Raw genomic sequence first — 203,945 nt, 5'->3', positions numbered from 1 at the left:
CACGAGGGCCTCCTGGCGGTCGGGCGTAGATGTCGCAATCCACACCGAACCCAGAAGGCCCTCACCCGTTCAAGCACCCAGCATGCGTGTCACCAACGTCCCGGAACAGCACAGCTAGGGCCTGTCGTTTGGATCACGCCGCAGACGCGGGGCCTGCCCCGGCTCCCGGGCGTCCCGTGGAACGGCGTCCTCACCGTCGCCCGGCCGCGGGCGTCACCGCTGCCGCGCCGGGCCCGCCGGGACGACGCGACGCCTGCCCGCAACGCTCACGCGTGCCGTTCACGTGCCGAGGACCGTGGTGCGCGGGCGGGTCACCGTGGCCATCATGCCGACGGTGAGCACGCAGCGGTCGCCGTCCCAGGTCTGTCCGGAGACGAACACGTCGTCGGAGATCAGGCGATCGATCCTGGCCTCGTGACGCAGTACGGCGCCCGGATACACATGCCCGGCGAAGCGGCAGTCGCGCACCGACGCCGCCATGCGCACGCCGTCGTCGGAGGCGTCGCTCAGCCACAGGAGCGCAGCCGCCTGCCCGAACGACTCCAGCATGAGCGAGTGGGGATACGTGTACCGCGAGCCCGGCAGCCCGGGGCTCATCGACTGGTAGCAGGGCTCCGATCCGGTGACCGCCTTGCTGACCACGATCCGGTGGCCCGGCTCGATGGCGTCCACCCGGTCGACCAGCACGATGGGGTGCGCGACCGGCAGGATGTCCAGCATGCCCGCGTAGTCCGGGATTCCGGCGTGGCCGCCGGCCGACGGCGGGCGACCGGTCACGCCGAGGTCGTGGGACCGGCGCTCGGTGCCGACCACGGCCTTCACCACGGACACCGTGGTGCCGTCGCGGCGGCTGCCCTGGGCCCGGACCGTCCAGCGGTCCGGCCCTTCCGGCACGCCCTCGACGTCCATGCACAGTTCGTCGCCGTGCAGCACCGGGGCCAGCCAGCGGCCGCTGACGATCTTCAGTACGTTCACCGGTTCGGCCCGGCCGACCACCGCGTTCATCGACTGGCGAAGGGCCTCCAGGAAAAACGTGGCGGGCAGCAGGGTGAGCCCCGGGAAGTGCCCGTTCATGTACGGGTCGCGCGAGTCGACCTCCTTGTACGCGCGGAACCTGACCGTCGGGACCATGGCCGACGTCTCGATCCGGTCCACCGCCCGAAGCGGCGCGGCGAAACGAGTGGTCCAGGGGTCCCCGACCCGGTCGGTCACACCGGTGTTCATTGAGTTCCCCCCTGGTTGCGCCCCTCGTCGTCCTCGATTCCCGACCGGCCGGCCTCCGCTGCCGCCAGCGCGCGTGCCAGCACCTGCCCGACGACGTCGAGCGATCGGGGGCGGGTCATGCCCGCGTGGTCCGTGGCGACCGGGTACTCGTGGATCTCGCCGTCCACGTGGGGACGCCACGCGGCCGGATCGAGCCGATCGCCCTCGGTGGCGACGAACAGGTGGACGTCTCCGCGGTAGCGGCGCGGCGTGTGCACCGCGGCCATGCGGCTGTTGTTGGTCATGACTCCGCTCAGCCGGCCGAGCTGCGCGGCGTCCAGGTCGCCGAACATGCCGCCGCGCTCGGCGAGAAGGGCGGCGACCGTGTCGGCGCCGAGCCGCCGGCCGGCCAGGTCCGTCAGGTCGTAGCCGCCGCTCTCGAGCATGGCGCGGAACAACCCGTCGTGGGCGTCCTCCTCGTCGAAGGCGGGTTCCGGGCCCGTGCGCGGCACGGTGTCCAGGACGGCGAGCAGTTCGACGGTTTCGCCGGCCTCCTGCAGCCGGGCGGCCATCTCGTGCACCACGATCCCGCCGAAGGAGTAGCCGACCAGGCGGTACGGCCCGTTGGGCTGCACCTTTCGCATCCGCTCGATGTGCTCGGCGGCGGCCTCGGCCACCGAGCGGGGCAGCGGGGAGCCGTCCATCCCCCGTGACTGGAGCCCGTACACCGGGACGTCGCCGTCGAGGTGACGGAGCAGCCCGGTGAACGACCAGGCGAATCCGCTCGCCGGGTGGGCGCAGAACACGGGCGTTCCGGTGCCGTGTTCCCGCAGGGCGACGAGGACGTCGAAGCTGTTGCCGCCGCCGCTGCCGCCGACTCTTCTGGCCAGTTCGGCCACGGTCGGCGCCTCGAAGAGGGTGCGGATGCCGAGCCGGACGCCCAGCACCTCACGGATCCGGCCGATCAGCCGGGTGGCCAGCAGTGAGTGTCCGCCCAGGTCGAAGAAGCCGTCCTCGACGGACACCCCGGACCTGCCGAGCACCTCGCCGAACAGCTCGCACACGACGCGTTCGACGTCGTCACGGGGTGCGGTGCCGCCCTGTCGCCGGTCCGCGGGGGCGGGCAGCGCGGCCCGGTCCACCTTGCGGTTCGGGGTCAGCGGCAGCTCGTCCAGGACGACGAACGCCGACGGCACCTGGTAGTCGGGCAGGACCGCGGCCAGCGCGTCGCGCAGACCGGCCGTCTCCAGGGTCGCGCCGCGCTCCGGCACCACGTAGGCCACCAGCCGCTGGTCCCCGGGCCGGTCGGTGCGCACCACGGCCACCGCCTGCCGTACGCCCGGCCGCCGGGTCAGCACTGCCTCGATCTCGCCCGGCTCGATGCGGAACCCGCGCACCTTGACCTGCTCGTCGGCCCTCCCGGCGAACAGCAGGTTCCCGTCCGCGGTCCAGCGCACGAGGTCGCCCGTGCGGTACATGCGCGCGCCGGGCGGGCCGAACGGGTCGGCCACGAACCGGCGGGCTGTCAGCTCCGGCCGGTACAGATAGCCGCGCGCCAGGGCGGCACCGGAGACGTACAGTTCACCCGCGACGCCCACGTCCACGGGGCGCAGCCGCTGGTCGAGGACGTAGACGGCGGTGTTGGCCATCGGCCGTCCGATCGGCACCGGGCCGTCGGGCAGCGGGTCCCCGGGTTCGATCCGGTGGTCGGCGCAGTTCACGGTGAGTTCGGTGGGCCCGTAGCAGTTGACCACGGTCGCGTCGGGATGCGCGGCGCGCCAGGCGTGCACCGCCTCACCGGTCAAGGCCTCGCCGCCGAGCAGCAGTTCGGTACGCGGACTGAACTCGTCGGGCAGTTCGGCCAGCATCGGCAGGTGGCTCGGCGTGACCTTGGTCAGCGCGCACGGCCGGTCCCGCAGGGCCGCGACGGTGTCCGGGTCTTCGTCGAGCGCGGCCAGGTGCACGGTGCCGCCCACGGTGAGCGGTACGAACATGCCGGTGACGGTGAGGTCGAAGGAGGCCGTGGTGGTGACGAGCACCGTCTCGCGCATCCCCTCGTAGCGCGCGCCCGCGAAGGCGAGGTAGTCGGACAGCGACCGGTGTTCGACGACCACGCCCTTGGGGCGGCCCGTGGAGCCGGAGGTGTAGATGACGTACGCGGGGTCGTGCGGGTGCGGTGCGGACAGCGGGACGGCGTCCGCCGCCGGTGCCCGCACCGCCCCGGTGCCGGCGTCCACGACCAGGGTCGGCACGTCCTCGCCGGACAGGCCACCGGCGGACTCCGGGGTGGTCAGCAGCAGTGCCGCCCGGGCGTCGTCCGTGACGTACCGGATCCGCTCGCGCGGGTGGCCGGGATCGAGTGGCACGTAGGCGCCGCGGGCCTTGAGGACGGCGAGCAGCGCGACCATCTGGCCGGGCGACCTCGGCATGGCCACCGCCACCACCCGCTCCGGTCCGACGCCCCTGGCCACGAGCACATGGGCCAGCCGGTCGGTGGCGCCGTCCAGCTCGGCGTACGTCATCGAGGCGAGGCCGTGCCGGACGGCGATCGCGTCCGGGGTGCGGCGCGCCTGGGCGGTGAGCAGCTCGGGCAGCGTGGCGGTGGCGGCCTCGGTGGCGGTGTCGTTCCACTCCACGAGCAGGCGCCGCCGGGTCGTGTCGTCGAGCAGCTCGACGCTGCCGACCGGTTGGTGCGGAGCCTCGGCGACCTGGGCGAGGAGCCGGCCGAGCGCCTCCGCGAACCGGTGCACGGTGTCCCGGTCGAACAGGTCGGTCCGGTAGCGGACGCCGCAGGTCAGGCCGTCCGGCTCTCCGTCCGGCCCGGTTCGTTCGGTCAGTTGGACGGCCAGGTCGAACTTGGCCCCGCCGCCGTCGCTCACCGCCACCTCGGTGACCTCCACGCCGGACGCCGTGAACGCCGTGGGCGGGTCGTTCTGGAAGGAGAGCATGACCTGGAACAGGGGGTGCCGGGAGAGGGTGCGGGCCGGGTTGAGGACTTCCACCAGCCGTTCGAAGGGCACGTCCTGGTGCGCGTACGCTTCCAGGTCGGTCTGCCGCACCCGGTCCAGCAGTTCGGCGAACGTCGGGTCGCCGGAGGTGTCGGTGCGCAGGACGAGGGTGTTGACGAAGAAGCCCACGAGGTCGTCCAGTGCTTCGTCCACGCGACCGGCGATCGGGGTGCCGATCGGGATGTCCGTGCCCGCGCCGACTCGGCTGAGCAGCGCGGCGAGTGCGGCGTGCGCGACCATGAACATGCTGGCGCGGTGCTGTGAGGCGAGCTCGGTGAGCCGCCGGTGCACCTCGGCGGGTACCTCGAGGCCGACGGTGTCGCCGCGGTGGTCGGCGACAGCGGGGCGGGGCCGGTCGGCGGGCAGCTCCAGCCCTTCCGGCAGATCGGCCAACGCGTCCTTCCAATAGGCCAGTTGTGTGGCGATCGCCGAGTCCGGGGTGTCCTCGTCGCCGAGCCACCGGCGCTGCCACAGCGCGTAGTCGGCGTACTGCACCGGCAGCGGTTCCCACGCCGGGGCATCGTCCTGACAGCGCGCGGTGTAGGCCTCGGACAGATCGCGCACGAGGGGGACGGTCGACGCGCCGTCCCCGGCGATGTGGTGCAGCACCAGCATCAGCACGTGCTCCTGATCGCCGAGCCGGAACAACCGTGCGCGCACAGGTGGTTCGGTCTCCAGGTGGAACGGCCGGCCGAACACCGCGGCGAGCTCGGCGGGCAGCTCGGCCTCGGTAGTGGTCACCGGCTCGTCCCACACCTTCACGTCCGGGAGCGGCAGCACCACCTGGTGCGGCTCGCCCTCGACCGCCGGGTAGACGGTGCGCAGCACCTCGTGCCGCTCGACGACATCGTCGAGGGCGGCCCGGAGGGCCGCCGTGTCCAGCGGACCGGAGAACCGCAGCGCGGCGGGGATACGGTACGGGGACGCCTCGGGGTCCATGGCGTTCAGGAACCACAGCCGCCGCTGCCCGAACGACGCGGGCACCGATTCGCCGCGCGGCATGCGGCGCAGTGCCGGCCGACCGCGCTCGGCGCCGTCGAGCACCGCGGCGAACTCGGCCACGGTGGGGGCCTCGAAGACCGCGCGGACGGGCACCTCGACGTCGAGTACGGTCCGCATCCTGCTGACCAGGCGGGTGGCGAGCAGGGAGTGCCCTCCCATCGCGAAGAAGTTGTCGTCGATGCCCAGTTGCCCCGGCTCAAGCCCCAGAACCTCGGCGAAGAGTCCGCACAGGGCCTCCTCCCGCGCGGTCCGGGGCCCGCGGCCGTCGGGCGACGAGAGCACGGGCGCGGGGAGCGCGGCCTGGTCCACCTTGCCGTTCAGCGTCAGGGGCAGGGCGTCGAGCGGGACGAACGCGCTGGGCACCATGTAGTCGGGCAGCGCGGCCGACACGCCGGTCCGCAGTTCCTGCTCGCCCGGCCCGGCGTTCGCGGCAGGCACGTAGTAGGCGACGAGCCGCTTCTCCCGCGGAGTGTCCTCGCGCACCACGACGACGCTCTGGCCCACGCCGGGCTGCGCGGCCAGTGCCGTCTCGATCTCACCGATCTCGATGCGGAATCCTCGGATCTTGACCTGCTTGTCCGCCCGGCCCAGGAATTCCAGCACCCCGGCGGTGTTCCACCGCACCAGGTCACCGGTGCGGTACATCCGGACGCCCGGAACGCCGAACGGATCGGCCACGAACGCCTGTGCGGTCAGCTCCGGACGGCCCACATAGCCCCGGGCGATCCCCGCACCGGAGACGTACAGTTCCCCCACCACACCGCGCGGCACCAGCCGCAGCCGGTCGTCGAGGACGTAGACGCGCCGGTTGTCCATCGGCCGTCCGATCGGCACCGTGTCGGGCACGTCGTCCACGGAACGCATGGGGTACGCCGTGGGCCCCACGGTCGTCTCGGTCGGCCCGTATCCGTTCACCAGCAGCAGTTCCGGGTTGCCCGCGAGGACCTGCCGAGCCGCGGCGGGGGGCATCGCCTCGCCGCCCACGCTCAGCTGCCGCACTCCCGCCAGGCTCTCCGGAGACGTCTCCGCGACCAGCCGGAAGACGGCGGCGGGCAGCGCCAGCGCGGTCACGCCGTGGTCACGGATCGTGCGGGTCAGTTGTGTGATGTCCAGTTCACCCGGTGGTGCGATCACCAGTTCCCGTCCGAACAGCAGGGACACCCACAGCTCGTGGACCGACGGGTCGAACGAGTGCGCCACGTGCTGGAGGACACGCTCGTGGCTGCGCCCCGTCCACAGGCCGTCGGAGACATACCCCAGCACGCTCCGGTGCGACACCCCCACCCCCTTGGGCTCACCCGTGGACCCGGACGTGAACATCACGTACGCCAACTGGTCCGGGTGCACCACCACCCCCGGATCGGAGTCGTCGTCCGCAAGCGGGTCCGAGCCGACCACGACCGTCGCCGCGTGCTCTGGCGCGCACCCGTCGGCGTCGGTCAGCAGGACGGCCGCGTCACTGGCGGAGACCATCCTGGCCAACCGGTCCGACGGGCTGCGCGGGTCGAGGGGCACATAGGCCGCACCGGCCTTCAGCACCGAGAGGACGGACACCAGCAGCTCGACGGAGCGGCGCTGCACGATCGCGATCCGGTCCTCGGGCCGCACACCCAGCGCCAGCAGGTGCCGCGCGAGCCGGTTGGCCCGGCGGTCCAGCTCCCCGTACGTCACCTTCGTCTCGCCGGACACCAGCGCCACCGCGTCCGGAGCCGCCGCCACCTGCTCCGCGAACCGCGCCGGAATCGACACCTCGGGCACCTCGCGTCCGGGTCCCCGCCCGACGGCCAGCAGCGCCGCCTGTTCGGCGCCGTCGAGCAGCGGGGCGGCGCCGATCGGCTGTCCGGGGGCGTCGGCGAACCGGGCGAGCAGCCTGCCGAACGCGTCGACCAGCATCCGTGCCGTGTGCTCGTCGAACAGGTCGGTGCGGAAGTGTGCCCTGCCCACCATGCCACCGGGTTCGCCGGCCGGCCGGAATCGCTCGACCAGTTCCACCGAAAGGTCGAACTGCTCCTCGCCCGCTCCGAACGTCACGGGCTCGACGGTGAGACCGTCCATCTCGACCGTTCCCCACGGGCTGTTCTGGAAGGAGAGCATGACCTGGAACAGGGGGTGCCGGGAGAGGGTGCGGGCCGGGTTGAGGACTTCCACCAGCCGTTCGAAGGGCACGTCCTGGTGCGCGTACGCTTCCAGGTCGGTCTGCCGCACCCGGTCCAGCAGTTCGGAGAACGTCGGGTCGCCGGAGGTGTCGGTGCGCAGGACGAGGGTGTTGACGAAGAAGCCCACGAGGTCGTCCAGTGCTTCGTCCACGCGACCGGCGATCGGGGTGCCGATCGGGATGTCCGTGCCCGCGCCGACTCGGCTGAGCAGCGCGGCGAGTGCGGCGTGCGCGACCATGAACATGCTGGCGCGGTGCTGTGAGGCGAGCTCGGTGAGCCGCCGGTGCACCTCGGCCGGTACCTCGAGGCCGACGGTGTCGCCGCGGTGGTCGGCGACAGCGGGACGGGGCCGGTCGGCGGGCAGCTCCAGCCCTTCCGGCAGACCTGCCAACGCGTCCTTCCAATAGGCCAGTTGTGTGGCGATCGCCGAGTCCGGGGTGTCCTCGTCGCCGAGCCACCGGCGCTGCCACAGCGCGTAGTCGGCGTACTGCACCGGCAGCGGCTCCCACCCCGGTGACTCCGCCCGGCAGCGAGCGGAATAGGCGTGAGCCAGGTCCCGCACGAGCGGGGCGACCGAGGCGCCGTCGCCGGCGATGTGATGCAGCACCAGCATCAGCACGTGCTCCCGCTGGCCGAGCCGGAACAGCGTCGCGCGCAGGGGGAGTTCGGTCTCCAGGTGGAACGGCCGGGCGAACTCGGCGGCGAGCCGGGAGGGCAGGTCGTGCGCTGTCGTCGTCAACGGCGTCCGCCACAGCCGCACATGGGAGACGGGCAGCACGGACTGATGGGGCTCACCGTCGACGGCGGGATACACCGTACGCAGGACCTCGTGCCGTTCCGCCACATCCGTGAGAGCGGCCTTCAGGGCGGCGGCGTCCAGCGTGCCGGTGAGGCGCAGCACCGCGGGGATCCGGTAGGGAGCGGAGTCCGGGTCCATGGCGTTGAGGAACCACAGCCGCCGCTGCCCGAAGGACGTCGGAAGGAGGTCGCCGCGCGGCATCGGCCGCAGCGCCGGCCGGCCTGCACCGGCGTCGTCCAGCACGGCCGCGAGTTGAGCCACCGTCGGAGCCTCGAACACCGCGCGGACCGAGAGTTCCACGTCCAGCACCGACCGCACCCTGCTGACCAGCCGTGTCGCCAGCAGTGAGTGCCCGCCCAGGTCGAAGAAGCCGTCGTCAAGCCCCACCTGGTCCCGCGCTGTTCCCAGCACTTCGGCGAAGAGCCCGCACAGTGCGTCCTCCCGCGGGTTCCGGGGACGCCGGCCGCCGGCCGAGGAGAGGACGGGGGCGGGCAGCGCGGACCGGTCCAGCTTTCCGTTCGTCGTCAACGGCAGCTCGTCGAGCGGGACGAAGGCACTGGGCACCATGTAGTCGGGCAGCACGTCGGAGACCGAGGCGCGCAGCGCTTGGGCGTCCGGCTGTCCGCCGGAGCGCACGCCGACGGACGGGACGTAGTAGGCGACGATCCGCTTGTCGCCCGGCATGTCCTCGCGGATCACCACCGCGACCTGGCCCACGCCGGGCAGCGCGGCCACCGCCGCCTCGATCTCACCCGGCTCGATGCGGAACCCGCGGACCTTGACCTGCTCGTCCGCCCGGCCGCGGAAGCCGAGGTTTCCCGCGGCGTTCCAGCGCGCCAGGTCCCCGGTGCGGTACATCCGTGCACCAGGCAGGAAGGGATCCGCCACGAACCGCGCCGCGGTGAGGTCCGGCCGCCTCAGATAGCCGCGGGCCAGGCCGGCGCCGGACACGTACAGCTCCCCCGTCGCCCCTCGGGGCACCGGCCGCAGCCACGGGTCGAGCACGTACACGCGTCGGTTGTCCATCGGCCGTCCGATCGGTACCTGCGCCGGGACCTCGTCGGCGGAACGCATCGTGTACGCCGTGGGCATCACGGTGGTCTCCGTGGGCCCGTATCCGTTGTGCAGCGCCAGCGACGGGTTGGCCGTGAGGACCTGTCGGGCAGCGGACGCCGGCAGCGCCTCACCGCCGACGAGCAGTTCCCGCACTCCCGCGAAACACTCGGGGCGCTCCTCCGCGACCAGCCGGAAGACCGCGGTCGGCACCATCAACGCGGTGACCCCGTTCTCCTGGATCGTCCGGGCCAGCTCCGCGACGTCCGGTTCACCGGGCGGCGCGATCACCAGCACGCGCCCGAACAGCAAGGAGACCCACAGCTCGTAGACCGCCGGATCGAAGGACTGCGCCACGTGCTGGAGCATCCGCTCGTGGTTCGCTCCCTCCCACAGACCATCGGAGGCGAGGTTCAGGACGGCCCGGTGCGGCACCCCGACGCCCTTGGGCTCCCCGGTCGACCCGGACGTGAACATGACGTAGGCGAGCTGGTCCGGACGGATGTCCACACCGGGATCGGTGTCCGGGCCGGGCAGCGGCTCCGGGCCCAGCACCACCGGCGCCGCGTGCCGGCGTTCGTACCCCTCGATGTCGGTGAGCACGACGGCGGCGCCGCAGGTGGCGAGCATCCTGGCCTGCCGGTCCGCCGGGCTGCGCGGGTCCAGCGGAACATAGGCCGCGCCCGCCTTCAGCACCGCCAGGACGGACACCACCAGGTCCACCGAGCGGCGCTGCACGATCGCCACGCGGTCCTCGCGGGCCACGCCCATCGCCAGCAGCCGGTGGGCGAGACGGTTCGCCCGGCGGTCCAGCTCCCGGTACGTCACCTCGTGGCCGTCCGAGACCAGGGCCACCGCGTCCGGGGCGGCGGCCACCTGTTCGGCGAAGCGCGCCGGAATCGACGTCCCGGGCACCGCCCGCTCGCGCCCCCGGCCGTCCGCGAGCACGGCGGAGCGTTCGGAGCCGGGCATGAGGTCGGCCGTGACGAGCACCGTGTCGGGATCACGGGTGAGCCGGTCGGCAAGGGTCCGCAGGTGCTCGGCGACGGAGGTCACCTCGGCACGGGGCAGCAACTCGTCGCGGAAGTGCAGCCGCACCTCCAGCTCCTCGCCGGGGTGTGCGACGACGGTGAGCGGGTAGTGCCCCGTCTCCTCGCTGCTCGCCCCGGTCAGCCGCAGACCGGTGCCGGGCAGGTCCATGGTGTCCGGGTCCAGCGGGTAGTTCTCGAACACCACCAGGGTGTCGAAGAGTTCGCCGGTGCCCGCCGCCCGCTGGATGTCGGTCATGGCGACGTGGTGGTGGCCGAGCAGGCCGGCCTGCTCCGCCTGGAGCCGGGTGAGCAGGTCGCGGAACGAGCGGGCCCCGGCCGTCCTGACCCGTACGGTGACCGTGTTGATCAGCAGGCCGACCATCGACTCCACGCCGGGCAGCTCCGGCGGGCGGCCGGAGACCGTGGCGCCGAACACCACGTCGTCACGGCCGGTCCGGGCGGTGAGTACCAGGGCCCACAGTGCCTGGAGGACGGTGTTGACGGTGACACCGCACGCCTGGGCGAGGCCGGCGAGTCCGGTCAGCCGTACGGTGAGGCAATCCGGTCGGCGCACCTCCGACGAGGCCGAGCGGGCCTGATCGGCGAGCAGGGTCGGCTGGTCGAGGCCCGCCAGAGCGCGGCGCCAGGCGTCGGTCGCGGCGGCGCGGTCCTGCCGGGCGAGCCAGGCGAGGTAGTCGCGGTACGAGGCGGCCGGCGCCACCGCCGAGGGGTCGGCGCCGGCGGCGTAGCAGTCGAACAGCGCGCGCAGCAGCAGCGGCACCGACCAGCCGTCGAGCAGGATGTGGTGGTTGGTCAGGACCAGTTGGTGGCGCCGGTCCGGGTGCACGAGCAGCGTGAACCGCACGAGCGGCGGCTCGTCGAGCACGAAGCCGGCGCGGCGCTCGGAGACGAGGACCTGTCGGGCCTCGGCCCGCGCGGCGTCGCCGTCCAGGTCGGACAGGTCGACGACGCGGAAGGGCAGGTCGGTGCCGCCGGGCACGAACTGGACCGGGGCGCGCAGCCCGCGGTCGGTGAAGCCGGAGCGCAGGTTGGGGTGGCGGTCCAGGACGTGCCGCGCCGAGGCACGCAGTCGCTCGACGTCGAGCGGGCCGGTGAGGTCGAGGACGATCTGCGGGGTGTAGGGGTCGGCGCCGCGTCCGTGGTAGGCGGCGTGGAAGAAGAACGACTCGGCGAGCGGCGACAGCGGCAGCAGGTCGTCCAGGCCGGGCACGGCGGCCACCAGGGTGTCCACCTCGGACTGGTCGAGCGCGACGAGCGGGAAGTCGCTCGGTGTGTGTCCGCTTGCGGCGCCGGCCGCGTCCCGCAGCGCCTCCAGCGCCTGCCGCCACAGCCCGGTGAGCTCCAGGACGTCCCGTTCGGCGAACAGGTCGGCCGGCCAGCTCACGGTCGCGGACAGTTCCGGACCGTCGGCGTTCTCGACGCTGATCGCGTTGATCTCCAGTGCGTGCCGGACGGGGGCGTCCGCTCCCGCGCCACCGCCGAGTCCGGCCTGTTCCGGGGCGAGTGCCCAGTCCTCCGCTCCGGTGGAGGCGGTCACCCGGCCGAGGTAGTTGAACGCCAGTTGGGGCGTCGCCAGGCCGGTGAACTCCGGGGCGGTCTCCGGGTTGAGGTGGCGCAGCAGGCCGTAGCCGAGACCGGCGGGCAGCGTCCTGAGGTGCTGCTTGACCCGGCGTACGGCGGCGGCTGCCTGGCCGGCGGCCCTGTCCGCGGCGCCGGTGGCGTCGTACACCGCGTCGACGTCGACGCCGGACAGGTCGAGCCGGGCGGGGTGCAGGGTGGTGAACCAGCCGACCGTGCGGGAGACGTCGAGTTCCTCGACCTGATCCCGGCCGTGGCCCTCCACGTCGACCAGCAGGGCGGGGGAGTCGTCGCCGCGCCCCGACCGCCAGCGCGTGACCGCCAGGGCCAGACCGGCGAGGAGCATCTCATGGGTGCCGGCCCGGAACGCGGCGGGCACCCGGGTCAGCAGGTCGCCGGTCAGCGGTACGGGCAGGGTGAGGCGTACCCGGCGGACCCCCGCCGCGGTGTCGGTGGCGGGATCGACCGGCCGGGCGCCGAGCGGAGCCTCGGGTTCGGCGAGCAGTGCCAGCCAGTCGTCCAGCCGGGACAGCACGGCCGGGTCGTGCGCGGCGTCCGCGACGGCCTGCGCCCAGCGTCGGTACGGGACCGGCCGCGGTGCCCCGGCGTCGGCGGGCGCGGGACCGGCGGCGAGGTCGGCGCCGAGGATGCGCCAGGACACCCCGTCCACCACGAGATGGTGCAGGACGAGCAGCAGCCGGCCCTGCCGGTCGGGGCCGGTGTCGAACCACACCGCGCGCACCATCACGCCGGACTCCGGGGCGAGTTCGCCGTGTGCGCGGTCGTGTTCGGCCCGCAGTGCCGCGAGGAGTTCGTCGGGGGTGTGTCCGGTGCTGTCCACACGGCGCAGGCACGTGGCGGCGGTCACGCTGCCGGGTTCGTCGATCACCGCGCGCCAGGTGCGGCGGCGGACCAGCCTCATACGGAGCGCGTCGTGCCGGTCCAGCACGGCCTGGAGGGTGGCACGCAGGCCGGACTCGGTCAGCCCGGCGGGGGTGGTGAGCAGCATGGACTGCGCGAAGTCGGCGACCGGGCGGTCGTGTTCGCGCAGCCAGTGCATGATCGGGGTGAGCCGCACAGGGCCCGTGGCGTCCGCCGGGGGCTCGTCGGTGCGGTCGGCCGCGTCCTGCCCTGCGGGCACGGCGGCGGCCGCGAGAGCGGCGACGGTGCGGTGCTCGAACACGTCCTTCGGGGTGAGTTCCAGGCCGGCCGCGCGGGCGCGGGTGACCAGCTGGATCGACATGATGCTGTCGCCACCGAGGTCGAAGAAGCTGTCGTGCACTCCCACGTCGGCCACCTTGAGCACCGCGGAGAACAGCTCGCACAGGGCGGCCTCGGTGTCGGTGCGGGGTGCCGTGCGGGTGCCGTGCGCGGCGAACTCGGGGGCCGGCAGCGCCTTGCGGTCCACCTTCATGCCGTTGGCGATCACGGGAAGCGCGTCGAGCACCATGACGGCGGCCGGCACCATGTACTCGGGCAGGATCGAGGCCGCGTGCGCGCGCAGCGCGTCGCCGTCCGCGCCGCCGGGCCCGGCGGGGACGACGTAGCCCACCAGGCGCCGGGTGCCCGGGGTGTCCTCGCGCACGACGACCACACACTGCCGCACCGAGGGGTGGGAGCAGAGCGCGGTCTCCACCTCGCCGGGTTCGATGCGGAAGCCGCGGATCTTGACCTGGTCGTCGGCCCGGCCGAGGAACTCCAGTTCGCCCCCGGCGTTCCACCGCACCCGGTCACCGGTCCGGTACATCCGCGTGCCCGGTGCCCCGAACGGGTCCGCCACGAATCGCTGCGCGGTCAGGTCCGGGTGGCCGAGGTAGCCCCGGGCGAGCCCGTCGCCGGCGAGGTACAGCTCGCCGGGTACGCCCGGCGGCACCGGGTTCAGGGCCGTGTCGAGCACGAAGGCCCGGGTGTTCCACAGCGGGGTGCCTATCGGCGGGGCACCGCCCGGGCGCAGCGGGTGGCTGAACGTGGCGCCGACCGTGTACTCGGTCGGGCCGTAGCCGTTGAGCATCCGGCGTCCGGGAGCGAACCGGGTGACGAGTTCGGCCGGGCACACGTCGCCGCCCACCGCGAGGGTGCGCAGGTCGGGCAGTTCCACGTCGTCCGGCAGTGTGGCCGCCGCGGCGGGCGGGATCAGCGCGTGCGTCACCCGGTTCGCGGTGAGCACGTCGGCGAGCGTGGAGCCGATCAGCGGCCCGTCCGAGGACACCACGAGCGCGGCACCGGCCCCGAACGCCAGGCACAGTTCCAGTACCGAGACGTCGAAGCTGGGCGACGAACACTGCAGGACCCGGCTGTCCGCCGTCGTCCGGAACCGGTCCCGCAGGAACGCGGTGAAGCCGGCGAGGCCGCGGTGGGTGACGGCGACGCCCTTGGGGACGCCGGTGGATCCGGAGGTGTAGATGACGTAGGCGGCGTTGTCCGGCGACAGCGGGGCGTCCCGGTCGGCGTCGGTGACGTCACCGCTGCCTGCGTCGCCGCCGGTCGCCGTGGCCGCTTCGGCGTCCACCTCGCCCGTGAGCAGTACCGGACAGGCCGGTTCGGGCAGCGCGTCGGCCGTCGCCGCGGACGCCACCACGAGCAGTGGCCGGGCGTCGCCCAGGACGTGCGCGACGCGGTCGGCGGGGAAGGCGGGGTCGAGGGGTAAGAAGGCGGCGCCCGCCTTGCTGATCGCCAGTTGGGTGACGGTGAGGTCCACCGACCGCGGCAACAGCACCGCGACGAGCCGCTCCGGTCCGGCGCCGCGTGCGATCAGTAGCCTGGCCATGCGGTTCGCCCGCGCGTTGAGCTCGGCGTAGCTCAGGCGCTGCTCGTCGGCGAGGAGCGCGGGCGCGTCGGGGGCGGCGGCGGCGGTGTCCTCGAAGATCCGCGCGAGCGTCCGTACGGGGACGTCGCGTGCGGTGTCGTTCCACTCGGCCAGGAGGCGGTGCCGCTCGGCCGGTTCGAGTACGTCGATCGCGCCGACCGGGCGGCCGGGGTCGGCGACGGCGGCCGCGAGCACCCGGACCAGCAGGCCGGCGATCCGGGCCGCGGTGTCCGGGTCGTACAGGTCGGTGCTGTACTCGAGGTGGCCCGTCAGTCCGGCGGGGGCACCGTCCGCGGTGCGCCGCTCCCGTACCTCGAAGACGAGGTCGACCTTGGTGTACTCCCGTTCGGCGGGCAGCGGCCGCACCTCAGCACCGGGCAGTTCCAGGCACGGGTCGTCGTGCTGGAGTACCAGCATCACCTGGAACAGCGGGTTGCGGGAGGCCGAGCGCTCAGGCCGCAGCCGCTCCACGAGCCGCTCGAACGGCAGGTCCTGGTGGGCGTAGGCGGCGAGGTCGGTCTCCCGCACCCGGCCGAGCAGTTCGGTGAACGCCGGATCGCCCGAGGTGTCGGTGCGCAGCACCACCGTGTTGACGAAACAGCCGACCAGGTCGTCGAGGGCCTGGTCGCTCCGGCCGGCGACGACACTGCCGATCGGCAGGTCCGTTCCGCCGCCCAGTCTGGTCAGCACCGTGGCGAGCGCGGCCTGCACGACCATGAACAGGGTGGCGCCCTGGTTCCGGGCCAGTTCGGCGAGCCCGCGGTGGACGTCCGCCCCGACCTCGATGCCGGCCGTCGCGCCGCGGTGGGTCGGCCGGGCGGGGCGGGGGCGGTCGGTGGGCAGCGTGATCTCCTCGGGCAGCCCGTCGAGTGCGCCGCGCCAGTGGGCGAGCTGCCGGGCGGCGAGGCTCTCCGGGTCCTCCTCGTCGCCGAGGACGGCGTGCTGCCAGTGGCAGTAGTCGCCGTAGCCGACCGGCAGGGGCGTCCACCGGGGACATCGGCCCGACAGCCGGGCGGTGTAGGCCTGCGAGAGGTCACGGGTGAAGGGCCGCAGCGACTGGCCGTCGCCGGCGATGTGGTGCAGGAGCAGCAGCAGGACGTGTTCGTCGCCGACGGCGAACAGGACCGCGCGCAGCGGCGGTTCGGCGGCCAGGTCGAAGGCGTGACGTCCGGCGGCCCGCAGCGCGGCGGGCAGTTCGTCCTCCGCGACGGGTACGACGGTCAGCTCGGGGCGTGCGGTGTCCGCGGGCAGCACCACCTGGTGCGGGGTCCCGGTGTCGTGGTCCCGGAACAGGGTGCGCAGAGGTTCGTGCCTGGACACCACGTCGTGCAGCGCCGCCCGGAGCGCGGTGTGGTCCAGGCGGCCGGTGATCCGCAGGACCAGCCCCATGTTGTAGGTGGGTGACGGGCCCTCCAGGCGGTGCAGCACCCACTGCTGGTGCTGCCCGGCCGACAGCGGGGCCGGGGTGTCGCCGGCTGCCGGGAGGAGTGGCGGGCGCCTGCTCGCCGAACCGGTGCGTTCCAGCAGACGCAGCGGGGTCGGCGCCTCGAACACGTCCCGCACGGTGAGTTCGGCGCCGAGCACCGAACGGACCCGGGTGACGAGGCGGCCGGCCAGCAGGGAGTGCCCGCCGAGCGCGAAGAAGTCGTCGTCCATCGTGACGGTGTCCGCCCCGAGCACCTCGGCGAACAGGCCGCACAGCAGTTCCTCGGCCGCGGTGAGGGCGGCACGGCCCGCGCGGCCGGCGCCGTAGTCCGGGGCGGGCAGTGCCCGCCGGTCGAGCTTGCCGTTGGCCGTGGTCGGCAGCCGGTCCAGCACGACGAACGCGGCGGGGACCATGTGCGCGGGCAGCGCCGCGGCGACGAGGTTCCGCAGCTCGTCGGGGTCCGGGATGGCGCCGGGGGCCGGCACCAGGTAGGCGACGAGCCGGTGATCGCCGGGCTCGGCCGGGTTGTCGTCGCGGGCGACCACCACGGCCTGGTCCACGCCGGGCGGGGCGGCCAGGGCGGCCTCGATCTCCCCCGGTTCGACGCGGAATCCGCGGATCTTCACCTGGTGGTCGACCCGGCCGAGGAATTCCAGCTCGCCGTCGGCGGTCCAGCGGGCGAGGTCGCCGGTGCGGTACATGCGGGTGCCGGGCGGACCCCACGGGTCGGCCACGAACCGTTCGGCGCTGAGGCCGGGCCGCCCGAGGTAGCCGTCGGCCAGCTGGACGCCCGCGAGGTAGAGCTCTCCCGCGACGCCGGCCGGCGCGGGCCGCAGCGCGGCGTCCAGCACGAGGACCCGGGTGTTCCACACCGGACGTCCGATCGGGACGCCGTTGTGCGGTTCGCCGTGGCCGCAGTGGTGGGCCGTCACGTCGACGGCCGCCTCGGTCGGGCCGTACAGGTTGTGCAGTTCGGCCGGAGCGTGCGGACCGGCGCCCAGGGTGGTCAGGAACCGTTGCGCGGTCCGCCCGCTGAGGGCCTCCCCGCTGCAGATCACCCGGCGCAGGCCGGCGCAGTCGGCCGGGTCCGCCGCCGTGAGGAAGACCTCCAGCATCGACGGCACGAAATGCACGGTGCTGATCCGTTCCGCGCCGATCAGCCTGCCCAGCGCGGCGGGATCGCTGTGCGCCCCGGGTGCGGCGACGACCAGGGTGGCGCCGGAGATCAGCGGCAGGAAGAACTCCCACACCGACACGTCGAAACTGGCGGGGGTCTTCTGCAGGACGCGGTCGGTGTGGTCGATCGCGTACGCCTCACGCATCCACAGCAGGCGGTTCACGATCGCGCGCTGGGACACGGCGGCGCCCTTGGGCCGTCCGGTCGAGCCGGACGTGTAGATCACGTACGCGGTGTCGAGTCCGGACAGTGCGGCGCCCCGGTCGGCGTCGGTCGGGTCGTGGTCCGGCAGCCCGGCGGGACGGGCCGCGGTATCGGCCGGCAGCCGCGGGGTGCCCGGGGTCGCGGGGAGGACGGCGGCGAGTGCGGCGGTGGTCAGCAGCAGCGCCGGGCGAGCGTCGGCGATCATGAACGCGATCCGGTCCGCCGGAAGCTCCGGGTCGACCGGAACATAGGCCGCACCGGCCTTCTGCACCGCGTAGAGCGCGGTGACCAGCTCGAACGACCGCGGGATCGCGACCGCGACCCTGTCACCGCGGCGGATGCCCCTGGCCAGCAGCAGGTGCGCCAGCCGGTTCACACGCTCGTTGAACTCGGCGTAGCCGAGGGTCACGCCGTCGAACACGACCGCGGGCGCGTCCGGGGTCGCGCGCACCTGCCGCTCGAACAGCGCGGGCAGCGTGGTCGCCGGCACCTCGTGCGCGGTGTCGTTCACCTCGTGCAGCAGATGCCGCCGCTCGGCCGGGGTCGTGGTGTCGACCGAGGCGAGCGGAAGGTCGGGCGCCGCGCCGGCGAGGACGTCGACGACGGCGTCCAGCCGTGCGCGCAGGGCGGCGAACTCCCGCTCGGTGAACACCTCGGCGTGGACGTCGTAGACGAGGTCCAGGCCGCCGTCGTCGGGGCGGCGGTCGAGGCCGAGGGACAGGTCGTCGGTGGGCACGGTGGAGGCGTTGCGGCTGATGCCGGGGTGTCCGGCGAAGTCCAGCACGGTTCTGCCGAGCGCCAGGTTGATCTGCGGGCCGTACAGCCGGCGGGTACCGCCGAGCAGGCCGAGTTCGTGGCGCAGGTCCTCCTGGCGGTAGCGCTGGTGCCGGACCGTGGCGCGCAGGTCGGCCGCCACCGTGCGGAGCAGGTCGCCGACGGTCGCCGCCGCCCGCAGGTCGAGACACAGGGGCAGCACGTTGGAGATCATGCCGGGAACCCTGTCGCAGGCGCCGCCCCGGGCGGCCACGGGCAGCCCCAGTACGACCTCCCGGTCACCGCGCCGCCGGTCCAGGCAGAGCGCGAGCGCCGCGACCACCAGCACCGGCCACGCCACCCCGAGTTCGGTCGCCGCGGCGCGCACCGCGTCGACCCGCTGCGGCGACCAGGAGACGACGGCGCGGCGCTGCCCGAGCGGCACGTGGGGGATGCCGGTGCCGAGGCTCACCGGGTCGGGGGCGTCGGCCAGGCGCGTCGTCCAGAACGCGCGGTCCCGCTCGTACCGGGCGGAGGCGCGGTACTCGGCCTCGGCGTCGGCCAGCGTGCGCAGCGGCGGGAAGCCGGCCTCGGGCACGGGCCGCCCTTCGGTCAGCGCGGTGTAGATCTCGGCGCAGCGTTGTTGCACGAGGAACTCACCGACGCCGTCCATCAGCAGGTGGTGGTACTGCTGGAACCACACGTACTCGGTGTCGGCCAGTTTCAGCAGCGCGAAGTCACAGGCCGAGGGCCGGGTGATGTCCAGGGGGAGGTCGAGCCGCTGCCGCTGCCACTCCTCGGCGGCGGCCGCCGGGTCCTCGGCGGCCGAGAGGTCCACGAACGTGAACGGCGGTTCGGCCGGCGTTCCCTCCACGACGAACACGGGCTCGCCACCGCCGTCCGTGTCGGCCACCCGGCCTCGCAGCACTTCCGCGTCGGCCACGGTGCGGGCGAGGGCCCGGCGGAACCGTTCGACGTCCACCGGCCCCGCGATGCCGGTCCGTTCGGCGACCCGGTAGCGGGGGTTCGTCGGGTCGATGAGCTGCGCGAACCACAGGCCCCGCTGTCCAGCGGTCAGTGGCACGTCGAAGGCCGAGGTGGCGTCCGGCATGAGGTCTCCAGGATCGGCGGACACCGCCGGTGGTCGTGTCCACCGGCGGGTGGGAGTGTCGGTCGGCTCGTCAGCGACCGGATGACGGCGTGAGCACCAGGCCCGCGGTCGCGTCACGCTCGTCGTCGCCCGCGGTCGCGTAGACCGCACCGGTCGCACCGGTGGCGAAGGCGCCGACGGCGGCGACACACTGCAGCACGCCCAGCGCGCCGGAGCACGGTCCCCAGGCCGTGGTGAGGTCGTGGCGCGGCACTCCGGGCAACACCCCTTCGGGCACCGTGCCGCGCGGCACGTGCCAGGCCACCGGGTCCGCGGCGGCCATGGCGGAGAGTTCGGCGACGCAGGCCGCCAGGCCCGCGCCGCGCGCGTGCCCACCGACGCGGGCGCGCACCCGGGCGCCCCGCGCGGTCGCCGCGGCCTCGTTCTCCACGACGAGCGCGACGGCGCCGTCCAGCGGCGCGGCTCCGTCCAGCAGGGTGCGGGCCGGCTCGGTGTCCGGTTCGACGCCGAGTACCAACGCCCTTGTCAGACGGCCGGTTTCGAGCATCGTGGCGGCCCAGCGCACGGCGTCGAGGCCGGAGGTGGAGCCATTGCAGATCATGAGGTTCGGGCCGCGCAGGCCGTGCTTGATCGCGACCGACGACGCGACGACGTTGCAGGACACCTTCGGCAGGTCCATGGGGCTCAGCGCGTCGGTGGTCCCGGTGCGCAGCGTGTCGACCACGCGCACCACGGTGTCCAGGTTGCCGGTGTTGGAACTGACCACCACTCCCACGGTGTCCGCCGGCACGGTGAGCCCGGCGTCCGAGAGCAGGCCGGCGTCCCTCAGCGCGGCGTCCGCGGCGCAGTAGGCGAGCTGGGTCGCCCGGTCCTTGTAGCGCAGTCCCCGGTACCGGCCCCCGCGGCCGAGGAGCCGGGCGGTGTCGACCGGCTCCGCATGGTCCTGCCGGCCGGCGAGCACCGCCTCGGGGCGGTCCGCGCCCGGCAGGGTCACCCCGGTTCCGGTGACGACGACTCCGGGGTAGGCATGGCTTCTCATCGGGTCGATGCCTCCAGTACGGCCACGGTGTTCATGCCGCCGAAGCCCAGCGCGTTGACCTGTGCGACGGCGACCGGTCCGCGGGCGGCGGCGCCGGTGACGATGCGGAACCCGGCTGCCTCGGCCACGGGTTCGGTCAGGCCGACGACGGGCGGGACCATGCCGTGCGTCATCGACTGCACGGCGCTGACCAGGCTCATCACTCCGGAGGCACCGCCCGTGTGACCCGTCATCGACTTGATCGCGGTCATCAGCGGCGCGCCGGCGTCGGCGCCGAACACCGCCTGCGTCGCGGTGGCCTCCACCTCGTCGTTGAGCAGCGTGCCGGTGCCGTGCAGCATGACCAGGTCGACGTCCGCGGGCGTGACACCGGCCGAGCGGTGCGCGGCGCGCATGGCCTCGGCGAAGCCGTCCGGGTGGGGTGCGGTGTCGTGGTGGGCGTCGCAGCCCACCTCGACGGCGCGTACCCGGCACAGCGGTTCGGCAGCGTCCCGGCTGAGCACGACGGCCGCGGCGCCCTCGCCCATCATCACGCCGGCCCGGTTGCGGTCGAAGGGCTGCAGCCGGTCGGGGGCGACGGGGTGCACCCGCTCCATGACACCGGACATGCTCTCGTTGAGAACGTCCACGCCGGCGACGATCACGGAGTCCGCCTGGTCGGTGGCCAGCATGTCGGCGGCCAGCGCGAGGGCGTAGACGGAGGCAGCGCAGGCGTTGGCGACGGTGTGGGTGTCGGTGGCTCCGAAACGGTCGCGCAGCGCGGTGCCGAAGTGCAGGTCGTCGGCGGACAGGGCGCCGAGGCTGCCCTTGTCGCGCCAGTGCAGTTCGGCCGAGCGCAACTCGCGCAGTCCGCTGCCGACGAGGACCGGCACGTCGCGCAGGTCCGTGCCGAGCCCGGCCCGGGTCGCGGCCTGCTCGATCACGTCGGCGACGAAAGCGGTCGCCCGCCCTGGCACGTCACGCCCGTCGGGGTGGTCGTGGATCTGGTAGGCGTACCGTCCCCGGTAGGGCGTCCGGTCGATCCCGTGCAGCTCACGCAGCCCGCTGCGGCCGGCGCACAGGCCGGCGAACATCTCGTCCGGATCCCCGCCGACCGCCGAGACCGCGCCCAGTCCGGATACCACCCAGTTCATGCCACCCCTTGCCCGGTCCCGTCGAGTGCCGACGCCAGCCATCCTCGAACGCCCCCGCGGCGGGAACAACGCACCTGCACCAAGTTGCACGCGCTGCGGCCCGCGCCCGAAAGCCTCGCGGCCGTGCGACCGGAACACGCCGCCCGCCTGCCCGCATGCCTGCCGAAGGGCTCCGCGCCTCCGCCGCGCGGCGGAGAAGGCCGGGCCGGCAGGATGAGGCGACGGTGACGCCGCCGGTGTCAGCATGGCCACATGTTCCCGATGAAGGCCCTGCCGGGCGTGCCGCGCCGGACCGTCCTCGCGGCCCATGCCGTGCCTCTGGTCACGCTGCCGTCGGCACTGTGGCGACTCGCGCTGGCGGCCGGTCTCCCGGTGTCCGAGATCTCCCTGCGCCACACCTGGGAGGTGCTGTACGTGGTCTGCCTCGCCGTGGTCTCGGAGGCGCTCGCGCTGCTGACACTGGGCCTGGTGAGGCCGTGGGGCGAGATCGTGCCGCGCTGGATGCCGCTGCTTGGAGGGCGCCGGGTCGCTCCGCTCGCGGCGACCGTCCCGGCCGTGCTGGGCGGGGTCGTGCTGTCCGTCCTGCTCTCCTGGGCGTTCTACTCCCACTCCGCGAACGTCGGGCCGGAAGGCACCGGCACACCGGCCCAGTACGCGCTCCTGCTGGTCTGCTACGTACCGCTGCTGGCCTGGCCGCCCCTGCTGATCGCGGTGGCCGTCGCGTACTACCGGCGCCGGACGGCCGTCCCGTCCCCCACCGGCGATGCCCGCGGCAACGGGACGGCGGCCTCCCGGGCGATCCGGGCATAGTCGGAAGTCCCCGGCGCGGCCGTGGCGTTGCCCGGTGGCTGGGGGAGGGTCCGCACCGCGGGGCCGGCGCGGGGCAGGCGGCCACGGAGGAACGCGACGGTCTCCCGCACGGCGGCCTCCCCTTCCGCGCTCATGTGCCGGACACCCCCAGCCGGCCCGCGCGGCCTTCCGACGGCACGACGCGCGAGGGGCCCCGGGCAACACCCGGGGCCCCTCGCCAGGAGGTTCAGCACGTCGCGCGCCCTCCCCGTCCCGCAGCCGAGCCCACCGGCAGCGGAACAGCCGATGTCGCACGGTGAACGGTCGGCGAAAACCCGTGGTACGGGGTTTTGTCACACGGTGGCCGCCCCTTAGCGTCCCCGGCATGTCTGACGTTTCCCGCCGTAAGGTTCTCGGCACTCTCGCCGGTGGGGCCGCGCTCTCCTTCCTGCCTCCGTCGCTGCACGAGGCGATGGCCGCGCCGATGCCGCGCGGCGGCCTGCGCGCCATCGAGCACGTGATCGTCCTGATGCAGGAGAACCGCTCCTTCGACCACTACTTCGGCACCCTGAGGGGTGTGCGCGGCTTCGGCGACCGTACGCCGCTGCGTCTGCCCTCGGGGGCCGGCGTCTTCGCGCAGCCGCGGTCCGGAGGCGGCGCGGTCCTGCCGTTCTCCGCCCGCCGGGCGGCGGTCGACGCGGGCCGCCCGGAGAGCGACATCCAGTACCTGGGCGCGCTCGCGCACGGCTTCTCCGACGCCAACCAGGCCCGGGCGAACGGCTGGTGGAACGACTGGGTGGCCGCCAAGACCCAGAGCACCATGGCCTTCTACGACCGGCGCGACATCCCGCTCCAGTACGAACTGGCCGACCGTTTCACGATCTGCGACTCCTACTTCTGCTCGGTCTACGGCTCGACCAACCCCAACCGCAACTACCTGTGGACCGGCACCACCGGCCACGAACCGGACGGTGGCGGGCGGGCCGTCACCAACGCCGCGTACGACCACGACCACGCCGGCTACACCTGGACGACGTACCCGGAACGACTGGAGGCCGCCGGGATCTCCTGGCAGATCTACCAGGAGTGGGACAACTTCACCGACAACGCGGTGGAGTACTTCAGGCCCTGGAAGGAGATCGGCCGGAAGATCCTCTCCAAGCTCGGCGGCCGGTACTCGACCACCGAGCAGTTCTACGACAGCCTGCTGCGCAAGGACCCGGAGCAGCGCAAGGCGGAGCTGGCCGAGTTCCAGAAGGGCGTCGACGCGCTGACGGAGGCCGAACGCCGGCTGTTCCTGCGCGGCGCCCACCGCTCCGAGCCGGACACGCTCGTGAGGCGGATCCGGTCCGACATCGCCCGGGGAACCCTGCCGAGGGTCAGCTGGGTCGTCCCGACGGCGGCGCTGTCCGAGCACCCCAGCACCTCCACTCCCGTCGGCAGCGCCCACCTGGTCTACGACCTCCTCGACGCCATCGCGAGCGACCCGGAGACCTGGTCGAAAACGGTGCTGTTCATCAACTTCGACGAGAACGACGGCTACTTCGACCACGTCCCGGCCCCCGTCGCGCCACGGCCGGCCTCCGGCAACGACGACGACTGGTTCGACGGCCGCCCGGTCGGCCCCGGCCCGCGCGTACCGATGACGATCGTGTCGCCCTGGACGGTGGGCGGCTTCGTCAGCTCCCAGGCGTTCGACCACACCTCGGTCATCCGGTTCCTGGAGAGGTGGACCGGCGTCCGCGAGCCCAACATCAGCGCCTGGCGCCGCAGCGTGTTCGGGGACCTCACCTCCGCCTTCGACTTCCACCGCGCCCACCGGCAGCCCGAGATCGAGCAGCCCGGCCCGGTCCCGGCCCCGGTCGGCCGCTGGAACCCCGTACCGCCGAAGGACCAGTCGCTCCCCGGGCAGGAGCCCGGCACCCGGCGCACCCGGCCCTCCCCCTACCGGCTGTCCCTGCGCCCCGACGTCACCCGCGCCGGCGTCCGCCTCCGGCTCGGCAACGACGGACCCACCGGCGCCTGGTTCACCGCATACCCCGGCGACGGCACCGCCCCGCACACCTGGACGGTCCCCGCCCGCGGAAGGGCCGACCACACCGTCGCTCACGGCGACGACGGCTACGACCTCCAGGTGCACGGACCCGGCTGGTCCGTGTGGGAGCTGCGCGGCACCGGCGTGGGCGCCGAGGCGTACCTCGCCGGGCACCCGGCCACCGGCCAGGTGCGGATCGTGTGCTCCAATCCGTCCTCCGGCACCCGCAGGCTCCTCGTCGGCGAGTCGGTCCACTCCCGCGGGCGCGGCGACCGCGTGCACACCGTCACCCTCAGGCCCGGGGCGTCCCACACGGTGCGGCTGCGCCCCGCGGACCACGGCTGGTACGACATCGTGGTCGTCGACCGCGACGACCCGGCCTTCCTGCGCCGCATGACCGGCCGCCTGTCCCACGAGGGACCCGGCGTCACCGACCCGGCGACCGCCACACCCCCCGCGCTGTCCGCCGCCATCGGCCTGCCCGAGCCCCTGCCCTCCCGGAACACTCCGTTCACCCGGGGCAACCCGACCGATGTCGTCGTCACCCTGCGCAACCACAGCCGCGACCGGCTCGACGGCCTCGCCGCCGCCCTGATCGCCCCGTCCGGCTGGACGGTCCGACAGACCGGCACGCCCCCCAGGACCCTCGCGGCCGGGGCCTCGGCCGACGTGCGCTTCACCGTCACCCCCTCACGCGACGCCACCGCCGGCCGGCTGGCCGTCTCCGCGCACGCCCAGGGGAACGGACTGCTCCGGCTCGCCGACGCGCGCCTGTACACCGAGGTCGCCCACGCCGTGACCGTCACGCTCACCGGCCCGGCGAGCTCACCCGGCACCGACGGCACCGTGCTCTCCCCGGGCAGACCCGCCACCGTCGAAGCCACCGTCACCAACGCGGGCGGCACGCCCCTCACCGGCCTGACCGCCACGCCGGTCCTCCCCGACGGCTGGCGGGCCACGGTCCGCGGCACCGCGCCGACGTCGGTCCCGGCACGCTCCCACGCGACCCTGGCATGGGACGTCGTCGCGCCCGTCACCGCGGCGCGCGTCTCCGCCGCCCTCGAGGTGACCGTCACGGCGAAGCAGGGCGGCGACGGCACGGAGGTGTCCGCGTCCCTTCCCGTGCGGACCGGCCCCGTCATGACCGGCCACCTCCTCGCGGAGGACTTCGAGTCCGCCGCCCCCGCGCTCGCTCCGGCCGCCGACCTCAACCGTCCCGGCCTGCTCGGCTGGAGCGGAACCGCCCCCGAGGGCTGGACGGTGACCAACGCGCCCGGCATGCCCGCGGGCACGCGGGAACTGCAGGGCTGGACGTTCATGTCCAAACAGTTCTGGTTCCCCGCCGGGCAGAACCGCCCCCACTTCACCCGGGCCCTCGGCGTCGTCGCCGTCGCCGACCCCGACGACTGGGACGACACGGGCGGCCCGTCGGCCCGCGGCCGGTTCGACTCGACACTGACCAGCCCGGCGGTGGACATCCCGCCCGGCACCTCCACCCTGCACCTGGGCTTCGACTCCCACTACCGGCAGGAGAGCCCCCAGGAGGCCGAGGTCACCGTCGCGTTCGACTCCGGCGACACGGTGCGGCTGCTCCACTACAGCGGCGCGGGCTCCGGCAACACCAACGAGGGACGGGACCAGGAGAACCGCCTCGTCCGGCTCTCCTGCCCCGTCCCGGCCGGAGCCGGCTCGGCGAAGGTGGCCTTCCGGCTCTTCAACGCGGGCAACAACTGGTACTGGGCGATCGACAACGTCCGTCTGGGCACCGCCCCGATCACGGACGCCTGACCCCGCCCCGCCGGGAACGCGCGCCGGGCCGCGAAGGGCGGCCCGGCGCGCACCGCCGTCCGGCGGCGTCTCAGCCGGTGCGCCGGCTCACGCCACGGCCGTCCCCTCGAGCTCGATCATCTGGCCGGGGACCGCCAGCCGCGTCACCCCGAGCATCGTGGTGGCCGGCGCCACCCCGGCGGCGCCCAACCGCGACGCCAGCACGCCGTAGTGCGGGAACAGCAGATCGACGTCGGTGGTGTAGACGTTGAGCCGGACGAGATGCGCGAGGGACATGCCGGCCTCCCCGAGCACGGCCTCCAGGTTGTCGAGGCTCAGCGCCAGCTGGGCGGCCATGTCCCCCTCGTGCAGCGGCTCTCCGTCACCGCTCATCGCGGTCTGCCCTGAGCAGTACAGGGTCCGGGTGTGCCCGGAGACCACCTCACCCTGGTTGAACCCCATCCCCACCGACCAGGTCACCGGGTTCACTGCCGTTCGTTCCACTGCCACATCAGCTCCATCGGATTCATCGGGAGTAGAAAACGTCCCCGTCGGCGCGGTAGCCGCCCCCGCGGACGTCGGTGCTCATGAGCCTGCCGACAAAGCACGACACCCTCGGTCATGTATTCGCTAGGGTTCCTCGTATGCGCGCCGATCGGCTGGTCTCGCTGGTGCTGCTGCTGCGTCAGCGCGGTCGGACGACCGCGAGCACGCTGGCCCGTGAGCTGGAGGTGTCCACCCGTACCGTGCTGCGCGACATCGAGGCGCTGTCCGCGGCCGGCGTCCCGGTCTATGCCGAACGCGGGCGGCACGGCGGGTTCGCGCTGTTGCCCGGTTTCCGGACCGAGCTCACCGGACTGAACCACGACGAGGCCCTCGCCCTGCTGACCGCCGGATCGGGCCGCGGGGAGCGGGTGTTCGGCCTGGGCCCGGCGCTCGCCTCGGCCATGCGCAAGGTGGTGGACGCCCTGCCGGAGAACCACCGGGCCACCGCGAGCGACGCGGCCCGGCGTTTCCTCGTCGAGCCGGAGACCGACCTGCTCCCACGCCGGCCGGCCACTGAGGAGGTGCCCGGCACGACCATGACCGTGATCCGGCGCGCGGTGCTCGCCGGCCACCGGCTGCGCATCCACTACGCGGCCACGGACCAGGCACCCCAGTGGCGCACGGTGGACCCGATCGGCCTGGTCACCGTGCGCGACCGGGGCTACCTGCTGGCCACGCGATCCGGCGCGGACCGCACCTACCGGCTGTCGAGGGTGCTGGCCGCCGAGGAACTCCCCGAACCGGCCCGGCGACCCCACCGGGTGGATCTGGACCGGGCCTGGCGGGAGCGCTGCGCGCGTTTCCTGTCCGGCGGCCACATCGCCGTGCTGGTCCGGGTGAACCCGCAGCGGCGGGAGGACCTGCTGAGCACCGCGGTAGCCGTCCGCGCCGCGGAACCCGGCACGGACGGCTGGCTGCGGCTGGAAGCGACGTACCAGGATGTACGACATGCCGAGTGGGCGCTGTGGCAGCTCGGCACGGACGCCGAGGCCCTGGCCCCGGAGCCGTTGCGCGTCTCCCTGCGCGACCGAGCCGCCGCGATGGCCGCCCAGTACGGCCGCGCGCCCTGTTCCGACGGGCCGGCCGAGCCGCGCTGACCGGCTCGGGACGTATCCGGACCCGGCGCGCTTCGTCCGCAACTACCCCATGAGGCAGGGTGTTTCCCCGCTTGCCCGGGGTATCCGGTCGCCGGATCGCTCTTGCGTGGATGAGCGAGCGGACTCGTAGAGGAGATGGGGTTTCATATGCGTCGCAGGGGGACGAAGGCCGGCACGATCACGATCGCCGCGGTCATGGGGAGCCTGGTCCTGACCGGATGCGGTGGCGACGGTGAGCCGAAGGGCAAGGGCGACGCGTCGCCGGCCGCGAGCACCGGTGAGGGGAGCGGCCAGGAACAGGGCACGACGGCGGTACGAGCCGCCTACGACAAGACGGCCGAAGCGGAGTCGGCACGCATGACGGTCAGCATGAAGATGGCCGCGGAGGGAAAATCCGTCACCTCCGACGGTGAGGGCGTCCTCGATCTGGCCGAGGGCGACAGCGTCATGACCATCGAAGCGGAGGGCGAGCGCCTGGAGCAGCGGGTGGTCGACGAGATCCTGTACCAGAAGGCTCCGGGCCAGAAGGCTCCCGGTGGCAAGCCCTGGATCAAGATCGACCTGCGGAAGGTCGCCGAGCAGCAGGGTGTGAACAACCAGCAGATCGGTGACCCGGCCCGGACCGCGGCCTATGCCAAGGCGATCACCGACAAGGACGTCACCGAGGTCGGCACCGAGAAGATCGACGGGGTGAACACCACCCACTACCGGGTCTCGGTGGATGTCGCCCGGCTGCCGGGCGGCGATCAGATGCGCGAACAGCTCGGTCCGACGCTGCCGATGCAGGTCTGGCTCGACGACGAGGGCCGGCTCCGCCGCCAGCAGATCGACATGACCGTCAAGGCCCCGGCATCCGCCTCCGCGAAGCCCGACAGCGGCGCGGCCCCCCAGCAGCTCGAGATGACCACGGTCATGCAGTTCTCGGACTTCGGTACCGAGGTCGACGCCGAGGCCCCGCGGGCCGAGCAGGTGGCCGACATGACCGACAAGGTCCTCCGGAGCGGTCGCCGGCAGAGCTGACCAGGAGGGACGGGCAGGCCGAGGCCGACTGCCCCGTGCGGTCGGTCGCTGTCCGTTCTCCCGCGCCGGTGAGGATCCGGGCGCGGCCACCTCCGGCCGCCTCGCGGGCGGACGCCGTGGTGCACGCCGCGGATCCGGGCAGCCGCAGCGCGCGGGCGATGCCCTGAAGCACTCGGCGCGAGGGGTGCGGTCCGCGCCCCTGCTCCAGGCGGCTGAAGGGGCCGGTGGAGATGGGGGCGCGCTGAGAGCACCCCCCTCCCGCCCCAGGCCGTCACACGGCGCACCGCGCGGCGTCGCGACCTGCCCGCCGAGCCCGGGCGCTACTTCGGATGAGCCACCGCGGCCTTCTGCAGTTCCACGGCTGCCACCAGGCTCAGCTGGGGTTCCGCCTGACGGAGCGCCTTCACCGCCGCGACCGAGGCGACATCTCCGGTGAAACCGACCGCGGCCAGCCGGGCGCGGGCCCAGCGGGCGCGCAGCTCGGCGTCGGTCGCCGCCGCAGCCGACTCGACGAGCGCGACGGCGCGCTCCAGACCCGGCCGCTCCTCGGGCGCGGCCTCGGCCAGGGCCTTACGCAGAGCCCCACCGATCACGTCCGCATCCCGGACGAGCAGCACGAAGTTGTTGTCAGCACTCAGCTTCCCGAAGCCTTTCATGGAGATCACCCTGTCCGTCGAGGAACGGACAGCACAAGGAAATTGAGAACAACTTGAGCCTCGGCGCACCGACGGGGGGGGGAGCGCCACCGGCCGACGTGCCGGCGGGCGCGGCCGGCTCCGCAGGACCGGTGTCGCGCATGATGCGGTCGACGGTCTCGGTCAGGGTGCTGTCGGCTCCGATGACGGTCTCCACACCCCCGGGAAGGAGGTCCCGTTCGCGGTACCCGTCGCGCAGGTGCCGCTCGGTCACGTGGGCCAGGTACTCCGCGTCGGCCTTCGAGGCACGTCGTCGTGCTCGGACGCCGGTCCCGGTGTGCGCGGTCGGGGAGTCTGCGCCATAGTGGTCGCGAAGGCGCCGGCCGCTTCGGCGGTTCCGCGCCGACGCGTTGGTCGTCTAAGGCAAGACGTCCCGCTTCCCGCGGGGAAATGCAGGTGCAAGGCCTGCCCGACGCTCCACTTCAGGGCGACGAGGCGGAGGGCGCGGTCTCCCCGTCACTCAGGGTGTGACGTTGCCCGACGCGCGCGACGACACGCTGACGAGCCGGTCTCCTGACGGAACGCGGTTTCCCCTCGCCGGCGCGCAACGGGAGCCACAGCAGCCGCCCTCACGGGCCGGACGTGACCAGTTCCGCCTGCCACGTCCTGCCCGTGCCGCCCGTCGTACGGCGGCGGAGCCAGCGACCGCGTGCGACTCCGAGCACCGCTGCGCATACGGACGCGCGACGTCCAGGTCCCACCCCGGCTGTCCCGGCCTGTAATTCCAGCCCTGCGAGATCCAGGTCAAGGACGGCACCGATCGGCCGCGGCGCGACCGGCCTCGTCCGAGGCCGCACTGCCGGGGGTGGCACCGCGGCGCGAGCGGCCGACGGGTGCAGTTCGACCCCATCCGGCGTAAGCAGACGGCCTCCCGCGTGCCGTCACCCCGGCCCGTGAAGTAACAGTCTCCCTATGACGAGCAGACGACACACTCATGCGGGCACCGCGCGCACCGCGCACGGGATCCGGATCCGGACCGCCCTGGTGGTCCTGGTCGCCGCGGCTGCCCTCGGCACGACGACCGAGGCGGTGGCCGCGCCGGCGATCGTCTCGGGAACCGACTGGGACGCCATCGCCGAGTGCGAATCCAGCGGCAACTGGAAGGCGAACACCGGAAACGGCCACTACGGCGGACTGCAGTTCAAGCAGTCCAGCTGGGCCGCGGCCGGCGGTCTGAAGTACGCCCCGCGCGCGGACCTGGCCACCCGAAAGGAACAGATCGCCGTGGCCGAACGCCTGGCCCGCATCCAGGGAATGTCGGCCTGGTCCTGCGCCTGAGCCCTCGACACCGACGCGCCGGGGTCCGGCAGATGTCCGGACTCCGAACTTCTCCTGTGTGGTGAGAGGTGGAGGACAGGCTGGCGGCCTCCGGCCGGAGTGCCCGTATGCCCCGGAGACTGCGGTGCGTCAATCCGGACCGGCCGCGGCCTTGACCGGCCGGACGGCAATCGGGTCAACTCCGCGTGCACCATGCCGGCCGAGGTTCGAGTCTGTGGTCATGAGCCTCCGTCCATGGGTCGTCGTGGAGTCGCCGGACAGTCGTGGTCTTCGCCGCGTCACCGTCGGCGGCGAGACGGTCGGCAGCGCCTGGTCACCGGCCGCGCTGCGCAAGATACTCAAGCGTCTCGGCTACCCGGAAGACATGGATCTGGACGATCCGGCATCCGTGAGCTGGCGCGGGGGTGACAGCAGGACCTGGCCCGACCGCGCATGGAGAAGGCGCTCGACCATGTCACTCATGATGGCCGGGCTGCTCGCTTCCATGGTTTTCAACGCGGTCATCGGATGGCCGGACGCCTCGGGGGCGCTGACGTTCGCACAACGGCTGACGGGTGTGCTGTTCGTCCTGTCGGGCGTGGTGTTGGGGATTGCCGCGATCGCCGCCCTCGACTACTGGGGGAGACGACAGTTCAGGGCCTCAGGGGCGGTCACCCTCCTCGGTGCCATCATTGTGCTGGCCACCGACAGTCTCCTTCTTCTCCTCTGGTTCGAGGAGAGGGAGTACACGCGCTACCTGCTCGTCTACCTGCCCGCTCTCTGCTGGTCCATATGGGCCGTGTGCCTGCTGGTGCGCCAGAAGTCGTGGAAAGGGGTACCGCAACCCAAGAAATTCGCGGCCGGGGTTGTGGCCACGGCCCTCCTGACGGCTGTCAGTCTCGCCTATTCCACTATGTATCAGCCTGCGGCCGCCCCCATGCATTTCATCCTGAAGGCGGAGTTCGGTAAGGCCTGGGAGGACAAGAAACTTCCCTACGTGCATGTCCCGCTGACGCTCTACATGAAGAACACCGGAGGGATCCCGGTGTACATCATCAACGACATCTACACGGTCCGCGGCAGGGTCGCCGTGTACTCGCGGGGCGAAGGGGACCTGATGCCGGAGTGGAGGGAGAGCGTGGAACGGTACGGTGCGCGTGAGGGAGAGGCTGAGCTCTACGTCGACCAGCTCGAGTACACCACGATCAGCAGTGGAAGCTTCTACGAAATCGGCAACTCGCTCGACGTGGGGCAGGAATATGCTCTCAATCGTGTTTTTCAACTTCCCAGGAACGTCGGATACGACACCGTGAGCATCGATTTGCAGATCGCATACATGAGGAAGGACCGCGGCAGGATCGACGTGCAGGAGTTCAGATCCGCTCATCGTTCGTGGAACAAACATGACAGGGCCTACCACTGCGAGCCGGCGGTGTGCGGGGAGCAGCTCATATACCGAGGGAGGGTGCGGCACAACAACAATCTCATCAACGTGACACGCAAGCCGCGCTTCGTGACGGCTGTGTGGTCCCCGGGGGACCAGTTCATCTCCTCGATCTCGTCCGTCCCCTTCAACTTCTACGGACTGGGTGACTACTCGGAGGAAAGGAGAGAACTGGAGAGGTACGGAGCTGCCAGGGCCCGGGCCGATGCGGAGATCTCCGTGGCCGAGATACTGCGATCTGCCGGGCTGTGACGCCATCCCGGTCACTCGCTGGTCTTCGTGGGCCAGGTACCCACGGTGATCCCTTCCTCGTTCAGGTACTTGGCAGTCTGCCGGCAGGAAAGGGCAGAGCCGCCCAGAGTCCCGAACAGCTCGTCGCGCGGGACGAGCTCGGCGAGTGCGGTGACGAGCGGTACGACTTCGAACGGACCGTGGGTGTGCTCGTTGTTCCGTAGCTGGGCGAGGACCTCGAGCATGTCGTTGCTCTTCTCCTCGGCCTTCCAGAAGTCCTTGACCCCTTCGTCCTCCCATTGCGCGGGAACCAGCCTCTCCAGTCCGGCCATGAGGTCGGATTCACGGGTGGTCTCGAAGATGGCACTCGTGCAGAAGGCGGCGGCCTTGCCGAGCGACTCCTCCGGGCGCTTCTGGGCGGAGGCGGAATCCTCCTGCTGGTCCCTCATGCGAGAGGTTTTCTCATCCAGCTCCTTCTTGGCCTTGGACCGATCCCCCGGCGACGTGCGCGGATCGCTGATCCTTTTCAGCAGCGCGCTGACCTGCTGTGTGATCTTCGCGAGTTCTTCGCGTTCCTTCGGAGGGGTCCTCCGGTCCTGCACTATCTCCGAAGAGGAGCTCACCGGCACCAGGTTGTTCGAAACGTCCTGCTGGGGACCCGGGTTTGTCGGCTGGGTCGCGTCCGTCGAGCCGGCTGGAGACCCGCTGTGGCTCATCATCGCCGCGTAGGTGGTGTCCTTCACCGTCGCGATCATTGGATCCCGAACGTCCTGTGGCGTATCGGGATCGCAGATCATGTCCAGGGTGGATGTCGTCCGTTTGGCCACCAGGATGAGCATGGATCGTTCTTCCGGCGGCACCCCTGGAGCGTTGAACGCCTCGAGTGCCGCGGTGACCTGCTTCACGATGGCGGTCAACTCCTTGCGTAGCTCGGGAGGCGTTCGTGGGTCGCTGATGGCTGCCAGTGCGACGGACAGGTTCTCCGCGCTCTCGATGATTCCCTGTTTGTCCTGTGGCAGCGTCTCCGGACTGTCGACCGTGGTGACGATGGTGATCAGTGCTTCCACGGTCCCCGTGAGTTCCTCGGGGACTCGTTCCTTCTCCTCCGTGAGGCTCGTCGTCGCCTCGTCGACGCCCGCATTCTGCTCCGGCGAGGTGTCGGACGTCGGTTCATCCGTCGTGCCGGGGCCCGTCGGCTGAGTGGTGTCGGGCGTCCCGTTCGGCGTGGAGGGGGGAGAAGTCGTCTCCTCCGTCGGCGTGTCCGGATCGATCGGGGGATCGGAGTCCGCCGACGGTGACGGGGGCGTCTCGGGGCCGGTCGGATCGCTCGGTCCAGGAGGAGACGGTGGAGGCTCCGTGGTCTGAGCCGGTGCTCCTGCGGTTCCACCGTTCAGACCCTGAGAATTGGCCGCTGCGATCGACAGACCTGCCGGCAATGCGAGCGCTGCAGCCAGAACGGATGCGTTGGCCGCCTGACATATGTGTCGCCGGGAAATCCTGGCCATAATGGTTCCAGATAGGCTTGGCGTCGTACTGTCCCGCCCGCGTGACGGACTGTTTTCGTTGACGGCGGTACTAAGCTTCGGGACTGGAAGAATGCGGAGTCGATATGAATCCACTCTTCCCCCGTCCGGGGCTTTGTGCAAAGGGATCACAGGCCGCAGCCGGGCCGCGGCGCACCCGGTGTTCTCATTGGTGATGTTCCGCGCGCGGGCGCACCATAGAAAGGGAGAGGCGAGTGGCCTTGGACCGGCCCTGCCTTCCCGTCCCTCGCACGAGGGGGTTCCCTCATGGCCTCCCACAGCAGTCATGCCGTCACACCGACACCATCCCCGGAACTGCTCCGACATCATCGTGAGGGTGGTGGCTCCGGAAGAGGTGGTAGCCCGGGGCGCCCCGGCGGTGGTGGCCGTTCGGACCGCCCCGGCGGTGACGGCCGTTCGGGCCAACCCGGCGGCGACGGCCGCCACGGACGTCCGCGTTGGCGCGGCCCCTGGCGTCCCTGGGACCGTCAGCCGGACCGCCCCGACGACGACGGCGCGGTGGGGCCGTTCCGGGTCGTGCGGCCGGCGGACATGCTCGTGGCCGACATCGGCCTGGTGAACCTCCGGTCCGACGGCAGCCGCCTGGTGCGGCGGGAGCCGGCCGCGCCGACGCTGATCCTTGTCGGGCTGCCACCGCAACACATCCTGGAGGAAGTAGTTCCCCAGCAGGTGGACGGCACGACCGTCCCCCTCGCAACCGTGAGGGCGTTCACCTCCGGTGCCACCCAGTTGGTCTTCTCGGTGCCGCCCGAGGTGGACAGTCTGGAGCTGTCCCTGGAATCCCTGCTCGACTGGGAGCGGCTGGTGCCGATGACAGTGCCGGTGGTTCGGCCCGGCACCACGCCTGCCGAACTGCTCGGAAGCGTCATCGAGTTCCCCACCCGGCTTCTGCTCACCTACGACGAACCCGTCAACTGGGCATGCCCGCCGGAGCCTCGCAGCGCCGATGGCCGCACCGGCGTGTGGCACGCCCTGCTGAGCGGCGAACGGGGCGGCGACGCACTGCTGCGGGCCCTCGCGCGGGCCGACGACCGGCCTTCCGTTCCCGCGCGCTTCCCCTTGACCACGGAGAACCTGGCGGACCTGGTCACGCTCACCAGCCGGACGGAGCTGATCGATGCCGCGGGCGCGCCCATCCCGCTGCCCAGCGCGCCTTTGCGGGCCGAGCAGTTCATCGCGACGCCCCTCGGTGCCTCCGCCCACCTGCACGGCGCCTGGGAGGACATGTCGCCGGGCGCCGTCGCGCAGCTCGAGTCGATCGACACGACCTGGCACGACCTGGCGGCGTACGACCACATCACGGGTCTGGGACGTGACCAGTTCGTCAGGGTCGTCACCCGAGGCTTTCTCTCCACCGGGCACCCGGCTCTCCTGGTGAGCGAGGTCAAGCGCCTCTTCGTCGCCCACAAGGACGAGGGCATCGTGGCCCATCTGCGCCGGGAGGACCGGATCGTCCTCCGTGAACCCGAGGTGCGCTACGGGGAGAACACCGGCTTCGCGCACCAGGGGCGCGAGATGCCCTTCACCGAGCTCCGTGTCACCGACCGGGTCACCCCGCTGCTCAGGACCGTCTGGCCCCGGAATGCCAAGAAGCAGCCGGAGCCGCGGCAGGCGTTCTGGATCGAGCTGCAGGACGGTGTGCACGACCATCAGTTCACCGTGCTCGCGACCGATCGCGAGGGCCGCAAGGTCAGCTTCACCATGCCGCTGGTCTTCGTGCCCGCCTCACGGGCCGGCAACTGGGAGGAGCTACGGGACAGGTACTCGCAGAGCGAGACCGGGGTGAGGGACCGCGTCGAGCGGTCTCTGGGCGGGCAGGTCATGGCCATGGCACAGCCACCCGCCGACGCTCCCGGCAGCACCAGTCACGCGGTGGGCAGGCTGAAGTTCGAGATGACCCGGAAGACGGCCGGAGGTGAACACCCGCTGGCCGGAACCCTCGTCGTGTCCGGCGCCGACGTGCGGGTCCCCGCCCTCGAACCGTTCGCGCCGAAGGCGGGGGACGTGCCTGTCACGTTCAACCACCGCTACCGCGACCACGGCATGGCGGCGCATCCGGCACGCGCCTACCTCGACCTCGTCGATGCGATCGGCCTCGAATTCGCCTCGGAGAGCGTCGGTGGACTTGCCCGGCCCGACGCCGGGGTCAAGGTGATCACCAGCCAGGCGGGTGTCGTGCCGGACGTGTTCGGGAACGACCCCACCGCGGAGATCAGGAACGCTCTCGGAGCCGCCAAGTTGCTCGGCTTCATCGACCTGGGCGCACTGCTGGGGCCCATCGCCGCCCCGGACCTGGATCGGCTGAAGCAACTCGGAGACCGTGAGATCCAGGCACTGCTGGACGACGCGGGCGGCACGATCCCGGCACCCGTGCTGCGGGTACGGGACCTCGCCGACGGGGCCGGCAAGGAACTGCGCTACGTGTGGAAGACGAGGCTCGAACCGCCCAGGACGCCGCCCGGGGCGGAGCCGTTCCCCCTGGACGTGAACGGCGCGGTACTCACCCTGGACGCACGGACGGTCGTCTCGAAGGACGCCGGGAACAAGACGTCGGTCGAAGGCCGGCTGCGGGACATCGCCCTGCAGATCGCCGGCGTCGTCCGTGTGGAGATCGCCGACCTGAGGTTCAGGTCCGTCCCCGGCAGCAAGCCGGACGTGTCGGCCTCCGGCCTGGAGATGAGGTTCCTGGGGGACCTCCGCTTCATCGACACGCTGCGCAGCGCCCTGCCCGCCGACGCCTTCGGTTCCGGCGCGTTCGTGGATGTCCAGCCATGGGGCATCCGAACCGGCTACGCGCTGGCCCTCCCGGCCATCGGCGTCGGTGTCTTCTCCCTCGCGAACGTCTGCTTGAAGACGGAACTGATCATCCCCTTCGACGCCGACAAGGTCATCTCCTTCCGCTTTTCGGTGTCCGAGCGGCAGCGTCCCTTCAACGTCACCGTCTCCCTGTTCGGTGGCGGTGGCTACTTCTCCATGCTGGTCGACGCGGAGAAGGGCATCAGGGAGGCCGAGGGCGCCATCGAGTTCGGTGGGGCCGCGGCACTGAACCTGGGAGTGGCGAGTGGCGGAGTGACGGTGATGGCCGGTGTCCGCTTCGAGCTCAGGGACGGGAACGTCACGGTGGGCGGCTATCTGCGATGCAGCGGCTTCCTGACCGTGCTGGGCATCGTCACCGTCTCCGTCGAGTTCTATCTGGAGCTGACGTACGAGAAGAACGGCAGCGAGTCGGTGGTCCGGGGGAGAGGCACCCTGACCGTGAGCGTGACCATCGCCTTCTTCAGCAAGTCCGTGTCGCTCAGCCTCGAGCGGAGTTTCTCGGGGGCACCGGGCGACCCCACGTTCGTCGACTGCTTCGACCGGGAGACGCATTGGGAGGACTACTGCCTGGGCTTCGACGGCGAACCGTAGACCGGTCGGGACGTGATCATGAAGTGCGTACAGAAAGTGTTGTGGACAGTGCTTCCGGCGGGGCTGTCGGCGGACGGCACCCAGGCGAAGGTCTCGGTCTTCGTCGCTCCCCGGCTCGGAGCACCGGACCCGGAACAGGCGGCCGCCCTGCCGGAAGATCGGGACTGCGGCACGCTGGGTTCGTTCCGGGACTTCCTCGCCTGGCCCGACAAGATCAGGGACGCGACCTTCGAGTTCGGGCCGGGAGAGCGCGTCTCGCCCTCTTTCAGCGGCCCGGTCCGACCGTCCGGTCCGGCTCCCGACCACGCGCTCTGGACGGCACTCTTCGGCGAGGACATCCCGGTGGAGCCGTACGTCTTCGAGAGCATGGCCCCGCGGGCCGAAGGGGCCCGCACCTACTCGGCCGCGGCGGCCGCCGACGCGACCCGGACGGCCTACCGGACGGCCGCCAGGGAGTATCCCGAACAGCCCCCTGAGATGCGCTCCGTCATGCAGAGGATGATGAGCTCCGGGCAGCCCGGACTCGTCTCCCGGGCCCATGACATGCGCCGAGGTCTCGGCGAAGTGGCGGCTTTCCACCAGCCTCCGGCCCGGAGTGCGCCGACGCTCTCGAGCGGAGATGTCCCGCGAGCTCCCGCACCGGAGAAGCCCGAGCCGGATTTCCACCAGATGCTCACCTCACTCGGTGACCACCCGGCGCTGCTCCGGCGGCTCGGGCTGATCCTGGACTTCCTCCTGCCGGCCGAGCGTGTCCCCGTCTCCTCGGGCGAGCACTCCATGAGCGTGGTGCCGGACTGGGTGTCCGAACTCGGACCCGATTCACAGAACCTTCCCTCGCGCACCCGCTACGTCTTCCTCCCCGAGCGGATGCTGTTCGTCGCCGCCTCCCGGAACGCCGAGTCCGATCCGCTGGGCTCTCCGGCGCTCGGCCTGGTGGCGCTGCCCGAGGCCGACTTCTCCCTCGAGCAGGCCGACATCGACGCCGCCGCGCTCAAGCTGGCGGACCTCGCCCGGGATCCCGGCGAGGCCGGTGGCGCCGAAACGGATGCGACCGGGCCGCGCCCGGAGACCAAGGGACTGGCTCCGGTCCGTACACAGGGGATCTCCTTGGTCAGGGACGATCGCAAAGGGGTGCTCGCGGACAAACTGGCGGAGGCGGACCAGCACAACGACGCGGCCGCCGCCGCGTCGGCGGCGCGGCAGCAGGCGGAGGACGGCCACCAGCCGAACCCGTCGGACTCCTCCGTCATGCCCGAACTCTGGGCCGATGACCTGGTCAGGGGCCACCGGATGGATGTCTGGGACGACTCCCGGGCACGCTGGTACTCGTTGCACGCACGCACCGTCGAGTACCGTTCGCCCGGCGGCGACGAGCCGCTCCTCACGGCCTCCGACGAGGGCTTCTTCCAGGTGAACCTGGTGTCACCGCCGGACGATGCCGACAGCGACGACCTGTACGTTCCCGAACGGCTCATGACCTGGGAGGGGTGGTCGCTGTCCGCTCCGCGTCCCGGGCGGGTCCTGGGTACGGGGGAGGGAGCGCCCGACGAGGTCGTCGAACCCACCAATGAGGCGCAGACCCACCTTCCGCTGGAAATCGACATCGGCGTGCAGAAGGGCTCGCTGCCCCGTCTGAGGTTCGGCCGTGGATACCGGATACGGCTGCGCACCGTCGACCTGGCGGGCAACGGCCTCACCCTGAGGGAAGCCGACGCCCTGGTGGACCGGGACGACGGCGGCGACTGGGTGCTGCCGGGGAACGGTCCCCTCGTGTTCCGGAGGTTCGAGTCCGTGCCCGCTCCCGCCGTGGTACCCAGGTCGCCCCTCGACGAGGGTGCCTCGGTGTCCCGGATGGTCATCCGGAGCACCCCGGGCAGCGAACCGGGCCCGGCCGGCGGCGCGGCCCCCGGCCCCGGCCCGCGGACCGTCGTGCTCCGTAACGTGCGGCCCGGTCGGACCAACGACGACATACGTCTCGTCCAGCAGGCCCTGATCGCCCGCAACCACCCCGTCCCTGCCGGCGCGACAGGGCACTTCGGCCCGCAGACCGCGGAGGCCTACGCCGCCGAGCAGCGCGAACAGGGCTTCCGCGGCCGGGATGCCGACGGCATCCCCGGCTGTCGGTCCCTGACGGAACTCGGCCGCAAGAGCGGCTTCGCCGTCGACTGTGACACCGCCGCCGACGACTCCGGTCCGGCGGAGGGCGCCTCCCGGGACGCGGAACCGGCCAGGACCGCCGAACAGTACGCCGCCCACCTCAACAACTCCCCGCTGGTCACGACAGGCGACCACACCCCCTTCAGCGGGGTCGACGAACGGCACCTGGTGGCTCCGAAGGCCTCACTGCAGTGCGTCGAGCGGCACGGGCTGCTCGACGGGGCCATCGGTTCGCGTGACCCGGCCGCCAGGGAAGCCGGCTACGCGCTGGCCTCCCGCGAGAACGGCTCCCTCGGTGATCCGGCTCCCGACGCCGAAGTGACACCGGTCGACTCGCCCGCCGCCGACCCGGAGCACCCCGTGGTGACCGCCCGGCACCAGGGGGACCAGGTCGAACTGCCCTACCTCCGCGAACCCATGGCCAACGGAGCACTGCTGCTCGACCTGCCGGGCATGGGGGAGGACGAGCCGTTCGAGGTCCCGTGGGGAGGCGATGTCTGGCACCGGTCCCGCTCGTTCCGGCTGAGGCTGGCCGAAGGCACCGCGCCACCTCACTTCGACGAGTCGTCACGCGTGCTGACGGTCTCTCTCCCGAAAGCCCGGGTGGCCACCGTACGGGTGTGTTCCGCGATCCAGTTCGACGAGACGCTGATGGGCCTGGCCTCCTGGTGCAGGGAACAGCCCGGCCGGCAGTCGGGACCGGAAGCCGGGCCGGAGGACGAGGAGGAGGCGGCGCGGCGGGACGAGGAGGAGGCGGCACGGCAGGACGAGGAGGAGCGGAGGCTGGCTTCCAGGGCGCTGGACCTGGCTGCCGCCGGGCGCCACTGGATGTTCACGCCCTGGCAGGAAATCACCCTCGTGCACGCGGTCCAGCGGCCCCTGAGGCAACCCGTCCTGGACCTGCGGGCCACGGAGCACCGTCCCGGCGGCGCCACCGCCGAGCACCTCGCCGGAACGATCGCACTGGACAAGGACAGCACCGACCGGATCGAACTCGTCGCGTCGTGGACCGAAGTGGTGGACGAAGGCGACGAAGGCCGCGCGGAACGTCCGATGACCGCGCCGGTCTTCGATCTCCTCACAGCCAGGCTGCCCTCGAACGACGCGGGCGGTCCCGAGCCCGCCACCCTCCAGGACGGCACCCTGAGCTTCAGCACCCGCGCGGCCGAGGAGCCGGTGGAGCCGGTGGAGCCGGTCAGTGCGACCAGGCCGGAGCCGAGGAAGCACGAGTTCGGCGACACCAAGCACCGCCGGGTGCTCTATCATCCGGTGGCCGGAACCAGGTTCGGCGACTGCTTCCCGTCCCGACTGGCCGAGCACGACGCGACCGCGCTGACCGTGGAAGGCACGGCCGTGGCGCACTCGGTACCCAGCAGCGCCCGGCCCACCGCACCGAGAGTGCTGTACTGCGTGCCCACGCTCTCCTTCGAGACCGTCGAAGGCTCACCCGACACCGTCGTCCGGCGCCGACACGGCCGCGGAATCCGCGTGTTCCTGCAGCGTCCCTGGTTCTCCTCCGGAGACGGCGAGCTCCTCGGTGTGGTGCTCGGGCCCGCACCAGGCGCCGGCACGGTTGCCACGGACGGTCTGGGCGTGACAGTGATGGGCCGCGACCCCGTCCACCGCTCCGCGCATGTCGTCGCCCCCACGGTGGCGACGTTCACCAACGCCGTGCGGCATGCCGAGGTCGTGCCGGTGACGCCCACCGGGTCGTCGCCCACCGTCACCGTCCTGGGCTTCGCCCCGCAGTTCGACCCCGAGGGGAACCGCTGGTTCTGCGACCTGGACCTCGACACCGGGGACGCCTATCTGCCCTTCGTGCGGCTGGCCCTGGTCCGCTACCAGCCGGACTCGATCCCGGAGGCGGAGATCTCACCGGTCGTCGTCAGCGATCTGGTCCAGACGCTGCCCGACCGCGAACTGCGGGTGCGACTGGACGACATACCGACCGTCTCCGTCACCGGTCCGTCGTACGACCCGGTCGACTCCCCGCCGCCCCGGATCACGGCCACCGTGCAACGTCGGAACGCCGTGGCCGACGAGGACCTCGCCTGGGTCACGCTCGACGACACCACCGTGACGCTGACCTCGATCGACGCTGCTTCCACGCGGAACCCGTCCTATGTCGGCCAGGTCCCGCTGCCCCCGGACATTCAGCGAGACCGACTGCGCCTGCTGGTCATGGAGACCGGCGGCATACCGCCCGACGCGGCCACCCCACCCACCACGCCCGGGCCGGTGGTGTACTGCGACACCGTGCCCCTGTTCGACGGCCACCGGCATCACGACCACGACAGGCGCGACGACCACGACAGGCGCGACCGGCACCGGCGCGACGGCGACCGATGGCGCTGAACTCGTGACCAGGTGCCCCCACCGGCCGGCCGGCGGCGACAGGTCCCGCCGGCCGGCTCGGCTTCATACGAGCTGTTGCGTCTTGCTGGCCACCAGCTCGCCGGCCTCGAAGCCGTCGATGCGGGCCGTCCGAGCGGCCGTCGCGACGGGCACCGTCACTTCTGCCGGGTCGTCGGTGAGGTCGACCGACGTGTTGGGCCGCTGGTCGACGTAGACATCGACGCGATCGACGTTCGTCGCCTTCACCTTGAGCCTCAGGACGTCGCCGGCGGAGACGACGTCCGTGACGGACACGCTGTGCGGCTCCCGGTCCTTGAGCAGCAGGCCCGCCCGGTCGAGGAGATCGGCGTTGTCCTCCAGGAGGTCCCGGCGGGTCATCCGGTGCAGTTCGTCGGGAACGACACCCACATCCTCCACGGGAGTGCCGGACAGGGCTCCGACGCGAAGGGTGCGGCGGATGGACACGCGCATGCCGGCCCCCTTCGGCAGCGGTACGTACGGTGTGGCCCGGTCACCGCTGAGAAGGCCGGAGAGGAGTTGGTGGGTCCAGACGTTGGCCCCGCCGGCGCCGGTGTTCTCGTCGGTACCCAGTACAGGGCCGATCCGGTGGTCCTGGAACCCGGCGGCGAAGATGTCGGTGGCCGAGTAGCAGCGGGCGTTGGTGATGAGGACCACCGGCCCGAAGTACTGCTGCCCCATGGCGTTGGCACCCTCCTCGGGGCTGAGGGGGAAGGCACTGGAGAAGGTCGCCCCGGTCTCGACGGCCTGCTCCATGGAGGGGACCCAGGCGCCCAGGCCGATGCCGGAGGAGTCCTGGTGCCTGCGGCAGATGCGAAGGTTGAGCGGGGTGTTGATGAACTGCACCGGCTCGGGGACGATCCGGCGGGGTGTGAGGACCTGCAGGGCGAACTCGGCGGCGTGGATGTGACCGCCGCCGTTGTCACGCACGTCCACGATGAGTCCGCTCTGGGGCAGCCGGCCGATCAGCCGGACGAACTCCCGGAGGAATGACACCGGGTCGTCCACACCGAACGTGAAGATGCGGAGGTGGCCGAACTCTCCGGAGGACGTCGTCACCCGCTGGGCCTTGAACACCTTGGGCATGGTGGTGGCGACCTCGCCCCCGCGCAGTTCGGGCACCGGTTCGTCCGCCTGGACGGCCTTTTCCTGGGTGACGACCCGGGGGGCGAAGAGCAGAACCTTCGCCCGGCCGGTCTCGTCCGCGTCGAGGTCCACACCCTGGGCCAGGGCCGCGGTGCTGATCGCGTCCGCGTCCACCATGGGAGGCAGGTTCTCCACGATCCGCCAGTTCTCGCGCAGCTCACGCGCCGTGCCGGCGTTGTCGACGTAGCTGACGGTCACCCACTCCTCGAAGGGCGGCAGATGGATGCGCAGCGGTCGTACGGTCAGGGACTGAACGCCCCGGCTGCGCCGGGCGGGAGCGTTGCCGCCGGCGAACCGGGCCGCGTTCAGGTCGACGGCCGCCGAGATGGGGATTCCGCTCCAGTGAGTGACCTCGACGCCCGGGGCGAAGCCGGGTGCGGAGAAGCCCTCGGCCACGTGCGTGACCATGTAGTGCGGGCCCTGGGCGTCCGCGTACTGCTCGATGAGGAACGGCAGGAAGGCGATCCTGCCCGCAAAGGGTTCAGGGAGCAGGTAGTTGGTGTGAAGATCTCGGACCGAGTGGAAGACCTCCGACAGCTCGGCGTGGAAGAGCCACTCAGGAGGCATGGTCCGCTGTGTCTGCCGCTCCAGGCGCCGGCGCAGCACCCGCAGGCGCTGGACCGGGTTCACTGCGTACATCGCGGTCTTGAGCGGCAGGTGGACGTAGTTCTGATCCAGCAGGACGAGCGCCTGATCGACGATGAGGCGGCGCTCCTCCGGAGTCAGTGTGCCCGCGTCGTGGAGGAAACTGCTCAACGGATGCGAGGCGGCCAGGTGGGAGCGGACCGATTCCGCGGCATGCCGGACGAAGGCGGGTGTCCTGTCTTCGGTCAGGGCGGTCATGATGTCTCTCCGGAACAGGGGTCGAACGGATGAAGAGTGTTCTCGTGCGGAGGTACAGCTCCGCCGTCCGCTCACCAGGTCGGCTTCGCCACGTTGCCGTAGGTCCAGCTGGAGCCCTTGGACATCTCGAAGTGCAGATGCGGGCCGGTGGAGTTGCCCGTCCTGCCGACCGTGCCGAGCCGCTGTCCGGCGGTGACCTTCTGCCCGGTCCTCACCTGCCGCTGCGACAGGTGAGAGTAGGTGTAGACATGACCGTTGTCCGCCTTCAGCCCGATCCACTGGCCGTACGCCCCGCCCTTGCCGTTCGACCAGGCGATGGTGCCCTTGCGGACCGCGACCACGGGCGTGCCGGAGTCGGCGGCGAAGTCCTGCCCGGTGTGCCGGCCGACACCGTCGGGTTTCCAGGCGTAGGGACCGCGGGAGAAGAAGCCGAAAGTGACCTTGTGGCCGGGGACGGGTGACGGCACCCGTCCCCGGCCGGAGGTGCCGCCCCGCTTGGTGGCGGACGTGGCGCCCTTGCAGTCGACGGTGAAGCCGGCGTGGCGGCCGAGGGTGGTCAGCGACGTGCAGCCGGGGACGCCGTCGGCGGCGGTTCCCTTGAAGCCCTGGGCGAGTTGTTCGGCCCGGTAGGCCGCCTTCGTCTCCTCGCCGAAGAAGCCGGTGGCTCCCTTCGGGATCTTGCGGCCGCGGGCGATGAGCGCCTTCTGCACGGCGCGCACATCCTCGTTCTTCTTGCCGAACCGAACGTTGGACAGAGCGACCATGGCGGACTCGCGTCCTTTCGTCATCGTGGGGAACGGCACCGTGCGCGGAATCGAACGTCGTCGGTGGAGCTGTCGTGTCCGACGCTACGGAACGGCTGTCAGCGCGCCGTCACCCTGACGTCATCGGTTGCACAGGGCGGACGAGGGTCCGAAACTGGTAGTGACGGCCTCCGCGGAGGATGCGGCACGTCCCCGGGACCGCACCGGAGACGGCGGCGGCCACGGACCGCGCCACACGGCCTCCAGAGGTGCGCTCGCGCGACACCCCGTGAGTGAGGCGATGAGGTTGGTGTCTCCTCCCCAGTTGCGGTTGCTCGGCCAGTTCCGGCTGGAACTCGGCTCCGGGTCTGTCGAACTGTGCCGCAACGGCCAGCGGTTGCTGGCGTTCGTGGGGTTGCGGGGCCGGGTCTCCCGCACGGTCCTCGCCGGCACGTTGTGGCCCGAGGTGACCGAGGAGCATGCCCGGGGCAGCCTGCGCACCACCCTGTGGAAGTTGCCGCGCGGCGAGCCCCCTCTGATCCGGTGCTGCGGCGACTCACTGCTGGTCACGCCGGCCCTGCGCGTCGACGTCCACGTCCTCCAGGAGACGGCACTCGACGTGGTCGAGGACCGTGGCCGGCCCTTCCGCGCCCAGCCACTCCTCGAACTCCTCACGGGAGAGGACCTGCTGCCCGGGTGGGACGAGGACTGGGTGCTGGTGGAACGTGAACACTTGCGGCAACTGCGGCTGAACGCGCTCGACTTGCTGGCCGAGGCCCTGATAGGGCAGGGCCGACCGGCCCTGGGGATGGAGGCCGCCTGGGCTGGCGTACGCGCGGAGCCCCTGCGGGAGAGCGCCCACCGGGCCATCGTGTCGGCGCATCTCGCGGAAGGCAACGTCAGCGAGGCCGTGCGCCACTACGACGCGTTCTGCCGCTTGTTGAAGAAGGAACTGGGCGTCGCGCCCTCGCCGCGGTTCGCCCGGATGCTTCCCGAGCGGCTCTCCGGATCCAGTCGGTGACAGTCGGTGAGATGTGAGCCGGCCCAGCGGTGAGATTCGAGTCGGTGAGATTCGAGGGATCAGCCCGGTCCCGGCCCGGACTTCAGTGCCAGACGCCGGTGAAGTCGATCTCGTGTGCCCACTCGGGATGGTCTACCAGGGGGTTCCGGTTGCCTTGGATCTCCGCGATGGCCGCGTTGCGGTGCAGTTCGTATTCGGTGACCGCCTCGCTCTCGTGCCACCGCAGCAGGACGGGCAGCCGGTCCTCGGGGAACTCGCGCGCCGCGTCGCCGACCTGGCCCGGGTAGCGGAGGAGGAAGTACAGGGTGGCGCGGGCGACCGCGGCCTTGCCGTCCTGCGGTTCGAAGCCCGTGCTCTCGCGCATCCCGCAGGCGTCCCGGACCGCCTCCTCGAAGTCGGGGAAGTCGAAGTAGGGGAAGTTGCCGCGGAAACTGTTGCAGCCCACCTCGCACGCGAACAGGTGGTGCAGGTCGCCCCGCATCGGCTCCTGCTTGGCGAACCATGACTGCGGCACCACGTGCTCGCAGTTGAACGGCAGCGACGCCTCCAGAGCATCGAACTCCGCCTCGAACTCGGCCGGTCCGGCCGTGCTCTCCTGCATGAGGAGTTCCTGCACCTGGGCCAGTCGGGCCTCGGCCACGGCCGCGTCGGCCCGTATGAGCTCCTCGGCGGAGAAGTCCTTGCCCGAGTAGATGCTGCGGAGCCGGCCGTCCTTGTGCAGGTCGACCCACGGGTAGACCAGCCTCATCGGCTTGTACCGGGGTTGCGGCTCGTGGGTTTCCGTCAGCAGCGCGGTCAGCGAGCGGCGCAGCGCACTTCCGTCGCCGGTGCTGACGTGCGCGTAGTACGCCTCGCGTGCGGCACTGTCCGCGGTCCGGTCGTAGTAGGGGCGTTCCCGCGCGAGCCGGTGATTGACCAGGGCCGCGTCGACGTCCTTCTCGACGGCTGTCACCACGTCCGGACGGCGGGGCCGCCGGGGTGCGACGCTCGGTGCCGGGGCGAGCACGGGCAGGGGGGCGAGGAGCGCGGGCTGCGGAGCCGGGGCCGTGCCGAAGCCGAGAGTGATGTGCAGCGGCACGGTGAGGTGGGCGGCGTTGTCCGCCACGTGTGCCTGTTCCTGGGCCTGTGCCGGGGAGCCGTCGGTCCGCGTCCGGATGGACTCGCCGTCGGGCGAGGGCACTGGAGCAGTGCTCTCCGTCGGGGACGGAGTCAGCCCTGTGGTGAACACCTCGTCCCGCAGCCGGGCCGCCTCTCCGGACAGGGGCACCTCGTGCAGGGCCCGCAGCACACGGCTGATCCGTACTCCCTCGTTGGCCCGCCAGGCCAGTTGTTGCTCGCCCATCCCGGGCTGCCACACCGTGCCGTCGATGCTCAGTGGCCGGCCCGCGGCGTCGGTCTTGGGGACCGCGGAGTGGTGGAGCGCGACGACCTCCCACTGGTCGTTGAAAACAGCGGAACCCGAGGAACCCTCGCGGGTGTCGGACTCATAGTGGAGGAACCGCTCCAGCACGTCGACGATCTGGTTCTCGCGCAGCGCGATCTGCTTGGGTTCGCCACGGGGATGCTGGATGATGTTGACGAACTCCCCGAGGACGACCTTTCCCTCGGCCTCGCTGAGCACCAACCGGCCGAACGACGACAGATCCTCGCCCTGCACACCGCGCGGGGCGACCGCGACGAGGGTGTAGTCCAGCGCCCGGTCGGTAACGAAGAACCGGGACGGTTCCAGCGGGAAGACGGCCGGCACGAGCGGACTCCCGTCGACGCCGTCCTGGAACGCGAACGCGACCTTGCTGCGGCTCGCCTCCTCCGTGCCGCGCAGCACGTGGTTGTTGGTGAGCAGCAGCGAGGGGGACACCATGAATCCGGTACCGTGGCCGCCTTCCGGCCCGCTGATGGTGATCCGGCCCACCGACCGGGAGACCTGGGCGCCTTGCTCCAGGAACGCGACGGGAGTGAGGTTGTTGCGGCCGATGAGGCGCTCCAGTCCCAGCACCTCACTCGTGAAGGTCTCAGGAGGCAGTTGGAGAGTGCTCCCCGCGCTGCTGGTGGGCTCCGTCGGCGTACGCTCGATCGCCCGGACCATGGCCCAGTCGGCGCCGAGACGTGCCAGCCGCTTCTCGACCCGATCGGGTTCGTCCGCGTAGAGCGGGCCGCGCGTCGCGACCACGGACTGATTCCGCTGCCGCCGTTCGGTCCGGTTCCCATAGCGTGCTGCGGCCATCGTCAGTTGTGACAGATAGTCCGACTCTCGTCCGGACGCGAGTTCCGCCGTGGCCATGATCCGCCTCCTGGCCTGTTCGATTGGGGCGGTGGTGTCTGAGACACGTTCTTCCGGGGGCAGGCGGGGCGGCACCCGGCCGGATGCGCCGGCTCTGCCAAGGGCGCACGAGTGATGTACGCGCGCTGCAATGCTCACATTGCTCTCATATCCGATGCTTGCAGACAGGGGATGCATGTGCAAAGGAGGAGACGGTCGTGCTCACTCGACGAACGCGTGCTCTTCGGGCGGTGAGACGTCGAGTGCGTGATCGGCCGCACCACGTGCTGAACTCATGGCCCCGGAGCGCCCTTTGCGGCACGCTCGGCCCTGTGCCGCGCCCCTCGTACGCCGCGAGCGACCGCTGCCGGTGGAGGGCTTGAGACTGTCCCCATGGGGGAGGGCCGAGGGTGGCGGACATGGACAGAAGTGGTCCGGACGGACGTTCCGCCGGGCACCTGACGAAGGCGAGAGTGACGGTTGATGACCACGCGGACCCCCCTCGTCGACGCGGTCGTCGACCGGGAACTCATCGAGGCCGCGGCTCATGTCGCGCGCACGCGGTGCCGGGGCGACAACCACACCATGGCGGCCGCGGCCCGCGCCCGGGACGGCCGGATCATCACGGCGGTGAACGCCTACCACTTCACCGGAGGCCCCTGCGCCGAACTCGTCCTCATCGGGGCGGCAGCCGCGCAGGGCGCGTACGAACTGGACACGATCGTCGCCGTGGGCGACCGCGACCGGGGAGTCGTGCCCCCGTGCGGCCGGTGCCGTCAGGTCCTCCTCGACTACTTCCCCTCCCTCGAGGTCATCGTCGGCGCCGCCGGCCGCACCCGCACCGTCCCCATCGCCGACCTGCTGCCGGCGACCTACGTCTGGGCCGACCACCAGATCGACGCCGGGTAGGCAGGCAGACGCGGCAGATCAGGCGGGGGAGGCGTCGGCGCCGGTGCTCTTGCCGCTGTCGCGCTGGTGGCCGCGGCGGGCGTCGCGGTCGAAGATGCCCAGGATCTCGCAGGGGCCGCCCTCGGCGCCGATGGCGTGGGGAAGCATGGTGGGGAATTCGGCGGCCTGGTTGGTCTCGACGCGGAAGCGGCGGTGTCCCAGCATCAGGACCGCGGTTCCGGACAGGACGACGAGCCATTCCCGGCCGGGGTGGGCGCGCATGCGTGCGGGATTGTCCGGGGGCGGGTCGGTCATGCGCTGACGTACGACGGTCATGCCGGGGTCGCCCTTGACGGGCCAGCGCATCAGTCCGTGGGCGCCGTCGATCATCGGGCTGGTGACGACGTCGTCGCTGGCGGTCTCCACGAGCTGGTCGAGCGAGGTGTCCAGGGCGCGGGCGAGCGTGACCAGCTGGTCGAGCGCCAGGCGCCGTTGGCCGTTCTCGATGCGGCTCAGCGTGGACTGGCTGACGTTGGCGCGGGTGGCCAGTTCCTCCAGGGACCAGCCCTGTGCGACCCGGAGGGCGCGGATGCGTTTGCGTACGAGGCTGTCCAGCTCGCCATCATTTTGCGTCATAGGCAACATCCTATGCCCTTCTCGCAAGGCGCGGTTACGGTCGTCCGCAGACGGCAGAGACACCCGGCCCGGCACACGGCCCCGGTGCGCGGCCGTCCCCTTCTTGTCCTTGTGAGGAGAACCATGAGCACGAAACAGCCCGTTGCGGTGGCTCAAGCCGGTGACGTGAGCGCACCGGACGCACGCCGGCTGCGCGGCATCCTGATCGCGGTCTCGGTGGCGTTGATGGCGGTCGTCGCGTCGGTGTCCGGGCTGAACGTCGCCCAGACCCACCTGGCCGTCGAGTTCGGCGCCTCCCAGAGCACCGTGCTGTGGATCATCAACATCTACACCCTGACCCTGGCGGCGCTGCTGCTGCCGCTCGGCGCGATCGGTGACCGGCTGGGCCGCAAGCCCATGCTGATCGCCGGTCTGGCCGTGTTCGGCCTCGCCGGTGCCGTGGCCGGTCTGGCCCCGAACACCGAGGTGATGCTGGCGGCGCGCGCGGCCGGCGGCGTCGGCGCGGCGATGATCATGCCGATCACCCTGGCCGTCATCACCTCCACCTTTCCCGAGGAACAGCGCGGCAGGGCCATCGGGGTGTGGACCGGTGTCGCCGGGGGCGGCGGCATCCTGGGGATGTTCCTCTCCGCCCTCCTGGTCGACGTGGCGGACTGGCGGTGGCTGTTCGTGCTGCCCGTGGTCCTGGCCGCCGTGGCCCTGGCCATGACGCTGAAGACGGTTCCCGACTCGCGCGAGCGGACCACCCATTCCTTCGACACCGTCGGCGCGCTGGCCTCCGCCGTGGGCGTGGTCGGCCTCATCTTCGTCCTGCAGGAGGGCCCGGAGCGCGGCTGGACCGCTCCCACGACGCTGATCGCCCTGAGCGGCGGCCTGGCCGCCACCGTCGGCTTCGTGGCCTGGGAACTGCACCGCCGCGACGCGTCCCTGCTGGACGTGCGCCTGTTCCGGGAGCGCGGTCTCGCCGGCGGATCCGTCACCTTGCTGGTGGTCTTCGGCGTCCAGGCGGGCATCGCCGTGGTCCTGTTCCCGTTCTTCCAGGCGGTGCTCGGCTGGTCCGGACTGCTGGCCACGCTGGCCCTGATGCCCATGGCCGTGGTGATGATGGCGGCATCCGCCCTGGCCCCCAGGATGGCCGCGGGCGTCGGCTTCCGCCCGACCATGCTGGCGGGCATCGCGCTGGGCGCGGCCGGTCTCGCGCTCATGGCGCTGTTCGTCTCCGTGGACGGCGGCTACGTGACGATTCTGCCCGGCATGATCGCCATGGGGCTCGGCATGGGCCTGTCGATGACCCCGTCGACCGAGGCGATCACCGGGTCGCTGCCGAGCGGGAAACAGGGTGTCGCCTCGGCGTTGAACGACGTCACCCGCGAGTTCGGCACCGCGCTCGGCGTCGCCCTGCTCGGCGCCCTGCTGTCCGCCGGCTACCGCGGCTCCATCGACGGCAGGCTCGACGGCATCCCCGAAACCGACGCGGACACCGCGCGGGAGGGCATCGCGGGAGCCGTCGAGGCGGCACCCGGCAGCGGCGCGCACGCGCAGGACCTGATCCACGCCGCCCAGCAGGCCTTCGTCGACGGCTGGCAGCAGTCCATGTGGGCGGGTGTCGCCGTCATGGGCGCCCTGTTCGTCTGGATCACCTGGCGCGGACCGGGACGCCCCGCTCCCACGGCGGATGACGGCACCGGCGACACCACCACCGAGACCGCCGCCGTACGGTGACGACCTGAGCGTCGGCTCGGTTCAGAACTGCTCGAACAGACGGGCCGCCATGCCGCGCGCATGCCGCAGTCGGCCGCTGTCGCCCTCCAGGCCGGCGCGCACCACGGCGCCTTCGAGGAGGAAGGCCAGATGCTCCGCTGTGGCGCGGGCGGCATCGGGACGGCCGGGCAGCAGCTCCTCCAGGTGAGCGGCCATCAGGCGCTCGACCTCCTCCTTGTGCCGGCGCACCAGCGCCCGGCCCTCGTCGTCGGCGGGCAACTCGGCGGCCGCGTTGAGCAGTCCGCACCCACGGAAGCCCTGCTCGTGGGCGGCGTCGGCGCTGTCGATGTAGGTGTCGAAGACGGCCAGCACACCGTCCCGAGGGGTTTCGGCCCGCTGAAGCCGTGAGCGGTACCGCCTCAGCCACTCCTCGTGCCGGGCCTCCAGGTAGGACAGGACGAGATCGGCCTTGGAGGAGAAGTTGTTGTACAGGCTCATCTTCGCCACGCCCGCCTCGGCGGTGATCGTGTCGATTCCGGTCGCCGTGATCCCGTCGGCGTAGAAACGCCGGGCCGCGGCGGCCAGGACGCGCTCGCGTGCCGGCCGCCGCCTCCCGGTGACCGGCGTCCGCTCCGCCTCGCCCATCATGCACTCCGCTTCTCTGGGTAGACTGATCTACCTAATATAGACGGGACGGAGCCACCATGACCCTCCTCACCGACCACCTCGTCGTCGACGGAGTACGCCTCGCCCACCGGGACCACGGGCGGGGCACGCCCGTGGTCTTCCTGCACGGCACGCCCTCGCACTCGTACGAATGGCGCGACGTCGTACCTCACATCGAGGCGGACGGCTTCCGCACCCTCACCTACGACCTGCTGGGATACGGCCTGTCCGAGCGGCCCGTGGACCGCGACACGTCGGTCGCCGCCCAGACCGACCTCCTGGAACACCTGCTCGACGCGCTGGACGTCGACCGGGCCGTCATCGTCGCGCACGACATCGGTGGCGCCATCGCCCTGCGCTTCGCCGTCGCCCACCCCGAGCGCGTGCGGCAGCTGATGATCATCGACTCGGTCAGCTACGACTCGTGGCCCTCCCCGACCTGGCGGAAGATCATCGACGGGAACCCGGACGACTTCACGGGCATGTCGCAGGACGAGTTCGACACATTGCTGACCCGCCAGCTCGGCATGACCGTCACCGACACGTCGCTCATGACCGGACGCGTCCTCCAGGCCTATCTGGCACCCCACCGGTCCGCCCTGGGCCGCGTCTCGTTCTTCGAGCACCAAGTGCGCCACTACGACTCGAAGTACACCGAGGAGATCAGCGACGACCTCGAGCGCCTGACGATGCCCGTGCGCATCCTGTGGGGCGAGGAGGACCAGTGGCAGCCCCTTCACTACGCCGAGCGGTTGTGCGGCTCCATCCCGCACGCCGACCTCGTCACCGTCCCCGGCGCCGGCCACTTCCTCATGGAGGACGCCCCCGAACGCGTCGTCGAGGAGATCAGGAACTTCCTCGCCGCGCGCTGACGGCCGCCGCTCCCGGAGTGCGTCGCCGCGCCGTGCGAGGGGTGCCGGAGCGGACCGTACGTCACGGCAGGGGAGTGCGATGCAGTGCGACGAGCAGGTGCCAGACCCGGCGGGCGATCGTGTCGGGACCGGCCGGGACGAGGCCGTGCAGCCAGTCGGCGAGCACTCCCGTGAAGGTCGCGGCCACGGCGGAGGCGATCAGATCCGGCTCCGGCGCTCCGGCCAGGCTGCGCTCGGTTCTGCTGCGGGCGCGGAGATCCCGATGGAGCACGCGCCCCAGCGGGCCGCCGCCTCCCGGGCTCAGCAGCGCCTTGTAGAGCCCGGCGTGGGGGGTGAGACCGGTGAAGAAGTCGATGAGGGGGAGAGGCGGGGTGACGGGGTCGGGAGTGCCGCGCCAGGCGTGCAGGGCGTCCACCGCGTCGCGGACCACGTCGGCGCAGGCGTCGACGGCCAGTGCTTCCAGGTCCGCGTAGTGGAGGTAGAAGGTGGCGCGGCCCACCCCGGCCCGGCGCACCAGCGCGGCCACGCTGATCTCCGCCAGCGGGCGCTGCGCACACTCGTCCAGCAAGGCGCGGCGCAGCTTGGACCGGGTGCGCACGGCGCGGGGGTCGCCCTGCGGATCCGTCATCGGGCGAGGAGAACCGCGGTGAGTGCGAGCGCGCCGGGCAGAGCCTGAGCGATCAGGATGCGCCGGTTCGCGGTGAAGCCGCCGTACAGACCGGCGACGATCACGCAGACGAGGAAGAAGACCTGTGCCCGGAACCCTGTCGGGTCGCCGGCGATCAGCCCCCAGGCCAGCCCCGCGGACAGAAAACCGTTGTAGAGGCCCTGGTTGGCCGCCAGCGGCGCGGTGGCCCGGGCCAACTCGGCGTCGAAGCCGGAGAGTTCGCGACCCGGCCTCTTCTCCCAGAGGAACATCTCCAGGACGAGGAAGTAGGCGTGCAGGACGGCCACCAGGGCGACCAGGGCATTCGCTGTCGTGTCCACCAGGACCCACTCCTCGATACGAATTGGACAGGTGTCCAGCATACATGGACAGCTGTCCATGAAGGCGTCCGGTGACGAGGTGCCCGAAAAGCGGTGGAAGGGCGCCACTGTGCGCCACTACCGTGCTGCCGACCCAAGTCGTCTGATCGAGGACGTGCCGTTGTACACCCTGTGAGACCCCCCGAGCGCTGAATCGTCGCGCGTCGCACCTCTGCGCCGCGCTGCTTCCTGCTGCGGACTTCTCACTGAAACCGGTGTACTTCTGTGCTCACGACCTGGGTGGTCATGCCCACCTGCCTGCCGCTCGTCCTCCGCCGCTGTCACGCGTGCCCGTCCGAACGCTTCCGGACAAGCGGCAGATTCCGCGTCAACGCTCACCACAAGCTCATCGACGCCTGGCTCCTCGCGCTCTGTACCGCCTGCGGGGAAACGACGAAGCTCACGGTCATGGAGCGGATGCACGTGCGCTCCGTACGACCGGAGCTGCTGGACCGGCTCCATGACAACGACCCCGGCCTGGCGGCCGAGTTGCTCCAGGACCCGGTCGTGCGGCGCCGCAATCGCATCGCCCTCGACTGGGACGACGCCTGGCGCCTCGACACCGGTGGACCGGACCACCTGGACCGCGAGGTGATCGACGTCTCGGTCCGCTTCGCCGCGCGGATCCCTGTCCGGCCGGTACGGCTGATCTCTGAAGGGTGCGCTCTCTCACGGGCCGAGGTCGAAAGACTGATCGCGGCCGGGAGACTCGTCTCGGCAGTCCGGCTGAGCGGCAAACTCTCCGGCGACTTCACCTTCACCCTCAAGCGCTGAGCCGACTGCTCCAGGTGCCCAGTGACGCCCGGCGGGCCGGTCAGCCCTGCCGGGCGTGCACCGGGTCGTTCGCGACCTCCTCCGGGCACTTCCGGTGCGGTTCGCGCGTCCGCCGGTCGCGCCTCCAGTCGGACGCCGCCAGTGCCAGCGACGCCAGCATCATGACGAGGGCGGCGCCCAGCGCGATGACAAGGGCGCCCTGATAGTCGTCGCTCCTGCCGAGCATCAGATAGAAGAGGCCCGGCAGGGCTGCCGTACCCACTGCCGCGCCGAGCCGCTGCCCGGTCTGCAGGGCGCCCCCTGCCGCGCCTGCCATCCGCACGGGCACGTCCCGGAGCGTCATGGTGATGTTGGGTGAGACCACGAAGCCGCTTCCGACGCCGCCGATGAACATGACAGGGGCGGCGATCCAGGGAGCGACGTCGAGGGGAGCGAAACGCAGCAGCAGCGCGGTTCCGCCCAGACCGACGATCACGCCCGCGAGGCCGCACACGGTGAGCAGCCGGCCGAGCCGGTCCACCAGCCGGCCCGCCACCACGGCCGCGCCCGCCGAGCCGAGGGCGAACGGAGTGACCGCGAGACCGGACCGGAGCGGCGAGAAGCCGAGGCCGTGCTGGTAGAAGAGGGCGAAGACGAGCCAGACGCCGCTGAAGCCGATGAAGTAGAGCGTGCCGACGCCGGCGCCGACCGCGTAGCCGCGCACCGTGGTGAACAGCCGGGGGTCCAGCAGCGGCTTGCCGCCCCGGGCGACGAGACGGTACTGCCGGCGGACGAAGCCGGCGAGGACCAGAGCGCCGACGGGGAACATCCACCACAGGCGGGCCAGTCCGCCGGACTCCGCCTGGACCAGTGGATACATGAGCGCGAAGACCCCGAGTCCGAGGAGCAGGACGCCGAGCACGTCCACCTGCCCCCGGCCGGACCGCCGGGTCCGAGGCAGCAGGCGGCGCCCGAGCAGGACGGCGAGGACGCCGATGGGGACGTTGACGTAGAAGATCCAGCGCCAGCCGTTCTGATCGCCGGCCAGCGCGAGCAGCGCCCCGCCGACGATGGGGCCGGAGGCGGAGGAGATGCCGACGGTCGCGCCGAAGTAGCCGAAGGCACGGCCGCGTTCGGCGCCGCGGAACAACTGCTGGATCAGCGCGGAGTTCTGGGGCGCCATGAAGCCTGCCGCAAGCCCCTGGGCGAGGCGGGCCACGACCAGCAGGGTGATGTCGGGCGCGGCCCCGCAGGCCGCGCTGAAGACAACGAAGCCGCAGAGGGCGAGCAGGAAGATACGGCGCCGGTCCAGGGCGTCACCGAGTCGCCCGGCGGTGACGAGAGCGAGGGCGAAGGTGAGCGTGTAGCCGGACACCACCCACTGCGCCTGCGCGGGGGACGCGTCCAGGTCCTTCTGCACGGTCGGCAGCGCGACCGCCACGATCGTGACGTCCAGCAGGCTCATGAAGCCGGCCACCAAGGTGACCCAGAGGGCCCGCCACCGGTGCGGGTCCGGCTGGTACTCGTCCTCCGGGGCACCGGGGTCCCGGTCACCCGCCGCTGACGCCGACGCTGTCACAAGGAGTCCTCTCGCAGGCCCGGCCCGGGCCAACAGGTTCCCCGACCGGGGCGTGCGCACACCCGGCGACCTGCGAATGGGCCATGGCCCGGCCGGCCGGCCGGCCGAACGCACGGGGTCCTGACCGAGCGGTGCCCGGCGCACGCCGATGAGGGCGGTGCGGCGGCGGAGCCGGATGTGCAGGGTGGGCCGGTAGGTGCGTTCCTGCTCTCCTCACGTGCGGATGATCCGGACGTGAAGGCAGACCGGAGACGACGGCGGAACTCATCGCCGCGCCCGCCCGGCACGGCCGGGATCACCCGGGCCGCAGTCGCGTCACCGGCTGCTCCGTGGGCCGGAGGGCTGGAGGAGCTGGTCGACCGGTGCGTAGTCGTCGGTGAGCAGTGGGGCGTCGCCGATCCAGGAGGTGAGGTCGTCGCCGACGGCGACCTTCCAGCCCGTCCGCCGGGCGTCCAGCGCTTCCTGGAGGGCCCGCGGATCGACGGCCCGGTCGGAGGCGACCAGCACCAGATTGCCGCCCTCGGGGATGGCGGCCGGGGCGAGGCCGACGTCCTTGGCTTCGCCGAGGAGGGCGACGTTCTCGAAGGTCTCGCTGAGCGTGGCCGCTTCGGCACGCGCGAAGGCCAGGTCACCGTGATCGATGAGGTTGGCGACGTAGAGGCCGTCCTCGTTGAGCACCCGCCGTACGTCGGCCATCGCCTCGGCCGTCGTGAGGTGCCAGGGGACGCTGACGCCCCCGAAGGCGTCGCCGACGACGAGGTCACGACTGCCGGTGTCCAGTCGCCTCAGTCCCAGCCTGCCGTCCTCGGCCCGTACGCCGATACCGGATCCCGGTCGCAGACCGAGCCGGTCGCGGTCGATGCGCACGACCCCGGTGTCGATCTCCGACACGAGGCTGTGCGTTCCGGGCCGCGTGGCCGCGAGGTACCGGGGAAAGGTGAGCCCGCCCCCGCCCAGGTGGTGGGCAGCAAGTGGTTCGCTCCCGGGAAAGGCGGCGTCGACCACCGACGCGATGGCACGCACATACGTGAATTCGAGGAAGGTCGGATCGTCGATGTCGACGTAGGAATGTCTCACGCCGTCCAGGACGAGTGTGCGGCCGCCGGCCCGGTCCGGGTCGGCGACGACCCGCGCGCAGTGGTACTTGGTCTCCGCGTCACAGCCACCGGGCGCGACCGTGGTGGCGAGGCCACCGGCGACCACCACGAGTGTGAGGGCGGGAGTGCCGCTCCATCCCCGCGTCCGCCACTCCACCAGCGCCGAGCCAGCCAGCAGCAGTGTTCCGAGACCGATCAGGATGCCGCTGACCGGCAGCCGCGACACGAGGACGAAACCCGTGAAGACGGTGCCGAAGATGGCCCCCACGGTGCCGACGCCGGACAACCGGCCGACGACCGTTCCGGTCTCGGCGAGGCTGGTGAGACGTAACTTGGTCACGACCGGAGTCACCGCGGACAGCAGCGCGCCCGGTACGAGAATGGTCAGCGACGCAATCAGCAGCAGCATCGCCGGTGTCCACTCCGCAGCGGTGCGGAGCACGGCGGGGGTCAGCGCGACCACCGCTCCTGACAACCCGAGCGAGGGGCCCAGCAGCCGACGTGGATCGACCTGGTCCGCCACGCTCCCGCCCAGCCAGGAGCCGAGGGCGATCGCCGTCAGGGCGATGCTGATCACCATGGTGCTGGTCTCGAGGGTGAGGCCGAGGTAGGGAGCGAGCAGCCGCAGCGCGACGATCTCGACCACCAGGACTGCGGCCGAGGACCCGAACACGAGCACGGCGGCAACCCGGGGACCCAGGCCGTGATCGCGAGGCGCGCCCTCGGCAACAGGCGAGGAAGACAATCCGGTCACGCGCGACATCCTTGCACGTGACGCGTCGACCGGGCGATACGGCGAGCACCCCTCACTCCTCCAGCTGCCTCGACGAACTCCCGTACGCAGCACGGCGATACCGCTTCCTGACCGTGGATCACGTCCGTCGCTCGGTGTTCCTCACCTGGCGTGCGAGGAGGCGGAGGACCCAGGCCGCCCCGACACCGCGGTCGACGATCTTTCTTTCACATCGGCTTTCGGGGGTACCCGCCGCCGTGGACAGGAACAGGCGGCCGGCCCCCACGCGTGGCCGACCCGCGAAGAACGGACCAGGAGGGATCAATGAGCACGGTCAAGGAAACGGTCGACGTGGAGGTCCCGCTCCGCAGGGCCTACGACCAGTGGACGCAGTTCGAGGACTTCCCGCACTTCATGGAGGGCGTCGAGGAGGTCAGGCAGCTCGACGAGCGGCACAACCACTGGACCACCAGCATCGGTGGGGTACGACGCGAGTTCGACACGGAGATCGTTGACCAGCTCGTGGACGACCGGGTCACCTGGCGGTCCGTCGGTGGCGAGGTCCAGCAGCGCGGCTCCGTCAGGTTCGAGCCGCTGGACGACACGCACACCCGCGTGGAGCTCACCATGGACGTCGAGCCCACCGGCATCGCCGAGAAGGGCGCCGACGCCCTGGGACTGATCGACCTGCGGGTCAAGGGTGACCTGCGTCGATTCAAGGAATACGTGGAGAGCGGCGGCACCACCGGCGGCTGGCGCGGACGCATCGCGCCGGGAGACCCCGGCGCCACGCACTGACGAGCCGGCACGGCACCACCGCACAGCTGCGCGGCGACGACCTGCTGACCACCGCCCATGAGGGCGCGTCAGCCGGTCTGTACGGGCTCCCGCACGGACACCACGTGCGGGAGCCCGCGCTGTGTGGGATGAGGGCCAGTGACCGCGTGCTGCTGGGGCGTGGGGCGAGCAAGGGCTGGACCTCTTCAGCGTGCGCCGTGTACGGCGGGCACCGCGCCCGGTCGAGTCCGCAGCGGACGTACCACCGCCATGTCCTCCTCGAGGCCGATCCTCATGGCGAAGTCGAACCGGTCCACCTCGAGACACAACCCCACATCGGCGGGGTGAGCACCGCGGCGTCGCCCACCGCGCAGGGCGTCCGCGGCCGGGGAGACGCCCGCGCGGTGCAGATAGGGACCGGGATCGGGACGACCCCCGGTCAGGAGCCGGTCCAGGTACTCGGCGCATGCCAGATCCTCTGCGGCTCGGCCGTCCTCGCCGGTGGCGACGAAGGTCACCGAGCCGACGCCGGCGTCCCGGAGGGCCCGGGCCGTCGCCCCGGCCACGACGAAGCTCGCGCACAGCGCCAGGGTCGCCTCGGCGACCGCCAGGGCCCCGACGGTTCCCGCGGTGGTCTTCTGAATCACGGTGCGGCCCGCCAGGTCGGCCTCCTGGATCAGGCCGGGGGAGTTGAGCAGGTCGAACCCGCTGGCCGGTGCCCCGTCCTTGAGCGCGAGCCAGCCCGGGTGACCTGCCTTGACCGCCAGTGCCTCGTCCTGGTCGGCAGCGAGAACGATCTTGTCTGCCCCGCGGTGGAAAGCCCATGCGGCGGTGGTGAACGCCCGCATCACATCGATCACCACGGCCACCCGTTCGGTGCCGTCCACCTCGGGTATGCCGACCACTCGCGAGTCCATGCCGGGATGGTGGCAGCCCAACGATGAGGTCCACAAGGCGCGTTGACGCTCGTCGCTGCCCTGCGACAGGTCCGACGCGGTCGCCTGCGTGGTCATGCCTGTGGCACGGGACGCGGTGTCACCCGGCGAGGGCGTCGCGGCGGCGCGCGCCTGCAGGATTCTCTCGCGCGGCCACGGCGGCCATGGCTCCGTCCCGGAGCATGACGAGGTGCCTGCCGGCCGCGTCGGCGGGCGCGTGGCCTGCCTGCTCCAGCAACTCCGTGACGGTGTCCAGGGGCGCGTCGGCAAGGACGTATGACCCCGGCCCCTGAGCCCCGCGGGCCCGAGCGGCGTTCCCCCGCGCCGAGTGGGCCCGCGCGTTCCCGTCCGGGCGGCGCGGTGACCGCGTCGAGGCCGGCCCGCGGCTGTGGGATGAGTCCGCCGACTGCTCCGTACGGCGGAATTCGTCCCCCTGGCGGCGCCATCCGGCGAGGTCGCGCTCCCGCATCCGGGGCAGCGTGGTGCGGCAGACGACGGCGCTACGAAGGGAAGTCCGGATGTCGAACACGACTCGGCGGTTGAGCCGGCGTGGTCTGCTCATAGCCGGTGGGGCCATGGCGTCCGCCACGGCCGCCGGCACCACGCGGACGTCCCGTGCCCTGGCCGGGGGAGGGGACAGTCCGAGCGGCACCGAGGGAGGCGACGACGCCTGGCGGGCGAAAATCGACGTGCACCACCATTTCACCGCACCGCAGTGGGTGGACTGGGCGGAGCGCGAAGGGGTCGTGCGCCGGGAGGAGTTGCAGTGGTGGTCGCGCTGGGACGTGGATTCCACGCTGGCGCAGATGGACCGGGTGGGAATCGCCACCGCCGTTCTCAATCCCACCATGCAGGACCGGTACCGCTCCGCGGCGCAGGCCAGGGAGGGACTGTCCGTCGTCTTCGAGGCCCTGACCGCGTTGGCGCACGAACACCCGGGCCGTTTCGCCTTCCTCTGCCCCGCCGTCCTGGATCACCCCGACGTCACCACGTGGGCGCTCCGACGGGCCTTCGACGACCTCGGTGCCGTCGGAGTCAGCATGAAGGCCGGCTACAACGGTGTGTACCTGGGTGATCCCTCGTACGACCGCTTCCTCGCCCAAGTCGACGAACGTTCGGGCGTCGTCTTCACCCACCCCCTCGATCTCCCGGGGAAACCACCAGGGGTACCCACCGTTCCCGGTGTCCCGAACTTCATGTGCGACTTCCTGCTGGACACCACACGCGCCGCGGTGAACATGATCCGCACGAGAACCCTCGACCGGTACCCTCACCTGTCCGTCGTCCTGCCCCACGCCGGGGGATTCCTCCCCCAGATCGCCACCCGCCTCGAGGCCTTCGGCGACTTCTGCACCCCGCCCATCGACGCATCACGTGTGCGGGACGCCCTCCGCCGTTTCCACTACGACACGGCGGGCCCGCTCGCTCCGGCGTGCACCCTGGTGGAGACGGCCGGGGCCGACCGGATCCTCTTCGGCACCGACTGGCCGGCCGCCTCCGCCGAGATCATCACCGACTACACGGTGCCGGCCGTAGAGGCGGACCACGCGTTCACCGAGCACCAGCGCCGCGGCATCTACCGCGACAACGCACGGCGGCTCATGCCCGCGCTGAAGCGGGCCGACCACACCGGCCGCCGGGGCAAGGACGAGCACAGCGCCTCCGGCGAGCGTGAGGTACTCGCCGCCCGGTAGGGGGTCCGCTCCCGGGACGCTCAGTCGAGACAGAACTCGTTGCCCTCGACGTCCTGCATCACGATGCACGACTCGTTGTGGTCATCGGCGAGCAGCAGCCGCACGCGCGTCGCGCCGAGCGCGACCAGCCGTGTGCACTCGGCCTCGAGCACGGCGAGGCGTTCCTCCCCCACGAGCCCGGTGCCGACCCGCACGTCCAGATGCAGCCGGTTCTTGACGACCTTCCCTTCGGGAACGCGCTGGAAGTACAGCCGCGGGCCCACCCCTGAGGGGTCACCGCAGGCGAATGCCGAACCCTGTCGCTCGGGTGGCAGGGAGCGGTCGAAGTCGTCCCACGTGGCGAACCCCTCCGGTGGCGGCGGTACGACGTACCCCAGCACCTCGCACCAGAAGCGAGCGACGCGCTCGGGTTCGGTGCAGTCGAACGTGACCTGGAACTGCTTGACCGTTGACATCGGCGCACCATAGCAGGGGAGAAGCCGGTACGCGGGTGACAGCGTGACCGTCAGGGTCACGCTGCCACCGAGCGGACTCGCGCCGGTGGCGGGAGAGCCGGGGAACCTACGGAGCGCTACCGGAGGGTGATCGCGTAGACCTGCACCCGGGGATCGTTCTGCAGGCCGATGGAACGCACCGTCTTCGACGCGTCGAGCTCCGCCGAGGTACCGAAGAGACGCACCGGCGGGCCGTCCACACCCTGCCCGCGCTTGATCCGGTGCGGCATCTCCAGTGCCACGGTGCTGCCCCGCGGCGCCGTTCCCGCCCAGTCGCCCACGGGGACCGGCACTTCGGCGGTGGTTCCGTCGGTGTAGCGGACGGTGAGCATGGTCGTCACCGGGCCGTGGTGGGCCGCGGCGACCAGGCGCAGCGCGCCGTACGACCCGGCCGGGAGCAGCACGGCCTGACCGCGGGCCTCGACGAAGTTCGCGGCCGTCCCGGACGGGTCGGGAGCGTCATGGGTCACGCCGTCCCAGACGACCGGACCCGCCGCCGGCAGCAGATCACCGTCGTAGCTCCACCCCGCCCCGTCGAAGTCGCCCGCGCCGGACGCCGCGACGGTGGCCGTACCGTCGTGGTTCACCTCCTTGCCGAGGTCCACCGCGCACCCCTCGTCGACGTCCGCCGCGCAACGGGCCGCGGCGCGCACCTCGACGGTCGCGGTCCGTTCCACGCTCTTCACCCCCTTCGCGGCCGCGGTGATCCGCACGGTGTACGAACCCGGCGCGGTCCCCGCCGGCACGATCACGTCCACCGCCGCGGTCCGCTGGACCGGAAGCCGGTGGGACGTCAGTGAGAAGGGCTCGGAGGTCTTCACGGTCCAGCCGCCGGGTGCCCTGGCACCGACGTTCACCCGCAGTGTGCCGGGGGACTGGCCCAGCACGTCCAGCTTCAGACGGACACTCTGCTCGCTGTCGGCCGTCGGCACGACGTCGGAGCCGGTGCGGAGTGACGCGTCGAGGTGCCGGCGGGAATCGGCCGCGGCGCGGTTGACGGACGGTGGCTCCGCGCCCTTGCCCGTACCCCATGCGGAGGGCTTGTCGGCCATCTCGAAGACGAGGTCTCCGCCCTTGGCGACCGCGTCCCAGTCCAGCCAGGTGGCACGCAGGCTCTTCCCGCCGAACTCCGCCTTCCGCACATAGCGTCGGGTGTCGCTCGTACCCGGTGCCTTAACGGTCAGGGTGCCGCCCTGCCCGTTCCCGTAGGCGCCGATGCGGATGACCGCCGAGGGGAACTGCGGGCTGGAGACGGCGAGGAAGTCGCCGCCGTTCGTCGTCGGGTACAGGCCGAGGGAGGAGAAGACGTACCAGGCCGACATGGTGCCCAGGTCGTCATTGCCGGTCATGCCGTCGGGCCCGTCCGTGAAGAGCGTCATCGCGGCGCGGACCACGGTGGCGGTCTTGGCGGGTGCGCCGGCCCACAAGTACATGTACGGGGAGTGCAGATCGGGCTCGTTGTTCGGGTTGTAGGTCGGCTTCCCGTAGTAGTCGTACGGTGCCGAGATCCAGTCCTCGCGAGCCGTTCCGGCAGGATCCGCGAGGAGTTCGCCGTACGCGAAGAAGGAGTCGAGCCGCTTCTCGGTCTCGCGCTTGCCGCCCATGAGGGACACGAGCCCGGCCGGGTCCTGGGGCACCAGCCACTGGTACTGGTAGGCGCCGCCCTCGTGGAACTGGTGGCCGGCCTCGACGGGGTCGTAGGGCGTCAGCCAGGTGCCGTCGGTCGTGCGGGGCCGGAACTGCTTGATGGAAGAGTCCCACAGGTTCCGGTACCACTGGCCGCGTGCCGCGAACACGCGGGCGTCCGCGGTGTGCCCCAGTCCCCTGGCCATGAGGGCCAGCGACGCGTCAGCCGCCGCGTACTCCAGGGTCGCCGACGCGGGATGACGGCAGTCGTTGTCGCCGCCCTTGTCCGGGCAGTCCTTCCCCGGTTCCAGCCCGCTGGGGATGTAGCCGCGCTCCTGATAAGCGGCAAGTCCCGCACGGCCGTTGTAGGGGGAGTCGTCCGGCGGCGTGCTGAGGGCGTTCTTCCTCAGCAGCGCGTACGCCTCCTTCTCGTGGCCCGCGAGCAGGCCCTTGGACCACGCCTCGACGAGGAAGGGAGTCACCGGGTCACCGGTCATGATGTTGGTCTCGCTGTTGGCGAGCGACCAGCGCGGGAGCCAGCCGCCGTCCCGCCCGATCGCGACGACCGACAGCGCCACATCACGGGCGACCTTCGGCTGCAGCATCTGGAGCAGTTGGTTCTGCGGCCGGTGGGTGTCCCACAGTGACAGGTTCTGGTACGGCGTGAACCCGGACGCGGTACGGGTCTTCCCGTCGAAGCCCGCATACCGGCCGTCGACGTCCCCGGCGAGGTTGGGGTGCAGTTGCGCGTGATAGAGGGCCGTGTAGAACGCGCGCTGCCGCTCCGTGGAACCACCGTCAATCTTGACGGAGGCGAGTTGCCGCTCCCAGGTCGCGTGCAGGGCCGCGCGCGTGGCGTCGAAGTCGTACGAGTCGTCCGTCTCCGCCTCGAGGTTCTTCCGGGCACCCGCGACGCCCGTGTAGGAGAGCCCCACCTTGACGACGACGTCACGGTCGGCGGCGGCGTCGAAGGTCACCCAGGCCCCGTTCCCGCCCTCGCCGGCCGCGTCCCGCTCACCGGGCTCGGGGGTGGTGCCGCGCCAGGTGCCGTGCGCGGCGAACGGCCTGTCGAACGTCGCGGTGAAGTAAAGGGTGTGCCGGTCCTTGCCCGCGCAGAAGTTGCCCGCTTCGACACGGCCTTCGACCGTGCGGTCGCCGACGACATGGACCTCCGAGTTGTGCACCTTCTGGTTGGCCTTGCCCGTGTTGAACAGGACGTTGGCGCGGTCCGTCGAGGGGAAGGTGTAACGCTGCCATCCCGTGCGGGGTGTGGCGGTCAGCTCGGCGTCGATGCCGTACGTCTTCAACCCGACGCGGTAGTAGCCGGGTTCGGCGTCCTCGTCGTCGTGCGAGTAGGCCGAGCGATAGGCGTCGGGGTCGACGTCGTCGACCGCTCCGGTCGTCGGCATCAGCGGCAGTTCACCCATGACGGAGCAGCCGACGCCGGAGAGGTGGGTCTGGCTGAATCCGTGGATCCTGTCCTGCTGGTGGTCGTAGCCTCCCTGACCGCCGGTGTCCGGGCTGACCTGGACCATGCCGAAGGGAGCACTCGCGCCGGGGAAGGTGTTGCCGAAGTTCTGCGTGCCGATGAACGGGTTGACCAGCGAGGTGAGCCGGGGCACCGCCGCGGGCGCCTGGGCCAGGGCGGGCGCCGGGCTCAGAGCACCGCCGGCAACGAGCAGTGCGGCGAGGACGGCCGATGCGCGGTGACGCAGTCGGCGGAGGGGTCTGTGCATGGAAGCGGTCTCCTGTTCCTCACCTCCCATGTGCTGCGCGACATGTGAGGTGATCTCCAAGCGACGGACGAGTGGGCACATTCGATCGGTCGCACGTGCGGCGCTCGGGTGGGGAGCAGCGGCACCCGGCCGGCTGAAAGCGGACTAGATCATGCTCTGACATCGTTGTCAACAGGTTCCGCACCGGCGCAGCCCGGAGGCTGCGCCGGCCGGCCGGCGCAGCCTCCGTCGTGTGCGCCCATGGCTCACCCGTGCTCGTGCGCATCGGGGTCGAAGCCCTCGGGCGCCTTGTCCAGGAAGGTGGTGACCGTGCCGATGCGGCCGTCATGGCCGAAGGCGAGGACGTCGGTTCCCGTGGCGAACTCCTCGCCACGGGCGTCCAGTCGCCACAGCAACCGGGCGTGGCCGTGGTGGATCTCCGGCTCCCGGCGTGCTCGGAACGCCACGGTTTCCATGTGCTGCAGGAAGCGCTCACGGAAGTCGATCAGGGCCCGCCGTCCGGTGAGGACTCCGATCGGTGCGCAGTAGCGGACCTCGTCCGTGAAGACGCCGGACGCCGGGTCGTCTCCCTCGCTGGACGCCGAGGTGTTCCAGAACCGCAGATACCGGTCGAGGCTCTCCTGGTACCGGGCGGTGGTCGGTTCGATGGTCCGGGACATGGCTGGCTCCTTCGTGTTCCGTCGTCGTGCGACGCATCGGGGCCGTCCGATGCGGCACGGTCCGTGCCCCGACTGTGCGGCGCGCCGCGGTCCGGTGTCGATGACCTGCGGGGTCATTGCAGGCGCACAGCCGATGGGACAACCTCGGAGCATGGTCACCTTGGAACCGGTCGGACTGCTCGTACGACGCTGGCGGCAACGCCGCAACCGGTCGCAGATGGACGTGGCGCTGGGAGCGAACCTGTCCACTCGCCACCTGAGCTGCATCGAGACCGGGCGCGCCATCCCGAGCCGGAGCATGATCGAACGACTCTGCGACGAACTCGACGTGCCGCTGCGGGAGCGCAACGCCTTCCACCTGGCCGCGGGCTTCGCGCCCGTCCATCCCGAGCGGCCACTCGCGGACCTCGGCACGGCTCGGACCGCCGTGGAGGCCGTGCTCGCCGGCCACGAGCCGAGTCCGGCGCTCGCGGTCAATGTGCGCTGGGAGCTGGTGACCGCGAACCGCGCCGCGACGGCGTTCTTCGCGGGCCTGCCGGCCTCGCTGGTCACCCCGCCGGTCAACGTTCTGCGCGCCACACTGCATCCGGAGGGCCTGGCCCCGCGGATCCGCAACCTCACCGAATGGCGCGCGCACACGCTGCGCCGTCTACGTCGTCAACTCGCCCGGACGGCGGCCGAGGGGCTTGCGGAACTACTGGCAGAACTGGAGTCCTACCCCGCACCCGCCGGCCGCACCGAGGAGGAGAGCAGCGACGACCTCGCCGTCCCGCTCCTCCTCTCCTCGGACCACGGTGACCTCGCGTTCCTCTACACGACCACGGTCTTCGGATCGCCGAAGGACGTGACCCTGGACGAGATCGCCGTGGAGACGTTCTTCCCCGCCGACGCCGCGACAGCCGATCTGCTCAGGGCCATGAGCCCGGAGCGGACGGGGGCGGGGACGCTCTGAGGCGGCGTCTGCCCGCCGACGGATGGCGCCTCACCGTGGCGGCGGGGACTCCGGGTGATGACACGGCGCCGCCCGCGCGGAGACAGTGGTGCGAAAGGGCCGGGCGTCACCCATGGGAACGCCCGGCCTCCTCGAGCCGCCGGTGCGAACGGTTCCCGCCCCGGCTGCGCAGCGGGGCGTCCGCCTCGGTGAGGACACGGTGGACGAACCCGTACGACCGCCCGTGAGCCTCGGCTATGGCCCGTATGGACAGGCCGTTCTCATACTGCTCCTTCATCTCCCGCGCGAGTTCCTCGCGGGCCGTACCTGTGATCTGCTTGCCCTTGTCCACGACTCGCCTCCTTCGATGATCGACGACTGGACGTGCTCGTCGTCTACCCCCGACAAGGGAAGAGTCACCGGCTCACCGTGCGGTGTCACCGCCCACCGTGTCGCGCCTCGGCCTGAGGCGTCGTTCCCGCCAGCCGGTCGGTCAGCGTTCCAGGTCTGCGCGCATCGCGACGAAGAGCTTCCCCGCATCGGCGAGTGTGCTGTTCTCGAACAGTGCGACGGCCGCCGTGCCCTCGTCGGCCCAGCCGCAGATGACGTTGCCGTCCTCGCTCAGCGAGGCGAGCAGGCACTCCACCGAGCCGCCGAGCGGTCCCGGCTCCACCGGCTGAGCTTCGGGATTCCCCAGCTCGGGGTCCCACTGAATGTACTCGAGCATGCCCCGGAACAGGTGCTCACGACGCTCGTTGGTGTCCTCGGGCACATGATCGACACCCTCGAACAGCACCGGTGTCCCCCGCCCGCCCGGCTTCCCGTAGTTGCCGGTGACCAGCGTCATGCCGTCCCGCATGTCGCCCGGGTCGACGGGGACGTCCGCCAGGGCCCCGTCACCCGTCAGCCTGTCCAGGCCGCCCGCGCTGGGAGCGTCCACCAAGGTGCGCGGACCGTTCCCCTCCGCCGAAGGCGTCGGCGACGCGGGCTGTGAGACCTGCGCGCTCGGGGAGGTGGAGGGAGGCCCCGCATCTTCCGACCGACATCCGCTGACGGCCAGCACCACCATCACGGCCACGGCCGTCAGGCCCACTCTCGCCGCAGGCACACACTTCATCGAACCCCCCGCTGTTGCTTCACTCGTGGTCGTTCCCGCACGTTCGGACGGCGGCAATGATCAGTGACGACTTGTTCCGGCCGGATGGTTCCCGCCCCCCGGGCACCGTACAGAGGCGAGGCCCTCCGGACCGGACGGATGATCCTGGCCGCGTTCCCTTCCGTCAGCGGCTCGGAAATCAATTGCCCCGGCCGGGGGAAGGAACTAGCGTCACGTGCCAGCGCGACAGACGCGTGATCTCGGGATGGGGAGGTTGATGAATATGGCCGCCGTCGGCCCTCATCAGCATGCCCTCATCCGGCCCGCGCGATAACAGGGCGCGGCCCGGTCGTTCCCACGACCAGGAGAGACACATGTCTTCCTCTTCCCCATCCGTCCACGCCGACGTGGTCACCGAGCGCCTCGTCCTTCGGCCCTGGACCATGAGCGAGGCCACCGCGGTCCTCGACGACATCCGCTCCTCCCACTGGGCGGACGACTTTCCCGCCGACGGCGATCGCGTGGTCGCGGGCCTCCTCGGCCGGCACCCCGAGTGGCTCGGCACCTACGGCCACCGTCTGATCATCGAGCGCGACAGCGGCTTGGTGGTGGGCTCCATCGGCCTGTTCTGGCCACCCAGCGAAGGCGTCCTGGAGATCGGATACGGCATCGTGGCCTCCCGCCGCGGCCGGGGCTACGCCCCCGAGGCCACCCGGGCCCTGGCCGAGCTCGCCCTCACCGCGCCCGGTGTCCACACCGTGTCAGCCACCGTGGAAGTGTCGAACCCGTCCTCGGTCCGCGTACTGGACAAGGCCGGCTTCCGGCGCCGCGCCGCGGAGGGCGACGTGGTCGAGTTCAGGATCACGGGTCCTGGCCACGATCGCAGCTGACCTCCCGGGGTCCCGGAGGCGAGGCTCTCCGGGACCCCGGCACGGTGGCGCGGGACGGTCCGCACAAGGAGCCCCCGGGCCGACCCGCCGGCCGCTCAGCGGTTGAGGCGGGCGATGGAGGCGTTCAGAGCGGTCGCGAAACAGCACCAGGCGGCGTACGGCAGGAGGGTCCGTGCGGCCGTGCGGTCGACGCGTGCGGTGCGGCGCAGCAGCTCGGCGTTGCTGAGGTCGAGCAGCAGGGTGCCGGCCAGCCCGGCCGCGGGGCTCCGGCGGGCGAAGAACAGCCAGTTCCATGCCGCGTTCAACCCCAGGTTGACCCCCAGACTCCCCGCGAGTCGCCTGCGCTGCCCTACGTCGTCGGTGCGGCCCAGCGCGTGGCCCGCCGCGTACACGATGGTGGCGTACAGCGGCGTCCACACGGCTCCGAACGTCCAGGGCGGCGGCTGCCAGCCCGGTTTCCGGAGCGTGCGGTACCAGTCGCTGTCCGCGTCGACCGCCCGCGCGCCGGCCACGGCCGTGGCGGCCACCGCTGTCGCCGCGGCGCCGTAGCGCCGCCAGGGCTCGGAAGGGGAAGGGGCGCGGCGGAGATGCGAGAGCCTCATGGTCCCCGAGTGCCCGAGGCGCAGACCACCTCACCCGGGGCAGAACGGAAACGCTGCAGGGTCCCGGCCCAACGCGGACAGACATCAACGAACTATGGCATTTCACCCTACCCGTGCGTACGCTGTCAGGGATCCCCTGCCGGGTGCGCGGTGCCGACACGCACCGCTCGTCACCATGGGCTCCTGAGCCCGCGAAACAGGCAGGGACAGGCGATGGCCGACCACCACACACGGGCTGACACACGGCACTGGCTCGATCGAGCGGCTTGTGCCGGCGAGGATCCCGAGATCTTCTTCCCGCTGTCCGACACCCTCGCACCCGGCGCGGAGGCCCGGGCCGCGCTGGCGCTGTGCCGCCGTTGCCCCGTGCTGTCGGCCTGCCGCGGCTGGGCCGTCGAGCACGGCGAGGACAACGGCATCTGGGGAGCCACGACCGCCGCCCAGCGCCGGGCCATCCGGCGTGCCGCAGCGGACGAGGGAACGCGGCCGGCGTACCGGCGGCGCCACCACCCGGCGGACGACGGCCCGGACACTGCTCCCCAGCCGGTGGGCTGATGCTCGCGGGACTCATGCTGCCGAGCCCCTTTCGGGGACGCCGGAGACGCCCAGTGCCCGCGCGCGCGGTACCCCTACTTCCGCCGCGGTTCGTCGCGAGCCTGCTGAAAGGCCTCGGACACGGTCTGCGCGGCACCGGACAGCAGCCCCTTGGCCACTCCCCGAGAGCCCGACTCGCGCATCTTGTCCGGGAGTTCGGTCAGCCCGGCCGGCTTGCGCGGTCCCGCCTCCAGATCGAGACGGTTGCACGCCTCGGCGAAACGCAGGTAGGTGTCGACGCTGGCCACCACGATCCGAATGTCGATCTTGAGTATCTCGATGCCGACCAGAGACACCCGCACGAACGCGTCGATCACCAGCCCACGGTCGAGGATCAGCTCCAGTACGTCGTAGAGGCCACTGGAGCCTCCCCCGCCACGCTGCGGCGCCATCTGAGTCATCGCGATCAGCCCCTTTCCCAGCCCTCGTGCCCGCTCGGTGCCCCTTCATGTGTCCCCGCGGCCGGACGGCCGGGGCCTACGGCAACGGGGGATGGGAAAAGCCGCCCGCCGGCCGCCACGCCGTCGTGGTCCCGCACCGGCCGCCGCCCGAGGGCCGGCGCGGCCGGTGCTTCGCGCCCGGGCCCTGTGGGTGGACCGGCGCACCCACCGCTACGGTGCGGCGGCGGCGGAGAGGCCGGACGCGGCAGGTGAGCGACCGGGCACGGCCGGGAGGCCGAGGACCATGGTGAGGCCGCCGCCCGGGGTGTCCTCGGCGTGCAGTGTGCCCCCCATGGCTTCGGCGAAGCCGCGGGCGACCGCGAGGCCGAGACCGACGCCGGTGCCGCACGGGGAGTCGCCGTAGCGCTGGAAGGGGGTGAAGATCCGCTCCTTGATCTCGTCGACCACGCCCGGTCCGCGGTCCACCACGCGCAACTCCACCCGGTCGGCGAGGGTACTGGCCGCCACCAGGACCGGTTCCCGCGACGGGGCGTACTTGACGGCGTTCTCCACGATGTTGGCGACCACCCGCTCCAGGAGTCCCTTGTCCGTGGCCACCATGGGCAGGCTCTCGGGGATGTCCAGGCCGACGGTCGACTCGGAGCCCGGGATGCCGGCCAGAGCCAGTGGAACCACCTCGTCCAGGTTCACCTCGCGAATGAGCGGTGTGACGGTTCCGGTCTGCAGACGGGACATGTCGAGCAGGTTCCCGACCAAGTGGGTGAGACGGTCGGCCCCCTCCTCGATCGCGGCGAGAAGTTCCGCCCGGTCGTGCTCGGTCCACTCCACGTCGTCCGAACGCAGTGAGGAGACGGATGCCTTGATGCCGGCGAGCGGAGTGCGCAAGTCGTGGCTGACCGCGGCGAGCAGGGCGGTGCGTATGCGGTTGCCCTCGGCGAGTTCCCTGGCTCGTTCGGCCTGTGACTGCAGCCGTTGCCGGTCCAGAAGGACGACGGCCTGCGCGGCGAAGGCCGCCAGGACACGGCGGTCGGAGGCGGGCAGCACCCGGCCGGACAGCACCAGCGCCGTGTGGGCGCCCACGTGGACGTCCACATCGCCGTCCTCGGGCCGTCCCGCGGGCCGCGTGCCGACGGAGCCCACACGGATCCAGGGCGCGGTGTCGTTCTGGCGCTCCACAAGGGCCGCGGAGTTCATGGCGAAGGTCTCCCGCACCTGTTCCAGAAGGCTCTCCAGGCTCGCCTCCCCGCCCAGCACGCTGCCGGCGAGGAAGAAGAGTGTCTCCGACTCCGCGCGCAACCGGGCCGCCTGTTCGGTGCGGCGCGCCGCGAGGTCCACCACGGACGCCACGGACACGGCGACTCCCACGAAAACCGCGATGGCGATGAAGTTCTTCGGGTCGGAGATGCTGAAGGTGTTGATCGGAGGGGTGAAGTACCAGTTGAGCAGCAGTGAGCCGACGGCGGCGGACACGAGGGCCGGCGGGCGGCCGCCCAGCAGCGCCGCCGTCACCGTCATCGTGAGGAACAACAGCACGTCGTTGGCCAGGCCCAGTTCGGGCAGCACGCTCTTGAACAGCAGAGTGAGGAGGACGGGACCGAGCACGCCGACGAGCCAGCCCGTCGCGGTGCGTAACGGGCTGAGACGGGGACGTCGGGCGGCTGACGCGCCGTGCTGCGTGTCCGCTTCGTCGTTCGGGACGAAATGCACGTCCAGATCCGGTCCGCAGTTCCGGGCGACGGTGGCGCCCACGGCTGGGCCGGACGCGTACGGCCGGCCCCTGCGGTGCGACAGTCCGAGGACGATCTGCGTGGCGTTCACGCCCCGGGCGAAGTCCAGCAGGGCGGTCGGGACGTCGTCGCCGACGACATGGTGGAAGGTGCCGCCCAGATCCTCGACGAGCGTACGCTGGACGGCGAGTTCCTCCGGCGTGGCCGAGGTGGGTCCATCGCTGCGGGACACGTGGAGGGCCAGTACTTCACCCCCGGCCCCGTTGCCGGCGAGGCAGGCGGCGCGGCGGATCAGCGTGCGCCCCTCGGGGCCGCCGGTCAGTCCCACGAGGATGCGCTCGCGCGAGCCCCACATGCCGGCGCCCTGATGCTCGCTGCGGTACCGCTTCAGGCACTCGTCGACCCGGTCGGCCACCCACAGGAGCGCCAGCCGGCGCAGAGCGGCGAGATTGCCGGGGCGGAAGGAGTTGGACAGGGCCGCGTCGACTTCGTCGGGCCGGTGGATGTGGCCGTGTGCCATCCGGCGGCGCAAGGCCTCCGGTGACATGTCCACCAGTTCGATCTGATCCGCCCGACGCACCACCCTGTCCGGCACGGTCTCCCGCTCGCGTACGCCGGTGATGGACTCCACGACGTCGCCGAGTGACTCCAGGTGCTGGATGCCTACGGTGGATATGACGTCGATGCCGGCATCGAGGAGTTCCTGCACGTCCTGCCAGCGCTTGGCATGGCGGGCACCGGGGAGGTTGACGTGGGCCAGTTCGTCGACGAGGGCGACCTCGGGGCGACGGGCCAGGAGCGCGTCCAGATCCATCTCCTCGTACGTGGTCCCCCCGAGCTCCAGCCGCCTGCGCGGAACCGCTTCCAGTCCACACGTCATCGCCTCGGTGCGCGGCCGGCCGTGATGCTTCACGAAGCCGATCACGCAGTCGGTACCGCGTTCCACCCGGCGGTGTGCCTCGGACAGCATGGCGTAGGTCTTGCCGACGCCGGGTGCCGCGCCGACGTAGATGCGAAGTCTGCCGCGTGCCATCGTCTCTTCTCCGCTCCAGCGGGGTCCGGGGGCTGCCCGGCCGGTCGGGACCGGGCCCTGTCCCGAAGCGAGGGCCCGTCAGGCACGATGATGAGGTAGGGGAAGAAGGGAGGGAAGAGCCTCCCGGGGCGGCGCGGTCGGCGGCGCACGTGCGCGGAGTTCGTGCATCCGCGGCGCCGTGGCACGGCGCTCCCGCACGGGACGCGCCGCACTCCGTGCCGACGGGCCACCGAATCAGGGTCAGCGCTCGCCCGCCTCGTACTGTTCCCGCCACTTGTCGATCAGCGCCGCCATCTCGCGCTGCATGAAACCGTAGAAGTCCTGCATCTCGTCCAGCCGACGGCCGACGGCGCTGTCACGGCCCGCCACCTTGAGGCCTTCGGCAGCAGCGTTCCACATGCTGTCGAGCAGTGCGTTCTGGTTGCCCATCAGGGTCGCCCACGCGTGCTCCCGGAAACGGTAGTGATCGCGGCGGCTGCCGGGTGCCGGCGCTCGCTCGATCATGCCCGTCGGGATCAGCTGGTTCACTGCGCCGGAGACCGCACCGCTGCTGATGTGCAGCTCCTTGCAGAGGTCGGCCGCCGTCATGGTCTGCTGCCGGCTGAACAGCAGGGCGGTCATGACACGAGCGGTGGTCCGCTGCATGCCGCTCTGGGCGAGCGTCAGCGCGAGGCGCTCCGCGCACTCGCGAAGTTGGGTGTCCCTCTCGTCCATCGATGCCCTCCTCTTGACGAGTTCTTAATCATACCGACCGCATCGAAAACTCAGAGCATTTACAGATCTCTGAACGTTCGATACGTTGCTGCTCATGGAGAACGTGATCGAGCTCCGGGAGCTCACCAAGACCTATGGCACGCGCCGCGGCCTGATCGACCTCAGCCTCGACGTTCGACAGGGCGAGGTCTTCGGGTACCTCGGCCCCAACGGGGCCGGCAAGTCCACCACCATCAGGCTGCTGCTCGACCTCATCCGCCCGACGTCGGGCCGGGCGTCGGTGCTCGGACTGCGGCCCCGGGAAGACGGTGTGGAATTGCGCCGGAGGGTCGGCTACCTGGCCGGCGACTTCGTCTGCGACGGTCGGCAGAACGTCCGCAGTTACCTGCGTTTCCTTGGTGCTCTGCGGGGAGGTGTGCCCCAGGCGCGCATCGACGAACTGGCCGAGCGGCTCGGTCTCGACCAGAGCACCCGGATCAAGAAGCTGTCCAAGGGCAACCGCCAGAAGGTCGGCCTCGTGCAGGCCTTCATGCACACGCCGGAACTGCTCGTCCTCGACGAGCCCAGCTCGGGGCTCGACCCGCTGGTACAGCAGACCTTCCTCGACATGGTGGCCGAGGCCCGCGCCGGGGGCCAGACCGTCTTCATGTCCAGCCACATCATGAGCGAGGTGGAGGCGGTCGCCGACCGCGTCGGCATCATCCGTGACGGCCGGCTCGTCGCCCTGGACACGGTGTCCAACCTGCGTACCGGCGCCGTCCGTGACATCGAGGTCACCTTCGCGTCGCCGGTGCCGCCGACGGCGTTCGCCGCGCTGCCGGGTGCCGACCGGCTCCAGCTGGATGCCGCCGGGACGACGCTGACCGGTCAGGTCTCCGGCAGTCCGGACGCCTTGATCAAGGCTCTGGCGCGGCACACCGTCACGAGCCTGCGCGCCACCGAACCCGCCCTCGAGGAACTGTTCCACAGCTACTACGCGGGAGCCGAGGCCGCGCCCCGCACGGAGACGGCACGCGCCGTCTGACGGCGCGTGCCGTCGTCGCCGGAGAACGTCACCGAAAGGACAAGGACCAACCGATGAGCGCCGCTATCCTCACCAAGTACCTCTCCGACAGCCGACGGAGCCTGACCGGCTGGGCGGTCGGGACGGCGGTGGTCGGCATGGTGTACGCCAGCACCTACCCGTCGCAGCGCGAGAACACCGCGAACCTCCCCGAGGCCCTGCGCGACGGCCTCAACATCGACCAGACCGCCGCGGGCTATCTGCACGCCAGCGTGTTCGGTGTCATCCTCCCCCTGCTCGCCATGATCTACGGGGTCACCGCGGGTACCCGCGCCGTGGCGGCCGAGGAGGAGGCCGGCCGGCTCGACCTGCTTCTCGCCCACCCCGTGACGCGTACCCAGGTCGCGGTCGAGCGCTTCGGCGCGCTGGTCGCGGGGGCGTTCGGCATCGCCTTCCTGGTGTGGCTCGGACTGCTGGTGATCCGCAACGGAGCCGAGCTGACGAGCGTCACCCCGGTGGAGTTCCTCGCCCAGTGCCTCAACCTCGCCCTGCTGGCGGTCTTCTTCGGGGCCCTGGCCCTCGGCCTCGGAGCGGCGGTCGGAAGCCGGACGGTCGTCCTGGTGACGTGTGCCGTGATCGGCGTCGTGTCCTACACCGTGCACACCTTCGCCGGCCAACTCGGGGCGGACTGGCTCGCCCACGTGTCGCCCCTGCACTACTACATCGGCGGCGAGCCGCTGCGGCACGGCTTCCAGTGGGCGGACGTCCTCGTCCTCCTCGTCACCTCGGGGCTGTTCTTCGGACTCGGCGTGCGCCGTTTCAACCAGCGGGACATCAACAGCTGACCCGGGGCGGACCCCGGTAGGGGCGCGGCTCTGGGGTGGGTGCTGGGGGAGACCCCAGTGTGCGCCCCGGGGCCTTCTCGCGAGGCTGCATCGACCGACCCTTCCTGCCAGGAAAAGGTGATGGGGTGTCCACGACAGACATCGAGATCCCGCCGCAGCCGAACGTGAACGACCCGGCGATCTACGACTGGTACCGCATGATGCGCGACGAGCATCCTGTCCACCGGGACCCCGCCACCGGGTGGTGGGTGGTGTACCGCTACGCGGATGCCCGGCATGTCCTCACCACGCCCGGTACCTACTCGTCCGAGATGCACCGGATGGGTTTTCCGGAATCCGGGCTGGAGAGTCTGCCGCAGATGGACCCGCCGCGGCACACCCGCGTGCGTCAGATTCTGAGCACGGCGTTCACCCCCGCGTCGATCGCCGCCTACGAGCCGCAGATCATACGGCTGACCCACGAGATCGTGGACGAGATCGCCGACCGCGACCAGGTGGACCTGGTCGCGGATCTCGCGTACACCGTCCCCATCGCCGTCATCCTCGAGATTCTCGGCCTGCCGGCCGAAGACCGTGTGCTCTTCTACGACTGGGCACGCAAGGTCATGAACGTGACCCCGGAGGAAATGGCCCAGGAAGGGTATCTGGAGGCGCTCGGAGAACTCCAGCAGGAAGCCGTTTCCTACCTGAGGGAGCGGGTGCGTGAACGGAAGAACAAGAATTCCGACGACATGCTCACGCGATTGGCCAACGCGGAACTCGACGGAGACCGGCTGACCGAGGACGAAACGGTCAACTTCGCTAATGTCATGTTCGCCGGCGGTCATATCAGCACGACCATGACCATCGCCAACGCGGTCGATCTGCTGGATCTCAACCCGGCCGCGCAGGCGGAGCTGCGCCAGAACCGTGCCCTGATCCCCCAGGCGGTCGAGGAGGTGCTCCGGCACCGGCCCCCGATCACCACCGGTCTGCGCGCGTCCACGCGGGAGGTGGAGCTCGGGGGTGTCACCATCCCGGAGAACCAGCACGTCGCGGCCAGTTTCTGCTCCGCGAACCGGGATGAGCGGCAGTTCCCCGACCCGGAGGCCTTCGACATCCACCGGCGCAGCGAGGGGCGTCACTTCGGCTTCGGCTTCGGCACGCACCACTGCATCGGCAACGCACTCGGCCGCCTGGAGACCAGGCTCGTCCTGAACGTGCTGTTCGACCGTTTCAAGGAGATGGCGGTCGACCGGAACGGCGATCTCGCCTGGGCCGTTCCCCCGCAGATGGTGGGTTTCGACAAGCTGCCGGTCTTCCTGCGGCCTGCCTGACAGCGCCGGAACGGATCGAGCCACCCCTTTTCGGTCATGATCGACGAGGGGTGGCCCTGTCATTCTCCGCCGCCTCGGCCAGAGGGGCCGCAGTCATTTTAACGGCTTCTTGACGCGGTCCGGCATAGGGTCACCTGTGGTGTCACGTGTTAAGTTCCGGTAGGTCCTGTCGGGTGCGGTGCTGTGAGGACGGGGATGTGTCACGGATGCCAAGATTGGAATAGTGGAGCCGCATATCCAAAAGGCGCACGATTCTTTTGCGCTTTCCCTTTCCTGGAATATTTCCGGTCTCTTCGACTTTCCATCAAGGGGTGCGGTACATGCGGCAGGATTCACTGCTTCTGCAACGTGATCGTGAAGTGGACCTCGTTCGGGCCGGTGTGCGCCAGGCGCAGGGCGGCGACGGCGCGGTCATCATGTTCGAGGGAAGTCACGGCGTGGGCAAGACCAGTCTGCTCGGCGCGGCGCGCCAGGAGGCGAGGAAGTCCGAGTTACAGGTGCTCCACGCCCGGGCGGGAGAACTGGAGCGGGGCTTCTCCTGGGTGGTGGTGCGTCAGCTCTTCGAGCACTGCCTCAACCCCGGGGACCGTACGCCCTGCGACGAACTGCTCGCCGGACCGGCCGCGCTCGCCGGCACCATCTTCGACTACGCCGACCCGGAACGGATCAGCGGACCGCCACAGGGGGACGCCGGACTCTACCGCGTCCTGCACGGCCTCTACTGGCTGTGCAAGAACCTCTCGTCGGCCGCCCCCGTCATGCTGCTCATCGACGACGCCCACCACGCCGACACCGCCTCCTTGAGGTTCGTCAACTACCTGGTCAACCGCCTGGAGGGCAGTGGCGTCCTGCTCGTGCTCACCCACGAGCCCGACGGGCCCGCCGCGGCGCAGGAACTGCTCCTCTCCGTCAGCCGGTCCCCGCTCGCCCGCCACACGGTTCTCGAACCGCTCGGCAGGGAAGCGGTACGCGAAGCGATCACCGTGCGGCTCGGCGGCCCCCCGCACGACGACGTGACGGCCGCCTGCCTCGCCGCCAGTGACGGAAATCCGCTGCATCTCATGGAACTGCTCGACGAGATGAGCCGGCGCGGCATCGCACCGGAGCAGTCCGCCGCCGACGCGGTCCCGGGCCTCACCCCCGCGCGTATCGCCAAGGAGGTGACGCGCCTTCTGCACCGCCTGCCGCCGTCCGCGCGGTCCCTCGCCGACGCGGTGGCCGTACTCGGTGGCGACGCCGATCCCGGCCACTGCGCGGCGGTGGCCGCGCTGGACAACGACGACGTGCTGCTGGCGGCGGACGCCCTGCGCGCGGCCGACATCCTCGAGCCCGGGGTGCCGTACGCCTTCCGGCGCCCCGTCGTGCGGCAGATCGTGTACACCCGGATGTCCTCCCAGGCCCGCAATGACAGCCACGGCCGGTCCGCCCGCTCGCTGCACGCCGCGGGTGCCGATCTGAGCACGGTCGCCGAGCACCTGTGCCGCACCGAGCCCGGCCGTGACCCCTGGACGGTCAGGACCCTGCGGGCCGCCGCGGTCGAGGTGATGCGCCGGGCCGAGGCGGCGAAGGCGACCCGGTACCTGCGCCGCGCCCTGGCCGACTTCGCCGCCGAACGCGACCCCTGGATACTGGGGCAGCTGGGATCGGCGGAGTTGCGGGCCCGGCAGGTCTCGGCGATCGAGCACCTCCGCGAGGCGCTGCGCCGCACACACGACTCGGTCGTCAGAAGCCGCCTCCGCCTCGAACTCGGGCTGGCGCTGACCGCGTCCGCCCGCTACCAGGAGGCGATCGCCCTGCTGGCGAAGGCGGGCACCACGGGCCCGGATCCCGCCCTCACCCGGTCCACGGAGAGGACCGCCCGCACCGCCGCGGCAGTGGTGGCCCGCATCACTCCGGGGCACCGCGGGGCCGTTCCGCGGATCGCCGTCACCGTGCCGCGGTCCCACGCGGCCATAGAGGCGCTGTCGCGCGGGCATCCGTCCCACCGCGTGGCCCGGCTGGCGGCCGCGGCACTCGCCGACGGCACACCGCCGTGCGAGGAGGACACCGAACTGACGGACGCCGTGGTCGCGGCGTGGGCCCTGAACCAGTGCGACGGCGCCGAACCGGCGGAGCGCGTCCTGCGGGACGCCGCGCACAAGGCCTTCGACGCGGGGCAGTTGCTGGCTTCGGCCACCGCGTGGAGCGTGCTCGGCGGGGTACTGCTGGACACCGGGCGGCTGACGGAGGCCGAGGAGGCCGCGCGACAGCTGCTGCGGCAGCAGGACGAGCGTTCGCTGATGCTCGCGTGCGTACCGCTGGCCGCCGCGGTCCTCACCCACTGCCTCGTGGAGACGGGCCGTCCGCGGGAGGCGGAGGAGATGCTGCGCGCCAACGGCCTGACCGGTGCCCTGCCGCAGACGGCCCTCTCCGTGCCGCTGCGGATCGCGCGCGCTCGCCTGAGCATCTGCCAGGACCGCTTCGAGGCCGGACTGCGCGAGCTGGCCGAGTGCCGGGAGCAGGCGGGCCAGGAGGGCTGGCTGTATCCGTCCGCCTTCTGCGACTACCTGTCGGACGCCACCAAAGCCCTCTCCATCACCACCGGTCCACGAGCGGCCCGCAAGCTCGCCGTCGACGTCACCGAACGCGCCCGGGCCTTCGGAGCCGCCCGGCCGCTGGCCGCCGCTCTGCGCACCCAGGGCGAGATCGTCGGGGGAGAGGAAGGCCTCGACATGCTGGAACACGCCGATCGCCTCCTCCTGCCCACGTCCTACCGGCTGGAGCGGGCGCGCGTACTCGTCGCGCTCGGCGCGACACTGCGGCGTCAGGGGCGGCGCGGTGCCGCCCGGCGACGTCTCAAGGAGGGCATGGACCTGGCGCACGGCATCGGCGCGTCCGTGCTGGAGGCCACCGCCTCCGCCGAACTCCGCCTCGCCGGCGTGCGGCAGATCAGGAGCGGACAGCAGCAGAGTGCGCCGCTGACGCCCGCGGAGGAGCGAGTGGCGCACAAGGCGGCTGCCGGGCTCAGCAACCGGGAGATCTCGCAGGCGTTGTTCGTCACCGTCAAGACGGTGGAATGGCATCTCAGCCAGGCCTACGCGAAGCTGGGGATCGCGAAACGGGGCGAACTCTCCCGCGCCCTGACCGTCGGCCCGTCGCCGCGCGGTGACGGCATCTGCAATCCCGCCTGAACCGCCGACGGTCCGTCCCGCGCCACCACGGGCGCCTCCTTCAAGGGGGCGCCCGTCGCCGTACCCGGGCCCGCGTCAGCCGCACCCGGGCCCGCGCGCACGTCAACGGTCTCCGGCCACCCCGGACTGGGGTCGCTGCTGGGGGAGTTCCGGGGGCGCGCACGGGCTCCCGTACACCAGGCTTGCCGCCGGTCCCACCGGGCGAGCACCTTCCTGACCGCCCGCCGGGGCCGGCCACCAGCCGAATCGAAGGGCGGGACCGTGACCAGCACAACGGACAAGAGCTACGCCACCCTGACCAGTGCCGAACGGACGTTCGTGGACGAAGTGGCGCGGCACTACCACGAGGCGCACGGTGTGACCTGGGAGAAGGGCCGGGTCATGGCATGGATGATCATCAGTGACCCGATCGAGCAGACGCTGCCCCAGATATGCGCCGCGGTGGACGCCGCCCCGGAGGACATCGAGCAGCTCATCGAGCAGTTGACGCTCGCCGGTCTGTACCGGCGCATCGAGACGCCCGGCGAGGAGACCCGCTACCGGCTGGTCGACGACGGCTACCCCAAGGCGGTCTCCGACACCTTCGCCAGCTGGCCCGAGTACCACCGGATCTTCCAGTTCGGCCTCGAAGTCCTCGCCGACGCCGATGACTCCCGGCGCAAGCGGATCGCGGAGATCGAGGAACTCTTCGGGCACATCGTCGGCGACCTGGCGGACATGTCCAGGCGCTGGGAGGAGCACCGCCGCACCACCGCCGTCTGACCGCCCGCCGGACACACCCCGAGGAGAGCGCACCATGACCGAGCAGACCGCTCCCACCACCCTGTCCGAGGGCGAACACGCCTTCGTCGAGAAGGTCGCCCAGTACTACTTCGAGAACGACGGAATGCCCCACGACCGCGGACGGGTCGTCGGCTTCATGATGATCTGCGACCCGCCGGAGCAGACCGCCGCCGACATCGAGAAGGCACTCGGCGTCCCCCGTGCCGCGATCGACCGCATCGTCGACCAGCTGACCCCGGAGAACGACCCGGTCAGCGTCTTCGAGCGCACGGGATCACTGCAGGAGAACTACACGATCCGGCTGCGTGAGAACAGCTGGGGCCCGAAGGTCCGGGGCATCTTCTCCGAGTTCCCCGACTTCCACCGCGTCGCCGCCGACGGGCTCGCCGCCCTCAGGTCCGAGAACCTGCCCGAGGAGCGCCTGAAGCGGCTGGCCAACATGGAGCGTTTCCTCGGCTTCGTCAGCGCCGAGATGCCCGCCATCCTCGAGCGCTACGAGCAGCGCAAGGCCGGCACCGCCGGCTGACCCGGTCTTTCGCCGGAGCCGGCGAGAACCGGCCCGGCCGCGGGGCCCGGACACCGGGGCCGCACACCACAAGCGGCCCACCACGGCACGTACAGGACGGGGCACAGATGACCACATCGCTCGTGCGGGCCGACCGGACGGCCGGGGAAACCGGCCGCATCGGCGCGGAGGACCTCGGCAGCGCGTCGTTCCGCACCGGTCACGGTGTGCGCTACGCGTACGCCGCCGGCTCGATGTACAAGGCGGTGGCGTCCGAGGAACTGGTCGTCCGGATGGGCCGGGCCGGCCTGCTGGCCTACTTCGGGGCGGGAGGCCTGCGCGCCGACCGGGTCGTCGCCGCCGTCCGGCGCTTCGAGCGGGAGATCGGTGACGGCCCGTGGGGGGTCAACCTGCTGGCGTCGCACGAGAACCCCGCCAAGGAGCAGGAACAGGTGGAGCTGTTTCTGCGGCACCGGGTCCCCCGGGTCGAGGCGGCCTCGTTCATCGTCCCGACCCGGCCCCTGGTCCAGTACCGGGTCAGCGGCCTGAGCACGGCACCCGACGGCTCCGTCCGCATTCCGCACCGGGTCATGGCCAAGGTGTCGCGGCCCGAGGTGGCGCAGCACTTCCTCGAACCCCCGCCGCGCCACCTCGTCGACGCCCTGCTGGCGGACGGTGCCGTCACCGCCGAGGAGGCCGCACTCGCGGAGCGGATCACCCTCGCCGACGACCTGTGCGCCGAGGCCGACTCCGGCGGCCACACCGACCAGCGCCAACTGGTGGTCCTGCTGCCCGACATGGTGCACCAGCGGGACCGGGCCGCCGCACGGTTCCCCGCGGCCGCGCGGGTCCGGGTCGGGGCGGCGGGCGGACTGGGAGTACCCGAGGCCGTGGCGGCCGCGTTCGTCCTGGGCGCCGACTTCGTGCTCACCGGCAGCATCAACCAGTGCACCGCCGAGTGCGGTACCAGCGAGCGCGTGAAGGACATGCTCCAGCAGGCCGAGGTGCACGACATGGCCGTCGTCCCGGCCGGCGACATGCTGGAAACCGGCGCCCGCGCCCAGGTACTGCGCCGCGGCCTGTTCTACCCGGCGCGCGCCAACAGGCTCTACGAGCTGTACCGCCGCCACGACTCGATCGAGGACCTCGACGAACGCACCGCCGAGCAGCTCCAGCGCCGCTACTTCCGCCGGACCTTCGACCAGGTGTGGGAAGAGACCCGCGCCTACTACGCGCAGGCCAATCCCGCGTCGCTGCACCGCGCGGAGCAGGATCCCAAGCACAAGATGCTGCTGATCTTCAAGGCCTACTTCGTCCAGTCGATCCGGCTCGCCATGAGCGGTTCCGAGGAACACCAGGTCGACTACCAGATCAACTGCGGCCCCGCGCTCGGCGCCCTCAACTCCCGTCTGCGCGGCACGCCGCAGGAGCACTGGCGGGCACGCCACGTCGACGAGCTGGCCGACCTGCTGATGCGGGGCGCGGCGGACGTCCTCACGCAGCGGCTGGTACGCCTGACCACCGCCACACCCCCCGGGAGCCGTTCGTGACCGTAGCCCACCTCTTCGCCGGACAGGGGTCCCAACGGGTCGGCATGGGAGCCGAACTGCTGGCGTCGTACCCCAACCTGGTCCGCCAGGCGGACGCCGCGCTCGGCTACTCGATCTCCGACCTGTGTCTGAACGGTCCGGCGGAACGCCTGTCGGACACCCGCTTCACCCAGCCCGCCGTGTACGTCGTCGACACCCTCGCCTACCTGGACTCGGTGCGCCGCACGGGCGTCATCCCCGACGTGGTGGCAGGTCACAGCCTCGGGGAGTACGCCGCGCTGTTCGCCGCGGGGGCCTTCGACTTCCGCACCGGCCTGGAGATCGTCGCGCGGCGTGCGGAACTCATGGCCGACGCCGGGCCGGGCGCCATGGCGGCGGTGATCGGCCTGGCCGAGGACGCGGTGCGGGACGTCCTGGCCGCGGAGAACCGGGACGTCGACATCGCGAATCTGAACGCCCCCGACCAGATCGTCGTCTCGGGGACGCCCGAGGACGTGCGCGAGGTCTCGAAGCCGCTGTCGGAGCGGGCGAGCGCGGTCGTCCCGCTCGCCGTGAGCGGGGCCTTCCACTCGCGGCACATGCGCCCGGCGGCCGAACGCTTCGCGCGGTTCCTCGGGGGATACGTGTTCGGGCGGCTGAAGATCCCCGTCATCGCCAACACGACCGCCCGGCCCTACGGCGACGGCGACGTACCCGAGCTGCTCTGCCGACAGCTGTGGTCGCCCGTCCGGTGGACCGAGACCGTACGCCACCTGCTCGCACAGCCCGCCTCCGATCTGCGTGAGATCGGCCCGGGCAACGTGCTCACCGGCCTGACCGGACGTATTCGCGCGGCGGAGGCCGCGGCGGCGCGCAACTGACGGACCGCGGGGTCGAGGACCCGACGCAGGCGGTGCCGAGAAGCGGACTGGAGGAACAACGGCGCATGAAGCCCAACGTTGTCACGGGTGACTTCCGCGTCACACGAGCTGATGTCACGGCCTTCGCGGAGGCCGGCGGAGACAGGAGCCCGTTGCACGTGGACGAGGCCTATGCCCGTCGGACACCCTTCGGGCAGCCGGTCGCCCACGGGGCACTGTGCGTGCTCCAGGCACTGGCCCTGCGCCCCGTCCCGTCGGGGTCGAGCCTGGTACGGCTGCGCGCGCGGTTCGCCGGACCCGTCTACCCGGACCAGGTCTACCGATGGGAGGCGCACGGCGACCCGGACGGCTCCGCCGGCACCGTGCGGGTCCTCGACGGCCGGCGCGTCCTGGCCGAGATCGAGGTCCGGTACGGGCAGGGAGCCGTGCACGCGGCGCCGGCCAGATCCGCGCGGCGACGGTTCGCCGTCGAGGCCGCGGACCTCACGCCGGACGCGCTGGCGGCCGGTACGGAGCTGGGCGTCCGCTACCGCCCCGACTGGCCGGCGCTGGGCCGCTTCGTCGACGACCGGGGTCTCGCAGGCCGGGGGGTCGGCGTGGAGCACGCGGCCGTGCTGGCCTGGGCGAGCCAGCTCGCCGGGATGGAGGCACCCGGCCGCGCCGCCCTGGTCGCCGGGATCGACGCCGACTTCGAACCGCGCCCCGCGAGGCGGGCGTTCGCCGCGCGGGCGGTGCTCGTCGACGTCGACCCGCGCTACCGCTCGGTGCGGCTGACCGGTGACGTGACGGCCGGGCACACCGCGGCACGTGTCGAGGTCCGCGCCTTCGCCCGGCGCGGGGCCAGGGCACCCGACCCGGACCGTCTGCGACTTCTGCTCGGGCAGGACCGCACCGGCGTCCGGCCGCTGGAAGGCCGGACGGCCGTGGTGTGCGGCGGCAGCCGCGGACTCGGTGCCGCACTCGTCCAGGCCCTGGCCCTGGCCGGAGCCGCCGTCCACGTGGCCTACCGCGACAGCGCGGCCGAGGCGGAGGCGCTCGTCGCCGCGCTCGGCCCGGACGGCGGCCGCGTCCACCTGCACCGCGGAGACGTGGGGGACCCCGCCTGGTGCACCGAGCTGCGGCGGGCCGTCCACGACCGGAGCGGACCCGCCGACCTGGTGATCCTCAACGCCGGGCCGCCCGCCCGCCCGATGGACGTGCATCCGGACACGGTCGCACGCTCCGGTGAGCACGTGGCGGAGGCGATACGCCTGACCCAGGCGCCCCTCGCCGCGTTCACCGGTCACCTGGCCGCCGGCGGTCTGGTCGTCGCCGTCTCCTCGGCCTACGCGCACACTCCGCACCGCGGCCTGTCCCACTACACGGCGGCGAAACGAGCGGTGGAAGGTCTCACGGAAGCCGCTGTCGCCGACGGCTCCGGCCTTGCGGCGCTGATCGTCCGGCCACCTCGGCTGGCCACCACCTTCGCCGACAGCGTGGCCGACGACACCGCCCTCGACGTCGAACCCGTGGCCGCCGCCGTCACCCGCGGCATCGTCGCCGGAGTCGCCGCGGGAACGACCCGGGTGCTGTCCGACTTCACGGAGCCTGGCGCAACGGGCGTGGCACACGGGCCGCAGTCGCCGGATGCGCCGGACGCGGAGGACGAGCCCGGCCGTGTGGAGACGGGCGGAACCGGCGCGCGGGCCGCCCGGGCGGGAGAGCCGACGGGCAGCCTCGTGGTGGCGGCCACCTTCACCACGGACCCGCTCCACCCCTCGCTGGCCCACTGGTGCGAGCGGCTGGGCCTCGACCTGGCCGTGAGGCCGGCCGCGTACGGCCAGGTGTTCCAGGAACTCCTCGACCCCTCCGGCGTGTTCGCGGCCAACCGGAGCGGCTGCAACGTGGTCCTCGTACGCGTCGAGGACTGGCCGGAAGGGCCCGAGGGCGAACGCACCGTCGACGAGTTCTGCGCCGCGGCGCGCACGGCCGCGGCGCGCCTGTCCGTGCCGCTGCTCGTCGCCCTGTGCCCGGCCTCGCCCCCGGCTCTCGCCCGCCGTGGAACGGCCGTCGAAGCCCTCGGGGAACGGCTGCTGCACGCGCTGGACGGGGTCGGTGGAGTGCACGTGACCCGGCTGTCGGACCGCGGCGACGGCCACTGGGTGCCCGACCACCACGACGCCGCACGGGACGAGCACGCGCACATCCCCTACACACCCGAGGCGTGCACCGCCCTGGGCACCGCGGTGGTCCGCGGCGTGCACGCGTTGCTCGCCCGCCCGTACAAGGTGCTCGTCCTCGACTGCGACAACACCCTGTGGCGCGGAGTGTGCGCGGAGGACGGCCCGCTCGGGGTCGAGCTGGGAGAAGCCCACCGCCGCCTCCAGGAGTGGGCCGTGCGCCGGCACGACGAAGGCGTACTCGTCTGCCTGGCCAGCAAGAACGCCGCGGAGGACGTCGACGAGGTGTTCCGGCTGCGCCCGGAGATGCCGCTGAGGCCCGGGCACATCGCGGCCCGCCGCGTCGACTGGAACACCAAGGCCGCCAACATCGAGGCGCTCGCCCGTGAACTCGGCGTCGGCCTCGACTCGTTCGTCTTCCTCGACGACAACCCGGTCGAGGTGGCCGCCGTCCGCGCGGCGACGCCTCAGGTCCTCGCGCTGCGCATGCCTGAGGCCGAAACCGACTGGGACGCCTTCCTCGGCCGGTTGTGGGCCTTCGACCGGACCGAGGTGACCGAGGAGGACCGCCGGCGCACGGAGATGTACCGTGCGGCGCGGCACCGGGAGGAAGCCCGTGAGGCGGCGCCGTCGCTGTCCGGCTTCATCGAGGGACTCGGCCTGCGCGTCGACGTCCACGAGGCCCGCGACGGCCAGCTGGCCCGCGTCGCCCAGCTCACCCAGCGCACCAACCAGTTCAACCTCGCCCCGCTGCGCAGGACCGAGGCGGAACTCCGCGCCCTGCTCGCCGCAGGCGCGCGGTGCTGGGTGGCCGAGGCCGCCGACCGCTTCGGTGACTACGGACTCGTCGGCGCCGCGGTCACCCGGGAAGCGGGCGAGGGGGTCGTGCTCGACACCTTCCTGCTGAGCTGCCGGGTCCTCGGACGCGGTGTGGAGCACGCGTTCCTGTCCGCCGTCGCCCGGGCCGTCACCACCGAGTCGGGCCCCGCGGTGCTGACCGCACGGCACCGCGCGACCGACCGTAACGCGCCCGCCCGCGCCTTCTTCCGGGCGGCCATGGGGGAGGCCGAGGACCAGCAGCCCGGAGCGGACGGGACATGGCTGCACCGGGCGCCGCTCGACCGCCTGGCCGGGCTGGTGTTCCGGCCCGACGACGCGCCGGAACGCGAGGACACCGAGGTGAAGGGCCGCACCGCGCCCTCCGGCGGCGACCGTGCCGGGGACGCCGCCCGGCGTGCCGCACTGGCTCTCCTGGCGACCGGACTGACCGACGCGGCGGCACTCCACCACGCGGTCACGGGTGAGCCGTCCGCCGATGAAGCGTCCGCCGCGCCCCCTGCCGGCCCGGACGACCACACACCGGGCGCTCCCGATCCGTTCGAGGCCGTGCGGGCGGTGGTGGCCCGGGTCAAGCGGATGTCCCCGGCCGAACTCGCCCCGGACACCACCCTGGAGTCCCTGCGACTGGAGTCCCTCGAGATCGTCGATGCCACCGTCGCCCTGGAGCAGGACTTCGGGCGGCTGCCGAAGACGCTGTTCTTCGAGCACCGCACGCTCGGATCCGTCGCCCGCTCCCTGGCCCCCTCGGCCACCGGGCGCGCGGCGGCGCCCACCGCACTCCCCGCGCCCGCGGCGGAACCGTCCCACGCGCGGGCCGACGCGCCGGCCCGGGCCCACGGCGCCGCCACCCCGTCCGACGACGGCATCGCCGTCGTCGGCATCGCGGGCCGCTACCCCGGAGCGGACGACATCGCCCAGTTCTGGGAGAACCTGAAGGCGGGCACCGAGTCGCTCAGCGACGTCGCCGTCCGCTGGGAGCGCCGGGACGTCGTCGACCCGCGCGGTGGCCCCGCCCGTACCTACAGCTCTTCCGGCGGACTCATCGACGGCGTCGACGAGTTCGACGCCCTGTTCTTCCAGCTCGCCCCCAGCGAGGCCGAGACGATGGACCCGCAGCAGCGTCTCTTCCTCCAGACCGCCTACCACGCCGTGGAGGACGCCGGACACACCCCCGCGGACCTGGGCCGAGACGTCGGCGTCTACGTCGCCTCGATGGGGCCGGACTACGCCGTGCTGAGCGCCAACGCGGCCCTGGACGGCGACAGCCGGTACCCGAACAGCGACCTCTACCAGATCGCCAACCGGGTCTCGTACTTCATGGACTTCACCGGACCCAGCATCGCGGTCGACACGGCCTGCTCCGGATCCGGCGTCGCCCTCCAGCTCGCCTGCGACGCGATCCGCGCCGGGACCGTCTCGGCCGCCCTCGCCGGCGGAGTCAACCTCATCCTGCACCCCGCACGGCGCATCCAGTACGCGCAGCTCGGCATGATCTCCCGGTCCGGCCGGTGCAGGCCCTTCGGTGCCGGCGCGGACGGCATGGTGACCAGCGAGGGCGTCGGCGCCGTGCTGCTGCGGCCGCTGCGCGACGCGCTCGCCGACGGTGACCACGTCTACGGAGTGATCAGGGCGATCGGAGCCAACAGCGACGGACGCACGAACGGCTTCACGGTCCCCAGCCCGCAGGCGCAGGCCGACCTCGTCGAGGGGACCCTGCGCCGGGCGGGCACCGATCCGTCCGCCATCGGCTACGTCGAGGCCCACGGAACGGGCACTCCGCTGGGGGACCCCATCGAGATCCGGGGCCTGGGCCGGGCGTACGCCGGTGCCCGTCCCCCCGCGCCGATCCCCGTCGGCAGCGTGAAGGGAAACATCGGCCACACCGAGGCGGCGGCCGCCCTCGCCGGACTGACCAAGGTGCTCCTGCAACTGCGGCACCGCACTCTGGTCCCCTCCCTGCACGCGCGCCACCTCAACCCCGACATCGACTTCACGGCCACCCCCTTCCGCGTCCAGCAGTCCACGGAGGCGTGGCCGGTCACCCGCGACGGCGCCCCGCGGCGTGCCGCTCTCAGCTCCTTCGGCGCGGGAGGCGTGAACGTCCACCTCGTCGTCGAGGAGGCGCCGCCCTCCCGGTCGCCGGCCGTCCCGGCGTTCGCCGGGTCCGAACTCGTCGTCCTGTCCGCGCGCGACGAACAAGGGCTGCGCCGCACCTGCGCCCGGCTGGCCACCCGGCTGCGCACCGCAGGACCCGAACTGCGCCTGACGGACGTGGCGTTCACCCTGCGGCAGGGGCGCGAGCACTTCGACACCCGTCTGGCCCTCGTGGTCACCGGTCTCGACGAACTGGCGGACCGTCTGGAACGGCTCGCCGGGCCGGGCGGGGACCTGCGGGCGGCGGTACGGGAGACCACCGGTGCGACGCTGGGCCGGCTCGACGACGGGAACCGTCTCGACGACGTCTTCGACGGCGCCCCCGACACCACCGATGTCCTGCGGGCCCTCGCCGACCGCGGCGAACTGGACAAGCTCGCCCGGCTCTGGTGCCGCGGCGCCCGGCTGGACTGGCCTCGGGTCCTGCCGTCGGCCGGCGCCCGGCGGGTGCCGCTGCCCGGTTATCCGTTCGCCCGCACACGGCACTGGCTGCCCCGGCCCGGAACCGCGCCCCGTCCGGTCACGCGGCCGGCCCCGGCCGGCCCGGTCCGGCGCGCCGCACTGCATGTCCCCGGCTGGGTCCCGGCATCCGCGGCGGTACCCCGGCAGGACGCCAGGGTGATCGTCGTCGGCGGCGCTCCCGGCTGGTCCGAGGACGCGGACCACCGGGTGGAGCGTCCGGACGACGTGCCCGGACCGGCCGGCGGTGACCGCCACACGATCGTCGTCGACCGCCGCGGCCTGGACCGCGCCGCCGAAGACCCGGCCGCGCGGCTGCGGGAGGCGGCGGACACACTCGACGCCCTCACGGCCCTCGCCCACGAAGGCCGGCCCCTCACTTATGTCACCCTGGCCCGGCCCGACCGGGACGATCCCGCGACGGCCCTGGTCACCGGCTTCGGGCGGGCCCTGGAGCAGGAGGTGCCCGGCTTCCGGTCGGTGCGCATCGAGACCGGTGCCGGCGAACCCGCACTGCCGCACGTCCTGTCCCTCGCCGCCACGGGCGCGCCGGAGATCAGGACCGACGGTCCCGGCCACCTCGTACGGGCCTGGTCCGGGGCCGCGGACCCCGCCGGACGGACGCCGCCCCTCCGCAGGGGCGGGCACTACCTCGTCACCGGAGGCGGCGGGGGAGTGGGGCGTCTGATCACCGCGCACCTGGTCGCGCAGTGGGAGGCCCGGGTGACCTGGGTGAGCCGCTCCGCTCCGGACGCCGTGCCCGACGGCGTGCGGTGGGCGCGCGCCGACGTGACGGACCCTGACGCCCTCGCCGAGGCGCTGTCGGCCGCCAGAGAGGCGTACGGACCGGTCAACGGCGTGTTCCACGCCGCCGGCGTCCTCAACGACGGTGCCGCCCGCACCCGCACCCCGGACGAGGTGCGCGGCGTGCTGGCACCGAAGACCTGGGGCTGCCTCGCCCTGGACGAGGCCACCGCCGACGATCCGCTCGACTTCTTCCTGCTGATGTCGTCGTTCGTCGGAACCCTCGGCAACGCCGGGCAGACGTCGTACTGCGCCGCCAACCGCTTCCTCGACGCGTTCGCGGAGCACCGCGCGTCCCTGGTGGAGCGGGGAGCGCGGTCCGGCCGGTCGGTGTCCGTGGCCTGGCCGCTGTGGAGCGACGGGGGGATGGAGATGCCGTCCGCCGTGCGCCGTCTGACGGAGACCACGCTGGGGCTCGCTCCGATCGACACCCCGGCCGCGATGGCCGCCCTGGAGGACGCGCTCGTCCTCGGCCACCCCCGTGTCTTCGTCGGTTCCGGCGACCAGGAGAAGATCGGCGCCGCGCTCGGTGGCCACCCGGCAGCACCGCGACCGGACGGCGGCACCCCCGTCGCGGCGACGCCTGACGGCGATCGGGCCCAGCTGCGCGACCTGCTGCGGGAGGAGGCCGCCGGCCTGGTGAAGATCCCGGCCGAACAGATCGGCGCGAACACCGAGTTCGGCGACTACGGTTTCAACTCCCTGCTGTTCACGGACTTCGCCAACCGTCTCAACGACCGGCTCGGGCTGGCGCTCACCCCGGTGGTGTTCTACCAGCACTCGACCATCGACGCGCTGACCTCGGCGCTGCTCGACCGTGCCGTACCCGCGCTCGCGGCACCGGCCGCGCCGACGGCACCGGCCGTACGTCCCACCGCGCCGGCCGGACCCGCCGCACCCGCTGCCGCCGTGGGCGGCACCCGCGCGGCGGCCCACGGCCGCGGGAAGCACGGCACGGCGCCCGCGGTCGCCGTCATCGGCATGGCGGGCCGTCTGCCGGGGTCGCCGGACCTCGACACCTACTGGACCCACCTGATCGAGGGCCGCGACCTCGTCGTCCCCGGGCCGGTGGAACGCTTCGGCGCCACCGTGCCGGCCGGCGGGTTCCTCGACGACGTCCTCGGCTTCGACGCGGAGTTCTTCGCGGTCTCACCCCGCGAGGCACGGCTGATGGACCCCCAGCAGCGGCTGTTCCTGGAAGCCGCGTGGCACGCCGTCGAGGACGCCGCGCTGCGCCCCTCGTCTCTCGCCGGCAGCCGTACCGGGGTCTTCGTCGGGGCGACTCTGTCCGACTACTCCGAACTGCTCGGCAGAGCGGGGGAGGAGGTCGCCGCCCACAGCATCACGGGACACGTGCAGAGCGTCATCGCCAACCGTCTGTCGTACCTGCTGGACCTGCGCGGGCCCAGCGAGGTCGTCGACACCGCCTGCTCGAGTTCCCTGACCGCGCTGCACCGGGCACTCGGCGCCCTCGAGGCGGGGGAGTGCGACCTGGCCGTCACCGGCGGCGTGAACGCCCTGTTCTCCCCGGCCTGGTTCGACTCGCTCGGCCAGGCCGGCATGCTCTCGCCGACCGGCCGGTGCTGGACCTTCGACGAACGGGCCGACGGTTTCGTACGCGGCGAGGGCGTGGGCGTGGTTGTCCTCAAGCCACTCGACCGGGCGCTGGCGGACGGCGACCCGATCCGTGCCGTCGTCCGGGGCAGTGCCGTGAACCACGGCGGCCGGGCGCACTCCCTGACCGCGCCCCGTCCCGAGGCGCAGGCCGAGGTCATCGGCGCCGCGTACGACAGGGCCGGAGTCGACCCGCGCACCGTCTCCTACGTCGAGACGCACGGCACCGGCACCCGGCTCGGCGACCCCATCGAGATCGCGGGGCTGATCGCCGCCTTCAGCCGTCCGGACGAGGAGGCCGACGGCCCCTGGTGTCACCTGGGAGCCGTCAAGGCGAACATCGGGCACCTGGAGTCGGCGGCGGGTATCGCCGGCCTGCTCAAGGTGCTGCTGGCCCTCTCCCACCGCACGCTGCCGCCGAACGCCGTGGGGGAGCGCGCCAATCCGCACCTGCGGCTCGAGGGCACTCCGTTCCGCGTGCTGCGCGAGGCCCGGCCGTGGCGGCCCGTCGACGGGTCCGGATCACCGCTGCCGCTGCGCGCCGGAATCAGCGCCTTCGGGTTCGGCGGGGCCAACGCCCATGTGGTGGTGGAGGAGCCGCCCGCCACAGCGGTACCCGCCGTCGCGGAGCCCGCCAGGTCCGCGGCCGGCCGCGAGCACGTTCTGGTGCTGTCAGCCCTCGACGAGGGCCGGCTGCGCGCCCACGCGCGGGTGCTGCGCGGCGAACTCCGGCGCGGACGGCACGCGTTCGCCGACCTGGCCCACACCTCACGGATCGCCCGCGATCCGATGCCCGCCCGGCTGGCACTCGTCGTTCCCGGCAGCTCCGAGGCCGTGGCAGCGCTCGACGCCTACCTCGACGGCGGTACCGCCCCGGGACTGTACACGGGTGCCGCCGAGCCCGCCGACGGCGGCACGGGCCCGCACGCGTCGGCCCGCCGCTGGGCGGCGGGCGAGGAGGTCTCCTGGCCGTCCGAACCGAACCTGCGCCGAGTGCCCTTCCCGGCCCGCCCCTTCGACCATTCGGTCCGGTACGGCCCGGGCACCTCCCCGGCGCCGGTGCCCGGCGGGGCCGCGTCGGCCACCGGCGCCGGCATGCCGCTTCCGGCGTCCTCGCGGCTCCTCGCGCGGACCTGGACGCCCGCGCCCGCGGTGACCCGTGCACGGCAGGGCCGGCCCCTCGTCGCCCTGGTGCTGGCCGGTGCGGAGGCCGGGCCCGGGCTGCCGGAGGAGCTGGCGGGCCTGGACGGACTCGACCCCGTCGTTCTGCGGGAGCCCTCACCCCTGCCGCTGCCGTGCGCGCGCACGGTGGAGGCCGCCCTCGACGACCGGGAAGGGACCCTGCGCGCGGCCAAGGAGAAACTGGCCGCCCACGGCCCGTTCGACGTGGTCGTCGACGTGGTCGACGCCCTCGCCTCCGCGGAAGGCCCGCCGCGCCACGCCGGCCGGCTGGCGCTGCTCCAGGAACTGCTGTCCCGGACCCGGGAGCACCCGGTCACCGTGATCCACGTGCGGCCGACGGCCGCGACCCGTTCCGCCGACCGGGGGAACGGCGTCCTCACCGCGGCACGCATGGCCGGGTGCGTGCGCGCCCTGGGCGCGGAGTACGCCGCCGTCACGGCCGTCACCGTCGAGTACGACGCGCTGCCCGAGGGGGTGCCCGGACCCGTGACCCTGGCCGCCGCCGAGATCGCCGCCGACCGCGCGGCGGGCGCGGTGACGGAACCGGCCGAGATCCGTTACGTCCTCGGGTCGCGCCGGGTGGGCGCGCTGGAGCCGGTCGCGGCACCGGCCGCCGGGCACGCCGGACGCCTCGGTGCCTTCGCCGTGCAGGAGGACCGCCCCTACCTGATCACGGGCGGGACCGGAGGCCTGGGCCTGGCCGCGGCCGAACTGCTCGTCGCGCGCGGAGCCCGGCGGCTGGCCCTCACCGGACGCCGGGCACTGCCGCCCCGCGAGGACTGGCACCGCGCGGGCCCGGACGCCTGGTGGAAGACCTGCACGGACGCGATCAGCCGCATGGAGGCGGCCGGGGCGCGGGTCCTCGTCGGCCACGGCTCCCCGGACCGGCTTGCCGGGTTCCTCGACGAGGTGCGCACCGCCTTCGGCACACCCGCGGGAGTCCTGCACTGCGCGGGTGCCGTGTCCGCCACTCCCGCCTTCGTGCACAAGGCCCCGCACGAGTTCGACCTCACGTGGGAGCCCAAGGGACCGGCCCTGGCCGCACTCGACCGGGCGCTCGGGAACGACGAGCCGGACTTCGTCGTGCTGTACTCGTCCGTCTCGGCACGGATGCCGCGGCTCGCCGTCGGCCTCAGTGACTACGCCGCCGCCAACGCCGCCCTCGACGACTACGCCGAGTTCGCCGCGGCCCGCGCCCGTCACCGGGGCAGCGCGACCCGCTGGCTCTCCCTCGCCTGGGGCAGCTGGTCGGGCATCGGCATGGGCGGGGTCACCACCCCCCGCTACGCCGAACTGGGGCTCGCCCCGATGAGCCCCGAAGAGGGACTCGCGCTCCTGGACGCCGCGCTGGCCGCACGCGAGCACGCCACGCTGGCCGCCGTCGTCACCACGGCCGCCGGGACCGGGAGCCCCGCCACCGCCGCACCGGCCCCCGGCCCGGCCGTCCTTCCGGGACCGGCACCGTCGGCGGGCCCCGGCACCGAGCGGCCGGCCGAAGACGACGCCGGTCTCGTCGACCGCTGCGCCGACCACGTCACGGCCGTCCTGGCCGAGGTGCTGGGCACTGCCCGCAGCCGCATCCCTCGCGATCGGCCGTTCGCCGACCTCGGCGTCGACTCGATCCTCATCGCGAGCATCGTCGTCCGGCTGGAGAGGGCCGCCGGGGCTCCCCTCGACCCGTCCGTCGTCCTGGAGCACCCCACGGTCGAACGGCTTGCCCGCCACCTGACCCGCGTCCATCACGAAGGCGTCGCCCGCTGGACGGCGGACCTCACCGCGGAGCAGCCGGCGCCGACCGCGACCGGCGACCCGGCCGGCGCCGCGGCGGCAGCGGACGCGCCGGGCACCCCGCCGTCCTCCGGAGCGGACCCCGTCGGCTCCGGGCCGCCCGGCGGCCCCCGCCCGGCGTCCTCGCCGCTCTCCGCGGGCGTGGCCGTCCCGGCGTCCGGCCCGGGCACCCCGCTGGCCGTCATCGGCATGGCCGGCCGGTTCCCCGGCGCCGCCGACACGGCGGCCTTCTGGGACCTGCTGCGTCATGGCCGGTCCGGCATCCGCGAGGTCCCGCGCAGCCGGTGGGACGTGGCCTCACGCTATTCGCCCGCGTACGCGCCCGGCATGAGCATCAGCAAGTGGGGCGGCTACCTCGACGGCATCGAGGACTTCGACGCCGGCTACTTCGGCATACCCGAGGCGGACGCCGCACACGTCGACCCCCTGATCCGGCTCTTCCTGGAGACGGCCGAGACGGCCGTCGCGGACGCCGGATACCGGGGCGAGGAGCTGAACGGCCGCGCGGTCGGGGTCTTCGTCGGCTCCGGCACCAGCACCTACGCCTCCCGCATCGCGGTTCCCGGCCGCAACACCGCGACCGGGCTGAACCAGAACTTCATCGCCGCCCACCTCGCCCACCTGCACGATCTGCGCGGCCCCAACCTCGTCGTGGACACCGCCTGTTCCTCGTCGCTGTCCAGCCTCCACCTCGCCCGGCAGTCCCTGCAGCTCGGCGAGTGCGAGATGGCGATCGTGGGCGGTGCCGACCTGCTGCTCGACGAGACGCCCTACCTCTCGCTCAGTGCCGCCCGTGCCCTGTCGCCGGACGGCAGGTGCCACGTCTTCGACGCGTCCGCCAACGGGTTCGTGCCCGGCGAGGGTGTCGGCGCCGTCCTCGTCAAGCCGCTGGCCGCCGCCCTCGCCGACGGTGACCGGATCCTCGCCGTGATCGAGTCGACGGCCATGAACAACGACGGTCGCACCATGGGCCTGACCACGCCCAGCCCCGACGCCCAGCAGGCGGTCGTCCGTGAGGCGCTGCGCCGGGCCGGGGCGGACCCGGCGAGTGTGTCGTACGTCGAGGCACACGGCACCGGGACCATGATCGGTGACCCGATGGAGCTGCGGGCACTGACGGGCGTCTTCGCCGAGGCCACCGACGAACTCCAGTTCTGCGGCGTGGGCAGCGTCAAGTCCAACGTGGGGCACCTGCTGATGGCGGCGGGCATGGCCGGTCTCCAGAAGATCGTGCTGTCCCTCCAGCACCGGCAGCTTCCGCCCACCCTGCACTGCGAACGCCCCAATCCGCGCTTCTCCTTCGAGACGTCACCCCTGCGCATCCAGGACCGCCTGGAGCCCTGGAGGCCCCGGCACGGAGTGCGCCGGGCCGGCCTGAGCGCGTTCGGATTTGGCGGAACCAACTGTCATGTGGTCCTCCGCGAGCCCGTGGGCCCCGAGGAGACCGGCAAGGCCCGACGTACGCCCCTGCCGCCGCCTGTGTTCCGGCGCCGCCGCCATTGGGCCGAGCGCGGCCCGGACGCCACCCCGCGCCCTGAGCCCCGTCCCCTGCTCGAGCTGGAGGAACTGATCTAGCCATGCCGGACAACCGATCCGTCCCGCCTCCCCACGGCCTGCTGCGCCCGCTCGCCGGCCGCCGCGCCGGCACCGGCGTCCGCGCCGACGACCCGGCCCTGCGGGACCACCTGGTCCACCAGGTGCCCGTGCTGCCCGGGGTCTTCCTCCTCGACCTGGTGCTGCGGACCGTACGGCACGCCGGGGTCGACCCGGCCCATGTCGCCCTGCGCCGCATCGTCTTCCACGCCCCGATCGTCGGCTCCGGCGGCCGGACGCCGGTGGAGGTCGTCCTCGGCGACGCGGAGCCGGGACAACCGGTGCCCGTCACCGTGCGCAGCCGTCCGGGCGGCACCGACGAGACGCCGTGGGAGACCAACTGCACGGCCGAGCTGCACGCAGCCGAGGAGCAGGCGTGGCGAGGGATCGACCCGGCCGCTCTCACCGCCGGGGCCCCGCGCAGCGTCGACGTCGACGACCTCTACGGCTTCGTCCGCGCGCTGGACATCCACCACCGGGGCTTCATGCGGGCCTCCGGCACCGTGCACGTGGCGCCCGGGCACGCGCTGGCGCGCATGCGGCTCGCGGACGAGGCGGTGGCCCACCTCGGCCACTTCCACGCCCACCCGGCGGTGCTCGACTTCGCCACGCTGGTGCCGATGCTCCTCTTCCCGGAGCAGGAGCTCGGCACGGCCCACCACGCCTACATCCCCCTGTACATCGAGTCGTTCCGGGCCCGCGCGGGAGTGGGCGCCGACAACCTCGTCCATGTGCCGGGGCCCGTCACCGGCGGATTCGACAGCGAGCTCTTCCAGTCCGACATCGACGTCTGCGGCCCCGACGGCGAGGTGGTGGCCGAGTTCGTGGGCTTCCGGGCCAAGCGCGTCCGGTCCTCCGCGCTGATCACCGAGCGCACCCGGCCGCCCGCCGACCGGACCGCCGAGCCCCGCCCCTCCCCGCCACCGCCCCCCGCACCCCCGGCCCCGGCAGGGGGATTCGAGGAGCGGATCGCGGCCCTGGTCGCCCGGCGCACCGGCGCCGAGCCGGGTGACGTGGACCGTGACCTCGGCTTCTACGAGTGCGGTCTCGGCTCCGTCGACCTGCTGAGTCTGGCCGGTGACCTCGAGGACATGCTGGGCACGGAGCTGTACCCCACCCTGCTGTTCGAACACCCCACGGTCCGGCGGCTGGCGGACCACCTGCGGGCCGAGTACCCCGACGCCGTCGCCCCTGCCGAGAGCCGGCCCGGCACCGCCACCGCCCCGCAGGAGCCGGCCGCACCCCCCGCCCGGTCACTGCCCGCCCCCGCCACGCCGTCCCCGGCGACAGCCGGCGCACAACCGCTGGCCGTCGTGGGGCTCGCCGGCCGCTACCCCGGTGCCCGGACCCCCGAGGAACTGTGGAACGTGCTCGCCGAGGGCAAGGACCTGGCCGGCCCCATTCCGCCGGACCGCTGGGACCACGCGCCCCACTTCGACCCGAACCCCGGCACTCCGGGGCGGACGTACTCCCGCTGGGGCGCGTTCTGCGACGGTGTGGCGGAGTTCGACGCGCCCTTCTTCCACCTGAGCGAACGCCAGGCGGAGCTCATGGATCCGCACGAGAGGCTGCTGCTGCAGACGGCGTGGGAGGCGATCGAGGACGCCGGGCTCACCCCCGAGGAGCTCACCGGGCAGACCGGCCGGGCCGTGGGCGTCTTCGCCGGTGCCATGTGGAACGACTACCAGCTCCATGGCCTGGACCGGCTGCGTGAGGGAACCGCGCAGGCCGCCGGCTCCTGGTCCTCCGCCCTGTCCAACCGGCTGTCGTACTTCTTCGACTTCACCGGGCCCAGCATCACCGTGGACACCGCCTGTTCCGCGAGCCTGGCGGCCCTGCACCTGGCCGCCGACGCGATCAGGCGCGGCGAGTGCCGGGCCGCCCTGGTCGGCGGGGTGAACCTGACCCTGCACCCCTACAAGTACCTGCGGCTGGCCGAGCTGGGCCTGCTGTCGCCAACCGGGCGCTGCCGCCCCTTCGGCGCGGACGCGGACGGCTACGTCCCCGGCGAGGGCGTCGGCGTCCTGCTCCTGCGGCCGCTCGCCGACGCCCTCGCCTCGGGCGACCACGTCTACGGGCTGGTGCGCGGTTCGTCCCTGCTGCACGGCGGGCGGACGGGGGGCTACTCCGTGCCCAGTCCCGACGCCCAGGCCAGGGTGATCTCGGCCGCGCTGGCCGACGCGGGCGTTCCGGCGAGCTCCATCGACTACGTCGAGGCGCACGCCTCGGGCACCGCCCTCGGCGACCAGATCGAGGTCGAGGCGCTCAGCTCGGTGTACGCACGGCACACGAGCGAGGCCGGCACCTGCGCGATCGGCTCCGCCAAACCGGTCGTGGGTCATCTGGAGGCCGCGGCGGGCATGGCCGGCCTGACCAAAGTGCTGATGGCGCTGCGCCACCGCACCCTCCCGGCCATCGGGGACATCGGCGCGCCCGCCCCCGGAATCCGCTGGGAACGGACGCCGTTCCGGCTGCCCGCGGCCCCCGAGCCGTGGCCCGCCCCGGCCGGCACGGACGACGGCCACCCGCTTCCGCGGCGGGCCGCTGTCAGCGCCTTCGGCGCGGGGGGCGCCAACGCGCACGTCGTCGTCGAGGAGTACACGGGCCAGGACGCCGCCGCGCGGCCCGTGGCCGACCGGCCCCTGGCCGTCCCGCTGTCGGCGCGGTCCGCGCAGCGGCTGCGCGAACAGGCCGGGAGGCTGGCGGAGCATGTGCGCGCCCGGCCCGGAACGCGTCTGGCCGACGTGGCCCACACCCTGCGCACCGGCCGTCGGGCGATGGAGCACCGCCTCGCCGTGGTGGTCTCGACCCTCTCCGAACTGGACGCGGCCCTGGCGGCGTTCGCGGCCGGACGCCCGCCGGCCTGCCCGGCGTACACGGGCACCGAGTCCGCCGCTCCCGGGGAGGACGCACCCGGCGCGGCCGACGGGTCGGCCGAGGCGGCGGCCGCCCGGCGGTGGGCCGCCGGCGGCCCGTCGGACTGGCCCGCCGTCCGGGGAGCCGGACGGGTCCCGCTGCCGACCTACCCGTTCGAACGGCGCCGGTACTGGATCGGCGAGTCCCGGCACGGGACGACGCCCCCGGCGGAGGACGGCCCCCGGCCCGTGCGGCCCGCCCCCTCCGACCGCACCGCCACCCTCCTCTACGTCCCGGACACGCGCCCCCTGCCCCTGCCGGACACGCCGGCCGGTCCGGTACCCGCCGGGCCGCTCCTGCTGCTGGACACGGACGACGACCGCGTGCGTGAGCTGCGTGCCCTGCACCCCGACGTCGTCCGGGTGAGGCCCGGGATGTCCTGTGTGCGCACCGGACGCGACGAGTTCGAGATCGAGCCGGGCGACGCCGGGCACTACACCGAACTCGTGGAGACCCTGCGAGCGGAGGGCCGCGCCCCGGCCGCCGTCCTCCACCTCTGGCCGCTGTCCGGCCGGGACAGCACCGGCGACACGGGCGGTGGAGGCGTCCTGTCCGCCCTCCTGCTGTGCCGCGCCCTGGCCGTCGGCCCGGCCCGGCCCCTGCCGGTGGTCTACGCGTACGCCGCGCGCGGCGCGAGCCCCGAGCACGCCGCCGTCGGCGGCCTCGCCCGCAGCGTGCGGCTCGAACAGCCGAAACTGCTGCTGAAGACGGTATGGCAGCACACCGCGCCCATCGCCGCTCACACGCTGCTCGCCGAAGCGTACGCACCGGACGACGCCTACGGCACCGAGGTGCGGCACACCGAGCAGGGCCGGCTGACCGAGGTGTTCGTCCCCGCGGGGAAGCCCTCCGCGTCCGTCCGCCTGGCCCGGCCCGGCGGGGTGTACCTGATCACCGGCGGTGCCGGCGGACTCGGGCTGCACACCGCCCGCCGCATCGCCGCGGCCGGCGACGTGCGCATCGCGCTGCTCGGCCGCTCACCGGCCGGCGCGCGCACCGACGCGGCCGTGACGGAACTTCAGGAGCTCGGCGCGCAGGCCGTCTACCTCGCCGCCGACGTGACCGACCGGGAGTCACTGGGCTCCGCCGTGCGGGAGGTGCGCGCGCGCTTCGGGCCGCTGACCGGTGTGGTGCACGCCGCCGGGGTCCTCGAGGACGCACTGGTCGTCAACAAGAGCCGGCAGGCGGCCGAGCGGGTCCTCGCGCCCAAGCTCCGGGGCACCGCCGCTCTCGACTCCGTCACCAGCGGCGACCGGCTCGACTACATGCTGCTCCACTCGTCGCTCGCCGCCGCGGCGGGAAGCGCGGGCGGTGCCGACTACAGTGCCGCCAATCGCGCTCTGGACGCCTTCGCGGCCTGGCGCGAGGAGCGACGCCGGGACGGCGAACGGCACGGCGTCACCGTCGCGGTGGACTGGCCCCTGTGGCGGGACGGCGGCATGCGCATCGCCCCGGCGCTCCAGGAGCGGGTCCTCGCCCGCACCGGATCGGTCCCCCTGGACACCGCCACCGCCCTCGACGCCCTGGACACCGCACTCGCCCTCGGCACCCCACGCGTCGTCGTCCTGCACGGTGACCCCGGCCGGCTGACCGCGGCACTGGAGACACCGGCCGCCGAGGCGGCCCGAGCGGCCCCTGCCGTCGACCCGCGCGGCCCTCTGGAGGCCCATGTGACCGCTTCGGTCACCGCGGTGCTGCGGCGCGCGGGCAGGGCCGTGGAGCCGTCCTCGGTGCGGTCCTCCGGGTTCATGTCCCTGGGGCTGACGTCGGTGGAAGTGGCCGGACTCACCACGGCGCTGAGCTCGTGGCTCGGTGTCGACCTGCCGGCCACCACCCTGTTCCGGTACCCGGACGTCGACCGTCTGGTGCCCCACCTGATCGACGCCCATCCCGACGCCGTGCGCGCCGCCCTGGACCGGGACACGGTGCCGTCCGGCGACGGCGCGGACGCCGCCGGCGCACCGACGCCGCGGCCCGGTCCACCGCCGCGGCGAGCAGTCACCGGCCCGGAGGGCACGCCACTCCCGGAGCAGCCCGTCGCCGTGATCGGCATGGCCGGGTACCTCCCCGGCTCCGACGACCCCGCGGGCTTCTGGGCCGACCTCCTCGCCGGACGGGACCTGGTGACGGCCGTACCCGCCGACCGGTGGGACCACGGGCTCTACCACGACCCGCACGGTGCGGGGCCGGACGCCACCGACTGCGGTCACGGGGGCTTCCTCGACGACGTCACCCGCTTCGACGCGGCCTTCTTCGGCCTCACTCCGGCCGAGGCGGAGGGCCTCGACCCACAGACCCGCCTGCTGATGGAGGTGTTCCACCGGACCGCCGAGGACGCCGCGGTCGCCGGCCGGCTGCGCGGCTCGTCCACCGGCACCTTCGTCGGCCGCTGCTTCAACGACTACGACCAGGCCATGACCGCCGCCGGACGGCGGATGGGCGCCCACGACGTGACCGGTACGTCCGCGACCATGGCGGCGAACCGGATCGCCCACCACCTCGATCTGGCCGGGCCCTCCCTCGTCGTCGACACGGCCTGCTCCTCCTCCCTCTACGCCCTGCACCTGGCGGTCGCCGCCGTCCGCCGCGGCGAGTGCGACATGGCGTTCGCCGCCGGGACCAACCTCGTCCTGGACCCCCAGCACTACGTGCGCAGTTCGGCGCTGGGAGCCCTGTCGCCCTCGGGCCGCTGCCACACCTTCGACGACCGGGCCGACGGTTACGTGCCCGCCGAAGCCGTCGTCGCCGTCCTGGTCAAGCCCCTCGACCGGGCCCTCGCCGACGGCGACCCGATCCACGCCGTCATCAGGGAAGTCGGTGTCAACCACGGCGGGCGCGCCGGGTCGGTCACCGCGCCCAGCCCCGAACGGCAGACCCGGCTGCTGCTCGACACCTGGTCACGGGCCGGGATCGACCCCGAGGCCCTCGGCTACCTGGAGGCGCACGGCACCGGTACCGCGCTGGGCGACCCGATCGAGATCGAGGGCGCCGCGTCCGCCTTCCGGCACCACACGGCCCGCACGGCCTTCTGCGCGGTCGGATCGGCCAAGGCGCACCTCGGACACGCCGAGGGCGCGGCGGGACTGGTCGGAGTGATCAAGGCCGTGCTGCAGATACAGCACGGTGTCATCCCCGCCATGCCCGACTACCGGACGCCCAATCCGCACTGCCGGTTCGACGGCTCGCCGCTCTTCGTCAACCCGCGCCCCCTCGCCTGGGAGACGCCCGGCGGGCGGCCCCGTACGGCCGGGGTCAGCTCCTTCGGCTTCGGGGGATCGTACGCGCACGCCGTCGTCGAACAGGCCCCGGCGCGGACGGCGGCCGTGACCCCGCGCCGCCCCCGCCTGTTCCCGTACTCGGCCCGCGACCGTGCGGCGCTGCACCGGCTCGTACGCCGCCACCGCGACTTCCTCGCCGCGACGCCCGGCATCCCGCTCGACCAGGTCTCGGCGACGCTCCATCACGGGCGCGAGGCGATGGAGCACCGCCTCGTCCTGGTCGCCGACTCCCACGAGGGCCTGCTGGCCGCGATGGACGCCTGCCTCGCGGCCCCCGGCGCCCCCGGCGTGCACGTGGCAGCCACCGCGGACGAGCCGGGTGCCGCCCTGCTCGACGCGGCGACGGCATGGGCGGCGGGCGGCACGCTGCCCGCCACGGCGGCGCCGGACCCTGCGACGGTACGGCTCCGCCTGCCCACCTATCCCTTCGCCGGCGCGCGCCACTGGTTCGCCGGCGCGGTGACGCCCCCCGGGACCGTCGCGACCCCACCTTCCGGGGTGCCGGACACCCCGCCCGAAGTGGCGGACGCGCAGGGCTACGTCGAGCGGAGCGGGTTCCCCGGCCGACAGGCCGCCCGGGGGATGGAACGGCTCAACGACCTGCTCAGGCGGTGGACCGCCCGGCTGCTCGCCGACGAGCACGGCAGGCCGCCCACCGCGCGGCGCCTGCGGGCCCTGCTGGCGGACGAGGACGCCCACGGGCGCCTCGCCGACGCGCTGGCCGTGATGACGGCCAAGGTGCCCGAGCCGTCCGGCGGCGCCCCGGACTTCCCCTCCGAGGCCGTGGCCCTGGCCGGCGAGCACCCGGAACTGGCGCCCTGGCTGAAGCTGGTCGGCGTCTGCCTGCCCCGTCTGCCCGACATCCTCACCGGCAGGGCGGACGCGCTGGAGGTGTTCTTCTCCCCGGACCACCCGGACCTGCTCCTGGGCATCTACGACGGCAACACCGTGGCCGACCACCACAACGAGATCGTGGGCCGCCTGGTCGCCGGCCGGGTCCGAGCGTTGCGGGCGTCCCGGCCCGGCCGACCGGTCACAGTGATCGAGATCGGCGGCGGCACGGGAGGCACCACCCGTCGGCTGCTGGACGCCGTGGCCGAGCACGGGGCCGCCGTGCGCTACCTGTTCACCGACGTCTCCCCGGCCTTCCTGCCCGCGGCCCGCGCCCGGTTCGCCGACACCCCGGCGGACTTCACCTGCGCGGTCCTCGACCTCGACCGTGACCCGCGGGAACAGGGCTTCGAGCCGGGCGGCGCGGACATCGTGGTGGCCGCCAACTCCGTGCACGCCACCCGCCATCTGGCCCAGAGCCTCGGGCGGATCCGGGGTCTGCTCGCACCCGGCGGCGTGCTCGTCCTCGAAGAGCTGGTGCGCAACCACGACTGCATGGCCGCCATGATCGGTCCGCTGCCCGGATACTGGTCGGCCGTGGACGCCGAGGCCCGGCTGCCGCACTCCCCCTTCCTCGACGTACCGCGCTGGCGAGCGCTGCTGGCGGAGCAGGGCTTCGAGGCGACCTGGGCGCTGGGCGCACCGGACCTGCCGGAGACCGAGTTCGACAACGCGGTGATCTTCAGCCAGGTGCCGGCGGCCGTACCGGCCGTGCGGGGCGGCGACGAGCTGCGGGCGGCAGAGCCGGCCGCCCCGCCCGCCGCACCGGAACCCGAAGCACGCCCGGAACCGGAACCCGCTCCGCCGCCCGAGCCGGCCGATGCCGGCGAGATCCGTGACCGGCTCCTACCCGTCTTCGCCCGCTTCTTCGGACTGCCGGCCGGCCAGGTGGACCCGGCCGCCCCCTTCGACCGCTACGGCATGGACTCGCTGAGCGCCATCCAGCTGGTGCGCACCCTGGAACCGGAGTTCGGCAGACTGCCCAAGGTCCTGCTCTACGAGCACCCGTCGATCGATGCGCTGGCGGCCCACCTCGCCGAGCACGCGCCGGCCGCGTCACGTGCCAGGCCGCCGGAATCCGCCGAGGCGGCTCCCGGCGCGCCGGCACCCGACGTGCCTCTGGCACCCGACGTGGCCCCGGCACCCGATGTGCCCCCGGCACCCGACGAGCCCCCGGCCGCCGAACGGGAACCGGCCGACGGCGCCCCGCGGCGGCCGGAGCGCGCCCCCGTGCCACCCGTGCCCGCGGCGGACGGTGATCCGGTCGCCATCGTGGGCATGGCGGGGCGCTACGCGCGCTCGCCCGACCTGCGGACCTGGTGGCGTCACCTGCGTGACGGCACGCATCTGGTCGGGGAGATCCCCGGGGACCGGTTCGACTGGCGCGAGGTCTTCGGCGACCCGCACCGCACGCCCGGGAAGGTGAACAGCCGCTGGGGCTCCTTCATCGACGGTGTCGACCGCTTCGACGCCGACTTCTTCGGCCTGACCCCGCTGGAGGCCGAGCTCATGGACCCCCAGCAGCGCATCATGCTGGAGACGGCCTGGCAGGCGGTGGAGGATTCGGGGCACCGCCCCGCCGAGCTGCGCGGAAGCCGTACGGGCGTGTTCATCGGCGCCACCTCCCGCGACTACGACTGGCAACTGCACCGGGCCGGCCGGCACCGGGAGGGACACGTCGTCAGCGGCAACGGCCACTGCCTCATCGCCAACCGCATCTCCTACCAACTGGACCTGCGCGGCCCCAGCGAGGCCGTGGACACCGCGTGCTCGAGCTCTCTCACCGCGCTGCACCGCGCGGTGCGCGCGGTCCGGCACGGCGAGTGCGACGCGGCGATCGTCGGCGGGGTGCACCTGTTCCTCACCGCCGACCTCTTCGTCGCGCTCGGTCAGCTCGGCATCATGTCTCCCGACGGACGGTGTGCCGCCTTCGACCGGCGGGCCAACGGCATGGTCCGCGGCGAAGGTGCGGTGGCCGTTCTGGTCAAGCCGCTGTCGCGGGCGCTCGCCGACGGCGACACCGTGTACGCGCTGGTACGCGGCAGCGGGGTCTCGCACGGCGGCGGGGGACACATGGACTCCCTCATGATGCCCAACCCGACGGCCCAGGCGGACCTGATCGCCTCGGTCTACCGTGACGCCGGCGTGGACGCGCGCACCGTCACCTACGTGGAGGCGCACGGCACCGGCACCGAGGTGGGCGACCCGATCGAGGTGCGCGGGCTGCGCAAGGCGTTCGCCGCCGTCGACGGCAGGTGCGACACCGAACCGGTCGAGCCCTGGTGCCGGCTCGGCACCGTGAAGTCCAACGTGGGGCACACGGAGGCAGCCGCCGGGCTCACCGGCGTCGTCAAGACGGTGCTCGCCATGCGCCACGGGGTGCTGCCGCCCACGCTCCATTTCACCGATCCCAACCCGCTGCTCGACCTCGACGGCAGCCCGTTCCTGGTGGTCGACCGCGCGACCCCGTGGCCGGCCGGCGACGCTCCGAGGCGTGCGGGGGTCAGTGCCTTCGGGCTCGGCGGCACCAACGCCCACGTCCTGCTGGAGGACTGGCGCGACATCCGGGCCGGCGCGCCGCAGCCCCACGGACGGCCTGTCGTCGTCCCGCTGTCCGCCCGTACCCCCGAGCGGCTGCGGGCCCGGCTGCGGGACCTGCACGCCTTCCTCACCGAGGGCGGACCGGACGATGGCGGCACCCCACCGGCCCTCGCCGATCTCGCGTACACCCTCACCGTGGGACGTGACCCCATGACCCACCGTGCGGCGTTCGTCGCCGGGACGACGGACCGGCTCGCCGTCGCGATACGGCGCCTGCTCGACGGCGAGCAGGATCCGGACACCTTCACCGGATCGGCCGACAGGGACGCGGGTGCCGACGCCCCGGCGCCGGATGCGGATCCGCACGCGGCGGCACGCCACTGGGTGTCCGGGACGGGCCGGCTGCCCGTCGTCACCGGACGACGCACACCTCTGCCGGCCTACCCGTTCGACCCGCAGCGGTACTGGGCGGAACCCCTCGAACCCCCGGCGCCCGTCCCGGCACCGGATGCGGGAACCCCGCTGCCCCAACTGCTCCAGGCACTCAACGACGGCCGCCTCTCGGTGGACGAGGCGGAACGGCTCATGGAAGGTGTGCGGTGATCTCCAGGAAGAACCGGCGGGACATCCTCGAACGCGTCAGGACCGGGGACCTGTCCGTGTCCGACGCGGCCGCCCTCCTGGGCGCGGCGCCCCCGGCCGGTGCCTTCGGCCCCGGCCCGCACGAACTGGTGGCCTACGCCTCCGGCTGGGTCCGTGCGGAGCCGGTCGCGGACCGGCCCGCCGCCCACGGGCCGCCGCCGCTGATCGTGCTGGACCCGTCCGCGGCACGCCGGTCCGGCACCGTCCGGCCGGGCACCGGGCGGGTCGTCGAGGCCGTCACCGGACCGCTGACGACGACCGGCCCCGAAACGGTCTCGCTCACCGACGACGCGTCGTGGGAGCAGCTGTGGACGGCACTCGATGCCGCCGGCGCCCTGCCCGACCGGATCGTCCTCGTCACGGCGGAGGGGCCCGAGAACTGCCTGGACCTGGTGTACCCGGCCGTGCGCACCCTGATCAGGGGCCGCGTGGGGGAGCGGTTGCGGATCGCCTGTGCCGCCCTGGGGGAGAGCAGCGACCGGGCCGCCGACGCGCTCGGCGGATTCTGCTCGATCGCGGTCCGTGAGGACAGCCGTCTCCACATGGTCGCCGTGTCCGCCGGCGGTGCGGCCGATCCCGTCGCCCGGGCGCTCGACGAACTGACGCAGCCCCCGGCCCCGCTGCACGAGGTCCGCCACGACCGCACCGGCCGCTGGGTGCGGACGCTCACCCCGGCCCCGCTGCCGCTGGACGGCGGAACGCTCCCGGCCGAGGGGGTCCACCTGGTGTCCGGGGGCGGCGGGGGCATCGCCCTGAGCATGTCCGAGCGGCTGGTGAGGTCACCCGGCGCCCGGCTGGTCCTGCTGGGCCGCTCCCACCCCGGTGCGCGGGTCGAGGACCTTCTGCGCGGCACCCACGGCGCGCGCGTCCGCTACGTGCGCGGTGACGTGACCCGGCAGGACGACGTGCGGCGCGCCGTCGCCGAGGCCCGTTCGGCCTTCGGCCCGGTCACCGACGTGCTGCACCTGGCCGGGATCAACGAGGACGCCTACCTCGTCAACAAGGCGCCCGGCGCCCACGCGCGCGTGCTGGCACCCAAGCTCGCCGGCGCCCGCACCCTCGATGAGGCGACACGGGACGAGCCGCTGCGCCGGTTCGTGCTGTTCTCCTCGCTCGCCGGATACGCGGGACATCCGGGGCAGGCCGACTACGCCGCCGCGAGCCGCGCGCTGGGAGGCTTCGCCGCCTACCGCGAAACCCTGGTCGAGGAGGGCCGCCGGCGCGGACGGACCGTCTCCATCGGCTGGCCGCTGTGGGCCGGCGGCGGCATGACCCTGAGCGGCACCGACCGTGAGGCCGTCGAACTGCTCCAGGGCATGGTGGAGATGCCGCCGGACACCGGACTGGAGGTCATGACGGCCGCGCTGCGCTCCCCGGCACGCGAGATCGTCGTGATCCACGGTCACCGGTCCCGCATCGAACGGTTCGTCGAGGCGCGCCTCACGGGTGCTGCCGACACCACGGCCGTGCCCGCGCCACCGGAGGAAGCGGAGGCGGTCGGCGCGGCGCGGGCTCTCCTGCTCGACCTCGTGTCCGGGCTCACCCGCATCCAGCCGGACAGGCTCCGCCCGGACCAGGAGTTCTCCGCGCTCGGCATCGACTCGGTCATGATCAAGCGCCTCACGGTCGCTCTGGAGGACCGGCTCGGGCCGATGCCCGCGACCCTGTTGTTCGAGCACCGCACGGTCGACGCCCTGGCCGGCCACCTGGCGGCCCACCACCGCGCGGCGCTCCTGGCCCGGGCACAGGCAGGCCCGTCCCCCGCGTCCGCGCCGCCCGGCGTTCCCTCCCCCTCCCCGGCCCCCGCCAGCGGGCGGGCCGACGCGGCACACCGGTCCCGGGCCACGGCCCACGCCGTCCGGCGGCAGGAGGCCGACCCGGCACCCGACGACGCCATCGCCGTCATAGGCATGGCGGGCCGCTACCCCGGCGCGCGGGACGTGTCGGAGCTGTGGCGGATGCTGGTCGAGGGACGGCACGGCATCCGGGAGATACCGGCGGCCCGGTGGGACAAGGAGCGCTGGTTCGACCGCGGTGACCGCCTGCCGGGCACCAGCTACGGACGCTGGGGCGGCTTCCTCGACGACGTCGCGCGCTTCGACTCGCTGTTCTTCGCCGTCGCCCCGCGTGAGGCACGGCGCATGGACCCCGCCGAACGGCTCTTCCTGGAGGTCGCCTGGTCGGCCCTGGAGGACGCCGGCTACACCCGTGCCCGGCTGCACCGCGCCACCCGGGGCGAGGGCGGGCACGCCGTGGGTGTCTTCGTGGGCGCCACCGGTCTGGCCTACGGCCTGGTGGGCGCGGAGGAGTGGGGCAAGGGCAACCCGGTCCCGGCCTACTCGATGGAGTTCTCCCTCGCCAACAGGCTCTCGTACTTCCTGGACGTCCACGGCCCCAGCCTGACGGTCGACACCGCCTGTTCGGCCTCCCTCACGGCCCTCCACCTGGCCTGCGAGAGCCTGCGCCACGGAGAGTGCCGGACGGCCGTCGTCGGCGGCTCCCACCTCAACCTCCACCCGATGAAGTACGCCATGCTCGCCGAGCAGCGCATGATCTCCCCGGACGGCGTGTGCCGGGCGTTCGGCGAGGGCGGCAACGGGTTCGTGCCCGGCGAGGGCGTGGGTGCCGTGGTGCTCAAGCCGCTGGCCGCGGCCCGCGCCGAGGGCGACCGGATCGACGCGGTCATCCGCGCCACCGCCATCAGCCACGGGGGCCGCACCAACGGCTACACCGTGCCCTCCCCACGCGCCCACGCCTCCGTGATCGGCGCGGCGCTGCGCCGGTCCGGGATCGACCCCTCGGGCATCGGCTACGTCGAGGCGCACGGCACGGGCACGGAACTCGGCGATCCGATCGAGATCGAAGGACTGGCCCGCGTGTTCGGCCGCTCCACCGAGGAACGCCCGCCCTGCGCGATCGGTTCCGTGAAACCCAACATCGGACACGCGGAGGCCGCGGCCGGCATCGCCGGCCTCACCAAGATCCTGCTCCAGCTCCGGCACCGCACCCTCGCGCCGACGCTGCACGGCTCACCGCCCAACCCGAAGATCGACTTCGCCGGGACTCCGTTCCGTCTCCAGCACGTGGCACAACCATGGCGGCCCCAGCCCGGCCACACCCTGCTCCGGGCCGCCCTCAGCTCCTTCGGAGCGGGCGGTGCCAACGCGCACGCCGTGATCGAGGAGTACCGGGACGGCGTCCGCGGCGAGGACGGGCCCGCCGAGGGCGAGGACGAACTGGTGGTGCTGTCCGCCAGGACGCCGGACCGGCTGCGGGCCGCCGCCGGACGACTGGCCCGGTTCCTCGCGGGGCCGGACTCCGCCGGACTGCGGCTCGACGACATCGCCCACACCCTGCGGTCCGGGCGCGAGGCCTTCGACCACCGCGTCGCCTTCGTCGTACCGACCCGTGAGCGGCTGCGAGAAGCGCTCACGGAGTACGTCGAGACCGGCACCGCTCACGCGGCCGGCCATGTCGCGGCACAGCCACCGCAGCACCGCACGGCCGGCCCGTCCACCGGACGCGGCCTCCACGAGGCCGCCGCCCGCTGGGTGTCCGGCGAGGAGCCGGCGGAGACCGACACGCGCCCCGGCCGGAGCCCGCGCGTCGTGTCCCTGCCCACCTACCCCTTCCACGGCCCCGTCCACTGGCCCGACACCGTGGACGCCCCGGCACCCGGGAAAACCGCCCGCCCGGCCGACGGGACGCCGCCAGGGCCTGTCGCGAAAGTCCCGCCTGCCGGGCGGCGCCATGCACGCTCTCTCGCCGCACCGGGCACTGAGCCGAGTACATCCAGTACGAGACTCAGCGCCCGGCACGCCGAGAGCACGCACCTGACGCCGCCCGGCCCGCCCTTCGGGCGGACGACGGGACTTTCGCCACAGGCCCTGGCCGAAAGGGGCAGGGCCGCGGACGGCGCGACCGAGTTCGAGGCCGACCTCACCCCGGACCACCCATGGGTCGCGGACCACCTCGTCGACGGGCGGCCCGTCCTGGCCGGCGTCGCCCTTGTGGCACTGGCCCGCGCGGCGGCGGAGCGCACGGCGGGCCGGCCCGTCGCGGAACTGACCGACGTGCGCTGGCGCACTCCGCTGGTCGTACATCCCGGCGAACGCCCCGTCGTGCGCGTCCGGCCCGGCACCCAGGAAGGATCCCTGCACGTCGAGATCGGCACCGGCCCCGACGACGAACGCGTCGTGCACACCACGGTCACGGCGCCCGCGCCATCGGACTCCGGCGAACCGGCCGCCGGGCCCCTCGACATCGCCTCCGTACGGCAGCGCTGCCCCCGGCGGACACGTCACGAGGACTTCTACGACCGGGCACGGGCCGCCGGCCTCGACTACGGCCCGTCCTACCGCAAGGTGGAGCACCTGTGGTGCGGGCAGGGAGAGGCACTGGCCGCACTGGCGGCCGCACCGCCCGGCGGCCCCTCCGGCGGCATCGGTGATCCCGGCACCACCGACGCCGCCCTGCACGCCGTACACGGGGCGCTGCCCGCCTGGGACGAACCCGCCACCCGGCCCGCGGCCGTCGACCGGGTCCGCGTGCACCGCGCCGACGGAACCGCCCGCTACGCCCACGCCCGCGTGGTGGCCGCCGATCCCGGACGCGGGACGGTCAAGTGCGACGTGCTGATGACGGACGCGGAGGGCCTCGCCCTCGTCGAGTTCACGGGACTGACCGTGGTGCGGCCCCCGCACGCCCTGGACGTCCCGTGCCTCACGCCCGTCTGGCGCGTCGCGCCCCGGCCCGTCGCACCCGTGTCGCGGCACGCCGGCCCCGCCCTGGTGCTCACAGCCGGCCACGACGAAGGACTCGCCGCCTCATTGGTCCGTCACCACGGCGAAGGGAGCCGTGCCGTCGATCTGGACACGCTGCCGGCCGCCGACGACCACGCGGCCCTGCTCCGCGACCACGACGGCACGCGCGTGCTCTACTTCGCCGGCGGGGTGGACACCCGCCGGCACTCCTCCACCGACCTCGGACACCTGGCGCGGACCCAGCGACACGGATGCCTGGCGCTGTTCCATCTGGCACAGGCACTCGCCGCTCTGCGGCCGCGCGGCGTCCGGCTCGTCGTGCTCACCAACGACAGCCAGCAGCCCCTGCCCGGCGGTCCGGTCGACAACCCGTTCGCGGGCGCGCTGCACGGCATGGCCCGCACACTCTCCCGCGAACTGCCGTTCCTCGACGTCGTCTGCCTGGACCTCTCCCGCACGGACCTCGCGCGCCGCGACGCGCGGGGGGACCGTGAGGCCCTGGTGGACGCCGTCGCCGCCGAGCCGCCCAGCACCCCGTTCACGGAGGTCGCACTGCGCGAGGGCACCCGGTTCGTCAAGCGGCTCGCCCCGGCCCGGCTTCCCGCCCCGGCCGACCGGCGGCTGCCACTGCGCCGCGGAGGCCGCTACCTCGTCGCCGGCGGCATGGGCGGCCTGGGACGGGTGGTCGGTGAGCACCTGCTCGCCGCCTGGGACGCGCGTCTGGTCGTGATGGGACGCCGTGCCGAGGCTCAACTGCCGGACGGTGCGCTCGCGCGGCTGCGCGCCCACGGCGGCCAGGTCACGTACGTCTCCGGCGACGTGACCGATCCCGCCGCCACCCGCGCGGCGGTGCGCCTGATGCACGAGCGGTACGGCGGTGTCGACGGCGCCGTCCACACCGCGTTCGTGCTGGCCGACCGGACCATCGCACAGTCCGACGACGACGTCTTCGACACCGCGTTCGCCCCCAGGACACGCGGGACGGTGGCACTGGCCGACGCCCTCGCCGCGGAACCGCTCGACTTCTTCGCCCTCTTCTCCTCGGCCATCGCCCACACCGGCAACCCGGGCCAGTCGAACTACGCCGCCGGCTCGACGTTCCTGAGTGCCTACGGCGCTCATCTGGCCGACCGGCTGCACTGGCCGGTCACCGTCTTCGACTGGGGCTTCTGGGGCGACGAGGGCGCCGTCGCCACCCCCGAACACCACGAGCGGCTGGCCCGCTGGGGCGTCCAGCCGCTGTCCGCCGCCGAAGGGCTGCACGCCTTCCGCCAGGGCCTCGCGGCCGGCCTCGCCCAGATCGTGCCCCTGCGCGCGGACCTCGCGGAACTGGCACGGGTGACACCCCTGGAATCCGCGCCACGACACCTGCGGCCCCCGGCCGGCGCCGGCCGTGACGTGCTCGCCGCGCCGGCCGCCGCCGTACTCGAGGCACAGCGCGCCGACCCCGAACCGTACGCCCCCGACTACCTCGACACCGCCGACGACTACGCGCGCCTGGCCGTCCTGGCGGAACTGCGCGAGGCCACCGCGTGTCTGGCGCCCGGTACGACGTGCACCCGCACCGAGCTGCTGCGGAGCCTGGCCGTCCACGACGACCGCCTCCCGCTTTTCGACGCCCTGCTCGCGGCCCTGGAGACAGGCGGCCACCTCCAATCCGACGGCGACCGGCTGACGGTGCCGGCCACCGACGAGGGCCGCCGCGACGCCCTCCGCGGGGCGCTGGTCGCGCGCTCCGGCCGGCCGGCACCCACCCTCGACCTCCTGGACGACTGCGCCGCCGCGCTGCCCGACGTCCTCGCACACCGGCGGCGCGGCCTGGACGTCCTGTTCCCCGGCGGCTCCGACCGGCGCATGGCGGCGCTGTACGCGGACGACCCGCGCACTCATCACTTCAACCGCCTCACCGCGGCGGCCGTGCGGGCTGCGGTCGCCGACGCGGTGGCGGCCACCCCGTCCCGGCACCTGCGCATCCTCGAGATCGGCGCCGGTACCGGTGCCACCACGCGCGCGGTTCTCGACGCGCTGGAGGACCACGCGAGGGCCGTCTCGTACGACGTCACCGACATCTCACCCGCCCTCGTCGCGGCGACGCGGCAGCGCCTCGCGCCCGGCCGGCCGCACACCGGCTTCCGCGTCCTGGACATCGCGGACGACCTGTCCCGGCAGGGCTTCGACACCGGCCGGTACGACATCGTCGTCGCCACCAACGTCCTGCACGCCACACGGGACATGCGGCGGACGCTGCGCAACGTCGCCGACCTCACCGCACAGGGCGGCCTGCTGGTCGTCAACGAGGCCACCCGCGTCCTCGACGCCGTGACTCCCGTCTTCGGCCTCACGGACGGATGGTGGCTCGCCGAGGACACCGAACTCAGACTGCCGCACAGTCCGTTGATCGCTCCGGTCACGTGGCAGGCCCTCCTCGCGGAGGCGGGTTTCGACCGCAGCCGGCGCTTCGGCGTCCACGGCTGGACCGATCACCAGGCCGGACAGCACCTCTTCGTCGCCGAGCGGGGCGCCTGGCGTGCACCGGCATCGGCCGTCGTCGTCCGGCCCGAGGGCCAGGAGCCTGCGGTCCCCGCCGTCGAACAGGCCGGACGACCCGCCCCGGCGGCCCAGGACGGCGCGGAGGACCTCCTCGGCGCGCGGACGACGGAGCATCTGCGCGGCCTGTTCGCCGACCTGCTCCGCCTGCCGCCGGACGAGGTGGACACCGCGGTGCCCCTCGCGTCCCTGGGCACGGACTCGCTGACCGTGATGGAGGCGGTGGAGCGACTGGAGCGGGACATCGGTCCCCTGCCGCGGGAAGTGCTGGTCACGGGCGAGTCGGTCAGTGCCGTCGCCGAGGCGCTGGTGGACGTCAAGGGAGAGGAACTGGCGACGCTGCTCGCCGTCCCCCCGGGAGCACCGGCCGCTCCCGCCGCCGCGTCCCCTTCCGGGCGGGACACGCCGCGGCAGCCCGCCGAGGGTGCCTCCGCCCCACCGGCGCGGCCGGTCGAGGACCCGGCGTCACAGCCGGACGCCCCGTCAGCCGGGGACGGCGCCGACACGCCGTCCCCGGCCAACGAACCGATCGCCGTCGTGGGGCTGGCGGGCCGCTACCCGGGCGCTCCCGACCCCGACACCCTGTGGGAGCACCTGCTCGCCGGACGCAGCCTCATCACCCCCTTCCCGCCCCGCCGCCGGAGCAGCGGCGCGACACCCCCGCACGAGGGCCGGCCCGGCACCGAGGGGACCGCCCGGGGCGGCTTCCTCGACGACGTCGACCGCTTCGACCCCCTCCTGTTCCGCATCTCCCCCCGCGAGGCGGAACGCATGGACCCCGCCGAGCGGCTCTTCCTGGAGACCGCATGGGAGGCCCTGGAGGACGCGGCCCTGCCCCCGTCACGGCTGCGCGGCCGGGCCACCGGACCCGGCGGCCGTACCGGGGTCTTCGTCGGCGTGATGCACCACCAGTACGCCCTGCTGGGCGTCGAGGAACGCGCCCGGGGCAACGCCGTCCAGGCCCTCTCCTCCGGCTGGTCCGTCGCCAACCGCGTGTCGCACACCTTCGGCCTGACCGGACCGAGCATGGCCGTGGACACCGCGTGCTCCTCCACCCTCACCGCCGTCCATCTCGCCGTGCGGAGCCTGCGCTCCGGAGAGTGCGGCACGGCGGTCGCCGGAGGGGTCAACGTCATCCTCCACCCCAGCCACCACACCGACCTGGCCGCCGCCCGGATGCTGTCACCGCACGGCACACCCCGGGTGTTCGACACGGCCGCCGACGGCATCGTCACCGGTGAGGGCGTCGGCGCGCTGGTCCTCAAGCGCCTGTCCGACGCCCTGCGCGACGGCGACCGCGTGCACGCCTGCATCCTCGGCACGGCCGTCAACGCCGACGGACCGACCGAGGCGTACGCCGTGCCCCGCGCCGAGGCCCAGGTGGAGCTGATCGCCCAGGCCCTCGAAGCGGCCGGGGCCGACGCCCGGACCGTGCAGTACGTGGAGGCCCAGGCCACCGGCTCACCCGTCGGCGACCCCGTCGAACTGAGCGCACTGCGCGAGGCGTACGACGTGCGCGACGACGGGCACCGGCTGCTGATCGGATCGGTGAAGCCCAACACCGGGCACCTCGAAGCCGCCTCCGGCGCCGTCCAGTTGACCAAGGTGATCCTCCAACTGCGCCACCGCACCCTCGCGCCGACACTCGGCACGGACGGGCCGGCCACCGCGGGAGGCTTCCTGGTGCCGCGCGAACCCACACCCTGGCCCGAACCTCCGGCCGGCGGGCCCCGCCGGGCCGCCGTCAGCTCCTTCGGCGCGGGCGGAGCCAACGCCCATGTGATCGTCGAAGAGGCACCGCGGGCCGTCCCCGCGAGCGGTACCGGCCGGAACGGGCCGTTGCTGCTGACGCTGTCGGCGCGCCGCCCCGACGTCCTGCGCACCTACGCGGGACGGCTCGCCGCCTTCCTCCGCGGCCCCGGAGCAGCCCTGAGTCCCGTGGACGTGACCCACACCCTGCGCGTGGGACGCGAACCGCTGCCGGCGCGTCTGGGCGCCGTCGTGACCAGCCTCGCCGACATCGTCGCGGTACTCGACGCCTACGCCGGACAACGCCCGCACGACCGGCTGGTGACCGGTCGGCAGGACGGTGCCGGCCGCGGCAGTGCCCGGCCGGTCCCGCCGCCGCACGAGGCGGACCTGTGGGAACAGGCCGAGGAGTGGGCGGGCGGCGGCGCACCGGACCTCCCCGGGCAGCGCGAGCCCGGGGCGCGTGTCGTCTCGCTGCCGCACTACCCCTTCGCCGGGGGCCGCTACTGGATCCCTTCCGCGCCCGCTCCCGACCACACCGAGAGTGCCGCCGGCTCCGCGGACGTCCCCGTCCGCGGGCCCGCAGTCGCTCGGCCCGCAGCCGCCGCATCCGGTCCGCCCGCCGCCGGCCCCATCTCTTCCGAGGAGCCCTCCGTGACGTCCACGCACGCACCGGCCGACAGCGCGGGGGGCGCGTCCAGCGCCGTTCACGCGATCCGGCAGACCGTCACCGACGCCATCTGCGCACTGGTGGGGGTGACCCCCGGGGACATCGATCCCGCCGACCACCTCAGCGACTTCGGGCTCGACTCGGTGACCATGGTGCAGCTCGCCGACCGGCTCTCGACCGCCACCGGGGCCGACCTCACCCCCGATGTCCTGTACGGCTGCCGGGACATGGCCGCAGTGGTCGAGTACCTGGTCGCCGCGACCACGGACCGGGCGGCCGCCCCCGCACCGGCGCCCCTCGCTCCGCGTGCCGCCGCAGGCCCGGCCGCGCCCGATGCCGCGTCCGGTGCCCCGGGGGACGTGCCGTCCCTCGACGTGCCGTCCCTCCACGTGCCGGCGGAACCCGCCCCGGCACTCCCTCCCGGCGCACGGTCGCACGCCGCGGACGACGAACCGGTCGCCGTCGTCGGCATGTCGGGAGCGTTCCCCGGCTCACCGGACCTGGACACCTTCTGGAACAACCTCGTCCAGGGCCGTGACCTGGTCTCCGAGGCACCGCCCGGACGGTTCGCCGACGTCCCGGGCACCGCCCCGGTCCGCGGCGGCTTCCTGGACGGTGTGGACCGCTTCGACGCCGGGTTCTTCCAGATCACTCCGCGCGAGGCGCGCGTCATGGACCCGCAGCACCGGCTCTTCCTGCAAACCGTGTGGTCGGCGGTCGAGGAGGCGGGTTACGACCCCGCCGCGCTCTCCGGCACCGCCTGCGGCGTCTTCGTGGGTGTGGCCTCCTCCGAGTACGGCGAACTGGCCAGGGAACGCGGCGTGGACGTGGACGGTCAGCTGATGACCGGCAACGACCACAGCGTGCTGGCCAACCGGGTCTCCTTCCTGCTCGACCTGCGCGGTCCCAGCGAACCGGTGGACACCGCCTGTTCCAGTGCCCTGGTCGCCGTGCACCGGGCCGTACGGGCCATCCAGACCGGCGAGTGCGCCCTGGCCATCGCGGGCGGCGTGAACGTCATCGTGGCGCCGACCGCGTTCGAGGCGTTCGGACGGTCGGGCATGCTGGCCCCGGACGGCCGCTGCAAGACCTTCGACCACCGTGCCGACGGCTACGTGCGCGGCGAGGGGGTGGGCGCCGTCCTGCTCAAGCCCCTGAGCAGGGCCCTCGCGGACGGTGACCACGTGCACGGCGTCATCACGGGCTCGGCGACGAATCACGGCGGGCGCGCCGCCTCGCTCACCGCCCCCAATCCGGCCGCCCAGGCCGAGGTGATCTCCCGGGCGCAGCGGCGAGCGGGAGCACGGCCGGAGACGATCGGCTACGTGGAGGCGCACGGCACGGGGACCGCGCTGGGCGACCCCATCGAAGTGACCGGGCTGCGCACGGCCTTTGAACGCCGTGGAGACGCCGCACCGGCGCGGGAACCGGCGCCGCTGCAGTACTGCGGCCTGGGCAGTGTGAAGACCAACATCGGCCATCTGGAGACCGCGGCGGGCATGGCCGGCCTGTTCAAGGTCCTCCTCTCCCTGTGCCACGGCATGCTGCCGCCCACCCTCCACGTCGAACGCGTCAATCCGTTGATACGGCTGGCCGATTCGCCCTTCCACCTGGTCACCTCCGCCCGCCCCTGGACCCCGTTCACCGACCGCGTCACCGGCGACCGGCTGCCCCGGCGCGCCGGGGTCAGCTCGTTCGGGTTCGGCGGCATGAACGCGCACCTGGTCGTCGAGGAGGCACCCGCGCCCCGCCCGGCGGCCCCCGGGACCACGGAGGGCGAGCAGCTGTTCGTTCTCAGCGCCCGCGACGACGACCGCCTGCGCGCGGCGGCCCGCGGGCTGCTGGAACGCCTGGAGCTCTGGGAGCGCGACGGGCGGCTGCACACGGTGTCGCCGGCCGATGTCGCCTACACGCTGCAGGTGGGCCGCAGTCCTCTCCCCGCACGCCTCGCGATCACCGCCCCCACGCTCGCCCACGCGGCCGAGGCCCTGCGTACCCACCTCGACGGCGGTGACGCACCCCGGCTCACCACGAGCAGCGACGCCGGGAGCCGCACCGTCGACGACGACGACCTGAACGAGGCGCTTCGCCGGGCCGCCACCGGTGACCCCACGAGGCTGGCCACGCTCTGGGTGGCGGGCGCCGAGATCGACTGGCCCGCTCTGCACACGGGGACCCCTCGCGCCAGGGTCTCCCTGCCCGCCTACCCCTTCGCCCCCGAACAGCACTGGCTCCCGCCCGCGCCGGCGCCCGCCGCGGCACCGCGCACGGCCGAGGCCCCCGCGGCCCCCCGCGTCGCGCCGGCTCGGAAGGCCGTGCCCGCGCCGGCACCCGAACCGGCTGTCGTGCCCGCGCCGGCACCCGAACCGGCTGTCGTGCCCGCGCCGGTCACCCTCCCCGCGACCGCCCCGGCGTCCGCGGCCCCGGCACGTCCGGCGACCGGACCCGCGGACCGGCTGGCCGCGCTGCGGCGCGACATCCGCGAAGCGGTGGCCGACGGTATCGGCATCCGGCCGCAGGACGTCGACCCGGCACGGGAGTTCGCGAGTTACGGAGTGGACTCCATCGGCGCCATGCGGATCATGCAGACCGTCCAGGAGCGCTACGGCGATCACATCCCGATGGCCGCCGTCCTCGAGCATCCCAGCGTCGACCGCCTCGTCACCCACCTGGACCAGAGCTACGTCCTGCCCGACGCGGTACCGGACACCCTGGACACGGACGCCGAGGCACCGGTCCGGAACCCGGAGCCGTCCCGGCCGCCGGCACCCGCCGCGGCCCCCCGGCTGGTGCCCCTGGCGGAAGACCGCCCGGGAGACCCGGTGTACTGCCTCTTCGGTGACACGGGAGAACTCACCTGGGTGATGCACCTGTGCCGCCGCCTCGCCGAGTACGGCCCGGTCACCGGCGTCGAAGCCCCCGGCTTCCGGGAGGGCGGGACCCCGGTCGCCGACATCGGCCACCTCGCGCGCGCCTGTGCCGACGTGATCGCGGCAGCGCACCCGGAGGGCTCCTGCCGCCTCGCCGGGTACGGGACCGCGGGTCTGGTGGCCGTCGAGACCGCGCGCCTGCTGCAGGACCGCGGTCTGCAGATCACCGAACTGCTGCTCGTCCAGACCCCGGGACAGGGAGAGGGGCCGTCGGGCGAGACCGAGGCCGAGTCGCTGGCCGCGGTGGCCGGCACCCTCGCCGGCGTATGGGGAGCCGACCGGCCTCCCGCGGCCGGAGCGCACCTCGCCCGACAGGCCCCTGACGCGGTGCTGGAGCGCCTCACCGCCTCCCTCGCGGCGGTCGCCCCGATGGACGCCGGCAGCCTGCGGACCCGACTCGCACGTGCCGCCGCCTGGCGCGCCGCACTGGTCGCCGCCGCGGCCGGGCACGTCGTGCGTCCCCTCAGCGGCCCGGAGCGGACCGTCGTCGTGCGCGCCGTGCCCTTCGGGGACACCGGCGGGGAGTACCACCGCTGGATCGCACCGCCTCCCGAGGTGGTGGTGCTCGACGTCGAGCCGTGGCAGCTCGTCTCGGCCTCGAACGCCACCCGGGTGTGCCCGCCGCCCGCCGTGGCCGAACCGGCCCCGCCCCTCCCGAGGGACGCGTCCCCGGTCGTGGCGATCAACCGGCACGGCGACAGCCGGCGGTCCGTCTGGGCCCACAACCTGTACGGCGAAGTGAGCTACGCGATCTACCTCTCCCGCCACCTGGGCCTGCACAAGCCCGTCATCGGCCTGGAGCAGATCGGCGCGGCCGCCGCCGACCGCGCGCCCCGCACCTACGACTCCGTCGAGGAGATGGCGACCCACTACGTCGACGAACTGCGCGGCCGCTTCCCGGACGAGCCGTACCTCCTCGGAGGCTGCTCCTTCGGCGGCGTGCTCGCCTACGAGATGGCCCGGCAACTGCAGCTGGCGGGCGAGGAAGTGGCTCACCTGATCGCGATCGACCCGATCATGCCCGGGACGGAGGCCTGGGACAGCGTGGACTGGGGCACCGTCACGGAGGTCGAGGCGGAGGCCTTCTCCCTGGTGATGCTCGGCAACGCCATGTGCCAACGCTGGGGCGTGGCCGAGCAGATCACCCTGGAGTCGCTCACCGGTTCCGATCTTGAGCGCCAGTTGGACCTCGTCGCCGGGCACATCCACGAGCGCTCGGCCGCGCGGCCCGATCCGGAAACGATCAAGCAGCAGATCCTGGTCCGCCACGAACTGATGCTCCACAACGGCGACCTGCTCCAGGCCTATCGGCCGGCTCCCCTGCGCACCCCCGTGCCGACCACTCTCTTCCACGCCACCCAGGGCTTCCTCGCCCCCGGCAACAGCAACGGCCTGCCGGCGGTGCCGCGCACCAGCGACGACAAGTCGAACGGCCTCGCCGGATACGTCGGCCCGCGCATCACCGTCCACGAGATGCACGCCGACCACCACACCATCGCCCACGACGAGAACCTCGCCCGCATCGCCCGCATGCTGTCCCCGGTGCTGACCCCCCGGACGTACCCGACCAGCCTGTTCCCCGCCTCGCTCAACCCGGCGGGCCCCGACGGGACCAGGTGAGGAGCCTGATGGACTTCAGCGTGTACTTCTTCTCCGCCAACGACCGCAACGACTTCGGCGCCCGCTACCGCTTCATCCTGGACGTCGCCCGCTTCATCGACCGCCACGGCTTCACCGCCATCTGGACCCCCGAACGCCACTTCCAGGAGTTCGGCGGCAGCTTTCCCAACCCCGCAGTCCTGTCCGCGGGACTGGCGGTGGCGACGGAGAACCTGCACATCCGCGCCGGCAGTGTGGTGCTGCCCCACCACCACCCCGTGCGTGTCGTGGAGGAGTGGTCCCTCGTGGACCAGTTGTCGCAGGGCCGTACGGGCGTCTGCCTCGCCACCGGCTGGCACCAGGGCGACTTCGTGTTCTACCCCGACCACTACGACGGCCGCCGGCAGTACACCCTGGACCATGTGGACACGGTGGCCGCGCTCTGGCGCGGGGAGACCCGTACCTTTCCCGGCCCGGGCGGGCGGGCGCTGGACGTACGGACCTATCCCCGTCCCTGTCAGCCGGAACTGCCGATGTGGCTGGTGCACACCTCCAACCCGGGGACGTGGGTGGAGGCGGGTGAACGCGGACTCAACGTCCTCTCCCTGCTCACCAGCTGGGAGAAGCTGGAGGAGGACATCGGCCGGTACCGTGCCGCCCGGGAACGAGCGGGCCACGATCCGGCGGCCGGCACGGTCACGGTGGGCATGCACACCTATGTCGGTGACGATGAGCAGCGTGTCCGGGAACTGGTACGCGAGCCGGTGAAGCGCTACCTCGCCTCCTTCATGACCCAGAAGCGCAACGACGACAAGGCCGGCGGGCAGTCCCGCGGTACCGACGCCGCGGAGCAGGACCGGCTCGCCGAACTCATGGCCGAGGACTACTACAGCCGCCGCTCCCTGCTGGGCACCGAGGACAAGTGCGCCGCCACCGTGGAGCGACTGCGCGCCGCGGGGGTCGACGAGGTCGCCTGCCTCATCGACTTCGGCCTGCCCTTCGACACCGTGACGCGGGCGCTGCCGGCCCTCGACGCCCTGCGTCGCCGCTGCGCCGCCCCCGCCCCGCGCCAGGATGCCCCGACCGTCCCCGCCCGGTCCGGCGCGGAACCGATGAGCTGGTACTACACGACCTGACGGCACCGTGCGGTGCCGCGGGACACCTGTCATCCGGCCGCATCGCACACCTACATGTGAGACAAGAGGTACGTGATGACCTCACCGCACCGGTCCCCTGCGGAAGCAGTCGCGGGACTGTACGACTCCCTCAGCGAGTTGCCCGCCCACGTCTGCGACGGCAACCTGCACTTCGGTTACTGGACGGACGCACGGGACACCTCCACGTTCCAGGCCGCCACGGAGCATCTGACGGCACTCATGGTCGAACGCCTCGCGCCGCGGACCGGTCAGCGCGTGCTCGACATCGGGTGCGGCACCGGGCAGCCGGCGTTCCATCTGGCGAGCGGCCACACGGTCGAGGTCCTCGGTGTCTCCGTCAGCCGCCGTCAGATCGAGCACGCCAGTGTCCGTGCCCGTGCCGTCCGCCTCGCCGACCGGGTCCGCTTCGAGCGGGCCGACGCCCAGTACCTGCCCTACCCGGACGCCTCGTTCGACGCCGGCTGGTTCTTCGAGTCGCTCATCCACATCCCGGACAAGCCACGGGCCCTGCGCGAGGCCGCGCGTGTCCTGCGGCCGGGCGCCCGCCTGGCCATCGCCGACATGTTCCACGAGCCGGGCCGTGACTGGTCCGCCCCCCGTCCCCTGGTCACGGCCGTGCCGCTCGACGCCTACGCGCCGCTGCTCGCCGACGGGGGCTTCGAGGTCCTCGACCTCACGGACGTCACCCCGCACATCCGCGTCCCCGAGCCCGTGAGGCGCAGACTGCGCTCGATGATGCGGAGGAACCGCTCCGAGTGGGTGGACATCGTCGGCGAGGAGGCGGTGGAGGCCTTGCTCGGCCCGGAGGGCGACATCTTTCATACTCCCGGTCTCGGCTACGTCCTCATCACGGCACGCCGGCGCTGACCGGCACCGTGCTCACGGCACCAGCGCCCTCAGCAACTCGTCCGCCAGATGAGCCAGAAGACGGTCCCGGGAAGGCCCCAGGAAGAAGTGGCCGCCCGGCAGGAGCGCGGTGGTGCATCCGGCACTCGTCACGTCCGCCCAGGCGCCCAGCGTCGCCGCCGACGTCTCGGCGTCCTCGATGCCGCCGTAGGCGAGCACGGGACACCCCAGAGGGCGCCCCGGCGCATAGGGATACCGCTCCAGCATGGTCGTGTCCGCGCGCAGGATGGGCAGGTACAGGGCGCGCATCTGCGCGTCCTCGCGCAGCATCGGGGGGATCGCCCCGTACCGCCGGTCCAGCACCTCGATGTACTCGTCGTCCGGCAGGAGGTGGACGGCCCCCTGATACGTGCGCTGCTGCGGCGGATTGCGTGCCGACACGGCCAGCAGGACCGGCTCCCGCACGCCCCGCTCCCGCAGGGCGCGCACCGTCTCGAAGGCCAGGAACGCGCCGAGACTGTGACCGAAGAACGCGTAGGGCTCCGTGAGCGCGGGGGCGAGAGCGTCGGCCAGTTCCCGTGCTGTCGCCACCAGGTCGGTCCGCGGTGGTTCGTGCAGCCGGGCGTCACGGCCGGGCATGCGGACCGCCCAGGGCTCGATCACGGCCGGCAGGCGCTCCGCCCAGCCGTGATAGACGGCCGCGCCGCCTCCCGCGTAGGGAGCGCACACCAGCCGCAGCATCGGCTCGGGCCGGGCGGCGGCGTCCCGCATGCGCAGGATCCACCGGTCCACCGGCCGGGCGGGGCCGGCGGTACGGGCATCACCGGTGACGACGGTCATGCCGTCGCGTCCGCCGTCGCCGCCCACCCGGGGACGTCCAGCATCTCCACCACGGCGCAGGAGAAGGAGATTCCCGCGCCGGCGCCCAGCAGCATGACGCGGTCACCGGGCCGCAGCTGTCCGCTCGACACGAGGTGGTGCAGGGCGCTGGTCTGGTCGCTGGCGCCGGTGTGCCCCACCGAACGCCCGAAGTCCCACACGCCCTTGGACACCCCGGCGTTCTCGCCGAACGGTTCCAGCAGCCGGTGGAGCACGGTGAGGTCTCCGACGAACTGATGGGCGACGCGGGTGATGTCGTCCGGGGTCAGCCCCGCTTCGTCCAGGGTTTCCCGGATCAGGGCGCGCTGCGTCTCACCCATCAGGCTCCCGGCGCTCACGAGGTCCTGGGTGCCCTTGTAGGTGGCCGCGCGTTCCCGGAGGTCGACCCGGACGCCCGTGGTGCAGCCCGGAGGAAAGAGCGGCTCCCCGCCCCGGTTGAGCTCTTCCAGCTCCGGCAACGACACCGCGCGGACGTTGACCAGACGCGCGAACCCGCCGCGCCGGGACAGCACGCACGCGGTCGCCGCGTCACCGAACAGTCCGCCGGGGGTGGCCCGCCACCGGTCGACCAGGGGGTCCCCCCAGTTGTCGGCCGAGGTGATGAGCGCGGCAGTACGGTCCGTCGCCGCGGCGAGATGAGCGCCCGCGAGTTCCATCGCGGCGAGGAAGCCGTTGCAGCCCTGGCGGACCTCCACGGCGGGGATGGTCCCGCCCACGGTGTGGCGCAGCACGTAATGCTGCGGCGACCACATGTCGGGGCCCTGGTGGTTGCACGACACGTGTATCAGCAGGTCGATGTCGGCACGGGTGTGGTCCGATCCCTCCAGCGCCCGGTGCGCCGCCTCGATCGCCAGGTCCGGTGCGGGCACGTCACCCGCGACGGCCACCGACGTCCAGCCCAGGGCCTGAGCGTCCTCCGCGTCGTACCACCCGGCTGCGACGGCCTCCTTCGTGGTGACCCGCTCGGGAATGTGGGCACCGAGGCCGGCGATGTACAGGTCGGACAGGAGCATCGTCGAAAGCCTTTCGCTCAGGCGGGGTCGGGACTGCACGCGGGCACCGGCGCAGGCCGGTCCAGTCCGTGGTTGCGCAGCGAGAACAGACGCGCGTTCAGGTACATGCAGGGCTGGATCAGTGTGTCGACCAGCACCAGGAAGCAGACGGTTCCAAGACCCACGGGCCCGCCCAGGAAGTAGCCGCACACCAGCAGGACGAGCTCAAGGCTTCCCTTGGCGGTCCAGAACGGCCAGCGCCAGCGATGCGTCATGCAGATGGCCACCAGATCCATGGCCCGGATGCCGACCCCGCTCATGATGATCAGCGCGGACCCGTAGGTGCACAGCGCGACGCCGACGAGCATGAGAGCGGCGGCCGGGACCGGCACGTGACCGGCGGCGTCGACGGCCAGCAGGACGTCGATCAGGCTGCCGCACAGGAAGAACGTGACGAACGGTGACAGCGGGGGCCTGCGTCGGTTCCATGCCGCCCACACGGCGAGGCAGACCAGGGCCACCAGGGCCTGGACGACACCGATGGTGAGCGGAGCGTGCTCCAGCACCCCCAGCGCGAAGACGTCGAGGGGGTCGGTGCCCAGATCCGCGTGGATGAAGCAGGCCGCTCCGCCCGAGAACAGCAGGCAGCCGGTCAGATAGACGAGACACCGCTGCCGGTACGCGAGCAGGCGGCCGCGCGGCCCGGGGCGCGCGGCCCCGGCTCGGCTCGGATCATTCACGGATACTCCAGGGTCCGGCAACCAGTGGGCAGATCGTCGCGGACAGACAGCCTTGCCCACCGGCAGGACGCACGCCCCGGTACGCGCCCCAGCATCGACCCCAGTTCCGCGTACGGACCCGGTCCCTGACCGCGGGACGGGCCTGGCGTCGGACGGGCCGGCTCTCCCGAAGGAGGCCCGGCTCGACGAGGGGAGACGCCCGTGTCCATGCCCGTGGAAGCCCTTCCCTGCGTCCGCGTGGAGCGTGGCCGTCCGACCAGCGCGGACATCGCCGCCCTCCTCATCGCCCCGGCACACCTGCGCCGCCAGGCGGGTGCACAGCCCGGTGGTCCCACCCGGCCCCTCTCCGGCACCCCGCGCGCGGCCTGGCGTCACCTGGAACGCCGGCGGTACTACCGGGCCCGACCAGTTGGCGCGACGGACACACGGCACGCTGCCGCACCGGCAGGTGCGATGCGGGGACCGGTGTGAGGCGGTCCTACGGACTCCCGTCGAGCAGGGCCTGCCCGAGAGGGCGCAGGGTGTGGAGGACCGCGGTGCCGGTTCTCTCGGTGCGGACGAGTCCGGCGTTGCGCAGGACGGTGGCGTGCTGGCTGGCACTGGCCGGCGAGATGCCGGTGCGTTCGGCCAGGGCCGTGGTGGTGGCCGGTGTGCGCAGCGCTGCCAGGACTGCGGCCCTGGTGCGACCGAGCAGGGGAGCGAGGGCGTCGGCGGACACGTTCGTGGCGTCGGCCCCGTCGTTCATGGGGTACACCAGCACCGTCGGTTCGTCCGGGTGGTATCCCACGAACGGCCTGGCGGCGAAGAAGGAGGGGACCAGCAGCAGGCCGCGTCCGCACAGCGGCACGTCGTAGGTGGAGCGCGAGGGCAGGTGGAGGGTCGGGGGCTGCCACCGCCACGAGGGGGCGAGCGTGGTGAGCAGCGCGTCGACACCTCCGCGCAACAGCATCTCCGCGCGCAGCGCGCGATCCGCCGCGGCGGCCGTCGTGACGTGGGGCCACAACTCGGCGATCGAGGAGCCGTGGTAGAGGCGCAGGTCCCGAGCGAGGGCGTCGCGGCTGCGGGGACTTCCCTCCGCGAGTTCGCGCAGCCGTCTGTCACCGCCGGGGAGTTGGCCGTTGAGCCGCCCCATGGACCCTGACAGCTCGATGAGCTGCACCAGATCCTGGCGCAGTCGCGGGGCGGGGACGGCATGGGCCGACTCGACCGCGTCGCTGAAACAGGAGGCGTTCGGCTGCAGCAGGAAGTCGGGGACGTAGTCGTCTCGACGGACCAGGTCCGCCAGGATCCCCGCCCGGCTCACGGGTGTGTCACTCATCGCACGCCGCCACCGCAGCACTCTGGCACGGCGCCCGTGGTGCACCGTCGGCGCGCCCAGCAGCAGACGCACGCTGAGCGCCGTCTCGAACAGGGCGTCGGGACGCGGCGCGAGCACGATGCGGCGCAGGTCGGCGGCCGAGAAATGCAGACGGATCACGAGCACCGATTATCGGCAGCACCGAGCTTTTCGACCAGGGTTGAAAAGCCGGGCGTCGTCGCACGACGTGGACCAGCCTGGGGGAGTCGCTCGACGAACCCTCGCGTTCACGGCTGCTTCTGGAGGTCCATCCATGCACATGACGACACGTTTGCTCTGCCTGGGAGCCTCGGTGCTCCTCGCGGTGACCGGTCAGACCGGCACGGCCGGCGCCCGGGACCTTCCCGACACCTACGTCGTCTCGCGGGCACCCGGCGTCCTGCCCGAGGGCATCACCGTGGCGCGGGACGGCACGGTGTACGTGTCGTCCGACGGTACGGGCCGCCTGTTCCGGGGCCACGTGAGCGACCCCGGGCTGCGTCCGTTCCCCGCTCGGGGCATCGACGACCGCACCAGCACCCTGGGTGTGCACACCGACCAACGGGGCCGCGTCCACTCCGTCGGCGGCGCGAGCCTCACGGTCCACGACGCGAGAGGGCGGCTGCTGGCCCGGCGTGCGGCCCAGGACGGCCCGCTCGGCCCGGCGGATCTCAACGACCTGGTGATCACCGAGGACGCGGTGTACGCCACCGACTGGGCCAACCCCGTCGTCCACCGGGCCGAGCTCCGGCACGGCCGGCTCGGCCCGATGCGTCCGTGGCTCGACATCCGCAGCGCCTTCCCGCAGTTCCCGGCGCAGTACTGGCTCCTCAACGGGATCGTGGCCGACCGTGCGGGCGAGACGCTGCTGGTGGCGTCCAACGGCACGGAGGCGCTCTGGCGTGTGGACACCGCCACGCGCGCCGTGGAACAGGTGCAGATGGGCGGTGAGTCGTTCGGCGCCGACGGCATGGTGCTGCGTGGCCGCACCCTGTACGCGGTGCTCAACCACGGCGCCCCGAACGGGGTGTACGTCGCGGAGCTGAGCGCGGACCTGCGCGCGGGAGTGGTGCGGCACCGCATCACCGGTGAGCGGTTCGACCTGCCCACCACGCTCGCGCGGCACGGCTGCCGGTTGTACGTCGTCAACAGCCAGCTCGACGATCCGCCTGGCGAGCCCCCCTACACGGTCTCGGCGATCGCCGATCCCACGTGCCCGCAGGCGGGGTGAACGCAGCGGCCGGCACCGGGTGACCCCGGCGGGTCCGGGCAGCGGACCCGCCGGGGTCACCTGCGACCGGGCCCGGCGGTTCCGGCACGGAATTCTTGCGACCAGGGCAACATGGACCGATGGACCACAGGACGGACGACGAGGTGCTGGGCGCGGTGGGGGCGCGATTGCGCGCACTGCGCCGTGAGCGCGGCATCACACTCGCCGACCTCTCGGCGACGACCGGCGTGTCGGAGAGCACCCTCTCCCGGCTGGAGAGCGGGCAGCGCCGGGCGACGCTGGAGCTGCTGCTGCCCCTGGCGCGCACGTACGACGTCCCGCTGGACGACCTGGTCGGCGCCCCGCGCACCGGCGACCCCCGGATCCACCTCAAGCCGATCAGCCGGTACGGCATGACCTTCGTGCCGCTGTCCCGCAGACCGGGCGGCGTGCACGCCTTCAAGATGATCATCCCTGCCCGGCCGCAGGCACCCGAGCCGACCCCGCAGACCCACGAAGGCTTCGAATGGCTGTACGTGCTCAACGGCCGTCTGCGCCTCGTACTCGGCGAACGCGACCTGACACTGTCCCCCGGCGAGGTGGCCGAGTTCGACACGTCCGTGCCGCACTGGCTGGGCAGCGCTTCCGGCGGTGTGGTGGAGCTTCTCATCCTCTTCGGCCTCCAAGGGGTGCGCGCGCACGTGCGCACCGACCCCCACCGGCCGCCGCGATCGGCGAGCCGACGGTGAACCGCTCGCCTGTCGGCCCACGGTCGTACCGTGTGCCCCCGGGTGCCCCGGGCCGGCCGGGGTGCCCGCGTCCCGCTCGAGGCGTCGGCCCAGGGGCCCCTAGATCTGGTTGAGGCCTCCGTCGGCGTACAGGCTCGTACCGGTGATGAAGCTGCTCTGTTCGGACGCGAGGAAGGCCACGGCGGCGGCGATCTCGTCCGGGCGCCCGAGCCGGCCCAGCGGCACCTGCGACGCCAGGTGCTGCCTGAGACCGGCGGCCTTCTCCGGGTCGGGGGCGCTCTGGCCACCAGCGAGCCCGGGCGAGGGGTCCGCGACCTGCTCGCCGCCTGGCGCAACGACGGGTGCTCCCGCCTCCGGGAGAGGTTCGAGCGGGCCGTCGCCGACGGCGATCTGCCTTCGGATGCCGACCCGAGGCTGCTGGCGCGCTACGTCACCACCTTGGCATTCGGCATCGCCGTGCAGGCCGCGAGCGGTGTCGCCCGCGACGAGCTCCAGGAGATGGCCGACGCCGCCCTGCGCCCCTGGCCGCTCACCTGAGCCGGTGACGCGGTCGCGCGGCCCTTCACCGTCCGGTGAAGCGTGGGCGGCCCGGTCCGGCCTGCCGGACCTCGACGAGCTGGGGGCACTGCCGGCGCAGCAGGCGCTCCAGCCACTGGTGAAGGGTGAGCCAGGCGGCCGGACAGCCGTGGCAGGCGCCGCCGAGTCGCACGGTGACGACGCCGTCGTGCACGCCGACCAGTTCGATCGCGCCGCCGTGCGCGCGGGCGCGTTCGCCCACGGGCCCGGCGATGAGGTTCCGTGCGGCGGTGTGGAGCGACGTGTCGTCGCGGGACCGGCCGCCGCCGGCATCGGCGGCGGGGCTCCAACCCGCTGGATCCTCCAGCGCCTTGTGCAGCGCGGTGCGCACCCGGGATCCGTCCGCCCGCCAGGAGTGGCCCTCGCCGAGCCGCATGACGACGACCGCGGGTTCGACGGCGATGTGGGCGAGGGTGCCGTCCGCGAGCAGCGCCGCCAGCGGCGCCGGCACCGAGGCCGGTGCTCCCGTCCAGGTGAGGACCCCGGCGGGGACGATCCAGCGCAGCCGGTCCGGGTGGCCGGCGACGGGCTGGGGATGCAGGGGAATCATGGGTGCTGCTCACCCACCCGTCAGAGCCGCGGTGATCGTATGGGCGAGATACGCCATGAGCCAGGCCGTGACGGTCAGGCAGGTGAAGGCGACCGCCGGCCACTTCCAGGTACCGGTCTCCCGCCGGATGACCGCGACGGTGGCCATGCACTGCAACGCGTAGGCGAACCAGACCAGCAGTGCCGCGATCGTGGGCGCGGTGAACACCTGACGGCCCGCCTGCGGTCCGTCCTGGTGGGTCATGGTCTGCAGCGCGGCGGCCGGATCCTCGGGGTTCTCGGCGGCGGCGACCTGTCCGAGGGTGGCGACGAAGGTCTCCCGGGCCGACTGGGCCGACAGGACACCCACGTTGACGCGCCAGTCGAAGCCCAGCGGGTCGAACACGGGGGAGACCAGCCGGCCGAAGCCGGCCGCGTAGCTGTGATCGATGGTGTAGGCGGACACGGCCACGGAGTCGGCGGTGTCGACGCCGGCCGCCCGCATCTGGGCGGGGGAGTGCAGCGGCAGGTTCAGCGCCAGCCACAGCGCGATGGAGGTGGCGACGATGACGGTCGAGCACTTGCGCAGGAAGGCCCGGGCGGAGGACCACATCGCCAGGAGCACGTGACGCGGCGCGGGCAGCCGGTAGGGCGGCATCTCCATGAAGAACGGCATGGGCGTGCCGCCCCGGTCGGTGACCTTCTTCATCACCCAGGCGGCGGTCATCGCCGAGACGGCACCGAGCAGGTACAGGCCGAACATGACCAGTCCTTGGGCGCCGAACGGGCCGACCGTGGCGGACGGTTCGACGAGCAGCCCGATCAGCAGCACGTAGACCGGCAGCCGGGCGGAGCAGGTCATCAGCGGGGCGGCCATCATGGTGGCGAGCCGGTCCTTGGCCGAGGGCAGGGTGCGGGTGGCCATGATGCCGGGGATCGCGCAGGCGAACGACGACAGAAGGGCCACGAAGGCCCGCCCCTCCAGCCCGGCGCGCGCCATCACGCGGTCCATCAGGAACGCCGCCCGTGACAAGTAGCCGACGCCTTCCAGCAGGGCGAGGAGCAGGAACAGCAGCATGATCTGCGGGACGAAGACGAGGACGCCGCCGACCCCGCCGATGATGGCGTCACCGAGAAGTCCGGACAGCCACCGGTTGGTGACGTGGTCGTCGACGAGGGCGGACAGCCGGCCGAACAGCGACTCCACATGACCCTGGAGTGGTGCCGCCAGCGTGAACACGGTCTGGAAGAAGGCCATCATGACCGCGAAGAAGACGACCGACCCCCACACGGGGTGCAGCAGCACGGAGTCGAGGCGCTGGGTGGCCCTGTGACGCTCGGCGGGGCGGTACTCGGCGAAGGCGAGAACCGACTCCGCCCAGGCGTCCAGTTCGGCCGGGTCGGTGGGCGGTGCCAGGACGGGGACCGGCCAGGACCGCCATGCGGAGATCTCCTCACGCAGCTGCCCGGTGCCCAGGCCACGGTGACCGACGACGGGGAGCACCGGGACGCCCAGCGCCCGGGAGAGCGCGTCGAGGTCCAGGTGGCCCCGGCGCAGGGCGAGTTCGTCGGTGAAGGTGACGACGACGCAGGTCGGCAGGGAGCGCGAGAGGACCTGCGCGACCAGCGTCAGCGACCTGCGCAGAGTGGTGGCGTCCACGACGAGGAGCAGCGCGTCCGGCCGCGGTGCGGCGTCCAGCCGGCCGTCCAGGGCATCGACGGTGACCTGCTCGTCCGGGCTGATCGGCTCCAGGCTGTACGTGCCGGGCAGGTCCTCGATCACATGACCGCGGCCGCCGGCCCGGCAGGTGCCCACGTAACGGGACACGGTGACGCCGGGGTAGTTGCCGGTCCTGGCGTGCAGGCCCGTCAGGGCGTTGAAGACGCTGGTCTTGCCCGCGTTCGGGCTGCCGACCAGGGCGATGCGCGCCTCCCCGGTCGTGACCGCGCCTGTGTCACCGGGCTCGTGGCAGCCCGCTGTCACTGGTCCACCTCCGTTGTGTGCACGCACGCGGCCTGGGCCCTGCGCAGGCACACCTCGTAGTCCTTGACCCGGTAGACGGCCGGGTCGCGCAGCGGCGCACGGCGTACGACCTCCACCACCGTTCCGGGCGTGAAGCCGAGCGCGCCCAGTCGGCGGGCCGTGTCCGGCGCCGCGTCCGCGACGACCTCGACCACCGTGGCCCGGGCGCCGGGCGCGAGATCGGCCAGGGCGCGCACCGCGCCACCCGACACCTCCGTCCCCCGACGTTCCGCCGGTACGGCCCTCTCACCGCCCACGCTCACGCTCATCCACGTCTCCGCTGCTCCCTGCCGGGCGGGAATCCCGGCCACCGAGTCGTCAGTAAGGTGAGGCTAGCCTTCTTGCGTCCGGCCGACGGCGGGAAAAGGGCCCGCAAGAACAGGCCACACGGCCCGGGCCCCGGGACCTCTGACCCCTGGACCGGCCCAGGGGGCGGTGGGGCCCCTCAGGGAGCCGGACCGGCGTCCCGCCTGCCCGGCCCGTGCAGCGGACGTATCGGCGCCACGCCCCACGTAACCTCTTCCTGTGCCAGCCACCCGCCCGCATCGCGTCGCCATCCTCGTGATCGAGGGTGCGAAGCCGCTCGACGTCGGCATTCCCGCACAGGTCTTCACGACCCGTGCGAGCATGCCGTACGAGGTGCGGGTGTGCGGAGCGACACCCGGTCTCGTGACCGGCGGCGACGGCCTCGCGTACTACGTCGCCCACGGCCTCGACGCGCTCGCGTGGGCCGACCTCGTCTTCGTCCCCGGCTACCGGTTCCCGGACCGCGACGACCCGCCGCAGGCCGTCGTCGAGGCGCTGATCGACGCCCACGACCGGGGCGCGCGGCTCGCCGCCATCTCGACGGGCGCCTTCGCGCTCGCCGCCACGGGCCTGCTCGACGGTAGGCGCGCCACGACGCACTGGCACTACACGCGGGCACTCGCGGCCAGGCATCCGCTCGTCCGGGTCGACGAGAACGTGCTGTTCGTCGACGAGGGCAGCGTGCTCACCTCGGCCGGCGCCGCCTCCGGCATCGACCTGTGCCTGCACATCCTGCGCGGCGACCTCGGCGTGGCCGCTTCCAACCACGCGGCCCGGCGTCTGGTCGCGGCTCCCTACCGCAGCGGCGGCCAGGCCCAGTACGTGCCGCGCAGCGTCCCCGAGCCGCTCGGCGAGCGGTTCGCCGCCACCCGCGAGTGGGCGCTGCACCGGCTCGGAGAGCCCCTCACCCTCGACATACTGGCGCGGCAGGCTGGGGTCTCGCCGCGCACGTTCTCCCGCCGCTTCGTCGAGGAGACCGGCTGCACACCGATGCAGTGGGTGATGCGTGCCCGCGTCGACCTGGCCCGCGAACTGCTCGAACGCTCGCAGCGCGGCGTCGAACAGATCGCCGCCGATGTCGGCCTCGGCACCGGCGCGAACCTGCGCCTGCACTTCCAGCGCATCCTCGGCACCACACCGAGCGAGTACCGGCGCACCTTCACCCGGGGCGAATAGCTCGCCCGGCACGGCGTGGCGGGATCCTTGTGAACCGTGGCGATCACGCCACTGTCAGCGGCGTGGGCTGCGAGCGAGCCTGGTGGGGAAGGGAAGGGACATCACTCATGACTCGCATCGCCATCAACGGATTCGGCCGCATCGGACGCAATGTGCTGCGCGCCCTGCTGGAGCGCGACAGCGCCCTCGAGGTCGTCGCCGTCAACGACCTGACGGAGCCCGCCGCTCTCGCCCGGTTGCTCGCCTTCGACAGCACGGCCGGCCGACTGGGGCGCCCGGTGACCGTCGACGGGGACGTCCTCGTCGTCGGCGGCCGTCGGATCACGGTGCTGGCCGAGCGCGAACCGGCGCAGCTGCCCTGGGCCGAACTCGGCGTCGACATCGTCCTGGAAGCCACCGGCCGCTTCACCTCGGCCAAGGCCGCCCGGGCCCACCTCGACGCGGGCGCGAAGAAGGTACTCGTCAGCGCGCCGTCGGACGGCGCCGACGTCACGCTCGCCTTCGGGGTCAACACCGGTGCCTACGACCCGGCCGTGCACACGATCGTCTCGAACGCCTCCTGCACCACCAACGCGCTCGCACCGCTGGCCGCGGTCCTCGACGAGCTCGCCGGTATCGAGCACGGGTTCATGACGACGGTGCACGCCTACACGCAGGAGCAGAACCTGCAGGACGGCCCGCACCGCGACGCCCGTCGCGCCCGGGCCGCCGGCGTCAACATCGTGCCGACCACGACCGGCGCCGCGAAGGCGATCGGCCTGGTGCTGCCGAACCTCGACGGCAAGCTGTCGGGCGACTCGATCCGCGTACCGGTGCCGGTGGGCTCGATCGTCGAACTCAACACCACCGTAGCCCGCGACGTGACGCGCGACGACGTGCTGGCGGCGTACCGGGCCGCGGCGGACGGGCCGCTCGCCGGCATCCTCGAATACTCGGACGACCCGCTCGTGTCCTCCGACATCGTGGGCAACCCCGCCTCGTCGATCTTCGACTCGGCCCTCACCCGCGTCGACGGCCGCCACGTCAAGGTGGTCGCGTGGTACGACAACGAGTGGGGCTTCTCGAACCGCGTGATCGACACGCTCGAGTTCCTCGCCACCGGCTGACCGGACGCCGGGGTGATGCCTCGCCCCCGGACACACGCCGGCAGTACATCCTTCCAGCGCTCCGGCCACCCGTCGGGTGGCCGGAGCGCCCAGTCGCACAAGCAGGGCAGCCCGGTTCCGCAGGGCGCGCGGTGGCAGGTGTGCGGGGCCACTTCCGCCCAAGGCCCGCTCGCCATGCTGGCCATCAGGGGGACGTACCGGGTCCTCAACACCCGGCCCGACGGCGACACGTCTCCTTTCTCCCCCAGGATCCGGACTTGTGGAGCGACGTGCCCGGCAGGAACGAAGTGACCCCGCTTCCGGCGGCAATTCGCCCGCGACGCGGAGTGCACGGGGGCCGCGGCCGCCGGAGGAACACGACACCTTCGAGTCGGCGGTCCGCAATCCGCACACCGCCGTCCGACCGAGCTGGACAACCGTACAAGCAGCGGATCACCGGACACCAGCACCAGCGCTGTCGCAAATCAATGCCCTCATCATCCCGATATGATCCGTTTTGTGATCAGCTCAGGACGGCTCCGGCGCCGCCATCGTCCGAACGATGGCCAGCGGGAAGCCGTGCTGCTGTCACCGGTGCTCGTCACCATCCTCATCGCCGGCCTGGCGTTCTCCACGCCGAGGGAGATCGCCTTCAGCCGCCTGCTGCCCGCGGCACCCGCCCTCGCCGCCGCACTGTGGCCCGTCTTCCCGACAGTCCTGCTGGGTGCGTCCTGCCTGCTGATCATGATCGGCCTCAGCTTCATCTACGCCGATCTGGGGACGCCGTACACGGCTGCCGCGATCATCGCCGTCACCATGGCGGCCGCGTACGCGAGCCACCTGCGGCTCCAGCGGGAGGAGACGCTTTTCCAGGTTCGGCTCGTCGCCGACGCGGCTCAGAAGGTACTGCTGCGGCCGCTGCCGCACCGAGTCCAGGACGTCGAGCTCGAGTCGCTGTATCTGGCGGCGCAGGAGCAGGCCCGGATCGGAGGCGACTTCTACGAGGCCGCCGACACGCCGTACGGAGTCCGGCTGCTCATCGGTGACGTGCGCGGCAAGGGCCTGTCGGCAGTGGGGGCCGCCTCCGCAGTGATCAACTGCTTCCGGGAGAACGCGTACGACCAGCCCGACCTCGAAGCCATCATCCGTCGGCTCCAGATCACCATTTCCCGCTACAGCGCCGCGGTTCCCGCTGATGATCAGACGGAGCACTTCGCCACCGTGCTGATCGCCGAGATCCCGCACGACAGGCAGCAGGTCAGAATCCTCAACTGCGGTCACCCACCACCGGTGTTCGTGCGCGGAGGGCGGATCCACGTTCTCGAGCCCACCCTCACCTCGACCCCCCTCAACCTCTCGGTACTCCTGGGCGACCACTACTACGTCGACACCGTCGCCTTCGTCCCGGGCGACCAGATGCTGCTCTACACCGACGGCGTGACGGAGACCCGCGACCGAGCCGGCGAGTTCTTCCCGCTTGCGGACTGGGCGCGGCAGCACAACCAGGCACCGCCTCGTGAGCTGCTGGACCGGCTGCACGCGGATCTGCTCCGCTACGCGGGCGGAAGGCTCGACGATGACATCGCGGCCCTGGCCGTGCGCCGCCGGCACACCGGCCCACGACCTCTTCGTCCTGACTGACCGGAGCCTTGAGCGGCTGCGGCTGCGGCTGCGGCGGCCATTCCGCCCCCGGCGGCACCCGCCGATAGCTGGTCCAGTTCGGTTCGACAGTTCCGTGGTCCTGCATCACAACGGAGACCCGGGCGGTCCTGCCACCCGAACGGACTGTGCGGCCCCGAATCGCTCGCACGAGGTCACTTGTCGGCCACCCTGGGACGAATTGGCCGTTTCCTGTGCTGGGCTAGACCACGCCGGCCACAGGTCGCCGTCAGACCGCGCAGTGAGGTGTCCGAGACCTTCTGTCATCGGGATCGCGCGCCTTGGTGCTCCGCACGCCGGTGGTGCAGGTTGGCCCGGCTCGCGTCGCCTCCGTAGTGCGCCAGCACCTTCGGGTCCATCACCCGGCGCCACAGCGGGGTCACCCACGCCAGCACGATCATCGAGGCGTAGCCGGAGGGCAGCTGGGGTGCCTCGTCGAAGTGGCGCAGTGTCTGGTAGCGGCGCAGCGGGTTCGCGTGGTGGTCGGAGTGCCGCTGCAGTTGGTACAGGAAGATGTTGCTGGTGGTGTTGTTGCTGTTCCAGCTGTGGCGCGGGGCGACCCGCTCGTACCGCCCGTCCCGGCGGCGTTCGCGCAACAGACCGTAGTGCTCGAGGTAGTTGACCGTCTCCAGCAGCAGGACGCCGCACGCCGCCTGGACGAGCAGGTAGGGCAGGACCACCGGCCCGAAGGCGGCGGCGAGCGTGGCGAAGATCAGGGCGGTCAGTGCCCACGCGGTCAGCACGTCGTTGCGGTGCGACCAGGCGCGGTGCCGGCGGCGGTTCAGACGACGGGCCTCCAGGCGCCAGGCCGACCGCACGCTCCCCGCGACCGTCCGCGGCAGGAACGCCCACAGGCTCTCACCGAGCCGCGAACTGGCGGGGTCCTCGGGTGTCGCCACACGGATGTGGTGGCCATGGTTGTGCTCGACGTAGAAGTGACCGTAGGCGGACTGGGCCAGCGCGAGGCGGGCCAGACGGCGTTCCACCGTCTCCCGCTTGTGCCCGAGCTCGTGGGCCGTGTTGATGGCGACACCGGCGACGACACCCACCGTGGCGGCGAGACCCAGCGCATCCGGCACGCTCATGCCGTCGGACCACAGCAGACACGCGTACAGCAGTCCGGCGTACTGCAGGGGCAGGTACAGATACGTGCACCAGCGGTAGTAGCGGTCCTCCTCGAGCAGCGGGATCGCCTCGTCGGGTGGGTTCTCTTGGTCCGGGCCGATCAGCGCGTCGAGCAGCGGGATGATCACGAAGGCGAAGAACGGTCCCCACCACCACAGCGCCCGCCAGTCGCTGACGGCGACCAGCGCCGCGGCCTGGAAGGGCAGCGTGGGGACGGCAAGGCCGAGCAGCCATGCGTAGCGCTTGCGGTCGCGCCAGGGTGTGCCCGCGGGGGACGCGGGAGGCGTCGTCGACGGTGCGGTCATCGGCTGTGCTCCTTGCGGGCGTTCGGGATGCGGAGACCCGGCAGAGAGTGGCACCGACGGCCGCCGCTGACAATCGGGGACGCCCTGTCAATGTTCTGACGTTCCGTCAGCCCGTGGCGGGTGACGGACCCGTGTCCACGGACAGCACCCCCAGGGCCGCCGCGGTGATGAGCTCGGCCGACTCGCGCAGCGTGTGGTCGGCCGGAGGCAGCACGATGTACGAGAGGGTCAGGCGCACGATGACGTCCGCCGCCTGATCCGTCCGTACGGTGTCGGACCGCTGGTAATGGGCCTGGCACCACGACCGCACCAGGAGCCGTGCCCCCGTGACGACCGGTTCCGAGCGTGCCGTCAGGTAGGGGAGCAGCGAGTCCGTGCCGTCGCGGGCAGCCTTCACCACCGAGGCGACGAGCACGTTCTCCCGGGCCTCCTCCAGGGCGTACAGGACGGCGGCGGCCAACGCGTCCGACGCGGTCGGTGCCGGCTGTTGCAGGGCCCGGTCCACGCCGATGAGGAAGCGCTCCGCCTCACGGTGCACCAGCGCCCGGCTCAGACCGCCGCGGCTGCCGAACTCCTTGTACACCGTGGGCCGTGACACCTCGGCGCGGGATGCCACCTGCGACAGGCTCACGGAGTCCCAGCCCTTCTCGGCCGCCATGGCGCGTGCCGCGTCCAGGACGTCGTCGCGCATCTTTCTCCGCCATGCCTCGCGGGGCGGCAGCGCGACTCCGGGACGGTCCGAAGCCTCGGCGAACGGCGTGTCCTCCACGATGTCTCTCCTTGGGTCCGTCGGGGGGTGGGTCAGATGTGCTAGCGGACGGTACAGCCTGGGTGCTCCATCGGGAATATGTATCGCCAGATTCTTTCGACAGGACCCGACGATCCTCAGGAAAGCCCATGTGAAACGGCGGAGATCGAGGTGAACGGGGCGCCGATCGCCGCGTTACCTGAACGTAACGTGCGATACATCTAGCCAGGAAGATGAGCGTTCTGTAATTTCCGGAGCGCGGTCGGCGGCACCTCCGCCGGCCAAGGCTCCCGAGAGGTCCGATCCGCCATGAACGCTCGCACGGTCCGCCGCCTGGCGGCCGCCACCGTAGTGACCACCGCCCTTACCGCGCTCACCGCCTGCTCCAGTGGCGACGACTCCGCACCGGCGGCCAATGGCGGCGTCACCGTCGCCGGCGTCACGATCGAGAAGGATCCCGCGCTGCACGACACGCTGCCCGAGGAGATCAAGGACGCCGGCACCGTCAAGGTCGCCACCGACGTGCCGTACCCGCCCTTCGAGATGTACGTCAAGGAAGGCGAGAGCGAACTGACGGGCCTCGACTACGACCTCGGCCAGGCCCTGGGCGCCAAGCTGGGCGTGCGGTTCACCTTCACCCCGCAGAAGTTCGACGGGATCGTCCCGGCCATCCAGGCCGGCAAGTTCCACGCGGCGATGTCGGCCATCACCGACAACAAGGAACGGCAGAAGGTCGTCGACTTCGTCGACTACTCGCAGTCCGGCTCCGGCATCCTCGTCGCCGAGGGCAACCCCGGGAAGATCACCACCCTGGACGACCTGTGCGGGAACAAGGTGGCCGTGCAGACCGCCACCAACCAGCTCGAGCTGCTCAAGAGCCACCAGGCCGAGTGTGCGAAGGCCGGCGGCGGCCGGATCGACATCCAGACCTTCCCCAAGGACTCCGACGCCCAGCTCGCCCTGCGCTCCGGCAAGGTCGTCGCCCAGGTGCTGACCAAGCCGGCCGCGGGGTGGACCGCCAGGACCGCCGACGACGGCAAGACCTTCGACCTCGTCGAGGACCCCGCCGCACCCGGCGGTTACCGCGCCTCGCCCAACGGCATCGCCGTCAGCAAGGACCTGCCGGAACTGACCGACGCGATCCAGAAGGCCCTCCAGGCCCTGATCGACGACGGCACCGCGACCAAGATCTTCGAGAAGTACGGCGTCGCCTCCATCGCCGTGAAGGAAGCCACCAGGAACGCGGCGGTCGACTGACCATGGCCGAGCTGAAGACACCCCGGGACACCGCCGCGCCCGCCCGCGGGCTCGCGGCGGAGGACATCGTCGTCGTGCCGGTGCGCAACTACGGCCGCTGGGTGGCCGCCGCGGCGGCCCTGGCCGCCCTGGCCGGGCTGCTCGGTTCGCTGGCCAGGAACGACAACCTGCGCTGGGACATCGTCGGCGAATACCTCTTCGCCGACCTCATCTTCGACGGCCTGTTCACCACCTTGTGGCTGACCGCCGCCGCCATGGTCCTCGGACTCGCCCTGGGCACGCTGATCGCGGTCATGCGGCTGTCCTCCAGCCCCGTCCTCCACGGGCTCGCCACCTTCTTCGTGTGGATCTTCCGCGGCACTCCGCTGCTCGTGCAGATCATCTTCTGGGGGTACGCGGCCGCCCTCTACAAGTACGTGATGATCGGAGTCCCCTTCACCGACATCACCTTCTTCCGGGCCGAGACGAACTCCCTGCTGACCCCGGCCGTCGCGGCACTGCTCGCCCTCGGGCTCAACGAGGCCGCCTACGCCTCCGAGATCGTGCGCGCCGGCATCCAGTCCGTCGACACGGGACAGACCGAGGCCGCGCACTCGCTGGGCATGCGTCCCGCCCTCACCATGCGCCGGATCGTGCTGCCCCAGGCGATGCGCGTCATCATCCCCCCGATGGGCAACGAGACCATCAACATGCTGAAGATGACCGCCCTGGTCTCGGTCATCTCCGCCCACGACCTGATGTCCAACATCCAGGACGTGTACGCCCAGAACTACCAGGTCATCCCCATGCTCGTCGTCGCGAGCCTGTGGTACCTCGCCCTGGTGACCCTGCTCGGCATCCCGCAGGCCTGGCTGGAGCGCCGCTACGGCCGCGGCACCGCCCGCGTCCAGCACGTCTCCCCCCTGCGACGCCTGCTCGGCGGAGTCGCCCGGACCACGCGCGTGGGAAACCGCGTCACGAACAAGGAGGCGGGCCGGTGAGCGCCCCCACGGAGCACGCCGGGAGCGTGCCGATGGTGCACGCCGAAGGCGTGCGCAAGCACTACGGCAGGCTGGAGGTCCTCAAGGGCATCGACCTCACCGTCCGGCGCGGCAGCGTGTGCTGCCTGCTCGGTCCGTCGGGCTCGGGCAAGTCCACCTTCCTGCGCTGCATCAACCACCTCGAGAAGGTCGACGGCGGCCGGCTCACCGTCGACGGCGAGCTCGTCGGATACCGCCGGCACGGTGGCAAGCTGCACGAGCTGCGGGAACGGCAAGTGGCCGAGCGGCGCCGCGACATCGGCATGGTGTTCCAGCGCTTCAACCTCTTCCCGCACCTGACGGCGCTGGAGAACGTCACCGAGGCACCCGTACGGGTCGCCGGCGTGGCCAGGGCACAGGCCCGCGAGGAAGCGCGGCAACTGCTGGAGAGGGTCGGCCTCGCCGACCGCGCCGGCCACTACCCCTCGGAGCTCTCCGGCGGCCAGCAGCAGCGCGTGGCCATCGCCCGCGCCCTCGCGATGAGACCCAAGCTGATGCTGTTCGACGAGCCGACCTCCGCTCTCGACCCGGAACTCGTCGGCGATGTCCTCGACGTGATGCGGCAGTTGGCCGACGACGGGATGACGATGGTCGTCGTCACCCATGAGATCGGCTTCGCCCGTGAAGTGGGCGACACGGCGGTCTTCATGGACGAGGGCGTCATCGTCGAGGCCGGCGACCCACGGCAGGTCCTGGTCGACCCCGAACAGGAACGTACCCGCGCGTTCCTGTCGAAGGTCCTGTGAGCGCCCCCTCCCGGCAGCGACCCGGGCCCCGCCCCGCCGACCTGCTCGGCCCGGCCCGCAGCCGTCTCCAGCGCTACCTGCACGACCTCGCCGACCTCGTGGCCATCGACTCCGGCTCGTACAGCCCCGACGGGGTCAACGCGGTCGCCGACTGGGCGCAGGCGCGCCTGACGTCGCTCGGATTCACCGTCGAACGGCTCCGGCCGCCTGCCGCGGACGGCCCACCCTTCGGCACCCTCCGCACGGGCGACGTGCTGGTCGCCCGCAAGGCGGGCCGTCTCACAGAGGCGAATGGCGGGCGCAGGATCCTGCTCGCCGCCCACATGGACACCGTGTTCGCGGACGGGACCGCCGCCGAACGGCCCTTCACCCTCGACGGCACGCGTGCCCACGGGCCAGGAGTCAGCGACGACAAGGGCGGGTTGCTGGCCGGCCTGACCGCGCTGGACCTGCTTCAGGAGCAAGGGGCCGCGGAGTACGCCGAGGTGGTGTTCCTGGCAACGCCGGACGAGGAGATCGGCTCCCCGTTCAGCCGGGGGATCACCGAGGAGGCCGCCCGTGGCGTCGATTACGCCCTCGGCCTGGAGTGCGCTCGCGAGAACGGGGATCTGGTGCTCGCCCGCAAGGGTGTCGCCGACTTCCGGCTCACCGTCACCGGCCGCGCCGCCCATGCCGGTATCGAACCCGAGCGCGGCGCCAACGCGGCCCTCGCCGCGGCGCACCTGGTCGTGTCCTTGCAGGCCCTCAACGGGCGCTGGGACGGTGTCACCGTCAACGTCGGCGTCGTCCGGGCCGGCCACCGCCCCAACATCGTCTGCCCCGAGGCCGAACTCCGCCTGGAGGTGCGCGCGGCCACCGCCACCGACGTACGCAGGGCGAGGCGGGCCATCGAGGACGCAGCCGCATGCCCCGCGGTGCCCGGTACCGCGGTGACCGTCGAACAACTCGACCACTGCCCGCCGATGGAGGCGACCGGGGCGTCACACCGGATGTTCGCCGCGGCCCAGCAGGCGGCAGCCGCACTCGGGTTCACCCTCGGTGCCACGGCCACCGGCGGCGTCGGCGACGCCAACCTGATATCCGGCACGGGCGTTCCGGTCCTGGACGGGCTCGGTCCGGTCGGCGGCGCCGACCACAGCCCGCAGGAGTGGCTGGACACCGTGACCGTGCCCCAGCGCATCGCCCTGCTGGCCTCGCTGATCACCGCCCTCGGCGACAGCCGCAACGACGCATGACCACCGGTCCCTCGGCCGTGCCGGATCCCGGCCGAGGGACCGGCCCCTTTCCGACGTCCGACACCTCCCGAGGAGACCCCATGCGCGAGCGTCCCCAACCCGGCCGGCGCCATTTCCTCGCCGCCGCCACAGCCCTCGTCCTCACCCTCGCCGCCGCACCGGCGGCCGCCCAGGCGACCCCGCGCCCCGACGCCGGCCGGTCGGCGGGGTCCCTGGTCCTGATCGGTGGCGCCCTGAAGGACAACAACACCCAGGTGTACGGGGAGATCATCGAACGGGCCGGCGGCTCCCGCGCCCGCATCGGCGTCCTCACCGCAGCCTCCGTGCCGGAGAGCCAGGACCCGCACGCGAACGACCCCGACCGGTGCGGCAACTCGGCCTGCAACGGCATCTACTACGCCGGGCTGTTCGAGAAGCACGGCGCGGCCGACGCCCAGTGGATCCCCGTCGACCTCGACCACATCGCCAACGCCGACTCCGACGCCGTCGTCGACCAGATCAACTCCATGACCGGGTTCTTCTTCGGCGGCGGCGACCAGTACCGCTACGTCACCACCCTCCTGCACGGCGACCGGCACACCGACTCCAAGGTGCTCGCCGCCATCCGCGCCAAGCTGGCCGACGGCGCCGTCGTCGCCGGCACCTCCGCGGGTGCCCAGATCGCCGCCGGGCACGACATGGTCACCGGCGGCGAGTCCTACCAGGGCCTGCGGGACGGCAGCGCGCCCGGCTACTTCGACGACCCCACCCGGCTCGGCCACCTTCCCGAGGGAGGCTTCGGCTTCCTTCGCTCCGGCCTCGTCGACACCCACACCGGCGCCTACGGGAGGGAGGGCCGGGCCCTGCGCCTGGCCGCGGACACCGGTCACGACCGCGTCTACGCCCTGCAGGAGAACAGCGCGCTCGTCGTCGACCACCCGGGAACACACGACGAGACCATGACCGTCCTCGGTGACCGCGGCGTCGGCATCCTCGACCTGCGCGAGGCCCGCGCCCGCACCGTACGGGCCGGCTGGACGCTGACCGGAGCCAGGTACACCCACCTCACCGACGGCGACCGCTACGACGTCCGCCGCCGGGCCGCCCGCCCGGGCCCCGGCAAGCGTCCGCTGACCCCGAGCGGAACGTCTCCCGTGCCCGCCAACAACGACGTCTTCCACTCGGTCGACAACCCGGCCGGCGTCCCGTACTCCTTCCTCAGCACCGCCGCGGCACTGGCCGCCACCCGTACCCAGCGCACCGCCACCGCCAGCACCTACGAGAGCGCTCCCCGCTTCACGGTCACCTTCACCAAGCGGCCGGGCTTCACCGCCTGGACGAGCGACGGCACCACCGCGCAGTCCCTGGTCGGACTGCGCATCGACGTAGCACCCCGGTGACCGCTCCCGACACCGTCGGCGGCAGGGGCCGGCCGGGACGTCCGGCCGGTCACAGCCGTCCGTGCGGGCATTAGGCTCGGCACCGGCGCACCGCAAGATCCGAAAGGAGCCCTCATGGCCTCCGGCACCCTCGCCGACGACATCCGCCTCAAGCTGGGCACCCTCAGCCCCGCCGAGCGGAAGGTCGGGCGGGTGCTCCTGGCCGCCTACCCCGCCGCGGGATTCGAGACCGTCGCCACGATCGCCGAACGCGCCGCCGTCAGCGCGCCCACGGTCCTGCGCTTCGTCGCCCGCCTCGGTTACAGCGGGTTCCCGGAGTTCCAGGCAGCCCTGCGCACCGAACTCGACCAGCGCAACGCCTCGCCACTCTCCCTGTACGAGGAGACGGGAGACGACACCCCCGGCGACGACTCGGCCGCGGGCCTCATGGCCCGCAGCAGCAGGCTGTTCACCACCGCCGTGGCCCAGACCCTGGCCGAGACCCCGCCGCACGACGTCGAGCGGGCCATCGCGCTGCTGTCCGACCGCAAGCGCCGGATCACGCTGGTCGGTGGCCGGTTCACGCACCTGCTCGCCCAGTACCTCGGGCTGCACCTGATGCAGTTGCGGGGCGACGTCCACATCCTGCCCGAACGCGACGTCGAACGGGCCGCCGCCCTGGCCCGGCTCGGCCGCCGGGACGTCCTCGTCGTCTTCGACTACCGCCGCTACGAGAGCGACAAGATGGCCCTCGCCCAGCTCGCGCAGGAGCAGGGCGGCAAGGTCGTCGTCTTCACCGACACCTGGCTCTCGCCCACCAGCGCGCACGCCGAGGTCGTGCTGCCCAGCCAGGTCACCACCCCCTCCCCGTACGACAGCCTCGTGCCCACCCTCGCCGTCGTCGAGACCGTCGTCGCGGGCCTCATCACGGCGCTCGGCGACGAGGCCCACCAGCACATGAGGCACACCGAGGACGTCTCCCGCCGCACCGGGCTGGTGTGACCGGACCTCAGGAGCGCCGCGTCGCGGCGAGGAAGCGCTGCCGGGCGGGAGGTCAGGGGCGGGCGCTGTCGTAGTGCACGCCCGGGCCCCACCTGTCCCGCGCCGCGGACATGCACCATGCGCAGAGGGGACGGCCTCCGGGGCCGTAGCGGTGGGTCTTGCGCCGGCATACGGCGCAGGGGCCGGCCTTGTCCCCGGGGCAGGTAAGGGCGGAGGGGTCCGGCTCGGTGACGGGCGGGGGAGGGGTGGTCATGGCGGGTCCCGTTCTGGGGCGAAAGGTGTGAATCGCCGCGAATGCAGGATATCGACCAGACGGTTCCGGTGTTCGGTCAAGGCGCCGCAGCGGCAGTGAGGGCCTGGCGGCTGGATAAGTCGGTGATGCCGAGCAGGTTGTCGGGCCGGCAGTGCCCGCACGCCTTCAGTCCTGCGGCGAGCAGACGGCGGGCTTCGTCCCGGTCGACGGGGCGGCGCCGCTTGCCGGCCATGTAGCAGTCCCCGGCGTGTACCCGCAGGGGCGGGCGCCGGTCGCCGATGCCGAGTTCGACGATCCATTCCGGCGGCGTCGGCCGGTTGCGGCGCCCGCGGTCCTGTTCGGCCTGCCGCCTGGTGAGGGCGGCGATCTTGGCGTCGATGCGCTGCAGCCACAGGGTGTGCCAGACCCGCAAGGTGTGCAGGCGGTCGAGGTCGGGCGGCAAGTCATCGAACATATTTTTGATTCTAAGCCCATGATCCATCGCTCGCGCACTCGCGTGTTCGATTTTTCGTTCGATAACGTGGGTGATGGAGGTGGCTGTCATGACTACGGAGGCTGTACCGGCGCGTGAGGTACCGACGGTGATGCACGTGCGCTGTCCCGACCGGCTGCCGGAGCCGACGTACCGGCAGGTGCTGGAGGAGCTCACCGAGCTGTCACCCGTGGTGCAGGCGCTGCCGCCGTCGGCTGCCCTGGTGGAGCTGAAGGGCGCCCTGCGCTACCACGGCCCGGACACCCTGCGGCTGGGGGAGATGCTGCGGGTCCGCACGATCTCCCGGCTCGGTGTCGACGTCCGTGTCGGGATCGGGCCCACGGTCACGGTCGCGGCCACCGCGTCCGCCCAGGTGCCCGGGCCCGGCGGTGTCCTGGCCGTCCCGCCCGGCCGGGCAGCCGACTGGCTCGCCCCGCTGCCGGTCCGGGCCCTGCACGGCATCGGCCCGCGCCAGGCCGAAACCCTGCACGAGTACGGCATCCACACCGTCGGCCTGCTCGCCGCAGTCTCCCCGGCCACCGTGCAGCGCCTGCTCGGAGGCCAGGCCGGCCGGACGGCTGCCGACAGGGCCCGCGGCATCGACCCACGTCCCGTCGTCCCCCGCGCCCTTCCCGCCTCGGCGACCGTCCGCTGCGCCTTCGACCGCCACACCCTGGACGGCGCCGCAGTCCGCGCAGCCCTCCTCGACCTCGTGGTCCAGCTCGGGCGGCTGCTGCGCCGCCGCGGCCAGACCGCCCGCGCCCTGACCCTCACCCTGCGCTTCGCCGGCGGCGCCGGCTGGGAGAAGACCCGCCGCCTGACCGAGCCGTCCGCGCACGACGACGATCTGCGCACCCTCGCCTACCGGCTGATGGATGCCGCCGGCCTGCAGCGCGGCCGCCTCACCGGCATGGCCCTGAAGGGCGAGGACCTCGCCGACGCCGACCGGGTCGCCCAGCAGATCAGCCTGGACACCGCCCGCGAGGCCCGCCTGGTCGCCGAGGCGGCCATGGACCGCATCCGCGACAAGTTCGGGCCCGGCGTCATCGGCCCGGCCGCGACACGTCGCGCGTCGTGAACCCGGCATCCTCGCTTCGGCCGCCGGCAGGAAAGATGCCGGTAGGGTGGCCGTTGTGGAAGCGGGGGCAGAAAACGAGATGGTCGCGATCCCGTCGGGACAGGTGACGCTGTCGGACCGGCGGACGCAGAAGAGCTGGCCGGTCGAGGTCGCGCCGTTCCGGATGTCGGCGTGCCCGGTCACGCAGTCCTGGTACGCGCGAGTCACCGGCCGACGGCCGAGTGGCACCCGAGGGGACAGGCTGCCGGTCGAGGGCGTTTCGTGGTGGGACGCGGTCCGGTTCTGCAACGCCTTGTCCCGACGCGAGGGGCTGGCGCCCGCCTATCACCTGAGCGGCGACCCCGAGACGGCCGAATGGGACACCTCCGCAGACGGGTACCGGTTGCCGACCGAGGCCGAATGGGAGCACGCCTGCCGTGCGGGTACGACTGGCCCGCGGTACGGCCTGCTCGACGACATCGCCTGGTACCAAGGAAATTCGGAGGGACGCATCCACTCCGTCGGCGGTCGGCAGCCCAACGCATGGGGCATGTACGACATGCTGGGCAACGTGTGGGACTGGTGCTGGGACGTCTACGACGCCGAGGTGTACGGCACCTACCGGGTGCTCCGCGGTGGTGGATGGGCCGACGAGCACTGGAGTTGCCGGGCGTCGGTACGGCGGCGCAGCCACCCGACCTTCCGGATCGACGACGTGGGATTCCGCGTCGCGCGCTCCACACACTGACGCCCCAACGGAGCCGAGGGAACTCGACTCGCGTTCACACGGGTGCGGTTTCCCGCAGGGTGTGGGGTGCGGGAAACCGCACCCGACTGGACGGCCATCCTCATACCACCGTTGACCTGTGATTCCTAGCTTGGTGGGAAGTCCCGGCGCCTGCCCGGACGACCGGCCCGTCAGCTTGGAGACCCACATGCACCTCACGTCCTCGGCCCTCGCTCAGGAACCCGCCGACGGCATCGCGGGCTGGGCCGCCGACCTCGTCGAGACCATGGGCGGTCCCGGTGCCGGCCTGGCCATCGCGCTGGAGAACCTCTTCCCGCCCGTGCCCAGCGAGGTGATCCTTCCGCTGGCCGGGTTCGCCGCCGCACAGGGGGTTCTGACCCTGGCCTCGGCGCTGTTCTGGACGACGATCGGTTCGGTTGCGGGAGCCGTGCTCCTCTACGGAATCGGCATGCTCTTCGGCCGCGAACGCATGTACGCGATCTGGGCGAAACTGCCGCTGGTGAAGGTATCCGACCTGGAACGCACGGAGGCCTGGTTCGCGAGGCACGGCACCAAAGCGGTCTTCCTCGGCCGCATGGTGCCGCTCTTCCGTAGCCTCATCTCCGTCCCCGCGGGGCTGGAGCGCATGCCTCTGCCCGTGTTCGTCCTGCTGACCACACTCGGCAGCCTGATCTGGAACACCGTTCTGGTGATGGCCGGCTACTGGCTGGGCGACCAGTGGGAAGTGGTGGACACCTACGTCGGTATCGTCTCCAGAGCAGTGCTGGTTCTGGTCGTCCTCGCCGTGGTGACGTACCTGGCCGTGCGGCTGCGCGGCCGCAACCCGGCTCGGCACCGCCGCACTTCATGACCCGCCGCAGCCGACTCCGCACAGCGGTTCCGTCCGGCGCACGGTCCGGGCGACCTCGCCCCGGCTCACCGTCCGTACTAGGATCACTCCTCGTGCAGGAGGATCCCGCGGGCATCACCGCCCCTCACCTGCCGAGGCCGGCGGGTCAGCAAGACCCCGGCGAGGGCGACGCCACAGAGGTCCTTCCAGCCTCCCGGACGCGCCGGTGCGCCGGCACGTTCCTCGGCTGCGCCACGGCCCTGCTGGGTTCCCTCTACTTCCTGGTCGCCGGCACCGTCCTCGGCCCGTTCCTGCTGTGGCCGCTCACCCGCACCAGCGCCCTCAGGATTCTCATGACCGGAGCGCGCCGGCTGACGACCCTGGAACGGTCCCGCCGTGCTGTCTTCTTCGGCGACCGCTTCCCCGAGCACTACGAGGCTTCCGACCGGAAGATCCTCCGCTACCTGGCGGTCCGCAGTTACACGGGGCTGCTGGGCGGTGTCGTGATCGGACTTCTGGGCTTCGGCATCGTCCTGGCAGGGCTGCTCGTCAGGGGGATGACCCAGGGAACGCTGCACTGGGAGGAGTTGCTCATGCAGGTGCTCCTCGGCAGTGTGCTCCTCTTCCTCGACGTCCAGGGGCTCCACTCACTGGCCACCCTGGACGCGCGGACAGCCCGTGAGTGCTTCGGGCCTTCCGAACGGGAGCTGCTGCGGCGGCGCATCCGTCAATTGGCCACCAGCCGGGCAGCGGTCGTACAGGCGGTGGACACCGAACGCCGGCGCATCGAGCGGGACTTGCACGACGGGATCCAGCAGCGCCTGGTGGCGCTGGGTATGCTGCTCGGCCGGATACGCCGAGGACGCGATCCCGAGCGCGCGGACGCCCTGCTGCGTCAGGCACACCAGGAGTCCCAGGACATCCTCGCGGAACTACGAGAGGTGACCTGGCGGATCTATCCCTCGGCATTGGACGGTCTGGGGCTCGAGGAGGCGCTGGGCGGAGTGTCGGAGCGGTGCGGCATCCCCGTCCGGACCGAGTTCGACGTCAGTGAGGAACTGCCTCAACCGGTGGAGACCGCCGCGTACTTCGTCGTGTCGGAGGCCGTGACCAACGCGGCCAAACACTCCCGTGCAACGGCCGTCTCGGTGCGGGTGGTGCTCCGTGGCAGGGTGCTCGCGGTGCAGGTCCGGGACAACGGCGAGGGTGGCGCGGACCCCGCAGGCAGCGGGCTGAGCGGACTCCGCAGCCGGACGGCCGCGCTCGACGGCGTCCTGCGCGTCGACAGCCCCGCAGGGGGACCCACCACCATCACCGCGGAACTGCCATGCGCCTGATGATCGCTGAAGACTCGACCCTGTTGCGTGAAGGGCTGGTCCGGCTCCTCATCGAGGAGGGACACCAGGTGCTGGGCGCGTTCGGTGACGCCGAGGCCGTGCTGGCGGAGATGACGATGCGGCGGCCCGACGTCGTCGTGCTCGACATCCGGATGCCTCCCACGCACACCGACGAAGGGCTGCGCGCGGCGTTGGAGGTACGAGAACGGTGGCCGGAGGTCGGCGTGCTGGTGCTGTCCCAGCACATCGAACGCAACTATGCGGCGCAGTTGCTGGCCTCCAGCGCGGAACGGGTGGGGTATCTCCTCAAGGACCGCGTCGCACAGGTCGAGGAGTTCCTGGATGCGTTGGAACGCGTTCAGGCAGGCGGCGCTGCCATCGATCCCGAGGTCGTGCGGCAGCTGGTCATCCGCACAACCCACGGAGATCCGCTGAGCCGCCTCACACCCCGCGAACGCAGTGTCCTGGAAGCCCTGGCCCAGGGGCACACGAACACGGCGATCGCGCAGAAGCTGCACATCTCCCTGAGCTCGGTGGAGAAGAACCTCAACGCGATCTTCGACAAGCTCGACCTGTCGCACACCACCGGTTACAGCCGACGGATGCTGGCGGTCCTGAGGTACCTGGAGTCGTAGGGTCGACCTGCGACCGGGCCGTGGCCACGAGATACGGCAAGCCGGCGGTCCGCCACGGGGCAACCGCGCCGATCGCGGCCATCAGCGAGTGGCTGTGACCACACGCTCGTACCGGTCTCTCGTTAACCCTTTGCCGAGGAACCGGTGGGCCGGTTAGATTCCCCCAGCCGTCCGCGTAGTTCCGGACCGGCGCTGTCGACGAGGAGGTGTGGAGCACATGCGCAGGAGTGCCCGGCAGACGAGCCCGCGTACTGACCTTTGCCGCCACCTCACGACGGAGACACCTTGTCGCTTCGCATCACCCCACTGACCGACCTCGCTCACGGACCGCACAGCCGGCGGCTTGCATGGCTGGCGTCCGACGCCGATTCCATCCCTCTCGGGACGTCCTTTCTGCGGCTGCTCACCGATCCTGGACAGGAGCACCTGGCCGAACTGACTCTCCGCGTCCATCCCGCGGAGCGACGCAAGCGCGTCGGTTCCCGGCTCCTCGACGCCGCCGTGGCCGCCGCCCGGGGCAATGGCCGACGCTGCGTCACAGCGCAGGCAGAGGCCGGATCACCCGGTGACCACTTCCTGGCGGCGCGCGGTTTTCGCAAGGTCCTCACCCTGAGGTTCTCCCGCTTGCCACTGGCCGATGTGGACACCGGCGCCCTCGTCGGGATCATTGAGCGTCCGCACCCCGGCTACCGGCTTGTGTCATGGCGGGGAGCCGTCCCCGACGGCCTCGCGCAGACGTTCGCGGCCTCACGGCACGCCATGGACGACATGCCCATGGATGACGCCGAATACGGCTCCGTGACCTGGGACGTGGACCGCGTCCGGGCCGCGGCGAAGGCCGTCGAACAGCGCGGGGACCATGTGCACACCGTGGTCGCCATCGATGCCTCCGACGGCTCGATCGCCGGGTTCACCGAACTCGTCATCCCCGGCGACGGCACAGGCGATGGCCAGCACTACGGCACCGGCGTTCTGCCCGAGCACCGTGGACACGGCCTCGGCCGATGGATGAAGGCCGAGTCGATCCGGCAGACCCGTGAGCGCTATCCGGGCCTCGGTGGCCTTCTGACCGACACCGCCGACAGCAACACGCGCATGAGACAGATCAACGACAGTCTCGGCTACACACCCACGCACACGACACACCAGCACCAGCTCGACCTCTAGCGGCGCACGGACGGGCTGGACCTGGACATCAGCTCGTCGTGGGGCGGAGGCAGAACCGGCCGGATCGGCATCTGCCTCGCCCTTGCCAACGACCGCAGGGGCCCCTGGCCGGCCGGCGCCCTTCTCCGGCCGCGCCTGAGCCGCACTTGATGCGGTAGATGTGAACGCGACGCCAGAGCGCGTACGGAAAACTCCCGTGCGCCGTTTCGTACGGTCCTGCGATCATTCCCGAATGGCGCACGATCTCGAACCACTGGTCATCCGGCACACCCACCGCATTCCCTTCCCCAAGGGCTCCGCCGGAGAAGGCGCCGCCACCGCAAGGCAGTTCGACGCGGCGCTGACATCCGTGGGCTTCAAGCTCTCGGTGGAGCTGCTGGAGCACTTGTCCGGACTGTCCGAGGCCGCGGTCCTGCGCACCGCCGAGCGGACGCTGCGCATCGTGAGCGAGATGGTGGGCGACCACGTCCGGCACAACTCGTACTTCATCGACTTCCCGGCGAACGTGCCGGACACCGAGGAGTTCTGGATGCGGTGTGTCGTGAAGGCCCTCGGTGACGACACGTCGCGGGACAACGTACTGACCCAGTTGGCGCGCGGAGTGCTGAACCTGCTCAGTCTCCCCACGTACGGCCGCTATCAGCACACCTATGAGGAGATGCTCGCCGCGCAGGACGAGCTGATCGCCTCGGCGAGTGACCGGGTGACCGTCCTGCACCTCGGGCGGGACCTGGACGACGAAGTCACGGACCTGTACCTGGCCTTGGCGGGTAGTACGACGCCACTGGGCGAAGATCACCTGAGCGACCTCGAGACCCTCGCCGAGCGGTGCGCGCTCGGCCCTCAGCCGGACTCGATCCCGGTCAGGGAGAACCGTGCGGTCGTCAACAAGGCCCGTCTCGCTGTCGGCGCGGACCTCCTGCTGGACACGGTCGTCGATGTGCTGCGGCTGGCCTGTGCGTTCTCGGGCGGCGACGTGACGCTGCAGGAGCCGACCCGGTTTCGGGCTCTTCCGCGGCCGGTCCGCCGTGCGCTGCTCGCGGGCCTCGATGCCGTGGTCGCGGCGAACCCCGCCAAGCTGGCCGATGTACAGGCGTACCGCGAACCCTTCAAGCGACTCGGGGAGCGTCTCCACCCGCACGAGTACCCGCGCTGGCCGCACGCGGCCGACGTGTTCGCCGTGGCCCGGGGCGAGAAGGACGCGCGGTCCTTCGACAGCCGCGTCGAGAGGCTGCTCGACGCGTCCGACGTCCTCGGTGCCGTGCGGCTGCTGGAATCCGCTCCCGGCAAGCTGTTCCGCGCCCTGGATCTCCTGCTGCGCGTCGCCGCCGGTCAGGAGGAGCGGGACGCGGTCGTGGCCGCCGCGATCCGGGTCGCCCCCGAGGTCTCCGGCCGGGTCGTGCTCTCGGTCCGCGAGCACTTCCAGAACCGGGAGGGGGAGAGCGACAAACCCCGCGTCTTCGTCAACCGACGGGGCGGCCTCTGGGTCGCGTCAGACGTCCGGCCGCCGGTTCCCGCCACCGACCGCGACCGGCTGATCGCCGCCCTCGACGCCGAGATACGCCGGAGACTCCCCGCGCCGGCTCGGCTGCTCCTCGATCCCGATGTCCTCGATGTGGCGCTCCCGCTCAGCGGCAGGGCGTCCGCGGCCGGGCTGGGCGTACTGCCGCGAGGTTCTCTCTCGCCTGTCGACGGTGAGCAGTTGCGCTTCTTCGTGTACTGGAAGGAGACCGAGAGGCGGACCGACTACGATCTCTCGGCGCTGCTTCTCCGCTCCGACTACAGCACCGACTCCTGGCTCTCCTACACGTCCCTCACGGCTGTCGGGGGCGAGCACTCGGGCGATGTCACCGAGGCGCCGGACGGGGCCTCGGAATTCATCAACCTGTCCCTGGACCGGGTACGAAGCCCAGTGATCGTTCCGCAGGTCAACATCTACGCCGGCGAGAGCTTCGAGGAGGTCGAGGAGTCGTTCTTCGGTTTCATGCTGCGTGACGGCGAGCAGAAGGGCAGGCCGTTCGAACCGCGCACGGTGCGTATGAAATCGGAGCTCCGCGGGGCGGGCCGAGTGGCGCTGCCCCTGGTGTTCCGGCGCGAGGAGGACGGCCGGTGGCGCGCGAAGTGGCTGCACCTCCATCTGAAGGGCATCTCGTCGGCCAACCGCGTCGAGGAGAACCAGATATCGGTGTCGAAGGTGGTGCGCGCCGTCGTGGAGCGCGAGTACCTGACGGTGCGGTACCTGATCGGCCTGATGTCCGTCCGCACCACGGCCGTGGAGCTGTGGGACGGCGAGCGGGTCCCGGACGAGCCCGTGACGTACATCGGTCTCGAACGTCCCGAGGGCCTGCATCCGGACTCCCGGGTCATCACCCTCGATAATGCACGCGACTTGATCCCGGGCTGAGTGCTAGCGTTGACCACGGCGAGGCCATGAAAGGGCTTCCTTCTCATTCCTCTTCCGAAACAAGTTCTTTCGCTTTCCTCGCCGTCGACGTCGCCCCGGGCGGCGCCCGCGCTCACCACGCGGGCGCCGCCCGAGCCGCTTTCAGGGCCCTGCGCGGCCGGTGCGCCCCCTGCGGCCTGCCTGATCGCTCGTCAGCTGGTGCGGTTGTAGATCGCGGTGCCGGGGCAGGCCGTGTAGCCGAGACGGGTGCCGCAGCCGGAGTACTGGCTGGAGCCGTTCCACCATGTCCAGCCGCCGATGGTGCGGCCGTTCAACCAGGTGTACTGACCGGCATAGTTGGCGTCGTACGTGCGCAGGCTCCAGTGCACGTGGGCCCCGGTCGCGGAACCGCCGGCACAGGTGTCGGTACCGATGGTGCCGAGCAGGGCACTGCTGGAGATCGCCGTCCCGTTGTAGTAGGTCGCGTTCACCATGTGGTAGTAGTCCGTGGAGAAGCCACCGGGGTGGATCACCCGGGTCCAGCCGCCGCCGGGGCCGCACATCGAGGTCGCCGTGCCCTCGCGGGACGAACGGACCCGCCCGCTGGCGTTGCCACCGGCGAAGTCGAGGGCGCTCCAGTAACCGGTCGCGCCGTCGTGGGAGTGCGCCCCACCGGTCAGGGTCATGTAGTAGTCGGGCATCCAGGGCAGCAGCAGCCCGTTGGTGTTGGCCTGGGCGCCGGCCGGTGACACCTGCGTCTCGGGTGTCGCCTTGTGCTCGGCGTACGCCGTCATGGTCCGCCGTTCCGCCTTGCCGACCAGCGGGGACCGGGCCACGTGGTCGGCGAACTCGCGGTCGCCTTCGAGGCCCGAGATCCATTGCCCGTCCTTGCGGTGGGCGATGTAGAGCCAGCCCTCCGGCTCGCCGTGCTGCGCGCGCGACGCCTCGACGTAGGCGACGCCACGGGCCCAGTCGCGTGACACGGTGCGCACGTCGACGACCACCTCGCGGCCCTCGTCGGCGAGCTCGGCGACGGCTGTCCCGGGGTCGAGTCCCTTGGCGTCGTGGGACCGGGAGAGGACGTCCGTGGAGACGGCGTCGACCAGTGCCTCGCGGCCGGTGCCGAGACGGTCGGCGACGGCGTCGGACATCTTCGCGGTGACGTCGGGGGACGGCGACCTGTCGGCGGCTACCGGAGTCGTGGACGAGTCCCGGTCGGCCGCCGGCGCCGAGGGCGCGGCGGCGAGCAGACCGGTGAGGGCAAGGGCGGTGACGGTGGTTCTCATGGACAGTGCGGACAGCATGGGCGGTATTCCTTCCGTGAGGGAGAAGGCTGCCGGTCGGGCGGAGGGCGGAGCCTGGAGCGGAACGGCGTCAGAGTCCGCAGCCGGGACCCGGCCGGAACAGTCACCGGGATCAGCGGCCACAGCCGGCCGCGGACCCGAACCGGGTGCTCCGGGGTTCGAGGTGGAGGGGACGCCGTGTCCGGGGTCCCGGCGTGGTGGGCGAAATGACCAAGCGAGTGCGGCCCGACGCCGGGGCCGGCGGCCCCACCACGGGTGACGGCTCGACGCGGTGCCCCGATCGCATGGGGGGACCAGGTGGCAAGGATGGGGACATGCGGTCTCTGCATCCACCTGACCCCGCTGTTTGACGTGTACCTGCCTGAGTCTGCTGTCGCTCGTCAACGCGTGTCAACCAGCGCAAGGCGTCGTCATTCGTCGGCCCAATGACGATGGAGCGGACGCCCTGGGGAGCCTCCCGTAAAGGCCCCTGCCCGTCCGCGTGAGCGGGCAGGCCGCGCGGTCAGCCGGCAGACGTCGGGCGACGCGGGGGCGGTACGGCCCGCAGCAGCTCCCACAGGGGACGTGAGCTGGACGCCCACACAGCCAGGGTCCGCCGGTCCACGACATGGAGCCGCTGCTCCTCGGCGAAGGTCACGGCCGGGCCCGTGACCCGGCCGTTCGTCACGATCACCGCGACGTCCGCCCCGTGAACCTGCCGAGCCGTTCCGTTGAGCACCTGAAGCTCGGGCGTACCCACCGCCGCGCCCCTGGCACCGTCACGGCGGTGCTTGCACTGGATCACCCAGCGCCGCCCGAACGGATCCGTGGCCGTGACGTCCGCGCCCAGGTCACCTCTCCCACCGACCCGCCGGGCATCCTGACAGCCGTCCCGGCGCATCAGGTCCCGCACCGCGTCCTCGAACCGGGTGTGGTGCAGCGCGTCCAGCTGCGGCAGCCCGAACCGCAGACCCCGGGCCCGCACGGCCTCCCAGCGCGCCTGCTGCCGCCGGTTGTGGAACCGGCCGGCGCCCACCAGCGCGGCGAGCGCCAGGAGCACGATGAGCACCCACCCATGCGCCAACAGCCAGTTGACCACCATCACCGCCAGGCCGATGGCGGCGGTGGCCACCACGGCGAAGCCGATCAGCTGGGCATCCCGCTGCTGCTTCCTGCCGGTCCGTCGCGTACGCCGCCGTGCCGGCGGCCGCCGCCGGGTCACGTCCCGTCCCGACGCGGCCCCGGACCCCGCTGGGCATGCCCGCGCACCGGTGGCCTGTCAGCGCGTGCGTACGACCGAACCCAAGGCATACGGGCCTCCCCTGGCAGCCACTCCCCGACAACCGCCATGATGACAGGGGCCACTGACAACGCGTCAGGCCTTCATCACCTGAAGTGATCAATGGACGTGTGAAGCGCGACGGTCACTGCCCCGTCGTCCTCCGCAGGGCGATCGCCGTGAGCAGAATGCCCCGGCGGGAGAGCCACCGGCCGTTGAACCCGTCGACGCGTTCCCCGTCGAGGACGGGACCCGGGACGAGCAGGCGCGCGGAGAAGGTCCCGGAGCCGGGGTCGATGCGGATGTCCGCCTCGGTGAAGTCCAGTTCGCGCGCGGCGAGCGGGAACCAGGTTTTGAACACCGTCTCCTTGGCGCTGAACAACAAACGGTCCCAGCAGACGTCGGGGGAGGACCGCGTCAGCGCGTGCACCCGCGCGCGCTCCTGAGGCAGCGAGACGAACTCCAGCAGGTCCTGTGTCAGAGGACGGTTGGGTTCGGCGTCGATGCCGAGCCCTGCGAACGCAGAGGAGCGGCCCACGGCGGCGGCCCGGAACCCGGGACAGTGGGTCAAGCTGCCGACGATGTCATCGGGCCACAGCGGTTCACCGCGTGGGCCCGACAGCACAGGTACCGGCGGCACGCCCAGTTCGCGCATGGCGCGGCGCGCGCACATGCGGACGTTCGCGTATTCGCGTCGGCGCTTCGGCCGGGCGCTCGCGACGGCGGCGGCTTCTTGCGGGTACAGGGCGGCCAGCGCCGCGTCGTGGTCGACGAACGTGCTGCCCGTGGCGACGGGCGAAGGCAATATCTCATCGATCACGACGACACCCCGTGTTCACGCGCCGCGCTCACAGCGGTCGGGGCCCTGGTGTTCGCGCGGTACCACCTGATCCCGTCCCTTCTCCGCGGCGTACGTCCGCGCTCCCCGGCCCGGCCGACGAACTCGTCCGCCCGGTGCGTCGCGGGGAGTCGCCAGGGCGCCCGGCTCGCCGCCGCCCGTCCGCTGCACCCCGGGTGGGGAGCGTGACCGCGACGTGGTGCCGCCGCGGTCACGCTCCCGTACGGCAACGGCCACCGGCCGGGAGCGTCAGCACCAGGAGCGAGCCGACCACAGGTCGTGCCGGCCGAGGCACACAGCCCTCGACGCCGGACTCCCTCACGCGGGCGACCCGGTGGGGAGTCAGCCCCGTTCGGCACCGAGCGACACCGGCAGAGACCTCAGCCCGCGCAGCGCCGTTCCCGGCTGCCAACGGAGGACGGCCGGGTCGGCCGCCAGCCGCAGGTGCGGGAACCGGTCGATGAGCTGGTCGAAGGCTATCTGTGCCTCCAGCCGGGCCAACTGCGCTCCGACGCAGTAGTGGATACCGTGTCCGAAGGACAGGCCGGGGCCCGCCTGACGATGGATGTCCAGGCTGCTTGCGTCCGGGAACTGGGACCCGTCCCGGTTGGCCGACGTGAGAGCGACCACCACCAGCTCGCCCTCCGGTATGACCACCCCGCCGACCTCGAGGGGCTCGGTCGTGAAGCGGAGCGAGGACGTGTTGACCGGGCTCTCGTAGCGGAGAAGCTCGTCGACCGCCCCGGCCATCAAGGAGCGGTCCGCGCGCAGAGCGGAGAGCTGCTCGGGGTGGCGCAGCAGCGCGTACATACCGTTGCCGATGAGATTGACCGTCGTCTCGTTGCCTGCGACCAGCAGCAGGAACGCCATCGACACCAGTTCCTGGGTGTTCAGCTTGCCGTCGTCACTGGAGCGCACCAGACCGGTGAGCACGTCGTCCGACGGTGTGGACCGCTTGCTCTCGATCAACTCGTGCAGGTACCCGAGCAGTGCCGTCGTGGCCTGTGCCATGCTCTCCGGATCACCGCCGGAGAGCTGGGTGGGGACCCAGCCCTTGAAACGCTCCTGGTCGTCGGCCGGGACACCCAGCAACTCGCAGATCACCGCCATGGGCAGCGGGTAGGCGAGGGCGGCCATCAGGTCCACCTCGTCCCGGCCCTCCATCGCATCCAGCAGTTCGGTGGTGATCTTCTCGATCCGGGGGCCCAGTTTCTCCACCGCTCGTTGCGTGAACACCTTGTTGACCTGCTTGCGCAGCCGGGTGTGGTCCGGCGGGTCGGCGTTCATCATGTGCGCGGCCAGCTCGCTGGCGAACACCATGCCGGTCTCACCGTCGGTGTGCCGCTGGATGACCTTCTGGCCGGCCTCGATGTTCTTGGACAGCCGGTTGTCGGTCAGCACGGACTTCGCGTCGTCGAAGCGCGTGACGAGCCAGACCTTGGTCCCGCCCGGCGCGATGATCTCGCGGACCGGTGCCTCGGAGCGGAGCACGTCGTACAACGCGTGCGGATCGTGCTCGAACTCCTTCTCGTCGATCTGGAGCGGAGCCGCGCCGCCGTGGCCGCTGGACATGCTTCCTCCCGTGTGTCAACTGAAACTCAACGACGAATTCGGTACGCGAACATGAACGGGTCCTGCGAGGAGCCGGTGCGGGCAGTCGATCACTGAACGCCTGGATCTGCAAGGAATCCGCGGCGAGTGGAGCCGGCCTCGCTCTTACACGTGAGATGTGCTCCGGTGAGCGGCCGGGAAAACCTGAAACGCCTGAGGCCCGCATCAACGGGCGCTTGTCGAGGTTACTGCGCGTGGGAACGAGACAAGGCGTGTTTCGAGCATGAACAAGGCTTGCGGCCGCCACCATACACGGCCTTTCAGGCTTTCGGGCCGTCGGCCGGTGGGTCGATGGTGCCTGCCGCCGCGTTCTGGGTGATCCGGCTCCGAACCTCTGCCTGCCGATTTCCGGCCATCCAGCCGCTCTGGCGCGATTACCCGCACCGGCCGGCCGGAACCGCTCCGCAGCTGTGGGTGCCCGCTCTCCTTCCGGTGCCGCGTCGCAGGCTCGTCCGCCACTCGCCCGACCAGCGAGAAGGCCCCGCGGGGACGACCGCCCGAGCGGATTTCGCGACCGTGCGGCAAGCGCCCGGCCGGTCGGCAAACCTGCACGTCTCACATTGGCTGGATAGTTTATCGGGGCCTGAGCGGCGTTGACCGGTGAACAGGTGCGTGTTAGTTTCCTCCGGCGATATGCGCTCATGATTGTTTCACTTGGGGGACTGGGAATTGACGGACGTACTGCAGGAACGGCACGGGGTGCAGGTATTGATGTGCGATCCGGCGGGGCCCACCGTGGTCACCGAGCAGGATGCACTTGACCTGATCGGCTCGGCATTGTTCGCTGCCGAGATCGTGGCCGTGCCTGTGAACCGCCTTGACGAGAAGTTCTTTTCGCTCGGCACCCGTATTGCTGGCGAAATCATGCAGAAGTTCGTCAACTACCGCATGCGGCTGGCCGTCATCGGTGATATCTCTCGCCATATGGAGGCCAGTTCCGCGCTGCGCGCTCTGGTGCATGAATCCAATGCATCAAGTCATATCTGGTTCCTTCCTGACGTCGAAGCCCTCGATGCGCGCCTGGAGATCACGAGCGCGAAAGGGCGTGCCTAGCGCGCCCGCTCCGAGGGCGAAGCGAGTCGGCCGTGTGCCCCGGCGCGGGACGGCCCGAGCCGTGCCGGACCGGACGCCCGGCCCGGTCTCTGCCGAGCGGGCACGCGGAACGCTCCTGGAACGGCGAACCCGCAGGGCGTGACGACAAGGGTTCCCTCTGTTGCGTGACACCACCGCAATGAGTGTCAAGTCGCCCGACGGCCGGCACAGTCGCCGTCCTCGGGCAGGGGACGACGTGGTCCCCCGCGCAAGGCCGGCTCCTGGCCCACCCGTTCGCCATCGGGATGTGTGCCGCGGCCGGTGTACGTGCGCACCCGAGGAAGGCAGCAGCCTCCGTGGCCACGCGGAATTCGTGAATTCCGACAGCGGTACACCGGCTGCGAAGACCAACAGCCGGCCCTGACACATACAGCCGGCATTCAACCGGAGCCGTGCACCAGGACAGATCCCTGCCCGATCGGTGTGCCCGGGTCCGGCAGGGGGCGGCCATGGCGGCGCGCCACAACAGCGCCAACGATAAGGGGAGTCTCCACTGATGTCGCAGCATGTCCCCATCGCCGTCGTCGGCATCGCGTGCCGGTTCCCCGGGGCGGACGACCACCGCCGTTTCTGGGACGTCATCAGGAACGGCCGGTCGCACGTCGGTGAAGTGCCACAGGTCCGGTGGGGCATGGGCAGAGGCGAGCCGGCGGAGGCCTCCGGCGACGATGCGGGGCGCCCTCCCAGCAGATGGGCCGGCCTGATCGACGACGTGGACGCCTTCGACGCACAGTTCTTCCGCCTCTCTCCGCTGGAGGCGGAGAGCACCGACCCGCAGCAGCGGATCATGCTGGAACTCGCCTGGTCCTGTCTCGAGGACGCCGCCATCGCACCCAGCGCGCTTTCCGGGCGCGACGTCGGGGTGTTCATCGGCTCGTACAACCTGGACTACAAGGAGCTTCAGGAGAGGCAGCTGCGCGAGGTCGCGGCGCACCACTCCACGGGGACGATCGGCGCCGTCATCGCCAACCGTGTCTCCCACTTCTTCGACTTACGCGGGCCCAGTGTCGTCGTCGACACGGCGTCGTCCGCCTCCCTGCACGCCCTCCACCTCGCGGTCCAGTCCCTGCAACAGGGCGAGTGCGCCCTCGCGCTCGCCGGTGGGATCAACCTCGTACTGACCCCGGCCCGGCACACCTCCTTCACCAAGGCCGGAATGCTGTCGCCCACCGGTTCGTGCCGTCCCTTCGACGAGCGAGCCGACGGCTATGTGCGAGGTGAGGGCGGCGGCACCGTCCTGCTCAAGCCCCTCGCGGACGCCGTGCGCGACGGTGACCACATCTACGGCGTCATCAAGGGCAGCGCCGTGAACCACAGCGGCAGGACACGCACCCTGACCCATCCCAGCGACGACGCGCAGGCGCAGGTCGTCGCGGACGCCATCGCCCGGGCAGACGTCTCCCCCGGGACCATCGCGTACGTCGAGGCGCACGGTACGGGGACGCCGGCCGGCGATCCGGTCGAATTCGAGGGGCTGGTGGAGGGCTTCCGCAGGGCGGGCGGCGGGACGCCGGACCCGCGTGAGCACAACTACTGCGGGCTGGGCTCGGTCAAACCCAACATCGGCCACCTGGAAGCCGCCGCCGGGATCGCCGGCCTGATCAAGGTGCTGCTCGCCCTGGAACACCGGCAGTTGCCCGGTCTCCGGGACTTCCAGCGGCTCAACCCGCGCATCGACCTGGACGGCACGCCCTTCCACATCGTCGACCGGCTGCGGGAGTGGACGCCGCTGCGGTCGCGGACCGGCGAACCTCTGCCCCGTCGCGCGAGCGTCAGCTCGTTCGGTATCGGCGGCACGAACGCCCACGTGGTGCTCGAAGAGGCGCCGGCCGTACCACCGGCCGATCCGCCGGACCGTCACGCCTACCTCCTCTGCCTGTCCGCCAGAACCGGCACCGCGCTCCGGCGGCGGATCCGCGACCTGCGGGAATGGGTCGACGGCTACGGCGCCCACGCCGACCTGAACGACCTCGGCGCCACGCTGCTCCTGGGCCGGGAACACCTCGCCCGCCGGACCGCGCTGGTCGTGCGTGACCATGACGATCTGCGGGCGAAACTCACCCAGCTGCTCGACACCGGGCGAGCCGACGACTGCTTCCACGAGCCGGCGGGCACGCCCTCGGGCGGCGAGCCGGAGGAAGCCCCGCGGCCCGCCGACGGGGCCGGATTCGACCTCGGCACCGACCTTCCCGCCGCCGAGTACCACGAACGGCTGCTGGACCTGGCGAAGTCCTTCGCCGAAGGGCACGACCACCCCTGGCAGGCCCTGTTCACGTCATTCCCGGTACGGCGTCTGCGCCTGCCGACCTACGCGTTCGACCGGCACCGTTTCTGGATCACACCGGACACCGCCGACGAGACCGCTCCCACCGGGACCCCGGCGTCCGCGACGGGCGAGGTGGCGGATCCCGCGATCGAGCAGGAGGAGCCCGTGTCGGACATGACCGCGCGCACACGCCGAGGGGAACAGGCGGACACCGATGTCCGGGAACGGGTCGAGGCGGATCTCAGGGGCCTCGTCAGCGGCGTGCTGAAGCTCGCGGCCGACGAGATCCATCCGCGGGACCGGCTGTCCGACCTCGGGTGCGATTCGGTCGGCAACACGCTCCTCGCCCTTCGGCTGGGTGAGCACTACGGCATCGACGTCGCACCGTCGTTCTTCTACGGGTACTTCACCCTGGAGATGGTCAGGGACCGTCTCCTCGAGGAGCCGTACACCGACGCTGTTGTGCGGACGTACGCGGCCGCCGACGAGAGCACCGGCGACCGCACGGCCGCCGTCGAGGGGGAGGCGTCCACCGTGTCACGGGACGAGTCGGCCCCCGGGACCAGCACCGTGACGCCTCCCGGAACCGACGCCGGTCACGACGGCGACCACCGCATAGCCGTCATCGGCATGAGCGGCCGCTTTCCACAGGCCCGCACGGTCGACGAATTCTGGCAGTTGCTCGCCGAGGGCCGGGAGGCGGTGACGCCGATCCCCGCGCACCGGCTGGGCGACTGGGCAGGTGTCGCCGGCGCCCCTCGGGTCAGGGGCGGATGGTTACCCGGCGAAGCCGAGTTCGACCCGCTCTTCTTCGAGATCTCCCCCAAGGAAGCCGAGCAGATGGACCCCCGGCAGCGCCTGCTGCTGCAGGAGTCGTGGCGGGCCCTGGAGGACGCCGGGTACGGGGCGAGGCAGCTCGGCGACAACACCATGGGCATGTTCGTCGGCGCCGAACAGAGCGACTACCCGGGACTCATCGGCGACGGAGAAACGCTGACCTCGGGTCATGACGGGATCATGGCCGCTCGCCTCAGCTACTTCCTCGACTTCTCCGGTCCGGTGCTGACCGTCAACACGGCCTGCTCGGCCGGCCTGGCAGCCGTGCATCAGGCGTGCCTGAGCCTGCGCAGCGGTGAGTGCGACACCGCGGTCGCCGCGGGTGTCAGCCTGCTGGCCGGGTCCCAGTTCTACGAGCACGCCACCCAGGCCGGGATGCTGTCGCCCGACGGGGTCTGCTACGCCTTCGACAAGCGTGCCAACGGCATGGTGATGGGCGAGGCGATCGCCGCCGTCGTACTGAAGCCGCTGGCCAAGGCACTTGCCGACGGCGACCGGGTGCACGCGGTGATCACGGCGAGCGGCCTCAACCATGACGGCCGGACCAACGGCATCACCGCGCCCAGCCAGCCCGCGCAGGTCGCCCTCCTCGACTCCGTGTACCGGAGGTTCGGCGTGGAGCCGGCCGACATCGAGCACGTGATCGCCCACGGCACGGGAACCCGGCTGGGTGACCCCATCGAGGTGAACGCGCTGACCGAGGCGTTCGGCCGCCGCACCGACAAGACCCAGTACTGCGCCCTGACCTCGGTCAAGACGAACATCGGTCACACCCTGGCCGCCTCGGGCGTGGTCAGCCTGATCGCGCTGGTGCAGGCCCTGCGGCACCGGACGGTACCCGCGAGCCTCCACTCCGAGCAGGAGAGCGAGTACATCGACTGGACGCGCAGCCCGTTCCGGGTCAACAAGGAGGCCCGGCCCTGGCCGGCCCGGCCGGGGCGCGAACGGACGGGCGCGGTCAGCTCCTTCGGCATCAGCGGAACGAACGTCCACGTCGTGGTGGAGAGTCACGGCGACGGATCGGCCGCCCACCCGGCCGTCTCCCGGCCCTCGTACCTGCTGGCACTGTCGGCGAAGACCGAGGAGGCCCTGCGGACGCGCGTGGCGGACCTGCTCGCCTTTCTCCAGGCCGGTGGCGCCGACGACGTCGGTCTCGGGCGGATCAGCAGCACACTGCTCGCGGGGCGGCACCACTTCGCGCACCGCTGCGCCCTGGTGGCGGACACCCCCGAGGACGCCGAACGGCTGTTGCTGCAGGTCCTCGGCGGCAAGAAGGACCCGCACGTGTTCCGCGGGCTCTCCGGAAGGGACTTCCGCCCGCAGAACGCGCTCACCGAGTACGGGAACGAGCTGATAGGGCGCGCCCGCGCGGGGAACCGGGACGCCCGGTACCGGGACGCGGTCCGGGCCCTGGCCGACCTGTACTGCCAGGGGTACGAGCTGGCCTGGGAGAACCTCTTCGGTGACCGGCCGCTCCCGTGCGTGTCGCTGCCCGGCTACCCCTTCGCCCGCGAGACCTACTGGCCCGGCCCGGCGAGGTCCGGCCGCGCGGCGCTTCCGCACGCCCTTCCCGCGTCCGCCGCGCTGCACCCGCTGCTGGACAGCAACGTCTCCACCCTCGGGTCGCAGCGTTTCGCCAAGCGACTGTCGGCGAGCGAGTTCTTCCTGCGCGACCACGTCGTGGACGGCAGGATCCTGCTGCCCGGAGTCGCCCACATGGAGATGGCGTACACCGCCTCCCGGCTGGCGACCGGCTCCGACAGCGTCACCCTGCGCGGCATCATCTGGGGCCGTCCGGTCGTCATGGACGGTGCGTCACGGACCGTGCACATCGAGCTCACCCCGCTCGAGCAGAACGCGCTGGAGTTCGTCATCCACGACGGGACCGCGGGAGAGCGCACGGTCTTCTCCCAGGGCCGGGCCGGCTACGCCGCCGGCCCTTCCCCGCGGCCGCGTGGCACGATCGACATCCCCGCCGTCAAGGCGCGGTGCACCACCCGCCGGGAGAACACCGAGATCTTCTCGAGCCTGCGGGACCTGGGGTTCGGGTACGGCGAGACCTTCCAGGCCATGGAGACGCTCTACTGCGGTGAGACCGAGGCCCTGGCCCGGATCGTGCTGGGCGACGGCCTCGAGGAGGAGTACCCTCGCTTCACCCTGCACCCCTCGCTGTTCGACGCCGCGCTCAACACGCTGCGCGGCATCGGAGAGCCGGACGGCGTGCTGCGCATCCCGTTCAGCCTCGAGGAACTCGCGGTCTTCGCGCCGATTCCGCGGCAGTCCTACTGCCATGCCACCGTCCACCGGATCGCCCGCGACGGCACGATGAGCGTCGACCTCGCGATCTGCGACGACAGCGGCACCGAATGCGTCCGGCTGACCGGCCTGGTGTTCAAGGAGTTCACGGCCGACAAGAGTGAAAAGCTCCACTACTACGTGCCGCGCTGGACCGATGCCGACACCGGCGCCGGCTCCGCCGGGCAGGCGGAGCGCCCTGGTGCCGGGCGTACCCTGCTCGTCCTCGACGACGAGGACACGCGCCACACCCGGCTCGCGTCGGGCTACGCGGGCCGCATCGTGCGCGTGCGCAACGGGAACGCGTTCCAGGAGTCGGGAGCGGACCTGTTCACCGTGGACCGCCGCAGCGCCGAGGACTTCGACCGGCTGCTGCGGACCTTGGACGCACGGGACCTGGCACCGCGGGCGATCGTCAACCTCTGGCCGCTGACCCCTGACCCGTCCGACCTCACGAGCGAGCTGGAGAGCCTGCTGCACCTGTTCCGGGCCGTGCACCGGACGGGGACCGAACAGGAAGTCCAGTACCTGTCCGTGCTGCCGGACCGGAGCGGGCCGCAGCGGGCGGCGGCGGAGGCGCTCCTCGGTTTCGGCCGTGCCGTGACGGCGGTCGACCACCTGTTCCGGGTGGAGAGCCTCCAGGTCGCCGACGCGGGCGACGCGGACACCGTCACCGGCAGCGTGCTGCGCGAACTCGGCCGGGCGGAGGGTTCAGTCCCGAGGGGCTGGCACGAGTTCCGGCACGCCGACGGTGTCCGCTCGGAGCGGGTGCTGCGGCCGTGGACCGCGGGAGTACGCGGCGGCGCCTCCGGGATACCTTTCAAGGAGGGCGGCGTCTACCTGCTCAGCGGCGGTGCCGGGGCCCTGGGCCTGCACCTGGGCAGGTACCTCGCCCGGGAGTGCCGGGCGCGGCTCGTCCTGCTCGGCCGCCGGGAGCCGGACGCCTCGCTGCGGCAGGAGTTCGCCGCACTGGAGGCCGCCGGTGCCGAAGTCCTCTACCTCACCTGTGACGTGGCCGACCGCGACGGTGTGCGCACGGCGCTCGAGGCGACACGGAAACGATTCGGCAGTCTGGACGGTGTCTTCCACGGCGCGGGCGTCATGGGAGGAACGGGCGTCATGGACGTGGACTGGGCCGATTTCGAGGGGGTCCTGGCGCCGAAGACGCACGGAACCGTCCATCTGGACGAACTGACCGCCGAGGACCCGCTCGACTTCTTCCTCGCCTTCTCGTCCATCGCCGCCTACGTCGGCGACTTCGGACAGGGAAGCTACGCCGCCGCCAACCGGTTCCTCGACGGCTACGTCCGGCACCGGGAGGAGCTGCGGGCGCAGGGCCTGCGGCACGGCCGGAGCGTATCGGTCAACTGGCCGTACTGGGACGAGGGCGGCATGCTCGGCGAGCTCGCCGAGGACGGCCCCGAGAAGACCCTCTACCGCGACCACTCGGGAATGCGGGGACTGCTGACCGAGGAGGGCATCGGGGCGCTGCTGGAGATCCTGACGTCCGACGAGACCCAGGTCGTCGTGACGAAGGGCGAGCGTCGGAAGATCGAGAGGGTCCTGCGGATGGCGGGGGCCGAGCGGGCCGGTGCCGAGGCGGCCGGCGCCGAGCCGGAACCGGTGGGCGGGAACGAGCCGGTGGCCGCCGAGAAGGCCACGGAGCCGGCGGCCGTGGAGGACCCGGGTGAGATGCGCACACGGACCGTCGAGTATCTGAGGGACCGGCTGTCGCAGGTCTTCCGCATCCCGAAGGCCCGGCTCGACGCCGCCGCGGAGCTGGGGGAGTACGGCATCGAGTCCATCCAGATCATGGAGCTGATGCGGCTTCTGACGAAGGACTTCGACAACCTTCCGGGAACGCTGTTCTTCGAGTACCGCACGATCGGGGAACTGGCGGAGTACTTCACCGAGCACCAGGCGGCCCGCCTGACCGAGCTGCTGGGGCCGGCGCGGCCCGCCGCGGCGGCTCCTCAGGCGCCTGCGGAGCGCGCGTCCGCGACCGCCGTGCCTTCCCGGCCGGCCACGCCGCAGGGCCGCCGTCCCGCCGAGGTCCCGAACGGCGCCGCAGACGCTGACAGGACGCCGTCGGGGAAGGCGAACGGCCGGGGCGAGGGACGCCCGCGTGACGTGGCGATCATCGGCATGAGCGGCCGGTACCCGAAGTCCCGGAACCTCGACGAATTCTGGAAGGTGCTTCAGAGCGGCCAGGACTGCATCGAGGAGATCCCGCCGCACCGGTGGGACAAGGACCTGTACTACGCGGCCGGGAAGACACCCGGCAAGAGCTCCAGCAAGTGGGGCGGCTTCATCGACGGGGCCGAGAACTTCGACGCGCTCTTCTTCAGCATGTCGGCCCAGCAGGCCGCACTGACCGACCCCCAGACCCGGCTGTTCCTCCAGTCCGCATGGGAGGCGATGGAGGACGCGGGGTACACACGCCGGTCCCTGAGCCCCGGCAAGGCCCGCAAGGTCGGTGTCTACCTGGGCATGATGTGGAACGAGTACCAGTTGTACAGCGGCGAGGACGTCGTCCTGTCCGACCGCGCCGCCGCCTCCAACGCCGTCTCCTACTTCTTCGATCTGCACGGGCAGAGCCTGACCGTCGACACGGCGTGCTCCTCGTCGCTCTACGCGATCGCCATGGCCGTCGAGAGCATCCGGAACGGCTCCTCCTCGCTCGCGTTCGCCGGCGGCGCGAACCTGTCGCTGCACCCCAACAAGTACGTCTCGCTCAGCCAGATGAACTTCTTCTCCGAGGACGGACGCTGCCGCTCGTTCGGCGAGGGCGGCACCGGCTACGTTCCCGGAGAGGGCGTCGGCTGCGTCCTGCTCAAGCCGTTCGACCAGGCGGTCGCGGACGGGGACCACATCCACGGTGTCATCCGCGGCGTCGCCACGGTGCACGGCGGCAAGACGAACGGCATGACCGTGCCCAACCCGCTGGCTCAGGCGGACATGGTCGCGGCCGCGCTGGCGGATGCCGGGCTCTCGGCCGAGGACATCAGCTACGTGGAGGGCCACGGCACGGGCACCGCCCTCGGCGACCCGATCGAGATCACCGGTCTGACCCGGGCGTTCCGCAAGCACACCGACAGAAAGCAGTACTGCCCGATCGGTTCGGTGAAGTCGAACATCGGTCACCTGGAGGGCGCGGCCGGCGTCGTCGCCGTTACCAAGGTCCTGCTCCAGATGCGGCACGGAATGCTGGTGCCCTCCCTCCACTCCGAGCAGCTCAACCCGTATATCGACTTCCCGAACTCGCCCTTCTACGTGCAGCGCCGGCTGGAACCGTGGGAGCGGCCCACCCGGACCGTCGACGGGGTGCGGCGGACCCTGCCGCGGATCGCCGGCGTCTCGTCGTTCGGCGCGCACGGTGCCATCGCACATGTGATCATCGAGGAGTACCGGCCCGGGGCGGAGCGCCCGGCGCGTCCGGCCCCGGGCCCGCGTCCGGAGCTGGTGGTGCTGTCGGCGAAGGACGGCGAGCGGCTGCGGCAGAAGGCCCAGGCGTTGCTCACGTGGCTGGCCGGGGCGGGCCACGACGCCGACGGGGCGGACCTCGCCCACACCCTCCAGGTCGGCCGCGAGGCCATGGAGGAACGACTGGCCCTGATCGCCGATGGGCGGGACGCCCTTCGCGAGCTGCTGCGCGCGTTCCTCGACGGCGAGCAGGAGACCCCGAACGTCTTCCGCGGGAGCACGAGGCAGAACAAGGACGCCGTCGCTCTCCTCAAGGCCGACGAGGAGATGCGGGAGCTGGTACGGCAGTGGCTCGCGCAGGGCCGGCACGACAAGCTGGCCAACGTCTGGGTGAAGGGCCTGGACCTCGACTGGACGTCCCTCGCCCGCCACACCGAGCCGCGTCGCATCCCCCTTCCCACGTACCCGTTCGTCCAGGAACGCCACTGGCTCGACGCGCCCAGCGCGTTCGCGCTCCAGCCGACGCGGACGGTGGCTCCGGCCGGGCCCGCGACGGCCGCCCCTTCCCCGGCGGACCCGGCCCGGTCCGCCGAGGAGCCGGCCCGGCCCCTCGCGTTCGTGGAGGACTGGGAGCCCGCGCCGCTGGAGGAGGGCACCGCGCGGGCCCCGCGCGGCATCGTCTTCCTGTGCACCGGAACGGAGCGTCAGGAGGCGGTCGCCCGGGCCGCACGGGAACTCGACCCCGGCCTGCACACGGTCTTCATAGGACGAGGAGAGACCTTCCGGAAGACGCGCCCCGACCACTACCAGGTCCGCCGCGGTTCGGCCCAGGACCACCTGGAGGCCTTCCGGGACATCGTGGCGGCGTCCGTCCCCGTCGACGCGGTCGTCAGCCTGGAGGCGCTCGAACCAGGAGTCGCCGACGGTGACTTCGGTGACGTCGTCGTGACGGTCCAGGCCATCGCCGGCTCCGGGCTGGACGTACGCCGCTTCGTGGTGGCCGGGCAGTACCGCGACGGCCGGGAACGCGCCCTGCTGGAGGCGCATCTCGGCTTCGAGCGTTCGCTGGGCATGGTGATGCCGAAGCTGTCCGTCGTGGCCGTGCTCCAGGACGCCCACGATCCCATGAGGCCGGCGGACACCGCCGACTGGTTGACGAGACTGGTCGGAGAACTGCGTCAGGAGCGGGCGGTCAGCGCGCTGTACCACTCGGGCGGGCGCTTCGTGAGCCGCGTCCGTGAGGTCACGCTCGACGAGAACCGTTCCGGCGCCCTCCGGCACGGCGGCACCTACCTGATCACCGGCGGCTGCGGCGGGCTGGGGCTGATCGTGGCCCGGCACCTCGCGGAGCACTTCGACGCCAATGTCGTACTGACCGGCCGCTCCCCGCTGGACGAGGCACGCCAGGAGGCCCTTCGCGGCCTCGCCGCCGGACAGCGGGTCCTGTACGTCCAGGCGGACAGCCGCGAGGCGGACGCCATGAAGCAGGCCGTGGCACGGGCGCGCGAGCGGTTCGGGGCATTGCACGGCGTCATTCACGCCGCCGGTGTCCAGGGGCAGGGCAGCGTCCTGGAGAAGGATCTGCCGACCTTCGAGGACGTCCTCGACCCCAAGATCCGGGGAACGCTGACCCTGGACGAGGTGGTGGCCGGCGAAGAGCTGGACTTCGTCTGCTACTTCTCCTCCACCGCTGCCGTCATCGGCGACTTCGGCACCTGCGACTACGCGGTCGGCAACCGCTTCCAGATGTCCTACGCACGACACCGTGACGCCCAGGTGCGCGCGGGCCGCCTGTCCGGGCGGACCGTGGTCGTCAACTGGCCGCTGTGGCGCGAGGGCGGCATGGGCTTCGACCACGACACGACCACGATGCTGCTGAAGTCGAGCGGCCAGGACTTCCTCGAGACGGCGGACGGCATCGCCCTGTTCGAGCGGCTGCTGTCCCAGGAGGCACCTCAGCACATGATCCTGGTCGGCAGCCCGAGCCGGGTGTCCCGCTTCCTGGGGCTGACGCCTCCCGCGGATGCCCCGGCGCGACCCGGGATCCGCGCGGACGCGGCCCGGCCGGCCGCTCCCACGGACGAGGGCGGCCCGCACACGGTCCCGGCCCCCGGTGTCGAGGAACGCCTGGCACACGATCTGCGGCGGATCGTCAGCGGCGCGGTCGGCCTGTCCCCGGACAGGCTCTACGAGGACGACAACCTCGCCGACTACGGCTTCGACTCGGTGAGTCTGGCCGGACTGGCCACCGGGCTGGGCGAGTACTGGGGCGTGGAGGTCACACCGGCTCTCTTCTACAGCCGCTCCACCCTGCGCAAACTGCGCGAGTACTTCGCCACCGAACACGCGGAGCTTCTGACCGCGTTCTACGGCGACCCGGGTGTCGGCCGCGCCGTTCCCGGACGTGCCGCAGCGGAGCCCGGTCCTCCGGCCGACGGGGCACCCCCCGTCGGCCGGCCGCGCCCCGGCGCCGAGCCCGTCGAGGACGCCGCCGGAGCCCAGGAAGCGGGTGCGGACCCCGGCGCCCGGGAGCCGGGCACGCAGGACGACGACGCCATCGCGGTCATCGGCATGAGCGGACGGTTCCCCGGCGCCGACAACCCCGCCGAGCTGTGGTCGGTCCTCGCGGAGGGCCGCGACGCCGTCCGCCCCGTCTCCCGCGAGCGCCTCGACCTGTGGGGCGAGCCGCACGACAGCTCCTTCGCGGCGTTCCGCGTCGGCCAGGTGTCCGGCCCGGACGAGTTCGACCCGCTGTTCTTCGAGATATCCCCCAACGAGGCGCGGAGCCTGGACCCGCGCCAGCGGCTGCTGCTGCAGGAGTCGTGGCGCGCCCTCGAGGACGCGGGCTGGACACCCGCGTCGACCCGCAGGATCGGCATGTTCGTAGGGGTCGAGCAGGGGGACTACGACACACCGGACCCCGAGGCGGGCAGCGTCACCGCCGGCCACGACGGCATCCTCGCCGCACGCCTGTCGTACCTGCTCGACCTGAGCGGGCCCGTGATGGCCATCAACACGGCCTGCTCGTCGGGGCTGGTCGCCGCTCACCAGGCATGTGCGAGCATCCGCGCCGGCGAGTCCGACGTCGCCCTTGCCGCGGGCGTCAGTCTCATCACCACCTCGCAACTGCTGAACCGGACCAAGCAGGCCGGCATGCTGTCCGAGGACGGCGTCACCTACGCCTTCGACAAGCGCGCGAACGGCATGGTGCTCAGCGAGGCCGTCGCCGTCGTGGTGCTGAAGCGGCTCTCGGCGGCGGTGGCCGACGGCGACCGGATCCACGGCGTCATCCGCGCCAGCGGCATCAATTACGACGGCAGGTCCAACGGCATCACCGCCCCGAACGGCGACGCCCAGGTCGCGCTGCTCCGCGACACCTACAGGCGGCACGGCATCGACCCGGCCGACATCGAGTACGTGGTAGCCCACGGCACCGGCACGCGGCTCGGCGACCCCGTCGAGGTCAACGCGCTCAACGACGTCTTCCGCAGCTTCACCGGCAAGCGGCGGTACTGCGCCCTGACGTCCGTGAAGCCCAACGTGGGGCACACGCTCGCGGCCTCCGGGCTCGTCAGCCTCATCGGGGTCCTGCAGGCCATGCGCCACGAGACGATCCCCGGGTCCCTGAACTGCGCGCAGGAGAACGAGTACATCGACTGGAGGGACAGCCCGTTCTTCGTCAACAAGACGAACCGGGCGTGGCCCCGGACCGCCGGGCGCAGCAGGATCGCCGCCATCAGCTCCTTCGGCATGAGCGGCACCAACGCGCACATGGTGGTGGAGAGCCGCCCGGAGGGCGGAGAGGACGAGGTCACGGAGATGTCCGCCCACCTGCTGGCCCTGTCGGCCAAGTCCGAGGAGTCGCTGCGGCAGCGCGTCGCCGACCTGATCGACTTCCTGGAGGACCCCGCGCAGCCGCACGGCCTGCGGGACATCGGCGCGACGCTGCTGGACGGCAGGCCCCACTTCCGGTACCGCTGCGCCATCGTGGCCCGCGACGTCGCCGAGGCGGTGCACCTGCTGCGCTCGTGGCCCGCGGGCGGGCATGACCCCAACGTCCTCACCGGTGAGGTGCCCAAGGACTTCGCTCCGAACGACGCGGCCCGAAAGGCCGGGGACCGGCTGCTGGAGGAGGCGGCAGGAGCGCACCACGACGGCACCTCCCTCCGGGACGCGCTGCGCGCCGCCGCGAGGGCCTACTGCCAGGGCCACGACCTGGCGTGGCGCCGGCTGTTCGGCGGCCGGCGCACCGCGCCGGTCGCGCTGCCCGGCTACCCCTTCGCCAGGAAGCGCCTCTGGCGGCAGCGCACCAAGCGGCCCGCGTCGTACGGGGTGTTCACGGCCGCACCCGGCCGCCCCGCCGGCACGGGACGCCGGTTCGACACGACACTCACCGGATCGGAGTCCTTCCTGCGCGACCACGTCGTGGCCGGGGAGAGGATCCTGCCGGGCGTCGCCCACCTGGAGCTGGCCCGCACCGCCCACGCCGCGTTCACCGGAGGGCAGAACGCCGCGCCGGCCGGCGTCGCGTTCCGCGACGTCGTGTGGCTGCGGCCGGTGACGGTCGGGGACACCCCGCTCGACCTCCACGTCGAACTGGAACCGGACGGCTCCGCGGGGACGCGCTACCGCGTCATGGCACCCGGAGCCGACGGTCCCGTCGTGCACAGCCAGGGGCGCATCGAGCCCGTTCAGGGACCGGCGCCGCGGCCACGGCTCGACCTCGCGGCCCTGCGGACCGAGTGCGGCCGCTACGAGATGACCGCGAGTGAGGTGTACCTCGTCTACCGCCGTCAGGGCATCGCGTACGGTCCCTCCTTCCAGGGCGTGAGGCGGCTCCTCGTGGGAGACGCCCAGGTCCTCGCCGAACTCGCGCTGCCCGAGGTGCCCGAGTACGGCCCGGGCGCGCAGGTGCTGCCCCCGGGGCTGCTGGACGCCGCACTGCAGTCCTCCGCAGGCCTGAGGCAAGGCGGTGGCCTCCACCTGCCGTACGCCGTCGGGGCGGTGGAAGTCCTGGGCCCCTGCGAGCCGGTCATGTGGGCGTGGCTCAGGCGCACCACGGAGAGCGGCGACACGTTCGACGTCGACCTGTGCGACCCGCGCGGCGAAGTCCGCGTACGGTTCAGGGCCTTCCGCACCCGGCCCCTGCCCGCCGGCGCCGACGCGCCGCCGGCGCCGGAGCGGTCCGCCGCCGGGAGCCCGGTGCTGCTCGAGCCGCGCTGGGAGCCCGCCCGGCCCACTTCGCCGGCGGACGGCGACGGCTTGCGGGGACGCACGCTGCTGGTCGGCGCGGACCCGGAGGAGCTGGGCTCCCTCCTCACCGGGCACGGGGAGGACGTGGACGTCCTGTTGCTGCGGGCCGACGACACCGTCGACGGCCTGCGGGAGCGACTCGCGCGCGGCGGGCAGTACGGGGGTGTCGTCTGGGTCGTGGGCGGCGGCACGACGGTGCTCCCGGACAGCGAGGACCTGATCACCCGCCAGGAGGAGGGCGTGTACGCAGGCTTCCGGCTGGCCAAGGCGCTGCTGACCCTCGGCTACGACAAGCGGGAACTGGAGTGGACCGCCCTCACCGTCCGCAGCCAGGGAGTCGTCGGGACCGACCGAGTCGACCCGACCCACGCTGGTGTGCACGGCCTGCTGGGGTCACTGGCGAAGGAGAACCCGCGGTGGCGGGTGCGCCTCGCCGACGTGGAGGACGTCCGGGACGACGTGCTCAGGGAGGCGCTGCGCCTGCCGGCGGAGCCGTCCGGCGACAGCTGGGCCCACCGCGGCGGCCGCTGGTTCCGGCAGACCCTCGTACCGGTGCCGTCCGGCGCGCTCCCCGCGGATGCGACGCCGTACCGGCGCGACCGGGTCTACGTGATCGTCGGCGGCGCCGGCGGACTCGGCGCGGTGTGGACGGAGCACGTCGTACGCACCTACGGGGCGCAGGTGGTCTGGATCGGCCGCCGAGCCGAGGACGACGGCGTCCGGGCCAGGATCGACGCTCTGTCCGAGTTCGGCCCTGCCCCCTGGTACGTGCAGGCCGACGCCACGGACCGGGAGTCGCTGGAGGCCGCCGTCGCGCGGATCAAGGAACGCTTCCCCGAGATCAACGGCGTCGTCCACTCGGCGCTCACGCTGCTCGACCAGAGCGTGGCCAGGATGCCGGAGGAACGCTTCCGGGCCGCGGTGCGCGCGAAGGTCGACATCAGCGTCCGTATCGCCCAGGTCTTCGCGGACGAGCCACTGGACTTCGTGCTGTTCTTCTCCTCGACCAACTCCTTCCACCGCTCCGCAGGACAGAGCAACTACGTGAGCGGCTGCGTCTTCAAGGACGCGTTCGCGCGGCTGTGGCGGCAGAGCCGTCCCGTCACCGTGAAGGTGGTGAACTGGGGCTACTGGGGCAGCGTCGGCGTCGTCGCCTCGTCCGCGTACCAGCGCCGGATGGAGCGGAGCGGCATCGGCTCCATCGAACCCGCCGAAGGCATGGCGGCGCTGGACCTGCTGCTCTCCGGGCCGTACCACCAGCTCGCCGTGGAGAAGACCACTGCCCCGCGGCCGGCCGGTGACGACACCGGTCCCACCGGTTCCGGCGGCCCGGACGACCGGCTGCTGCAGCGCGTGCTCGCGGACTCCGGCAGTGCCCGGGGCTTCGACGACGCCCTGCTGTGCGAACTGCTCCTGCTGCAGCTGCGGACGCTGGGGATGAACGGCTCCGGCGGTTCCGTCGCCGGCCTGCGAGCCGCCCTGGACCCGGGGGGCGCCTACGACCGCTGGCTCGACGAGAGCCTGCGCATCCTGGCTGAGCACGGCTACCTCGAGGCGGGCACCGAGCGCTACACCCCCACCGACAGGGCGCCTCTGGACGGTGCCGACGTGTGGCGGCGCTGGGAGGCGGTGTGCCGGGAGAGCGACGGCACCAACCCCTACGTCAACTTGCTGGAGCCGGTGATCCGCGAGCTGCCCGAGGTCCTCTCGGGCCGACGGCGCGCGACCGACGTGATCTTCCCCGGGTCGTCGATGAGCCTGGTGCGAGGCGTGTACCGGGACTGCGAGAGCGCCACGGCGCTGAACGAGCTCGTGGCCGAGTCGGTGGCGGCGCGTGTCGAGGTCCTGCTCGCCCGCGACCCCGCCCACCGCGTCCGCATCTTCGAGATCGGTTCCGGCAGCGGAGGCACCAGCGAGAAGGTCCTGCGCCGGCTGGCGCCCTACCGCGACAGCGTGGCGGAGTACTGCTACACCGACGTCTCCCAGTACTTCCTGCGCAACGGACGGCAGGAGTTCGGCGCCGACCACCCCTGTCTGCGGTTCGAGCTGTTCGACGCGGAGCGCGCCCCCGCGGACCAGGGGCTGGACGAGGGCGGCTACGACATCGTCCTCGCCACCAACGTCCTGCACGCGACCCGCGACGTCCGCGCCGCGGCGCGGCACGCGCGTGCCCTGCTGGGCGCGGACGGCACGCTCGTCCTCAACGAGCTGGCCACGCGCACCCCGTTCCTGCACCTGACCTTCGGGCTGCTCGACGGCTGGTGGCGCTACGAGGACACCGAACTGCGCATACCGGGCTGCCCGGGGCTGGCCCCCGAAACCTGGCAGCAGGTGCTGCGGGAATCCGGCTTCGCCGCCGTGTCCTTCCCCGCCGGCGCCGTGCACGACGCAGGCCACCAGATCGTCGTCGCCGCAGCCGGAGATCCGGCCGGCGCGCACACCCCCGTACCGCGGAGCGCGGAGGACGCGCGGGAGCGCGTGCGGTCCGTGATCGTCGAGCGGCTCCAGACGTCCCTGGGACTGGATCGCCGGGAGATATCCGAGGAGGACTCCTTCGCCGACTACGGCGTGGACTCCATCCTCGGCGTCGAGCTCACGCAGCAGCTCAGCACCGACCTGGGCATCTCGCTCTCGGTCACGGACCTCTTCGATCACAGCTCGGTGCGCGCGCTCGCCCGCTACGTGGTGGAGCACCACCTCGAGGCGTCGTCACCGCTTCCGGCCGCCCTGGTGCCGGAGGCCGCCCCGACAGCCGTTCCCGGACCGCCGGACCCGCCCGCCCCGGTGACCGTGCCCGCCGAGACCGGCACTCCGCGGCCGGCTGTCCCCGCGACGGTCCCCGGCCCCGCCGGAGAGCCCGTCGCCGTCATCGGCATGAGCGGGCGGTTCGGCACGGCCGAGGACACCGATCAGCTGTGGCAGCACCTGGCCGAGGGACGCAGCCTGGTCGGCGAGATCTCGCGCTGGGACATGCCGGCCTTCGTGGCACCGGGCGCGCCCCACCCCCGGTACGCCTCGCTGATGGACGGCATCGACCGGTTCGACCCGCTGTTCTTCCAGATATCCGGTCTCGAGGCCACCTACATGGACCCCCAGCAGCGGCTCGTGCTGGAGGAGGCGTGGAAGGCGCTGGAGGACGCCGGCTACGCGGGCGACGCCCTGCGCGGCCGGTCCTGCGGGGTCTACATCGGCACCCAGGTCAGCGACTACCTGCCCGGCTCCAGCGAGGACGCCCCCGCCCAGGCCATGTGGGGCAACGCCGAGGCGATCATTCCCTCACGCCTCTCCTACCTCCTCGACCTGAGGGGTCCCGCCATCGCCGTCGAGACGGCGTGCTCCGGATCCCTCGTCGCCCTCCACCTCGCGTGCCAGGCCCTGCGCACGGGCGAGGTCGAGACGGCGCTGGTCGGCGGGGTGTCCGTGCAGTGCTCACCCGACTACTACCTGAACGCCCACAAGGCCGGGATGCTCTCGGAGACCGGTCAGTGCCACACCTTCGCCGAAGGCGCGGACGGCTTCGTGCCCGGCGAGGGCGTCGGCATCGTCGTACTCAAGCGGCTGCGGGACGCCCTCGCCGACGGTGACCACATCCACGGCGTCGTCCGCGGCTCGGGCATCAACCAGGACGGGACGTCCAACGGCATCACTGCGCCGAGCGCCAAGTCGCAGGAGCGGCTGGAGCGTCAGGTCTACGACACCTTCGGCATCGACCCCGCCGGCATCCAGCTGGTCGAGGCGCACGGCACCGGTACCCGGCTCGGCGACCCGATCGAGTTCCAGGCGCTGACCCGCGCCTTCCGCCACTACACGGACGAACGCGAGTACTGCGCCATCGGATCGGTCAAGACCAACATCGGGCATGCCGCGCCCGCCTCGGGGATGGCGGGGCTCATCAAGATACTGCTCGCCCTGCGCCACCGCGAACTGCCGCGCAGCCTCCACTTCGACAAGGGCAATCCCCACATCGACTTCGAGAGCAGCCCGTTCTACGTCAACACGGTGCACCGCCCCTGGACGGCCGGGCCGGGCCGGCCGCGGCGCGCGGCGCTCAGCTCCTTCGGGTTCAGCGGCACCAACGCCCATGTGGTGGTCGAGGAGGCCCCCGACCTGCCGCGCCGCGACACCGTGCCCGTCCAGGACCACCTCGTGGTGCTGTCCGCCCTGTCCCCGGAGCAGGTGCGGACGCAGGCGCAACGGCTGGTGGCGCACCTGCGCCGCCACCCGGACACCGACCTGGGCGACATCGCCTCGACCCTGGTGCGGGGCCGGCGGCACTGCCCCGTCCGGCTGGCGTGCGTGGCCCGCGACACCGCCCACCTGGTGACCCTCCTCGGGCGGTGGCTCACGGACGGACGGGAACCGCAGGTGCACACCGCCGACCTGACGGAGACCGCGGTGAGCCCGCAGCCCGCTCTCGAGCAGTACGGCGACAGCTGCCTGCGCAAGTGTGCCGAGGGTGCGACCGGGACGGCCCGCCGGGAGCACCTGGAAGCCGTCTGCGCCCTCTACCTGCAGGGCTATCCACTCGACTACGAACGGCTCTTCGAGAGCGGTGGGTTCCGTCGTGTCCCCCTGCCGACCTACCCGTTCCAGCGGGAGCGCCACTGGCTGCCCTCGCAGGACCGCTCCCGTCCCACCACGCCCGTACGGTCCACCGGCGGCACCCCCGCGCCGGAACCACGGGCCGGCACGGCCCACTTGGCGCTGGCGCCGGTCTGGGTCGAGGACCGGGCCCCCGAGCCCGTCCCCGGCAGGTCCGTCCCGAGCGGCATCGTCGTCGTGGGCGGCAACGCCGCGGAGCGGGCCGCCCTGCAGGCCGAGTGCCCCGACGCCCACTTCCTCGCCGACGGCTCGGCGAGCACGGCATCGCTCACCGAGCAGCTGAGGGGTGTGGGCGCGATCCGCGGCCTCGTGTGGATCTCCCCGGCGGACGCGGCCACCGGGCCCGGTGAGTTGCTGAGGCGCACCGCCGTCGGAGTGGAGGCGTTCTTCCGGCTGGTCAAGGCGCTGTTCGAGCTGGGCCACGGCGCCGAGGAGCTGACGTGGACGGTGGTGACGCGCCAGACGCAGCCCGTACGGCCGGGTGAGCAGGTGCTGCCCGCCGACGCGGCGGTGCCCGGCCTGGCCGAGGTCATGGCCAAGGAACTGCCCAACTGGAGCGTGGGCTGCTTCGACCTGGGCCTGTCGGACCAGCTCCCCGCCCGCACCCTGCTCGCGGCCGGGGCCACGACCGTGCGGGCGCTGCGCGACGGCCGGTGGTTCCGTCGCGGCCTGTACCGGGCGGAACTGCCGGCACCGGCCCGGTCCCCGTACAAGGAGGGCGGGGTGTACGTCGTCCTGGGCGGTGCCGGGGGCCTCGGCCGGCTCTGGAGTGAGGACATGATCCGGCGCCACCGGGCCCAGGTCGTATGGATCGGCCGCCGGGAGAAGGACGCCGTCATCCAGGCGGAGATCGACCGGCTGGCCGCGCTCGGCCGGGCACCGTGGTACGTCCGGGCCGACGCCGCCGACATGGACTCCCTGCGCGGCGCGTACGCCCGCATCCAGGAACGGTTCGGCACCGTCCACGGCGTGGTGCAGTCCGTCTTCGGTCTGGTGGACCAGAGCCTGCCCAACACGACCGAGCAGCAGTTCCGGCAGGGCCTGAGCGCGAAGATCGACGCCAGCGTGTGCATGGCCGAGGTCTTCGACGCCGAAGGACTCGACTTCATGCTCTTCTTCTCCTCCATCGCGTCGGTCAACCCGACCAGGGGCTACTGCAGTTACGTGGCCGGCAACGCCTTCGAGGACGCCCTGGCCCGCCGGCTCTCGGCCGCACGCCCGTACGCCGTGAAGGTGGTCAACTGGGGTTACTGGGGCGCCGTCGGCAGCGGACTCGACGTTCCGGAGCACGTCCGCGAGCGCATCTACCGGCGCGAGGGCCTCGGCGACATCGACCCCGCGCTGGCGATGGACGCCGTCGAGCGGCTGCTGGCCGCTCCGCTCGGGCAGGTGGCCTACCTCAACACCGTCGAGCCCGAGCGGTTCGAGGGCTACACCGACCGCGAGACGATCCGCGTCCTGGACCCGCCGGAGCAGCGGAGCGAGCCGCTCGCCCCGCTGCTGCCCTCGCGTGCGGACCAGTTGCGGATCGTGGAGGCACGGGCCAAGTCACGGCTGCGGACGCTGGACGAGCTGCTGCTGCGGCTGCTGTGGTGCGCGCTGCACGGCCGTGGCTGGATCGGCACGGGTACCGTCGACGCGGACTCCCTCAGGCAGGCCGGCGGGATCATCGGGAAGTACGACCGCTGGGCGTCGGAGGCCCTGCGGCTGTTCGCCCGGCAGGGCTGGCTCACGGCGACCGGGTCCGAGGGCTCCTACCGTGCCGTTCCCGACGCCGTCGACCCGGACGCCACTGCCGCGGCATGGGAACGCAGCCGGGGCGAGTGGCTCGCGGACCCCGAGCTGCGCGCGTCCGTCGACCTGGTCGACACGACGCTCCGCGCGCTGCCGGACGTCCTCACCGGCGCCGTCCCCGCCGTCGACGTGATCTTCCCCGGCTCCTCGCTGGACCTGGTCGAGGGCATCTACAAGCGGAACATGATCGCCGACTACTTCAACGACGTCGTCGGTGACTGTGTCGTCGCACTCGTCGAGAGCAGGCTCGCGCGGGATCCCGGAGCCACGCTGCGCATCCTGGAGATCGGTGCCGGAACGGGCGGCACCACCGCCACGGTCCTGCGCCGGCTCCAGCCGTACCGGCAGCACGTCGGCGAGTACTGCTACACCGATCTCTCCCAGGCGTTCCTCATCCACGGCCGGCGGGAGTTCGGCGCGCACCATCCGTTCCTGCGCTGCGAGATCTTCGACGCCGGCCGGCCCGCCGCCGAGCAGGGCTTCGACGAGGGCGCGTACGACCTGGTCGTCGCGACCAACGTGCTGCACGCCACCGAGGAGATCCGCGCGTCCCTGCGCAACAGCAAGGCGCTGCTGCGGTCCGGCGGCGCCCTGCTCGTCAACGAGATCAACGGCTACACCGTCTTCGGGATGCTGACGTTCGCGCTGCTGGACGGCTGGTGGCCGCACGACACCGATCTGCGGGAATCCGGGGGGCCCGGCCTGCGGCCCGGCACGTGGCAGTCGGTGCTGGAGCAAGAGGGCTTCGAAGGTGTCGAGTTCCCCGCGCGGGACGCCCACCCGCTCGGCCAGCAAGTGGTGGTCGGCCTCAGCGACGGCATGATCCGCCGCCCCGGCGGTGAACAGCGGCGCCCAGCGGCCGACCCCCTCCCCGAGCCGCTCCCCGAAACGCCGTCGGCCGGTTCCCAGCCGGTGCGGCCGGCCGGTGCGGCCCGGGTGGACGGGCCGGTGCTGGCCGACGCCGTGCGCGACTACCTCAAGGAGCTGGTCGCGCGGACCCTCCTGATCCCGGCCGGATCCATCGACGCCCGTGAGCAGCTGTCCGCCTACGGCATCGACTCCATCCTGATCCTCCAGCTGCTGACCGGTCTCAAGAAGGACCTGGGGGAGACGAGCAGCACCCTGTTCTTCGAATACCGCACCATCGAGGCGCTGACCGAGTACTTCGTCACCGAGCGGGGCGAGGCCGTGGCCCGCGCCCTCGGAGTGGGGTCCGGGCCGGCCGCCGGGCAGGGCACGCCGGCGGCCGTCCCGCGGGCCGCCGTCCCGGACCCGCAGGCCCCGGCCGGGCCGGCCCCGACGCCCGGCCCCGGCCGCGCGCAGGCTCGTCCGACACCGCGTCCCGCGTGCACCGGAGGCGTCGCGATCGTGGGCATGAGCGCGCGTTTCCCCCAGGCCGAGACGCTCGACGCCTTCTGGTCGGTGCTGCGCGAGGGCCGGAACACCGTCACGGAGATACCCGCCGACCGGTGGGCACTCGACGGCTTCTACGAACCCGACAAGGAGGAGGCCGTCGCGAAGGGCAGGAGCTACAGCAAGTGGGGCGCCTTCCTCGACGGGTTCGCCGACTTCGACCCGCTGTTCTTCGAGATGACACCGAACGACGCCCTGGAGATCGACCCGCAGGAACGGCTGTTCCTCCAGGAGGCGTGGCGGGCGTTCGAGAACGCCGGCTACACGCGCGGGCGCCTCGCGCGGCAACACCGCTCCAGGGTCGGCGTCTTCGTGGGGATCACCCGCGCCGGACACAACCTCCACGGGCCCGAGCGCTGGCGCCGCGGCGACACCGCCCGGCCCTACACCTCCTTCGGGTCCGCAGCCAACCGCGTCTCGTTCAAGCTGAATCTCAACGGCCCCAGCATGCCGATCGACACGATGTGCTCCTCCTCGATGACGGCGCTCCACGAGGCGTGCGAGCACCTGCTCCACGGCGACTGCGACATGGCGGTGGCAGGCGGTGTGAACCTCTATCTGCATCCGTCGAGCTACGTCGGTCTGTGCGGGCTGCAGATGCTCGCCGACGGGGACGAGTGCCGCAGCTTCGGCGCCGGCGGCAACGGCTTCGTCCCCGGCGAGGGCGTCGGCGCGCTCGTCCTCAAGCGGCTGGAGGACGCCGAGCGGGACGGCGACCACATCCACGCCGTCATCCGCGGCACCGGCATCAACCACGGCGGCACCACGAACGGTTACACCGTGCCGAACCCGGTCGCACAGGGCCGTGTCGTGCGGGACGCGCTCGACCGGGCGGGCATCGACGCGCGCACGATCAGCTACGTCGAGGCGCACGGCACCGGGACCGTGCTGGGCGACCCGATCGAGATCAACGGCCTGACCCGGGCGTTCTCCCAGGACACCCGGGACGTGCGGTACTGCGCGATCGGCTCCGTCAAGAGCAACATCGGGCACGCCGAGGCCGCCGCCGGCATCGCCGGCGTGTTCAAGACCGTCCTGCAGATGCAGCACGGTGAGCTCGTCCCCAGCCTGCACGCGCACGAGGTCAACCCGCACATCGACTTCGACGCGACGCCGTTCGTCGTCCAGCGCGAGGGCGCGGAGTGGAAGCGGCCGGTCGTCACCGTCGACGGCGTCAGCACCGAGGTGCCGCGTCGGGCCGGCGTCTCCTCCTTCGGCGCGGGCGGTTCCAACGCCCACGTGGTGATCGAGGAGTACGTCCGCGACCGGCCGGCCCCCGCGGCCGACGGGTCCGGCCGGCCGGCCGTGGTCATCCTGTCCGCCAAGGACGAGGAGCGGCTGCGGGAGCAGGCGAGCGCTCTGCTGGACTCACTCGCGGAAGCCGAGCGGACCGGGGCGACAGTGGCCGACGTCGCCTACACCCTGCAGGTCGGACGCGAGGCCATGAGCGAGCGACTGGCCACGGTCGTCGGCTCGTTCGCCGAGCTGCGGGACCGGCTGCGGGCCTTCCTGGACCACCCCGGCGGCGCCACCGGTGTGCACCGCGGTCGCGCGGCACGCTCCGACCGCGCGCTGGCCGCGCTGACCGCCGACGCCGACATGAGCGCGGTCGTCGGGACGTGGCTGGCCAAGGGCGCGTACGCCAAGGTGCTCGACCTGTGGGTGAACGGCTTCGAGCTGGACTGGGGGAGCCTCCTCCCGGCGGGGGCGGCGCGCACCGTCCCGCTGCCCGCCTATCCCTTCGCCCGGGAGCGGTACTGGATCGCGGAGCGGCCGCTCGACGGGCTGCACCCCGGCAGCCACCCCGACGCCCCGGACAGGGAGCCGGAGGACGGCCCGCCGGATCCACTGATCGACGACCTCCTCGACGAGGTGGTGAACGGCTCTCTCGGCGTCGAAGCCGCCGCCGAGCACATCCGACGGTCCGTCCTCGACGGCGCCGGCGCGAACACCGACAACGAGGGGCGCTGATCATGGACAGTGGGCTGGAACGGCTCCTGCTGGATCTCAAGGCCGACCGCGTCTCCAGGGACTACGTCAAGCGGTACCTGAGGGACCGTCAGGGCCGGTCGGGGCTGCCCGCGGACGCCCCCGGTGCGGCACCGCCGACCGAGCTGCTGCGGTGCCACCCGGTCTGGCGGGCCGCCGACGGCCCCGCGACCGGACGGAAGCCGGGACACATGGTGCTGCTCGCCGGGCCGCCGGAACTGGAACCCGCGCTGCTTCAGCAGGACGCGACGACCGACGTGCGCCTCCTGCGCTCCGGGGCCACCGGACTCGCGGACCGCTACGCCGACCTCGCGGGCCAGGTGCTCACCGCGCTCCGCTCGCCGGCCGGCGACCCGGAACTGCCCGCCACGCTGGTTCAGCTCGTCTGTTCCTCGCGGGGCGAGGACGCCCTCCTGTCGGGCCTGATCGGCATGATCAGGAGCGCGGGCCTGGAGAATCCCGCGATCGTGCCCCAGCTGGTCCTCGTCGACCCGGCCGCCGGTCCGGAGCCCACCGCACGCCGGATCCTGGCGAGCCGCGAGCGCAGCGACGACCGCGTCGTGCGCTTCCACGACGGCGTCCGCGAGGTACTGAGCTGGCACGAGCTGCCGATGCCCGAGCACACGGCCCTGCCCTGGCGGGAAGGCGGTACCTACGTCGTCACCGGCGGTCTCGGCGGACTCGGACTGATCTTCGCCCACGACCTGCTGCGATCCGTACGGAACGCGTCCCTCCTGCTGAGCGGCCGCTCCGCACTCGACGGCGACCGGCAACACCTGCTGGAGGGCCTGTGCCGCCCGCACGCGCGGGTCGAGTACACCCGGCTCGACGTGGCCGACCCGGACGCCGTCGAGGCGTACCTGGCCGGCGTGCGGCGCGAGCACGGTGCCCTCCACGGCATCATCCACGGCGCCGGGGTGCTCCGGGACGGTTTCCTGGCGCACAAGGGCGCCGAGGAACTGCGCGAGGTCCTCGCCCCGAAGACGGCCGGCACCCTCAATCTGGACGTCGCCAGCAAGGACGACGCACTCGACTTCTTCGCCCTGTTCTCCTCCACGGCGGCGGTCACCGGCAACGTCGGCCAGGCCGACTACGCCGCCGCCAACGCGTTCCTGGACGCGTTCGCCCACCACCGGGGCAGTCTGGTCGCGCAGGGCCTGCGCTCGGGACGCAGCCTCTCGCTCAACTGGCCGCTGTGGGCCGAGGGCGGGATGCGGGTCGACGCGGACACGCAGCACGCACTGCGCGAACAGACGGGCATGCACGCCTTGCGCACCGAGTCGGGCATCAGGGTCTTCCACGCGTCACTGGGATCGGACCACTGCCAGGTGATGGCGGTCGAGGGCGACGGCCCGCGCATCCGCCGGACGCTGCTCGGGCAGCAGCCGGACACCGCCGTGTCCGCCCCCGCCCCCGCCGCCGTCCCCGCCGTGGCCGAGGACATCGACGACGAGGCGCTGCGCGACAGGATCCTCCGTCGGCTCGGACAGCTGTTCGGCGCCGTCATCGGCCTCCCGGTCGCGAAGATCGACGCCCAGGCGCCGCTGACGACCTACGGCATCGACTCCATCGTCGTCGCCCGGCTCAACCGGAAGCTCGCCGACGTCTTCCCGGACCTGCCCAAGACGCTGCTGTACGAGTTCAACTCCCTGGACGCCCTGGCACGCCACCTCCTGCGCGCGCACCGGCAGCAATGTCTGGACTGGACGGGGACGGAGAAGCCCCGGCGGGCCACCGCGGCACCGCGGCCGGCGCACCCCTCCGTCACCGAGCGGCCGGCACCCGCGGCGGCACCGCCCGCCGCCGCGCCCACCGAGGACGCGGTCGCCGTCATCGGCATGAGCGGACGGTTCCCGATGGCCCGCAACCTGCGGGAGTTCTGGGAGAACCTGGCCACCGGACGGGACTGCGTCACGGAGATCCCGGAGGAACGCTGGCCGCTGGAGGGCTTCTACCACCCCGACCGCGACGAGGCGGTGGCGGCGGGCCTGAGCTACGGCAAGTGGGGCGGATTCCTGGACGGGTTCGACGAGTTCGACCCCCTCTTCTTCGCCATCTCGCCCCAGGAGGCGATGAGCATGGATCCGCAGGAGCGCCTGTTCCTGCAGGAATCCTGGAACGCGCTGGAGGACGCCGGCTACACCCGGCAGCGCCTGGCCGACGCGCACCGCCGGAAGGTGGGCGTCTTCGCCGGCGTCTCGAAGACCGGATTCGACCTGTACGGGCCCGATCTGTGGAAACGGAACGAGAAGCTGCACCCCCTGACCTCGTTCGCCTCCGTGGCGAACCGGGTGTCGTACCTCCTCGACCTCACGGGGCCGAGTCTGCCCGTCGACACGCTCTGCTCCTCCTCCCTGAGCGCCGTCCACGAGGCGATGCAGCACCTGCGCCGCGGCGAGTGCGACCTGGCCGTCGCGGGCGGGGTCAACCTCTACCTGCACCCTTCGAACTACACCCTCATGTCCGGCAAGCGGATGCTGTCGGACGACGGCAGGTGCCGCAGCTTCGGAGCCGGTGGCAGCGGATTCGTGCCGGGGGAGGGCGTGGCCGTCGTCCTGCTCAAGCGGCTGTCCGACGCCGAGCGGGACAACGACAACATCCGGGCCGTCCTGCGGGGCAGCAGCGTCAACCACGGTGGCCGGACCAACGGCTACACCGTGCCCAGCCCGGTCGCGCAGGCCGAGGTCGTGCGCGAGGCGCTCGCCCGCGCCGGCGTCTCCGCCGGCGAGGTGAGCTTCGTCGAAGCACACGGCACCGGCACCGAGCTGGGCGATCCGATCGAGATCGACGGGCTGACCCAGGCGTTCGCGCCGGACACCGTCTCCGGGCAGCACTGCGCCATCGGCTCACTGAAGAGCAACATCGGGCACCTCGAGGCCGCCGCCGGCATCGCCGGGCTGCTCAAGGTCGTCCTCCAGATGGAGCACGGCTCCATCGCGGCCGGCCTGCACGCGCGGGAGCCCAACCCCAACATCGACTTCACCCGGACGCCGTTCCGCCTCCAGCGGGAGACGACCGAGTGGGCGCGGCCCACGGTCGTCGGCGGCGAAGGGGAGACGACGGAGGGCGACCGGATCGCCGGAGTCTCCTCGTTCGGCGCCGGCGGTTCCAACGCCCATGTCGTCGTGGCGGAGTACCGCCGGGCCGACCCCGCGCCCGACCCCGCGTCCGGGGGTGCCCCGGCACTGATCGTCCTCTCGGCGAAGGACACCGAGCGTCTGCGGGAGCGGGCCCGGGACCTGCTCGGCTGGCTGCGCTCCCGGGGCCCGGCCGCCGTCGATCTCGGTGCCGTCGCCCACACGCTTCAGCTCGGCCGGGAAGCGATGGACGCGCGGCTCGCGCTGCCCGTGGGCTCGCTCGCCGAACTCATCCGGAAACTCGCCGGGTTCGTCGCCGGCGAGGAGGACGTCGAGGACCTGCACCTCGGCAACGTCAAGGAGCACCGGGAGGCGCTCACCGCCCTCGGCGACGACGGCGACATGGCCGCGACCGTCGACCTGTGGATGGAGAAGGGCAAGTTCGACCGGCTGCTCGGTCTCTGGGTCAAGGGCCTGAGCGTCGACTGGGGCAAGCTGTACGGTGCCCGGCGCCCCCGGATGCTCCCGCTGCCCGGCTACCCCTTCGCCCGCGAGCGTTACTGGGTGGGCGGCCTGGCCGCGGCACCCCGCCCCGCCGACCCCGGCCGGCTCCACCCGCTCGTCCACACCAACACCTCCACCCTCGACGCCCAGCGTTTCGACTCCGTACTCACGGGCGGGGAGCCCTTTCTCACCGATCATGTCGTCGACGGCCGCAAGGTGCTGCCGGCCGCCGCGTACCTGGAGATGGCCCGGGCCGCACTGGACGCCTCGCGCGACGGGCACACCGCTCGTACAGTGCTCCGCAACGTGGTGTGGGCCCAGCCGCTGACCGTCGCCGAGACCGCCGCACACCTCGTCACGACGCTGTACGCCGCGGAGGACGGGTCCGCCGGGGAGGTCGCCTTCGAGATCTCCGGCGTCCCGGGAGACGACCCGGGCGCGGACGCCGTCGTCCACAGCCAGGGAACGGTGCGGGCCCTCACCGGCGGCGGTGAGCAGGCGGCGGTGGACGTGGCCGCGCTGCGGGCGGCGTGCGGTGCCGCGCTCCTGGACGCCGAGGAGTGCTACCGCGTCTACCGGACCATGGGTCTCGACTACGGTCCCGCGCACCGCGGCGTCGAGAGCGTGGCGATCGGCGACGGACAGGCGCTGGCACGACTGCGCCTGCCGTCCGGGACGACGGCGGACGCCGACGGGTACGTGCTGCATCCGAGCCTGCTGGACGCCGCCCTGCAGTCCACCGTCGGACTCTTCGGCCGGGACGGCGACGGCGCGGAGCCCGCCCCCGCAACGCTCCACCTGCCCTTCGCGCTCGACGAACTCGACGTCCTCGGGCCGTGCACCCCCCGGATGTGGGCCTGGGTCCGGTACGGCGACCGGCCCGACCTCGGCATCCGCAAGCTGGACATCGACCTCCTCGACGACGCCGGCCTGCCGCGCTGCCGCCTCCGGGGGCTCACGTCCAGGGCGTACGGAGAGACCGGGACGACCGGGCGGACCGGCGGCTCACTCCCGCACGCCGAAGAGACGGTCCCGGCCGTCGCGGGCGCGGAGGACGGCGGCTCCCTCCCGGCGGGCACGCCGGAGGAGCGCGTCAGCCGTTACCTGGTCGACTTCCTCGCCTCCGAGCTGCGCGTACCCGCCGAGCGGATCGACGCCGACGACGCTCTCGAGCAGTACGGCATCGACTCGATCATGGCGATGAACCTGACCAACCGGTTGGAGAGGGTCTTCGGATCGCTGCCCAAGACGCTCTTCTACGAGTACCAGAGCATCAGCGCCCTGTCCGGGTACTTCCTCGGTGCTCATCGGCCGCGCCTGGCCGGACTGCTCCCGGCGGAGGAGGGCCGGAAGCCGTCAGGGACGCCCGCGGACACCGTCGCCCCACGTGCCGCGGCCAGGCCCGGGAACGCCCGCCGGACGGTCGCACGGCGCCGCCGGGAGCCGGTGGGCCGGGACACCGAGATCGCCGTCATCGGACTGGCCGGCCGCTATCCCCAGGCGCGGAACGTCCGGGAGTTCTGGCGGAATCTGGCCGAGGGCCGCGACAGCGTCAGCGAGATCCCCGCCGACCGCTGGGACCATGGCCCCTACTTCGACCCGGACAAGAACGCGCCCGGCAAGACGTACACCAAGTGGGGCGGCTTCCTGGACGGCGTCGACCGCTTCGATTCGCTCTTCTTCAGCATCTCCCCGCGCGAGGCGGCGTTCATGGACCCGCAGGAGCGGCTGTTCCTGGAGTGCGTGCACGAGACGCTCGAGGACGCGGGGTACACGCGCGAGACCCTGAGCCACTGCGACGACCGCGGGCTGCCCGGCAACGTCGGCGTCTTCGTGGGGGTGATGTACGAGGAATACCAGCTCTACGGTGCCCAGGAGCAGGCACGCGGCCGTAACGTCACGCTGTCCGGCAGCGCGTCGACCATCGCCAACCGGGTGTCGTACGTCTTCGACCTGCACGGCCCGAGCCTGGCCGTCGACACCATGTGCTCGTCGTCGCTGACCGCGCTGCACCTGGCCTGCCAGAGCCTGCGGACCGGAGGCTGTGAGATGGCCGTCGCGGGCGGCGTGAACCTGTCGCTGCACCCCAACAAGTTCCTGATGCTCGGCAGCGGCAAGTACGCGTCCAGCAACGGCAGGTGCGAGAGTTTCGGGCAGGGCGGTGACGGCTACGTCCCGGGCGAGGGGGTCGGCGCGGTCCTGCTGAAGCCGCTCGCCCGCGCTCGCGAGGACAACGACATCGTCCACGGCGTCATCCGCGCCACCTCGGTCAACCACGGCGGCAGGACCAACGGGTACTCCGTCCCCAACCCACGCGCGCAGTACGACGTCATCGGACACGCGCTCCGCGAGGCCGGAGTCGACGCGGAAGCGGTGAGTTACGTCGAGGCGCACGGAACCGGCACGTCGCTCGGAGACCCCATCGAGATCTCGGGACTGACCAGCGCCTTCCGCGAGTACACCGACCGGACGCAGTTCTGTGCGATCGGCTCGGTCAAGAGCAACATCGGGCACGCCGAGAGCGCGGCCGGCATCGCCGCGCTGACGAAGGTGCTGCTGCAGATGAAGCACGGCCACATCGCGCCCTCCCTCCACTCCGAGGTGCTCAACCCCCACATCGACTTCGGCGGCAGCCCCTTCTACGTGGCCCGGGAGCTGACGCCCTGGAACCGCCCGACGGGCCCCGACGGCACCGCCGCGCCGCGGATCGCCGGCATCTCGTCCTTCGGGGCGGGGGGCTCCAACGCCCACGTCGTCGTCGAGGAGTACCTTCCGGCTCCGCGCTCCGCGGACGGCCCCCCTCCGCGGAGCGGCCCCGCCGCCGTCGTCCTCTCCGCGCGGACGGACGCGGCACTGCGGGCCCAGGCCGGTCAGCTGCTGCGCTGGACGAGCGAGGGCGAGGGGGCCGCGACCGAGCTCGCGGACATCGCCCACACCCTCCAGTCGGGCCGGGAGGCGTACGAGGAGCGCCTCGGACTCGTCGCGGCGACGACTGGTGAACTCGCCGGGAAACTGAGGGCGTTCCTGGACGGCGAGGCCCAGATCGCCGATGTGTACCGAGGCCGGGTGGAACGCCGGCAGGGCACCTCGACCGCCCACACCGCCGACGCCGACCGGACACGGACACTGGACGCGGCGCTCGCACGGCGCGCGTACGGCGAGGTCGTGAAGCTCTGGACGACCGGTCTGGCGGTGGACTGGACGAGGCTCCACGACGAGTCCGCAGGCGCCCCGCGCCGCGTGTCCATGCCGACCTACCCCTTCCAGGGGGAGCGCCACTGGCTGGCCGGCGCCACCGCGGCCGGCCAGGACCGGACGGCGGACCCCGCGCGTCTCCACCCGCTCCTGCACGCCAACACCTCCACCCTCCAGGGACAGCGCTTCACCTCGGTCTACACCGGCGAGGAGTTCTTCCTGCGGGACCACCGGGTCGGCGGCAGGCCCGTGCTGTCCGGTGCCGCGTGCCTGGAGCTGGCGCGCGCCGCCGTGGCTGCCTCGCTCGACGAGCCGCACCACGTCCCGAAGCTCCGGAACGTCGTCTGGACACGGCCGGTCACCCTGCACGAGCCGGGGCTGACCGTCCAGGTCCGCCTGAGGCCCGGGGAACACGGCGAGGTCGGCTTCGAGATCCTCGTCCCGGGCGACCCGGCGGCCGGAACCGCCGACGTGCTCCACGGCGGAGGCACGGCCCACGTGACGCCCCAGCCCGCGGCCGCGCACCCCGCCGGCCGCGTCGACCTGCCGCGGCTGCGTGAGGAGTGCCGGGTTCCCGGACCCGACGCCGACACGCTGTACGCGACCGCCGAGGCACGCGGTATCGCCTACGGCCCGGGGCATCGCGGCATCGAGCTTCTCTGGACGGGCGCGGGACAGGCCCTGGCACGGATCGCGCTGCCACCGGCCGTGCGGGACACCCAGGACGCCTACGGGCTCCATCCGTCGATCGTGGACGCCGCTCTCCAGGCGTGCGCCGGCCTGCTGTCCGTGGATTCCGGGAAGGAACATCTGCTGCTGCCGTACGCCGTGGACGAGGTCGAGATCCTCGGCCCCTGCCCACCGGAGGCGTGGGCCTGGCTGCGGGACGGCGCGGCCGGGGACGGCATCGGCCGGGACGGCGGTTCGCGCCGCGTCGACATCGACGTGTGCGACGACGACGGACGGGTGTGTCTCCGGCTCGAGGGCGTCGCCCTGCGCGCCCACACGGCGGCGACGGCCCCCCGGGAACTCTTCGCCGTACCCCACTGGGTGACCGCCGACCCCGCGCCGGCCACGGCTCCGGCCCCCGAGGGTGTGGTGCTGGTCGTGGACCTCCCCGACGTCGCCGAGGCCCTCGAGGCGCGGGACACCGCGCGCGTGGTCCGGCTGGCATCGAGCGCCACGGACGTCGGCCGCCGCTACACCGACCACGCGCTGCGGGTCTTCGAGGAGGTCAAGCGGCTGCTCGGTGAGCCCGACCACCACCCGGTCAGGGTCCAGCTGGTCGCCCCGGCCGTCGAGGCGTCACTGTGGACGGGACTGGCCGCCGTCCTGAGGTCGGCCGGCCTGGAGAACCCGCGGCTGCTCGGCCAGATGGTGCTGGTGGACCCGCAGGACGGTCCGGAGCGCGCCGCCTCCCGGGTGACGGCGGAGCGCGCGGCGCTCGCCGACTTCGGGGTGCGGCACCTCGGCGGCCTCCGCCAGGTCCTGAAGTGGCGCGAGGAGGACGTGGACCGCCGTACGGCGGTGACGCCCTGGAAGGACGGCGGTGTCTATCTGATCACCGGGGGGGCCGGCGGCCTGGGCACGGTGTTCGCCCGGGACATCGCGGAGCGGGCCCGCGGGGCCCGGATCGTGATCGCCGGCCGTGGGCCCCGCGACGCGCGCAGGGAAACGCTGCTGGAACGGCTGCGGGAGCACGGTGCTGAGACGGTCTATGTGCAGGCCGACGTGGCGGTCAGGGACGACGTCGTGAGGCTCGTGCGGGAGATCCGGGAGCGGTACGGCCGGATCGACGGGATCCTGCACGCCGCCGGGCTCACCCGCGACGCGTTCGTCGTCAAGAAGGACGCGGACGAGTTCGCCCTGGTGCTGGCACCGAAGGTCGCCGGACTGGTGCACCTCGACGAGGCCACGCAGGACGCGGACCTCGACTTCCTGGTCGCCTTCTCCTCGGTCGCCGGGGCCCTGGGCAATGTCGGGCAGGCCGACTACGCGGCCGCGAACGCCTTCATGGACGCCTTCGCGGCGCACCGCAACACCCTGGTGGACCGGGGCGAGCGGCGGGGGAGGACCCTGTCGGTCGCCTGGCCCCTGTGGGCCGACGGCGGGATGGGTGTCGACGCGCCGACCGAACGGTCGCTGCGGGAACGCTTCGGACTCGTTCCGCTGCGGGACGAGGACGGGCTGCGCGCCCTGTACCTGGCCCTGGCGTCACCGTCCGACCAGGTGATGGTGGTCTCGGGCGACCGCCGGAGGATCGCGCGGACCCTGCTCGCCGGACTCCTCGTGGACGGTCCCGCGGCGCGGCCCACGCCCTCGCCGGACGTCGCGGCTCAGGACCCGGACGGGAACGGGGCGCCCGCGCTCGCGGAGGGCCTGGACGAGACCACCGAGCAGCAGGCCGTGGCCTACTTCAAGCGGCTTCTGGCATCGGTCATCGACCTGCCCGCCGACAGGATCGACGCCGAGGCACCCCTGGAGGACTACGGCGTCGACTCCGTCATGACCATGGAGATGACCCGCACCCTCGAGGACGTCTTCGGCTCGCTTCCCAAGACCCTGTTCTTCGAGCACCGCACCGTCACCGCTCTGACCCGCCACCTCCTCGAGACCCGTCCGGGGCAGGTCGTGGAGCTCCTCCCGTCGGGAGGCGGGGCCCGGCCGATCCCGGCCGCCGCTCCGGGCGCCCCCGAGCGGCCCGCCCCGAGGGCGGGACGAACCCGGCCCGTGACCTCCGCCGCTCCGGCGGGACGTACGGCCGAACCGGCCCCGGTCACGGCAACCGGCGACACGGCGATCATCGGACTGGCGGGCCGCTACCCCCAGGCGCGCGACGTGCGGGAGTTCTGGCAGAACCTCGCCGCCGGCAAGGACTGCGTCACCGAGATCCCGGGCGACCGCTGGGACCACGGGCGCTTCTTCGATCCGCGCAAGGGGACACCGGGCAGGTCCTACACCAAGTGGGGCGGATTCCTGGACGGCGTCTACGACTTCGACCCGCAGTTCTTCAACATCTCCCCGCGCGAGGCGGAGATCATGGACCCGCAGGAGCGGCTGTTCCTCCAGTGCGTGCACGAGGCGCTGGAGGACGCCGGATACGTCCGGGACACGGGCAAGGACCGTACGGGGAACCTGCTCGACGGCCGCGTGGGTGTCTTCGTCGGGGTGATGTACCAGGAGTACCAGCTCCACGGCGGGCCGGTGCAGGACGCCGGCACGGCACCGGTCGTCTCGGGCAGCTCCGCGTCCGTCGCGAACCGGGTGTCCCACGTGTTCGACTTCCACGGCCCCAGCATGAGCGTCGACACGATGTGCTCGTCGTCGCTGATGGCGGTGCATCTGGCCTGCCGGAGCCTGGAGTCGGGCGACTGCGACACGGCGGTCGCCGGCGGGGTCAATCTCTCGCTGCACCCGAACAAGTACCTGCTCCTCAGCCAGGGCCGTCTCGCGTCGAGCGACGGTCGCTGCGCCAGCTTCGGCGCTGGAGGCGACGGCTACGCGCCGGGGGAGGGCGTGGGCGCGATCCTCCTCAAGCCGCTGGCGCGTGCGGTCGCGGACGGCGACCGGATCTACGGAGTCGTCAAGGGCACCGCCGCCAACCACCGCGGCAGGACGAGCGGTTACTCGGTGCCGGAACCGGTGGGGCAGGCCGAGGTCATCGGCGAGGCCCTGAGGCGGGCGGGCGTGAACGCGCGGGACGTGAGCTACGTCGACGCCAACAGCGTCGGCACCTCCCTGGGCGACCCGATCGAGATCGCCGGCCTGTGCAAGGCGTTCGGCCCCTACACCGACGACCGGGGATTCTGCGCGATCGGCTCGGTGAAGAGCAACATCGGGCACGCCGAGAGCGCGGCCGGCATCGCCGGCATCACCAAGGTCCTGCTCCAGCTCCAGCACGGCCTCCTGGCCCCGTCCCTGCACGCCTCGACGCTCAACCCGCACATCGACTTCGAGCAGACCCCGTTCGTGGTGCAGCGGGAGCTCGCCGAGTGGCCGGCTCCCGTGCCGGACGCCGGCACGCGCGGTGCGCTGCCGCGCGTCGCGGGCGTGTCCGCGTTCGGAGCCGGCGGCTCCAACGTGCACGTCGTGATGGCCGAGTACCTCCCCGACAGCCCACCGCGGCCCGCACCGGCCGGCGGCGACCCGCGTGCCGTGATACCGCTGTCCGCCCGCACGACCGAGCAACTGAGGGCCCGGGCCGGGCAGCTGGTGGAGTGGCTGGGCCGCCCCGAGCACGCGAACCTCGCCCTCGCGGACGTCGCCCACACCCTGCAGGTCGGCCGCGAAGCGCGGGAGGAACGACTCGGTGTCGTCGCTTCCTCCGTGCCCGACCTGGTCCACAGGCTCGGCCGGTTCCTGGCCGACGACTTCGCGGGCGGTGAGATCGTCCGGGGCTCGATCACCGATGCCGCCCGCACACTGACCCTGTTCGCGCCGGACTCCGACCTCGACGTGATGATCGCGGCGTGGGCCGAGAAGGGGAAGTACGAGAAGCTGCTCGAACTGTGGGTCAGCGGTGTGCCCGTGAACTGGCGGTCCCTCCACGGCACCGTGACTCCGCGACGGGTCGCGCTGCCGACCTACCCCTTCGCGGCCGAGCGGTACTCCGCCTTCGACGGCCTCTCCGCCGCCGAGCGGACCGGGCCCGGCGGACCGGCGCCGCTGCATCCGCTGGCGCAGGTCAACACGTCCGACTTCACCGAGCAGCGCTTCACCTCCGTCCTGACCGGAGACGAACGCTTCCTCGGCGTCCGCGCCGCCCACCCGGTGCCCGGCGCGGCCTTCCTGGAGATGGCCGTGGCCGCGAGCTGCCTCAGCAGCCGGGCCGTCGTCGACCCCTCGGCGCCGGTCGTGCTGCGCGACATCGAGTTCGCGCAGCCGCTCGATCCGGGCGACGGCCACCGCGAGGTGCACATCGGGCTGCGTCCGCAGGACGACGGCGACATCCTCTTCCGGATCACGAGCACACCGCCGGGCGGGGACGGCGGCCTCGACGCCGTCGAGCACGGCGCGGGCGTCCTGTACTTCGCGGACGGAGCCGAGGAGACCGTGCTCGACCTGCCCGCCCTGCGCAGGGCCTGCGGGACACCGGACCCGGTCACCGGGCTGGACGACGGGCGCCACCACGACACCGGACCCGCGCGGGAGCCCGCGCACCGCGCCGTCCGGAGCGTTCGGACCGGACGCGGGCAAGCCCTCGTCCAGCTGATGCTGCCGGACCCCGCGCGCGACACCGAGGACGGTCTCGTGCTGCACCCGGGCCTGCTCGACGCCGCGGTGCAGGCGTGCTCCGACGCCCTTGACGGGTCCGGGCGGCAGCGGGCCTCCGACGGCGATGACCCCGCGGTCGTCCGCGCCATCGAGGAAGTCCTCGTTCTCGACGCCTGCACGCCCTCGATGTGGGCCTGGGTCCGGCCCTGCGCACAGCGGGCCGGGCACGCGCCGGTCGCCGGTTTCGACCTCGACCTGGCCGACGAGCAGGGCCGGGTCCGTGTCCGGATCGGCGGACTCTCGATCGATCGGGCCGCCTCCGGCCGCGGCCACCCCGCAGCGGCCGGGCCCGGTCCCGCCGGGGCGGACCACGACTCACCCTCCGCCGGAGGGACAAAGGCCCGCACCGGGCAGCCGGTCCTGCTGAGCGAGCGGTGGCAGGCCCGCCCCGCACCGGCCCGGCCGCCCGGACTCCCCGCCGCGCGCCCGACCGTCCTGCTCGCCGGACTGCCCGAACTCGAGCCCCTCCTGCGGGGCGACGACGCCAATGTGTTCCTCATGACCAGCGAGGACCGGGCGCCGGACGGCCGGTACACCGCTTTCGGCCGGCAGGTTCTGCGCCACCTGCGCTCCCTCGTGCGCGAAGCCACCGGCCGGCACCATGTCCAGCTGGTGGTGCCCGGAACGCCCGACGCGACGCTGCTCAGCGGACTCGCGGCCGTCCTCGGGACGGCCGGTCTCGAGAACCCGGCCGTCACCGGCCAGGTCGTCGTGCTGGACCGGACGGACACCCCTGAGCGCGCCGCGCTGCGGATCCGCGAGAACCTCGGCTGCCCCGAGGAGACACTCGTGCGCTACGTCGAAGGCCGCCGCGAGGTACCGGTCTGGGCCGAGTACGAGGCCCCGGCCGACCCTCACACCCTGCCGTGGAAGGAGAACGGCGTCTATCTCGTCGCGGGCGGGGCGGGTGCGCTCGAACGTGCCGTCGCGCGGGAGATCGTCACGCAGACGGGGAACGCGACCGTCATCCTCGTCGGCCGGTCCGCTCTGGACGCCGAGTCCCACGAGGCGCTGCGGAAGCCGGCCGTCGGCGGCGCGGTGCGCTACGAGCGGGCCGACATCTCCCGCCCCTCCGAGGCGGACGCGCTCGTCGCGCGGATCCTGGAGCGCCACCGGGCGATCGACGGTGTCATCCACGGTGCCGGGGCCGCCGACGGCGCGCTCATCGTCGACACGCCGGACCGCGACGTCCTGGACGGCCTGGCCGCGACGGCGTCCGGTGTGGTGAACCTGGACGCCGCGACCCGGTCGCTCCCGCTGGACTTCTTCGTGACGTTCTCCTCCCCGCACGGGGTGGACGGTGGCGTCGGCCAGGTCGACGGAGCCGCCGCCCACGCCTTCCTGAACGCCTACGCGCGGTACCGGCAGGACCTCGTCGCCGAGGGTGAGCGGTTCGGTCACAGCCAGTCCGTCCTCTGGCCGTCGGGGGACGACGGCCCGCCGGATCCGGCGGATATCGGGAACCTCCCCCGGATCCTGAGCTCCGGGCACAGCCGGGTGAGGGTCTCGGCTCGTCCTGCGGGCCGCACCCGGGAGGAGACCCCGGGCCCGACGCAGCGGAAGTTGCCCGCCTTCTCCACCGATGGGACGGACTTGTGACGCACTACGACAGCGACCTGCTCGAGGAGAAGGCGAGCGAGTACCTCGAGCGCCTTCTGTCCGAGGTCACCAAGCTCCCCCTCGCCCGCGTCGACACTCGGGCGCCCTTCGAGACCTTCGGCCTCGACTCGGTCATGGCGATGACCATGACGGCGCGGATGGAGGCGGTCTTCGGGGCGCTGCCCCCTACCCTCTTCTTCGAGTTCGGCACGCCCCGCGAACTGGCCCGGCACCTGGTCGCCACCCGGCGGCCCGACGTGGCCGGTCTCCTCGGGGAGAGCACGGCGGACGCGGCGGACACGGCCGCCGACGCCCCCGACGCCGTTGCGGCCACTCCCCGCCGCGGTTCCCGCTCCACGCGCCCCCTGCGACGCAAGCCCCTGGCGTCGACGAGGTGGTCGGCGCGGAAGGCCGAGCCCTCCTCACCCCCGGCGTCCCGGCCCGGGCCCGCTCTCCCCGGGCGGCAGGGGCTGGACATCGCGATCATCGGGCTCGCCGGGCGTTACCCCAAGGCCCGCACCGTGGACGAGTTCTGGGCGAATCTGGCCGCCGGACGCGACTGCGTCACCGAGATACCGGCCGACCGGTGGGACCACCGGGCGTACTTCGACCCGGACCCGGACGCGCCCGGCAAGACGTACAGCAGGTGGGGCGGATTCGTGGACGGCGTCGACGAGTTCGACCCGCTGTTCTTCAACATCTCGCCCGCCGAGGCGGAACTGATGGATCCTCAGGAGCGCCTGTTCCTCCAGTGCGTCCACGAGACCGTCGAGGACGCCGGATACACCCCGGACCGCCTGAAGGCGCCGGTGGACTCCGGCCGTGCCCCCGCCATCGGCGTCTACGTCGGCGTCATGTACGCGGAATACCAGCTGTACGGAGCCCAGGAGCAGGTCCTCGGCAACCCGGTGACCGTGTCCGGGAACATCTCGGCCGTCGCCAACCGCGTCTCGTACTGCTTCGACTTCCACGGCCCGAGCCTGAGCGTCGACACCATGTGCTCCTCGTCGCTGACCGCCATCCACCTGGCGTGTCAGAGCATCCGGTCCGGTTCCTGCGACATGGCGATCGCCGGCGGGGTCAACGTGTCGGTGCACCCCAACAAGTACCTGCTCCTCGGCCGGAGCCGATTCGTCTCCAGCACGGGCCGGTGCGAGAGCTTCGGCGAGGGGGGCGACGGATACGTACCGGGCGAAGGCGTGGGCGCCGTCCTGCTGAAGCCCCTGGAGCGGGCCGTACGGGACGGGGACCACATCCATGGGGTCATCCGGGGCGCCGCCGTCAACCACGGTGGACGGACGAACGGTTACTCCGTCCCCAGCCCCGCCACCCAGGCCCGCGTGATCACCGACGCGTGGCGACAGGCCGGGATCGACCCGAACGCGGTCGGCTACATCGAGGCGCACGGCACCGGAACCTCACTCGGGGACCCCATCGAGGTCGCCGGACTCACCCGTGCCTTCCGCGAGCACGCGCGCGACGACCGGCACTGCGCGATCGGATCGGTCAAGAGCAACATCGGCCACGCGGAGAGCGCCGCCGGCATCTCGGGGCTCACCAAGGTGCTGCTCCAAATGAGGCACGGCAAGATCGCCCCCTCGCTCCACTCCACCCGGCTGAACCCCCACATCGACTTCGGCAGCACGCCCTTCACGGTCCAGCAGACACTCGCCGACTGGACACGGCCGGTCGTCACCGTCGGCGGAGAGGAACGCGAGCTCCCGCGGACCGCCGGCATCTCCTCCTTCGGAGCGGGCGGCACCAACGCGCACCTGGTACTGGAGGAGTACCGGCCGGACCCGGACGACCTGCCGGACCTCGCCGTCGCCTCGCACGGTCCCGTTCCGGTCGTCCTGTCCGCCCGCACCACCGAGCGCCTGAGGCGGAAGGCGGCGGAACTCGCGGACTGGATCGAGCGGAAGAACCTCTCGACCGGTGACCTGCCCGCGCTCGCGCACACCCTCCAGGTGGGGCGCGAGGCCATGCGCGAACGGCTCGGCACGGTCGTGACCGCCATGCCGGACCTGGTCGCCCGCCTGCGGGAGTTCGCTGACGGCGGCGAGGACGCCGAGGGGCTCGTCCGCGGCAGGGCGCGCGCGTCGGCCGAGGGCACGGCCGTGCCCGAAGCCCTCGCCCGGCGGGACCTCGCGGGACTGCTGGCGCTCTGGGCCGAGGGCGCCACCGTCGACTGGCACTCCCTGCACGGGAGCCGGTGCCCGGCCCGCGTCGCCCTGCCCTCCTACCCGTTCGCCAGGAACCGCTACTGGATCGACACCACGCGCTCGGCCGCGGCCCGCGCCGAGCACGGGACGGATGCGCCGCCCACCCTCGCGGTGACCGGTGACGACCGGAATCCGGCGCCCCTCCTCTTCACGGAGTCCTGGGAGCCGGAGGCGCTGCCCGCCGTCCGCCTGGCGGATGCGCCGCGCACCCTGGTCTGTCTCTGCCCCGACCCGGCGGACCGGACCGAGCTGGCACGCACCGCACACGGACTGGACCCCGCCGCCACCCTGCTGTTCGTCACACGGGGACGGGGATTCGCCCGGACCTCCGACCACTCCTACGAAGCCGATCACCGGAACCCGGACGATCTCGTGCGGGTGCTCGAGGACATCCGGTCGCGGCACGGCGCCGTCGACGCCGTCCTGAACCTGTGGTCCCTGGACGACGCGGCGGAGCCCGGCTCGTACACCGCCACCGTGCACCTCCTGCAGGCGATCGCCGCCTCGGGGCTGCCGGTGGGGCGCGTCCTGCAGGCGGGAGAGTTCCGCGACGGCGTAGAGCGGGCGTACGCGGAGTCGTGGCTCGGTTTCGAACGCTCCCTCGACAGGGTGCTTCCTGGCGTACGGTTCGCCGCGATCCTGGAGGAGACCCAGGACCTGTCCGGCACGACGCCCCGCGGCGTCTGGTTCGAACGCCTGTGGAACGAGTGCTCGGCACGGACGTCCGGCAGCGCCCTGTTCCGTGCCGGTGCCCGTCACGTCAACCGGGTCCTCCCGAGTCCGGCTCACTCCGGGAAGCACCTCCTCAGGCCCCGCGGCACCTACCTGATCACGGGGGGCACCGGTGGCCTGGGTCTTCTGCTCGCCGAGCACCTGGCCAGGAACTGGTCGGCACGTCTGGTGCTGACCGGCCGCTCACCGCTCGACTCCCGCAAGCGGCGCGACATCGCGCGGATCGAGTCAGTGGGCGGTGAGGTCCTGTACCGGCAGGCCGACGTGGCCGACCCGGATGCCATGCGGGAAGCGGTGGCCGCGGCGCGCGAGCGGTTCGGCCCGCTCCACGGCGTCGTCCATGCCGCCGGCGTCGCCGAGCGCGGCTCGCTGCTCGGCGCTGACGTCCGCTCCTTCCAGGACGTCCTCTCACCCAAGGTGGACGGTACGCGCGTGCTCGACGACGTACTGGCCGCGGAACCTCTCGACTTCCTCTGCCACTTCTCCTCGGCCTCGGCCGTTCTCGGCGACTTCGGCGGCTGCGCCTACTCGGTGGCCAACCGCTTCCAGACGTTCCATGCACACCATCGCGACGAGCGCGTGCGCCAAGGGGCGGCGTCCGGCGCGACGGTTGCCATCAACTGGCCCCTGTGGAGCGGTGGCGGCATGGGCTTCGACGACACGGAGGGCATCGACCTGTACCTCTCCTCCAGCGGGCTGCGTCTGCTGGAGGAAGCCGAAGGTCTCACGCTCTTCGAACGCCTCCTGGGACAGGGCGGGACACAGCAGATCGTCATGGCCGGCGATCCGGCACGCGTACGGCGCATGCTCGACGCCGGTCCCGCGCCGGCGGTCCCACGGCACGAGGTCCGCCCTGCCGCACCCGTCAGCCGCTCCGCGGACATCTCGAACACGGAGGGCGGCGACGACATGGACGCCGAGGCACTGGTGCTCTCGGCCCTCCGGACGGCGATCGTGGACGTGCTGCGGGTGCCCCGCGAGCAGATCCACGCCGACGAGAACCTCTCCGAGCTCGGGTTCGACTCCGTCAGCCTGGTCAAGCTGGCCAGGGCCCTGGGTGACAGTCTCGCGATCGAGGTGCTGCCCTCGGTGTTCTTCTCCCACCCCACCCCGGAGAAGCTGGTCGCTCACCTGATCGCGGAACACGGGGAGACGCTGAGCCGGCACCGCGCGGAGCGGGCCACGGCCTCGGACACCGCTGCGGTCTCCTCCGGGGCACCGGAGGCGCAGGCCGGCTTCACCGCGGCCGAGGACCGGTCCGCGTCCGCTGCGGCGCCGCGGCCGACGGCGCACGCGGAGCCGGAACCGATCGCCGTCATCGGGATGAGCGGCCGTTTCCCCGCCGCCCGGTCCGTGCACGAGTTCTGGGAGAACCTCCTGCGGGGGAAGGACGCGTTGTCACCGGTCCCGGCGGACCGGCAGGCCGACTGGGCGGGGCCTGAGGCCCCATGGCTGGAGGCCGTCCGCTGCGGATTCGTCCCGGGCGTCGCGGAGTTCGATGCCGCGTTCTTCGAGATATCGCCGCGCGAGGCGCGCACCATGGACCCGCGCCAGCGACTGCTGCTCCAGGAGACGTGGCACGCCCTGGAGGACGCGGGCTACGGCGAACGGCGGCTGCGCGCCGGGACGGTCGGCATGTTCGTCGGTGCCGAACAGGGCGACTATGCCGGCCTCACCCAGGGAGAGGGCGGCATCACCGCCCAGCACGAGGCGATCATGGCCTCGCGCCTGGCCTACCTCCTCGACTTCTCGGGGCCGGTGCTGGCCGTCAACACCGCCTGTTCCTCGGGGCTGACGGCCGCACACCAGGCATGCGCGAGCCTGCGCGGCGGCGAGTGCGACACCGCTGTGGTCGCCGCCGTCAACCTGGCGACCACCGCGCACGGCCTCGCCGAGATGGGCAAGGCGGGGATGCTCTCCGAGAGCGGAGTCTGCCGGGCCTTCGACAAACGGGCCGACGGCATGGTCCTCGGCGAGGCGGTCCCCGCCCTCGTCCTCAAGCGCCTGTCCCAGGCCGAGGCCGACGGCGATCGCGTCCTGGCGGTCATCCGCGGCAGCGGTATGAACTACGACGGCCGGACCAACGGCATCACCGCTCCGAACGGCGCGGCCCAGGCGCGGCTCTACCGGCAGGTCTACGAGCGGCACGGGATCGACCCCGAGCGCATCGAGCACATCGTGGCGCACGGCACGGGAACGCGACTCGGTGACCCCGTCGAGGTGAACGCGCTGAACGAGGCGTACCGGGAACGCACGGACAAGACCGGCTTCTGCGCGCTGACCTCCACCAAGACCCATGTCGGTCACACCCTGGCCGCCTCCGGGCTGGTCGGCCTGATCGCCCTCGTCCAGTCGGTTCGGCACGGCGTCGTCCCGGCCAGTCTGCACTGCGACCAGGACAGCGACTACATCGCCTGGGAGGACAGCCCGTTCTACGTCAACAAGGTGACCAGGTCCTGGCCGGCCGGCCCCACGGGAACGAGGCTCGGCGCGGTCAGCTCCTTCGGTATGAGCGGGACCAACGTCCACATGGTGGTGGAGAGCTACCCCGAGCCCGCCCGCCGGGCCCCGGTCACCGAGGCCCCGGCTCTGCCGCTGCTTCTGTCCGCCAGGACTCCGGAGGGACTGCGGCGGCGCGTCCAGGAACTCCGGGCGGCCCTCGCGCAAGGGGAAGTCGACCACCAGCGGCTGCGGGACACGGCCTACACGCTCCTGGAGGGCAGGCAGCACTTCGCACACCGCTGCGCACTCGTCGTCAGCGGTGCCGACGACGTCCTCCCGGCGCTGGACGCGGCCGGGAGCGGGCGGGACCATCCCCTGGTCGTACACGGCGAAGCGCCCCGCGACCAGGACCGTTCGCTGTCGGACGTCCAGGCGCGAGCACTGCTGGACGTGCTCCGGACACCGGGCGTGCCGGCTGAGCGGTACCGGGACGTGTGCCGCGCCCTGGGCGAGCTCTACTGCCGGGGCGCCGTCCCGGACTGGTCGGCGCTGTTCACGGACGACGCACCACGGATCGTCACGCTGCCCGGCTATCCCTTCGCACGCTCGACGCACTGGGTCACCGACGGGCGTGGTACTCCGCCACGGCCGGCCGCGCGGGAGTCCGCCCCGGCACCCTCGGCGCCCCCGGCGCGGGAGGCGGCCGTACCGAGTGCCGTTCCCCGGAAGCACCGGATCCGGCTCCAGGATCCGGGCGCGGCGGCAGTCCCGACGACGACTCCCGTGGGCACACCACGCAACGTCGTACTGACCGACACGGGCGGGGGGACGGGGCAGCCGGTTCCTTCGATCCCCCCGGTCGCTCCCGTTTCTGCGCCGCCTGCGCCGCCTGCTCCGGCGGCCGCGGCCGCGCCCGGTGCGGGGTCGCGTCGGGCCGGTGGACCGGGTCGCTCCTCGCGTGTGTTGCGGGACGAGTTGCGAGCGGGGCTCGCGGCGGTGTTGTTCCTGTCGGAGAGTGAGGTCGATCCTCGGCGCAATTTCGTGGAGTTGGGTCTGGACTCCATCATCGGGGTGGAGTGGGTGAAGTCGATCAACAAGGC

General features: G+C 72.3%; 97 protein-coding genes and 1 pseudogene. 56 read left to right on the top strand and 42 right to left on the bottom strand.

Annotation, left to right across the window (positions count from 1 at the left end; genetic code table 11):
* Positions 1 to 279 precede the first annotated feature (279 nt).
* From F1615_RS35980 to F1615_RS24610, 4 genes are all read right to left on the bottom strand, one after another.
* Positions 280 to 1,224: a hypothetical protein gene (locus F1615_RS35980; RefSeq protein WP_208818397.1), complete on the bottom strand. Its 945-nt coding sequence runs from the start codon at positions 1,222 to 1,224 to the stop codon at positions 280 to 282.
* A complete protein-coding gene (locus tag F1615_RS24620) occupies positions 1,221 to 19,328 on the bottom strand; it encodes a non-ribosomal peptide synthetase (RefSeq protein WP_149551252.1) in 18,108 nt (6,035 codons plus the stop codon). The genes F1615_RS35980 and F1615_RS24620 overlap by 4 nt, the downstream gene beginning before the upstream one ends.
* Positions 19,329 to 19,398: 70 nt before the next feature.
* Positions 19,399 to 20,367: a beta-ketoacyl synthase N-terminal-like domain-containing protein gene (locus F1615_RS24615; RefSeq protein WP_149551251.1), complete on the bottom strand. Its 969-nt coding sequence runs from the start codon at positions 20,365 to 20,367 to the stop codon at positions 19,399 to 19,401.
* The gene (locus F1615_RS24610; protein WP_149551250.1) at positions 20,364 to 21,500 is read right to left on the bottom strand and encodes a beta-ketoacyl-[acyl-carrier-protein] synthase family protein; all 1,137 of its coding nucleotides are present in this window, start codon (positions 21,498 to 21,500) and stop codon (positions 20,364 to 20,366) included. Before F1615_RS24610 ends, F1615_RS24615 begins: the two co-directional genes overlap by 4 nt.
* 252 nt (positions 21,501 to 21,752) lie before the next feature.
* Between F1615_RS24610 and F1615_RS24605 the strand changes: the two genes are divergently transcribed.
* Together F1615_RS24605 and F1615_RS24600 are read left to right on the top strand one after the other, a co-directional pair.
* Positions 21,753 to 22,310: a hypothetical protein gene (locus F1615_RS24605; RefSeq protein ID WP_208818396.1), complete on the top strand. Its 558-nt coding sequence runs from the start codon at positions 21,753 to 21,755 to the stop codon at positions 22,308 to 22,310.
* A 364-nt stretch (positions 22,311 to 22,674) separates the two neighbouring features.
* Positions 22,675 to 26,112 carry a phosphocholine-specific phospholipase C gene (locus F1615_RS24600; RefSeq protein WP_149551249.1) on the top strand — a complete coding sequence of 1,146 codons (3,438 nt, stop codon included), beginning with the start codon at positions 22,675 to 22,677 and terminating at the stop codon, positions 26,110 to 26,112.
* An 87-nt stretch (positions 26,113 to 26,199) separates the two neighbouring features.
* Here the strand turns inward: F1615_RS24600 and F1615_RS24595 are convergent, their stop codons facing one another.
* Positions 26,200 to 26,595 carry a RidA family protein gene (locus F1615_RS24595; RefSeq protein ID WP_149551260.1) on the bottom strand — a complete coding sequence of 132 codons (396 nt, stop codon included), beginning with the start codon at positions 26,593 to 26,595 and terminating at the stop codon, positions 26,200 to 26,202.
* A gap of 140 nt (positions 26,596 to 26,735) precedes the next feature.
* Between F1615_RS24595 and F1615_RS24590 the strand changes: the two genes are divergently transcribed.
* Positions 26,736 to 27,734, top strand: coding sequence for a helix-turn-helix transcriptional regulator (locus tag F1615_RS24590; RefSeq protein WP_149551248.1), 999 nt, complete (start codon positions 26,736 to 26,738; stop codon positions 27,732 to 27,734).
* Positions 27,735 to 27,881: 147 nt separating this feature from the next.
* Positions 27,882 to 28,754: a hypothetical protein gene (locus tag F1615_RS24585; protein ID WP_244328829.1), complete on the top strand. Its 873-nt coding sequence runs from the start codon at positions 27,882 to 27,884 to the stop codon at positions 28,752 to 28,754.
* 320 nt (positions 28,755 to 29,074) lie between these two features.
* Here the strand turns inward: F1615_RS24585 and F1615_RS24575 are convergent, their stop codons facing one another.
* On the bottom strand, positions 29,075 to 29,410 hold the full coding sequence (locus tag F1615_RS24575; protein WP_149551246.1) for a hypothetical protein: 336 nt from the start codon (positions 29,408 to 29,410) through the stop codon (positions 29,075 to 29,077).
* Between the two features lie 951 nt (positions 29,411 to 30,361).
* On the opposite strand from F1615_RS24575, the gene F1615_RS24565 reads away from it, so the two are divergent.
* Together F1615_RS24565 and F1615_RS24560 are read left to right on the top strand one after the other, a co-directional pair.
* Positions 30,362 to 30,727, top strand: a complete 366-nt coding sequence (locus F1615_RS24565; protein ID WP_149551245.1) for a transglycosylase family protein — start codon at positions 30,362 to 30,364, stop codon at positions 30,725 to 30,727.
* 220 nt (positions 30,728 to 30,947) lie between these two features.
* The gene (locus F1615_RS24560; protein WP_149551244.1) at positions 30,948 to 32,402 is read left to right on the top strand and encodes a DUF308 domain-containing protein; all 1,455 of its coding nucleotides are present in this window, start codon (positions 30,948 to 30,950) and stop codon (positions 32,400 to 32,402) included.
* Positions 32,403 to 32,413: 11 nt separating this feature from the next.
* On the opposite strand, the gene F1615_RS24555 is transcribed toward F1615_RS24560, so the two are convergent.
* A complete protein-coding gene (locus tag F1615_RS24555) occupies positions 32,414 to 33,886 on the bottom strand; it encodes a hypothetical protein (RefSeq protein WP_149551243.1) in 1,473 nt (490 codons plus the stop codon).
* A gap of 537 nt (positions 33,887 to 34,423) precedes the next feature.
* Here F1615_RS24555 and F1615_RS24550 point away from each other — a divergent pair.
* On the top strand, positions 34,424 to 37,333 hold the full coding sequence (locus tag F1615_RS24550; RefSeq protein WP_208818395.1) for a hypothetical protein: 2,910 nt from the start codon (positions 34,424 to 34,426) through the stop codon (positions 37,331 to 37,333).
* 36 nt (positions 37,334 to 37,369) lie between these two features.
* Positions 37,370 to 41,845 carry a peptidoglycan-binding protein gene (locus F1615_RS24545; RefSeq protein ID WP_149551241.1) on the top strand — a complete coding sequence of 1,492 codons (4,476 nt, stop codon included), beginning with the start codon at positions 37,370 to 37,372 and terminating at the stop codon, positions 41,843 to 41,845.
* Positions 41,846 to 41,908: 63 nt separating this feature from the next.
* Here the strand turns inward: F1615_RS24545 and F1615_RS24540 are convergent, their stop codons facing one another.
* Both F1615_RS24540 and F1615_RS24535 read right to left on the bottom strand, forming a co-directional pair.
* Positions 41,909 to 43,852: a S41 family peptidase gene (locus F1615_RS24540; protein ID WP_149551240.1), complete on the bottom strand. Its 1,944-nt coding sequence runs from the start codon at positions 43,850 to 43,852 to the stop codon at positions 41,909 to 41,911.
* A gap of 71 nt (positions 43,853 to 43,923) precedes the next feature.
* A complete protein-coding gene (locus F1615_RS24535; protein ID WP_244328828.1) occupies positions 43,924 to 44,640 on the bottom strand; it encodes a M23 family metallopeptidase in 717 nt (238 codons plus the stop codon).
* A gap of 256 nt (positions 44,641 to 44,896) precedes the next feature.
* Here F1615_RS24535 and F1615_RS24530 point away from each other — a divergent pair, with 256 nt between their 5' ends.
* The gene (locus tag F1615_RS24530) at positions 44,897 to 45,616 is read left to right on the top strand and encodes an AfsR/SARP family transcriptional regulator (protein WP_149551239.1); all 720 of its coding nucleotides are present in this window, start codon (positions 44,897 to 44,899) and stop codon (positions 45,614 to 45,616) included.
* Positions 45,617 to 45,698: 82 nt separating this feature from the next.
* Here the strand turns inward: F1615_RS24530 and F1615_RS24525 are convergent, their stop codons facing one another.
* Positions 45,699 to 47,897: an endonuclease gene (locus F1615_RS24525; protein WP_149551238.1), complete on the bottom strand. Its 2,199-nt coding sequence runs from the start codon at positions 47,895 to 47,897 to the stop codon at positions 45,699 to 45,701.
* Between the two features lie 462 nt (positions 47,898 to 48,359).
* Here F1615_RS24525 and F1615_RS24520 point away from each other — a divergent pair, with 462 nt between their 5' ends.
* Entirely contained in the window at positions 48,360 to 48,785 is a 426-nt protein-coding gene (locus tag F1615_RS24520) for a cytidine deaminase (RefSeq protein WP_149551237.1), read from the top strand.
* Between the two features lie 18 nt (positions 48,786 to 48,803).
* On the opposite strand, the gene F1615_RS24515 is transcribed toward F1615_RS24520, so the two are convergent.
* Positions 48,804 to 49,409: a helix-turn-helix domain-containing protein gene (locus tag F1615_RS24515; RefSeq protein WP_149551236.1), complete on the bottom strand. Its 606-nt coding sequence runs from the start codon at positions 49,407 to 49,409 to the stop codon at positions 48,804 to 48,806.
* A gap of 114 nt (positions 49,410 to 49,523) precedes the next feature.
* Between F1615_RS24515 and F1615_RS24510 the strand changes: the two genes are divergently transcribed.
* Complete coding sequence (locus tag F1615_RS24510; RefSeq protein WP_149551235.1) at positions 49,524 to 51,122, top strand: MFS transporter; 1,599 nt, start codon at positions 49,524 to 49,526, stop codon at positions 51,120 to 51,122.
* A gap of 21 nt (positions 51,123 to 51,143) precedes the next feature.
* On the opposite strand, the gene F1615_RS24505 is transcribed toward F1615_RS24510, so the two are convergent.
* Positions 51,144 to 51,749 carry a TetR/AcrR family transcriptional regulator gene (locus F1615_RS24505; RefSeq protein ID WP_149551234.1) on the bottom strand — a complete coding sequence of 202 codons (606 nt, stop codon included), beginning with the start codon at positions 51,747 to 51,749 and terminating at the stop codon, positions 51,144 to 51,146.
* 56 nt (positions 51,750 to 51,805) lie between these two features.
* Here F1615_RS24505 and F1615_RS24500 point away from each other — a divergent pair, with 56 nt between their 5' ends.
* The gene (locus tag F1615_RS24500; protein ID WP_149551233.1) at positions 51,806 to 52,639 is read left to right on the top strand and encodes an alpha/beta fold hydrolase; all 834 of its coding nucleotides are present in this window, start codon (positions 51,806 to 51,808) and stop codon (positions 52,637 to 52,639) included.
* Between the two features lie 61 nt (positions 52,640 to 52,700).
* Here the strand turns inward: F1615_RS24500 and F1615_RS24495 are convergent, their stop codons facing one another.
* Together F1615_RS24495 and F1615_RS24490 are read right to left on the bottom strand one after the other, a co-directional pair.
* Positions 52,701 to 53,267, bottom strand: a complete 567-nt coding sequence (locus F1615_RS24495) for a TetR/AcrR family transcriptional regulator (RefSeq protein WP_149551232.1) — start codon at positions 53,265 to 53,267, stop codon at positions 52,701 to 52,703.
* Positions 53,264 to 53,626 carry a DUF1304 domain-containing protein gene (locus tag F1615_RS24490; protein WP_149551231.1) on the bottom strand — a complete coding sequence of 121 codons (363 nt, stop codon included), beginning with the start codon at positions 53,624 to 53,626 and terminating at the stop codon, positions 53,264 to 53,266. Before F1615_RS24490 ends, F1615_RS24495 begins: the two co-directional genes overlap by 4 nt.
* A 31-nt stretch (positions 53,627 to 53,657) precedes the next feature.
* On the opposite strand from F1615_RS24490, the gene F1615_RS35695 reads away from it, so the two are divergent.
* Both F1615_RS35695 and F1615_RS24485 read left to right on the top strand, forming a co-directional pair.
* Positions 53,658 to 53,801 (top strand): hypothetical protein, encoded by a 144-nt coding sequence (locus tag F1615_RS35695; RefSeq protein WP_167533845.1) that lies wholly within the window; start codon positions 53,658 to 53,660, stop codon positions 53,799 to 53,801.
* A 110-nt stretch (positions 53,802 to 53,911) separates the two neighbouring features.
* Positions 53,912 to 54,439: a DUF1062 domain-containing protein gene (locus F1615_RS24485; RefSeq protein WP_167533847.1), complete on the top strand. Its 528-nt coding sequence runs from the start codon at positions 53,912 to 53,914 to the stop codon at positions 54,437 to 54,439.
* Positions 54,440 to 54,479: 40 nt separating this feature from the next.
* Here F1615_RS24485 and F1615_RS24480 read toward each other — a convergent pair whose 3' ends face one another.
* Positions 54,480 to 55,997, bottom strand: a complete 1,518-nt coding sequence (locus F1615_RS24480) for an MFS transporter (RefSeq protein WP_149551229.1) — start codon at positions 55,995 to 55,997, stop codon at positions 54,480 to 54,482.
* 315 nt (positions 55,998 to 56,312) lie between these two features.
* The gene (locus tag F1615_RS24475; protein ID WP_149551228.1) at positions 56,313 to 57,857 is read right to left on the bottom strand and encodes a fused MFS/spermidine synthase; all 1,545 of its coding nucleotides are present in this window, start codon (positions 57,855 to 57,857) and stop codon (positions 56,313 to 56,315) included.
* Between the two features lie 294 nt (positions 57,858 to 58,151).
* Here F1615_RS24475 and F1615_RS24470 point away from each other — a divergent pair, with 294 nt between their 5' ends.
* Positions 58,152 to 58,625, top strand: coding sequence for an SRPBCC family protein (locus tag F1615_RS24470; protein WP_149551227.1), 474 nt, complete (start codon positions 58,152 to 58,154; stop codon positions 58,623 to 58,625).
* Between the two features lie 185 nt (positions 58,626 to 58,810).
* Here F1615_RS24470 and F1615_RS24465 read toward each other — a convergent pair whose 3' ends face one another.
* Complete coding sequence (locus F1615_RS24465; RefSeq protein WP_167533844.1) at positions 58,811 to 59,521, bottom strand: 2-phosphosulfolactate phosphatase; 711 nt, start codon at positions 59,519 to 59,521, stop codon at positions 58,811 to 58,813.
* 175 nt (positions 59,522 to 59,696) lie between these two features.
* Positions 59,697 to 59,795, bottom strand: a pseudogene (locus F1615_RS36425) (TetR family transcriptional regulator); the annotation flags it as partial.
* Between the two features lie 262 nt (positions 59,796 to 60,057).
* Between F1615_RS36425 and F1615_RS24455 the strand changes: the two are divergent.
* Entirely contained in the window at positions 60,058 to 61,233 is a 1,176-nt protein-coding gene (locus tag F1615_RS24455; RefSeq protein ID WP_149551225.1) for an amidohydrolase family protein, read from the top strand.
* A gap of 20 nt (positions 61,234 to 61,253) precedes the next feature.
* On the opposite strand, the gene F1615_RS24450 is transcribed toward F1615_RS24455, so the two are convergent.
* The 3 genes from F1615_RS24450 to F1615_RS24440 all read right to left on the bottom strand — a co-directional run bounded on the left by F1615_RS24450 (position 61,254) and on the right by F1615_RS24440 (position 65,748).
* Entirely contained in the window at positions 61,254 to 61,688 is a 435-nt protein-coding gene (locus tag F1615_RS24450; RefSeq protein WP_149551224.1) for a VOC family protein, read from the bottom strand.
* 116 nt (positions 61,689 to 61,804) lie between these two features.
* Complete coding sequence (locus tag F1615_RS24445; RefSeq protein ID WP_149551223.1) at positions 61,805 to 65,089, bottom strand: GH92 family glycosyl hydrolase; 3,285 nt, start codon at positions 65,087 to 65,089, stop codon at positions 61,805 to 61,807.
* 245 nt (positions 65,090 to 65,334) lie between these two features.
* Positions 65,335 to 65,748: an isomerase gene (locus tag F1615_RS24440; protein WP_149551222.1), complete on the bottom strand. Its 414-nt coding sequence runs from the start codon at positions 65,746 to 65,748 to the stop codon at positions 65,335 to 65,337.
* A 151-nt stretch (positions 65,749 to 65,899) separates the two neighbouring features.
* On the opposite strand from F1615_RS24440, the gene F1615_RS24435 reads away from it, so the two are divergent.
* Positions 65,900 to 66,700 carry a helix-turn-helix transcriptional regulator gene (locus F1615_RS24435; protein WP_149551221.1) on the top strand — a complete coding sequence of 267 codons (801 nt, stop codon included), beginning with the start codon at positions 65,900 to 65,902 and terminating at the stop codon, positions 66,698 to 66,700.
* A 106-nt stretch (positions 66,701 to 66,806) separates the two neighbouring features.
* On the opposite strand, the gene F1615_RS24430 is transcribed toward F1615_RS24435, so the two are convergent.
* Positions 66,807 to 67,031 (bottom strand): helix-turn-helix domain-containing protein, encoded by a 225-nt coding sequence (locus F1615_RS24430; protein ID WP_149551220.1) that lies wholly within the window; start codon positions 67,029 to 67,031, stop codon positions 66,807 to 66,809.
* A 141-nt stretch (positions 67,032 to 67,172) separates the two neighbouring features.
* Positions 67,173 to 67,619 (bottom strand): hypothetical protein, encoded by a 447-nt coding sequence (locus tag F1615_RS24425; RefSeq protein ID WP_244328827.1) that lies wholly within the window; start codon positions 67,617 to 67,619, stop codon positions 67,173 to 67,175.
* Positions 67,620 to 68,149: 530 nt separating this feature from the next.
* On the opposite strand from F1615_RS24425, the gene F1615_RS24420 reads away from it, so the two are divergent.
* On the top strand, positions 68,150 to 68,665 hold the full coding sequence (locus tag F1615_RS24420; protein ID WP_149551219.1) for a GNAT family N-acetyltransferase: 516 nt from the start codon (positions 68,150 to 68,152) through the stop codon (positions 68,663 to 68,665).
* A 95-nt stretch (positions 68,666 to 68,760) separates the two neighbouring features.
* Here F1615_RS24420 and F1615_RS24415 read toward each other — a convergent pair whose 3' ends face one another.
* The gene (locus tag F1615_RS24415; protein ID WP_149551218.1) at positions 68,761 to 69,267 is read right to left on the bottom strand and encodes a TspO/MBR family protein; all 507 of its coding nucleotides are present in this window, start codon (positions 69,265 to 69,267) and stop codon (positions 68,761 to 68,763) included.
* Between the two features lie 213 nt (positions 69,268 to 69,480).
* On the opposite strand from F1615_RS24415, the gene F1615_RS24410 reads away from it, so the two are divergent.
* Entirely contained in the window at positions 69,481 to 69,822 is a 342-nt protein-coding gene (locus F1615_RS24410) for a WhiB family transcriptional regulator (RefSeq protein WP_149551217.1), read from the top strand.
* Positions 69,823 to 69,896: 74 nt separating this feature from the next.
* Here the strand turns inward: F1615_RS24410 and F1615_RS24405 are convergent, their stop codons facing one another.
* The 3 genes from F1615_RS24405 to F1615_RS24395 all read right to left on the bottom strand — a co-directional run bounded on the left by F1615_RS24405 (position 69,897) and on the right by F1615_RS24395 (position 73,736).
* A complete protein-coding gene (locus F1615_RS24405; RefSeq protein ID WP_149551216.1) occupies positions 69,897 to 70,262 on the bottom strand; it encodes a gas vesicle structural protein GvpA in 366 nt (121 codons plus the stop codon).
* A 210-nt stretch (positions 70,263 to 70,472) separates the two neighbouring features.
* Complete coding sequence (locus F1615_RS24400) at positions 70,473 to 73,022, bottom strand: DUF4118 domain-containing protein (RefSeq protein ID WP_149551215.1); 2,550 nt, start codon at positions 73,020 to 73,022, stop codon at positions 70,473 to 70,475.
* Between the two features lie 240 nt (positions 73,023 to 73,262).
* Positions 73,263 to 73,736 carry a GbsR/MarR family transcriptional regulator gene (locus F1615_RS24395; protein ID WP_149551214.1) on the bottom strand — a complete coding sequence of 158 codons (474 nt, stop codon included), beginning with the start codon at positions 73,734 to 73,736 and terminating at the stop codon, positions 73,263 to 73,265.
* A gap of 94 nt (positions 73,737 to 73,830) precedes the next feature.
* On the opposite strand from F1615_RS24395, the gene F1615_RS24390 reads away from it, so the two are divergent.
* The 13 genes from F1615_RS24390 (at position 73,831) to F1615_RS24330 (ending at position 122,911) form a co-directional block, all read left to right on the top strand.
* Positions 73,831 to 74,760 carry an ABC transporter ATP-binding protein gene (locus F1615_RS24390; protein ID WP_149551213.1) on the top strand — a complete coding sequence of 310 codons (930 nt, stop codon included), beginning with the start codon at positions 73,831 to 73,833 and terminating at the stop codon, positions 74,758 to 74,760.
* 53 nt (positions 74,761 to 74,813) lie between these two features.
* Positions 74,814 to 75,584, top strand: coding sequence for an ABC transporter permease subunit (locus F1615_RS24385; RefSeq protein WP_149551212.1), 771 nt, complete (start codon positions 74,814 to 74,816; stop codon positions 75,582 to 75,584).
* 59 nt (positions 75,585 to 75,643) lie between these two features.
* A complete protein-coding gene (locus F1615_RS24380) occupies positions 75,644 to 76,900 on the top strand; it encodes a cytochrome P450 (RefSeq protein WP_149551211.1) in 1,257 nt (418 codons plus the stop codon).
* A 320-nt stretch (positions 76,901 to 77,220) separates the two neighbouring features.
* Entirely contained in the window at positions 77,221 to 80,070 is a 2,850-nt protein-coding gene (locus tag F1615_RS24375; protein WP_149551210.1) for an ATP-binding protein, read from the top strand.
* Between the two features lie 261 nt (positions 80,071 to 80,331).
* Positions 80,332 to 80,832, top strand: coding sequence for a hypothetical protein (locus F1615_RS24370; protein ID WP_149551209.1), 501 nt, complete (start codon positions 80,332 to 80,334; stop codon positions 80,830 to 80,832).
* Positions 80,833 to 80,866: 34 nt separating this feature from the next.
* The gene (locus F1615_RS24365) at positions 80,867 to 81,379 is read left to right on the top strand and encodes a hypothetical protein (protein WP_149551208.1); all 513 of its coding nucleotides are present in this window, start codon (positions 80,867 to 80,869) and stop codon (positions 81,377 to 81,379) included.
* Positions 81,380 to 81,486: 107 nt separating this feature from the next.
* Positions 81,487 to 82,908, top strand: a complete 1,422-nt coding sequence (locus F1615_RS24360; RefSeq protein ID WP_149551207.1) for a PfaD family polyunsaturated fatty acid/polyketide biosynthesis protein — start codon at positions 81,487 to 81,489, stop codon at positions 82,906 to 82,908.
* Positions 82,905 to 83,768, top strand: coding sequence for an ACP S-malonyltransferase (gene fabD / locus F1615_RS24355; protein ID WP_208818393.1), 864 nt, complete (start codon positions 82,905 to 82,907; stop codon positions 83,766 to 83,768). The genes F1615_RS24360 and fabD overlap by 4 nt, the downstream gene beginning before the upstream one ends.
* Positions 83,769 to 83,833: 65 nt before the next feature.
* Complete coding sequence (locus F1615_RS24350; protein ID WP_149551206.1) at positions 83,834 to 96,343, top strand: SDR family NAD(P)-dependent oxidoreductase; 12,510 nt, start codon at positions 83,834 to 83,836, stop codon at positions 96,341 to 96,343.
* 2 nt (positions 96,344 to 96,345) lie between these two features.
* On the top strand, positions 96,346 to 106,590 hold the full coding sequence (locus F1615_RS24345) for an SDR family NAD(P)-dependent oxidoreductase (RefSeq protein ID WP_149551205.1): 10,245 nt from the start codon (positions 96,346 to 96,348) through the stop codon (positions 106,588 to 106,590).
* Entirely contained in the window at positions 106,587 to 120,908 is a 14,322-nt protein-coding gene (locus tag F1615_RS24340) for an SAM-dependent methyltransferase (protein ID WP_149551204.1), read from the top strand. Before F1615_RS24345 ends, F1615_RS24340 begins: the two co-directional genes overlap by 4 nt.
* An 8-nt stretch (positions 120,909 to 120,916) precedes the next feature.
* On the top strand, positions 120,917 to 122,023 hold the full coding sequence (locus F1615_RS24335; RefSeq protein WP_149551203.1) for a MupA/Atu3671 family FMN-dependent luciferase-like monooxygenase: 1,107 nt from the start codon (positions 120,917 to 120,919) through the stop codon (positions 122,021 to 122,023).
* A 75-nt stretch (positions 122,024 to 122,098) separates the two neighbouring features.
* The gene (locus tag F1615_RS24330) at positions 122,099 to 122,911 is read left to right on the top strand and encodes a class I SAM-dependent methyltransferase (RefSeq protein WP_149551202.1); all 813 of its coding nucleotides are present in this window, start codon (positions 122,099 to 122,101) and stop codon (positions 122,909 to 122,911) included.
* A gap of 12 nt (positions 122,912 to 122,923) precedes the next feature.
* On the opposite strand, the gene F1615_RS24325 is transcribed toward F1615_RS24330, so the two are convergent.
* From F1615_RS24325 to F1615_RS24315, 3 genes are read right to left on the bottom strand one after another with little or no spacing between them, the layout of a single operon-like run.
* Entirely contained in the window at positions 122,924 to 123,730 is an 807-nt protein-coding gene (locus F1615_RS24325) for a thioesterase II family protein (RefSeq protein ID WP_149551201.1), read from the bottom strand.
* On the bottom strand, positions 123,727 to 124,782 hold the full coding sequence (locus F1615_RS24320) for a ketoacyl-ACP synthase III family protein (RefSeq protein WP_149551200.1): 1,056 nt from the start codon (positions 124,780 to 124,782) through the stop codon (positions 123,727 to 123,729). The genes F1615_RS24325 and F1615_RS24320 overlap by 4 nt, the downstream gene beginning before the upstream one ends.
* 17 nt (positions 124,783 to 124,799) lie before the next feature.
* Entirely contained in the window at positions 124,800 to 125,501 is a 702-nt protein-coding gene (locus F1615_RS24315) for a YczE/YyaS/YitT family protein (protein ID WP_149551199.1), read from the bottom strand.
* Positions 125,502 to 125,708: 207 nt separating this feature from the next.
* On the opposite strand from F1615_RS24315, the gene F1615_RS37125 reads away from it, so the two are divergent.
* Positions 125,709 to 125,972 (top strand): acyl-CoA carboxylase epsilon subunit, encoded by a 264-nt coding sequence (locus F1615_RS37125; protein ID WP_425385656.1) that lies wholly within the window; start codon positions 125,709 to 125,711, stop codon positions 125,970 to 125,972.
* A gap of 7 nt (positions 125,973 to 125,979) precedes the next feature.
* Here the strand turns inward: F1615_RS37125 and F1615_RS24305 are convergent, their stop codons facing one another.
* On the bottom strand, positions 125,980 to 126,978 hold the full coding sequence (locus F1615_RS24305; protein WP_167533842.1) for an ArsR/SmtB family transcription factor: 999 nt from the start codon (positions 126,976 to 126,978) through the stop codon (positions 125,980 to 125,982).
* Between the two features lie 139 nt (positions 126,979 to 127,117).
* On the opposite strand from F1615_RS24305, the gene F1615_RS24300 reads away from it, so the two are divergent.
* Positions 127,118 to 128,068 (top strand): hypothetical protein, encoded by a 951-nt coding sequence (locus tag F1615_RS24300; protein ID WP_244328826.1) that lies wholly within the window; start codon positions 127,118 to 127,120, stop codon positions 128,066 to 128,068.
* 119 nt (positions 128,069 to 128,187) lie between these two features.
* Positions 128,188 to 128,796 carry a helix-turn-helix domain-containing protein gene (locus F1615_RS24295; protein WP_149551195.1) on the top strand — a complete coding sequence of 203 codons (609 nt, stop codon included), beginning with the start codon at positions 128,188 to 128,190 and terminating at the stop codon, positions 128,794 to 128,796.
* 99 nt (positions 128,797 to 128,895) lie between these two features.
* Here the strand turns inward: F1615_RS24295 and F1615_RS36890 are convergent, their stop codons facing one another.
* The gene (locus F1615_RS36890; RefSeq protein ID WP_425385655.1) at positions 128,896 to 129,033 is read right to left on the bottom strand and encodes an SDR family oxidoreductase; all 138 of its coding nucleotides are present in this window, start codon (positions 129,031 to 129,033) and stop codon (positions 128,896 to 128,898) included.
* On the opposite strand from F1615_RS36890, the gene F1615_RS24285 reads away from it, so the two are divergent.
* Positions 129,034 to 129,333, top strand: a complete 300-nt coding sequence (locus F1615_RS24285; protein WP_341873459.1) for a hypothetical protein — start codon at positions 129,034 to 129,036, stop codon at positions 129,331 to 129,333. It begins immediately after the preceding gene.
* 25 nt (positions 129,334 to 129,358) lie between these two features.
* Here F1615_RS24285 and F1615_RS24280 read toward each other — a convergent pair whose 3' ends face one another.
* The 3 genes from F1615_RS24280 to F1615_RS24270 are packed head-to-tail and all read right to left on the bottom strand — an operon-like array spanning position 129,359 to position 132,192.
* Entirely contained in the window at positions 129,359 to 129,922 is a 564-nt protein-coding gene (locus F1615_RS24280) for a NifU family protein (RefSeq protein ID WP_149551194.1), read from the bottom strand.
* Between the two features lie 9 nt (positions 129,923 to 129,931).
* The gene (gene feoB, locus F1615_RS24275; protein ID WP_149551193.1) at positions 129,932 to 131,884 is read right to left on the bottom strand and encodes a ferrous iron transporter B; all 1,953 of its coding nucleotides are present in this window, start codon (positions 131,882 to 131,884) and stop codon (positions 129,932 to 129,934) included.
* Entirely contained in the window at positions 131,881 to 132,192 is a 312-nt protein-coding gene (locus F1615_RS24270; RefSeq protein WP_149551192.1) for a FeoA family protein, read from the bottom strand. The genes feoB and F1615_RS24270 overlap by 4 nt, the downstream gene beginning before the upstream one ends.
* A gap of 256 nt (positions 132,193 to 132,448) precedes the next feature.
* On the opposite strand from F1615_RS24270, the gene F1615_RS24265 reads away from it, so the two are divergent.
* The 3 genes from F1615_RS24265 to F1615_RS24255 all read left to right on the top strand — a co-directional run bounded on the left by F1615_RS24265 (position 132,449) and on the right by F1615_RS24255 (position 136,131).
* Positions 132,449 to 133,405: a GlxA family transcriptional regulator gene (locus tag F1615_RS24265; protein WP_149551191.1), complete on the top strand. Its 957-nt coding sequence runs from the start codon at positions 132,449 to 132,451 to the stop codon at positions 133,403 to 133,405.
* 107 nt (positions 133,406 to 133,512) lie between these two features.
* Entirely contained in the window at positions 133,513 to 134,511 is a 999-nt protein-coding gene (gene gap / locus F1615_RS24260; RefSeq protein ID WP_149551190.1) for a type I glyceraldehyde-3-phosphate dehydrogenase, read from the top strand.
* Between the two features lie 498 nt (positions 134,512 to 135,009).
* Positions 135,010 to 136,131: a PP2C family protein-serine/threonine phosphatase gene (locus F1615_RS24255; protein ID WP_244328825.1), complete on the top strand. Its 1,122-nt coding sequence runs from the start codon at positions 135,010 to 135,012 to the stop codon at positions 136,129 to 136,131.
* 281 nt (positions 136,132 to 136,412) lie between these two features.
* Here F1615_RS24255 and F1615_RS24250 read toward each other — a convergent pair whose 3' ends face one another.
* A complete protein-coding gene (locus F1615_RS24250; RefSeq protein WP_149551188.1) occupies positions 136,413 to 137,579 on the bottom strand; it encodes an alkane 1-monooxygenase in 1,167 nt (388 codons plus the stop codon).
* A gap of 106 nt (positions 137,580 to 137,685) precedes the next feature.
* The gene (locus tag F1615_RS24245) at positions 137,686 to 138,348 is read right to left on the bottom strand and encodes a TetR family transcriptional regulator (protein ID WP_149551187.1); all 663 of its coding nucleotides are present in this window, start codon (positions 138,346 to 138,348) and stop codon (positions 137,686 to 137,688) included.
* 288 nt (positions 138,349 to 138,636) lie between these two features.
* On the opposite strand from F1615_RS24245, the gene F1615_RS24240 reads away from it, so the two are divergent.
* The 6 genes from F1615_RS24240 to F1615_RS24215 all read left to right on the top strand — a co-directional run bounded on the left by F1615_RS24240 (position 138,637) and on the right by F1615_RS24215 (position 144,944).
* On the top strand, positions 138,637 to 139,584 hold the full coding sequence (locus F1615_RS24240) for an ABC transporter substrate-binding protein (protein WP_244328824.1): 948 nt from the start codon (positions 138,637 to 138,639) through the stop codon (positions 139,582 to 139,584).
* A 2-nt stretch (positions 139,585 to 139,586) separates the two neighbouring features.
* A complete protein-coding gene (locus F1615_RS24235) occupies positions 139,587 to 140,564 on the top strand; it encodes an amino acid ABC transporter permease (RefSeq protein WP_149551186.1) in 978 nt (325 codons plus the stop codon).
* Between the two features lie 32 nt (positions 140,565 to 140,596).
* Complete coding sequence (locus F1615_RS24230) at positions 140,597 to 141,349, top strand: amino acid ABC transporter ATP-binding protein (RefSeq protein ID WP_149551254.1); 753 nt, start codon at positions 140,597 to 140,599, stop codon at positions 141,347 to 141,349.
* The gene (locus F1615_RS24225; RefSeq protein ID WP_149551185.1) at positions 141,346 to 142,584 is read left to right on the top strand and encodes a M20 family metallopeptidase; all 1,239 of its coding nucleotides are present in this window, start codon (positions 141,346 to 141,348) and stop codon (positions 142,582 to 142,584) included. The genes F1615_RS24230 and F1615_RS24225 overlap by 4 nt, the downstream gene beginning before the upstream one ends.
* Positions 142,585 to 142,664: 80 nt before the next feature.
* Entirely contained in the window at positions 142,665 to 143,963 is a 1,299-nt protein-coding gene (locus F1615_RS24220; RefSeq protein WP_149551184.1) for a cyanophycinase, read from the top strand.
* A 114-nt stretch (positions 143,964 to 144,077) separates the two neighbouring features.
* Positions 144,078 to 144,944 (top strand): MurR/RpiR family transcriptional regulator, encoded by an 867-nt coding sequence (locus F1615_RS24215; RefSeq protein ID WP_149551183.1) that lies wholly within the window; start codon positions 144,078 to 144,080, stop codon positions 144,942 to 144,944.
* A 329-nt stretch (positions 144,945 to 145,273) separates the two neighbouring features.
* Here the strand turns inward: F1615_RS24215 and F1615_RS24205 are convergent, their stop codons facing one another.
* Positions 145,274 to 145,741 (bottom strand): DUF6233 domain-containing protein, encoded by a 468-nt coding sequence (locus F1615_RS24205; RefSeq protein ID WP_341873456.1) that lies wholly within the window; start codon positions 145,739 to 145,741, stop codon positions 145,274 to 145,276.
* Here F1615_RS24205 and F1615_RS24200 point away from each other — a divergent pair.
* The 7 genes from F1615_RS24200 to F1615_RS24170 all read left to right on the top strand — a co-directional run bounded on the left by F1615_RS24200 (position 145,740) and on the right by F1615_RS24170 (position 153,846).
* Positions 145,740 to 146,747 carry a DNA polymerase Y family protein gene (locus F1615_RS24200; RefSeq protein ID WP_167533841.1) on the top strand — a complete coding sequence of 336 codons (1,008 nt, stop codon included), beginning with the start codon at positions 145,740 to 145,742 and terminating at the stop codon, positions 146,745 to 146,747. The genes F1615_RS24205 and F1615_RS24200 overlap by 2 nt on opposite strands.
* 79 nt (positions 146,748 to 146,826) lie before the next feature.
* The gene (locus F1615_RS24195; protein WP_149551180.1) at positions 146,827 to 147,474 is read left to right on the top strand and encodes a formylglycine-generating enzyme family protein; all 648 of its coding nucleotides are present in this window, start codon (positions 146,827 to 146,829) and stop codon (positions 147,472 to 147,474) included.
* Positions 147,475 to 147,661: 187 nt separating this feature from the next.
* Entirely contained in the window at positions 147,662 to 148,324 is a 663-nt protein-coding gene (locus F1615_RS24190; protein ID WP_149551179.1) for a DedA family protein, read from the top strand.
* Positions 148,325 to 148,416: 92 nt separating this feature from the next.
* Entirely contained in the window at positions 148,417 to 149,640 is a 1,224-nt protein-coding gene (locus F1615_RS24185) for a sensor histidine kinase (RefSeq protein WP_244328823.1), read from the top strand.
* The gene (locus F1615_RS24180) at positions 149,631 to 150,275 is read left to right on the top strand and encodes a response regulator (RefSeq protein ID WP_167533840.1); all 645 of its coding nucleotides are present in this window, start codon (positions 149,631 to 149,633) and stop codon (positions 150,273 to 150,275) included. The genes F1615_RS24185 and F1615_RS24180 overlap by 10 nt, the downstream gene beginning before the upstream one ends.
* Before the next feature lie 285 nt (positions 150,276 to 150,560).
* Positions 150,561 to 151,442 carry a GNAT family N-acetyltransferase gene (locus F1615_RS24175; RefSeq protein ID WP_149551176.1) on the top strand — a complete coding sequence of 294 codons (882 nt, stop codon included), beginning with the start codon at positions 150,561 to 150,563 and terminating at the stop codon, positions 151,440 to 151,442.
* A 232-nt stretch (positions 151,443 to 151,674) separates the two neighbouring features.
* Positions 151,675 to 153,846 (top strand): hypothetical protein, encoded by a 2,172-nt coding sequence (locus tag F1615_RS24170; RefSeq protein WP_149551175.1) that lies wholly within the window; start codon positions 151,675 to 151,677, stop codon positions 153,844 to 153,846.
* Between the two features lie 191 nt (positions 153,847 to 154,037).
* On the opposite strand, the gene F1615_RS24165 is transcribed toward F1615_RS24170, so the two are convergent.
* The 4 genes from F1615_RS24165 to F1615_RS24150 form a co-directional block, all read right to left on the bottom strand.
* The gene (locus F1615_RS24165; protein ID WP_149551174.1) at positions 154,038 to 155,129 is read right to left on the bottom strand and encodes a M23 family metallopeptidase; all 1,092 of its coding nucleotides are present in this window, start codon (positions 155,127 to 155,129) and stop codon (positions 154,038 to 154,040) included.
* 502 nt (positions 155,130 to 155,631) lie between these two features.
* Positions 155,632 to 156,330 carry a restriction endonuclease gene (locus F1615_RS24160; protein ID WP_149551173.1) on the bottom strand — a complete coding sequence of 233 codons (699 nt, stop codon included), beginning with the start codon at positions 156,328 to 156,330 and terminating at the stop codon, positions 155,632 to 155,634.
* A 202-nt stretch (positions 156,331 to 156,532) separates the two neighbouring features.
* On the bottom strand, positions 156,533 to 157,207 hold the full coding sequence (locus tag F1615_RS24155) for a 4'-phosphopantetheinyl transferase family protein (protein WP_149551172.1): 675 nt from the start codon (positions 157,205 to 157,207) through the stop codon (positions 156,533 to 156,535).
* Between the two features lie 360 nt (positions 157,208 to 157,567).
* The gene (locus F1615_RS24150; RefSeq protein WP_149551171.1) at positions 157,568 to 158,797 is read right to left on the bottom strand and encodes a cytochrome P450 family protein; all 1,230 of its coding nucleotides are present in this window, start codon (positions 158,795 to 158,797) and stop codon (positions 157,568 to 157,570) included.
* Between the two features lie 708 nt (positions 158,798 to 159,505).
* Between F1615_RS24150 and F1615_RS24145 the strand changes: the two genes are divergently transcribed.
* The 4 genes from F1615_RS24145 to F1615_RS24130 form a co-directional block, all read left to right on the top strand.
* Entirely contained in the window at positions 159,506 to 159,889 is a 384-nt protein-coding gene (locus tag F1615_RS24145; RefSeq protein ID WP_149551170.1) for a DUF4180 domain-containing protein, read from the top strand.
* Between the two features lie 535 nt (positions 159,890 to 160,424).
* On the top strand, positions 160,425 to 183,782 hold the full coding sequence (locus F1615_RS24140) for an SDR family NAD(P)-dependent oxidoreductase (RefSeq protein ID WP_149551169.1): 23,358 nt from the start codon (positions 160,425 to 160,427) through the stop codon (positions 183,780 to 183,782).
* Positions 183,783 to 183,784: 2 nt separating this feature from the next.
* Complete coding sequence (locus tag F1615_RS24135; RefSeq protein WP_149551168.1) at positions 183,785 to 197,449, top strand: SDR family NAD(P)-dependent oxidoreductase; 13,665 nt, start codon at positions 183,785 to 183,787, stop codon at positions 197,447 to 197,449.
* The coding region (locus F1615_RS24130; protein ID WP_149551167.1) for an SDR family NAD(P)-dependent oxidoreductase at positions 197,446 to 203,945 on the top strand (6,500 nt) is incomplete at its 3' end. The genes F1615_RS24135 and F1615_RS24130, both read left to right, overlap by 4 nt.

It is taken from the genome of Streptomyces marokkonensis, from assembly GCF_008312835.1.
GTDB lineage: Bacteria > Actinomycetota > Actinomycetes > Streptomycetales > Streptomycetaceae > Streptomyces > Streptomyces marokkonensis_A.
The sequence above is the reverse complement of the archived record's forward strand: the minus strand, read 5'-3'. Positions and strand labels throughout refer to the sequence as shown.

Bases quoted from the DNA above. Each gene is read 5' to 3' on its own strand.
- F1615_RS35980 (WP_208818397.1), bottom strand. From the start codon at position 1,224: ATGAACACCGGTGTGACCGACCGGGTCGGGGACCCCTGGACCACTCGT.
- F1615_RS24620 (WP_149551252.1), bottom strand. From the start codon at position 19,328: ATGCCGGACGCCACCTCGGCCTTCGACGTGCCACTGACCGCTGGACAG.
- F1615_RS24615 (WP_149551251.1), bottom strand. From the start codon at position 20,367: ATGAGAAGCCATGCCTACCCCGGAGTCGTCGTCACCGGAACCGGGGTG.
- F1615_RS24610 (WP_149551250.1), bottom strand. From the start codon at position 21,500: ATGAACTGGGTGGTATCCGGACTGGGCGCGGTCTCGGCGGTCGGCGGG.
- F1615_RS24605 (WP_208818396.1), top strand. From the start codon at position 21,753: ATGTTCCCGATGAAGGCCCTGCCGGGCGTGCCGCGCCGGACCGTCCTC.
- F1615_RS24600 (WP_149551249.1), top strand. From the start codon at position 22,675: ATGTCTGACGTTTCCCGCCGTAAGGTTCTCGGCACTCTCGCCGGTGGG.
- F1615_RS24590 (WP_149551248.1), top strand. From the start codon at position 26,736: ATGCGCGCCGATCGGCTGGTCTCGCTGGTGCTGCTGCTGCGTCAGCGC.
- F1615_RS24585 (WP_244328829.1), top strand. From the start codon at position 27,882: ATGCGTCGCAGGGGGACGAAGGCCGGCACGATCACGATCGCCGCGGTC.
- F1615_RS24575 (WP_149551246.1), bottom strand. From the start codon at position 29,410: ATGAAAGGCTTCGGGAAGCTGAGTGCTGACAACAACTTCGTGCTGCTC.
- F1615_RS24565 (WP_149551245.1), top strand. From the start codon at position 30,362: ATGACGAGCAGACGACACACTCATGCGGGCACCGCGCGCACCGCGCAC.
- F1615_RS24560 (WP_149551244.1), top strand. From the start codon at position 30,948: ATGAGCCTCCGTCCATGGGTCGTCGTGGAGTCGCCGGACAGTCGTGGT.
- F1615_RS24555 (WP_149551243.1), bottom strand. From the start codon at position 33,886: ATGGCCAGGATTTCCCGGCGACACATATGTCAGGCGGCCAACGCATCC.
- F1615_RS24540 (WP_149551240.1), bottom strand. From the start codon at position 43,852: ATGACCGCCCTGACCGAAGACAGGACACCCGCCTTCGTCCGGCATGCC.
- F1615_RS24535 (WP_244328828.1), bottom strand. From the start codon at position 44,640: ATGACGAAAGGACGCGAGTCCGCCATGGTCGCTCTGTCCAACGTTCGG.
- F1615_RS24530 (WP_149551239.1), top strand. From the start codon at position 44,897: ATGAGGTTGGTGTCTCCTCCCCAGTTGCGGTTGCTCGGCCAGTTCCGG.
- F1615_RS24525 (WP_149551238.1), bottom strand. From the start codon at position 47,897: ATGGCCACGGCGGAACTCGCGTCCGGACGAGAGTCGGACTATCTGTCA.
- F1615_RS24520 (WP_149551237.1), top strand. From the start codon at position 48,360: ATGACCACGCGGACCCCCCTCGTCGACGCGGTCGTCGACCGGGAACTC.
- F1615_RS24515 (WP_149551236.1), bottom strand. From the start codon at position 49,409: ATGTTGCCTATGACGCAAAATGATGGCGAGCTGGACAGCCTCGTACGC.
- F1615_RS24510 (WP_149551235.1), top strand. From the start codon at position 49,524: ATGAGCACGAAACAGCCCGTTGCGGTGGCTCAAGCCGGTGACGTGAGC.
- F1615_RS24505 (WP_149551234.1), bottom strand. From the start codon at position 51,749: ATGATGGGCGAGGCGGAGCGGACGCCGGTCACCGGGAGGCGGCGGCCG.
- F1615_RS24500 (WP_149551233.1), top strand. From the start codon at position 51,806: ATGACCCTCCTCACCGACCACCTCGTCGTCGACGGAGTACGCCTCGCC.
- F1615_RS24495 (WP_149551232.1), bottom strand. From the start codon at position 53,267: ATGACGGATCCGCAGGGCGACCCCCGCGCCGTGCGCACCCGGTCCAAG.
- F1615_RS24485 (WP_167533847.1), top strand. From the start codon at position 53,912: ATGCCCACCTGCCTGCCGCTCGTCCTCCGCCGCTGTCACGCGTGCCCG.
- F1615_RS24475 (WP_149551228.1), bottom strand. From the start codon at position 57,857: ATGTCGCGCGTGACCGGATTGTCTTCCTCGCCTGTTGCCGAGGGCGCG.
- F1615_RS24470 (WP_149551227.1), top strand. From the start codon at position 58,152: ATGAGCACGGTCAAGGAAACGGTCGACGTGGAGGTCCCGCTCCGCAGG.
- F1615_RS24465 (WP_167533844.1), bottom strand. From the start codon at position 59,521: ATGGACTCGCGAGTGGTCGGCATACCCGAGGTGGACGGCACCGAACGG.
- F1615_RS24455 (WP_149551225.1), top strand. From the start codon at position 60,058: ATGTCGAACACGACTCGGCGGTTGAGCCGGCGTGGTCTGCTCATAGCC.
- F1615_RS24450 (WP_149551224.1), bottom strand. From the start codon at position 61,688: ATGTCAACGGTCAAGCAGTTCCAGGTCACGTTCGACTGCACCGAACCC.
- F1615_RS24445 (WP_149551223.1), bottom strand. From the start codon at position 65,089: ATGCACAGACCCCTCCGCCGACTGCGTCACCGCGCATCGGCCGTCCTC.
- F1615_RS24440 (WP_149551222.1), bottom strand. From the start codon at position 65,748: ATGTCCCGGACCATCGAACCGACCACCGCCCGGTACCAGGAGAGCCTC.
- F1615_RS24435 (WP_149551221.1), top strand. From the start codon at position 65,900: ATGGTCACCTTGGAACCGGTCGGACTGCTCGTACGACGCTGGCGGCAA.
- F1615_RS24420 (WP_149551219.1), top strand. From the start codon at position 68,150: ATGTCTTCCTCTTCCCCATCCGTCCACGCCGACGTGGTCACCGAGCGC.
- F1615_RS24415 (WP_149551218.1), bottom strand. From the start codon at position 69,267: ATGAGGCTCTCGCATCTCCGCCGCGCCCCTTCCCCTTCCGAGCCCTGG.
- F1615_RS24410 (WP_149551217.1), top strand. From the start codon at position 69,481: ATGGCCGACCACCACACACGGGCTGACACACGGCACTGGCTCGATCGA.
- F1615_RS24405 (WP_149551216.1), bottom strand. From the start codon at position 70,262: ATGACTCAGATGGCGCCGCAGCGTGGCGGGGGAGGCTCCAGTGGCCTC.
- F1615_RS24400 (WP_149551215.1), bottom strand. From the start codon at position 73,022: ATGGCACGCGGCAGACTTCGCATCTACGTCGGCGCGGCACCCGGCGTC.
- F1615_RS24395 (WP_149551214.1), bottom strand. From the start codon at position 73,736: ATGGACGAGAGGGACACCCAACTTCGCGAGTGCGCGGAGCGCCTCGCG.
- F1615_RS24390 (WP_149551213.1), top strand. From the start codon at position 73,831: ATGGAGAACGTGATCGAGCTCCGGGAGCTCACCAAGACCTATGGCACG.
- F1615_RS24385 (WP_149551212.1), top strand. From the start codon at position 74,814: ATGAGCGCCGCTATCCTCACCAAGTACCTCTCCGACAGCCGACGGAGC.
- F1615_RS24375 (WP_149551210.1), top strand. From the start codon at position 77,221: ATGCGGCAGGATTCACTGCTTCTGCAACGTGATCGTGAAGTGGACCTC.
- F1615_RS24365 (WP_149551208.1), top strand. From the start codon at position 80,867: ATGACCGAGCAGACCGCTCCCACCACCCTGTCCGAGGGCGAACACGCC.
- F1615_RS24360 (WP_149551207.1), top strand. From the start codon at position 81,487: ATGACCACATCGCTCGTGCGGGCCGACCGGACGGCCGGGGAAACCGGC.
- F1615_RS24350 (WP_149551206.1), top strand. From the start codon at position 83,834: ATGAAGCCCAACGTTGTCACGGGTGACTTCCGCGTCACACGAGCTGAT.
- F1615_RS24345 (WP_149551205.1), top strand. From the start codon at position 96,346: ATGCCGGACAACCGATCCGTCCCGCCTCCCCACGGCCTGCTGCGCCCG.
- F1615_RS24335 (WP_149551203.1), top strand. From the start codon at position 120,917: ATGGACTTCAGCGTGTACTTCTTCTCCGCCAACGACCGCAACGACTTC.
- F1615_RS24330 (WP_149551202.1), top strand. From the start codon at position 122,099: ATGACCTCACCGCACCGGTCCCCTGCGGAAGCAGTCGCGGGACTGTAC.
- F1615_RS24325 (WP_149551201.1), bottom strand. From the start codon at position 123,730: ATGACCGTCGTCACCGGTGATGCCCGTACCGCCGGCCCCGCCCGGCCG.
- F1615_RS24320 (WP_149551200.1), bottom strand. From the start codon at position 124,782: ATGCTCCTGTCCGACCTGTACATCGCCGGCCTCGGTGCCCACATTCCC.
- F1615_RS37125 (WP_425385656.1), top strand. From the start codon at position 125,709: ATGCCCGTGGAAGCCCTTCCCTGCGTCCGCGTGGAGCGTGGCCGTCCG.
- F1615_RS24300 (WP_244328826.1), top strand. From the start codon at position 127,118: ATGACGACACGTTTGCTCTGCCTGGGAGCCTCGGTGCTCCTCGCGGTG.
- F1615_RS24295 (WP_149551195.1), top strand. From the start codon at position 128,188: ATGGACCACAGGACGGACGACGAGGTGCTGGGCGCGGTGGGGGCGCGA.
- F1615_RS24280 (WP_149551194.1), bottom strand. From the start codon at position 129,922: ATGATTCCCCTGCATCCCCAGCCCGTCGCCGGCCACCCGGACCGGCTG.
- F1615_RS24270 (WP_149551192.1), bottom strand. From the start codon at position 132,192: ATGAGCGTGAGCGTGGGCGGTGAGAGGGCCGTACCGGCGGAACGTCGG.
- gap (WP_149551190.1), top strand. From the start codon at position 133,513: ATGACTCGCATCGCCATCAACGGATTCGGCCGCATCGGACGCAATGTG.
- F1615_RS24250 (WP_149551188.1), bottom strand. From the start codon at position 137,579: ATGACCGCACCGTCGACGACGCCTCCCGCGTCCCCCGCGGGCACACCC.
- F1615_RS24240 (WP_244328824.1), top strand. From the start codon at position 138,637: ATGAACGCTCGCACGGTCCGCCGCCTGGCGGCCGCCACCGTAGTGACC.
- F1615_RS24235 (WP_149551186.1), top strand. From the start codon at position 139,587: ATGGCCGAGCTGAAGACACCCCGGGACACCGCCGCGCCCGCCCGCGGG.
- F1615_RS24230 (WP_149551254.1), top strand. From the start codon at position 140,597: ATGGTGCACGCCGAAGGCGTGCGCAAGCACTACGGCAGGCTGGAGGTC.
- F1615_RS24220 (WP_149551184.1), top strand. From the start codon at position 142,665: ATGCGCGAGCGTCCCCAACCCGGCCGGCGCCATTTCCTCGCCGCCGCC.
- F1615_RS24215 (WP_149551183.1), top strand. From the start codon at position 144,078: ATGGCCTCCGGCACCCTCGCCGACGACATCCGCCTCAAGCTGGGCACC.
- F1615_RS24200 (WP_167533841.1), top strand. From the start codon at position 145,740: ATGACTACGGAGGCTGTACCGGCGCGTGAGGTACCGACGGTGATGCAC.
- F1615_RS24205 (WP_341873456.1), bottom strand. From the start codon at position 145,741: ATGACAGCCACCTCCATCACCCACGTTATCGAACGAAAAATCGAACAC.
- F1615_RS24195 (WP_149551180.1), top strand. From the start codon at position 146,827: ATGGTCGCGATCCCGTCGGGACAGGTGACGCTGTCGGACCGGCGGACG.
- F1615_RS24190 (WP_149551179.1), top strand. From the start codon at position 147,662: ATGCACCTCACGTCCTCGGCCCTCGCTCAGGAACCCGCCGACGGCATC.
- F1615_RS24180 (WP_167533840.1), top strand. From the start codon at position 149,631: ATGCGCCTGATGATCGCTGAAGACTCGACCCTGTTGCGTGAAGGGCTG.
- F1615_RS24170 (WP_149551175.1), top strand. From the start codon at position 151,675: ATGGCGCACGATCTCGAACCACTGGTCATCCGGCACACCCACCGCATT.
- F1615_RS24165 (WP_149551174.1), bottom strand. From the start codon at position 155,129: ATGCTGTCCGCACTGTCCATGAGAACCACCGTCACCGCCCTTGCCCTC.
- F1615_RS24150 (WP_149551171.1), bottom strand. From the start codon at position 158,797: ATGTCCAGCGGCCACGGCGGCGCGGCTCCGCTCCAGATCGACGAGAAG.
- F1615_RS24140 (WP_149551169.1), top strand. From the start codon at position 160,425: ATGTCGCAGCATGTCCCCATCGCCGTCGTCGGCATCGCGTGCCGGTTC.
- F1615_RS24135 (WP_149551168.1), top strand. From the start codon at position 183,785: ATGGACAGTGGGCTGGAACGGCTCCTGCTGGATCTCAAGGCCGACCGC.